This window comes from Halohasta litchfieldiae (assembly GCF_002788215.1).
GTDB classification, from domain to species: Archaea; Halobacteriota; Halobacteria; order Halobacteriales; family Haloferacaceae; genus Halohasta; species Halohasta litchfieldiae.
This window is the reverse complement of record NZ_CP024845.1, coordinates 2,649,217-2,874,064: the sequence shown is the minus strand read 5'-3', so window position 1 is coordinate 2,874,064 and position 224,848 is coordinate 2,649,217. Positions and strand designations below refer to the sequence as shown.

The window sequence follows — 224,848 nt, the reverse complement described above, 5'->3', positions numbered from 1 at the left end:
GCGACCGTTGAGGTCACGAGCCACCAGACGGTGTACGCCTTCGGCATACCTGTCTAACATACCATTCGAACCTTCACCGACTAAAATCGGCCACATTTGACCTCCTCTGTCAAACTCTGCACCTCGATCTCACCACTGTTTTTTAACTCCAGTATATGATGAGAACTGTTACAGTCGATGAACCCTTTTGTAATCTCAACTGTCTCGGAGTGTCTCTCCGAGGAAATAGTCAGTTCGTAATCGCTTGGCTGCATGAATCTGAACGCAGCGTACTCTGTGGATGAGAGGGCGATTGTCTCTTCGTAGAATCGAGTTTCGGTATTTCGTTGAACAGTTACTGTCGTTTCAACCGTCGTGTCAGATTCCGATATGACAACTACCCAGTGAGAATCTGAGGATCCCCCAAACTGAACGAGCGTTGTCGCTGTAGCGTCTTCTGGAAGCTCGCTCGAATACAGCCAATCGTCAAACTGAGTAACAGTGGTTTCATCTCGATATGTGATCGAGGGATCGCTTTCGAGTACAGATTGAACTGGTCCGATACATCCGGAAACGGATGCACAGAGCCCAGACCCCATCGTCACCAGAACTCCTCTGCGCTCCATATCAAATTGTTATGTACCGCTATTGAATAATCTGTCTCCAACGAATTTCTGTGTCGACCCCTCTCTCCAAGCAGTCGTTACCACGGCGCACTACTGTTTCATCACGACACAGTTACAGTTGCTACTCTTCATCTTCCAGCGTTATACTCTCAGTAGCGGCGTTGCGGAGCGCGTCGGATCGGCCGTGTTTGCCGGGGGCAATCGCCAGCGTCCGGAGCCCACTGTTGTTTGCGACTTCGAGGACGGGTTTGAAATCGGTGTCTCGAGAGGCGATAGCGAGCGTATCGCCGCGGTGTTCGACCGCGAAGCGAGCGGCGTCGACCGCGAGCTTGACGTCGACATCGCCGCTGGTGACGATAACCTCAAACCCGCGGGCTTCGGCGGCCTGAATCAGTCCGGGGGTGGCGTGTTCGTCGACATAGAGCCGAGTAGTCGCGAGCCGCCCCGTCTCGGCGGCGGCCTCCCGGATATCATCGAGGTCGACGTCGAACTCGTCTCGAAGCATGTTCGGCCCGTCGACGAACAGCCCAACTCCATCGAAACTCTCCTCACGTGCAGACGACATTATCGTGCAGTCGACCCGCAGCCGGTATAGACGTGCCGTTTGCTCATGCTATCGTCCACGTGGCGACGGAGTCGACAGCTTATAGGCGGTTGGTGTCACCGACTGTCTTCTCACCGAACCCACTCATGACTTCCATCCACTGTGATGATCTGGTGTACGAGATAATCTGAAATAAAATACATAATGATTGTGTATGTAAGATGGCCACACGTTTATCACTCAGCATTAATTATTATCAAATATGGTCCCGACTACTGCCCCTCACACACCGTGTGCCATCGACCGGCCGATGAACGACCACGGCGCGCTCACGCTCTCGGAGGTGACCGGCAGTCGGACATATCAGGTCCTCGAATACGCCACAACGGAGGTCCACGAGACATTGGCGATGGCAGCTAACGGCTCGACCGTACGGGTCTGGCTTGAACCGCTCAGTTCGCGGGGTGATGCGTGGCGGGCAGTTGCCGTTGAGGGAGGTGTTGACACGAAACAACAGATTTCTGGACTACTAAAACAATCAGCCAAACTTTGAGATATATATCACGGAAAATAATACATACGTAGAACATCAGGAGTTTTATTTGGGTATTGAGCGGTATACAACGCATGGAGCAAACCCCTCCAGAGGATGGCGGTCATTCGTATACGGTTGTCTCTGATATGAACGAACACGGTGGGATGACAGTTGTCGACGCAACGAACAGTACCTATCAGGTCGTCGAGTACGACAACAGCAGTCTACGGCGTGAACTCGCCTCGCGGGATGTCGGCGATTCGGTAACGCTCGATCTCGCTCGCGCGGGCGTCCGAGCAAACGTCTGGCGAGCAAGCCGCGCCGAGCCCACGATCCTCGCGGCCTGAGGTCTGTCGACGGCGTTGTTCTCCCACACGGCTGGTCCCCGTGCTTCTCCCTTTGTGGTTGTTGATCTCATTGCTCAGTAGTCGCTTTCGATCAGCATCTCATGTCTGTAGCGACTGCGTAGCCAGTGTTTCGGGTGCCGATGGCAACACCTTACTTTCGCCGGGTGGAGGTAACTGTATGGCCCGACGACACCCGCCGCTCGCGGAGCGACATACGGCCCACGGCGCGTCGGTCACCGAGTTCGGTGGCTGGGAGATGCCCGTCGAGTTCGACTCGATCAAAACCGAACATGCGGCCGTCCGCGACCATGTCGGTATTTTCGATGTCTCACACATGAGTGAGATCGAAGTCACCGGTCGGGATGCAACCCAACTGATGGACCGACTGACGACCAACGACGTGGCGTCGCTCTCGCCGGGGAGGGCCCAGTACGCCTGTATCACCCGCGAAGACGGCGTCATCCTCGACGATACTGTGGTCTACCGACTCCCCGACCGCGAGGGCGAGGCGGCCTACCTGTTCATCCCGAACGCGGGCCACGACAGCCAGTTCACAGAGTGGTGGATCGACCACCGCGACGAGTGGGGGCTTACAGCCAGCGTCGACAATGTCACCGAGCAGTGGGCGATGTTCGCTGTTCAGGGGCCCGAGGCTCCCGCCCACGTCGCGGCGGCCGCAGACGACTCGATTCTCGACCTCTCGCGGTTCGAACACACCAGAGGCGAGATTGCCGGCGTCGACTGCCGGATCGCCCGAACCGGCTACACCGGCGAGGACGGGTTTGAAATCCTCTGTCCGACCGCCGACGCCGAGGCCGTCTGGACCGCCTTCGACTGCCAGCCTTGTGGACTGGGTGCCCGCGACACCCTCCGCATCGAGATGGGTTTTCTCCTCTCAGGGCAGGATTTCGATCCCACCGAGGAGCCACGGACCCCCTACGAGGCCGATATTGCCTTTACGGTCGACCTCGATACCGACTTTGTCGGCCGCGATGCGCTCGCGGACCTGCAAGAACAGGGCGTCGACCAGACGTTCGTCGGCGTCACCATGCTTGAACGGGGCGTTCCCCGAAACGGTTACCAACTGGTCGACGAGGCAGGCGAAGAGATCGGCACGCTGACCTCCGGCACGATGAGTCCGACACTCTCCGAGGGGATCGGCCTCGGCTATGTCGACATCGAACACGCCACGCCCGACGAGTCAGTCAGTATCGTCGTCCGCGGCACCGAAAAACGGGCCGAACTCACCGCCCTGCCGTTCGTTTCGAAGTAGTCATACCCGCCACCGACCAACACACACCAACCCACCACAGATGAGTTTTGATGTACCCGACGACCTGAGCTATCTCGAATCGCACGAGTGGACGACAACGGATGACGAGACGGTCCGGATCGGGGTTTCCGATTTCGCCCAAGACGAACTGGGCGATGTCGTCTTCGTCGAACTGCCCGCCGTCGGCGACGAGATCGACGCCGGGTCGGCCTTCGGTGTCGTCGAATCCATTAAAGCCGTTTCGGACCTCTATGCCCCGATTTCGGGCGCAGTGACCGCGGTCAACGAAGATCTCTTCGACCAACCCGAACTCGTCAACGACGACCCGTTCGGCGATGGCTGGATGCTTGAAGTCGACCCCAGCGACGACAGCGAGTTCGACGACCTGCTTTCGGCCGACGAGTATCGTGACCAGATTGCATAACCACGAACTGAGCTTTTATAAATGACAGATACAGACGGCAGCCCGTTTGCACCGCACACGGCCGAGGAAACCGCCGCCATGCTCGATTCGGTCGGCGTCGACACCGAAGCCGACCTCTTCGATATTCCCGACGAGGTGGCCTTCGACGGCAACTTCGGTATCGAACCCCGGAGCGAGCAGGCGATTCGCGGTGAGATGCAGCGACTGTTCGCCCGCAACGACGACCTCACCGAGTTCATGGGACGGGGCCACTACAGCCACTACGTCCCCTCGCTTGTCGACCACCTCTCGGATCGCGCGGAGTTCCTCACCAGCTACACCCAGTACCAACCCGAGATCACACAGGGCTTCCTCCAAGCCCTCTTCGAGTACCAATCAATGCTGGTCGAACTCACTGGCCTGCCGGTTGCCAACTGTTCGATGTACGACGGCGCAACTGCACTCGCGGAGGCCGCCCTGCTGGCCGACCGTGTTCGAGAGACCAGCGGCCAAACGATTCTCGTACCTGAACTGCTCCGCGAGGGCAAGCGGTCGGTGCTCGAAAACTACGTCGACGGTGCGGGACTCAGTGTCGAATCCTATCCGATGGATGATGGCAACGTCGACCGCGAAGCCCTCGTCGACCTCGCTGGCGAGGAGACGGTCATGATCTACGCCGAGAACCCGACCGTTCGCGGCACCATCGAGGAAGGGCTCAGCGAGATCGGCGAGCTCGCCACCGACACTGAGGCGGTGTTCTGTCTCGGCTCGGATCTCGTTGCGCTCTCGTTGCTTGAAGAGCCTGCCAGCGTCGGTGCTGACGTGGTCGTTGGCGAGGCCGATGTGCTCGGTCTCCCGACCAGCTACGGAATGGGGCTCGGAATCTTTGCGACCAGTGATCGGTTCCTCCGGCAGGTTCCGGGTCGACTCGTCGGTGTCGGCAGTGATGTCGACAAGCGCCGAGCCTACACGCTCACGCTCCAGACCCGCGAACAGCACATCCGCAAGGAGCGGGCGACCTCCAACATCTGTACGAATCAGGCGTGGGTCGCGCTCCGTGCGGCGATACATATCGCCTCGCTCGGTCCCGATGGACTGGTCGACCTCGCCGAGGACTGCGTTCGAGATGCCGCGGCGCTGGCAGAGCGCGTCGACGACATAGAGGGGTATCAAGCCCCAATCCACGACCGACACCACTTCCGTGAGTTCGTGGTACACACCGATCAGCCAGCAGCGGCGATCACTGCAGACGTCGAGGCCGAAGGGTACGCGATCCACGCTATCGAGGACCACCTGCTCCAGATCTGTCTCACCGAGACCACTTCCCACGCGACCGATGGGTTAGTCGACGCCTTACAGGAGGCCGCCTGATGATCTACGACCAAGCCCAATACACCGAAGACGACGCAAAACACGAACCACTGTTGTCGGAAAAGGACACGTCGACTGTCGAGATCAGCGGCAAAGACGAGTCGCCGCTTCCGGACGACCTCACTCGTGACTATCTCACCCTGCCATCGCTCTCGGAGCCGGAGTTAGCCCGTCACTACACCCGCCTTTCCCAGATGAACTGGAGCATCGACAGCGGCCCCTATCCGCTCGGCTCCTGTACGATGAAATATAACCCCAAGTTCACCGAGGACGTCGCCGCCGACCCGAACGCGGCGATCCACCCCGACCGTTCGGCGCGGAGCGCACAGGGGAACCTCGGCCTGCTTCACGGTCTGCAGGAGTACCTCGCAACCATCGGTGGGATGGACGCAGTCACGCTCCAGCCACCCGCCGGAGCCGCAGGCGAGTTCACGGGAATCCTCATCGCGAAAGCCTACCACGAACACCACGGCAACGACCGCAGCGAGGTCATCATCCCGGCGTCGGCCCACGGTACTAACTTCGCCACCGCGGCGATGGCGGGCTACGACGTGGTTGAACTCCCCTCCGACGAGGGCGGGCGTGTCGACCTCGAAGCGCTGAAAGCTGCCGTCTCCGATGAGACTGCCGCGCTGATGTTGACCAATCCCAACACGGTCGGCCTCTTCGAGCGCGATATCGTCGAAATCGCCGAGACGGTTCACGACGTGGGTGGCCTACTCTACTACGACGGTGCGAACCTCAACGCCCTCCTCGGCAGGGGACGCCCCGGCGATATGGGGTTCGATATTATGCACTACAACGTCCACAAGACGTTTGCAACGCCCCACGGCGGCGGCGGGCCGGGAGCCGGACCAGTGGGCGTGGTCGACGATCTCGCCGCGTTCCTCCCGACGCCCCGCGTTCGAGAAACCGATGACGGCGACTACGAGCGCTTCGAGCCGGCCCAATCAATCGGCAAGGTCCACGGTTTCGCGGGCAACTGGCTCGTGGTAGTCAAAGCCTACGCCTACATCGCCCGGCTGGGCGACGCGGGACTGTCAGACGCGAGCGCCAAGGCCGTGTTAAATGCCAACTACCTCGCCGAGCAGTTGGAGATGGACGTGCCATACGGTCCGTTCCACCACGAGTTCGCCGCAACCGCGGGCGACCGTGATGCCGCCGATATCGCCAAGCGAATGTTGGACTTTGGTGTCCATCCGCCGACGACCAAATGGCCCGAGATGGTTCCGGAGGCAATGTTGACCGAGCCGACCGAGATCGAGAGTCGACGGACTCTCGACACGCTCGCCGAGGCGTTCAACAACGCCTACAGTGACACTGACGAGGCAATCGAAACCGCACCGTCACGGACCACTGCGGGTCGGATCGATCAGGTCGACGCCGCCCGAAACCCGCGGCTCTCCTGGCAGGCACTCGACGAGTAATCTTCACCACCTCGACGACTAACGCTTCTTCGGATTCTTCGCAACTGCTCCGGCATAGATCTCGAACTCTCCGGCAACGTTGCGCTCGTAACTGCCTCAAGCCATGGGCTCGGCAAGGCCGCCGCAACTGCGCCCGTCGGTGAGGGCGTCGACGTTGCGATCAACGGCTGCGACGAGTCTCTTGTCGCGCGAACCATCGCTTGCAAAACGGTAGGGACCGCCTACGCCAGCCATTCGTCGGGCTTGGTGTCGTAGTCGACCTCGCTGGCCTCGATTGCATCCGCGAGTTCCGGCTCTAGGTTGTGTTCCTCAAACCCGGTTCCGTCGAACCGGATTCGGATTCCGACCTCGGTGCCTTCGGGTTCCCGGCCCCGCCTGCGAGCGACCTCCAGTTCGTGGTCGTCGTACTCGGTACGGATGGTCATCAGGTTCACCGGTCGACCCCAAAGATCGAACACGCGTTCGAGCACGTCTTTGGCCTCGCCGATGTCGAGGGCGACCCCGTTGTACCGGTGGCCAAGGAGGAGTTCGCCCTTGTTGTCGAAGTTGCCGTCGTACACCGCAATCGAGGGTTTACCGAAGTTGGTGAACTGCAACAGGAGCTTTGTTTTGACGTCCTCGGCGGCCGTACTTGCCACGCGATACTCGCCGCCGGCGTGGGAGTACTCGTAGGTGAAGTAGTTGTTGTGGAGGACGAACTCGCCGGTGAGGAACTCGTCGATGAACGTCACGTCGTTGTGACTTTCGCGAACTTCGCGCATCCGGTCCCAGCCAGCGCTGTAGTCGACGTCCGCAATCGCTTCTTCGACAGTCACGTACTTCTCGTCGTCGAACATATAGCGTGCTAGCTGTTCGAGTTCCGAGCGGTCGACCCGCTTGATGAACCCCCGGTTCTGCCGTTTGGCCAGCGAGAAGTGGCGTTCGGCCAACCCCTCGTAGGTGAGGACTTTCCACGGATAGCGGTCGACGTCGATGGCCTCGGGATCGTCGCTGTCGAGTTCACCATCTCGGGTTGCAATCGCACGGTCGACTGCCTCAGCGTCGATTCGCGGGTCGCCTTCGTCGGCCATCTCGGCCAGTTCGTCGAGTCGCTCGGTGTCGACGCCAGCGATCACTGGATCGGGAGCCAGCAGTGCAGCGATCTCATCGAAGTCGACTGTCTCTTTGAAGTTGCGCCACGTGATCCCTTCGACGCGGAGCAGTTTGTCGGCAACCTCTTGCCGGTTGGTCGTGTTTTCGAGATGATCCCACAGCTCCTTGCCCAGTTTGTAGGGGTTGAGCCCTGGCGACCCAAGGACGCGGGCCTGGTGGTCGGCGTAGGTGATGAACTCATCAGTGCCAGCGAACCGTTCGTCGCCCATCATCAGCGACTCCCAGTAGGCGGCCCACCCCTCGTTCATCACCTTGGTCATTTTTTGGGCCGCGAAGTAGTACGACTCCTCGCGCAGCCGTTCGATGACGTCGGTCTCCCATTCCTCGCGGTCGACGGCCTTCCCGGCCTCCGCATCGAAGCGCTTGCCGTGGTCTCTGAGGAACGCGATTACGTCGAGCCGTGGGTCGTCGATCCCGGCGGCCTCGTCGGCTGCGGCTCGCGCTTCGAGCCACTCCTCGTCGAAGACCTGCTGGCGGACGTCCTCCGACAGGCCGAGCTGATCGAGCCTATCGTGGATGTCTTCGAGATCGTGATCGGCGTCGTCGCTGTCTGCGGCCGCAAGTGTCCGATGTTGATCGATGGTGTCCTCGATACAGAGTACCGCATCGATCAACCGCTCGACCTCCGTGCGCTCGATATCGGGATCGTCCATATACTGGGCGATGGCCTCACCGTGGCGTTCGAGCATGGCCGCGGCGTCCGGATCGCTGCCGTCGACCCCGCGGTCGCTGTAGAGGCCGAACCAACTGTTGTTGGCGAAGAAGTCGGCGTGGGCTTCAACGTGGGTGATGACCGCCTTCTGGTCGGCCATCGTGTTGGACTCCTGCAGGAAGGCATGCGAGGGATTGTCGTTGTTGACAATCTCGAAGGCCTTGCCCATCCCGAACTGGTCTTTCTTCTGTTGGCGGTCGTAGGCCATTCCCCATCGCCAGTGTGGGTAGCGATCTTGGAACCCGCTGTAGGCGATGAGTTCGTTCATTTCGTCGTGGTCGACGATCCAGTAGTTCACCGGGTAGGGATCGAGTCCAAGTTTGCGTGCCAGATTGGCTGCTTCGGACACCGACTCGTCGAGCCCGGCGGCGATCCGCCTGGCGTCTAATCGTTCGTCTTTCATTGTGAATCACTCTCCGCACCGTCTTCGGTGCTGAGGATCTCGTAGATCGCGTCGACCACGTCGTCGGGCTGGGTCACTCGTGTCACGGCGACGTTGCCAGTCGTCCCGAGGGCGCGTTCGACCTCTTCGGCGTGGGTTGCATTAATCGCGGTCCCACCGGGCTGGGTCTCCACGTAGGCGTGGAGGTTCGCCGGAATTTCCTGCATGAGTGGGATGACGCGATCTTTCGTGTCGTTCGAGGAGTTTTCGGAGTCCCCGGCGGCGAACACGTATCGGTTCCACTCGCTGAAGGGGTATTCCTCCAAGATTTCGGCGGCCAGTTCGTAGGCCGATGAAATACGGGTCCCGCCGCCCGAGCGGATGCCGAAGAACTTCTCGCGTTCGACTTCCCAGGCGTCGGCGTCGTGGGCGATGTAGTGGAACTCGGCGTTGTCGTACTTGCCAGTGAGATACCAATCGAGTGGGGTCAACGTCCGCTCGACGAGTTCTCGCTTCTGTTCCCGCATCGAGCCGGAGACGTCCCGTATATTGATTACGACGACGTTCCGTTCCTTCTTTTCGATGATCTCTGGGTGGCGGTAGCGCTCGTCCTCCCGGCGGAACGGGATTTCCTTTATGCCATCTCGCCGGATTCGCTGGCCGACAGTGGTCTGGTCGACGTTTGCTTCGAACTCCTCGAAGCTCGACCACTTGGTGCGCTCGTCGGCCGGGATCTCGTTGTAGGCCTCTTCGATCCAGGCAAACGAGACGGGAATTCGCTCCTCGCTGCGAGCCCACTCGAAGATCGATTCGGGGCCTTTCCCTTCGATTTTCAGTGCCTCGCGGATGTACTCGTCGTCGAAATCCATCGCGAGCTTTCGTTTTAGCCCTCTTTTAAACAGCTCCTCGAAGTCGAGGGTCCCTTTGGGTCCGACCTTCGTCACATCAGTAAAGTCGCCCTCGATTTCTTCGACGACGCGCTTTCCTTTCGGTTCGAGATCGAGCCCCAGCTCCTCATCAAGCTCTTGGGCGAACTCCTCGGGGTCCATCTCGTAGTACTCGTGTTCGCCACCTTCTTCGCCGGGTTCGCCCTCCTCGTCGCCGTCGCCGGGCTCGGGTGGGCCGACTGGCTGTCCCGGTTGGGGTGTGCCACCCTGACCTTGGCCGACGCCACCCATCGAGCGTTTATCGTAGCTAAACTCCGGGAGGTCGACGATCTTGACCGGGATCTTTACTTGATCAGGCCGCGACCCACCGAGATCACCGTAGCTAATGAACTCTTCGAGATCCTGTCTCCGCTGGTCACCGACCTCACGAAACCGATCTAAGTCATCTCTCAGTCCCATTTGTGTCTCACCTCAGCCATTACCGCACGGGTTGTCAGTTCGGCCGACGCCGGGGAGTACTGGCCCTCACACAGCGTGTCGACTGTTTCGTCTTTCAGTCGTTCGGTCACGGTCCCTGCCGGTGGATCCTCCCACTGTCTGGGGTCGAACTCCGGATAGATCCGCTTGACATCGCCCCAGTCGTAGGTCTCGAGGACGGCTCGAATCACCGGAATCGAGGTCAAGTCGACGTTGTCAATCGAAAACCCCTCGTCGCGGTGTTCCCACGCGTACCGATTCAGCGCGGTGATGACCTTCTCACGGCGGAACGCGGTGACCGCCTCGGAGGGCGTGTTGCCGGTGTAATCGCTGTCATCGAACCGCCCGAGATGTTCGGTCTCGAAGACCTTCATCAAAAGCGGATCGGGGTCGACGCGGCCGCGTTCGGTGTCGATCTGGTTGTCGGCCTCCCACGCGTAGACGTGTTCGACGTACTCGGCGACCGTCTCCTTCGAGACGCTTTTGCCCGACAACAGTGCCTTCAACACCGTGTCTTCCTGCCGTTCGAGAATGAAGTCTTTCACCATTGGGAGTCTGTTTTCGTACTCCGCGGCCTCGGCCCGCGAGAACACCGGAGCCGACGAGAGATCCTCGGCCATCGCGTTCAGCACGTCTTCGGGCATCACCACGTCCTCGACGGGATGGTCGGGATGACCGCGACCGGTTTCTTCGTGGAGCAGATCCGCGATGATATCCCGCGTATAGGTGACTGGAATGCCGTGAATGCCGTCGGAGTCGACCGTGATATCGAACTCGTCGATATCCCGTCGGTCGTCGCCATCCTGCAGATATCCCTGCTCGAACAGTCGGGCCTTCTCGATAAGCGAGAGGTCGGCCGGAAGCTCCTCGCCATCGAGTCGACTGATGACGCTGTACATCGCCGCCGCCCCGACTGCAAACGGTGCCAGTTCGCGGTCGCGTGTCTCGCCGCGACCGTCACGGATCGCCACCGATAGCGGTGCCTGAACCCGACTTTCGATCTCCTCGTCGTCGAGATCCGCCCACACGCTCTTTTCGGCCGTTAGTTCCCGCCTAATGAGTTCAGCCTCCAGTCGGCGGTTGGTCAGATATCGGAACTCGTGGCGGTCGAGTCGACGTTTGAGCGCCTTCAGTGGGTCCCGCCCATTCCGGTCTGCGTACTGGTCGAGTTCGGCATCGAGGTCCGGATTCGAGATCATAATCAGTTGGGTATCAATATCCATCCCGATCCCCTTGTCCAGTTTCACGCGTCCCTCATCGGGGACGTTCAGCAGTTTTCGCAGCAGATCGGCGTGCTGGCTGGCGTCCTCGACTATAGTTAGGAGGCCGTTACCCTGCGAGAGCACGCCGTCGTAGCTGAACGCTTGGGGGTTTTTTCGGCCACGGGAATCGAGTTCTCGCAACATCCCCGGCATCCACGAGCCGACGAGCCGTTCTTTCGGCGTGCCGTCGTCCTCGGAGTGGAGAATACCGATCCCCCGCCCCACGTCGACGACGTAGTTTTTTACCCGAAGATGAGCCTTGTCGGTGATCGAGGAAAACAGCTTCCGGTTGCCTGCCTGCCGGTACTGGGATTCGAGGTAGTCGTAGGCTTCCCGGCTGAAGGGGTCCATTTCGCCCTCGATGATGATGGGCGGGCCGTCGACATCGAGTTCGTTGAGCTGTTCGAGCAGGTCTTCGCGGACACTCTTTGGGAAGATCGTCAACGGATGGACCTGCACCGGGCTCTCGTACCACTGGTCGTCGTCGGAGACGTTCTCGCCGTAGCTCAACCCAGTACCGCTGTTGTCAGCGCCCGTGATATTCCATTCGAGGGTATAGCGTCGACCCTCCGGGGTTTTCGAATACTCCCGGAGCCCGTTGACGAGACACCGCTTGAGTTCGGATTTCCCGGTCGCAGTCGGTCCATCGAACCAGATGATCTTCTCGCCCTTGCCGCGGTTTGCCGCAATTGTTCGGAGATCGTCGACGAATGCGTTGAGAACCGCGGTGTTGCCGAGGACCGCGTGTTCCCCGTCGTTGTGCGGATCGTCGAAAAAGCGGTAGCGCTCGCGCTCTTCGCCCTCTTCGATCACCGTTCGGGTGTCCATCGATTCGATAGCCGCCAGCAGATATCGGCTCGCGTGGGCCGCGATTGAGGGCGACTCGAAGGCTGCGTCGACGTATTCGTTGAGGCTCATCGGTCCCTCGTAGGCCCGCTGAAGCTGGCGGTCTGCCTTGGTGATGTAGTCGTCAGACATCTTCTTCGAGCTCGCTTTTGGCGACTTCCGCCCCAGCGAACTCAAGGACCTCACGAGCGCCTTCCTCGGAGTATCCCTGCTCGCGGAGGGCGTCGACCCACGCGCTCCGCTCGTCGTCGTCGAGTTCGTTCGCCGAGACCAGCGCCGAGAAGTTGATGTTGTGTTTCTTGTCCTCCCAGAGCTTGCGTTCGAGGGCGCGGCGAAGCCGGTCGTTGTCCTGTGGGTTGAAGCTGATCCCCTCACGTGCGCGACGCGAAACCCAGTTCGACACTTCCTGACGGAAATCGTCCTTGCGGTCGGCCGGAATGTCGAGTTTCTCCTCGACCGACCGGAGGAACGTCTCGTCGGGCTCCTGTTCGCGGCCGGTCAGCTCGTCGGCGACGGTGGCGTCGTCGATGTAAGCCATCACGTGATCCATGTACTTCTCGCCCTGCCGCTGGATCTCATCGAGATCGTAGGCCAGAGCGTGCCGCACGTCCTCGATGGCCCGGTTTTTGTACTCTTCGCGGACCATCTCCAAGTAGCGCTGGTAGCGCTCGAAGTTCTCTTCCGGGATGGAGCCGTGGTTTTCGAGGTTCTCCTCGAAGTGGCGGAACGTCGTCAGCGGACTCAGGTAGTTCCGGTCGCGGTGGGTCGAATCCATGATCGCCTCGGCGATTTCGTCGCCGATGAACCGGGCCGAGACGCCGTCCATCCCCTCGGCGATATCGGCCTGTGCCTCGCCATCCTCACGGAGCTTTTTCACATCGGTATCGTCGTCGTTCAGCTCGCCGTTGTAGGCTTTGGCCTTCTGAACCAGCGACACCGATTCGTCGTTCGGCTCGACGATTCGTGTCAGGACGCCGAACAGACCCGCCATCTGGAGGGTGTGTGGCTCGATGTTCATGTTGGGCACGTCGGCGTTCCGGAGCATCTTCCCGTAGATTTCGGCTTCCTGCTCGTATTCGAGCACGTAGGGGTAGTCGATGCGTTTGGTCCGGTCGTTGAACGCCTCCATCTTCTCGTCGCCCTTCTTTTCGCGGTATTCGGGCATATTCGTCCGGCCGACGATCACCTGATCGATATCGATCCGAGGGTTGTTTTTGGGTTTGATCGTCTGCTCTTGGCTCGCGTGCAGGAAGTCATAGAGGAACTCTCGCTGAAGCTTCAGTAGCTCCTCGCCGGAGAAGATACCACGATTGGCGTTACAGAACGCCCCGGCGTAGTCGAACGCTCGTGGGTCCGATTCGCCGTAGATCGCGAGTTTGGAGTAGTTGACGTCGCCGGTGAGTTCGGTTTCATCCTGATTTTTCTTGTCTTTCGGCTCGAAGGTCTCGATAGACTGTCGCTTGTTCTCGCTGGCGACGAGTCGGATAACCTCGATGTGGTTGTTGAACACCGCCTCGAGGTCGTCGTCGTACTCAGCGAGCAGGGTATCCATGTAGAACTCGCTGGCGGGGTCGAGATGCTGTTCGTTTCGGATGGTATACGGAGCCTCAAGCCGTTCGTTGAGCCCCTCAATGATCATATCCCGCTGCTCCTGTGGCAGCAAGACGAGTGGGTCCTGATGCATTGGCGACTCGACGACATCGTCGGCGGGGTCCTGATCCCGGATGACGTCACAGAGGTTGACCCACCTGAAGGTGTACATTCGGCCCTCTTCTTGGAGAGTGTAGTTCTCGAAGTAGCGCCGGACGAGCCAGTCGAAATGCGATTTGCCCGAGCCCACAGGGCCCAACAGGAGTTTGATTCGTTTCTCGGGGCCGAGTCCCCGTGCGCCGGATTTGACCTTGTTGACGAACTCGTGAATCGACTCGTGGACCTCCCGCCCGTAGAACACGTTCTCACCGTCGTGTAACGGGTCTTCGGAAGCCATCGTGTACTCGACGACGCCGGCATCCTCGTCGTAGGTGGTGCCGTAGTGGTCGAACATATCGGCAACGCGCTGGTGGGCGTTGCGGGCGATCCGCGGATCGTCGGTCACCTCGTCGAGATACCAGTCGAAGGTTTTGGCTTCGCGCAGATCTTCTGGAACCGATGCTTGGTAGTGCTGACTGAGGCTTTCGAGGGTTTGTCTGTCGTTGCTCATTGTATCACTGGCCGCATGACCAACACGGGTGACCCGTGTCGACCGATTGTTGGCCGGACATGTCACGACATCGTGTGTGGCATGTGTATTCATACCACTCCACTGTACCGAACACCCGGTCGGCGACTAACAACAAGCGAACATCAAGAACCAACGAACGGCGCGCGTGGAGAGGCGTTTGTTTGCCCGGTCGGGAGACCGAGACTATTTGCATTATGTTTTTTGACACATATAAGGCTTTCTCCGGTAGGAGCCACAGGTCGGATGTTCGGCGGAGATCTGTCAGTGTAGCGTTTTGTCCGCATACCCGTAAGTAGCCATGCCAATACTTCAGAAGTCGACCCCTACGGCGGGGGTGGCTCACGAACGCGGGGTCTTAGTGGGTCGACATCGAAACGGTACCATGAGTCTCCCGGAACTGCCGTCGGGTTGGCGCGTCTGGAACGAAGAACCCGAAGGGCGGATCATCCTCGCCTACCGCCCGGACGTGTTCGATTCCGATACCTTTCCTGCGGCCTGTTTGCCGACGATCTACGTCACCAACGGCTCGCCCCAGCGTCGACCCGGCGCTGGATCAGTTACCACCAACTACTGGCAGGTCAAACTGTTTCTCGAACCCGAGGTCGACGTGAGTACCACGCAGTACGACGACCGTGCGGCGGCCATCGATGGCGCGGTCGACACCGCCCGGCGGTTCGCCGCCGGCGAGGTCGACTACCGTGACTGTTATCAGGTGCCACGCGAGACCTACTTCGAGAAACTCGACGAACTGGTTGGCAGAACCAACTAACGCTTCAACTGTGAGGCGAACGTTAACAGGCCTCGGACCCTACCATCGCGTATGTCAACTGTCACGCTCATCGGTGACCGACTCGCGGAGGTCGGTCGGGAGTTCGTCTATCGCGGGGAGGCCACCGGCTGTGAGGGCTGTCCCTACCGTAGTCAGTGTCTCAACCTCGAAGTAGGTCGACGCTACCAGATTACCGGAATCCGGGAGAACGCCCAACTGCTCGACTGTGCCATCCACGATACCGGCGTCCGTGCGGTCGAAGTCGAACCGACGACCGTCCCCGCAAACATCTCCTCACGCGGAGCCTACGCAGGGAGTAAAGCCAGTCTCGAAGGACCGTGTCCTCACACCGAATGTCCGAGTCACGAGTACTGCATGCCCGAGGGCGCTGAGTTCGACACCGAGTACCGGATCGTCTCGGTCGAAGGTGAGCCACCGCACGACCACTGTCTGCTGGATCGGGATCTCACGCTTGTCGAGTTAGCCGACGACTAACTCATCTACCAGACCCGATTAGGCGACGTGGCCGGTTTTCTCCGCAACGTAGCCGAAGATGTCCTCGTAGCCGTTTGCTGACAGCAGTACGGGATAAAAATCCGACTCCGCATACAGCGAGTCGCCGTCGACGGCGGCAAACGCCGTTCCTTCGCTGACTAACTCGAAGTTGTCGACGAACACCTCGTAGTTCTCACCATCGGGTTTCGGAATCGGTCGCTGAAGTCGGAAGACATGGACTGTCTCCGGATCCGGAATATCAAATCGATCTTTGGCATCGGTTGCGGGTAAGGCTCCCGTGGCAGCCAAAAACGCCCGAACCAGATCATAGCCGTTTTCGGCGGCCTCATCGGTCCCCTGGAGCCCGCATTCGACCTCAATCGTGTGTGGATACTCGACCAGTCGACCATCTGTATGGGAGTCGGTCTCAATCAGTACGTCGACCGGGAGCCGGGGGTAGATCGCTCGTGCGACCTCGTCGACGGATCTGATGACGCCCATCGGTTTCGGCGTCGACTGGGTCGAATGGAGCGCGAGGGTGGTACAGCCCTGAATCTCCCGTGCGATATCGTGGGCCAGTCGACGCTCGTGGGCCTCGGCATCGGCGTCACCGGGAAACACGCGGTTGAGGTCCGCGTCGAGATACCGCTGGCCCGCCTCCAGTGCCGTCTCGTTGGCGATGATAAGTTTTACCGGGCGTTCGACGGCTGGATCCTCGGCTAGGAGTCGCTCGATAGCCAGTGGGCCACACGGTTCGTCACCGTGAATCCCACCGATAACGGCGACCTCGGGCGTCCCCTCGCCGAGTTCGTAAATCCTCATTGGAAAGATACAGACAGCCACGACATTTGAGCCCCCCGGTATGCTCCGACACGCGTGGTAGCGTGTGCCTACCAGTGCGATAGCTCCCGTTGACGGCTGCCAGTCAGTCGAGAAACTGCCTGTCGGACTCCTGTGCAGTCGGTGTCTCGCCGTCGACCTGTAGCTGCCAGCCCTCAAGCACGGTCGGGTCATCGTCTGCCGCCCGGAGCGTCGACCGAATATCGCTCACGTCGACACCGTAGAAATCGTCGGGGACGCCGTGGAGGTACTGGAGGGCAGTTTCGAACAGGCTCCGCATCCCGTCGTCGTTTTCAAAGTCGAAATGTTTGTAGGCTCCGGCGGCGACCTGCACCATTCCGTGGAGAAACGCGCTTTCGGTGGTTCCACTGCCGTAGTTGTACCATTCGTCCTCGAAACAGTCGTGAGAGGCATGAAAGTCGCCGGCATTGAAAAAGCGGACGCCGTACAGTACTGCCAACCGGAGGGTGCCGTGCTCCCAGTGGCCAGTTTCGGGGTTCCAGCCCGTCGGCTCGCCCGAGAGGGGTGGTGCGACCGTCGGATCGTGTGTATGGTCGTCCATCCAATGGGGAGTCAAGTTCAGCCAGCCGTCTAACTCCATCGGTGCGGCCCCGCTCGCGGTCTTTCGGCGGTCCCCCAATACCACCCAGAAGGTAACACACCGTTGACTGACGCTGGGTTGGTCGACTCCGTGTCTAATTAATCGTCCGTCGACTGAGCAGGTTCGGGTCGGGAGTAGTCGTGACCGACGTAGAACGCCAGCAGGTTCGAGATGAGGAGGCCGGAGACCACGAGCAGTTCGGTCCGGGTGCCGACACCGCGGCTCATCACCAACAGCGTCGGGAGTGGGAGGGCAACCGCAGCCCAGAAGGCGACCGCCTCGACGGTTGCGGTCCCGACACACCTGAGCTGTCGAACCCGTTGAATGGAGGTGGTCGACTCCTCGTCGGCCTCCGAGCGGGTAGCGTTCTGGGAGGTGTTTCGAAATACCATTGACAACAATCTATATGTGGTAACATGCCACACGAATATAGGTGCTTGGTATTAATTCGGACACAGCAGTCATGAAACGTTTCCTCTCGGTGACTAAGTAGTGGGAGTGTCAACGCGTCCCACCTCACGGAATCTAGACTCGGTCGACGTCTGGGTGGCTATGGATGACGATCTGGTCGCTGCGTATCCTGCGGCCGCCGACTACATTTGGGACGCTGTTGAGGAACACGGCGAGGAGTGGGTGCGTGAGAACTACTACACGCAGATCCACCCGCTCGGGTCGTCATGTCTGTCCCGAGCAAGGAGGAACTCCTCTTCTTCGATGTGGACACACGAGACGATGAGTCAGGCAGACCTCACCGAGATCTATGAGGCGTGGGGCCAGTACCGCGAGAATCTTCGTATCGGTACGAAGTCGACTGAGGACTCAGATCCGTTAGGAAATCGGTTGCTTCGCTCCTCACAGTTGTTCGTCGCAAAAGAGCCGGAGGAGGGATCTGAACCCTCGACCTAATCCTTACGAAGGATTCGCTCTGCCAGGCTGAGCTACTCCGGCGCGTATTACAGTGTACCGCCATACAGCAAATAAGGGTTGCGAAACCCGGCTCAGCCGTCGCCGTTTTCGTCGACAATAACCACTTCGCCGTCGACGACATCCACGTTGATCAGCGTCTTCACGTCGTATACGGTGTCGTCGAGTTTGTTATCACCCGCTTTCTTAATAACGGCGAGCACATCGGCGATCTCGGCATCCATCTCAGTCAGGGCGTCCAAGATCGCCCGCATCGTCCCACCAGTCGACAACACGTCGTCGAGGACGAGCACACGGTCGCCGGCCTCCACGTCGTTGATATACATCTCTGATTCCGAATACCCCGTGACCTGCGACAGCGAGACCTCGCCGTCGAGTCCGTAGGAGCGTTTCCGGATGATCGCGACCGGAATATCGGTCGACAACGAGACTGCCGTCGAGATGTGAATCCCCATCGCCGCCGGGGTGACGATCTTGTCGACATCCTCCAGATCGACTTTCTGGACGATGCGGACGGTGATTTCTCGGAGCAGTTCCGGCTCCAACATCGGGACGCCGTCACTAATCGGGTGGACGAAATACTGGTAGCCGTCCTTTTCGGTGATTGGGGTGTCGAGAAGCGACTGCCGAAGACGATCCATACGCTCACTTTTCCAGCGGCGACCTAAAGATGACGGTCCCTCGGTCAGCTCATGTCGAGTCGCTGCGGTATGCCAATTGTGAACTCACAGTTACCGCCGAACCGTGCCAGTGGCCGCGGGCCGATCTCCAGCGCTGCAAGCGTGTGCCCCCATGGATGGTCACCGAACGCCCAGTCGACACGACTGCTCAGTGGTCGACCTCCAAGCCTCCCCGCCAGCGTGTGTTCCACCTTGCAGAGCGTATCGTCCAACAGCGTGTAGGACGACAGCGACAGCTCCCGCGACCGGGTCGGCAGCCGCTCGACCGCCAGCGAGAGCACGCGCTGCCCGTCGACAGTCAGCCGTGTCTGCGTTACCCGGTCGTCAGTCGAAATATCGATTTCGGCGATGGATTTCGGATACCCCCAGATCTCCCGGCCGAGCGCGCAGGCTGGCTCGGTCGTCACCGGTAGTTGCCAGACATACCCCCCAATGTCGCCCGACAGTGCCGACAGGAGCGGAATCCTCGACGAAGCGGTCTCGGGGACTGCCGGAATCATGATCGCCACCTCGTTGTAGGGGTCGATCTCGCCAGCCCCAATTCGGCTGTAGTCGACCGACAGCAGGGTGATCGCCGACCGGTTGGGCGTGATTCGAACTGGTTCCAACGAGTCGGGAAGCAGTGAGTCGACACCCTGAGCCGACGCCGAGAGCACGGCCCCCGAGATCGAGGCCTCGGTCGACAGCGGGACCGACACCTCGTGGCCCGTCGAAAGCCGAACTGTCGAGGCGTCTCCCGAATCACCGCTTCCGGACACGAATGCCCACAGTTTGCGTGCCGTGACCGACGTTCGATTGAACTGCCGTGTTGTCCTGTCGAGGAGAGACGTCGGGAGAAGGGGACGTCGACTCGCCGCAATCAATCGACCGAGACGGCCAACCGGATACCGATCCGACGGTGGATCGCCGGTTGCAGCCTCAATGACGGTCGACGCCACCGTTTCGGGACTCACAGCCAGCGGCCCGCCGTCGACGACCCACCCGTCAGTAATCGCTTCGTAGATCTCGCTGTAGGCTGGCGTTCGCTCCGTCGTTGGGAGTCGCTCGCTTGCCGTGCCCGAAAACTCGGTGTCGACCCACGCTGGCTCGACCAGCGTCACCGAGATGCCGGTCCCAGCCAACTCCATCCGAAGCGAGTCAGACAGCGATTCGACCGCTGCCTTGGCAGCCCCGTACGTTCCGAGTCCAGTGGTTGGGGCGACTCCCAACACACTCGAAAGCATCACGATCCGCCCCGTGCCGCGGTCCCGCATCGCCGGTAACACGGCCTGTGTCATGCTATGAGTACCGTGGACCATGACATCGAACTGCTGTCGTGAAGCCTCGACGGGTACGTCTTCGACCGGTCCCGGAACGGCGAACCCCGCGTTGTTGACCAGCACATCGATCCGTCCTGTCTCGTCGAGCACGTGGTCGACAACCGCCTGACACTGCTCGCGGTCGGTCACGTCGAGTTCGAGACACCGACAGGCGGTCTCGACCGCCGGCGGGAACGTCGACTCGATATCGGTCGCATATACCGTCCACCCCTGATTGGCGAACGCTTCGGCGGTCGCAGAACCGATCCCGGATGCGGCACCGGTGACCAGTACGACGGGTCGACCGCTGGAAGTAGTCATTGTCTACTGACTGTTAGACACCGCCTATATAAGTGTTTGAACCCTGTCGGCCGGCAATCAGTTCCCGGTCGATCCGGCGTACTGGACGGTCTGGGCGACGAGCCCACCGACAGCCAACAGCGTCAGCCCGACCACACCGACCAGCAGTTGGGTCGCAACTGCGGCGTACGACAGCACGCCAGCGACGGTCAGATACGGCACCGCGATCCCGACGACGAGCAGTCCACCCCCGACGGTCGTTAACAGCGTGGGCAGTCGACGGCGACCCGTTTTTTCGCTGATCACGTTCGAGACGATCACGACGACACCGAACGGGAGCAGGCCCAACAGCCAGAGATACGTCGACGTCGGCTGGTCACCGAGTCCGTCGCTCAGACCGGTCCCGCTCTGGACACCCGTCTGGAACAGATACCGGTCGCCGTCCGCTTCGATGATCGTAAACACCGCTGCAGGCGTCCCCTCGCCGTACTGGAAGTCGGTTGGCGGCTCCCGGACCGAATCACAGACGAGCATACTGTCTTTGCAGATCGGGAGTTCGTACCGGAGCCAGCCATCACGGCTTGGCTCGCTGGCAATCGTCCGCTCGACGGCGAGTTGGCCGGTCGGTGAGAGCGAGTCGACCGCTGTCGCGTCATCGGGATCGAACTCATAGAGGTCGACGAGGCTCTGGAACTGGCTGTCGTCTTCAGCCACGGCCTGATGCAGGTAGGGCGCTGGCTCACTCGTCTGGTAGGGAGAGCCAAAGACGGGCTGTGGAACGACGCCACTGACGATCAATAGTGAACCGACTACCAGACCGAACAGAAGCCGACGCCGGTCTCCATCCATACGTTCCCTCTGTCCGTTGGCGTCAAATCGGTTCCGAACGCTGGTCGGAGGCGAGTCCGGTAACACAAATTGTTTGAGAGCAGTATACGAATAACGACATATGAGCAGTATCGAGAGGCGGATTGAACTTGATTCGCTGACGACACTCCACTGGATCGGTATCTTTCTCGCACTCACAACGGCGGCCATTCATCTCGTTATCGGTGCAACGTTCTTTCCAGAACCCGGTGGTATCATGTTCCTCTTGGCTGCTGGCGGCTTTGTCGGTGCTATCGTCCTCTTGCTCAGCAACTACCGTCGACGACTGCTGTACGTCATTGGCATTCCGTTCACTGGGATTCAAATCGTCGCCTGGTACGCCCTCAACCGACCGACGGGCATCGCTGACATCGGCCTGATAGTCGTTGTCGACAAACTCGCACAACTGGCACTGATCGGTATCCTCATCACACTGTATCGGTGGGACTGGTAGCATGTCAGGCGTGATCTACGTGCCAGTGCGATACGATGGGTAAACAGACAGCCGACCGGTGGGGAGGGTGGCAGCGATGGTCGGCGACGACGCTATGGATCGGCCTACTCGTGGCAACTGCGGTGGGGCTGTTGATCGCTGGCTGGGAGACCGCACCAGCGCCACGGTTCTTAGTTGGTGTTGGTGGTGGGTTACTGGCCGTCTCGGTCGTGATCGGTCGACCGATCAGTCGGGCCCCCGACCAGCCGGTCACGCTTGCGACCACCGTCACACTCAGTCGAGGCGCTGCACTCGCGGTGTTCGCTGGATTTCTCCCCGTTGGTCTCCCATCCGGTCGGTTTGTGTGGTTTCCGGCGGCGCTTTTCGCCCTCGCCGCAGGGCTTGATGCGATCGACGGGCGGATCGCCCGCCGGATGGATGCGGTCTCCGAACTCGGTGGTCGACTCGATACCGAAATGGACGGACTCACGGTGCTGTTCGGGACGGTTTTCGTTGTCACCGCCGATCTCGTCCCCGCAGTATTTTTGCTCGTTGGCGTCGCTCGCTACCTGTTCGTAGCCGGGATCTGGCTCCGAAAACGGCGCGGCCTTCCCGTTGAACCGCTTCCGCCGAGTCAACTCCGACGACTCCTCGGTGGGTTAGCGATGGGCGCGATCTGGCTAGCACTGCTCCCAGTGCCGGGAGCGACCGCCTCCCGACTGGTCGCGTTGGCTGTGTTCGTCCCGTTCGTGCTCAACTTCAGTCGCGATTGGCTCGCGGTGTCGGGTCGACGCTGAGTCGCCCCGTGGGATTACTTAAGTAGTTACTCGCTAACACGACCACATAGCATGCGTGTCGGAGTTGTCGTCTACGGCGGGCTTGATGAGACCTCTGGCGGCTTCCGGTACGACCGTCAGCTCGTCGACTTCCTTCGAGCGCAGGGAGACACTGTCGAGGTGATTTCGCTCCCGTGGCGGAACTACTGGCGAGGCGTGATCGACGGGCTCAGACCGGCAGTCGACTCGCGACTCGACCGGCCAGTCGACGTGTTGGTGCAGGACGAACTCTGTCATCCCTCGCTGTGGCGGCAGAACCACCGACTCACGCGGCCGGAGTCGGTCGTCGCACTCGTTCATCACGTTCAGTCGGACGACATGCGCGGTCGACTCGCCGGCGTTCGCCGGCAGATCGAACGCCGGTATCTTGACTCGGTCGACGGAGCTGTCTGTACGAGCCAGTTCACCCGTCGCCGGGCCACTGCCCTTGGTGCCACTTTCGATGAGAGTGTAGTTGCTCCACCCGCCGGACGAGTGGCGGGACGCGCACTCGGCGACCAGCAGGTCCGCCAGCGGGCCGCCGAGGGACCGCTTCGGATCACCTTCGTCGGGAATCTCGTCCCTCGGAAGGGCCTCATCACGCTCCTGTCGGCCGTCGACCGCGCGGTGAACCGCCACGGGATGACCGACTGGCAGTTGACGGTCGTCGGGAGCCACGAGGCGAATCCAGCCTCCGCCAGCCGGGCCGTCGACAAAGCCACGGAGCTGGGTATCGCTGACAGCGTCGAGTTTACGGGTGAGGTTCCGGAGTCGGCGCTGACGGCGATCCTCGAAGCCAGCCACGTGCTCTGTGTGCCCTCGCGGTACGAGGGCTTCGGGATGGTGTATCTCGAAGCCATGGAGTACGGCGTCGTCCCGATTGGGAGCTCCAACGGCGGGGCTGGAGAGTTCATCGCGGATGGCGACAACGGGTTCCTCGTCGACCCCGGCGATACAGAGCGGATCGCCGCTCTGCTTGCCGACCTTGCAGCGGACAGAGATCGACTCACGGATCTCGGTGTGGCGGCTCTCGACACCGCCGCAGCCCATCCGGGTTGGGATGAGACGCTGGGCGAAGTCAGGGCGCTGTTGAAACGCGTGTCGACGGCCCGCGCGTCAACCGGGATCCATGGGACAAAATCCCACCGAGGTGGGAAATCGTGACCTCCTTCGCGGAGTTCCTCACCGCGAAACGGACTGTCGAGGACCGGGCACTGAACAGCGCGGTGTTCGAGCGGTTCGTCTCCGAACTCGGGGCCTGCTCGGGGAGCGATCTCGTCCGCATTGTCGAAATCGGCGCAGGAACCGGTTCGATGATCGCTCGACTCGCCGAGTGGAACGCCCTCCCGCCGACGGTCTCCTACCGCGCGGTCGACATCGATGCCGATACTATCGACACCGCCCGCCAACAGCTCCCCGAGCAACTGATCGCGGCTGGCTATGCGGTCGACCGGACCACGGATGGGCTTATCGCCTCCCGGCAGGAAGGCGGGACCGACCAGCGGCTCGAACTCAGCTTCGAGGTCGACGACGGGTTTTCGATCACCGACGAGGCTGACGCGGTCATCGCATCGGCCGTGCTCGACCTCGTCGACCTCGACCCCACGCTTCAGGATTTAAAAGGGGTTCTCAACGACGGTGGGCTACTCTACGCACCAATTACGTTCAATGGTCGGACCTCGTTTACCCCGGTTGACCCCTTCGATGGGAAAATCGAACGACTGTATCACCGGCATATGGATGAAGTTCGGGAGCAACCCGGAAGCAGTCGGGCGGGCCAACAGCTGGTAACTGCACTGCCGGCAGCTGGGTATCGGGTTCTCGACGCTGGTGGCTCCGACTGGGTGATCCGCCCCGTCGACGGTGCGTATCCGGCCGCCGAGTCGACCGTCCTCCGACATCTACTTGCGACAATCGACAACGCCTTGACAGACTATCCGCCGGAGGTGCTTTCGCCGAGGACGCGAACTGAGTGGATCGAGACACGAACCGAGCAACTCCAACGCGGCGACCTGACGTTGGTCGCGCATCATCTCGACGTCCTCGCCCAATTACAAGCGGATTAGGCGTCGGCTACCAGTGGACAGTCACTCTCATCGGGCGTCGAGAGCGGTTCGTCGGCCAGCAGTATTCGGAGTCGACGCTCGCCTTCGCGTGGATCGTAGCCGGTTCGTCTGAGGTGGGCAATCGGCGAAACATTTGGGTTTACTTCCCAGTGACACCAGAGTTCAGTCCGCCCATCCGAGGTCGGAAACAACCGCACATGAAGCTGTTTGTCGCTGGTGAACTCCTCACGGTAGACGTAGCTACCGACTTCGTGGACGGGCTGTCCGTCACGGCTGTAGCAGTGAAAGTAGGCGCGGAGTAACCGCCGAAAGCCGAACTCCGAGCGGAGTTTGTTGCGTGCGTCGGCTGGGTCGACGTCCCAAACGCCGACGTACTCAGGCCCGGGCGGCGGGAGGACGCTGAAATGGCGTGGCATGAGTCGGTCCGGTACTGACGCCAGCAGTTTGCTGACCACCAATCGGAGCCGGTAGACGCCGATCCACGAGATGACAGTCCAGAGGCCAACGAGGAGGCACACAGAGAGCGCTGCCCGCTGTCGACCCTTCATGAACTGGACAGCGGCTGTTCATAGCTGGCGGACGCCTCGTCGTCCTCCCAGAGCCGGACTCGTATGCGATCTGGGTTTGTTGGGGTCGCAGTCTCGACGATCCCTTCACAGAAAATCCGTGAAAAGTGTTCGACACTCGGATTCAGTCCCTCGAAGGCTGGCTGGTCGTTGAGTGTCGTCTCCGCATACTGGGCGATGACGTCGTCCATGGCGGCGTTGATCGCGTCGATGTCGACCAGATAGCCATACTCGGTGAGCGTCTTGCCCTCGAACTCCACGACGGCAGTGAACTGATGGGAGTGCAACTCGCCTTCGGGACCGGGATTCGGCACGGTCAGAAAATGCTGGGCGATAAACGGTCGACGAACCGACACCGTGTACATGCTGGCTACAACGGCCCCTCGTAGCTAAAGAGTGTCCCCAGCATCTCGTCGGCACCCCCCGCAAGCGTCTCATAGGCTGCGTCGGCGTCGTCGATTCGGTAGCGGTCGGTGAGCAGTTCGCCGAGGTCGAGATCGGCAAGCCTCTCCCATGCCAACGCCATCCGTCGACCGCGATCCCAGCGGCCACGCAGTGGGGGGTTGATGGTGCTGACTTGACTGCTGGTTAGGGAGATCCTACTCCGATGGAACCGGCCGCCGAGATCGAGTTCGGTCGTTTTCGTTCCGTACCACGAGCCGATAATGATCCGCCCATCGTAACCGGTGACTGAAACCGCCGTATCCAGCGCCTCTGGGTTCCCAGACAGTTCGTAGGTGAGATCAGTGCCCGGCGGCTGGGCTGTTGTGACTGACTCGGTCGACGCCTCCTCGTCGCCGGGAAGCCGTAGCACCTCGCCGAGTTCATCGGGGCGAACGCTCGCGGTCGCCCCTAGTCGTCGGGACCACTCCCGGCGGTCGGCACTGTAGTCGACGGTCACGAGATCCGAAAGCGGGAACTCCCCCAGCAACGCCGTCGTGACGAGTCCGACCAATCCTTGGCCGAAGACGACTGCCCGCTCGCCGAGCTTCGGTTCGCCGTCGTGGACCAGCGTGATCGCCGTCTCGACGGTCGGCAGGAGGGTCGCCTCCGCCGAGGAGATGCCGTCCGGAACGGGGTAGAGTTCGTCGACGGTCGCACAGAAGTGGCTCTCGTGGGGGTGGAACGCAAACACGCGGCGGCCCTCCCAGTCGGGGTCGACGTTCTCGCCGACTGCCTCGACCACGCCGACCGCGGCATAGCCGTACTGAAGTGGATACGAGAGCGAGCCCGAAAGCGAGTCGAGATTCATGTCGGCGGCCAGATCCTCGGGCACGTTGCCGTTGTAGACCAGCAGTTCGGTACCCGGACTGATCGCCGAGAGCTGTGTCCGAACGCGGAGTTGGTCAGCGGCGGGTTGGGGAATCGGCTCTTCGCGGATGTCGACGTCGCCGGGCGCGACGAAGTAGAGTGATCGACGAGTCATGTGGAGAGATTGAGGTGGAATTCGGGTCCCGTCAGTCGTCGCTGGCAGGGACGGATGGCTGTGCGAACTCGACGGTCGTTCCCTCGTAGCGGCAGTCTTCGAGGGCGTGTTTGGCGGCGATCCCGGCCTCGTGGGCGGTTTGTCCCCGCCCGATGCCGACTTTCAGGTCGACGCCCACATCGCTCTCGACGTGGTCGAGGGCGTCCTGATAGGCGTCGGTCGACAGCTCCGGACAGACCGCGATGATGTTGTCGCCGCCGACGAAAAACGACAGCCCGCCGTGGGCGGTCCGCATATACTCCATCAGCGAGGCGTAGCTCCGCTCGATGTGAATGAACGAGTCGAACTCGTTGAGTTGGTCGGTGTATTTGCCCGTCGCATCGTTGACATCGAAATGGGCGATATGCACCGGTTCGGAGCCGGTTGTGGCCGGATCGAGAAACGTGCCGGCCAGCACTTCCGTCCGGCTTTTGTCCTGGGCACTCCCGGCATCTTGGAGTCGCTCAGTTGCGCCGTCGAGAGCCGCCGCCGGCGTCTCGGCGACGTCGACGCCGAGGCTGATCGTTACCGGATAGCGGTTGCCGACGCTCTCCTGTAAGGTGGCGTGGGCCGCGCGGTCGATCCCGTTTGTGACCGCGATCATGTTATCGAATCGGGTATAGAAAACGTAGCCACCGCGACTCCCGATAAACTGGGCGATATCCGCAAACAGCCGCGATTGGAGCGTCTGGAGGTCCATCTCGCGTCGCGGCTCGGGGGTCACCGTCCACGGCCCGTAGTTGTCGATCTGAATGAGCGTCAACTGAGTAGTCGTCACAGTAACTCACTGTTTGGTGGCCTCCACATTGTGTCTTTCCGTTCTCGTGAATCATCTCACCACTGACATCCGACTCCATACCGACGAAACCATGGGATTGACTTTCGCTACCCACAACGTCGACGTATGTCATACCGCGGGATTGTTCTGGATGTCGACGGGACTGTCGTCCGAGGAAACGACCCCATACCGGGAGCCAGCGAGGGATTGGCTGCCGTCGAAGCGGCCGGTCTCAAACGTGTCTTTCTGTCGAACAACCCCACCAAGCTCCCCTCGGCCTACGAGGCGCGGTTCGCAAAGGCGGGGTTCGATGTCGACGCCGAGGAGGTGTTCACCGCGGGAACGATCACCACTGAGTATCTCGCGGCCGAACACAGCGCCGACCGGCTGTTCGTGATCGCCGATCCCGGCGTCGACAGACAGCTGCTGGCGGCGGATCTCACTCTTACCGAAGACCCCGCGGCCGCCGATGCGGTCGTGGTCTCGATGGACCGGGAGTTCGACTACGACTCGCTGTGTGATGCTATTGTCGCCCTCGACGAGCCGATCCCGTTCATCGGCACTGATCCCGACATGGTAATTCCGCAAAACGGCCCGAACATTCCCGGCACCGGCGCGATGCTCCACGCCGTCGAAGGTGTCACCGGGAAGGAAGTCGACGTCGTCTGCGGCAAACCCTCCGAGTTCGCCCGCCAGACCGTTCTGGACTACCTCGATCTCCCGGCCGAGGACTGTCTCGTGGTCGGTGACCGCCTCGACACCGACATCAAACTCGGCAGCGAGGCCGGAATGACCACCGTGTTGGTCCGCACCGGCGTCACTGACGACCAAACGCTCGCCGAGTCGCCGATCAATCCGGACTACGTTCTCGACTCGCTGGCCGGGATGGAGGCTGTGCTCGACGGACGCGTCGACTGAACGAGTTCGTTAGACGGTGTCTATTTAAATGCTCGCGGAGAACGAGGATGGTTCACACCATGTGTGGTAATGTCTGACAAAGACTTATATTCACTGCGGGTAACGGGACTGTATGGAACCGAGAGACTCACCGTACGTCTTCGGCGACGAACCGCCACGAGAAGCCAGCCCCGACCCGGAAGGTCGTGATGTCGTCATTATCGATGGGCAGGCGATGACGTACCGGAGCTACTACCGCACTCGGCAGTGATCGGTGTTCTCTTTTTAAATAATCAGTCCCTGTCGAGTGCCAACAGTGTCGCTCGACTGGGGGAGTGAACTGTGTCGGAAAAGAACTGCGTCGACCCTTAGAACGCGTTGCCGTGAACGCTGATCTCGGCGTGGAGTTCCTCTTTGAGCGCGGCGTGGACGTGACAGATGCCCTCGGCTCGGTCGACAATGGCGTCGAGTTCCTCGTCGGAGAGGTCGGCCTCGACGTGGATGGCAAACCGGATCGCCGACAGATCGTCGTTGTCGTCGATGTCGGCCTCGGCGTCGATCTGGAGCGTGCCGAGGTCGTCGTGTCCTTCCTTGCTGCCGCCGACGCGGAACGCGGGGAGGAAACAGGAGGCGTAGTCCGCGACGAGCACGGCGTTGGGGTTGGGACCCGTCTCGTCGGTGGCGTCGATGGAGAGTTCGAAGTCGCCGACCTGACTCGTGGTTGCGTAGCCCTCTTCGCTGACTGTCGTCGTTTCGATATCGGTCATTGCAGGTTAGACAACTCCAGCAAGTACCCTAAAGCTTGTTCAATGACGGCAGGATCGATCCGATATTTTATTATTTTTATTAACAATTAACACAATCTCTGACAAACTGGCATCGTTTTCGGGGTGTTGGAGTCAGCCCTGCCAGCACCCAGCCTCGTCGCTACAGGTCGAACGGTTCGTCGGCCGCAAGCACGTGCGGCTCGGCTGGCGTGCCGGTCGACTCCACCTCACGCACCCAGTCGTCGGGGTCGACATCGATTGGCGGGAACGTGCCGTAATGCATCGGGAAGGCGTGGTCGACGTCGAGCCAGTCGACGGCGATGGCGGCCTGCCACGGACCCATCGTGAAATGGTCACCAATCGGCACTGCGGCGGCGTCGGGTTCGAGATACGGACCGATCACGTCTTTCATCTCGCTCATCAGGCTGGTGTCGCCCGCGTGGTAGAAGGTGGTCGACTCCGCGTCTTCGACCTGTGTCGGCTTGGTGTCGCCGATGACAAAGCCAGCCGGCATCCCGCCTTCGTACTCGTGTCCGGTGTTGATCCCGTTGGTGTGGTCCGCGCGGACCATCGAAACGAAGGCGTCGTCACAGTCGACGGTGCCGCCGAGGTTCATCCCGATGGCGTCCTCGAAGCCGAGTTCGGCGCTTGCGTAGCTCACGATTTCCGGTGTGGCGACCAGTGTCGCGTCGGTGAACTCGTCGGCGTGAGCGATGTGGTCGGCGTGACCGTGGGTCAAAAGCAGGTAGTCGGGCGTCTCGACATCGCTCGGATCCAGATCGGTGTGTGGGTTGTCGAAAAACGGGTCGATAAGAAATGTCGTGTCGTCGACAGCGACGTGCCATGTGGAGTGGCCGTGCCACGTAAGTTCGAAGGTCATCGTACGGTTGACCTTTGGGCCAGAACACACATAAAAGTAAACACCCCCCCTACGACCCTAGTCGGCCGGTTACGATTCCAGTCGGTCGACAAGCTCCTCCAACTGCTGTCTCCGCCCATCGATTGCCTCGTCTCGAAGCGCCTGTTCGGCCTCGCTCGGACAGTCAAGCGACGGCACCTCGGTCGGGACGCCGTCGTCATCGAGCGCAACGAACGTGAAGTAGGAACTGGTTGTCGGTCGCTGGTCGCCCTCGACGGGGTTTTCGGCCCGGACGTCGACTTTGACCTCGATGCTACTCTGGCCCACGCTGAACACGTACCCCTCAACGACGACCACCTCGCCGATATCGATGGGGCTGATGAAGTCGACGTGATCCATTGAGGCAGTCACACACTCCCGGTTGGAAAACCGCATGGCGGCAATCGCCCCACAGATATCCATCCAGTGTAACACGGCCCCACCGAGGGCCCGACCGAGCGTGTTGGTATCGTTCGGCAACAGAAGTTCGGTCATCTCGGTATACGAGTCGATGAGGGTCGCTGTTTCGTCCATACCCTCCCTGTGGCCGCCGATGGGAGAAAGCCGTCGGTTACTGTCGTCTTCTTGCCACTATCTGACAGTAGGTGGTGACTACTGGTACACAATGCTACTGGTACTGACGTGTAGCAATCTCGGTCGACAACGGGCTGTGTAAGCGAGTAGGGACTGCCTACTCGTCGTACTCTTCGGAAAAGGGGTCGTCAGAACTGACCGGTCGGTCGCCCTCGATCTCGCCGATGTCGACCTCGTCGGGCGAGCGGCCCGCGGCATCCATGATCTCGTCGGAGACGGTGATCGGACACTCGACGCGGACCGCCAGCGCGATGGCGTCGCTCGGTCGGGCGTCGAAGACGAACCGTTCGGGTTCGCCGTCGTCGTAGCGTTCGGCGTCGATTTTGCCGTAGAAGGTACCGTCGGCTAAATCGTCGATTCGAACGGAGTCGATTGCACCACCGAACTCGGTGACCATGTCGACGAGCAGATCGTGAGTCAGTGGTCGTTCGAACGGTTCGCCGGAGAGCGCCAAGCGGATCGATTGGGCTTGGTCTGCGGTCACGAAGATAGGGAGATACTCCTCGCGGGCCGAGAGAATGACTGCCGGGACGTTCGCGCCATCGGGTCCGACGCCCATGCCGATCCCAGTAACCTCCGCGGAGTGTGCCATACAGTCCCTTGGGGAGACGGCTATGAATAACTGTTCCCGCACCCACCGATCCGTGAAACACCAACACCGCCAAAGGTAAAGCCGAAGACGAAGTAATCCGGCCAATGAGCGAACCTGCGGACCGATCACCACCGCCCGGCGCGTCCGGCGAGGGGCGAGTGAGTGTTGTCGGGACCGCCCACGTCTCGGAGGCCAGCGTCCAAGAGGTCGAAACACGGATCGCCGAGGATCGCCCCGACATCGTGGCGGTCGAACTCGACGAAGGACGGTACAGACAGCTCCAAGGCGAAGAGCCGGAGGATCTCGACGCCAGCGACCTCCTCAAAGGCAACACCGTCTTCCAGTTTCTCGCCTACTGGATGCTGTCGTACGTCCAGACCCGACTCGGCGACCAGTTCGACGTGAAGCCGGGCGCAGATATGATGGCCGCCATCGACACCGCCGAGGAGCACGGAATCGACGTTGCGCTGGTCGACCGCGACATCCAAGAAACAATCCAGCGGTTCTGGGCGCGGATGACGATCACCGAAAAGCTGCGGATGGTCGGCGGCCTCGCCTTCGGCGTCACTGATAGCCGCGTTGTCGGTATTATGGTTGGGCTGATCGTCGGCCTGCTGGCCGGCCCTGTACTCGCACTGTTCGGCGGTACGCTCGGCATCACCGACGCGATCTATCTCCGAGCGGCCAGTGCCGCGATTCTTGGGCTGGGAACGACGCTCGTCGTCGACCAGATCGCTGGCCTCACCCTCGGCGGCGACCAGCGGTTCGCGGCCGCCCTCGGCAGCGGTGGCGCGATTGGACTCGTTGCGGCAGCCTTCGGCTTCGCTGATGGCCTGTTCGGCACCTATCTGGGTGGGTTTACGATCACCATCGTCGGCAGTCTCGCGCTCGGTCTCGTTGGCGGGCTGCTATTCGGTCTCGTCGCAGCCGCGATTATCGGGCTGCGAGGGTCGACCCAACCCGAAGCGGGCGGCATGGACGAAATGGATATCGAAGATCTGACCGACGCCGACGTCGTCACCGTGATGATGGAGGAGTTCCGGCAGTTCAGCCCCGGCGGCGCGGAGGCACTCATCGACGAACGGGACGCCTATATTGCTCACAAATTGGTCGGCCTCCGACAGGCTGGCTACGACGTGCTGGCGGTCGTCGGCGCTGGCCACCGCGAGGGAATCGAGGACTATCTCGCCAACCCCTCGACGCTGCCGCCGATGGATTCGCTCGTTGGCGAAGAGAAAGGCAGTCGACTGCCGTGGGGCAAGCTGATCGGAATCGCCCTCTCGGTCGGCTTTGTCGCCTTCTTCATCCTGCTGGCGATGGCAGGCGTTCAGGACGGCTTCCTGCTCCGGCTGTTCGGCGCGTGGTTCCTCATTAATGGGATCTTCGCAGCCGGGTTCGCAAAGCTGGCTGGCGCACGCTGGTCGTCGGCTGGCGTCGGCGGCGCAGTGGCGTGGATGACCTCGATCAATCCCGCCCTCGCGCCGGGGTGGTTCACCGGCTACGTCGAACTCCGGCATCTCTCGGTGAACATCGGCGACATTTCGACACTCAACAGCCTGCTGTCGGACGAGTCGAAACCAATCGGTGAAATCGTCTCGGAGATGTTCGAAGTCCCGATGTTCAAACTCATCATGGTCGTCGCGCTGACCAACGTTGGCTCGATTATCGCCAGCATCCTCTTTGTGAGCTACATCCTCCCGCAGTTCGGGACCGAGTTGGGTGGCGTCGAGGGGATCTCACGGCTGATGCTCGACGGGGCGCGAAACAGCGCCGAACTCATCTGGAGCACACTCAGATGAGCCTCGGCTACCGGATTGCTGGCTACGAGTTCAGCCCAACTGAGGTCCGTGACTTGCTTGTCGCGTGGCTCGCTTTGGGTGTCGCGTTTGCCATCTTCTTCGCTGGCGGCGGCCCACAGACCGCAGCATTGGTCGGACTTCCACTGGTTATTCTGCTTGTCGTGAGCCTGCTAACCGCTGGAGTTGCCTTCCTGCTCCACGAGGTCGCCCACAAGGTCGTCGCGGTTAGATACGACCAGATCGCGGAGTTTCGGGCCGACTACAGTATGCTGTTTTTGGCGATCATGAGCGCGCTGCTTGGCTTCATTTTCGCCGCGCCGGGTGCGGTCCACCATCAGGGATATCTCACTGAAAAACAGCACGGCCACATCGCCATCGCCGGCCCGGTGACGAACCTGATTCTAGCGGCTGTCTTCGTCCCTGTCTATTTCGCAGGAGTCACAGTTGGCGTCGACCTGCTGGGCACGCTCGGCCGGTTCGGGATCATCATCAACCTCTTTTTGGCCGCATTCAATCTCGTGCCCTTCGGTCCACTCGATGGCAAAACCGTCATCGGTTGGAGCAAACCCGTCTGGCTCGGAACGTTCCTGCTGAGCGTGCTGTTGACCATTGGTTCGGTACTGACGCTCGGCCTTAGTTTCCGGATTTAACGACGGTGCCGAGACATTTGACGCCGGAGCGCGACTCGGTCCTATGGAGAGTATCAACCCCGCGACCGGCCAGCGGCTCGACAGCTACGAGACGCATGATGCCGATGATATCGACACCGCTCTCGGAACTGCCCAGTCGGCGTTCGTCGACTGGCGCAGCCAATCGATGGCCCACCGACAGACCCTCTTAGAGAAGACTGCCCAGCTGCTTGAGGAGCGCGTCGACGAGTATGCCGAGTTGATGACCCACGAGATGGGCAAACCCATCGAACAGGCCCGAGCCGAGGTTCGCAAATGCGCGTGGGTCTGTGAGTATTACGCCGAAACAGCCGCCGAGCAGCTCCAAGACGAACTCATCGAGAGCGATTCGGATGCTCGCACGCTCGTCAGCTACGACCCACTCGGCCCGATCCTCGCGATCATGCCGTGGAACTTCCCCTTCTGGCAAGCGTTCCGATTTATTGCCCCTAACCTCGCAGCCGGGAACGTCGGCCTCCTGAAACACGCCTCGAACGTGCCCGGCTGTGCGCTGGCCATCGAAGAGGTCTTGCAGGACGCCGGGATGCCGGAGGGCGTCTTTCAAACGCTCCTGATCTCCTCGTCGGAGGTCGACGACATCATCTCTGACGACCGAGTAGCTGGCGTTACCCTCACCGGTAGCGAGGGGGCTGGCCGTGCAGTCGGGCAGCGGGCGGGCCAGCAGCTCAAACCCTCGGTGCTGGAACTCGGCGGGAGCGACCCCTTCGTCGTGCTCGATGACGCGCCAATCGAAGCCACTGCCAAACGCGGGGCGTTCGCCCGACTCCAGAACACGGGCCAGTCCTGTATCGCCGCCAAGCGATTTATCGTCCACGATGCCATCTACGACGATTTTGTGGAGGCCTTCGTCGACGAGGTCGAGGCGCTCACCGTCGGCGATCCAACCGACGAAGACACCGATATCGGCCCGATGGCGCGCCCGGATCTGCGAGACGATCTCGACGATCAGATCGACCGCACCCTCGAAGCAGGAGCCGAACTGCTCACGGGCGGCGAGGCGGTCGACGGCGAAGGCGCATACTATCAGCCAACGGTCCTCACCGAGGTGCCGCGGGATTCGGCGGCCGCAACCGAGGAAACGTTTGGCCCCGTTGCGAGCGTGATCCGTGTCAGCGATGAGACCGAAGCTATCGACGTCGCCAACGACACCGACTTCGGCCTCGGTGCAAGTGTCTGGACGAGCGACCTCGACCGCGGCGAGGTGTTTGCCCGCCAGTTCGAGGCCGGGCTCTGTTTCGTCAACGAACTCGTCAAATCCGATCCCCGCCTGCCGTTCGGCGGCGTCAAAAACTCCGGCTACGGCCGCGAACTCAGTCGACACGGGATTCGGGAGTTCGTCAACGCAAAGACGATCTGGGTCCAGCATGGCCTCGGCGAGGATGACACGAGCGACGATTCGTACGCCGGAGTCGAATAATGAGTGAATCGGACCAGACCGGTGCAGAGCTACTGGTCGACTGTCTGGAAGCCGAGGGCGTCGAGTACGTCTTCGGGATTCCGGGCGAGGAGTTGGAGGATATTCTGTTTGCGATCCGGGAGTCAGACATCGAGTTCATTCCGACGCGTCACGAACAGGGTGCGGCGTTCATGGCCGACGTGCATGGTCGACTCACTGGCGATGCGGGTGTCTGTTTGGGAACGCTCGGTCCGGGAGCAACGAACCTCCTGACCGGGGTGGCTGACGCCCACCTCGACAAGGCACCGCTGGTCGCACTCACCGGTCAGGGCGGGCTCGAACGGCTCCATCAGGAGAGCCATCAGGCGCTTGACATCCCGGATATCTTCGATTCGGTTGTCAAATGGAACACCCAGATCGACGACAGTCGAATCATTGCCGAATCGGTTCGGAAGGCGTTCAAACTGTCGACCTACGAGAAACCGGGGGCGACCCAGATCGAACTCCCCGAAGATATCATGGGCGAGACGGTGAGTGGTGAGCCGCTGCCCGTGCGGGACCGAGTTCGTCGACCGAATCCGGACCCGGTCTCGGTCGACCGCATCGCCGACCGGCTTGCGGAGGCCGAAACGCCACTCGTGCTTGCTGGCAACGGTGCGGTTCGGACCGATGCGGCCACACAGCTCCGAACACTCGTCGAACGAACCAACATTCCGGTCGTAGCGACCTATATGGGCAAAGGCGCAGTCTCGGACCGCAGCGAGCAGTCACTGTTCACGCTCGATTCGGGACCGAACAGTGAGGCGGCCGATGCCGTGTCGGACGCCGATGTCGTCTTGGCAGTCGGCTACGATATCGCCGAACACGACCCCGAAAAGTGGAACCCCGACCAAGACAAAACGATTCTCCATCTGGACCACGAGCCGGCCGAGGTGTATGCCCACTACAATCCGACTGTCGAACTCATCTCCGACATCGGTGTCGGACTCGAACACATCGACGCCGCGCTTGACACCCCCGCACACACGTGGTGTTCGGATGCTCACGAGACCATCCACGCCGATGCAGTGGCGCACCACGACAGCCAGCCGTTTACTGTCGCAGGGACCGTCTCACTACTCCGGTCGGCGATGGCTGACTCCGATGTACTGATATCCGACGTTGGTAGTCACAAACTAACTATTGCCCGGCAGTTCCCGACCTACGAGCCCAACACCTGTCTCATTTCCAACGGACTGGCGAGCATGGGAATCGCCCTGCCGGGTGGCGTGGCGGCCGATCTCGCAGTCGACGACAACGTCGTCGTCGCCAATGGCGACGGCGGCTTTCTGATGAACGCCGCCGAACTGGAGACCGCCACACGGCTCGACTGTGGGTTTACCGTGATTGTGTTCGTCGACGACGATTACGGACTCATATCGGCCAAACAGGCCGACCACCGCGGTGAGGCGTTCGGCACTGAACTCACGAACCCCGACTTCGTCGCGTTTGCCGAGAGCTTCGGCGTCGACGCCTACCGACCCGACGACTGGAACGACCTCGCAGGGCTCCTTGAAGCACAGGTTCCAAGCGACAGCCTCTCGCTGATCGAAGTTCCACTCGGCTAAGCTGGGATGGCTGGCTGTTTTCGTTGCTGTGGCACTCACCGAACCGTCGACGGCCGAATCACCGTGTTTTTGTGTTCACTCCACCCCCCTTGAGACATGACTGACGACGACGGACCAGCTGACGAGGAAGAACTCACCTATGCGGAGTCGGGCGTCGACATCGAGGCCAGCGAGGCCGCCACCGCCGCGCTCATCGGCGCGACCGGCGACAGCGAGGGAGATTTTGCCGGCTTGCTTGACATCGGCGACCGCTATCTCGCACTTGCTACCGATGGCGTCGGCACCAAACTCCTGGTCGCCGAGGCGCTCTCGGATTACTCGACGATTGGCATCGACTGCATCGCGATGAACGTCAACGATCTGGTCGCGGCGGGGGTTCGCCCAGTTGCGTTCGTCGACTATCTTGCGATTGACGAACCCGACGAGAACTTCGCCGAACAGGTGGGTCAAGGCCTTTCAGCAGGTGCCGAGGAGTCTGATATCGAACTCATCGGGGGTGAAACTGCCGTGATGCCCGAGGTAATCAAGGGACTGGATCTCGCTGGTGCCTGTGCCGGACTCGCGGCCAAAGACGCCCTGTTCGATGGGGATGCCGAACCGGGCGATACCCTCGTGGGCTGGGAGTCGTCGGGCATTCACTCGAACGGACTCACACTGGCCCGAACTGCCGCGACAAAGAACTACTCGTACACCGACTCGTTCCCCCACGAGGGGTACGAGACGATTGGCGAAGCATTGCTGGAGCCGACCCGAATCTACACCCACCTGCTTGATCCGATGCGCGAGGCCGGTGTGCGCGGTGCGGCTCACATCACCGGCGGCGGTTGGACGAACCTCGGTCGACTGGGCGACAATCAGTATGTTGTCGACACTCCCTTCGACGCACAGCCGGTCTTCGAGTTCGTCCAATCGGAGGGTAACGTCTCCGATGCCGAGATGCACACGACATTTAATATGGGAACCGGATTTGTTGCTGCAGTGCCCGACGCAGACGAGGCCGAATCGCTCGCGGAGTCGACCGATGGTCGTGTGATCGGTCACGTTGAAGACGGCGACGGCGTCTCGATTCGCGGTCTCGATCTCTAACTGGAGTTGTATGTATACAGCGGTCGACGCTGCTACGCTTGGATCGCGAATATATAGAAATCCGACAGCAAAAGCAGTGCGGCGATCAGTCCGCCGAGGGCGACATACTGATGTTGAGTCCTTTCTGGATGATCTGGGTAAAGGCCATCGAGCAGAGGAAGTACCAGACAATCCAGACCTGGATCGGGCCGACGATCCCGGTCGTCCAGGTGACGTCACCCGCAAACGGAATCACGAGATTCGCCAACTCGTACTGGGCTTCCGAGCCGCGGTAGCCGACGACCCAGTACATCCAGAGGAACGCCGGGATCGTGAGGAACATGATCCACACCATCGGCCGGAACTGCTCTTTGAACATGCCGAGCTGGTCGCCCATCATCTCCATCTGTTCCTCCTGGATCTCTTCGAGCGCCTCATCGTCGCCGCGTTCTTTGGCCGCGTTCCGTCGTTCCTTGACCTCCTCCATCTGGGCTTTGTACGCGCCCATCTTGTCCATGTCCATCAGCGCGACACGCAACAGCGTCGAGTACAGTCCTGTTGCGACCGCGATGATCATCACGACGACGTAGAACGGCAGGACGTTGAGCACCGGGCCGAGAAGGACGTCGACCGCGTTCCCAACGAACTCGCGGGCCGGTGCCCACGCGTAGCCGGCGAACATCAGGACCGTGATGCCAGCCGCACCTTTGTCCCATTTCGACCACGTCGAGCCTTCGATCTCGTCGGTGTCGTCGCTTTTCTCTTCGAGTCCCGCACGAATTGCGTCCGGCTCCTCGATCCGGAACCCCGCCTCGCCGTCGACGAGAATCCCTTTTTCGATCAGTCGACCCCACTGGCCGCTGGTAATCGAGTCACGCACGTCGACCCACTGAACCTCGTTGTCGGTGGCGCTGTCGAGGACGGTCTGGATCGCCGACTCCATCTCGTGGTCGGCGTTGACCATCGACCGGACCTTGCGTTCGATCCTACTCATTACCAGTCGGTTGGTATCCACCGGTTAAGAAGGTTGTACTCTCGGTGTCTGTTCACTCGCTGCGACAGTCACCGTCGACGTGACTGTTTCGAGCCGTTAGGCTTCCGATTCAACGACGTCTGTGATGCGCTCGAAGACTTCGTCGGGATGGGCCTCGCCGTCGACTTCGACGAGAGCACCCTGCTCGCGGTAGTGGTCGATCACGGGTTCAGTGTTGTCGTAGTAGGTTTCGAGGCGGTCTTTGACAACCTCCTCGGTGTCGTCGTCTCGCTGGACGAGTCGCGCCTCGATCTCCTCGTCGTCGGGCATGTTGAACTCGGTGTGATAGATGTCGCCCGTCTCGGGATCCATCCGTCGACCGGTCAGTCGGCGGATCAGTTCGTCCTCGCCGACATCGAGGAAGAGTGCCGCAGTCAGATCAGTCTGCTCGCTGAGATACTCGGCCTGCGAAAGGTTGCGTGGGTAGCCATCGAGCACGAAGCCGTCTGCATCCGCGAGTGCGGCGTCGACGATTTCGTTGACGACTGCGTCAGGAACGAGGTCGCCAGCGTCCATATACTCACGCGGAGTCCCGTGCTCGGTCTCCATGTCCTTGTTCGCACGGAGTGCGTCGCCCGTGGTGATGTGTTCGATACCGTACTCCTCGGCCAGCCGCTTGCTCTGGGTTCCTTTCCCTGCACCGGGTGCACCTAGCAGCAGAATTCGCTTGCTCATATCTATCCCTCTGTGGCCGGGGTTAAATGCTTGAAGAAACTCCTGTGATCCGACGGACAGGCACACTGGGAGCCGAACTTTTTGTAGCTCCTGTCGAAAGAGCGACTATGGACCTTACCGCATTCGTCGACGACCTCGTCTACGAACCGACCCAAACCGAGTCCCGTGGGCTGGATCTCACCGTTGATTCGATTTTACGGGTCACCGAATCGGGTCGCGTCGACTTCGGCGGCGGCGAACTCGACAAAGCCGAAACGGAGCCAGTCGAAACCGAAAAGCGTGATCCCGATGACGACTACGGCTGGTGGGAGCTTTCGGCGGGAGTGTACCTCATCGAGTACAACGAGACGCTTTCAGTCCCCGAAGGCATGACACTCGTCTTGCAGACGCGGGATGCAGTTCGCACGCGCGGCGCGTTCCATCCAACACTCCATCTGGGAACCGGCGAGTCACTGGACCCTGTTCCGCTGACGGTCGGTGCAGGTGGAATCAAAATCAAGGAAAACGCTCGACTGTCGACGGTACTCGCCGACTAACACTCGCCGAACTCCACAAACTCCCGTTGTGGCGAGGTGAAGCAGTCATTCTTTCAGTAGCCACTGCCTACCAAGCAGTATGACCAGATTCGATGCCGCAACCGACACCGAGCGTCGACAGCTGTTCGCCGAGGCGATTACCGCCCATCGGAAACGGGACAGCGAGTTTCTCACCATCGAGCCGGACGAACTGCCCCCGGAGTCGACCGAGGAACTCACGCCGTGGATTCAGTTCAGCGATACGACGGTGTCGATGGACTGCACCGACGACGAACTCGACCGCCTGAAGGGACTGCTCGATTCGTATCCGGAGTTCCGTGCCGAGAGCTTAGAGAGTCCGGAGGAGGCCGAGGGCACCCACGCCGAGATCACCGCGCGGTCGGACGCCAACCGACTGGCGATGTTTATCGACGAGGCGTTTCAGACGGTCTATGGCTACGAGTCGACCTACAAGGCGTGGGTCGTGGCTATCTGAACCGGCTATGCAAGCACGGTTTGACGCATGAACTCACGGATTTTGTCAGTGTAAGCTGCTGGTCGGGGGAGATTGGCGACGTGGCCTGCGTTCTCGATGATCTCGATCTCACAGTGCTGGGCGGCCGCCGCGTGGGCTCCCTCACCGCGGCGCATCACGACGTCACGTTCCCCGTTGAGAATGAGCGAGGGTCCGCGGTAGGTCGCCAGCGCGGCACGGAAATCCCGCCCAGCGAGATCAGGCCCCGCGTTGCCGAACTGTTTGGGATAGAAACCCGAGTCGACGATTTCGTCTTTGTACTCCTCGGAGAGATCCTGTTTGCGAACCCAGTTGGTCGCGGCTTTGTCGACGAACCGGTTGACTCGGTCGCTGCGTGTTGCCAGCCGAGTGATGCCACCCGTAGCACGTGTCAGCAGTCCCATCCCGTCGACCGGATTGACGCTACAGCCCGAGAGGACGACGCCGTCGACGCGATCCGGATGCTGACTGGCGTACTCGGTCGCAAGATAGCCGCCGAGCGAGAGGCCGACGACGAGCAGTTCATCGGTCGCGTGTTCGTCGACGACTGAGTCGAGCAGATCAAGTGCGACATCGAACTCGAAGTCCTCGTCGGATCGCGTTCCATGCCCGGGGAGATCTAGCGTGATCACCTTCCGATCCGATGAGAGTGCATCACGCTGTGGTGCCCACATCGTCTGTGTGAATACGGCTCCGTGAACGAAGACGACCGACGGGCCGTCATCGGGTCCGCGGATGTCGATACCGTCGGACTGTGCTGTCGGGTCGTTCTGTTGCATTGTCCTCAACGCTACCACGCCAACTTGCTTAGTATGAGGTGTGAAACGGTCGGTTTCGAGACTTTCAGACTAGGTTATCGGTTCCGAACCGGTAGCGTTCTTGTCGGTCACCGATCAACGCACCGTATGGAGCTACCACCGGTCGGCTTGGGGACCATGGGCATCGAGACGCCGTCGACAATTGAAACCGCACTGGAAGTGGGGTACCGACACCTCGATACCGCACAGATATACGACAACGAGGAAGTCGTCGGCGACGGGCTCGCCGCGAGTAACGTCGACCGCGCCGAGGTGATCGTGGCGACGAAAGTCTGGGCGGACAGCCTCGATCCGGCAGCTGTCAGCGCCACGACGACCGAGAGTCTGGATCGGCTCGGTCTCGACAGGATCGACCTACTGTACGTCCACCGTCCGATCAACACCTACACTCCCGAGACGACGCTCTCGGCGTTCGATGATCTCTACGACGCCGGGACGATTGGCGCGGTCGGCCTCAGTAACTTCACCGTCGACCAACTCAGAGAGGCACGACAACAGCTTGCCGTACCCATCGCCGCCCACCAAGTCGAATGCCATCCGCTCTTTTGGTCACCGGAACTGCTCGCCGACGCCCGTAAACACGACTACCACCTCGTCGCCTACTCGCCGCTGGCAGGTGGGCACGTCCGGGAGATCGACACTGTCGTCGACATCGCCGAGGACCACGAGACGACACCCGAAGCCGTCTCCATTGCGTGGCTGCTTGCGAAACGAAACGTGGTGGCGATTCCGAAATCGAGCAGCCGACGCCATCTCGAAGCCAACCTCGACGCCCAGCAGCTACAGCTCACTGACGTGGAGTGTCGACAGATCGACGAGATCGGCCGGACGCTCGAACTGTATCCCGAGTGAGCGTCGGACTACTCTGAGTGCTCACGCAGCTCACGCCGTTGGATCTTGCCCGTCGTGGTCGTCGGCAGCGAGTCGACGAACTCGATCTCGCGGGGGTACTCGTAGGCCGCGAGCTGGTCGCAAACGAGCGCCTTGAGTTCCGCCCGAAGATCAGCTGAGCCACCGCCAGCCGTCGCAGGCTGGACGAACGCCTTGATCGCCTCGCCGCGAGTTTCGTCCGGAATACCGACGACACCAGCCTGTTCGACAGCCGAATGGCCGAGGAGGACTCCCTCGACCTCCATCGGCCCGACACGGTAGCCACTCGTGAGAATCACGTCGTCGGCCCGCGAGACGAACCAGAGATAGCCGTCGTCGTCCCGGCGGACGATATCGCCGGTCAGAAACCAGCCGTCTCCGGTCTGTTTCGCGGCGGTCTTTGCGGGAAGCTTCCAGTACTCGTCGAAAAAGACCCGCCGGTCGTCGGCTCTGATCGCGAGTTCGCCAGCCTCGCCTCGTGGCAGCGGTTCGGTGGGGTCGGGATCGGCGGGGTCGACCACCCGGACCTCGTAGCCCGGAAACGGCTGGCCCATGCTCTCGGGCTGGGCCGGGAACCACGTCGAACTGTTGCCGACAACGAGATTGAGTTCGGTCTGGCCGTAAAACTCGTTGACCGGAACGTCATTGAAACTCTCGGCGGCCCACTCCAGAATTTCCGGGGTCAGGGGTTCGCCTGCGGCTGCCAGCGCCTCTAAACTGAGGTCATACCGGTCGGCCGGATCGTCGACACTCATCAACATCCGGAGTGCGGTTGGCGGCATAAACGAGTGGCTCACGTCGTGGCGATCCAGAAAGTCGAACACGGCCTCGGGGTCGAACCCTTCGCGTGGCCACGCGACAACAGTCGCGCCGTGATGGAGCCCAGCCAACAGCGTCCCGCCGAGTGCGGCCCCCCACGCCCAGTCGGCGGGCGTCCAGAGCGTCGCCCCATCGAGGCCTTGATCGAAGTAGTTGTAGGCGGCCGCTGCCCGCCCGAGCCACAGCGCGTGGCTGTGGAGGACGCCCTTCGGCGGCCCCGTGCTCCCGCTTGTGTACATGATCGCCGTCGACGTCTCGGGCGTCGACTCGTAACTCTCGAACCCGGACTCATGGGCGGAAACAAGGTCCTCAAAGGCGTGGGCATCGTCCGCAACATCCTCGCCGAGTTCGATCACGTGATCGAGATCCGGACAGTCGTCTCGGATCTCGTCGATTGTTTCGCGAACAGTGGGGTCGACCACGACTACGCTCGCACCGCTGTCTTCGAGTCTGTATTCGAGACTTTCGGGACCAAACAACACCGTCAGTGGCACCGAAACCGCGCCGAGTTTCCAGTTTGCGAAATGCGTAACTGGATTCGCGGGCTTCTGTGGAACAACGACCGCAACACGGTCGCCCGGTTCGATTCCCAGTTCCCCGAGCGCGGCGGCAAGTCGGTCCGATTTGTCGTTGAGATCACCGTACGTGTGGGTCGACACCGAGCCGTCGACACGCTCGTATCTCAGTGCCGTTCGGTCAGGGTCGTGTTTCCGCAGACAGTCTCGTGCCGGATTGTAGTCGTCCGGTAACTCCCACTCGAACTCCTCGTGGGCCTCGTCGAGGGAGTCGTAGGTGGGCATGATCTGCCAGCTCATATCCTCCCTCTCTGGCCGTCGACCTTGCGTGTTGCGGCAGTAGGCAGTGACTAACCGGCTCAGTCGGGCCGGTCGAGTGCGACCGGCACCGACCGACTGGCAACGTCGACCGCAAACGCTTCGTCATCGGCCGCAAGCAGATCGAAGGTATCGTAGTGGATCGGCACCACCAGATCCGGATCCATTCGCTCGGCGAGGTCGGCGGCGGCATGGCGGTCCATCACGACGCTGCCACCGATGTTGGCCAGAAACAGCGAGACATCGAGTTCAGCGAAGCCAGCGAGCGCGTCGGTGTCGCCGGGCCAGAAAACGGTCGTTCCGTCAATCGAGAGTCGGAAGCCACAGCCCGACCCCTCGGGATGCGGCACGTTCCCATCGGCGTCCGCACAGGGACCGTCGGGCCGGTTGTACGCCGGGAGCGTCCACATGTCGACCGTCCGAGTGCCGGCGTCGGTTTCGAGGTCGACCGTCAGATGATCGTTGTGGCCACAGCGAATCGTTTCGTACGGGAGTTCGTCGACCGGTGTTACGTCGCGGTCGATGTCGTCGGCGTCGACGGCTTCGGAGATGACAACTGTCGCATCCTGCCGGGCGACGCGTTTGATTCCGTCAGAGTCGTAATGGTGATTATGGGTGACGACAACAAGGTGGCCGTCTTTCGGATACTGACCATCGAGAACGCCGTACCGCCCCGGATCGGTGTAGACGACTGTTCCGGCGGTCGATTCGAGCCGCGCGGTCGCGTAGCCGAGCCAGTCGACTGTGAGGTTGTCGTGTCGAACCGTCATATGTGATCTGGCGGCTGCAACCGATTTGTAGCTGGCTATTCTGCAGTCTTGCCATACTATTCACGCACGTAAGCATATTATAAACAAGGTTTCTGATCAATATAGTTATATTCTCAAATCACCTATAAAACAGCATGGGTAGAGATATTTCTGTACTCCGTGTCGCTTCTGGAGCCACGTCTTCTGCCCCCACCGCGCCACAGTTGGAACGGGGAGCTGAGGGGCTTTCGGTCCGCACTGTGGCCACCGCGAGCGAGGCGATGGAAGTCGTTGTGACAGCTCCGGTCGACTGTGTTGTCTGTGACGCAGGGTTGGGCGCGTCGACCGGGCTTGATCTGCTGGCGGAGCTCCGTGACTCCGATCCGAGCCTGCCGTTTGTCCTCGTTGTCGGTGCGGACTCCGAGACCACTGTCGATGAGGCACTCGCCGTGGGTGTGAATGATATCGTGGACAGCGAGACAGATCCCGCTCTCGTCGCCACTCGCATTCGGAACGCGGTCGCTGGGGCTAGCGCGTCACGATTCGACCCCGCACGCCAAGACTCCACAGCAACTGATGCTAACTACCGGTCACTCGTTGAGGATGTGCTGAACATCTCGTCGGTCGGGACCTTTGTTTTGGATGCCGATTTCTCGGTGGTCTGGCTCAACGACAGCATCGAGAGCTACTTCGGCGTTGATCGAGCCGCGATCATCGGCCAGAACAAACGTGAGTTGATTACCGACGAGATCAAACACCGGTTCGACGAGCCCGAGGAGTTCGCCCGGCAAGTGCTGGCGACCTACGACGACAACAGCTATGTCGAACAGTTCGAGTGTCACGTCCGGTCGACTGCGGCCTGTGAGGACCGCTGGCTCGAACACCGGAGCTATCCAATCACGACCGGTCCCTACGAGGGCGGTCGGATCGAACACTACGTCGACATTACGCCACGAAAACACCGCGAACAGGAACTGGAGGCCGAACGCCAACTTCTCGACCGGCTGTTCGAAACGAGTCCGGTCGGGATCGCACTCCTCGATACCGACGGCCAAATTATTCGGGCGAACAAACACGGCGAACTAGTGCTTGATCTCTCGCGGTCGAATATTGGCGACCGGCGGTACGACGATCCTGACTGGCAGATCCGCGACGAAAACGACGAGCCGATTGCCAGCAACCTGCTTCCGTTTGCCCGCGTGCTACAGACTGGCGAGCCAGTCGTCGACTACGAACACAGCATCAGGCTCTCCGATGGAACGACACGGTGGCTGTCGATCAGTGCCTCGCCACTGACGACACCGGACGGCGCTGTCGAGCGGGTGGTGTGTGCAATCGTCGACATGACTGATATTCGAGAGTCCGAACGCGAGTTAGAACGGCACAACGAGCGGCTCGTGGAGTTCGCTGATATCGTCAGTCACGATCTCCGTAATCCACTCAATGTGATCTCCGGTTCGCTCGAATTAGCCGAAGAAACCGGTGAGAAAGCCCATTTCGAGCGGAGCCGCCGAGCGATTGTTCGAATGGAACAGCTGATCGACGACCTGCTATCGCTGGCCAAGACCGGCGAAGAGATCGATCACACCGAGACCGTCGACGTGGGTCGGCTCGCCGTCGAGTGTTGGCAGTATCTCTCGACCGAGGAGGCAACGCTACAGGTCGAGACCGAACAGCTGGTGACTGCCGACCGGAACCGACTCACACAACTCCTAGAAAACTTGTTCCGCAATGCAGTCGAACACGGCGGGTCGACAGTGACCATCACCGTCGGAGCACTCGCGGATGGCTTCTTTGTTGCCGATGACGGCCCCGGTATTGACCCTGCCGACCGCGACCGGATCTTCGAGCGTGGCTACTCGTCGACGCGCGGTGGGACCGGACTCGGACTCTCTATCGTTGAGCAGATCGCCGAGGCTCACGGCTGGGAGATCGAACTCGCGGACTCCGAAACGGGCGGGCTTCGAATCGAACTGACACGTGTCAAACTGGTGGCTACTGAGACGGATTCGGAGACCGAACAGACGGATCAACACCCTTCCAAGAAGTAGGAACCGCCTACTGGCTTTCGGCGAGTCGCTCGATACGCTCGACCGTTTCGGCATCAGCTGGCGATTTGTCGGTTCGAACTGTGATGAACCGCGGGAACCGGAGTGCATAGCCAGACGAATAGGTCGGCGAGGGCTGGATCTCCTCGTAGCCCACCTCGAAGACGACCGAGGGGTGGATGTCGACGGTCTGTCCCGACTCCGACTGGATCTCCGGCTCCAAGAGGTCAGTCAGTTCGGCCAGTTTCTCGTCAGTAATCCCGGTTGCGACCTTGCCAATCGTTCGGTAGCTGTCGGTCTCAGGTTCCCGAACCGAGAGCAGAAACGTCCCGAGGAAACTGGCTCGTCTGCCTTCGCCCCACTCCGCGCCCGTGACAACGAGGTCGACCGTCTCCACGTCGGGTTTGCGCTTGAGCCAGTTTTGGCCCCGGTCGCCGGGTGAGTAGGTCGACTGAGGGTTTTTAAGCATAATCCCTTCGTGGCCCGCTTCGAGCGCGTCGGCTTCGAAGGCCGCGAGTTCGTCGGGGTTGTCCGACAGCAAGAGGTCCGCAACCGCATCACTATCTCCGAGCACATTTACAAGATGGCGATGACGCTCACCAAGCGTCTTTGTAAGTAGGCTCTGGCTACCGACGCGGAGACAGTCGAAAGCGTCGAGTCGAAGTTCGACTTCGTCGCGCATCTGTTCGATATCGTGTTTCCGGCGGAACCGCCGGAGGACGTGCTGGAACGGGAGTGGGTCGCCGGTGTCGTCGACCGCGACCACCTCGCCATCGATGATACAGGGATCGGTTACGGTTCGCTCGACGAAGTCGACGATGTCGGGCAGGGCCGCGGTCACGTCGTCCATATTCCGCGAATAGATCGAAACCATGCCGATTCCGTCCGGCTCCTCGCCTTCCTCGACGTGGATCTGGACGCGCGCGCCATCAAACTTGATTTCGGCGGCGGCCTCGCCCCAGCTATCGAGTGCGTCGGCGGCGGTTCCGGCTTGGGCGAGCATCGATTGGACCGGTCGACCGAGTTCGAGATCGAGACTATCGAGTCCCGCTTGGCCCTCATCGCGGGCGACAGCCGCCACCTCGCCGTAATCATTTGTCACCTGCAGGGCGCGACTCACTGCCTCCGGCGGCTGATCGAACGCCTCGCTGATAGCGTCCCGAACAGCCCCTTCACCGACGCCGATCCGCATCTCTCCCAGTACGAGTCGGGCGAGATACCGAGCTTCCAGCGGTGAACACTGGCGAAATAGCCCGAACAGCCGGTCGATCTTCTGATCTTGGCTACCTGCCCCGTCGGTGGCAGCGAGCGCGCGGAGTTCATCGTCGACCTCGGTGATGGTCAGTCCGGTGGTCCCGCCGCTTCCGAACGCCGCAAGCCCCTGTTGGTCGCCAAACTCGTAGCTTTCGGCAACCGCGCCGATCTCCCCCCGGTCGGCCAGTTGGGATTCGATATCATCTGTCGACACGTTCGGTCCAGCCGCCCGTGCGATGGCGGTATAACAGAGCGACGGGCCGATATCGAGTGTCGACGTCGACCACGCGGGAAACACTCGCCCTTGGACGAAGCGAGCGACGACGGGAAGCTCCGCGTCGGCAGCCGCCAAGAGGGCCGCAACCTGCTGGATGGTCTCTAGGTCTCCCGACTCGGCCTCGATCTCGTCGAGCCGGTCGGCAAACGTTGTGAACTTCATTGGCCGCGGTAGCCAGTCAGCGGTGGTAAATTCGGCGATCCAATTCCGGGAGCCGTCCCGTCACAGGCGTTTATTCACCAGAATCGCAAACTGGATTTATGATGTTTGTTATCTAATGTCATAGTATGGTCGAAAAGACGGTTAACCAGAGTGAACTCGACAGGTCCAGTGTCGCAGAAAGCCTTCGGGCGCTCGCCGACGAGTTCGAGTCCGGCGAGGACGTTCACGTCAGGGTCGGCAACAAATCGATCCGACTCCAGCCGCCGGAGACTGTCAGCTACGAGGTGAGCGTCCACGAAACCAGTTCGATCCTCCGGAGCAGTCGGGAGACGATCACGCTCACTGTCGACTGGAAAACTCAGTAGAATCCTACTGGAGGGACCGCTCGCCGGTCGCGTCGACCGTCGCAGCGTAGATCACAACGGTCTGTATCACTGTTTGTAGCGAGTTACTGTTGAACGTCGTGGCGAACTCCTGGAGGTCAGTGATCGTCGACTCCTCGAACCCCTGTTCGGCGAGCGCGGTCGGTGATAGCTGTGGCGTGTACGGCAGCCCAGCGAGATGGTCTTCGAGGAGGGCGTCGGTCACTTCGCAGCCGCGGTCGAAGGCGTCGCTCCCGATAATCGGTTCGAGATCTGTCCATGCCGTATCGAGGTAGGAGGGCCACTGGGCGAGACAGCGATAGATGCTCGGAAACTCGTCGTCGAAGCCGTGGAAGTCGCGTATTTCCTCGATAGTTTGCATGAGGTCGGCCGAGCAGTCGGCTTCGTCGACCATCGTCACAGGCGTCCCGCGATCACGATCCAGCCACGACGGAAGCGGGGCGGTCGACTGTCTGTCGAATGGGGTCGTCGACTGCGTTGCGACCGGCTCAGCGACTGCACCCGGACTGAGTGACTCGCCGTTCAGGAGGCGGTCACAGACGGGAAAGACAAGTGCGAGGCGCGGGGCGACGATATCGAACGTCGACAGTTGGCCCGTGATCTCCCGCCACTCAGCTGGCCCGAGGTCGACCTCTGTGGGTCGGTAGCGTGGTAGACTGTGGTCGACATCGATCTCGGTGAGAATCGCATCTCGGTATGCAACTGTGAACTGACCGAACCCACGAGTCTGGAACAGTGGCTTGATCTGACTCCACAGGTAGCGCGTAAACGCGGGTTCGTTGGCCATCAGCGTCCGAAAATACCAGTTGACAATCGGAGCTCGGAACGTCTGTTTGATGTCGTCGTACACGCCAGCACGCCATCCAGAGACCTCCTGCTCATACAGCTGTTCGGTCGTATCCATTGCGATGAGTAGGGTGGCAGAGCCATTATTCTGCGGATGGCCCGTGTAGCTTCCAAATAGGAACAGTTCAAGGGGCTTGAACGCAGAGTAGGGCCAACCGATGACTGAGTCCGAGTTGGCTACCGCCGTCCGAGACGTGCTTGCAGTCGACAGCGAGGCCTACCAGACCGAGGCGGCAGCCGATGCCGACTTCGTGCTCTCGGAACTCGATTCTGGCACGTTCGACAACCACCAGTCGATTCTCGGCCTCGAATACGAGTTTTATGCAGTCTCCGAGGATCGCTGGCACACCGACAAAGAAAACGAGTTCGCCCTCGCTCGCGTCCCCCGTCGACTCCTCGAACTCATTGGCTTCGAGAAGGAACTCGGCCTCCACAACGCCGAGATGACCGCCAGCCCACAGCCGTTCAACAGCCACGGACTCAACGCCATCGAGTCCGAAGTCCGAAGTCGACTGGCTGCGGCCCTCGACTGTAGCCAATCGGAGGGCCTCCGACTTGTTAGCGACGCGATGTGGACGATTCCACCGACCGGCGAAACCGCCCGCGGCTACCTTACTGATAGCATCGAAGACGGCGGGGTCCGGATCGCGACCAATATGAGCGATGCGGTGCGCTACCACGCGATGGCCAACAGCGGCAGCGGCGAGTTCCGCGTCGACGCGCCGGGCGTCGACCTGACTGCCGCAACGGTGATGCCCGAGAGCCTCATTACCTCGATTCAGCCCCACTATCAGGTCCAGCAGGCGATGGACCTCCCCCGGTACTTCCGGTATGCGGTCCGACTCGCTGGCCCACTGCTCGCCCTCGGTGTCAACGCACCGTTCTTCCCGGCGGATCTCTACGAAGAAGGGATCGATCCCGAGAGGGTCCTCGACGAGGGGTGGCAGGAGAACCGAATCGCCGTTTTTGAATCCGTGCTCAACAGCGCCACTGAGACGGACAAGGTGGCGTTCCCCAAGGATCTCGATAGTATCGAGGAGGCCGTCCAGCGCGTTGTCGACGACGAGACGATGGTCCCAATGCCGGTCGACCGCGACAGCGACTTCCACGATAACTTCGCGACCCTCCGCCGCAAACACGGCACCTACTGGCGGTGGGTCCGCCCGGTCTTCGGCGGGCCGACACGCTCGCAGGCCAATGCCCGCATCGAGTTCCGGCCGCTGCCCGCCCAGCCGACCGTCCGGGATTCGATGGCGCTGATGGTCGCGTTCGCTGGCGCGATGGAAGGCCTGACGCGCACCGAACACCCGGTTGCGGATCTCGACTGGACCGACGCCAAGGACAACTTCTATGCGGCGATGCGGGACGGACTCGACGCCGATATCACGTGGATTACCGCTGATGGCTCCGAGACAGCGGATATCGACATCGCGCTGACTGATCTCCTCGAACACGCCGCCGAAGGGCTTCGGGCAGTCGGCCTCGACAGAGGCGAGGTCGACAGCTATCTCCAACCCCTCCAGTGGCGGATCGAAAACAGCACGACGCCCGCCAGTTGGAAACAAAGCGAGGTCCGAAGTCGACTCGACAGCGGCGACTCACTGAGTGAGGCGATCCGGTCGACCCAGCGGTTGTATATCCAAAACCAGTCGTCGACGCTGATCGAAGGCACATTTACTGACTGGTAGCCACTACAGCCAGTTGAGGGCGTCAGTCTTGACGAACCGCTCGGCGAGTTCCTCGTCCTGATGTTGAGTCGTTCGGTAGCGACGCCCCTGATCGGGCGCTTCGAACAGGGCCTCCCAGCTATCGCCATAGACGCTACTTTGTTCGAATAGTTCGTACTGCATCGACCCACGGATCGAAGTCAGATGGCTACTAACCGGCATCTGCGAGGTCGAGTACTGTCCGTGGGACAACTCCGATATCACGTTTCACACGTCTCATTTATTTGCGTAACCCAGTGTAGTGAATCGATATATATTTATAAATACCTATGGTAATGCTTATCATATGAATCGAAATATTTAGCGGCGTGATGTATTGAAGGGTGTCGGCGCTGCCAGTATCGCAGGACTGGCTGGCTGTACCTCGGAAGACTCGGATGGAAGCGGCGGCGGTGGCGGCTCGGTTCCGGATGCAGTCATGGTCGTCGGCTTCCCACAGTCGGGAGTTCAGCTGTTCCGGGACTTCTACTCGGAGTTCGCCTCCGATACACCCGACCTCGATATCGTCGTCCCTGATGGGTTGATGGACAGTAATCTGCCCGGAGAGGTCGACAACGATATGAACAACGTCATCGGGACCCAGCCCTCGGCGGGCGGTCCCGGTGCGGACTTCTTCACCAGCGAGTATCAGGCCGCATATGGCGAAGAGCCGGGCGTGTTTACCGCTCAGGCCTACGACGCGATGGCGATCAACATCCTCGCGACCGTCGCCGCGGGCGAAAACACGGGGAGCGCGATCCGCGACCGGATTCGCACAGTCGCCAACCCTGGTGGCGAGCAGTTCGGCCCCGAAACGCTCGTCGACGCCGTCGAAACGGTCGCTGGCGGGGATCCAGTCCACTACGTCGGCGCATCGTCGAGTGCCGACTTCGATGTCAACGGTGATATCGTCACCGCAGCCTACGACGTCACCGACTTCCAGGACGGCGAGTTGAGCACGCTCGATACCCTCGAATTCGGCTCCGAACTCACCGAGGAGGACAACAACGCAGTCGCCGAGGATCCAGTCGGCGTCGACTCCTTCGAGGCAATGATCGGCGTGCTGATGCCCGAAACGGGCGACCTCGGGCCGCTCGGGGTTCCGATCCGCGACGGTGCGCTGTTGGCCGCCACGCAGGTCAACGACGCCGACCTCAGTGTCAGTGTCAACACCCGCGTCGAGGACACCCAGACCGATCCCCAGGCAGGCATCTCAGGGGCGAACGCGCTGGTCAACGCTGGCTTCGGCGCAGTCGTCGGCCCCGCCGCCTCGAACGTCAATCTGCAGGTGGCCGATCAGGTGCTGATTCCGAACGGTGTCGTCGGCATTTCGCCGTCGTCGACCGATCCGAACGTGACCGATCTGGAAGACAACGGCTACATCTTCCGAACGTGTCCCTCCGATGTGCTGCAGGGGTCGGCACTCGCAGGGCTCGCACGCGGCGAGTACGTCGAGGCCGAATCCTCCAGTACGCTCTACCTCAACGATGCCTACGGACAGGCGCTCGAAGAGGAGTACGTCACCAACTTCGAAGACGATGGCGGCTCGGTTAGTCAGCAGGTCTCCTTCGAGCCCGAACAGGCCTCCTACTCCAGCCAGTGGGCTGACGCACTCGATCAGTAAGGAACAGCAAAAAAGCGAAGTGAGAGTGGCTAGCCGCCGAGGAAATCTTTTCGCACCTGTTGGTCGCTCAACAGCGTCTCGCCGCGGTCGGTGTATCGGTTCTCACCGTCGACCAGCACGTAGCCACGATCACAGCGGCGGAGTGCCTCCTTGGCGTTCTGTTCGACCATCAGAATCGCGGTGCCGGAGTCGTTGATCTGGTCGATCCGGTCGAACATATCGGCGACGAGGTCGGGGGCAAGCCCGGCAGACGGCTCGTCGAGGAGCAGCAGGTCCGGATCCAACATGAGGGTTCGACCCATGGCGACCATCTGTCGCTGGCCGCCCGAGAGGTTCCCCGCCTTTTGCTCGGACCGTTCGCGGAGAATCGGAAACCGGTCGTACACTGCTTCGATCCGATCCTCCGGGACGTCATCGAGGATGTAGGCCCCCATTTCGAGGTTCTCACGCACGCTGAGTCCCGGAAACACGTTGTCGGTCTGGGGGACGAAGCCGATTCCCTTGTGGATGATCTCTTCGGGTGGCTCGGTCTGGATGGGGTTGCCGTCGAACTCGATGGAGCCGTCCATATGGGTCGTGAGTCCGAAGATCGTCTTCATCACGGTCGACTTCCCCGCGCCGTTTGGGCCGACAATCGTCACGTACTCGCCGTCGGCCACATCGAGGTCGACGTCGGTCAGGATCTGGAGATCGCCGTAGCCAGCATCGAGCCCGCGGATGCTGAGCATCGACTCGCCGTCAAGGGTGTGATCTCTGCTTGCGTTCGCGCTCGTGGCTGTCGATTCGCTGGCTTCGGCCGATTCAGTCGCCTCGGTCGATTCGGTCGACGCTCCGTGTTCGGTGGTGTCGTTGCTCATATATCCTCACCCAGGTAGGCCTCAATGACCTGTTCGTTGTTTCGAATGTCCTCGGCAGTCCCCTCGGCGAGGACGCGCCCCTGATGCATGACGATGATCCGTTCGCAGTTGTTCATAATGACGTCCATATCGTGTTCGACAAAGAGGAAGGTGTATCCCTCCGCCCGCAGGTCGTGAATCCTGTCGAGTAGTTTCTCTTCGAGTGTGGGGTTGACCCCGGCGAGCGGTTCGTCGAGCAACACTACTTCGGGGTCAGTCATCAACACGCGAGCCATCTCAAGGAGTTTTCGTTGGCCACCCGAGAGCGTTCCCGCGTACTCGGTTGCGAGATGGTCGATCTCGAAGAATTCGAGCGTCTCCCACGCCCGCTCGCGGAGTTCCTCTTCTTGGTCGACAACATCATCTCGGAGCCCCGGCAGCACCGACCGGATCGCCGACTCGCCGAGCTGGTGTTTCGGAGCCAGCATGAGGTTTTCGAGCACCGTCATCTCCGAAAGCTCCCGTGCGATCTGGAACGTTCGGACGAGGCCTCGCTGGGCGATTTCGTACGGTGCCAGTCCCGTGATCTCCTCGCCGTTGAGATAGACGTTGCCCGCCGTCGGCTCGTGAACACCGGTGATACAGTTGAACGTCGTCGACTTCCCGGCCCCGTTCGGGCCGATCAGGCCGGTCAGCGACCCGGCCTCGACCTCGAAGGAGACCCCGTCGACGGCGGTGATGCCGCCGAACTGCTTGGCGAGGCCTTCAACGCGCAGCGGGAGGCTGGTCGGCGTCTGCTGGGCGGCCCGCTCGACCGGCGAATCCATGCTTTCGGCCTCTCCCGATTCAGCGTCGACTTCCGTCTCCGACTCACTCATCGCGCTCACCTCCGTGGTCGCCAGCCCGACCAGAGAGGTCGATGGCGGCGGCGGTTTCGATCCGATCCCCGAGCAGTCCCTGTGGTCGACGGTGCATAATGAAGATCAGGACCAGTCCGAGCAGGACGAACTGGAGCGGGGCGATGTTGTCGGTGGCGAACGCGAGCATGCTGGTCGGATCGAACGACAGGACGGCATCGGCGAACGTCGGCGGTGTCGGCGCGTCTATCGTATCCCGCAGCACGGCCCCGACACGGCGCGGCCCCTCGAACAGCACCGCCGCGAAGACGATGCCGCCGAGGACGCTCCCTGTGTTCGACCCCGACCCACCGACGATTACGGCAACGAAGATGTAGAACGTCAAGATCGGCTCGAACTGCGGCGTTGGCGAGACGTTGCCCTGACTGCCGAACCAGAGGATGCCCGCCAGCCCCATCAGCGCACAGCCGATCATGAACACCTTGATCTTGATGAGGTCGACGTTCTTCCCCAGCGAGTCAGCGACGAGTTCGTCCTCGCGGATCGCTTTGAGGATACGGCCGAACGGTGACCGCCCCAGCCGTTCGAGCAGCACGTAAAACCCGACAAGGAAGATCCCAAGCACGACGATATACCCCCAGCCAATCAGGATGTTGTTCGCGATCCCGAGGCCGCTCTCGCCGAGGAGTCCGAACACGAACTCGCCGAGCGGGGTCGGCGTCCCGGCCTGTCCGTCGACGAGAAACAGCGCTCGGACGGGGTTGTCGGGCATCCCCATCCCGCGGCCGCCGCCGGTACCGACAGCCAGCGTCTCACGCAACGCGGTATCGAACGCACTCGACTGGAGTGTGAGCCGGATGATCTCCGAAATACCGAGGGTGACAATCGCGAAGTAGTCTGCCTTGAGCCGGAGCGCGGGCAACGCAGCAACGAGGCCGAACAGCGAGGCCATCGCCATCCCGGCGATGATGCCGATTGGCAGTGGGAGTCCGAGTCCGGGCGGCCCGAACGCAGGGTCGGGTGAGCGAACGAAGATCCCCATCGTGTAGACGCCGACGGCCATGAACCCCGCCACGCCGATATTGAACAGCCCGGTGTATCCCCAGTGGAGATTGAGTGCAAGCGCTGACAAAGCGTACACCAACCCAAGGAACGTCAGCGTTCGCAGCAGGCCGACGACGCTGTTTAATCCGTCCGAAAACGTCAATAGCGTCGCGCCGATGTAGATGAGCCCCAGCGTGAGCAGGACCATTCCGAGGTCGCTCCGGGTGGCCGCCTCAACGACTGCGTCCAGCGCGCTGTCCGGCGTGCTATCGGGCGACGAGCCGGGCATGTCGTCCGGCGCCACTGTGTCGTCGCTCATGCCGTCGACACACCTCCAAACAGTCCCTCAGGACGAAGCAGGAGGACGAGAATCATCACCGCGAACGCCGCGGCGGAGTTGAAATCCGACGAGATCCAGACCGTCGAGGTCGTAAACACGATCCCGATGATGATTCCGCCCGCGATAGCGCCGTAGATAGAGCCGATCCCGCCGAGGATGACTGCTGCGAAAATCAGGAGCAACAGTGTCCAGCCGAAGTCGAACTGGATCGTTCCGCGCAACAGGACGTAGAGATAGCCCGACGCACCGGCGAGACCGCCGCCCAGGATCCAGGTCGCGGTTACGACGCGTTCGGCCGGAATCCCGGTGATCAACGCGAGATCCTTGTTGTCGGCCATCGCCCGCATCGCCGTGCCGAGTTTGGTCCGCTGGAGCATGTAGTGCATCGCCAGCATGAGCCCAACGGCAGCGACTGCAATCGTTATCTGGTGGACCGTCGCTGAGATACCGAGCGGCCCGACGAGTGTATCCCCGTCGACGCTGGCGGTGATGCCGCGGCGACTGGCTCCGTAGACGAACTGGAGGAGATACCGGACGACCAGCGCGACACCGACCGAGGCGATCAACAGCGAGATACTGCCCCTGTCGCGCATCGGTTTGTAGAACGCGCGGTCGAGCGCCAGTGCGATGGCGGCGGTGAGACAGAACGCAGCAATCAGCCCGAGAATAATTGCGAGAGGTGTCGACAGAATGTGCGCTCCGATCTCACCGGGTGTTGTCTCGCCCGCGCCCCGAACGGTCGCCAGCGCGCGGAGGGGTGCCCGGCCAACCGCGGCAATCACGAAGGCAACGCCCCAGCCAGTGAACGCACCGGTACTCACGAGATCTCCATGGGAGAAGTTCGCGAAGTTCAGAATACTGTAGGTCATCGAGAGACCGATCCCGGCCAACCCGATCACCAGCCCGATCACCAGCCCGTTCCAGAGGTTCGACCCGAGCCGCGAGGGCGAGAGGCTCCCGCCGAGCGGCCCGAATCCCAGCCCAGCGAGCTTGAGAAGCAGGTCGACACACAAAAGCAGTCCAACGAGAGCGACAATACTGAGCCCGGGACGCTCTCGGAGTATCGTTTTCGGTGATAGGTCTGTGGTTTCCATATACACAACTCTTTGAATGAGTGGATGCCGTGCTGTAGATAAAGGTTTGTCCTTGGCTCACACGGATCACCGGCTCCAACGGGAAGATAGTGACAGCAGTCGCTCACGAGGTAGCGAACAGAGAAAGCTGCGACCGACCGGCTTAGATCATGTCGTCGACGTCGTCGTACCGGGTGACGTCGACGCCGTCTTCGGTGACAACAGCGACGTTGATTCCGTTGCCCGACGCGAGGTCGCGTTCGATAGCCGTTTTGATCGCGTTGCCAGCGATGGATTCTGCCTCGTCAAGCGATAGCCCCTCCTCGTACTGCTGTTCGAGCACACCGAGGGCGAACTGGCTACCGGAGCCAGTGACGGTGTAATCCTCTTCGGTCGTGCCACCGAGCGCATCGATGGAGTAGATGTGGGGGCCGTTTTCGTCGACGCCGCCGAGGATCGGACTGACGATCAAAAAGGCACCCGAGCGGAGGAAGTTACCGGTGAGCGTCGAGAGTGCCTGCATGCTCATGTTCTCGCCGCGTCGGGCCTCGTACAGTCGGACCTCGGCTTTGAGCGATTTGATCAGGTTCTGGGCGGCCGACACCGAGCCGGCGATGGTGAGCGCGCCCGTCGGGTGAATCTCTTCGACCTTCTGGACGTCCTTGCTCGAAACCATGTAGCCCATGCTCGCGCGCATGTCGGTTGCCAGCACGACGCCGTCTTCGGTTTTGAGACCGACCGTCGTCGTCCCGGTTTTCATGCTTGCATCTTCGGCCTCATCTGACCGATCTCCGCCGCCTTGGCCGGAGAAGTCGCCGATTTCCGGTCCAAAGACGCTGTCGTTACCTTCGAGCTGACCCAACTCGCCAGGAGAACCGCCTGTCGGAGTTCGCATTACCAACCGTTACGGCGGAGTGCAGATAAATGCAGCCCTTCGGCAACTGTCGCCGCAACCGTCAGATCAGGGAAACTGTCAAGCCACTGCAGTCAATCGAGTACCGTATGCAGCGGACCAACGCCGCCGAAATGGAATGGACGACGCAGGGAGACGGCAAGATGGAGGTCCGACGAAAGCAGTTGGGTGAGGCCACTGACAGCGACAAACTGGGCTGTAGCCTCTATGAGTTGCCTGCGGGCAAGAAGTCGTGGCCCTACCACTACCACACGGCCAACGAGGAGGCGATCTACGTGCTGGCTGGGTCAGGAACGCTCCGGGCCGACGACGAAAGGGTCGACCTCACTGCGGGCGATTACGTCAGCTTTCCGGCCAACGCGTCGGGAGCCCACCGGATTATCAACGACTCTGACGAGACGCTCCGGTATCTCGCGGTGTCGACGATGAACGAGCCGGATGTCACGATCTACCCGGATTCCGAGAAGTTCGGTGTCTATGTCGGCTCGCCGCCGGGTGGCCGCGAGGAGCGGAGCTTCGAGGGGTATTACGAACAGGAGTCGGCGGTCGACTACTGGAAGGGCGAAGACGACGCGTAAGGAGCTACTGGTCGTCGTAGTTGCCGCCGAATTTGACGAAGAAGAAGGCAAACGAGAGCGTCGAGATCATCGCCACAAAGGTGGCTATGCCGAGGGTTTTCGCGCTGTCTGGAATCTGAGGTGGACCGCCGCTCGCCCCACCGCCACCACCGGTTTCGACAGTTGGCACGTCGTCGCCGACGGCGACTGCACCCAGCATGCCGAGCCCTGCGTGTGGCTCACACTGGTAGTTGGTGATGCCCGCCAAGTCTTCGGTAAATTCGAACTCGTAGGTGCCATCGGCCTGCAGTGGGCTGTCGAGTTCGGCCGGGCCATCGGTCGCCGCGACGTTGTGGTCGCCGCCCTCGCCGGTCCACTCCCAGGTGACAGTCGTGCCGGGGTCGACCCAGATCCCTGCGGGACTGAAGGCGAGATTGCCGCCGTTGCCGCTGGCTCCGACCTCGACGGTGACTTCGCTTTCGCCGCGGAGGTCTTCGGTGCCACCGTCGACGTCCGCGACCTCACCGAAATCGGCCATCTCGCTTTGTGCAGCGGCTGTGCCTGCAGTGGCGGTTGCGGCTCCCGCCGCGGCGGTCGCTCCGGCGGTCGTTCGGAGAAACCCGCGCCGAGAGACTACGTTGTCGCTCATGAACCGGAGTTGGGAGTCCGCCGTAGTGAATACTTTGGTTCGCCCTCGGTGGCTCGTCGCTGACTCGACAGTCACCGGTCGACAGAGTCGAGCCAGTGTGTTGCCGTTCCGGAACGTTTTTGGTCGCTATCGAGCCAGTACGTGTATGACTGATATCGAAGCCGAACTCCGCGAACAGTTTACCGAGGCCTTCGGCGACGCCGAGTTCCCCGTGACGAGCCAGATGGATCTGGTTCCAGCCCTGCCAAACGGTCCCGGCACGACGTTTTCGGCCGGTGACCGAACACTGAGCGCGATGGAACTCGCCTCGAAACTCGGCGGCCACCAGGAGTTCCCCTACGAGGACATCGAGAGCCTCGTCGACGACGTGATCGCGGGACTGAAGGCCGAGGACGTGATCTGAACCCGATCCCGAGCATTTCTTTAGCTGCCGTCTCTAACGGCAACTGTGCTTACTGACCTGCTGAGCGATCTCCCCACGTGGGCGCTGTTAGGGGTCGGTCTGGGTGTGGTTGCGTCGGTTGTGGTCGCTGCAGTGTTTTATTTCGGTGAGCGGCTGTTCCCGACGACTGAGCCATCGACTCACGACCACCACGTCGACGGGAGTCTTCGTCGACACGCCGAGATTCGATCCTATCTCAACGCCATCGGCGAACGGGTCGTCGAAAACGTCGACCTCGCAGGCTACACAGTGGCGTTCTATCTCCCACAGCGAGACGTCGCGGTCACGTTCGATCCACGGGTGTTTTTCGGCCTCGAAGACGCCTCGACGTTTGTCGTGCTCTGTGAAGACGAGATGCCCGCGGGCCAACTCGGACGGCGACTCCCCTTCGACGTCGAGGAACCCGAACGCAGTCGGCGTCGGCCGACTGTCGACGCCTCGATAACCAACGCCTTCCAGAAACTCGGACTCGAAGCCGGAGCCTCCCAAGACGAGGTCCGGAACGCTTACCGCTCACAGGTCAAGGAGGTCCATCCCGACCGCGGCGGCACCGAAGCCGAATTTAAAAAGCTGCGCGAGGCGTATACGACCGCGAAGGAATACAGCGATTAGCTCGCGAGAGGTGTTATTGGTCGAGGAATTCGGGACCCGTGATTTCGAACCGTGTACCGCCATGGTGGCTATCGGTGACACTGATGCTCCAGCCGTGTGCGTTCACGATCCGTTTGATGATCGCCAACCCGAACCCGGTTCCCTGCGTGTTCGTCGTGAATCCCGTCTCGAAGATCTGGCCCTTTTTATTCTCCGGGATAGGGTCCCCGTCGTTCTCGACGTAGAACCCAGTCTCGTCGTCGAGGAGACCAACGTTGATGTTCACCGCGTCGCCACCGTGTTCGATAGCATTCCGAAGGAAGTTCTCGAAGACCTGCCCCAACCGGATCTCGTCGGCCAGTATCTCAACGTTCGTCTCAGTGTGCAGTGTGGCATTCTGCTGGTCGATATTATTCCAACTCGACAGGACGAGTTTGTCGAGCGACACCGGTTTCGTTTCGGTGACTTCCTGGCCTTCGCGGGCGAGGACCAGCAGTTCACTGATAAGTGTCTCCATGCGGTCGAGTGCGCGGGCGACGGTTTCGAGATGATCGCTGTCGGCCTCCTTGCGTGCCAGTTCAAGATAGCCGTCGGCGACGCTCAACGGGTTCCGCAGATCGTGTGAGACGATGGAGGCAAACCGTTCGAGCCGTTCGTTTTTCGCTCGTAGTTCGAGTTCGCGCTGTTTGCGTTCGGTGATATCGTGTGTGAATCCAGCCACACGGACGACACTCCCCGTCTCATCGACAATCGGCTGAGCGTGGGACTCGACCCATTTTTCCGAGTCTACCTGAATGCGATACTCGACCTGTTGTGAGTTGCCTTCTGAGGCCTTCTGCATCGTATTTTTGAGGTCGTCGACGTCGTCCGGATGGACGGGTTCTAAAAACGCCGCCGAGTTCTTATGGAGTGCCGCAACCGACTGACCGAACAGTTCTGTACAGCGAGAATTAATATATTCGAGTTCGTTCCAGTCAGCCGAGAAAATAAACAGTACGTCGTTCGTGTTTTCGGCGAGTTCGTGGAGCTGTTGTTGAGTGCGAGCCGCAACGGCTTCGGCACGACGCCGGTCGACGTATGTCGTTATTTTGGTCGCCAACAGCGTGTACTGCTCTTTGATCGTGTTTTTAATGACGTAGTCGGAGATCCCTGCCGAAATCGCTTCGCTGGCAATCGTCTCGCTTCCCGTATCAGTAAACAGGATGAACGGAATCTCGGGGTCGACGTTGCGAACCGCAGCGAACACATCCAAACCGCTCATCTCCGGCATCTGGTAATCGCTGATCACACAGTCGATTGCCCCTCCCGAGACGGTCTCGGCGACTGCCTCCGGGTCGGTCGTCGATTGCACGTTGACATCCTCCCCGCGCTAAAGCGCGAGGATTCCTCCGTTGAGGGTTCGGCTACCGACCCACGGAGGCAACTTGCGGGTTCGTGCGCACTTCTTTGGGACTTTCGTGAGGGTATAGTTTCCCCGACCAGTCGTGGTCGTCCCACTCGAATCGCACGGGCCGTGCCATCGGCCTGATTTCGCAATTGCTGTTTTCCCGAAGGAACGTCTCTGACGCCGTGAGGTCGGCGTGCCCCTCGAAGCCACATGGACACGTCAGCGTATCCTCGTGGCGAACCGTCTTCTCGTGGTCGCCACACTCGGGACACGTCTGACTCGTCCACGCTTCCGACTCGGTTTCGAGGCTGATGCCGTACTCCTCACAGACGCACGCGAGACGGTGGATGAACTTCTTGAACGCCCAGAAGTTGTGCGTCTTCTCGTTCACCCTGACCGACCAATGCGCTTCCAGCACGTCTGTCAGGTCGCCCACGTACACCGTCGCCACGCCCTCATCGTACAGCCGTTCAACGAGGTCGCGCACCAGCGCGTTCTGTGCATGGTCACGACGCTTCGTCCGCTGTCGGTACAGCCGTCGAATCCGATTCGAGGAGTAGCGACCCTCTCGGAGTTTCGACTGTAGGCGGGCGATTTCGTCTGTCGTCTCGCGGAACCGTCCGAACAACTCACGACCGTCGTAGAGGTACTGGTTCCCAGTAGTCGTGGAACACGCGACGAGATTGTTCGCTCCAACGTCGAGGGCGGCTTCTTCCGAAGCCAGTGGTGAATCCAGTCGAGAATCAGGTACGGTGACTGGTTGAAAAGCCCTGAACGTGTCGCTAACCTCGTCGTACTCAAGTTCCAGACGACCCTGTTTGCCGTCCCACTTCGGGTTGCCTCGGACTTCGAGGCGGAGTCGTTCGTGGTAGCCGAGTCCGTATTCGTCTTTCAGTTCTTGCCCGACAGGGATTTCGAGACGGCTACGTTTCCCCCACTCAATCGTGTACTGGTTGCATCGGATGTAGGTACGGAGTTCGCGTCCGTCCTCCTCGTTGCCCCAGTACGACGGTGGGTTGGCGTACTCGCCTTTCTCCTTGAGGGCGAAGAACGACCGCCACGCTTCGCTGTTCTTGCGCGTGACCTGTTGAACAGTCGCGCTTCCGACGACGCCGTTGTAGCGTCCTCGGTACTCGGAAGTGTCCCACACGTCGCCGTCACCGAAGTAGTTCTGACGACGTTCGTAGGTCAGTTCGTTCCACAGAGAAGCGGATGCATCGAGTAGCCGTAGGAGGCACTCTTTGTCGTTCTCGGTCTGTGGCACGACCTCAAAAGTGTTGGCACGCTTCATTCGTCGTCACCCTCCTGTTCAGCGATGTACTGTTCGACAGCGCCCTTCGAGGCGCTTCCCGCTGTTCCGACGTAGTACGAACGAGTCCACTTCACGCGGTCGTCGTACCGCTGGTTGTACTTGCGGGCGGAGATGCCCTTCACCCAGTTGACGATGAGCGACGGGGCGTTCTTCGGTGGACTCCCGATGAACAGGTGTACGTGGTCGGGCATGACCTCGGACTCGGCCAGTTCGAGGCCCTTGTCCTCACAGATTTCCGCGAAGATGGATTCGAGACGTTCCTTCGTCTTCCCCGTCAGGTGCGAACGCCGATATTTCGGCACGAACACTATGTGGTAGTAGAGTTCGTATTTCGCGTGACGGGTACTCTTCACCATCTATGCATACTATCACGGTCGGACGGCTTAATGATTGCGTTGGAAACCCCGTCTATGCCATCGTCGGCGGTTGAATACTGTTGGTCGGCTTCATCCCCGCCCTGAAGGGCGAGGCTTTCGCCTCGAATTTCCAGTAAACTGCTCGCTTTCACGTTCGAGATTCTGTGCAACCATCCGCGCGAAATCCGGTTCGTCGTCGACGTGGAGAATCCGTATCTCCTCGGTCGGAGAGAGATCAGGGTGTGGTGTCTTGTTCATTATCGGGTGTTCTACAGAGAGAATTGATAGACTGACAGTTGCTATAGCAACCACGGCTAAATATTTACTGTACCAGAGAGTGGCTGCTCCGCTCGATAGGGTACTACGTCTATTGTGTCAAATTTATGAATCGGACTTCGACAGTACTTCTTTGAAACATATGTTCCGCTGCTGATAGCATAGGCGAAATCCAGCACTACCGTTCTTCGTCGGAAAAATAAAAGAAACTGAGTTGCGACCTATTCAGTCGTCAGCCGGAGCCGAGCCGCCTTCGGTTGCCTGCTGTTTGGTCCACGAGAGCTTGCCACCGGCGGCGAGGATGTCGCGCTCGCGTTCGGAGGCGTCGAGTTCGGCGGTGAACTCCCACTCGCCGTTGACACTGCAGGTGAACTCCTCGTCACCGTCTCGGACACCGTCGCCGATGTCGTCGACGATCTCGATGTCGTCGCCCTGCTCGATCTTCGCGTAGGTCTCTTCGTCGATTGCCAACGGGACGATCCCGAAGTTGAACAGGTTCGCCTTGTGGATGCGGGCGAAGCTCTGGGCGAACACGGCCTCGATGCCGAGATACATCGGACAGAGGGCTGCGTGTTCACGCGAGGAGCCTTGGCCGTAGTTCTCGCCAGCGACCAGCACGCCGCCGGGCGACTCCTTGGCTCGGGTGGCGAACGAATCGTCGACACGCGAGAGGGTGAACTCCGAGAGCTTCTCGATGTTCGACCGGTATTTCAGGATGTCTGCCGTGGCGGGAATGATGTGGTCGGTCGTGATGTTGTCATCCATCTTCAGGATGGTCTCGCCGCCGACGGTGTCTCCGAGGGGGTCCTTCAGCGGCACGTCACCGATGTTGGGGCCCTTGATGAGTTCGTCGTCGATGGCGTTGTCCGGCGAGATGAGGTCGGCCTTCGAGCCGTCGTACTTTTCGGGCAGTTCGATCTCTGGGGCTTCGAGGTCGCCGAGTTCCTCGGCGAGGTCCCGTGGGTCGACGATTTCGCCGGCGATGGCTGCGGCGGTCGCAACCTGCGGCGAGCAGAGGTAGACGTTGTCGTCTTCGATCCCCGAGCGACCCTCGAAGTTGCGGTTGAAGGTACGCAGCGAAACGGAGTCCGAAGCCGGAACGTGACCGATGCCGATACAGGCACCACACGTCGCCTCCGAGAAGTTGACACCGGCGGCCATCAGTTCGGCGACCCAGCCCTGACGGGCGAGAATCTCCGCGGACTGCTTGGATGCAGGCGCGATAATCATCTCGGTGTGCTTGGCGACCTCGCGGTCTTTGAGCATCTTCGCGCCCGGCAGGATGTCCTCGTAGCTGCCGTTGGTACAGGAGCCGATCATGACCTGCTCGACGCGCTCGCCGGCGACTTCGTCGACGGGCACGACCTTGTCAGGCATGCTCGGACAGGCGATAAGGGGTTCAAGCTCGCCGAGGTCGATGACGATCTCGTCGGCGTATTCGGCGTCCTCGTCCGCCGAGAGGTCGACGAACTCCTCGGGTCGACCGACGCGGTCGAGGTAGTCCTGTGTCTGTTCGTCAGTTGGGAAGATCGACGAGGTGGCTCCGAGTTCGGTTCCCATGTTGGTGATCGTCGTTCGCTCGGGGACGGTGAGCGACTCGACGCCGGGACCGGTGTACTCGAAGACCTTGCCGACGCCACCCTTGACGCTCAGGCGGCGGAGCATCTCGAGGATGACATCCTTCGCGGAGGCCCAGCCCTCGAGCTCGCCTTCAAGTCGGACGTTGACGACTTCCGGCATCTCAACGTAGTAGGCGCCGCCACCCATGGCGACGGCGATGTCGAGACCACCCGCACCGATTGCGAGCTGGCCGAGACCGCCGGGGGTTGGCGTGTGGCTGTCGGAGCCGAGCAGCGTCTTGCCGGGCGCGGCGAAGTTCTCCTTGTGGACGTTGTGGCAAATACCGTTGCCGGGTCGGGAGAAGTGTGCGCCGAAGGTGCCAGCCGCCGAGCGGAGGAAGCGGTGGTCGTCGGTGTTTTTAAAGTCGAACTGATAGGTCTGGTGGTCACAGTACTGGGCGGCTAGCTCAGTCTGGACGTCTTCGAGGCCGAGCGCCTCGAACTGGAGCCAGACCATCGTCCCAGTCGTGTCCTGGGTGAGCGTCTGGTCGATTTCGATACCGATCTCTTCGCCGGGGGTGAGCTCCCCTTCGACGAGGTGATCGTCGAGGATCTTCTCTGTAAGCGTCTGTCCCATAACGTTCGCTGATGGTCCCTACGCGGGTATAAATCCCGCGTATTTCTCGACTGTTAACCGTGTGGAATACAGCCGCAACTGTCAGATTGTTCAGATTCACCGGCCTATTGTCGACGTTTTTCAAGCGTTCGAACCCATCGGAACTCGGTAAGGTTTAGGCCACACCGACAGAGTGCCGATTATGTTCGAATCCGGCGCGCTCGTTGGCCAGCATATCTCCCCAATTGCTGACACACAGCTCCAGCCGAACGGCGTCGACCTCACGGCTGCGAAGATTTATAAACAGATAGGCACAGGCCGGATCGGCCGCGACGGCAAGGAGATCGGCGACCGCGAGGAGGTCGAGCCGGTCGACGGCACCTTCACACTTGAGCCGGGAGCCTACATCGTCCAGTACGGCGAGACCGTCCATATACCCGAGGAGCATATCGGATTTATATATCCTCGCTCCTCGCTGATGCGCAACTCCTGTATGCTCCACACTGCGGTCTGGGATGCGGGCTACGAGGGCAAAGGTGAGGGTCTGCTTGAAGTCCACCACGAAATCGAGATCGAGCAGGGCGCACGCATCGCCCAGATCGTCTTCGCAGAGGCTGACCACGACGGAACCTACGACGGGAGTTATCAGGGCGAGAACGTCGACTGAGACGGGGTGCTGTCAAACAGTCCGTCTCAGTCGGTTTTCAGCCGGAGGTCGTCGTCGAGTTCCCCCACTGCCTCGGGGTCGACGTCGAGCGCCTCCTCGTCGGCCACCAGCGAGGCGAGATACGGCGCATCGGGGTTGAAATGGCTGTGGGTGAGCTTCGAGGCGGTGTGTTCGAGCGCCCTGTCCAGCGAGGGCGTCGTTTGGACGAGGCGGTGGCGAATCCCGCGTCGACGGTCGTGGATGAACAGTTCGATCTCGTCGGTCGGCACGAAGATGTCGACCGGTTTGAGGATCACGTCATATGACCGCTGATAGTGGCTAAACACGAGGGCGTCGGCCAGCGACTCATCGCCGAATTTGACGATCTCGGGGTCGACTGCCCAGCCCGGATCAAGCTGCTTGTCGATCTCGCGATAGTTGACAACGTTTCTGACGGTCGTTCGCTCCCGAATCGTTTCGAGATCGATCTCGTCCCCACGCGTGAACAGCGTCACGAACCCCTTGAGCAGTACTTCGACCGGTTCGATGACCGAGGTATCTGTCGACTCCTCGATCTCTTCGGGTGTGGGTACCTCCCGGTCTGTGGCCTCGGCTGGGGCCAGAAACGGGCTGTCGTCCGGTGGGGTGCCAGTGTCGCTCATCGTGTGGGTCCTTTTGGTCAGTGCAGTCGACTCTCTGTAGATAACTGTTCGTTCTATGTGGTAAAAAATCCCTCGTACGTGTCTGACGTTCTGGTTTCGCCCGATGCTACAGTATGTAAACAGAATCTGTTACCGGACGAGTGTCGACAGGAATCTGAACGCGATGTCGACGGGGCTGGGAGGGAGTTGAACCTCACTCGCTCACTGCGTTCGCTCCCTGGTTCAACGCCCTCCGTAGCCGCTTCGCTCCTCACGTTGTTCGTCGCAGAAGCGGGCTGGGAGGGAGTTGAACCCCCGACCGTCTGGTTAAAAGCCAGACGCTCTCCCTAACTGAGCTACCAGCCCTCATCCTGACTTGCCTACACGCATTAATAAGGGTTTACATCAATCGCCGCTACGACTCCACCTCACACAATCCCGTCGACTGACAGACTACTCCTCCGCAAAGTAGTCCGCGAGCGCGTCGGCCACCACGTCTCCGGGCGCGCGGTTCGTCATCGAGGCTCGGTGTCGAAGCTCGATGTACAGCTTCGACGGAAGCTCCATGGAGAGTCGACCGGGCGTTATGCCGTGGTCCTGAAGTGCAGTCTCAACATCAGTGCCGTTGTTGACCGCGCTGGCAACCGACCGAATATCCCGCACGGTGAGCTCCGCATCCAAACTCGCCCACGCGAGAAGATATCGATCTTCGGCTGGGACGCGGGCGATGTGTTTGGCTGCTGTCGGCGCGATATGACCGCGGGCGACGTGTCGACGGATCGACTGGGGCAGATCGTGAACCCGCGCCCATTTCCGGATAAACGAGATCGTGACCCCCTCACCGGCCTTCTCTGCGGCGGCCTTATACGAGCCGACCCCGCGAACGAGTGCCGCACACGCGGCCGCGCCACGAAGCATCAACACGTGGTCGTTGCCACCGACCGCACCCGTTGCGAACTCGTGGACGACCGTGGCGGCTTCGTCGACGCTGTCGGGATCGTCAGGATCGAAACTGACTACCTCGGCGGCCCGCTCGCCGGTGATCTCTGGATCCGCTCGAACCACCGGCGTTCCAACTGGCGTCTCCCGTTCAGAGCCGTACTCCTCACTCATTGCCCCGGCTAATGGTCGCATTCAGTAAAAGTATCGCGTTCACTCGTTGCCCTGTCGACGCGCCGACACCACGTGCTCCACTCATTCATCAGTAGAGCAAACAGCTATCGGCTTCAAAGCGTTTTTCGTGGATTGGGGCAGACTCCGTTCCTGATCCATTGCAATTCACCCCAAAATTCGAATCACTGTCGGATGCTGCTTGCCTCACTGGCCCGGATGGACCTGTCACGTCGACCGGTCGACGGGAGAGGTGGCTCACTCAGTGGGCAGGCCGTCACTGCCTCCGAGACCCACAGACAGCATATATATTGGATCGGAGGCAGGCTATCGAATCAGCGACCGTTACGGACAGGGGGCGGCGGCTTCCTTCTCGCTGTCGGACTCGCTGTCGGCGTCGCCCGTTTCAGCGTCGACTGACTCGTCGTCGTCCGACTCGCTGTCGGCGTCAGCTGCGGCGTCTTCGCGCTGTTCGGAGAGGTGTTCCCAGACTTCTGCACAGCCGGCCCCATCGGAGAGATTCGCTAAGTGGTCGGTATCGTTATCGCTCATTGGTTCTCCTCCGTGCCGGTTGTTGCTGCATTCATCGAGTATTCCTACAGTCCCATCACGGTTAACCACGACCTAACCTGTAACACTGGCCCGCGCTCTGTGATACAGGAGACTGTTGCCCCTATTACCGACGCCGAAATAGCTCCGAAACCACCTGACTACGGTCGATTCTGATTTGTATCTGGTGTCATCGGTGCGGTCAGTGATTGCTGTAGACGACTGATACACACCTGTGGGGAACCTACCCAACCCCAATGAGTGTCGCCCTTCGCATTCTCGATGACGGTGCGTGGCTGTCGGTGAACGATCAGCGACGCGTCAGCGTGAGTGAACTGTGGCGGCTCGATGCCCCTGATTTCTGCGACTGTGACCTCGTCGACTTCATCGCCGAGGGGTTCACCGGAGTCAGCGCCGACGGCAGTGATGTTGCGGTGACGACCTACGGTAAATGCATTGCCTGCGGTGAAAGCGGTGTCCCCGGCAAGCTTCCGGTCGGTACCATCCGCCAAGGCACGTACGAGGGCTACGACCGCGAGAACATCATCATGCGCCCGATTGAACGCCGAACGGGCAAGTAGCAGCAACAATACCCGGTATACGAAAGCACCGGGGAGGGTTGACGCGGCAGGCGGCTGTTTAGGTATGGGGATATAGAAGTCTAGTATGCCAACCGACGTTGAGCGATGGAAATCTGAGGTCTACGGCAACGAGATCCGTGAGCACCTCTATCGATTTGCAGAGGACGGATGGGACGCGATTCCGGACGACGAGAGCGACGCGTGGTTCGAGCGCTTCAAATGGTGGGGACTGTACCACCAGCGCAACGGCCAAGAAAGCTACTTCATGATGCGGATCGGGACGCCCAACGGCGTTCTCGAACCGGGACAAACTGAAGTCGTCGCCGAGATCGCCGAGGAGTACGCCACCGGTCCGGGCACCAACCCCGAGTTCGGCGACGCCTACGTCGACTGGACGACCCGCCAGTCGATCCAGCTCCACTGGATCAAGATCGAAGACATTCCGGAGATCTTCGAAAAGCTCGAAGCAAACGGTCTTTCGACCCAACAGGCCTGTGGTGACTCGTGGCGCAACATCGTCGGCAACCCGATGGCTGGCAAGGCCCCGGAGTTTGTCGACGCCTGGCCCGTGATCCAGGAACTCAACGACCGCTTCAAGGGCAACGACGATCACTCGAATCTTCCCCGCAAGTGGAAGGTCTCGGTCACTGGCGCACCTGATGGCTCCGGCCAGGGTGACATCAACGATCTGGCGCTTGAACCCGCTTATAAAGAGATCGACGGCGAGGAAGTCCGCGGCTTCAACGTTGCTGTCGGTGGCGGGCTCTCCCGTAACGAGCCACGTATCGCCCGACAGCTCGATGTCTTCACGCGACCCGAAAACGCCGCAGATGTCGCCGCTGGCATTTCGTCGCTGTTCAATGAACACGGCGACCGCGAGAACCGATACAACGCCCGCATCAAGTTCCTCATGGACGAGTGGGGACCAGAGAAGTTCCGCGAGACCCTCCAGGACGACTTTGTCGACTTCGAACTCGAAACCGCAGGCGTCGACCTCCGCGAGCAGTACACCTACAACGCGGGCGGCGAGGAACACGGCGACCTGATCGGCGTTCACGAACAGCGTGACGGTAAGTACTACGTCGGACTCAACGTCCTCGTTGGTCGGATGGGTGCCGAAGACACGAAAGAACTCGCTGAACTTGCCGAACAGTACGGCTCCGGCGAGGTCCGCGTCAGCCAGCGACAGAACGTGATGATCACCGACGTGCCCGAAGAGGATCTCGACGATCTGCTCGAAGAGGACCTCCTTGAGCACTACTCGCCGGATCCACATCCATTCATGCGTGGTTCGGTCGCCTGTACTGGCACCGAGTTCTGTTCGCTCTCGATTGTCGAGACGAAGAACCGACAGGTCCGCTACGCGCGATGGCTGAAGCAAAACGTCGACCTCCCAGAGGGCGTCGAGGACTTCCACATCCACCTCTCTGGATGTACCGCATCCTGTGCCCAGCCGCAGATCGCCGATATCTCTCTCCGTGGGATGAAGACCCGGAAGGACGGCGAACCGGTCGAGGCACTCGATATCGGTCTCGGCGGCGGGCTTGGCGAGAACCCACACTTTGCGGAGTGGGTCGGCCAGCGCGTCCCCGTCGACGAAGTTCCCGGTGCAATCGAGAACCTCCTTGCGAGCTTCGAAGACCAGCGCGAGGGCGACGAGACGTTCCGGACGTTCATCGCCCGCCAAGACGAGGAGGAACTCGAAGCACTCATCGAGCCCGAAGAGACCAGCTACGATGACCCCTACATGCACAACACGAAGATGACGTGGTACCCATACGCCGACAACGACGATATGGATGACTCGCCAGCGCCGACCGACGGCGAGGGCAACTCCATCGCGCCGGCTGACGACTAACTGGGGCCCGCGTTTTCTTTTTTATTTTTGTGGCCTGAGCAATAGCTGTAGAGTGGAGATACGGTCGGTAGTCGACGGCTACTCGGCCATCGGATGAGCACCGACACCCGGCACCGAACAGCCGACCGACACCGACTGACAGCGTCACCGCTCCCGATTGCCTCTCGCTGGTCGACTGACTGCCTCGCTACCGAACGAGATAGTAAGGGTCGGTTTCGATTTGGGATTCGAGAAACGATTCCATCTCACCGGCCCGAACCCCCATGACGTTCAGCCCATTGAGCGAGTGGTGGTCCATGACGCCTGCCGAAACCATGTCATCACGAAGTCCATACCGGTTCCAAAAGTAGAGCGAACTGTTTTTCGTATAGTTTCGCTGTGTGATCTGCTCGGTCGTCCCGTTCGTTCGGAGTTCCCCCTCGATCCCGATAGTATCGACGTAAGGAACGTCACACACTCGCTCGATGTAGTGGAGCTGTGTCAAGATCAGCCACGGCGTCCCAATATTCAGGTAGAGAATGTTATCCGCACTCAACTGCCCGTAACAGCCCTCCGGCGAGAACGTGTCTCTGACCGTACAGCCATCGAACCGATAGGCCCCGTCGACGAGGATCGAATGGATCGGATCCCCCGTCCGATACGTCGCGTCGGTGAAAAACAGCGAGGCAAAGGCACCGAGCTCCGGCGGCGTCTCTTGGACATCGAACACACCGGTTTCACGGAACGACCGCGTAAACCCCGGTGTGAGTATCGACTCGAAGTTGGCCTCGAGTTTCGCCATGATCGCCTCGTATGGGTTCCGCTGGAGGGCCGTTTTAATATCGCTCAAACCGATATGGACGAACACCACATCACTGTCGGCGTACTGTTCGAGAACCGCATCCAAGACGGCCTCGTCCACCGGACCACACGGCTGTTGGAACCGTTTTAATGCGTAGTGTTTGGCGCTACACCATGCCGTCTCCGGGAGGTGTGTCACCCGCTGGATAGCGTGTCGACCGGTCCGAAAACTGCTGTTTGTATCTGTCGTCATGGTGTGAAGAATTCTCAGCGTAATCGACCGCAATGACGAACCCCCATTACGTCACCCGACAGCCTGAGTAACTGTGTTCTTCCCTCTACGTTCTGTCACCGTTTTTATCTTTCTACGCACGTTCCAACTGGTACGTTACTAGTTGTGTCTCATAGCGAACTGGTTACGGTAACACCGACCGCGGGTTCGTATCGATGACGGCTGGTCGACGTGGCTCCGTGAGGGGTCGTACTCCGGTAGGTGGACTATAACAAACACCGGGAGGGACACCGTATGGAGTATGATACGCATGCCACTCGATAATTCAGAGACGACGAGACGTTTCTCGTCGACCGGTCGGCTGAGTAGTGCGGACCGATGGGGAAGCAACACCGAACAGTCGGATAGTGATTGGTGATGCGAATTCAGTTCGATGTCACTCATCCAGCCCACGTCCATCTGTTCAAAAACGCGATCAGAACGCTTGCGGCCGACGGCCACAGTGTTGCGGTCACCTCCCGAAACAAGGAGGTGACGACAGCACTGCTTGACGCGTACGGAATCGAGCATACGGTGCTTTCGACCAAAGGAACGAGCACGGCGGCACTGGTTTCGGAGTGGACGCTTCGTGAGTTCCGAACGGTCAGATTCGCCCACAAATTCGACCCGGATGTGATCGTCAGCCGGGCGCTGCCATCGGCCGTCCATGCGGCGGCGCTCACCGGGGCCAAAAGCATCGTCTTTACCGACACCGAGTACGCCTGGAAAGTCTCGAAGCTGATCGCTCCCTTCGTCGACTACTGGTGTACGCCCGAACACTACACACACGATAACGGCGAGAAACATCGGTTCCACAACGGGTTCGACGAGTTGGCCTATCTCCACCCCAACTGGTTTACGCCGGACAGCGACCGACTCCGCCAGTACGGCGTCGACCCCGACGAGCCATACTTCGTGCTCCGATTCGTCTCGATGGGTGCCCACCACGACGTCTCGCGCGACGGCTTTTCGCCCGCCGGCAAACAGCGGCTCGTCGAAGCGTTATCGGACTACGGCACGGTCTACATCAGCTCCGAGCGGCCGTTGCCGCCGGAACTCGCAGAGTACGAAGCTCCGGTTCCACCGGAGGAGATCCACCAGCTGCTGGCGTTTGCGGACCTCTTGGTCGGTGATAGCGAGACGATGGCGACCGAGGCCGCACTGCTCGGCACGCCGACAATTCGGGCGAACTCCCATGCTACCGACGGCGTTCTCGGCGTCTTCGTCCAACTCGAAGAGCGCGGCCTCGTCGAGTCAATCGAGGATATCGAGGTTGCCCACGACCGTGCCATCGAGCTGGCGACCTCGCCCGACGCGAGCGAGACGTGGGACCGTCGGCGGGACGAACTGCTCGAAGAAACGGTCGACGTCACCGACTACATGCTCGATGTGATCGATGAGGCCGCCAATGAATGAGGCCACACACCCGACACAGCAGGAGTCGGTCGCCAATGAGACTGCCGAACTTCGGGTGTTGAGCCTCGTCACGAACCACCGTGCCAGATTCTATCTCCAACAGGTCAACCGTCTCAGAGAGCGTGGATTTACCGTCGACACCGTCACCGTCCCGGACGGAACCAACGGTTCAGGCTCCAGACAGATCACTGATTATGCTCGGTTTTACGCCGCGGCACTGCGTGCGAGCCGCGGCGAGTACGATATCGTTCACGCGAACTACGGATTGTCGGCCCCACCCGCGGTACTCCAGTGGTTCCATCCGACTGTCGTCGAACTGTGGGGGAGTGATCTGTTCGGCACCTACAGTCTGGTCAGCCGGTGGTCGGCTCGGGCCGCCGACGAGGTGATCGTCATGTCCGAGGAGATGGCCGCCGAACTCGACCGTGACTGTCACGTTATCGCCCACGGGATCGATCTCGACCGGTTCCGGCCCGAGCCACAGTCTGCCTGTCAGGCCGACCTCGGCTGGGATCCCGAAGCGACCCACGTTCTGTTTCCGTACCCCCCGACTCGCGACGTCAAGAACTATCCACGGGCCGAACGCATTGTTGCTGCCGCCGCCCAGCAACTCGACGGTCCCCTCGAACTCCACACGGTCGACGGCGTTCCCCACGAGGAGATGTACACCTACATGAACGCCGCCGACGTGTTGCTGTTGACCTCACACCGGGAGGGGTCGCCGAACTCGATCAAAGAGGCAATGGCGTGTAACCTTCCCGTCGTTTCGGTCGACGTCGGCGACGTCGCCGACCGGCTTACCGGTGTCTCGCCGTCGGCCGTCCACACCGATGACAGCGACCTCACTGATTCGCTTGTCGAGATCATCCGCGCTGGCGAGCGGTCCAACGGACGCGACATCATCAGTGAGATCAGTCTCAATAGGCAGATCGACCGCCTCGTCGAGGTCTATCGGCGTGCGGTCGACGCCTGAGATAGCCATGATACGACCGAGTTCTCGCTGACCGATACACCCGGAACCGAACCGCCGTTTGGATACGCTGTGATACCCAAGTAAAATAATATTTATCTGGTAATTAGACAAATATACCAGATTACGTTTATTTTATGTGGTCGAATATGAGATCGCTTACTTTGCAGTTGGACCATCAGTTTAACCCGCTTCAGAGATGGTTACAGAGGGATTCGACCGTGCTGTCGACTCACTACAGAATTCCATTATTGGACGAGATAATAGGGATTCTGTTCGATTTTGGCTTCGAGAAACGCCTGTATATCACCCGCCCGAAACGCCATAATATTCAGCCCGTTAAGCGAGTAGTGATCCATGACGCCTGCCGAAACCATATCATCACGGAGTCCACGTCTATTCCAAAAATATAGATAATTGTTTTTCTTATATGTTTGCTGTGAGATCTGTCGTGTAGTTCCATCGGTCGTTAGCTCTCCATCGATCTCGACGGTCTCGACGTAGGGGACATTCGACACTCGCTCGGTGTAGTGGAGCTGTGTCGAGACCAACCACGGTGTCCCAATATTCAGACACAGAACGTTGTCCGCACTCAACTGCCCGTAACAGCCCTCCGGCGAGAAGGTGTCTCGGAACCTACAGCCATCGAATCGATACTCCCCGTCGACGAGAATCGAATGGAGTGGATCGGGAGTCCGGTAGGTTGCATCCTCGAAAAACAACGACGAGAAGGCACCAAGCTCCGGCGGTGTTTCGTCGACGTCGAACACGCCCGTGTTCCGGAACGATTTGGTAAATCCCGGCGTCAGGACCGACTCAAATCGACCTGTGAGTTTCTGCATCATCGCCTCGTATGGGTTCTGCTGGAGTGCCGTGTTGATATCACTCAGCCCGATATGAACGAAGACGACCTCGGCCTCGCGATACTGTTCGAGAACGGCATCCAAGAGGGGTTCGGCTACCGGTCCCACCGGGGTCGGCATCTGTTTCAGCACGTAGTGTTTGGCGCTACACCACGCCGTTTTCGGGAGCTGTGTTATTGATTGTCTCATCTCTGAATTCGAGGCAGTGAGTACGTCTCATATGAGATGACCACAGTAAACGGGCCAACAGTGATCAGAAGATCAGACTCGCTGTCATCCACTAGTACAGTATATGGTAATCTGTACTATAGTTATTCAAATACTACCGAACTCACACACAGTAAGCCACGGTTACTACCATCGGTTCAACCGCACCTGCCTAAGAATTAGGACGGTGACTTTTTATTTCTGTACCACTGTTACTGTTCAACTACACCCCGTTTAATTTCAGGCAACAACCACATGACACGCCACAGCACTCAATCGACGCGCGCCACGGTCGACGTTATTAATTTCTGGTGTGTGGCGATACTGGTTGTCTCGGCAGCATCGGTTGCGGGTGTCGTTGGGGCAGCAGTCGTGTCTGGAGAGTTCGATGAGAGAAATTTCAACGTGAATGCATCTGAAAACAGTAGCATCGAAGCGAGCGTCATAATGGAGACGCAGGCCGATGGGAGTACGCGCGTTCGCTGGTCGAAGCGAGGGGAGGCACGATATTTGGAGATCCGCGCCAACGGGGACGTCATCGAACGGTTGAGTTTCATCGGTGACGAGGTTGTCATCGAAGAAGGGCAGTTCGAGATATATGCCATCTACGAGAATGATCCACCATCACGAATCGACTCACGTGGCTAAGTGATGTGAGTAGAGTGGTATAAGTAGGGTTCGATTATACAATTTTTGGGCTTGTACAGTTTAATCATACCTGTATAACAATACTGCCAGAGGGTGTCATAGAAAGCGTCACACACGAAGACGCAGGATGTTGGAACTGTGTCTACGAGCGCCAGCATCCTGCAAGAGGAGACTTCTATCGACGAGTTCTTCAATGTAATGGCGACCGAGACGCTCGCGTTGTTCGAGCATCTTGAGTTCGACTTTCTCGAAGAATTCGATGTGTTCGCCCCCGCTCGCCGGGGGCGAACACGAGATCATCACCCACCAGCACTCTTCCGAGCGTTCCTGCACTGCTACTACAAGAACGTCTACGGCATCCGTCCAGTCACGCGAGAACTCCAGAACACGGTCGTCTGGCTCAGCTGTGGCTTCGATCGACCGCCGTCGAGAGACGCGGTCGATCGCTTCCTCACCGACCTCGAACACGTCGTCGACGAGGTCTTCGACCGCCTCGTCGAGCAGGCCGCCTGCCGCGGCCTGCTCGACTTGACCTACTCCATCGATTCCACCGACGTGAGGACGATGCCCGCCGACCAAGACGCGTCGAAAGGCTACGATCCAACCGCCGAAGAGTACTACCACGGCTACGGCTGTACGATCGTCTCGACCGGGCAAAAGATCCCGATTGCCGCGGAGTTCACCGAGAGCAAGCAAGCGCCAGAGGAGACGGCGATGCGCGTCACGTGTGACGCGCTCGCCGTCGAGAAACCGATCTGGATGCTTGGAGACAGCGCCTACGACACGCTCGGCTGGCACGACCACCTGCTGGCCGCAGGGGTCGTGCCAGTCGCTCCGTACAACGCACGAAACACCGACGATCCGAAAGACATCGAGTACAGGGTCGAAGCCCGCATCGACGAACACAGCGAGGACGTTCAGCTGAAGCAATCGACGCTAGACGAGACGTACAACCGCCGGAGTGGAGTCGAACGAACCAACGACGCCGTCAAGGACTGCGGCCTCGGGCACGTTCGCGCCCGAGGCCGCGTCCACGCACGAGCACAAGTGTTCCTCGCGCTGTGCCTTCGTCTCGTTATTGCGATCACCAACGACGAACGCGGAGACAATCCAGGAAGCACCGTCATCACGCTATGAGAACTATTCTATGACACCCTCATACTGCCACGGTATCTTTGACAGTCGCATATGAAGATAAATCGACGGCAGTTTTTGGCTGGCGTCTCCGGCGCCGGCGGGGTGACGGTTGCTGGCTGTCTTCAGTCCGACACCGGCCCTTCGTCAGACACTGACGATGCCGACCCTGAGACGAGCGACATTCCCGCCGACGCAGTCGACATCACCGAGCATGGGGCCGATCCAACCGGTGAGGAGTCGGTTGTTCCCGTGCTCGACTCTGTTGCTGAAGACGGTGCCGTAATCCATTTTCCGAGCGGTGAGTATCGGTTCGACGACACGTGGCAGTTTGACGGGTTCGAGCAGTTTACGCTGCTCGGGCCAGAGGCAACAATTGTCCCGGTCGAAGGGTTCGACTCGCATTTGTTTTACTTACAAAGTCGTGAGCCCCCCTCGTCGTTTCGGTTTGAGGGGTTTTCGTTCGATTTCACCGCGCCGAACACGGGTGGTCGACTGGTAGATGCCCAGATCGCCTCCGATCTGACCATCCGTGATGTCTCGGCCGAAGGAACTGTCGATGCCGACACCAATCTCGTCCGGGTCGACGTGACCGATCCGGACGGCTCCGGACTGGTCGAACGGCTCTCGTTGCCTGACGGTGCGACTGCCGACTACGATATTTCCGGCTGTTATGTCGGCAACAGAAATCGTGGTGATCTCCGATTCGTCGACTGCCACATCGAGGGGTTCCCGGACAACGGCCTGTACGCCGATCCGCCCGGTGGACGAATGGTCGTCGAAGGGGGAACATACGCCAACAGTGGGGTTTCGAATGTTCGCGTGCGCGCCGACTCACTGGTCCGCAACGTCCATGTCCGGTGTGACTCGGTCCAACCGGGGTTCGAGAATATGCGTGGGATTCGGTTGAGCAACTACAGCCCGGTATCCGAAGCCCCACCCGCAGTTGTCAGGAACTGCACTGTCGAACTCACCGAGGTAACCGGCGGAAGCGATGCGGCCATTGAGCTTGCCGAGGATCTCCCTGCAGCCGAAATCTACGATACACAGATCCATATCGACGTCGACAGTGTCCCAGCACTCAGGGCAAAATCGCCGAGAGAGCCCACCAACAGTGATAGTCTAAGCGGCATTCGCTGTGAAAACGTCCATATTACTGGGAACTGCGGTCGTGCCGCCGCAGTGTACATCGTCGACCGGGACCGCTGTCAGTTCGATACTCTCTGTGTCCATCAGACGGGACCGAATCAAAACGGGATCGAACTGCTCCGGTCGAACGACAACACGATCCAAAACAGCTATTTCAATGTCACTGGCGAGCCGGTCTTGCTCCAAGCGTCGACGTCGGATATTTCATCGCTCCGAACGGTCCCGCTCGACGACGATGTCGTCTCCATGTCGGAAGTCGACTGTGGCCACAGCCGGTAGTAGCCTGTCTATAACTCGTCGCAGGTATCGACTAACTGGTTTCACTACCTCCTTCTTGTCGTGCGATACTCTTACCCTGTGAGCCGCTCTCACACAAAGCGATACATAACAAAGGTGGTTTCGGAGACAGTGTGTGACAGTTCACTCTCAGGCCACCGTCTTATCGGCGGCGGCAGGACACAACTCACAATGAATGATACACGACGGCAGACGACCGTTCTGAAGGTACTGTTGGCGGTTGGATTCCTCGCGTTTGTCGGGGCCTTGGCGCTCGCATACAGCCGCCCGGCCACCGGCTACGAGATATCGATCTATCGGTCGACGCCGACCGGTTTCTGGGTCGGGAGCGTCATTGCAGGGATTATTGGGCTGACTGTCGCGTTTGCACCACCGACGCCACGTCGACTCCGGGGGCTTGCGCTCACACTCGTGACTGCTGTCGCCATGTCAGTGTTTGCGCTCCCCCTCGTTAGAAGCTACTTCTTTTACGGTGCCGGGGATTCGATGACACACCTCGGCTGGGCGCAAGGACTTAGTTCTGAAGCTTTGGGTGCGTTCGGCTTTATTTATCCCGCAGTCCACATGATGTCCTTGTTTTTGTCCGACCTCAGTGGCTTCGAACTAACCTACACGCTCCAGTTCGTCCCACTGGTGGTGTTCCCACTTGTGAGTATTGTGTCGACGATGCTCTGTGTCCAATATCTGACCGATAGCAAGTGGGCAGTGCCGATTGGGCTTGCTGCTGGGCTCCTACTGCTTCCGATTAATCATCTCAGTATTCATCTGATGGCTCATCCCTCGAGTCAAGCAATACTCTTTCTGCCGTTCGTCCTCTATCTCGTCTTTCGGTTCGTCAACGATCCCTCCGACAGGTTCGCCTTCGCGACACCGATCGGTATCGCCCTCGCAGTCACCTGCGTTGCAACCGTCTTTATCCATCCTCAGGAGGCAATGAGTCTCATCGTGTTGTTGGGCACGATTGCGGCAGTCCAGTTCGGCTATAAACGGTTTCGGCCGACCGACCGGATCGCTCAACACAGACCACTGTACGCACACACGATTCTTACGTTCCTCGTCTTTGCCTCGTGGGTCCCACAGCACGAACGCCCCGTCGGTCGGATCCTATATGTTATTCAGCAGTTCCGTCAGGTTGGCGCCACGGCTGGCGCAGAACAGACGGAGACCCAGGCGTCGTCGCTGGTTGCACTCGGTGGCAGTATCGATGAGTTATTTGTAAAATTGTTTTTAGTAACACTGATTATCAGTATCCTCGCAGCCGTGCTTATGGCTGCTAATCTATTTGGCAAACTCAGTGACCGCACACCCGGACGCACCGCGTTGATGACATATCTGACCGCCGGACTTGTTCCGCTTGGAGGTCTCTTCGTTGTCGTCTTCGTGGCCGATCAGGGTGACCACTATTTCCGATTTATGGGGTTCATGATGGTTCCTGTAACCATCCTTGGTGCAGTCGCTATCTCGAAGCTCGCCACCCGACTCGAAGCGAACGTCTCACGGTCGACGGTTGCGACCGGTCTCGTCGTCATGTTTACTGTGATGGTGGCGATGCAGGGGCTCGCAATGCATCCCTCCCCGTACTACTATCAGTCAAACAACCAGGTCACCGAGAGTTCGATGGAGGGGTATTCGGTCGCCTTCGAACATCGAGATGAAGAGACTACTTTCATCGCGCCGAGAGGTGGCCCCGAACGGTATGTTCAGGTCTACTATGGTCGGCCGACCGCCGAACAGGTAGATTTCCCCCTCGATGGTGTTCGTGGGGAGGTATTTAATACAAATCTCTCGACAGCCTATGATGCCGACCGGTATATCGGAATCCGCGAAGCCAACTACGAGAGTGAAGTTGGGCTGTACAACGGGCTCCGATACACCGATGAGGGCTTCCGCTCGCTAGAAACGGAGTCCAACACCTACCGTGTCCAAGACAACGGTGGATTTCAGCTGTATCTAATCCGGAACGAGGCCTGATAATGTCGTTTTCGGATCGTATCGCCTACGGCGTCAAGGCGAGTTTCGGTGCCAAAATAGCTAGAATCATAACGAACGCGTTGCTGCTTGTGATCCTCACACGATTTCTGTTTACGACCGACCAGTACGGGCTGTTGTACACCGTGATCTCGGTGGTCGGTGTTGCATCGATGTTTGCGACGCTTGGGTTGCCGTCTTCGGCAGCGAGATACGTCGCTGAGTACACCGAAACGGACCCCTCACAGGTGCCCCGTATACTGAAGACGTCGGTGCTGTTCGTTCTTGGATTCGGTCTCCTCACGGCCGTCGTGTTAGCGGTTTTTAACGATCAAATTGCATCACTCGTCGGCGAGGCAGCAGTCGCACCGCTGTTGTTCGTCGCTGCGGTCTACGTCATCTTCGAATCGCTCCACAAGTATCTGACTGGGATCTTCCAGGGGCTCAACGAGATCGCGCTGAGCGCGGTAATCAATACGATTGCCCAAGTCGGTCGACTCGTCTTTGCGGTCAGTCTCGTTGTCGTTGGATATGGGGTTTGGGGTGCGCTCGCAGGCTATCTCCTCGGGTTCGTGCTGTCAGTTACCATCGGTGGATGGCTGTTGTACAGCCGGTTTTATCGGACGTTACCGAGCGCAAGCGAGACCGAAGAAGGGCTGGTTCGACGCATCCTCGAGTACAGCGTGCCGCTAACGGCGACCCGTGGGTCAACCGTTATCGATAAAAAAGTCGACACGATCCTGGTAACTGCGCTGGCGGGATTGACGCCGGCGGCGTTCTATGCGGTCGCCAAACAGGTGGCGGATGCCTGTGTCTCGCCGGCGAGTTCACTCGGCTACACCATCTCACCGGCGTTCGGCGAGGAGAAAGCTGGTGATCGGCTCGAACGTGCCGCCCGACTCTACGAGTACTCGCTTGAACACGTGTTGATTTTTTATATCCCCGCGACGGTTGGGCTGTTTCTCGTCGCCGAGCCGATGTTGCGTCACGTGTTCGGGGCGGAGTATCTCGGCGCGACAACGGTCATCCAGATATTCAGCCTGTTTATTCTCGCCAATGCGATCAACAAGATCACGACCGACGGTCTCGACTATCTCGGCCGAGCGAGGATCCGGGCGATCTTCAAAGGTGGGATGGCCGTCAGTAACGTCTTGCTTAACCTCCTTCTTATTCCGGTCTACGGCGCGGCAGGTGCGGCAGCAGCCACTGCGGTCACGTTCGGATCCTACACGCTGCTCTGTGTGTACATCATGACGACCGAGCTTCCAATTCAGTTCAGCAATGTCACACACTCCATTACCCGTATTTTCGTCATCGCTGGCGTCATGGGTGTCGGTGTGCAACTGCTGTTACCCTACGTCACTGGTGTTCTTACGCTGCTTGTGGTTGTTGCTGCCGGCGGTGGAATCTGGTTGCTACTGTCTGCGGCGTGGGGTGTCATCGATATCGAACAGCTTTGGTCGTACGTCACACCGTCGACTGCCGAATCGTAGCGACACCGCGGTGTGTAAAACAGACTGCGAGTGAGATCTTCTTTAGTCGTCGGACGGAACTTCGGATTCCGCGGAGCTCTCGGGCTGTTCGGCGGCCGTCGAGTCGTCGCGGCGAACGCTGTCGCGGATCGCTTCCTGGAGTTTGACTGTCCAGCGGGCCTCGTCGACTGAGACTGGTGGTTCGGTGCCGGTCAGCAGGGCCTCGGCCTCCTCCTCGAACTGGTAGTAGCTCCCGTTCCGTTCCATCGCAGTCTCCCACTCACCGGCACGTTTGTCTTTGAGGACGACACCGACGTTTTCGGCCGTCCCACGGACGCGGTCGACGATCTGATCGATGTTGTTCTGTGCGCGCGCCAGCGGTGAGGCCTTGTAATCCCGGTCGAGCCGGACGAGCGTTTGGGAGACGAGATCAGCTGCCAGCGTCGACTCCGAGCCGTGAACGTACAGAATACGTACAGGCTTGGTGCCCGAGAGCATCTTGATCGTACAGAGCGCGTCAGACTCACTGACGTACTGGATCTGGGCGCAGTCATAGCCGAACTCCATCTCGTAGCTCCCGACGAGGCTCGTCTGGGCTGAGACGTCCGCCTCGCTCCGCGGGAGACCGCCCGCATTGAGTCCGAGATACAATGGGTGTGGGAGTCCCTCCTCGAACTCCCCACCCAGTAGTTCGAAGTTCCAAGCCCCACGGTTTGCGACGTCGGGTTCGGTCGAGCCGGTGTACAGCAGGTCGACGCCGCGAATATCTCCGAGTTTACCCGACTCGATCTCTTCGAGGACCGTTCGCATCACTAAGCCGAACTTGTGGTTATGGACGACCGAGAACGGAACACCCTCTCGGTCAGCGACCGACGCGAGCTCCTCGAACTGTTCGATAGTCTCAGTGACTGGCTTTTCGACGAGGGCCGGAATCCCGGCTTCGAGAACTTGTGTCGCCACCGCTAGATGTGTTTGTGGGGGCGTGCAGACGTGGACCCAATCGAGGTTCTCAGCCGCGAGCAGTTCGCCTACGTCGAAGTACGCCTTGATACCGTACGACCTGGCTTTCTCTCTGGCGATCTCTTCATCGAGGTCACAGATTGCTACCAACTCCGTCTTCGGGTTCTGAGAGAGTCCGGAGAGATGATTTTCCGAAACAGTTCCGCCACCGATAACAGCCGTTCGAAGCGACATCGATACCATATGGACCTAACGGCTATTTTGTTATAGGCCGGTATCCAGCCGTCGACATCGCTGGTCCGAACACGTGGGAGTTCCGTATTCTATTGGATCAACTCATCTCCCAGTAACCGATGGCTGTCGCTGAATTGAGGTTCCACAGCCAGATTATACAGCTCCTACTTCACGTTGCACCGTAATTCACGATGGACAGAATGGTTCAGTAGAGCGGATCGGTTTTGTCGTTCCAACTGCTACTATTACATGAGTATGTCTGTAACGAAAATTGGAAAGAGCTCCAGTAAGAGGTTCCTAGTTCGATTTCAATTTCTGGGAAAGCTAGTAACGAGTCTCTATAGCCCTGATCTGACGACAGTTCTTTGTCTGTAAATTGTTGATTCTGTATCAAACCTCGATATAACAGAAAGCTTTTTTTAAGCATGTCTCTACTCGCCACTGTACACTTTCAGCACTATGATCGAAGACCTCTCTCCGACCCCGGCAGATAGCACAGGCACACAGACACACAGTTTCACACCTTCAGCCGACCAGTCGATTGATGTCTCAATTATCCGTGCGGTAGCATCCGTCTCCGGGGTTGATCCACTCTCTCTCGAACCACGTCTGTACGATGTCGTCGACCCGGATGCCCTCAAAAGACTGCTCAACTCTGCTAGCAGTGAGATGCGAATTACCTTTCTGTTCGGTGTCTACGAGGTCTCTGTGACAGGAGATGGGCATATTTTCGTTCGAGACGACACCACAGCAGTTCAGTAACTGCTTGCGGTTCCCCACTGTTTGCGATGTTCTTCCAACCAATAGACGCAGTCGATTACTGCCAGTTGTTGTGTTCGTATTCTGATCATTTCCTCTACATTTTTATACTAGTATGTTGAAGAGGTGGTTGTATGTCTGATTGGCTGACGGACGAAGAGCTTGATCGCATCTCGCAGTTCGTAGAGACACCCGCCTACGCGCGACGTCCCGAGATGCTTCTTCCGGACTCCGACGAGGAGTGACGGTCCCAATAGATTGTGTGGTAACTACACCCACGTCTTCGTGTGTGCCCTCCTTCGATACCATCAGTAGTTCGAGAGCGTCTACGAGAGTCACAGGATCATCGCTCTCGGTTACACACCGGAACGCGACGGGAACTGAAGCCGTCGGGCTTCACAGCTGGTGTTATAACTAACCGTGTAGGTTCGTAGAAACAGTCGCTCGCCGGCAGAGTGATCCGTCCGCAAAATATATCGCCGTATCGCTTACTCCACGCCGAAACAGGTGGTTTCTATGCCACGTGTCAGTGGCGTGGTCAGTCGACTGACTGCCGCGTTGGCCCGATTTCAGTCGATAAGATTTTGGTCGTGTTGCAAAGCGGTCTAGACTTTGCCGCTGGTACTCTCAATTGAGAGGTCACAGTTGATTGCTGTTTTGGTCGAACGTTGGAGCAGTTCGTCGAGGAACGCTTGGTAGTACTCGGGGTCGGCGTACTTCACCAACCGAAGTTGGAGTATCGCTTCCAATCCCTCTGCTGTCCAGCGCATCCACTGGTTCTTGCACCGCTTGCTGACCTCGCCCATCAGTCGTTCGACGGGGTTCGAGGTCCACGGAACCTCGAACCCCTCGACAGCGTGCTCGGCGAACGTCACAATCGACGGCAGCCACCGCCGAAGATACCCTGCAGCCTTTGCTGACCCGAACTGCTCCAGTTGCCACGCTGTCTTCTCTAATCGCTCTCTCGTTCGCGCGATCCGCGAGCGGATCGCCGCGAACTCCTCCGCTGGACGATGCTTCGCCACAGAGTTCTTCAGATGGAACACCTCGTCGATCACCTCCGAAACGATCTCCTTCCGACGGTCCAAGGAGAAGACGCCATCGTCCCAGAGGGTGTTACCCAGCGTTCGGCCGACGTGGACGAGATCGAGCTGGTGGTCACGGTTTTCGTCGGTAAAGGCTGTGACGATGCCGCTATCAGCGTCACTGACGACCGTCGCGTCGTCAGTGACTGCGCCGATATCATCGAGTTCGGCGGCAGTTTCGTCCCAGTCAGCGTTGACCGACAGATCCAGCAGGGAGCGTGACTCTTCGGCGGTGTCTTCGCCGAGCGTTGCTTGGACGGAGTGGGACGAGCGGTCGTCGTCTTGGCTGTGGCACTTTGTCCCGTCAGGAATGACGGCGTCAGCGTCTGTGCCAGCGACACAGTCTGGAAGGAACTGTTTGAGCTTGTGGCCGTATTTCTTGGCACGGCGGTTGATGGTGGTCGGCGACGGCATCGAGACGAAGCTGTCGCCGTGATTGGCAGCGTCTCGATAGCTGAGCGAGGTAGCGAGATCGACGCTTTTGGCGGCGATGTCCTGCTGATAGCGGTTCTGCCCGTCGAAGTCGAGAACGTCTTCGACGGGCCGGAAGTAGCTGGATTCGTCTGGGGAAGCGGCTGTATCTTCGACGTAGTGGAGAGAGAACTCGTGTTCTCCGGCAGTTGTGACAGCTGTGCGGGTGTCGGTGCCGGCGCGTTGGAAGCGCTGGTCACCGTTGCCATGTGCGTGTTTCTCACCACAGAGCGCCTCGACGCTGGCGGCGTCGAGGCTCTCGACCAGCGATTCGAGAAGGACTGCTTCGAGGTTCTGGTCAGTGACGGCCTCGGCAAGCGTGGCGAGCGGTAGCGTTTTGTCGTCGTCGATACTCAGTTCGAACCGCACGTCGATTGTGGCGTGCATGGGGTACCTCGGTTTGGACACCAGAGGCAACCCCGCCTTCACGGGAGTCAGTTACTACTGAACTCTAGAGGACTTTGCGACACGACCAAGAAATTGCACTCGTGGGCGTTCGACCGCATCTACCAGTACCTCGAATACAAAGGAGAGATCAGTGGCGTCGAGGTGTTGAAAGAGAACGAGTGGAACACCTCGAAGACGTGTTCACAGTGTGGTGATGACACGAAATCGAACCGTAAGTATCGTGGCCTGTATGTCTGCTCGTCGTGCGAATTGGTAGCCAACGCGGATTGTAACGGGGCGGAGAACATGCGACAGAAGATAACTCCGAGTCCTCACGGTGAGGATAGGAGTAACGGCTGTGTGGCACAGCCATCGACACACTTGTTCGATTCAGAAAGTGGAGCGTTCGCCCCGCGAGAACAGGTCGTGTCGTAGACCGGCAAATATCCCACCTGCGGTACGGGAAGCCCCGTCGTTTACGACGGGGAGGATGTCACCATCGACGTACACGTGACGACGACACGAAAACACGACTCGCAAATCGCGCCGTCGCTCATCAAGCGGAACACTACCGAAGTGGCGATTCTCCTCGGTGACAAGGGATATGACGACCAGAAGTTTCGGGCGTTAGCTCGTGAGGAGAATATCCGTCCGCTGGTCAAGCACCGGGAGTTCTCATCACTTCATCGGGCGTGGAATGCCCGGCTGGACGCCGATCTCTACGGTCAACGTAGTCAGAACGAAACGGTGAACTCTCGCCTGAAACGGAAATACGGCCCGTTCGTCCGCTCACGACACTGGTGGAAGCAGCTCCGTGAACTCGTTGTCGGCTGTCTCACTCACAACATCGACAAGACACTCTGAACGTTAGATGTTGCAGGTTTGCTCAACAATTAGGGCTCAGAAGGAATTTGTTCGACTAGTTTCATGTTCCGACTACTAAGACGTGAACGTAGTTTTTCGAATTCGCTCTCAGAGAGATGGATTTCATTCTGATCGGTGTCATACCTCGCAAAGATCAGGTTCTGATTCTGATCATAGATGAGCAGTTCGATGAGAGGATCAGAAATCAGGTCGATTGCGTTGTCGACGTTCTCGGTAGTTGCTTTAACCTGTCCTTCGAGCACGCCATCAGTTGTTTGCAGGGTATCGTTTTTACAGAGTTGATTGACAGCCTCTTGATTGACGTATTCTTCAAGTAGATCTTTAATGCCCGTAAGCTGAATAGATTCTGGACTTCGGTCTGTTGATCTCAAGACACCTCTGACAAATTCTTGTACTACTTTCGACCTGTCCCTTGACCCTAATTCGTTCGTATGAATATAGTATCGTTCGGTCACGCTTAGTAGGTGTAAGAACGCTTGCAACGTAAGCCTCGGGTCATAGAGAAGCAGACACAGAGCTACAATGCGATCCTGCAGGTAGAGAAACCGTTTATACCACCTCTTTACATGCTCTAATAATGTACAACTACGGACTAGTTCTTCTGCGTAATCCCAACTCGGAACCGGCGAGGATCACCAGTTCTAATCATCGGCTGTTTCAGTGGGAGAAGTGTCGAACCAATAGGATTTCAACAGAGCCACGATTTTGTAGCCGTTCTCCAAGAGGGCTATCTGGAGCTGTTGGAGATCGCCCCCACCTGTGACAATGAGATCGATGTCCTTCGTGGTGTTCTTGAGATCTCGAAACGTCATCGCACCGCCACCAATCAGATAGACTGTCAGCGGCGTCTCGATCTGTGTCCCGATCCGTTCTAGCTCCGCTTCGATGTACTCGCTGTCGAATCGTGCTCTCATACCGTCACCTCGTATTCATCTGCAAGTTCACAGAACTCACTCCAAGTGGGTAACCGGCCGGCTCGTTCCTCCCCCTCGGTGTCGAGGTACGAGAGTAGATCGGAGACAACTGTGCTGACGCTGTAGGTTTCGGCGAGCTCTAGTACATCATCTCGATCCACGCCCTCGCTTTTCAGCAATAACAGGCAGTACGACCGGGTTCGGGTTCCGTCGTCGATAATGAGCATATGACAACACAGTTCGGCTGCTGAAATGTCATCTTTCGACAGCGAATACAGGTAGTACCGCCGTTGCCGTGCCAGCAGGGGGAGGCCGAACGTCTGGAACCGTTCTGGCCCCGTGGTAACGAATGCGTCCGACTCGATCACCTCGTCGGTCTGGATAAGGAACTCGTCAGGTGACTCCCACAGGATCGTGTATGAGTCGACGTGATCTGCCACACGAGTGCGGTTCCGAAGGTGGGCAAACTCCTGTGCCAGCCCGACTAGCCCTTCGAATTCGTCGTTGATCACGTACCGTCCGTCGGATTTGTAGACGATCCCGCGATCCTGTAGCGGCGACAGCACTCTATGAACCGTACTCCGATGCACATCAACTAAATCAGCGAGGTCAGTCGCGGCTCTGGGAGAGTCGAGATAGTAGAGGACACGAAGCGTCGTACCATCGAGTAGTTCGGGAAACGGAATGTGTGAATACTGCTGGACGAACGTATCGAACAGTTCGACAGCTTTCGCTTCTGACCGTTGTATTCGCTTCGTCTTCCCAGACCGGTGGGTATTGACGAGGCCTTTTGATTCCACTCGCTCCACCAGCTCGGAGGTGTAGTTCACACTCCGATCGAGATCGTCAGCGAGTTCCGAGATGGATGAGTCGCTCTTGAGAGTTGCAAGCACTCGGAGTTCTGCCTCAGTGTACACAGTGTTGCATTTGTACGAACTAAATATAAATAACTTCGTAGTTACGCAACAAGGTGCTGCTTGTGTTGTTCGACAATAACGGTAGATAGCCAATTCCAAGTTAGCCTATCCTTGACGAGAAGGAAAACAAGGCCTCTACCTCAGTTAGACCGCATCGCTTCGCCAATCCGCCTTTCAGTCGGTTCAGTAAGATATGGCTCAATAGCAGAATAATCACTCCAACCTCCGATAGACACATTGTCCGGACGTCGACTTGGCGTTCGACGAGGTGGTAGGTGGCCCAACTACGCCGGAGATCATGCGAGGAGACAGACACCCACCGATCGTTACCCGTTTCGTCAGCAATTGCCTGTGTTGCTTCTTTCACCCAGCGTCGGATTGACGGGGTCGAGGCCTCGATCCACGTATCTGACTCAGAGAGACTGCGTTCACGAGTATACTTGTGGATGTCGTCAGCTACGCTTTCGGGCATCCATGCATCACGGAGCTTCCGACCACCACCTTTGGTATTCTTTCCCCGAACCTCGAAGAGCCAGATTTCGCTGTTTTTCGACCATCTTCCTACAAGGAGGGAATCCCGGCCTTCAGGCCGTCACCAGAACGCGCGGCGTTCTGGTTGCCCGCCAGACGCAGTCTGGCGACCGGGAGGGAATCCGACAACTGCTGAACTAACCACGCTCAGATGCTCGGTCTGAATGCCGACCGTCATCTTTAACTTACGTTGGTCCTTACGTTTTGTCGGATGAGAGCCGATTTCGATATGGAGCGTGGCGGGCCACTTCACGAGGCTGTGAAGGACTATGCCCGCGATCACGGGATACGACACTCACGAGCGTACCCCGAACTCCTCCGCAAAGGACTCGAATCCGAAGGCTACGATGTCAACGACTCAGACAGCGAATAAAACACTGGAAGCCACGCTCGTACCGCCCACACGGTGCAAAGAGCAACGCCTCCAGCAAACGCTGTCCGAATACCGTGAGGCACTACATGACGCCTTCGAGCAAAACTGTACGACGATGAGTGCCACGAACGACGTGGTGACACCGTACAACCTGCCGTACCAAGCAAAAGACGCCCTCAAATCATACGTCCCGAAACTCCACAAGACGTACAACGCTCAGGAAGTGGATGACGAACACCCGCTCCGATTCGTGAACCGAGCCGGGAAGTTCGACCGCGACTCCTCGCGTGAGTACGAAATCTGCTGGAACGTTCCGCAACCCGGTCGCGGAACTAACTTCTGGATTCCTCTTCGATTAAATCCAAACCAGCAAGAGTTGTGGGACGATCTACTCGATGAGGAATCGAGTACGAACGTGGGCGAGCTTCGCTTGCAGAAACACCGAAAGACGTGGACGCTCCACGTCACCGTCGAATACGAGATCGAGGATACTTCCGAACACCCCGAGAATCCGACTCGGGTTGGATTCGATATTGGCGAGTCAATGTTGGTCACGGGCTGTGCCCTCCAACACGACACTCCCACGAAACCACTGTTAATCAACGGGAAAGAAGCCAAGCGAATCCGAAAAGAGATGCACACAACGCTCAAACGACTCCAAGAGCGAGACGCTTCGGACTGGCGTACCGAGGAACGATTCTCGTACTACCAGAATCGACTCACAGACATCATCGAGAAGGCGTCTCGTGAGTCTGTGGAGTATGCTCGCCAGTTCGAGAATCCCGTCATCGTGATGGAGGACTTGGCATACATCCGTGAGTCGCTGGACTACGGGAAGTACATGAATCGACGGTTGCATTCGTGGGCTTTTGCTCGGTTGCAGGGGCGTATTGAGGACAAAGCCCGAGACGCGGGTATTCCGGTGCGGTACGTCCACCCGCAGTACACCAGCAAGACGTGCCACTTGTGCAAGCACATCGGGTATCGGCCTCGGCAAGCCGAGTTCAAGTGCAGAAACCCGGAGTGCCACGTATCGACGTTTCAAGCCGACATCAACGCGAGTGCGAACATCGCACGTCGCGTAGACCCGTGGGGAGAGAGTCTACCAGTGAAACAGGTGGACGATGACTCGCCACAGGACGGGAGCCGTTGTGACACGGCCACGACTCACTGTGAGCAGAGCGAGACATCCTCGCAGATGACACTCACAACATTCCAAGAGTCGAAATCCACTGCCAGCGACGACTAACTGGCATTCCCACCGTGTGGGAAGCCCCGTCGTTTACGACGGGGAGGATGTCACCCGGCTGAACGGTGATAAGTCGCCTTAGGTGCTGTATCCCCCACCGTCGACTGGGCCAGCGAACGTACTATACAGGAACTTGAAATACCAGAGTACAAGCAGCAACACCGGCAGCCCGAGGATAGTAGTGAGGTTAAGAGCGAGCGGCGAGACGACGACTGCGTCGATCGTCAGCCCACTGGCGGGGTAGATCGTCGGATATAGCAGCGTGGCGATGAGCCCGACGAGCATGAACGAGAGTCCGAAGGTGGCCCCGAACCAAAGCTTGTGTCGGCCCTGTCGGGCGGCAACAATGCCACCGCCACCAAAGATGACACTGGCGAGAACGACTACGGCTGCGGGCAGTGTCATCAAGAGTGCTCGCACGTTCACGGGGTTGAGCCAGTAGACGACAGCTAAGAGAACGACCACACCGCCAAGATAGGTCGCCGTCGATGCCATCCCGTATCGAACCATGTCGTCGGCCAGCGGGCCGCTGGTCTTGGCGGCGAGGAACGCCGCGCCGCTGGTCACACACAGCGCTACCAGCCCGATGCCGGTCAGCAGGCTCGGGAGGCTAAACACGGCTGTGCCGAAGATCCAGCTGCCGACGAGCATCCCCAACAGCAGCGGCGTCACCGTGCTGCCGAAGACGAACAGCTGGTCGCAGCGACGGTGCCACTCGGGATCGTCGCGCTGTTCGCGGAGCTCGGGTGCAACACCCCGCATGAGCAGCGCCATCACGATGGCGATCGCCAGCAGGTAGTGTTCACTCAACAGCCGGGAGTAGACCGCGGGAAACGCCGCCAGCAAGGTGGTCCCGAAGGCGACGATCCAGACCTCGTTGGCGTCCCAGATCGGGCCGAACGCAGACAGGAGCGTCTCCCGGTCGTGGTCGTCGCGAGTGGCATACAGCATCCCGATCCCGAAGTCCATCCCGTCGAGGGCGACGTACATCGCCAGCGTGAACATGACGACTCCGAACCAGACGGTCGGCAGCGACTCGACGAGGTAGGCGTCGACCGGAATCAGCAGGGGATTAGTCATCGCCTTTCACCCATGGCATCCGCGGTCGACCCGACCGATCTTTCTCCCTGACTCCCATTCGTTCGAGTTCGCCCTCGATCATCCATTTGAGGACGAAACCGAAGGCGGTCAACAGCGCGATGTAGAGGACGACAAACGCCACGAGCGTGCCGGTGGCTTCGGCCCCGGTGAGGGTCGTCGACACCGCGTCGTTCGTTTTGAGCACGTCCTGGATCACCCACGGTTGGCGACCGATCTCGGTGACATACCAGCCAGTGAGCAGCGCAACGAACCCCAGCGGACTCGCGAGCATCATCGTCTGTAAGTAGCGCGTGCTCTCACGGAGTTTCCCCTGTCGCAGGAGGTTGCCGCCCCACAGCGCGAGCCCGATGAACAGGAAGCCCAGCCCGACCATCGCGCGGAACGACCAGAAGACGAGCGCCACGGGTGGGTTGTCGTCGTACTCGTGTAAGCCCGTGACTTCGGCGGAGAAATCACCCCCGCTGGCAAGGAACGACCCCAGTGCAGGGATACTGATCGTAAAGAGATTATCCGTTCGGGGGTCGGTCAGCGCATCGAAACTCTTGGGGATCGCAATTAGATGCAGATCGGCTTGCCCACTGTCGTAGTGGGCCTCCATGGCGGCGAACTTCTGTTCTTGGGTCTCGGCGACGTGTCGACCGTAGGCGTCGCCGTGGATCGCTTGCAGTGGCGCGGAAATCAGGAGAAGGACGACCGCCATTCGGAGGGCGGTGTTCCAGGCTTTCGACTCGCGGTTCCGCCAGATCATGTAGGCGGCGATCCCGGCGACCGCTAGCGTCACCGCGATCACTGAGGCGTTCATCATGTGAACGTACATCCACGGCATCCGAGGGGTGAAGAATGCGGCCATTGGATCGGTGAGCTTGGCTATCTCCATCCCGTTGCGCTGAACCAGCTCGAATCCCCGTGGCGTCTGCATCCAGGCGTTGACGACCAGAATCCAAAAGCCCGAGAGCCACGCGCCCGCGCCGGTCAACACCGACGAGAGGATGTAGGTCCGATCCGAGACGCGTTCGCGGCCGAACAGCAGCACACCGAGGAAGACCGCCTCCAAGAAGAACGCCATTTTCGCCTCAAAGGCCAGCGGTCCGCCGATCATCTCCCCGGCAGCCTCGGCAAACTGCGGGAAGTTCGTCCCGAACTGGAAACTCATCGGGATTCCCGTCACTGTCCCCATCACGAAGCCGACGGCGAACACCTTGATCCAGAACTCACGGAGCCGGGTGTAGGACTCCTCGTCGCTCGTGACGTCTTTCCAGGTAAAGTAGACAATAAACGGCGCGAGTCCGATCGACAGCGCCGCAAACAGGATGTGAACCGAGATCGTCCAGCCGAACTGGGCGCGACTGGCCAGTTCGGGTGATAACAGTATACTAGTTTGTGTGAACTGTACCACACTGCCAAAAACGGGGTCAGGTATTGGAATCATATTCTGCCGTTCTCTCCTTTCAGATACCGGACAATGCCGTATATAGTTTATCGCGATTATTATTTTATGAGAATGGTTGTGTAGGGTTGTTGAAAATTACCACCAGACTCTCTGAAGATACTTCACGACGGTCGACTACCGGAACCGGAAGACGAGGGGGACGAAAATCGGAGAGAGGGGCAGCGACCGGAGGTTGTCAGTTCTCGGCGGCGACGGTCTGGTCCTGTGGACTGTCGTACTTCGTGCGGAACTCGCCGATGAGCTGGCCCATCTTGGCATACCAGTCGTTGAGCATACGCTGCATATCGTCGGCGATCTCGTCGGGGTCGGTCGGCCGGAAGACGTGATAGTAGCCGCCTTGCTCGTAGTTCACTTGCTCTTTTTGGACGAAGCCGCTGTTGATCAGTCGCTGGACCGACCGGTAGGCCGTCGACCGCTCACGGTCTACCTCCGCGGCGATCTCGTCGACCGTCAGCGGTTCGGCCTGTTCGGTGAGGACCGCGAAGATCTCCTTGTCGAGGTTTTTCAGCCCGTGGATACACTCCAACAGCCCCTCACACTCCATGTCCTGTTTGAGATACTCGCTCATCGAGTCTGCCATTGTACATATCCGTACGGGAGCGCGCGGTAAAAGTGTTTGTATGATGTGTACAATACTGCTCCCACCGAACCGGAGATCGGATAGCCGAGACCAGCCCGAAACGGGGCTAGTCGACCGCGGGTGTCTGTTGACGCCGGGTAGCTCGCAGCGAGGAGACGGTGGTGTAGACGATCGCACCGGCGACGACGACGGCCGCGCCGATGACCAACACGAGGCCGACGGTTTCGAGTAGTTCGTTACCGAGGTAGGAGCCGACCTCGCCGATACCGACCGCCACCGCCCCCGCAAGCAGCATGCCGCCAAAGTAGATCTTGATGCCGTCGCTGTCGACGATCGCCGTCGCGGCCGAACCGATCCGTGCACCCAGCGCGCTCCCGAAGAGGAGTGGCGCGACGATAGCGAGGTCGACGCCGCCGCCCTGACCGTAGAGGTAGCTGCCGATGCCGCCGGAGAAGACGATCTCGAACAGATCAGTCCCGACAGCGACCGGGACGGGGACGCCGATGGCGTAGATCATCGCGGGCATCCTAATGAAGCCGCCACCGACCCCGAGGAAACCCGAGAGCACGCCGGTCGAGAAGGCGACCGCGGTGATCACCCATGCCGAGACCCGCACGTCACCGCGGAGGGTCACCATCGGCGGGATCCGAACGGTCCGCTGAATCCTCTTTGCCACCTCAGGGATTTCGTACTCGCTGAGATCCTTGTCGGCAGCCTCGTGGTCGACACCACCGCCGCCATCGCCCTTCATTGCCTCGCGGGTCACCATGGCCCCGATGCCGCCGAGCAGCAGGACGTAGGCGACGCTGATGACGCCACCGGCCAGTCCGAGGGATTCGAGGTAGTAGACGCTCGCCCGCCCGACCTCGATCCCGACGGTGGTGCCGGCGATCATGATCCCACCGAGTTTGTAGTCGACCTGCCCCAGATCGTGGTGTTTCAGGCTGGCAATCACGGCGGTCCCGAAGACGAACGCCATCCCCGAGCCGACCGCGACCGAGGCGTCGTACCCCAGCATCAACAGCGCGGGCGTGACGAGGAATGAGCCGCCCATCCCGAAGAAGCCGAAGAGGATACCGACGACGAGCCCGAAGCCGACGAACAAGGCCATCATCTCCGGCGAGCTACCGAAGATGTCGAGGCTACTGACTAACACCGGACTCACCCCCGACCAGCAGCTCCATCAGCCGCGGTCCAACCAGTTTTTCGAGTCCTCCATACCCCACGTAGAGGATGATCGCCTCGAAGAGGATCGCGCCGATCAGCATCGCCGTCTGTGGGTCCCAGGTGGGTACTTCTAATCCAGCCATCGTTCGATGCTCCGTTCATCCGCCACAGTATTTCGCCTGTTGTACATTTCTGCTCACTACCTCCTACCAGTGCCGATGATATAACGGTTGTGGAAGTACTGCACAATACTATATTCACGTAACTCCTCACCAACCATCCATACGTTATGTATGGGTTTTGCGGTCGGCTGCAGGATTGCGGTCGAACATTGGAATTGTAGGTCACTCCCGCGCTGAACTGTCGATCAACTGCAGTTGGTAGCGGCGTAATCCGAAACCGATCGACCGGTTCACCGGTTCGTCGGTCGAGCTGGGTCGCAAAGAAGATATCTACAACCATACAATACTGCGTATGCGAGTTCTATTTGCCACAGACCTCTCGGCAGCCAGCGAGGCCGCGATCAAAGACCAGACCTGTCTGGAGTGTCTGGGCCGGATCGGCGTCGACGAGATGCATCTCCTGACGGTCGTCCCGTCGAACGTCCACGCGGGAATGCCGGGCGTTGACTTCGAAAAGCGCCGCCGTGAGGCGCTCTCGAACTACGAGGACGTCCTCCTCGAAGCCGGGTTCGACGTTGAATCCCACGTGGTTCGCGGCACACCACACCGGCGGGTTACCGGGATCGCCGAGACGATTCACGCCGACATGATTCTGGTCGGCTCCCGCGGGAAAAGCCCCTTAGAGAATCGGCTGATCGGGTCGACGGTACGGAACCTCGCCCGAACCGCGAGCGTTCCACTGTTGGTCAATCGGATCGAGCGGGCAACCGACGACCCCGATCCGCTCCAGAGCCACCTCTTCCAGCGAATGCTGTACGCTACCGACTTCTCGGAGAACGCCGAGCGCGCTTTTAAAGAGTTTTCCCACCTCCGGCACGCGACCCAAGAGGCGACGCTGGTCCACGTCCGGAAACCCAAAGGCCAAGAGCTCGACGAGCCGTCGCCCGAGGTCCAATCGAAGCTCGACGAGCTCGCTGGCACCCTCGAAGACTGGGGGATAGAGACGGAGATCGACGTCCGGGACGGCGATCCAGCTACCCAGATCCTCGAGGCCGGGGCCGAACACGAGCCGACGACGATCCTGTTGGGCTCTCGCGGAAAGAGCCGCCTCCGTCGGCTCTTGCTCGGCAGCGTCTCCGAACAGGTCGTCGCCGAAGCCGCCGGGAACGTCCTGCTGGTTCCGCCCGTCCGGTAGCGGTAGCTCTTTCAGAGAGTGTTTGTGTAATATTGTATTTTTCACCCATAACTGTTATCCCAGCGGGGGCCGTAGGAGGTAGCGATGAGTTCAAACACGAACGCAGCTCCAGCCGAACCGATCCAGCTTGGTAACCCCGACGAGTTCGACGATGTCGTCGACAACTACGACGTCGTGCTCGTCGACTTCTATGCCGACTGGTGTGGGCCATGTAAGATGATGGAGCCGACGATCGGGGCACTCGCCGCAGATACTGACGCTGCGGTCCTGAAAGTCGACGTAGATCAGTTCCAGGCGCTCGCGGGCCAGTACGAGGTCCAAGGGATTCCGACCCTGCTCGTCTTCGCCGACGGCGAGCTTGCCGAGCGAATGGTCGGCGCACAGACCGGCGACGCGCTTTCGCAGACCATCGCGGGCTACACCGAGTGAACCGCCGTGACCCAGTACACCGTCCCGATTCCCGACTGCCGATGCCACAGTGAAGCGTGGTCGCAGTGACGCCGCGGGAACTCCGTGCGGACGTGCCCGCCTTCGAGGAGTCTACCTATCTCAACTTCGGGGCCCACGGCCCGAGTCCGCGGTACGTCATCGAGGCTGCCTCGTCGTTCCTCGCCGACCACGAGTACGGAGCCGGAATGGCTGACCCCTACGCGACCGCCTTCGATGCCTACGACCGGGGCCGCGAGCGGATCGCCGGTCTCATCGGGGCCGACGCCGACGAGGTCGCACTCACCGAGAGCACAACCGACGGGATCAACCGAATCGCGAGCGCGATCGACTGGAACCCCGGTGACGTGGTCGTCCGGACCGATCTCGAACATCCCGCAGGCGTCCTACCATGGCAGCGACTCGAACGCGAGGGCATCGAGGTCCGAGTCGTCGAGACCCAAGCCGGGCGAGTCGACCGTGAGGCCTTCGCCGAGGCGGTCGCGGACGCCCGCCTCGTCTGTTTCAGCGCCGTGACGTGGACCCACGGAACGCGGCTCCCGGTGAGCGAGTTGGTCGACATCGCCAGCGACGCAGGGGCGTTCACGCTGGTCGATGCGGTGCAGGTACCGGGTCAGCTGCCGATGGACGTCCACGAATGGGGCGCGGACGCGGTTGCCGCGGCGGGCCACAAATGGCTGCTTGGGCCGTGGGGCGCGGGGTTCCTCTACGTCGACCACGACGTCGCCGAGGAACTCGAACCACGGGCAGTCGGCTACCGGAGCGTCGAAACGCCGACCGCCACGGAGTACGTTTATAAATCGGGAGCCCGGCGCTTCGAGGTCGGCTCGGCGTCGCCCGCGCCGCATGTTGGACTGATCGAGGCGATCGACGCCATCGAAGAGGTCGGCGTCGACGCAGTTGTCTCCCGAATCGAATCGCTCACCGACCGACTGAAAGCCGGGGTCGACGACGAGCAACTGCTGAGCCCGCAGGGCTACGAGTCGGGACTGGTGACGATCGCGGTCGACGATCCCGAGTCGACTGTCGAGCGGTTCGCGGAGGAGGGTATCGTTATTCGGTCCCTCCCACACCCCGAGGCGGTTCGGATCTCGGTGCATGCGGTGTCGACCGAAGCCGAAATCGATTCCGTGATCGAACTCGTAGGGAGCAAATAATGGCCGACTCGGTCCGCGTCTGGCTCGTCGAACGCACCTACTCGGACGACGAACAGAACCTAATCATCCTGACCTACGCCACGCCCGACGGCCAGCGAGATCTCCGTAAGGAGCGGGCGCTGACGAGCTTCGGCGACCACCGCGAGACGCAGGTCAGCCTCGCTGCCGATCCCGACAACCTCGGCACTGTCGAGGACCCCGAGCTCCGCGAGCAGTACGCCCGCGAAGCAACGGCGATGGCCGACCAACATGACCCCGACGACAGCTTATAAACTACCGACTAACCGATACAGTACGATACAGCATATAAATGGGATTTCACACATTTGACGCGGAGAAAGCAGGTCGACTCGAAGACGCAGCCAAACGCTACCGATCGGTCTCACGGGAGGAGCTGCTCGGCGCGCTCGAACCCACCGGCAGCGAGACGGTCGCCGATCTCGGCAGCGGGACGGGCTTTTATACCGACGATGTCGCCCCCTACGCTGAGCGGGTGTATGCGATCGACATCCAACCCGAGATGCACGAGTTCTACCGGGAGAAGGGAGTTCCCGAGAACGTCGAACTCGTCACGAGCAGTATCGAAGAACTACCGTTCGACGACGACGAACTCAACGGAGCCGTCTCCACGATGACCTACCACGAGTTCGCCAGCGACGATTCGCTGGCGGAGCTCGCTCGCGTGCTCCGACTGGGTGGTCGACTCGTCGTCGCCGACTGGTCGGCCGAGGGCGAGGGCGAAAGCGGGCCGCCGGTCGACGAACGCTACAGCGCGAGCGAAGCAGCCGCAGCTCTTGAGAAGGCTGGCTTCGAGATCGAAACCGAACAGTCCAGAGTCGAAACGTTCGTTGTCGTCGCGGTTCGGACCGAGTAGTCAGCTGCTATTTAAAAACTCCGTAGCCGGTATGGCTGCCTGCACCGAGTAGTCAGCGTCTACTTAAAAAAGAATCAGTCGTCGGTCGACTGCTGTTGGCCGAGCGCCTTGGCGATCGCAAGCAGGTAGCCGAGTCCGTGTTGGATCTCGGGGTCCCGAACCGCCTTCATCAGGCCGACCGGCCCGATCGCAACCGTCTCGGCCTGTTCGGCCGCAGAGACACTGTTGAGCATAGCTGTCAGCCCGTCTCGGGTGTCGTCTTGGGCCGCCGTATCAGCCAACTCCCCGAGCGAGGAGCCAGTACCCGCGAGCGACCGGACCATCTCGTCGGTCATCGCCGACGTGCCCAGCGAGACCACGTCGCCCAACTCGGCGAGTTCGTCGAGCGTCCCGCTCCGCTGGAGGTCGACCAGCGTGTCGAGAGCCTCCTGGAGCTCCCCACCGTTCTCGCCGACCGATTCGGCGAGGCCGACCGTCTCGTCGGTCGCAATGCCGTCGGCCGAGGCCGCCAACGTCTCGGCAGTTCCGGAGAGTTCGACGACCATCTCGTCGGTCATCGCCGACGTGCCGAGATCGACCACGTCGAGCAGTTCGTTGACTGCGTCCAGCCGTTCGATGAAGTCGGCGACTGCCTCGGGGTTCTCCGCGATGGCGGCTTCGAGGTCCGTGGCCTCGACAGCCTCACCGTCGACTTCCTGCTGTGAGTCGGCCATCTCAGATCAACCCCCGCGCGGTGAGCCAGTACGATTCGTTGTAGGCCAGTTTCGACCAGTGGATCTTTTCGGAGGGGGTGACCGGCGACGGTGGATTCTGGTAGTCGAACTCGACGAACGACGCCGAATCCATCCCCGTCTCGATGAAGCAGATGGTCTTGCCATCGTAGGCGGCGGTCGGCACCTGCCCGCGGACCTCGCTGGCGAGCCGCTGGCCCACGGTTGCAGCCTGATAGTGGGCGACGCTGCCGGCCTTCGGGACGCCGGTCGCGGCGGCATCACCCAGCGCGTAGACGTTCTCGGCGTACTCGGCTTCGAGAGTGTGTTTGTCGACTTCGACCCAGCCGCGGTCGCCGAGGCCCGCTTCCTCGATCATCTCGACCCCGCGGTGGGGTGGAATCGACACCAGTAGGTCGTAGTCGACCTCGGAGCCCTCCATCGACGTGAGGGTCCCGGCTTCGGGGTCGACCGCTTCGCCGTTGAAGAACGTCTCGACGTTGATCTCCCGTTCGTCCATCAGCGGCTTGGCCCAGTCGGCGATGTGTGGGTTGCCGTGGACGCGGCCGATTGGGTAGGTGTAGGTGATCTCGATATCCTCGCGGAGGCCACGCTTGCGGAACCAGTCGTCGGCCATGAAGACGAACTCCAGCGGCGCGGCCGGGCACATATGCGGGCTTCCGATCACACTGAGGACCAAGTGGCCCTCGGTGAACTCTAGGAGCTCATCGCGGAGTGCCAACGAGCCCGCTTCGCTGTAGTAGTCGTGACCGCCCTCGGCAAGGCCGGGGACCTCGTCGGGGGCGAGCGTCGACCCGGTCGCCACCACGAGGTGGTCGTAGTGGGTCGGCGAGACACGCTCGGCTGTCGAGAGCTGCTGGGCGTCGGTGTCGATCTCGGTGACCCGGTCCTGGCGGATCTCGATCCGGTTGTCGACCAGCTCCCGCAGGGGTCGGCGGCCGTCCTCGGGCTCCCGCTTGCCGAAGGGGACGTAGAGCCACACCGGCTTGTAGACGTGGTCGGGCCCGTCGTTGATGAGCGTCACCGCTACATCGCCGCTGTCGATCTCCTCGTCGAGCCGCTCGGCGAGGTCGTTCGCCAGTACTGAGCCGCCGGTGCCGCCGCCAATGATAACGATCTCTTCAGTCATACTTTCTCCACGTAGAGTTCGTGATGATCATCACCCTCTTCGACCGCGACAAGGTCGTTGCCTGCCTCCTCGACCCATTCAGGCACATCCGTGAGCGAGCGGTCGCTATCGCTCAACAGCAGGACCACGTCGCCGGGGTCGACATCTCGAATCGCGCCGATGAGATCCATCAGCGGTCCTGGACAGGCTGCCCCGCGTGCGTCGACTGTCTTCGTTGGCTCAATATTCTGTTGTGTCATGAGTACAGTTAGCCGTTCGTACCCCAACGGTTTAATATTGTATGCTATTTCCAATATTCTGAGAGCAGATGTGATTCATCTATCGAACTACAGCCGTAAAACAGATACTGGATGTGTCTGAGGGTTTATTACATCGCTATTGGAAGAAAAGTCGTACACCAGTAATGTATTTAAGACACATATCTATACAAACCCTTTTGCGTTCAGCCGTTAATACATAGGTATGGAACCGAATGTCGGTGGTCTCGACCGAACCGCACGCCTCGTCGGCGGACTACTCGTGGCTCTCGTTGGGATCGTCTCGTTGGCTGGCCTTCTTCCGCTGGGGTCGACAGTCGGTGCTGGACTCGCGCTTGTCGGCGCGATCGTGTTCGGAACCGGCCTCACCCAGCAGTGTCTGGCCTACCGGCTGTTCGGCGTCGACACCTGCAAACGCACATAGAACCGTTTCTCTATCAGCACCTGTTCTGAAGCACGCGCACGATTTTGATCGGGAGCCACGTCTCAGTCGACGACAGCAGACCGGCGGGAGGCGGCAACCACCCGATACAACAGGAGAGAGCCAGCGACAAGTAATGCGATCTCGCCGATAGTATATATGTATTCGATCGGCGGGATGTCCGAAAATCTCGAAACACCTTCATACGCCATAGCGATGCCAGCGACGACGAACGCTCCCATTTCGGGCACCCCCGCTTCCAGCGTCCCGTTTCGAATATATCCGGCAGTCACTACACCCAGCAAGACAGTTCCCAAGTAGAGGTCCGTGAGAGCAGCTGTGGCAGTTCCGGTCACTGAACCGTAGCCGAGAATCGCCGCGTACCCACCGGGAATCGCTACCAAACTACCGTACCGTAGGGTCGACGAGTCCATCGATACCCACAACTGAGTCCCATATTATAAAATATCTAACGTTAATACGACTAGGGTCGACCATGTAGTGTAGTCGCGGTCGATTACGGTACGAGGCTCATCACGCCGTAACCCAAGGCGAACGCGAGGGCGAACGAGCCGATCCACGCGCCGAAAGTCAGGCCTATTTTCCGTCGACTGATCGCGTCGCTTCCCCCGACGGCCGCACCTGCGCCGACGATCGCGCTGACCATGATCTGGTTGAACGAGACCGGAATCCCGTAGAGGACAGCGATCTGGGCGAGCACGAACGAGGGGAACAGCGCGGCGATCGACCGCCGCGGGCCCAGCGAAGCGTAGTCCTGTGAGACGGCCTTGATCATCTGAGAGGCCCCGGTCCAGGAGCCGACCAGCAGGCCCACGCCGCCGCCGGCCGCCAGCGCCGAGACGGTGATCATCGTCTCCTCGACCAGCGGTACTAGCGGCCCGACCGCCAGCCCGACCTGACTCGCGCCCGCCGAGAAGGCGACCAGCCCGCCGAGAACGAGCAAAAAGCGCCGGAGGCCGCCCAATCCGTTCCGAGCGATGTCGACCCGGACAGCCAGTCCGACGACAACCGCGGCGACAAGCGAGACGCCGAGTTCGCCCGCGAGACCGGGAACGAATCGCTCGGCGACGACGGTCGACAGTGAGGCCAACCGGTCGCCCGAGGCGAGCAGCGCGAATTCGATGTTGACGACGATCGCGCCGACAGCCGCGGCAAGGATCGGGACGCTATCGCGTTCGTCGACTGATTCTCGGGGCAAGATGCTGGCGATCCCGTAGGCGACGCCACTACCGACAAAGGGCGTCAAGAGCCACATCGTTCCGATCTCGGTGTACTTCGCCCACGCGGGATCGCCGCCGAGCGCGAGCCCCGCACCGATAACCGTCCCGGTGACGGTGAAGGCGGTCGCAATCGGATATCCAGTAACGATGCCGATCGCCATCAGCCCGGCGGCGGTCACCAGCACCACGATCACCGCGGCGGTCGGCAGGGTAAGCCCGACGACGAGGTCGCTGCCGACAGCCTCGGAGACGCTCGCTCCCTGGAGGGCGGCTCCCAAAAAGCCGAGAATTCCGACGATGAACGCCGCCCGCATCACCGAGATGGCGTTCGCACCGACCGCGGGGGCGAATGGTGTCGCCCCGCTCGATCCCGCACCGATCGCCCACGCCATGAACGCGCTGGCCAGCAGGGCAGCCCCGAACGGCAGCCAGAACTCGATCACTGGCTATGCTCCGCGAAAATTGCGGGGAGACGTTCGTAGACGGCGGCATTCCAGTTGAGGGCCTGCAGGGTCGTGTACTCGTCGACAGCGTGGACCGTATCGGTCCCGAAGGCGAACTCGACGGTCGGAATCCCAGCGTGACGGAACTTCTTGGCGTCGCCGCCGCCGGTCGCTGACCGCCGGTAGATCCTGTCGTCGGCCACCTCGCTCGCCGTTTCGGTGACCGCCTGCACCAGCGGGCTGTCGACCGGCTCGTAGCTGCCGACCGACCAGCGCACGTCGGCGATCGAAACCGCCGGATGGTCGTCGAGACAGTCCCGAATGTCGGCCAGCACGGTCGCGGTGTCGACGCCCGCGGTGAGCCGGATGTCGAGTTCGGCCCGTGCCGACCCCGGAACCGTGTTGACGGCCTCGCCGCCCTCGATAGTGCCGAGGTTGATCGTTGGATAGACAAAGAGGCTCTCGGCGGCTGACTGGCCCAGTGTCGGCTCGTAGTAGGCCGCCGACTCCTCGATGATCGGCATCATCTCATCGTCGACCGGCAACTCCCGAAGCGAGAGCCGCCGCCGGAGGAACTCGATGGCCGCCCACAGACGGTCGATCGCGTTCTTCCCTTCTATCGGCCGGGAGCCATGGGCTGCGGTCCCCTCGGCTTCGAGCGTCAGCCAGATGCTTCCCCGGTCGGCGACCGTAACCGAGTGGTTGCCCGCCGAGCAGGTCGTCTCGCCGATCACGCAGGCGTCGGGATCAAGGTTGTCGAGCGCGCTGTCGACGAGCGTCGAGACGCCCGCCGCTCCGCCGGTCTCCTCGTCGCTGACCACCGCAAAGGCGAGGGTTACCGGCGGTTTCTGGTTTCGCTCGGCGAACCGTTCGGCAGTATAGAGGATCGCCGCCAGCGGTCCCTTCATATCGGTTGCTCCGCGGCCGTAGAGCCGGTTGTCGACGCGCTCGCCGAGTGGATCGTATGTCCATCCGTCGGGGTCGAACGGGACCGTATCCATATGGCCATTGAACAGCAGGGTTCGGTCGCTCTGTCCCGGGATCGTCGCCATGAGGTTCGGCTTGGCCGGATCTGTGGCGACGCGCTCGGTCCGGATGCCAAGCTCTTCAAAAAACGTCTCGATCCACGCGGCGAGCGCCCGTGTGTCGCCGGGTGGGTTCTGTGTGTCGACCGCCAGGAGATCGCTTGCGATGTCGACGAGCCGGTCGGTCGTGTGGGATGCCTCTGAATGAGTCATGAGTGGGGTGCCGCAGTGGGGTGGTTAGTCGTCGCTCGGGACCGCTGCCGCGTCGGCGGCGGGTTCGCTTCGCCAGACTCCCTGGAGGTATGCGCCGACGAACATCCCCGCCAGCGCATAGATGATCGGCCAGTTACCGACCCCGAGGCTGGCGTAGGCTGCGCCCGGACAGATGCCCGACAGCCCCCAGCCGACGCCGAAGACCGAGCCGCCGATCAGGACGTTCTTGTCGAAGGATTTGAGCCGGCGCGCGTAGGGCCGTCCCGTAAGTGGGGCCGACCCGCCGGTCGACGACAGCGTCCAAAAGGCCAGCCCGGCGACGATCGAGCCGCCGAACATGACGAACAGCAGGCCGAAATCCTCGAAGGTGAGGAAGTCGATGACGACCTCCGGTCGGGCCATGTGGCTGAAGCCGAGCCCGAAGCCGAATATCAGCCCGCCGACCACTACCAGCGGCAGGAACAACGGGTGGCGGCTCATGGTGTCACCCCGAAGGCGGCGACGATGTTCGCGGTGATGATCGCAACGACGAGGAACGTCGCCACGCCCACGAGCGAGGTCCGCGATACTGAGCCGACCCCACAGATTCCATGCCCGGAGGTACAGCCCTTCCCGATCCGGGTGCCGATCCCGACGAGAATCCCACCGAGGAACAGCCGCCACGGCGCGACCTCGGTGATCCAGGCGCTACCCGCGAGTGCCCACGGATCGCCCTGATAGATGATGGCGTAGACGCCTGCGCCAGCGATGATACTGAGTGTGAAGACGACACGCCAGTCCCGGGAGGCGCGGTACTGCGCGAACCGCGAGCGATCCGAGACGTACGACAGCGTCGACTCCAGGAACGTGCTTGCCCCCGCCGTGATCCCGGTCCCGAGGTAGATGACGACTGTTCCCAAGCCAACAAGGAGTCCCCCGATCGCATACCGGGAGATTCCGTTGGGGAACAGCGTCTCGATGGCCCCCGAACCGAGGAGATCAGTGATCATTGGTTGTGAATCCTGTCGGTGTAGTCAGCAACGTTAGTCGTCACTCGTGAGTGCGTCCTGGCTGGCCGCGCAGTTGTTCGGCCCGAGTTCGAGGGTAAAGGCCTCCTCGTCGTCAGCCACCTGCTGGCCGAGGTTGGTCTCGATGATATCGATGTAGTTGGCCGGACGCGGCGGCATATCCGCCAACACGGTCTCGATGAAGTCCGCCTCGTCCATCGTCAGGGCGTCCATCCGTTCGACGAGATCGCCGATCGGCGCGGTGTAGGTACCGTCGGCGGCGGGCTCGGCAGCATCGCTGAAGTGTGCGCCGCCGATCAGCGTCTCGTCGGCCAGCGGCAGGACCTTCTCCTGGAGCGATTCGTAGAGCATCGCAGCAGCCTCGGGCGCGCCCTCGTCGCCCTCTTCGAGATCGGGGCGGGCGACGCTCTCGATGAACAGGCCGTCGCCCGTCGCAAGCAGCGAGTCGCCGACCAGATAGGAGGTCATACCCGTCGTGTGGCCCGGCGTGAAGACGGTCTCGACGGTCGCCTCGCCGACGGCGAAGGAATCGCCGTCGTTGGTCAGCGTCATCTCGTCGCCGTAGGTGACTCCGCGGTCGACTGCGGCCTCGGGGATCACGCCCTCGACGCCTTCGTCGGCCAGCTCGCGGAGCCCGCTGATGTGGTCGGCGTGGATGTGGGTATCGAAGGCGTATGTCAGGTCGACGCCCAGCTCGGCGGCGTCGTCGAGATAGCGGTCGGTGAAGGCCCGGAGCGGGTCGATGATGGCGGCCTCGTCGTCGTCGTAGACCAGGTAGCCCAGACAGCCCGAGGAGGGCCGCTGGTACTGGATGAGCGTGCCCGCACCGTCGTACTCGGTGACTTCGTGGGCTTCGTAGATCGATGCCCAGCCGTTCATCCCGTCTTCGAGGTGGTCGACGTCGTAGCCGCGGTCGGCGAGTGCGCCGGCGACGTACTCGCTTGCGCCACCCTTCGCACAGAGCACGGTGACGTGCTCGTCGTCGGGGATTCGGGCGAGGACATCGTCGTCGATCTCCTCGTCGAGGAACTCGAAGTAGGGGATGTTGATGCTCTCGACGGTCTCGCCGTCGACGCGCCACTCCTCGTAGTCGCTGGCCATGCGGGCATCGAGGATCGTCACCGACTCGCCGCCGTCGATTTGGGCTTTGAGCGATTCGGGAGCGATCGAGTCGACGTCCGACTCCGGCGTCGGGAAGTCCATTGCATCTGCGTCCATGTTCACTCTCCCATACCGGCTTGCTCGACTTAAGGGTTTGCATAGTAATTCTAAAATCGCACAATATAACTTGTTCGCTGGTCGGTACACGTTGATTGTATACGTTAGTAGAGCGTGTTCACGCGGTTGGCCGAGTTTCAGTTATGCATCCCAGACACAATAATGAACACACTTATATTAGTCGAGCCAATATTGTATATCAGCCCCAATACAGGGACATCCACCAATGAGTACCGAAACAGCAGCCAAGACGGTCGACGTGAAAGGACAGAACTGCCCGATGCCGGTTATCAAGACGAAAGGAGCCTTCGACGACGTGTCTGCAGGAGAGACGCTCGAAGTCGTCGCCACCGACTCCGGCAGCCTCAGCGACATCAAGGGGTGGGCGGAGTCGACGGCCGACGCCGAACTCCTCGACCAGCAGGAGACGACCGAGGGCGGCGAGGACGTCTACAAACACTACATCAAAAAGGTCGAGTGAAATGAGCACCGACGCCACTGCCGGATCGGACGCCGATCCCTCGACGGACGACCTCGCCGAACTGCAGGCCCAGGTCGAGGCGCTCGAAACCGAGCTCGCCGACCTGCGCAGCGATGTCGAAACCGGCCCAAAGAAGATGGTGATCATCGCCACCAAGGGAACGCTGGATATGGCCTACCCGCCACTAATCCTCGCGTCGACGGCCGCGGCCTTCGGCTACGACGTGACGGTGTTCCACACGTTCTGGGGGCTCGAAATCCTCCACGAAAAGAATTCGAAGAACCTCCAGCTCAGTTCGGTCGGCAACCCGAACATGCCGGTGCCGAACGCCATCGCCGCCCTGCCGGGAATGGACCGGGTGACCACGCGGATGATGCGGAACAAGATCGCCGACAACGAGGTCGCCTCGGTCGAGGAGCTGATCGACGTCTCTCTAGAGAGTGGCGTCGACCTCCAAGCCTGCCAGATGACGATCGATCTGCTGGGCTACGACGAGGAGGACTTCTACGATGGCGTCACCACCGGCGTCGGCGCAGCCTCGGCGTTTCAAGAGATGGTTGAGGCCGACATTCAGCTCCTCGTTTGAGTCGGTCTTGATGATCGTTGTTCACTGGATCACATTTTTGTAAGAATCTACTGTGAATGCTCTTTCTACGTGGAGCTAATCAAAATACCAGTCATGTGATCCATCGCAATTTGCTAAGAGCCATGGTTATAAAACCAGCAAGGGCGCGTTCCCCGACCCATCGGGGTCAGGGCTGAAGTCCGACACTCGGCCTAGTGTTCCGTCTCCTCGATAGACCGCTCAACTACCTCTTCAGACACTGCACCCGTCGTTCCCACGTAATATCAACCTTACAGAATCTATCGCCCAAAAATATTCTCTATTGATATGACGGATAGCGTCAAGGTTCGTCAATTGTTTTCGACTGATCAAGGATACTCGTAATCGAGTTATACGATACCAGTGAGAAAATGGCGTCGGTTCACTGAAACGGGTCGACACGGAGTCGCTCGGCGGCGACCTCTACGACCTTCCTACCGAGTTGTGATCCTGTCGTCCCCAGCGTGTAGAGTTCGGTTTTCTCCGCCGGTGTCGCAATTGGGAATCGGCTGACTGTAGTTCCGTTGGGACCGATTTCGATCTCCAAAAACGATGAGGGATACGAACACAGCGCCGGGGCTATTAGCTCCGTAACTCCCCGTTCGTGGTGACATGATGGAATGTGGTGATGGCCACTAATAACGAGTACAGGAGCATTCTCCGAGAGGATATCCAGCAGTTGCTCGCTGTTCGACAGGTGGAAGTTCTCGCCGAACTCATCGTCGTGTTCTGGCTGTGCAAACAGATTGTGATGGAGGACGACGATAGGCGTTGTTGTCTCTGGGAGAGTCGAGGCAAGCCAGTCGAGTTGCGATTCTGAGAGGCATCCACCCCAAGTGTCCCGAAGCGAGCCGTCCGGCATCGTCGCGCTATTCAAACAAAGCAGGTCGACATCGCCGAATCGTCTATGGAACGGGTATCCGGTTTCCGTGTACCGTGCCGCAAACGACTCGATGGATGGCACCTCGTGATCAATGTACGACTTCGGCACGTCGTGGTTGCCAGGAATCGTCACGACAGATCCGAGTGGGTCGACAAGTTCGTCGTATCGTCGGAAGTTGTGGGGTTCCCCGTCTTTCGTCAGATCACCGGCGACGACGATGCCGTCTGGCTCTCGTGATCGAACCTCGTCGACAGCCCGTTCTAAGAACGCCTCGGTTCGGTGGTAACATTTCCACGTTCCGGAGGCGTCGGTAGCGAGATGCGGGTCGGCGATCACCGCGAGGCGTGTCGGCGTCGGTGACTGTATATCGAGTACTGTTGGCGATGATTCCGACCGACAGTCACTCGGTGGCTGCTGTTGCATCAATGTTGTTGCTCCCTCCAATCACTACTCGAAGTCCCGTCGTGGCTCGGGTTTTCATTGGGAGTCTCGGTGTCATGATTCGAACTAACGGCGTGGATTCGACTCGTGTCGACATCCATGGCGATTTGGTCGCCTACCGCGAGATCAGTCACCGCGTGTCGATCACACTGGACGGTGAGTTCGGTTCCCGCCTCGGTGTCAACAATGGCTTGGACTCGCTCACCGAGATAAAACAGGTTCGTGATCTCCGCGTTGATGGGCCCGGAGCCGACCTGAAAGTCATTGGGTCGGATCGCAAGCCGTGTCTCACCGTTGTTCGGCAATCCAGCCGCGCCCGTCTTGCCGAACTCGAAGTCGACGACGCCATCAAACACGGTTGCAGGAACGATGTTCGATGTGCCGATGAAGTTAGCGACGAACTCATTGGCGGGCGATTCGTAGATTTCGGCTGGCGAGCTGACCTGCTCAATGCGGCCCTCGTTCATTACGGCGATTCGGTCACACATCGCCATCGCCTGCTCCTGGTCGTGTGTGACATACAATGTTGTCACACCGAGTTCATCCAACAGTTCGCCGAGTTCTTGGCGTAAGGTCTGTTTCAACTTCGCATCGAGACCCGTCATCGGCTCGTCCAACAGGAGAATCCGCGGTTCGATAGCGAGTGCCCGTGCGAGCCCAACACGCTGCTGTTGACCACCGGAAAGCGTTCTAGGTGCTCGATCAGCCAACTCCCTAATATCGAGCAGTTCGAGCAATTCATTGGCTCGCTCGCGGCGTTCCTGTTTGCCGACACCGTGCATTTTCGGCCCGAAGGTCACGTTCTGCCGAACGGTCATGTTGTTGAACAGCGCGTACCCCTGGAAGACCAGTCCGACGTTTCGGTTTTCGGGTGGCACGTGAGTGACATCCTCGTCGTCGTACCGGATCGCCCCCTCGGTTGCGGTCTCGAAACCAGCAATGAGGCGGAGTGTGGTCGTCTTTCCACAACCCGAGGGGCCGACGATTCCCAGTACTTCACCGTCTTCAATGGTTAGCGATACGTCGTCGACGGCGGTCGTCGAGTCGAACCGTTTCGTGATTGTATCGAGCGTGATTGTTGCCATGAGTTACAGCCTCCGTATTGCGGCTTGATTGCCGACGATCTGCAGAGCGATAGTCACGAGCGCGATCAGCAGGAAGAACACCGAGACGGCTGCGGCGGCGTTCAGAAACGAGGCGTTCGTGATGTTGTTGTAGAGGAAGATCGACAGCGGCGGCGTCCCGCGAGAGTAGACGATATACGAGAAGTTGAACTCCGCCGCCGCGAGCGTCCAACTGATAATCGATCCGGCGATAATGCCCTCCTTCGCGTTCGGAACGATCACTGTCAGGAACGTCCGAATCCAGGAGGCCCCCAGCGAGCGAGAACTCTCCTCGATCTGTTGGAGATCCATCGACTGAAAGCTTGACTGGACGGCCATCACCATATACGGCGATTTTAAAAGCGAGTAGCCGATCACGAGCGCGATACCGGAGGTCGACAGATCGGGATACGTCCGCAGGAACGCGATTCCCAGAATAATTCCCGGTGCCAGCGGGAGAATGGCGAACACGTTGACCCAGTCTCGCCCCCAGAAATCGTAGCGTGCAATCGCATATGCGATTGGCACGCCGACACAGATATTGATGATGACGCCGCCTAAGGCGAGCCCCGCACTGTACAACAGCGAGGAGCCAACTGAGACATCTGCACCGACATCGGTGCCGGTGATAACATCGTTCCAATTACCGAATGTCAGGAACCCACTCGGCAGTGGGCCGATCCATTCGGCGGCGAAGGAACTAATGAACGTCAGGACAACTGGCAGCGAGAGAAAGACGAGCGTGGTAACTAAGACGATTTTGATGAATGTCCGTCCGAATCGCGCCGAGAGGCTACTTCGCGGGATCGATGAAGCCATCAGAGACTCACCTCCGCACTCGTATAGCGCAACGCGATCAGCGTGAACACAAAGACGAAGACGAACCAGACTGTTGCCATTGCCGAGGCCTGGGCGATATTAAATCCCTGCGCGATCTCCCGGTCGATCTGGAGCGTCCAGACAAGGAGACTTTTTAAGATGAGGATTGTCCCGAAGATCGCCAGTGCAGTCCGAAACACGAGGACGAACGCTCCGATCAGACCTGGTTTGATCTGTGGGAGCGTGACGTACCGAAACGTTTCGAACGGTGTTGCACCGAGGCTTCGGGCTGCCTCCTCTGCGTCGGTATTGACCTCCGCGTACGTCCCCCGGAGCAAGAGCAGCGCCCGCGGAATCATTGAGTAGAGGTAAGCCAAAAACAGCCCGCCGACGCTCGTTGCGATGGCCAAGTTGATCGGTGACTGTCCCGAGAACCCGGCGATAATGTTGGTAATCAATCCTGTATTTCCGAACAGGACGATGATCATGAACGCCGCAACAATACCGGGTAGACTGTTTGGAAACGAGAGAATCGTGAGTATAACCGACTCTCCTGGAAGGTCGTACTTTGCGAGGGCATGTGCCACTGGGACAGCAATCGCAATCGACGTGATTGTTGTTGCCAATCCGAACCAGAGCGTGTTGAACGCGATTGTTCGGTAGTAAGGGTCTAAGATGAGCTGCTCGTAATACTGGACAGTAAACCCCTCGGTGACGAGCCGGGCCTCGGAAAAACTGATCCGAAACATCTCGGTCAGCGGGACAATTCCTGAAAATACTAGCAGGATCAAAAAGGGCAGACAGAGCCCAACGATACGACGGCGCTCCCGTTGCCGCTCCGATTGCGGCCACACGATGTTCTTGGCTGTACTCGGCAGCCGACCCAAGGGCCCCATAACGGAGTCTACATCAACGCTCATTGCTCACAGGCCAGCGCCACGCGTGATCTCTTGGATAACGTCTTCTTGCTGTTCGACGAGTGTCTGTTGGTCGATAGTGAACTCCGTCTCGTCGTAGCGGCTCTGGTCGGGGAATTCGTCGGGCAGTTCCATCTCGGAAGCCCGGATCGGTCGCACGTAGGCGTCGGTGAAATGCTGCTGGCCCTCTATGGAGAGGACGTAGTCCATGAACAGCTTCGCCGCCTCGGGGTTTCGGGCGTTTGCGAGTAGGGCGTAGCCGTACAGCGCATTGAACGCGCCCTGATTGCCGTTTTCGCCCCCCAAGAGAGCGACACCGACATCCTCCTCAGCGAAATCATCGTTATTGTATTTCAAATCAAGCCCCGAGTAGTCGTAGCGGATAAACGATCCGTACTCGCCACGGGTGAACTGTGCGAGGAAGTTGTCAGTGAACTCTGCACCACCTTCCTGAATTTCGGTGTAATAGTCGACCACTGGCTGGACGTTGTCTAAGGAGCCACCGCGAGCGTTATTGATCGACAGCGCCGCGGCGAGACCGACTGCAGCCTGTGGGGTCTGAAGCGCCAGGTCCTGCATAATGTCAGGGTGGAGCAGATCCTCCCACGTTTCGGGTTTGTCGATCCCCCGTTCATCGAACAGGTCTTGACGGTATGTGAGGGCAGTCGTGACTTTCCGCGTCCCGGTACAGTGGCCATTCTCTGTTTTAGCATCGTCAGGGACTTTGTCCCAGTTCGCCGGTTTGTACGATTGGGTAAGCCCGTCGTTCATCGCTTGGAGGGCATAACTGTAGCCACCGTTGAACGCTGAATGGGTCGGATTCTGTGCGTTCGATCGGGCATCCTGGAGAGCTTCTCCCGAAGATCGATCGTTGTCGTTGATTTCGACATTGTACTGTTGATTGAATGCTTCCATCACCGACGGCCAGTTCATCCAGCCGGACTGCACACAATAGATATACAACTGTTCGTCCGTTGGGAACTGCGACGCACTGACGGTCGTCTGAGAGTCGTCGTATCCTACTTCGTACTCCTGACCCCCACCACCATTGGAACTACTATTACGATCCTCATTGCCGCCGAGACAGCCTGCTAGTGTGGCACCCAATCCGATACTACTTCCAGCAAGAAGCCGTCGTCTTGTCGTTTGCAAATCGTTGTTAACCATCGTGTTAACGGGGTAAATATTTGCACAAAATAATTGGTATGTTGACAATAGACTAATAAATAGAGAACATATCTTGGCGTACTACTCAGTAGTGCTACAGAATATATGCGACATGGTGAAAATGATACAGGTTCTATCGTCAATGTTTGTATCCTCAAAATAGAGCATATCTAGAATATGAATAGATCCACGTTTCTGTCGACACTTAGTCGATTGATGACCCTCTGTTGTCGCTTCTCGATTGTGTGTCAAACACAAGAATGCACCTAGTATGAGAGAACAATCGACCGGAGCACATATTCGATTCCAGCAGCGATGAGTACAATGACCATTGGGGCAAGCCAGAACATACCATAGATCGAAAGCGAGCTGTCGGCACTGCCAGCGAGTTCTACGGAGACTGCGTAGCCAGCGATCATAACGAAGATACCACTCGGCAGAACAAAGCTATATTCAACGAGCAAATAAGCAGGCACAGCAGCCAAGAGTAGGTGACCGAAGCCGATCCAGACGAGATATAGCAGTCGTTGCTGGGGGGTGTCTGCGGCGAGTTCGTAGCCGCCACGGCGAGCAAGAAAGTACAGTATAAGAAGGTAGCTGACGCCGATGACAAGGGCGATCGCCGTCGACTGCTGGTCTGTCGACAAAAACGGAAGGGAAGTCATTGATGTAGGGTTGGTGAAGGTGGGATAGTCGACGTGCAGTTCTGTAGTCTCATCGAGGAACTCCTTAGGAATAAATCACATCCATGTTTCCATCGTGGGTCTCCCACTGTGTGCCGCCCATGAAGACGGTCTCGGACTGTTGTCCCCACGACCCCCAGTCGCTCGATGTCTCGTCGCGTTGCGTCTCTGCGTCTAGGGTCGTTTTTCTCTGTCATAGACTACAGTCATAAGTTCATTGTAAACAACATAATTTGAACTATGAACGTACCACTGTGATATTGAGACCTACTGTTCAATTATATAACCTATTCAGTAATACAGAACAAAGAACTGTCGAGGCACGGTAGTCTTACTCTACGTCGACTGCGTCACAGACGTTCCCAAACCACATCTTACCGCAGAGATCACACTTGGCACGGTGGCCCATCTGCCGGGTCCCAACATCAAGGTCTTTCACTTCGATGTAGAACTCGTGGAGCACACGGGGCGTCAACCGAACGAGTACCTTCTCCCGGTCGTCTGGGTCTCGTTTCTTCGGCGTGGACGTTAGCACCCAGTCCTGACCGTCCTCACCATCACCTCCAGGGCCCAGCGATATCGTCTGTACAAGTTCGTCGGGGACATAGTGCCATTTGTTGTCTTGAAACCGGGATAATGACCCTCGGGACGTGGGTTCTCGGGGCGACATCATCGTCGTCACTCATACTCGAATAATATGGTCGTAGACTTGCTCGGTCGTTTGGATGCTTCGGTGCCGCAGTCGGTTCCGCACGTCGTATAACGTGTTACCCTCTTCGGCGTTCATCATCCGGTAGGCGACACTGTGACGAAGCGCGTGCGGCGTCACGTCACCCGGATCACCACGGGTTCCGTCGACCAGATACGGCTCGACATCGGCCTCCTTAGTAACCTTCGAGATCGCGTTCCGTACGCCCTGGGTAGTGATCCGGTCGCTCGACCGTGAGGGGAACAACGCCGGCGATTCCTTCCACCTACTATTCAGGTACGACGACAGCAGCCGTGTAACGTCTGAGGCCAGCTCTAACGTCGCCGGTGCGGGCTCGTTGTCGTTCGGGTAGTCTTTCTGGATTTCAGTCGGAACATACAGTACGCTGTTGGCCTCTCTGAGCATATCCACGTCGACGGCCACCAGTTCGCCGACCCGGAGCCCGGTGTCGTACATGAGGCCGATGATCGCCTCGTTGCGCTGCTGGAGGTAGTCTGCACCAGTCGAGTAACACGCCGACCTGAGATCGTCGACGGAGCCCAGTGACTATTCGAGGGTGCGTCGATTCCCGAGACACTGGTCACCGAATGAAGTGGAATTCATCCACATCATAGTCTCTGCCGCTATTGAGGTTCGTGAGATATGGGCCATCAGTGCCCGTTGGAACAAATCGATAGTGGCCGCCTCGGTTGCCTTCCACCTCGAACGAATTCTCAGCGACGTCGACAACGGTCTGGGTATGTTTACGCCCGTTCCAGAGTACTTCACTTCCCTCCTCGACTGTCTCCATTTCATCTATAATTTCAGTTTCTGATTGCATACTGTCGGCTCTTCACTGTATCCTGTTAATGGTACTCCCCGGATGTACCTGGGTGACTGTGATACTGTTCAAGCGTCGACTGTGTTCAGTACGACGACGCACTTCTGGGAGTCGTGGTCGACAACCTGCACTAAGAGCACCCCGCGACTACAGAAGGTACACTTTAGACGTTCTGACTAATGGTAGATAGTCGACCAGTTTAATGCAAAAACGACATCAAAAAGGTGTGACCAAGGATTTTAACGTCTCTCGTTGATCGTCTTGTTACGTATTAATTATATAGCTGAATTTTGACGATACTGTTAGGATGAGAGCACAAACCAAGAACTTGATCTCAACGGCTCTGGTGAATCGCCACACTGCGTCGGGATAGGTCGTCAGTTCAAAGGAGTTGAAGCGGGAGACTGTCGATGCCTATGTCGAAGATCTCCCGCTTCACGAGCAAGGCGGTGTCGTTAGCTAAAAATGCTGTTGGTGGCCGAGGCGAAGCCGCCGCCCCCGAAGGGGGTGGGGGCTTCGCCGACTACGCCGTCGTTTCGCTTCACTGTCTCCGGATTTACCTAGAGAAATCCTACCGCGAGGCGCTCGATCTCTTGAGCGAGATGCCACATATTTTGGCCGAAATCGGCCTCGAAGAGGGCGATCTCCCGCATCACTCGACGCTAGTAAAGTCGTTTGACAGGTTACAGATGAAGATCTGGCGAGTGCTGCTGCGCCTTTCGGCGCAGCTGCACGACACCGCGGATCACGCCGCGATGGACGCGACGTTCTTCGACCGTGAAACCGCCAGCAAGCACTACTGCCGCCGCACGAATTACCGCGTTCAAACACTGAAAACGACCGCTCTCGTCGATACACAAACACAAGCTGTACTCGACGTTCACTGTACGACCGAGAAACGTCACGACACGCAGATCGGCTGGCAACTCGCCCGCCGCAACGCGGGCGAGATTGCCAGCCTCGCCGCCGACAAAGGCTACGATTGGATGCAATTACGCGAGAAATTGCGCGAAGAAGGCGTGAGACCGCTGATCAAGCACCGTGAGTTCCGACCCGTCGATTGCGCGCATAACGCGCGCATCGATGAGTCTCTGTACGGCCAACGAGCGCTGTCTGAGACCGTCTTTTCAACGATTAAGCGAACGCTCGGCCACGCGGTGCGTGCCCGAGCGTGGTACCGCGAATTTCGTGAGATCGTTCTGATGTGTGCGGTCTACAACATCAAGCGAGCCGTGAAACCGTGAAATCAAACGCCTTCTGGCGATTCACCAGAGCCATCTCAACGGGTTCCAAGCCAATCGCACTCGTTCTTACGTTCGTTTCTATCTGGCTTGTGTTCGTGGCAATCCCTCGAAATCTATTTTGGATCTACAGAGTGTGGTCGCTGGGAGATCAAGGAGGACAAATCTCAATCTACTTTCTTCATTTTCAGTACTATGTTGGGGCACTCTCCTTAGGATTTAGTGTATTCGTTGCTATCCGAGTAATCCAATTAGTTCGGAAGAATTTCCATATATTACAGGGAGTCTTTCTGCCACCGTATTCTGGAACCCATACGTCACAGAGTCCGTTACCTACTGGTTCCGAATTTAAACAGGTAGATATCAAGAGACGGTTGCAGATATCGATCGTCGCCTTTGTGATGGCATATGTTGTTATCTTTATCGTATTCAACACAGTATACTATAATCTAACCAGTATCGGTCAATATCTCGAATCGATTTCTGAGTCATCTAACCTGTTATTGGGGATCTTTGAGTCACTGCTGATCGTCTCATCAGACCACATCATAGACGGTGGGACCCAAGAGATGAATCCCGAATCCCTAGCGGGGAATTTGTTTCTGCTTTGGATACCTGCAACGATACATCTGATTGGGTTTGCCAATCTCTCTGGACTAGTTTATGATGCCTATCGAAGAATTGTCTGTGAGATTATGGTGGCTATAGTTGATCGATAAATGGAATTCTAGCGGTCGTAGCGTCTATTGCGGTCTGTGGAACGACTCACTTCGGCAGTCGCAACAGAGGGATCGATTTTAGAATATAGCCTCTACGAAATGATCTGAGCAGCCTACCTCAAGTGCCCTATAACCCACTCTTGGTGCTTTTGACTTATTGTTACTAATTCCTCTCGACTGTACACAATCTCTCTCAGATGACCCCATTATATGAAATCTCTATCTTAGTAACAAAGATTTAGAAAGGAAGCGAATTTCGTACTGCCCTTCTCTTCGTGAATATATAGCTTGCACCAACTATTGATGGTGCTAATAACAGAATATCAAGGATTTCTATACCAGAGATGAGTCGGAAATTGCCGATATCCCCTGACATAAGAATTAACGGGAGGATAAGTAACGGTCCACGAGCTGCGACGTCCCAGGCTACTGGTCGACTTGATCCCTCAACTCTAAACCAATCGCGGATCAACGTCTCTTGGAGGTATTTGATGCACAAATAGAACCCAACCAGCATGGCGACCGTCGAAACTATACTTCCGACAATATCAAGATTGTATAAGATCAACGAACCCAAAACGAGGACTACTCCTAGGGTCATCCGTCCAAGCATTTTATTAAAGCCCTTATCAGAGGCTTTTTTCGACAGAATACGGTCAGCGTATTTTCAGTACTTCACAAAGCCGCTTAGTTAGAACGTCTGCTTGCTGAAGGTGTGTCTAAAACCAAACAAGCAGACGGTGAGATCCACGAGGACCAGCTTCTTAACTTTCTCGTCAACCGCCTTGACGAGGAAGTTTCGCTCTCGTTAGCCAATAACGCTGAAATCACTGCTGAAGACATCTATGAGGTCCTCGTCGGCGCTTGCGCCGACGGGACCTCTGTCTCTACGCTCTGTGCGTCGAGCCAGAACTCACCCGCTGGGAACACGGTCCTCTACCATCTTCGGACGAAGTTCGAGCCGGAACGGCTCGAACGAGTCGCTAACACGCTCCTGCGAAAGGATCTCGATGAATTGCTCCCCGAACAGGTGGAGGTCTGCGCAGACCTCCACCTGCGGCCCTACTACGGTGACGAAGACGACACAGACGGCCTCTATCACTCGGTAGCGAAGCGTGGAACCACTGCGTTCCACGCCTATGCCACACTCTACGCGCGTGTGAAGAACAAACGCTACACGCTGGCGGTACGCCGTCTCAAAGACGGCGATACCGCAAGTAGTGTCCTCGCTGAGTTCTTCGGTGTCCTCGACGGCCTTGACGCCGGGGTCAAGGCCGTCTACCTTGATCGCGGATTCTACGACAGTAAGTGTCTCACGCTGCTTCAGGCGCACAATTACGCGTACGTGATCCCGATCATCCGGTGGGGTGAGGCGATTCAGCAAGAGCTCTCGGAAGGATGGAGTCGCGTCATTCAGCATGATCTGACGGGGAAACTCGACGGTCACAGCTGGACCGTCGATTTTCCCGTCTACATCGACTGTACGTACCTAAATGGGAAGTATGACGAGAACGGTGTGGCGCGTCACGGCTACGCCGCTGACGCGCCGTTCATCGACTCACCACGGGACGCTCGATACCACTACTCGAAACGCTTCGGTATCGAGTCAAGCTATCGCTTGTTTGAGCAAGCGATAGCGACAACGACAACACGAGATCCAACGGTACGGCTGCTGTACGTGGTGGTGAGTCTCCTCTTACAGAACGTCTGGCGGTACCTTCACTACGAGTATGTGGCGACGCCCCGCCGAGGCGGGCGTCGCCTCTGGTGGTGGCCGTACAAGGAGTTCGTCAATATGATTCGACGAGCTGCGTGGACGGCCCTCGCGGTGCGTCGGGCCGTCCCCGCGAATCGGCCACCTGACGACCGATTCCACCGCTAACCACCGACCGAGCAAGCCAGCGGAGTGAGTGGCGACGCTGTCGCGTCGGCGGCTGACCGCCGCCGACAGCGACAGCTCTCCGTCGATCCGTCCGTAATTCTCTCGTCGAGACCGTCAGTACAACCGCTTCGACACAGAACTCAGGCCGCAGAAACAGCTAGCCGAGGATGCTTTGTGAGGTACTGAGGATCTGTTAGAGGAAATCCGCGCTGCGATCCGGCAAACCAGCGAAGCAACCGTGTTGTCTGCTGCAGCTGACGTGATCGTTCGTCACTTACCAGCCCGGTCAGACGAAAGACAAGCATTCGATGTATTCACGCATCTCATTTGGTTACAACAATACCAAGTGCTTCCTGGATACCCGATCTTCAGGAATATAACTGAAAGTGAGAGAGTCTCGATTCAAGAATTCTGTAACGCTGAGGGTCGATTTAATGGCAGTGTTACTGAAGCGCAGATTCGTGAATCAAATTTGCTCAAAGAGGGTCAAATATACCGAGCGAAAGTCCTCTCGGTGACACAAGCGTTCTTTGATCAGTTTAGACACACAGACAATGGGTTCAACCTTATGTCGAAGTGGGATATGTCTAACCCACCGCGGTGGGCTGAAATTGAGTTCCCAATGTCTGTTCCGTTCGCTCAACACACAGCGCACAATACAATCGTTTGTGAGGCCCGTAACTGGCTTGCTACCCATCCGGTGATTGATTGGGCTTGTGCCCCACACGTGATTGGTTCACCGCAAGTAGCTGAAGGAGAAACAAAAACACAATCACCACCAAACCTCGAAAAAGAACCATCGGCAGACTCTATTTACATGTTCGATTTCGCTGGATTTACTGGCGAGTCATGCTCGAATATAGCCGTCGTCGGGTGTGTCATTGAGGATGAAGACAATAGAGAATTGTTGACTAAATTGAAACATATTCGGGCGACCACGGCTGTCGCGTTGGTTGTTGTTCCTAGTCGAAAAGCGATACACAAACTCATCTATCAGTTTGATGCAGATGAGTTATTGGCAACACCTGCTGCACCGGTTGAGGACACGATAGAGTACTACGGTCGCCAACCGAACATTCAAGCAGTCAACAATGAACTCACGACACGTGTCCCGGAGCTTGATCACATCAAGTTCGTGACGGCAAAGCAGCTCATTGATGATATCGTTACACCGAGGGTGTCATAGAATAGTTCTCATAGCGTGATGACGGTGCTTCCTGGATTGTCTCCGCGTTCGTCGTTGGTGATCGCAATAACGAGACGAAGGCACAGCGCGAGGAACACTTGTGCTCGTGCGTGGACGCGGCCTCGGGCGCGAACGTGCCCGAGGCCGCAGTCCTTGACGGCGTCGTTGGTTCGTTCGACTCCACTCCGGCGGTTGTACGTCTCGTCTAGCGTCGATTGCTTCAGCTGAACGTCCTCGCTGTGTTCGTCGATGCGGGCTTCGACCCTGTACTCGATGTCTTTCGGATCGTCGGTGTTTCGTGCGTTGTACGGAGCGACTGGCACGACCCCTGCGGCCAGCAGGTGGTCGTGCCAGCCGAGCGTGTCGTAGGCGCTGTCTCCAAGCATCCAGATCGGTTTCTCGACGGCGAGCGCGTCACACGTGACGCGCATCGCCGTCTCCTCTGGCGCTTGCTTGCTCTCGGTGAACTCCGCGGCAATCGGGATCTTTTGCCCGGTCGAGACGATCGTACAGCCGTAGCCGTGGTAGTACTCTTCGGCGGTTGGATCGTAGCCTTTCGACGCGTCTTGGTCGGCGGGCATCGTCCTCACGTCGGTGGAATCGATGGAGTAGGTCAAGTCGAGCAGGCCGCGGCAGGCGGCCTGCTCGACGAGGCGGTCGAAGACCTCGTCGACGACGTGTTCGAGGTCGGTGAGGAAGCGATCGACCGCGTCTCTCGACGGCGGTCGATCGAAGCCACAGCTGAGCCAGACGACCGTGTTCTGGAGTTCTCGCGTGACTGGACGGATGCCGTAGACGTTCTTGTAGTAGCAGTGCAGGAACGCTCGGAAGAGTGCTGGTGGGTGATGATCTCGTGTTCGCCCCCGGCGAGCGGGGGCGAACACATCGAATTCTTCGAGAAAGTCGAACTCAAGATGCTCGAACAACGCGAGCGTCTCGGTCGCCATTACATTGAAGAACTCGTCGATAGAAGTCTCCTCTTGCAGGATGCTGGCGCTCGTAGACACAGTTCCAACATCCTGCGTCTTCGTGTGTGACGCTTTCTATGACACCCTCTTACACCGGTTGATGTGTTCTCCGACCAGTTCCGAGAAAACAGTTCTGTGAGCGAATGAACCCGGTAAAAAACACGCGAGATGCTGTCAGAGCAGCATTCCTCCCGTTAGATTGTCCGCGAGAGTCACTTGAAGCGTTATTTCGAAACGAGCCTGAAGCCCTCCTCACTAACGCAGACAGGTTCGAACAGTATGTGCGAACCGGGCTTGCCCATGTAAACATCACGCCGCAAACTGTTACTGGAATTAACACAGTACAAGAACTCGTAACGTTCCCGGCAGTCACCCCGCTTCGCATCCAACATGCAGACCCACTTGTTGGAACGAAATACGAAACACGAGAACCAGAACAGAGCGCCGAACGACGCATGCTTCAACAACCATTACTGAAACATCCCGGCCTCACATGGTTCGAACTCAACGCGCGTGAATATTACATCGCCACACTCACCGATTTTTTCGAACAGGAACTCCCAACAGAACTCCAATCAGAAATCGCAGCAGTACTACTCGCACCAGACTCAGCAGACTCAACGAAAAACACGGACTACCAAACGTACACAGAGACGGATTCTGAAGCCGTTCACCAGCGGTACAAAAACCGAGTGGAAATCACTGACAACGGAGATATCCGTATCCCAAGCGACCACATTTCTCGATGTTGCCAACTACTCCAGAAATCAGAGAGTCAAATCGGTCACGACTACCCTGAGCGACTCTCGTACGTGGAATTCAAACGTGGTGGTTTCGAGATCCCGCAAAAACAGTTCCGGCTGCATCTCGCTGAATACGCATGGCACGCATGGGGAAAACTCGTCAGCATCGCGTACAACACACTCACATCACACGACCTAACCCGTCTCGTAACGGCAACCCCGAACGTTGACGAAGACTTATTCACACGTTTCCAATCGAAAAGCACGGTCTTCATACCGTACTACGGGACCACAAACACAGAGAACCCAAAACGCAACTGGACAACCAGTACGGACTCAACACTCACGAACCATTCAATAGAGATCGAAGATAAACGACTCATCACTGTCATTGATTGTATCCGCGCGAACACCGATCTTGAATTCGGTAAACCAATACGTATCAACACGTTGTTCGACCGGATTCGAACGTTTTTCCCAGCGCCACACCGCCCAGGGAACGATATTGGAACGAAAGAGACACTGCAAAACGCGCTTCAAGCCGCCGCGAACGACCAGTTCAGAGTCTTCAACCACTCAAACAGTAACGCACTCGACTGTACCATCCCGGCACCGAAACCCTCTCCATATCACCCCCGAATGAGAGTAAACCCTTGGGAACAGTATCAGGTGACTCTCGCTAAACAAAGTCAAGCTAAACGCGGACAACAAGCACCTAACAGACACCGAAGCCAAGGAATTCGCCCGGTTCTCCCACGTAAATACTCACAGGCGCACCTACAACCGTACGAGACGCAATTAACGCACGCCCAACGAACCGCAGTCACAACCCAACCCGCGGTCACCGCACTGCACGACACTGAACCACTCGTCGACGCAGAATCGTTCCAACGTCTCACATGCGACGAAGTCGTTTTCCTCACCCGGATCAGCTTAGCAATGGAGCGATTACTCAATAACGCATCCCTGACGCGCAGCATGCGGCCGTTAAGATACGATGCAGACGGAAACGAGTTACAAATCAATGAAGCGAAATTAATTGATGATAAATGGCTGGAAAAACACACCGAAGGCACCGACGTCTTGTACACCGTTCCGTACCGAAAACGCCGTGATTTAGGGATCGAAAACATCTCACACGACGGGTACGGCGAAAAAACACCGAGTGAGAAATCTCTGCATCGCAAAGGCGTTGATTACTGCGCTGCCGCACTCGCCGCAAAGCCAGACGTGACACGAGTCATTCGGTACTGCGACCTCTGGCGACTCCGCGGAACTCTTTGCGAACCAGCACTCGCCGACCAACACTTGTTTTCAACGCGTGTCGACGTTATCGCATTCAACGGAACAACTCCAAAGTACGCAGTTGGTGTCGAAACAGCATCAAATGCAGCATCAAAATCACAACGATGCGTTCAAAAACTCTCTGCACTCTCAGAAACAATCGAAACATGGTTTATCACCCCGAACAGTCAACACCTCTGGAGAGTGATGAATCATTTGAACGATCCAAATCATCTTGACTTCAAAACATTCCCTGACTCTACTGCAGACTCATATGGCCGATCAAACTGGGAGCGGGAACTAATCGCCGAAGAATTCCTCGGAGAATACTTCGATACACTCCACACGTACCGGTCTCTCAACACCGAACACATCAATGCTGGAACAAATGACCACCAACACAAAATCGTTGGGCACGTTTAACGAACACACGACTAGGAAGTTACTTCAACAGAAGTGATAGCGTGAAATCTCCTTCCAAGGGCGAGCGGAGCAAGCAGAAAGGAGGAAAAAAGAGCGTGTGAATGTTAATATCCAAGTGCGACGACCTTTTGAGTATCCATGATGGGCCACAGACAGTCCGCGAGGGCCACGTGCCAACGAGGCCACGGTACGTTTCTCGGCGTAGACGGGTCTCGCAATCAACCACCCCCGAAAGACGGACCGAGGAAGTGAACGTGACGCCACGTGCCTCTCCGTCACCGTGATCTCGGTCGCGGGATAAAGTGGAGGTCACGTCTAATCAAATTGCTGCTGGCGTTTGGCCGTGCGCCACAAACGTCTTTCGTCGAGATGAATCCTATCCCGAGAAGCCGCACGCAAGCCCCACTCTCAGAGCGCTGCAGGCGCTCAGGGTAGGGTAGTTGACTCCGATTGCTTCCATACCAAGTATTCTCACACGAATTCAGACTAGTCTCACTCAGGCCCTGCTAAGCAAACCAGTCCACAATAATACACATCAAACGACCAATAAAAACACCCTCTACATACGAAGATCAACAACCGGACAACACCAAGCTCTCAGTGACACATGTATACGGATAAATATCCTCAAATCTAATGTACCAAAACAGAATTTAAGAGCTATTTGGAACATTTAGCTGGCAGAAAATCTGTTTGAACACCCAAAGATTGGACTCTCAGAGAAGGAGATTACTCATCATCCACGAATAATGTTCCAAAAACAGTTTATTCGTCTCAAAAGCACCTCACAACTTGTCTCGTACAAGTGATTCAAACCGTGTTTATTGTGTAGTTCCACAAAACGTCTCAAAAACACTGGAAACGTCTCAAAAGAGCGTGTGATTGCCTGATTGGATTCATACCTATGAAATGTAAATAAAATTTGAGTTCTACCTGATAATTTTTGTGGTGAACCATTTCGGTGTAGAACCCATACTGAATACTACGGTTAGTAATTGTATAAGAATAGTCGACAGGTTGTGTATTGATATTCAAAGACTGTTGTAACCGGATTATTCCCAGCAAACAAAGATTTATTCCGTGTTAGAGTTTAGGATCGGTATGGACGAACCGCGCCCCGAACAGACCACAGACGCTGACGAGCGCGTTAAGTCGCCGGATTTCGATGCGCTGACGCCACCCGAAGAACTTGTTCGAGGAGACCGAACACGCGATGATTTCTTCGATGCTATCCTTGGATTGGATAGCCCGTCGACGGCGAGCGAAGTTGCTGAGCTCGCAGGTCACGGGGTTGATGCTGCCCGAGAGTACTTAGAGTGGTTCGAACGGATGGGAATCGTCAAGCAGGTCACCGACTCGCCAGCAACCTACCAGCGGAATCAAGCGTATTTGAACTGGCGTCGCGTGCAGAAACTTCGAGACCAGTACACATCCGGGAGGTTACTTGAGTTCTTGAAGACCGAAACCGAGCGTGACGAAGCGTATACCGAACAGTTCGATGTTGCAGTTCCCGAGGCCGTATCACTCACGAACGCTGCAGCAGACACTGATCGTTCGGTGGAGGATGTGTGGGAGGCAGTTTCAGCGTGGAAAACAACTCGTCGACGGATTACGTTGCTTGAACGAGCACTGGCGAGTGGCGCTGGTGATCACGTTGATCAATCGACTGCCGTATGACTGACACGGACGACCGTGTCGGACCGACTGACGAGGAGAGTGGTGCGCCGGTTGATTTTGAACGCCTGGCCGTGATCAAAGAGCGATTCGGTTCCGACAGGCGGTTTCGTCGAATCGATGAACAACCCGAGTTCGCACCGGATCGGTTGGTGTGCGTGTATGATTCTACATTTTATCCTGAGAGCGTTCAGACGTCCCGATTAGAGATTGCGTGGTACGAGAACGGTGATTTCTCGCTGCATTACCACGAAGACCACGGTGACGATGCCTTCGATCATCGGTGGGACCGACATCCCTCAACTCATAACACGCTAGATCACATCCATCCGGGTCCGGATGCACCGACACCAGGAACTGATACAACACATCCACGCGATTGGCGTGATGTCCTTTCGATGGCTCTCACCGAGATCGAAGACCGCCAGCGAGGCTTCTGGACAGAGTAACAATTTCGTCCACAGATACGTTTTGGACTTTCAGGGAAGCGTATGAGTGGTGCAATTATCATGCAGAATGACAATCATAGGTTGTGCCAAGTCTAACGCTTCGTCCTAGAACTTGATCCATTACTCCGTCGTGGAAAGATATGTTTCAAAATGAATCTAGCGGAACTGGATTCGAATTCACATCTTCTCAACAAACGGAATTTAAAGATCGTGTCGACGTGTTTTGCAGTGAATCATTCGGATACGCTTGAACACCTCATCACTAGCTGATGAATACAGGCCTTCGTCGACGAGACTTCGGGCGATACACAACGCGATTTCTGTATCATCGCTGAGGGTGCCCGCTAGTTGGTAGTGTGATGCGTTGGCGAGTATGTCTGTGTTTCACCCGTATGTTGAACTGATCCTCACCGGGTTGCTGGACTTGACTGGACGACCGAGTGCATTCTTGTAGGCAAGCCCAGCCAACACAATAGGGCGATTGATATCATTAATAAAGGTAATTCGTCACATACAAATATCTCAATAAGTATATGTGAATAATGCATATTTGTACTTCATGTGGGAAGTCAATACCGTCGGTTGTCAGCGAATGCCCGGAATGCAACCACGAAACTGGGCAAGTTTCGTATCCAGAGGATCCAAATTGGTGGGATCATGAATATGTCCAGAGAATCGTCTCTCAAGCAGAGTCAGAAACTGTTTCGACTGAACGGTTGACTGCCCAAAAGACAGGATTCTTTTCTCGCCTCCTTTCTCAAGATCGACTAGAAAAACGTCGAAGCTACGACCGACCTCTAATTGGTTATCTCCTACCGGATGAATCACCACATTACGTCTTCTTAGCAAATAATTATGTTGTGATTCGAGACCGTGAAGAAAGTCGCTATCTTCGAGATGAACGAAGCACTCACGGTATGATTGCTGACAGTGGGTACCGCCCATTCGTCATCGTAACTGACAAACGTGTTTTGTTCATCCTTGGAGATTCAGATGGGGATTACTTAGCTTCCGCTCCAATTTCCAAAATAGTTGATATTGAGGCGATCGTATCACCACCAGCTCACCAAGAATGGTTTACTGAGGATACGGAGCCCGTTACAAGTGATGTCGAAGTTGTATTCAAACTCAAATTAACCACTGTAGATGCCAAATTCGAGATTTATCTTCACCCGGAGACAGAACGTTCGGATGTCAATAGTACAGTTAGGTTTATAGAAGATTTGGCAGTTACATCTGATCAGGTGAAAACTCTTCGCGGTCGGAGTGGCAAAAACCATGATGATCCTTCACAGGATTCAGGAAACACGAACAGAGTAAATCAGACTACTAATGATGTAATTGACCGATCTGTTTTGGATAATATCCGGACCAACCGAGAAAGTGTAGATTGGTACGAATCAATTCGAACAGGACTGAGAGTAGGGGGGCAAGCACTCCAATACGCAAAATTTGTCCCTTATTCAACTCCAATAACAGTTGGTCTAACCACATTGATGGGAACAACGCTCAAAGCACATCACACTATTTCTGGAGACTCAATATCAATTGATCCCGATGAACTCCTGGATCGAGGACTTGCCAATGCAGATCTCGGTAGCCGATTCAACATGGCTGATTTCAGTTCTGAGCGTGTAGGTGCTAGTATTGGTGCCTCACGATATATGGCTGAGCAGATTATGCCGGTGTCATACAAGCATTTAGTTGAGAGAACTAGTCCAGAAACAATTATGAAGGGTGCTGAGGCTGGGATTGAGCTCGGAAAACGACCAGAATCTCCATTAACCTCAAAACAAGGGGCTATAGCCGGAGCATCCGCAGGATTACTGTACAGCTATGTACCCCAAGATTCACCACTGCGTGAGGTTGATCCGGAACAGATATTTTCTAATGAAGGTGTCAAATCACTTGGCGAAATGTTAGAATAGTATTCTTTAAAAATGCTTAAATGTCGATATTCTATTAGACTTCTAAACTTCTAAGATCGTTCGGGGATTTTGTCAGTAGCACCCTCAATAGCTCTCAGCACTCGATGCCGCCAATTGAAATCCTCTGAGAAGATTTTAATTTCGGCAAGTCGGTCCTCACTTTCATATCCATCTGAACGGAGTTGGATCACTTTTGGCCGTCCCGTAGGATTTGAGTCAATTAAATATTCTCCACCACGGGGCCCGATTAACAACATTTGTGCTCTAGCTCCCTCTCCAAATCGAAATTCTTGAACTGCATAAGCGGAGTCAAAATCCCATTTCTCACTACTGCTCCACTCAACACGATACATTCCTGGTTCCTCCCAATTCATTTTCTTGATAGCACTCTCTACACCGTTTGTCGTTGGATCAGAACTAGTATATTCCATCTAATACAAGAACACAAAGATATGTTATTAAATTTGTGTATACCCAGAATATCGATGTCACAGAGTAGAACCTTTCTGAGGGCTGGGCACCGACTCCTGAAACACTAATTTCTAAGTGGAAGTCTACGTATTCTGAGGGGCGGTTATCAATTCTATCACAAATCATCCATTTTCGGAATATAATCCTTTGAACCTGACTTGGCAGGTGGACAATCATCTGGGTATTTTAAGTGGTAAGGTTACGTGTTAGCTATTGTAAGCGGCCAAACACCGCACTTAGGCGAGATTGAATGCGCTCGAAACACCTCATCATTCGCTGATGAATACAGGCCTTTCGAGCCGAGGACCAGGGTTCGAATCCCTGATCGAGCATCCTTTTCAGAGCAGACAATCCCGACAGTTGCGACTCCGTTGAGCCAAAGTGTCTTTATTGATGCCGTGAGACGGAGGGGTATGAACGGCGAGGAGATCGACGACGTCGACCGAGCGATCCTCCACGCGCTCCAAGAGGACGCACGCAACATGTCGTCCGGCGACATCGCAGAGCGAACGGGGACCTCGGACAGTACGGTTCGCAAACGTATCCAGCGTCTCGAATCCAGTGAGATAATCAAGGGGTACAAAGCCGAGGTCGACTACCAGAAATCGGGGTATCCCCTCCGAATGTTGTTGTACTGTACCGCCACGATTCCCGAGCGTGGCGAACGTAGTTCCGAGATCCTCGATATCGATGGCGTTGTCTCCGTCCAAGAACTCGTCACAGGCGAGCAGAACCTCCTCGTGACGGCTGTCGGGGAGACTGACAGCGACATCACGCCAGTTGCACAGGAACTGCTCGATATGGGGCTGACTGTCGCCGACGAGGTCCTCGTCCGGAGTCACGAGACGAAGCCGTTCGGCAAGTTCGACACCGAGTAAGCCGATTACAACACGACGCGTTTTACATCGCGTGCGGTCGCCCGTCTGACGACCGCCTGTAGTGGGTCGACAGTTCCCGCGAGGTTGTCCGAATCGCCGTCCAGAATCAGCAGGGCAGCTCGTCGCCCCGGCTCGATGACGCCGCAGTCGAGACCGGCGATCTCTGCGCCTGCGGTCGTCGCCATCCCCAAGACCTCCCGAGCAGTCACGTCGAACGTTTTGGCCGTGTAGGCCATCTCCCGAAACATCGACGGCGGATTGAGCATGACGTTGTCGGTCCCCAGTGCGACCGTTGTGTGGTCGAGCAGCTCACGAATCGGCGGTCGACCCACATCGAGGACGCAGTTTGCACGTGGACAGACAGCAATGGGAATCGATTGGGCGTCGACGCGGTCAAGATGTGATTGCTCCGCGTGAACCATATGAACGAGCAGCTCCGGTTCGAGATCTAAGGCGGGGTGGATGTCGGTGGCGTCCGGTTCGCCAGCGTGGATCGCAAACGGAGCCCCGGCCTCGCGGGCCGCGGCGCGCTCGGCAGTGAAGTTGGCGTCGTTCGCACCACTTGCGCCGAACCCGTCGGCCACATCAAGAACGGCAGGGTCGTCGCTTCCAAAAATGAATGCGTCGATCTCTCGTCCCTCCTCGGCCGCACGAAGGGCGCGGGCACCGTCGAGACCCGACTCTCGAAAGTCGAGGAACGCCGCGGTCCCGGTCTGCTCCATGAACCGGAGCGTCCGACCCATCGCCGCGACGAGTTCGTCCCGACTGGCGGCTGCCAGCCGCCGGTGTTTGCGACTATCCGGTGGGGCGACCGCCTCCTCGAGCGAGAGCCCAACGCCCGCCTCCTTGGCGACCGAATCCCCGACGTGAGTGTGGGCGTTGACGAACGCGGGAACGATGATGTCGGTCGACGCCGTCTCAATCTGTTCGACCGCCTCGATTCGCCCGTCCGCGACGATAATCCGGCCATCTAGTGGCTCAAACGATTCCCCCGTGAGAATCGTCCCCTCGAACTGTTCCATACCCTGATACCCAGTTTCATCCCAATATGAGTTCCTATCTCACCATATCGAACGAAACGGTAGAGATAAGCTACTGTTTGGAGCAATACGGTTACAGAAGGCGTATGCCCACGAACAGTGGCTCACACCGAACCCGATGCACAACTTCCCCCTGACGAGTCGGTCTCCGTCAGGAATCTGTATTATTGAGTACGCAACCTATCGTTGAGTCCGATACTAGTTCCTGCCAGAGCGAAGACTATAATGTTCTTTAATGGCCTTCTTAGCGAACAGTTTGGGAGGATAAAAGGATTTAATACGTAGTCTGTTCGTAGCAATGAGTGAAGACGACCGGGCTGCTGCAGCGCTGGTGGTTCTGGAAGCCACCGGTTGCAGCAGGCCGTCGACACTGGAGCAAACGATGACAGAACAGGATCAGTTGACGACGGTGGGACAGCTCCCGAACAGAACCAACCCAGAATCGCTTCTCCCGGCCGTTCTCACGCGGCTGGTGTGGTTGCTGTGGGTCGCCACGCTCGGTGTGCTCGGGGTGCGGCTCTGGACCGACGGGACGTGGGGCATCTCAGGCGTCGTCGCTGTCGACGGACTCACCGTTGTGATGTGGACCGTTGTCACCTTCTTCAGTGGGATCGTCCACAGCTACTCGCGCCGGTATATGGCCGGCCAACAGCAGATCGAGCGGTTCTTTGCCGGCGTGTTCGGCTTCACGCTGGTCGTGATGGTGTTGGTTGCGGCCGATCATATCGCACTGTTTGCGGTCGCGTGGCTCGCAATGGGCCTCACCATGGCCGAGTTGATCGGCCACGTTCAGGAATGGCCACAGGCACAGGCCGCCGCCGGACTGGCCCGCCGGTATTTCCTCGCAAGCGGTGGGCTCCTGACCGTCGCGCTCGCAACGCTGTGGGTGTCGACGGGCGCGACCAGTATCTCGGGCATCGCGGCAGCCGCCGATACCGTTCCGTTCACACCGTGGCTCGTCGCGGCGGGCGCACTCTTGGGTGCGGCGATGATCCAGTCCGCACTGGTGCCGTTCCAAACGTGGTTGCTCGCCTCGATGACTGCGCCGACTCCGGCCTCAGCACTGATGCACGCCGGGTTCGTCAACGCGGGCGGCGTCCTGCTGGTTCGTTTTGCGCCCGTGATCTCGGTCGACGCCCGCTTCATGCTGCTGGTCGTGGTCGTTGGTGCGATAAGCGCCCTCTCGGGGAAGTTCCTGAAATCAGTACAACCCGATATCAAGAGTCAACTCGGCTGTTCGACGGTGGGCCAGATGGGATTCATGATCATGCAGGCCGGCCTCGGCTTCTTCGGGGCGGCGATCACCCACCTCATTTTGCATGGATTTTATAAGGCCTACCAGTTCCTCTCGGCGGGCGATGGAGTCACACAGACCAGTCCAACGAAAACCAAACACAAACCCAGATCACTGAGCGCTATCGGCTTCCTCGTCACCGTACTGACAGCCGTCGTCGGTGGCATCCTGTTTGGGGTTCTCACCGGGAAGGGGTTGAGTGTCGACAGCGGACTCCTCTTGGCCCTCCTGGTCGTGCTGACGACGCTCCACGCAACGCGGAACGCCCTCGCACAGACGTCTGTCTCGGCGGCCACGCGGTACGGCCTCATCCCGCTAGTTTTCCTGCCAGCAATCGCGGTGTACGCGGGAGCCTACACGGCCATCGCGGGCATAATGAAGGGCATCCCGATTGTCGCAGCACCGGCGGAGCTAACGGCTGTTCACGGCGTCGTCGCGGTTGCGTTCGCGATTGCCTACGTTGTGATTGAGACCGGGCTCTACCAACGCAGCCAGCGACTGTACGTCGCGTTGCTGAACGCAACCCAGCCACCATCCGAAACCATCCTGACCTCCACGGAGGAGTACAATGAGTACTGAAAGCCAGATCCACGAAACGACGGTCGAAGATAGCATCGAAGCCGCAGCAACCACGGTCGGGTCGGCGTGGCCGCTCCACTCCTTTGTGACGGCCAACCCGCTTTCGGGGTTCGAAGACCAGCCGTTCCACGAGGCCGCCGCCGAGGCCGAGCGACTGTTCGGCAGCGATGGCTACCCGAGCGTCGACGTCTTTCGAGCGGCGTGGAACGATGGCCAGATCGACTCCGAACTGCTACAGCAGGAGTTGGTCGACTACGGCTATGATGACGATCCCGAAGCGCTGTTGAATCGCATGGAGATGGCGAGAGCCGACGACGGCGATTCGACCGACGACACCGCCTCGACCGCTGACGAGGCAGTCGACCTCCTGCTGACGAAATGGCTGGCGGCGTTCCTCGATCAGGGCCAAACCGAGTGGCCGATGCCGAACCGCGAGGAAGGATTTTATACCGCGTTCCGTACGGTGGCTCGCCACGACCGCAACCTACCCAACAGTGGCTCGATTGCTGACCGGCCCGACGAGCCAGTTGCGGCCATCGAAGAGGTTCTCGTAGACTCCCCAGTCGACCAGTGGGAGACGATCTTCGAGTACCACCTGACCGCATTGCCGGGGTGGACTGGACTGATCAAACAGCAGGCCGACAGCGACGATGCCTGGCAGTCGACGTATCCGATTAGCCTCGTTGACTACCTTGCAGTGCGCCTGACAATCGCGAACCTCCTTGGTTCGCCCATCGAGCCACCGACCGAGTGGACTGACGCTGCCGACACCGCAGGGGACGAGGTTCCGCTGGCCGAAGTCTGGCTGACCGCATGGGAACGCACCTACCGCGAGGAGTTGGTCGACGTCGTCGCCGAGGCCAGTGGCTCGCTCTCCGAGGCAGAAGACAGTGGCCGTCCGGATGCACAAATGGTGTTCTGTATCGACACGCGCTCGGAGATCATCCGCCGCCACATCGAGTCGACGGGGGCCTACGAGACCCACGGCTACGCCGGTTTTTTCGGCATCCCGATGCGCCACGAAGGGTACGATTCGGACGTGACAGTCGACGCCTGTCCCCCAATCGTGGATGCCCAACACCGCATCACCGACCGCCCGACGTCGGGGACAGACGCCACACGAGACGCCTACGACCGCTGGCAGCAGACCACGGAGATGGGCCACAACGTCCTCAAAGCACTCAAATCCAACGCCGCAACCGCCTTTAGCTTCGTCGAGAGCGCCGGCGCAGGCTACGGGGCCGCGCTGGCCGCCCGGACACTGGTGCCAGATCGCTTTTCGGCGTTCACTGACAGCGTCGACCACTCCCATCACTCTCACGAGTTCTGCGAGCCCTCGGTCGACTACAACCCAGACGCGATGACCGAACTCCGCGAAGGGCTAACCCTCGACGAGAAAGTCGAGTACGCCGAAACCGCCTTCGACCTCATGGGCTGGGAGCAGTTTGCCCGCCTCGTTGTCTTTACCGGCCACGCCAGCGAGACGTCGAACAATCCGTTCGGATCGAGCCTCGACTGCGGGGCCTGCGCTGGCAACCCCGGCGGACCGAGCGCTCGCGTGCTGGCGGCCATCTGTAACGACGAGGCAGTCAAAGACGAACTCCGTGCCCGCGGACATGATATTCCTGAGGATACCCTGTTCCTCGCTGGCGAGCACAACACGACGACCGACGAGATTACGCTCTACACCAGCGACATTCCAGAAAGCCACGCTGATGATGTCGACCAGCTACAGGCCGATCTCGACACAGCCCGCGCCGGAGCGGCCGCCGAACGCGCCGAGTCCATGGGCACAGACACCGATGGCCTCACAGAGACCGAGCGCCGTGCGGCCGACTGGGCCGAGACCCGCCCCGAATGGGGGCTGGCTGGCAACGCGTCGTTCGTCATCGGACCGCGCGACCTCACCGCTGGCTGTGATCTCGACGGCCGCGCATTCCTCCATTCCTACGATTGGTCGACCGATCCCGACGGCGAGGCCCTCGAAGCGATCATGGCCGGCCCGATGGTCGTCACCCAGTGGATCAACAACCAGTACTACTTCGCGACCGTCGACACCGCAACCTTCGGCAGCGGGTCAAAAGTCACCCACAACCCGGTCGGCAACGTCGGCGTCTATCAGGGCAACGGTGGCGACCTGCTGACTGGCCTGCCGCTCCAGTCGGTGATGGCCGACGACGAGACGCCGTACCACCAGCCGCTCCGTCTCTCGACGGTGATTCACGCGCCCGTCGACCGTGTGACCGATATTCTCTCGGCAAACGAGGAAGTCACGCAACTGCTGGACAACGGATGGCTCTCGCTAACGGTTGTCGATCCCACACAGAACCACGGCACGTTCCACTACGCAGGCGAACTAGAGTGGACCGCGCTGGATGCCGACGAACGGACCGCCGAGCCGATTGGGACGACGACGAGAGTAGCCCCCACCGCTGACGACTAACCACTGCCAGCCTCAGGCTCTCCTATTATCCGTCGCAACAAACCGTATAGAAGACGTCGCTCGTGAGGACTGTTTTGAGTTGGTCGACGAGGTCCTCGGTCGACTCGTAGGGACCGAACTTGCTCACAATCGCTCCATCAGCCTGCAGTGTAAGCACCCAGCGGGCGGTCTCTGCCGGTCCATCGCGCTGGCTAATGTCGAGCACGCGATCCGGCAGCACGAGTCGACAGCCATCGCCCGCTTCTTTAATTGTCCAGTCGACGTCCGCATCAAGCGCGTCGCTGGCCACGGTCGCAAGTCGCTGTTCGATGACTGGGTGGTCGACGGCCATACCGTATGCTCGCCCTACCAACTGATAAAGCCTCAAGAGCCAGCCCCACCTCTACACAGCCACGATGTCCGATAGACTCCTCTCAGTCAACGCCTATACGACTCTGGACCTGATCGATGGTGAGGCCGAAGCCCACGACTTCACCGAATCGGCCTACGCAGTCGTCAACGCCACCGCGCCGCGCAAGAAGCCCGACCACGTCAAACTGGAGCTGGAACTCGACAACGCGGAGCTTGAACACCTCCCAGCGCACGCCGACCGCGTGCGACTGACGCCGGATCAGGCCCGCGAGTTGGCCTCGGAGTTGGAGCGATACGCCGAGAAAGTCGACGCCTATCTCGCAGAGAGCGACGACGAGTAGTCGATTGGAGCCTTAGGGTTCCCAGTCGACGCGGTCGCGCCATTCCTCCTGCTGCTCGCTTTCAGTGATGTGGTGGTGGCCGTCGGCGATATCCCTCCGAATCCGGTCGTCGAACTCGGTGATCTCCGGCAGGAAGCCGTGCCGAAAGGTGTCGACGACCTCGTAGGTCCACATGTCGTCGACCGCACCCGAGGGGAGATGCTTCTCGCGGAGTTCGTCGGCGTACTCCTCGTGGCCCGCCTTGCGGAGGGTTTCCTCGGCTTGAGCCAGCTTATCCATCGCACGCCCGGTTTTGTGGTGAAACGCGATGAGGTTGCCGAACCCCTGATACAGATGTTCGGTCGCATGCTGGATGTCATGCAAGGCCTCCTTTTCGGCCGCCGAGAGGTCGGGTTCGTTGTGGTCAGCCATAGGCTGGCATTGGGCCCGGTGGGGTAAAGCACTGATTCAGGAATGGGGACTGGTTTGGGGTGGTCGACTGGGAGTCAGCACTGCTATCAAATAATAGAATACGTAGAATCAGACACTAATTTAATATTTCAAATTAAAAAGTAACGATCTAAATTCTGTTCAGCCGGAAATATTCTTTGCAAGAGCTACAGATGACTTGCAATATTGGTGGTCTTTACTAGCTTGATTATAAAAGGCACCTCTTATTTCAGGGTCCATATCCCGAATAGCGATTAAAATAATTGATTTTTGAACAGGATTATTTGATTTAGGATACTCTTCTGATATTGTCTCAACATCTGTTTTATCACCGTATTTGCCTAAATATGCTATTATATAGTTTCTAGTTTCGGGGATTTGTTGAGGTTCTCTGAATAGTCTTCGCATCCCAGATATTGTCTTCTTTGTTTTAATATTACTCTGAAATATCCATCGAACAATAACAAATTTCTGAAATTCATAGATAATCTCTTCATTTAGAATCATGCTAATCAATTTATTAGCAATTTCATCCCGATTATTTAACTTGGAGAAATACTTATCAACAATTCTTCTTATCTGTGTTCTACCGTCTTTTATTCTATCAAGACAATATGGCACAGCATAATGGCTGTTAACATCTCCCAAGTTCCTTACTAAATAATTAAACAAACTTTTATTATCTAGGTCAGAATCTTCAATATGCTTCTTAAAAGCATTCCCTAAAAGAATTATTTCTTCATCTTCTCTAATGTCTGATTCATCTATTTCACCGCCATCTGTGTACGGTATATAATTTCTACTATCTGATGAATCTTTATCTCTTTTGGCTTTAATTTTCTTCCTCCGGTCTTCACGTTCCTGTCTTATTCTGTCAACTATTTTTGGCTGTAACTGTTTAATAATCTCTCTCGGATCTTTGAACTTTCTCTTAGCCTCTTTAGAAGTCAAGATTTCTGTTTTACTTTTATTTATATACAGACCCTTATTTCTATACAATTCTGACAACTTATTTAGCATATTTATTGCATCATTTCTATTTCGACAATATATTTTTAAATCATCTCCATATCGAGTGTGATCGTAACCTTCTGATTTAATTCTCTTATCTATTCTGTTTAAATATAGCTCTGAAAGAATATTAGAGGGGTAGTAACCTTGTGGTAGTCCACGACCCTTTGGACGATTCCATCGTGCAAGAAATTTCCAAAGTAGATCTCTTAATTTCTCGTTATCAGTTATCTCTCTCAGATTTGAGTCTAATATTCGATGTTCGACATTCTCAAAATAAGACGATATATCTGTTGAAAGTACATATTCATATTCATTATAAAGTGTTTGACTCTTCTCATTCCACTGCTTCCAAGATTTAAATGGATTTTCCATCCAATAGCTATTCTCACTAATATCATCAAGCAAAATTCTAGAAAAACGTCGGTCTTGTGCTGACCACTGTATTTCGCTCCGAATATCATCATAAAGCTCGATGATAATCGCTGAGTAGATGGTTAGATCAGTAATTTTTAGAACACTAGCAGGACGAACATTCCAATCTTTTTTAGGAAAACTAACAGTACGTGAATCTGATGGGGAATAACCACTGTCAAGTTTTTGCGAGAGTTGTTCTATGTATTCGCTTCGATCATGGTCAATAATTTCAGTAATATAAGGATTATTAATGAATATTTTGTCATTCCGGGACAGATTCCTTTTAGTTTTCTCCCAAGCTAATTCTAGATTAAGATCACTTGATAGAGACATATGTATTCCATATTTCCTAACAGGTTAAATTTAGCCATAGTATGTGTATCTGGCTATTAAGACATCTAGCGTATTCCTGATTCGACTGAAGTAAATAATAAAGTAGAACTCTATTATAAATAAATCGGCCAGTAACATCGGTCAATACTCCACCGTCTCGCCGAGTTCCGGAGCCTCCGCCTCGAACCCATCTTCACGCAACTCCTCGGCAAACGCCGCACACGAATCGCCGTGATTTACGAGCACCGTCGACCCCTCATATTGCTCAAGAAACCCACGCAACCCCTCGTGATCCGCATGCGCCGAGAAGTCGAACAAGTCCGTCTGGGCTGACACCGGATAGATCCCACCATTGAGTTCACAGCGGCCCGTCTCCAGCAGCTCTCGCCCCGGCGTCCCCTCGACCTGATACCCCGTCAGCGAGATCCGATTCACCGGATTGGTCCGAATCTCGGGAATGTAGGTCATCGCTGGCCCACCGCTGAGCATCCCGCTTGTCGTGACGATTACCGTGTTCTGATCGGCGATCCGCTTGCGCTGGCCATCGCGGCCGGTGACCTCGCGGGCGTGGCGTGCAGCCCGACCGAGGGCGTCGGCATCCCGCACGTAGTCGGGATACTGCCGCAGCATCGACAGCACTTCGGTGCCCATCCCGTCGACGTAACACTCCAAATCATGTGCCTCACACACCATGAGCAACTCTTGGGTCCGGCCAATCGCAAACGCCGGCACGACAACCGTCCCGCCCTCCCACATCGTGGTTTTGGCCGTCTCGGCAAACCGCGATTCGACGTCCGACCGCTCGTCGTGGCTCACGTTCGCATAGGTCGACTCACAGAGCACTACGTCCGCCTCGGGCCGGGCTGTCGACCCGCTCAAGAGCCGCGTATCGTCAGTATGGAAATCAGCCGTATACAAGAGTCGGGTCTCGCCATCGTCGACCAGCACGTGTGCCGAGCCGGGGATATGGCCCGCATTATAAAGGGTAATTTCGTGGCCCGCCGCGTCGAAGGTTTCACCGTAGCCATGGCGGGTGTCGACCTCGCCCATTCGGGCGACATCCGTCTCGGTGAAGGGGCACTGCATCGTCCCGCCATGGAGTTTGAGCGTATCACGCGCGAGGATGCGGGCGAGTTCGGCAGTCGGTGGTGTCCAGTGAATTTCGGGTCGACTGGAGCCTGAGAGCAGTGAGGGAATCGCACCGACGTGATCGAGATGGCCGTGAGAGACGACGACGGCTTCGGGGTCGACGTTGCCGACGGGGTACTGGGGCGGGTTCGCAGTCAGCGAGCCGTAATCCAACAAGAGAGAGTCGTTGACGAGGATCGCACTCCGGCCGACCTCGCCAGCACCCCCGAGAAACTGCAGATCCATTACTGGTTTCCAGCCGCCGAAGACGCTTTCATCCATCGGTTCGATTATGCGTGATCGCTGACCGTCGAGAATCGCTGTCGACCGCGCCAGCTAGCGCTACAGGGGCCGCGAGGAGGGCGGACAATCGCTACGTGTTCACACCCGGTTCGTCTCTGACGAAGCGCACCGAAAACCGCTCGTAGCCGCCGTAGGCGACATCCAGCGCACCCATCCACCAGTTCCATCGCTCGATGAGATCCGACTCATCAGGGGCGTCTTCGAGATGGGTGACGAGTTCGTCGACGGTCAGCGCTTGGCCGCGGTCGGAAGCGATCTGCCCGGAGTCGACGAGGTCTCGGACTTGTCGGGTCACGACGCGGAGTTCGGCCTCGCTGCCGTCGAACTCCTCGGTGAGTGTGTGTTTGAGGCGAGTCGTATCCACGTCTAGAGGTGGGTGCTCAAGCAGTAAGACTCTCGCGGATTCGTGCTATGGGTACACATTACAATCAGAAACAGACGAGACAGTATCGCGATACTATCCGGTGGCCGTCGACTCCGGCTCTTCGGGTTCGACGCCGGCCAGTCGCATCGCGTTGCCGGTGACGCCGAGGCTCATTCCCATGTCACCGATGACAATCGCCATCAGTACCGAGACATACCCCAGCGGTGCGCCGACCGCGAGCAGGAGTTTCACGCCGAGGCTCGACCAGATGTTCTGTCTGATGACGCCGCTGGCAGTCGTCGACAGCTCATAGAGGTACGGCAGCCGCGTCAGGTCGTCGGCCATCAGCGCGATGTCGGCGGTCTCTAAGGCGGCATCGGTCCCGGCCGCACCCATCGCAATCCCGACCGACGCAGTCGCCAACGCCGGGGCGTCGTTGATCCCGTCGCCGACCATCGCCACGCCGCCCTCGTGGGCTTCCCGCAGTTCACGGACCGCCTCTACTTTCTGCTCGGGCAGGAGATCTGCCCGCACCTCGTCGACGCCGACCTCGCGGCCAATCGCCTGCGCCGTGCGATCGTTGTCACCGGTCAGCATGACGACCCGCTCGATACCCGCCTTTTTAAGCCGGTCGACGGCCCACGCGGCCTCCGGGCGCACCGTATCCGCAATCGCAATGACGCCCTCCAACTCGTCTTCGGTACCGACGAGGACGACCGTTTTGCCCTCGGCTTGGAGTCGGGGAATCGTCTCCGAGACGAGGTCGACGTAGCTTCCGTGGTCGCAGGATGAGAGTTCGTCCTGCAGCGTAGCTTCCTCTTCGTGTTCTGTGAGGCCGCCATCGGTTTCGAGGTGGGCGTGTTCGAGATCAAACCCGAGATCAGCAAACAGTGCAGGTTTCCCAGCGTAGTGAGTGGTTCCATCGAGATCTGCACGGACACCCTCGCCTGTGATCGCCTCGAAATTCGTCACTTTCCGGCCGGTTTGGTCTCCAACGAGGCGGTTGGCGTGGTCGACGATGGCATCGGAGATCGGATGCTCGCTTCGGGCCTCGATGGCTCCGGCGCAGGCCAACACGTCTGTGTCGCTGTTGCCGTTGAGCGCAATCACGTCGGTCACGCCGAGGTCGCCCGTGGTGAGCGTCCCGGTTTTGTCGACCGCGACCGCTTCGACCTCACCCATGGCTTCGAGATGCGTTCCGCCTTTTATTAGGACCCCGTTGCGGGCTGCGCTCGTCAGCCCCGAAACGACCGAGACTGGCGTCGAGATAACGAACGCGCAGGGACAGGCGATCACCAGCAGCGTGAGTCCGCGAACGAACCATTGGGTGAACGGCCCGCCGAACACGAGGGGTGGGATCGCCATTGTCGCCAACGCGGCGACGACGACAATCGGGGTGTAGACCGCCGCAAAGCGGTCGACGAACTGTTCGGTGTCGGTCTGCTTGCCCTCGGCGGCCTCCACGAGTTCGATCACGCGGGCGATGGTCGACTCGTCGGCGGGTGCGGTCGTCTCGATTTCGAGATAGCCACCCTCCGTGAGGCTTCCAGCATACACTTCGTCGCCGGCGCTCTTGTCGGCGGGAACGCTCTCGCCGGTGATCGGTGACTCATCGATGGCGCTTTGGCCCTCTTGGATGATCCCGTCGACGGGGATTTTCTCGCCCGGTCTCACGACCACACGGTCGCCGACAGCGACTTCGTCGGCCGGGACAACGCGTTCCTCGCCGTTTTCGAGGACGGTTGCGGTCTCCGGCGAGAGTTCTATCAGTTCCCGGAGCGAACCCCTCGCTCGGTCCATCGAGTAGCGTTCAAGCAGTTCAGCGACGCTGAACAGTACCGCCAGCGTGGCAGCCTCAAACGGGAGGTTGACCGCGAGCGCACCGAGAATCCCGCCGGTCATCAGCAGGTCGATATCGAGGCTCAGGTTTCGAATCGAGTAGTAACCGTTGCGGACGATTTCGGAGCCAGCGACCGCGGCCGCGGCGACGTAGGCCAGCCAGTCGAGGCCGAGGTCGACGCCAAAGACGGTTGCGAGGGTTGTATTTGCGCCCGGCACAAGCCATTCGAAGGCGACGCCGATCAGCATGAAGAGCGCGCCAAGGCCGGTTCTGATCGCCCGGCTGCTTTTCCAGACCGCGGTCGGGTCGTGTGGCTCGTCTCCATCTTCAACCTCGTAGCCCGCGGCCTCGACTCGGTCGCGGATCGCCTCAACTGTCGTCACTTTTGGATCGTAGTTGACGAGCAACGTCCCCGAGGTCGGCCGCGGGTCGATCTCGCTGAGCCCGTCGAGTTTCGAGACGCTGGAGTCGACTTTGTTAGCACAGGAGGCACAGTCCATCGACGGCACCGACAGCGAGACGGTTTCGCCCGCGTCATTCGCTGGCGTCCCCTCGCTGGCGCTGTGGCTCTCCATCCCAGATGTTTCTGTCGACGAGCCACAGTCGTCGTCACAGCAGGCGTGGGTGGCGTCGTCAGTGTCATCTGCAGTCATTAGTGGAGACTAGCTGCTCGAAGGTTATTAACTCAGCTGCTAAAAGGCGGCCTTATTTAATAGAATAGTTGGCTACAACCGGTGTACTGTTAATAACTATTGGCACGGTGGGCTGTCCGTGTGCTTTTGCCCGTCGACTGCTTATATACGGTATGACAAACTGGCGAGCGGTCGGCATCGGATTTGTGGTAATGGTCATTGCGGGCGTGTTGGCGACCGGCGCGCCGATTGTCGGCCATATCGGGGCTGGAATCATCGGCGGGTTGGCGGCTGGCTACGTCGCCGGTGGGAGCCTGACAAGCGGTGCGTGGCACGGCCTGTTGGCTGGATCAATCGCCGGCGTCGTCCTCACGATTATCTTTGCAATCGTCGTCGGTGTATTCGGCCTTTTTGCTGGCCCACTCGGCGGCGCGCTCGGCTTCGGTGGCGTGTTGGTCGGTGGCCTCGTCGTGACGTTCATCTTCGCCGTCGACAGCGCGCTGGCTGGCGCACTTGGAGCCGTCTTCGCGTAATCAGAGACCCAGCCCACAGGCGTACTCCAGCGTTCCAAACCCTTGGCCCACCGTCTCTTTGTCGATGGATCGTCCCTCTACTTCGCCTTTTAAATCGTCCATACGAAACAGATACTCGTTGTAGCTCCAGTGGCTCTCCGTGAGGCCACCCAGAATCGAGCGGTCGATGTAGTTGCGGGCGTGGCCGTAGCTGGTCGCCGTGAACTCAACGTAGTTCCCCTCGCCGTCGCTCACTTCGACCTCGAAATGCGGATGGGGGTCATCGTCGAACACCGGTTCGATAGTGGCCGAATCGAACTCGACGAGCTGGTCACCGGTGGCCGAATCCCAGAGTGCCGACTGCCGTATGGGAATCGTCGACCGCTCCAATCGCTTCGAATCAAAGAAGTTGTACCCCTGTCGGAGGAGCTGCGGGCCGAGGAAGGGGATAAACGCCGAAAACGCGGTCCCGTCCGGGAAAAATGCCCAGATCCACTTCCACGGGAACAGCGGGAGATTGAGACAGACGCGCTGGAAGTAACAGATTCCTTCGAGGTGTTCGGGACCGTCGGGGAGATCGAACTCGCCTTCGAACTGCATTCGCCGCCACGCGACGAGATCCATCCCGCCAGCAACCGTGTCGGTGTCCATCGCCTGCACTGGCGAGTCGACGCGGTTGTCCAACGCTCCCCACGCCTCGAATTTTGCCTCGCCCCCTGCTCCGGCGAAATGGGCTTCAAGTCCCAACTCTCGGTCAGTCGACGCCCGGATTTCGCCGCCACGCTTGGCATGCTCGCCGTCCTCGCTGTTCTTGCTATCTGCCCACGCCGAAATCGAGCCATCCGAGAGCCTCGCGGTGGCTGGCTGATTGACAACTCCCTCGTGGACCGCCTCGTCGTCGCCGTACCAGCCCACAGAGATCGCACTGAACTCGTCGACGCCGTTTTTGATACTGCGGTCGAGATCCAGCCCCGGCATCGAGATATCGTTAACGCGAATCTGATCACCCGCACGCGCGGCAATCGAAAACATCAGTTGCTCGGGGCCGTACCCCTCCTCGCCCTCCGGAAACAGAATGAACCACCACCACGACGAGGAGGTCCGGTTCTGCTGGGCGGGCAACTGTGTCCAGATCCGGTCGAACACGCGCTGGTGGTCGACCAGCGAGCGGGTCGACACGTCCTTACTCATTACCTGCTCCTCAAAGCGGCGGCTGATAGCTTTGTTCGTTCTCGGCGACAGTCAGCGAAACTTAGTGATCACAGTTACCGGTCGAGATACTCCTGCTGAACGGCGACGATCTCGGTCGAGTCCTCGCAGTCGGCATACCGGCGGAGCGGTTCGTCGTTAAGTTCGAGGAACGTCTCGCCCCACGTGAACTTCGACAGAATTGCTTCGGCCTGCTCGCGCTCGCCGAAAATACAGAGGGCCGCGGCCAGTGCTTCGACAGTTGTGAGTTGCATCGGTCGACCGAAGTTCACGGGGTTCGCGGCGACCAGATACGGCAGCGCGCGGTGGTCGCCAGCCAAGGAAAATTGGGCCTCGCCCGCCGATTCCCACGAACAGTCTAAGGCGACGAGTGCGCCGTCGCTGGCAACCGAGCGGTCGACCGGCGAGAGCGCCTGGTCGGCATGCGGGTTGAGGACGATCCCATAGGGTGTGGCCCGGTGGTTACGGTGGAGTTCGGCGAGGTCGAACTTCGACAGCTTTCGGGCCGTACATTTCTGTGGGTCGTCGTCGCCCTCGTACCGGATATGCAGGTCCACAGTACCCCATCTCCGGTCGGGATCGCTAAAAACAGCGCGTTTACAGGTCGGACAGGTAGAGGGTGGGGATAACGCTCTTTGTCGACCCACCCGACCGACACGTATGGACCAGTCGACGCTTGTTTCTGAATACTATCGGTGTCTCGATGAAGATGAGTACGAAACCCTGCGGTCGATTCTCCATCCCGAGTTCGTCCAGCACCGCCCCGACCGGAGTTTCGACGGTCGCGAGGCGTTCGTCGAGTTCATGCAGTCAGGTCGACCGCAAACCGAAACGACACACAGCGTCCAAAATCTCCTCGAATCGACTGCGAGCCTCGCGGCCTACGGTCGCCTGTTCGATGCCGACGACACTGAACTATTCTCGTTCATCGACGTCTTCCGCTTCGACGGTACCGGTCGGATTCTCGCGGTCGACACGTTCTCGTAGCACTCAAGCAGGCTCTGTTTCGATTCGTTCGGGAGCGTACTTTTGACCCTGCCAGCCGTAGCACCGTATATGAGTGACCCCGATGCAACAGCGATGGACGACGCGGAGCGAGATTCGTTTCTCGAAGATGGCGGAACCGGTGTCATGTCGCTCAGTACGACGGGCGACGAACGCCCCCATTCGATGCCGGTCTCCTACGGCTACGATCCAACGGAGTCGACGTTCTACTTTCGACTTGCTGTCGATGCAGCTATAGTAACCGTTAGATATAATTACTCACTTCAGGTAGGCTTAGTTGATGGAGGGCGGCATCGATGGTGGTCGTGAGTTCATTCATTGACTCGAAGTAGCGATTGCCCAACGCCGATTCGAGCTGTCTCCAGCACTCTTCGACCGGATTAAGGTCAGGACGATACGCCGGCAATCGAACGAATTCGAGTCCATCACGCTCCGCAAGTTCGGTGACGGCCGACGCCCGAAAGTACGACGCTCCATCCAGTACAACGATCAAATCCTCTTCGAATTCATCATATACTGCTAAAATGAAATGTTTGGCGTGTTCGGCGGTCACATATTCAGGAAATCGTGAGAAAAACGACCGGCCATCGTCAGTGACAGCACCAAGTAAACACGTCCAGTCTCGAAGGCCTGATAGTTCGACGCTAGGCCGTGAATTTCGTCGAAACCAGGCCTGCGTTGAATCGCCATTCACCGATGTCTTCTTCTGATCGATACAGACGACTGTAGCGTCCAGCTCCCGGCGGTTTTTTTGAGGGTTTCGTCGAACTCCTCGCGGTCTTCCGGCTCGGCTTTGGCGTTCGACGGCCGCGGTTTCTGATAGCTAAGACCCGCTTCCTTGAGGAGGCGCCGACAGCTCGGAATCGAGTACTCGACGTCGTAGGTTTCCTTGAGATGGTGCCGGGCAAGTGATGTTGTCCAAGCTGGTTCATCGTATCCAGCTTCAGCCGGAGGATCTCGGACGGTTTCACGAAATTTTTCGAGATGTTTATCCGATAATTTTCGATTTCTACCAGAACGATGATCATCTGTAACTGCTTCCGAAAGCGGTTCATCTGTATTGAGTCGTTTGAGCCAACTGTAGATCGTTCGCCGGCCCGTGTCGTTCCATTCTGCAAGCTCGGTTTGGCTAATCCCGTTTTTGTACGCAATTGCCGTTAATAGCCGTTGTGCCGGTCGTTTCCCCTCGACTTCTTCGAGTGCTTTATGGAGTTCGTCGAGCCCGGTCTCTTCGAGGTGTGCCATTACTGCCTACTACATACAACGGGCTGATAATTCTAACGGTTACTATAGTGAGAAGGGAAACCTCGCCGACCGTGCTGTGACGTTCGTGACCTATGGACAGCAAAACGACATGTGGCAGAGCGTTATCGCTGGCGGGCGGCTCGAAGAAACGACTACTGAGTCAATTGCCACTGAAACGCTTCAGGGGCTCGAACGAGTTCACATTCCGCTTGTCGACATATTCGGACGCCCGCCACGAGACGTTCAGTTCGAATTCTACCGGCTCGTTCCGGACGAACTAAGCGGCCGAAAAGAATTGAGTACTGCTATCTGAGACAAATCACGAAACAAATTAGGTTTCCATACTGGGTTCGGTCGCGTACTTGTCGCTGAACTCGCCGATGAGCTGTCCATCTGTGCGTACCAGTCGTTGAGCATTCGCTGCATCTCTTGGGCGATTTCGTCACCATCTCGTGGGCGATACACATGGTAGTAGCCACCGTGATCGTAGTTGACCTGTTGTTTCTGTATGAACCCGGCTTGCATCAGCCGCTGGACTGAGCGATAGGCAGTCGACCGTTCACGGTCGATTTTCTCGGCGATCTCGTCGACCAAAATGAGGGTGTCGACGTCTTCACGCACTACATCCGCAAAACGGAGTAACAACATGAGTACGGAACCCAAACAGACACCAGACGCCGATGATGAGACACGGACTCGCGCTGAACTCGAAGCGCGACGGTATCGCGGATACGATATCTGGCGAAGCAGGGTCAGGAAGCTCCAAGAGAACGTCTTTGCCTATGGGCTTGACCCCTCCGCCGGATTAGTCGACCCCGATTGGCGTCAAAAACTCAGTCAGGATTATCGGGAGCCAACGATCAAAACCAGTGCTGAAGAAGCCATTGCCCACCGTCTCCGACGAGTCTACCTGCCGCTGTTCACGATCTTGATCGCTGCGTGGCTGGTTCGAATCACAGCGTTCTCTCCAGAGTCGCTGACCGCAACTGCAGCAGTTGGGATGATCCCGGGTTGGGTTGTCGTCGCTACTGTGGCCGTATTCTACCTTGGCGCGGTTGGTACTGCCATTCGTCCTCGGACGTGGTACGCCAAAGGTGAACTCCGCTCCGAAAACCTCCGAAAATGAGATACTGAAGGGTTGCTCCCCTCTAGAGCGTCGACGTCGAATCCACTGTCTGGTATCGACCCTCCATAGCGAGTTCAGCCTATTCGATTTCTTCGACAGCCACAGTCTCCATCCCACCATCGTGTTCCTCCCGCTGTATGTGGCGGCGAATCCCCTCCTCAGTGGCACTCGCCTCGACAACGTCGACCGTGATCCCAACCGATCTGTCTCGGTGAACCGGTGTCGACGACACTACGCTAGTGAGCCAACGGTCAGCGGACGATGATTACGGGAATTGGAGCCCGTTTAGACACTGTCTCAGCCACGTTTCCGACAAGAAACTGTCGCGACGCACGACTCCAATCTGCACCGTGGGCACCAACCACAATCGTATCGTAGTCCTCAGCTCGGTCGAGAATATTTCGGGTAGGGTGGCCGATGCCGACCACCGTTTTGATTTCCCGATCACGCTCGTCGCCGATCTCACGGGCGCGTTCGAACGCTGGCTCGGCACGGTCAGCGGCAGCCTCACTGATATCCTCATCGAGAGCGAGAGCCACTACATCACCCATCATCATCGATGGGACGCCGACGACGTGTAAGACGGTAACATCGGCTTCAGGATGGTTGTCAAGAGCGTATTCGAGGGCTTCAGCGGCATGGTCGGAATCATCCATCGGCACAAGAACTCGTGAGAGCATGTCTCAAGAGGCGTCATCCAGCAACCTAACTCTCCCCGTCAGTCGACTCTCGAACAGTTCTCGAACACTTAAAAAAGAAATACAAACAATCGCTATAGCCTCACCCAGTTGGGTTTTCTATATTGTGCTCGTTCAATCTTTTGTCGACCGTCGGTTGTTTCATACTGACCCATCATGCCACCAAATCACATCTCTATCATGCTACCAAATCACATCCCCATCATGAGCACGGGAAGCAGGACACCCACCCCGATAATCAGGAGCACAATCATCGTGATATCGAGTTGGTTCGATGAGGAGGTCGGAAATCAAACCTCCGAGACGGTGTCGAATGCGTCGTCGACCTCTATGATCGAACGGTGTGGCAGTTCATTAGTGGGTGGCGGTCAGTTTCGTACTCTGAGTAACTGTCGTGGCAGTGTCCCACTACGTCCTACTTTGAGGGCGACACCGACAACACCGGCATCTCGGCGAGACGGACGACTTTCTCGGTCACACTCCCGATGAGGAACCTCTCAAGACCGCTTCGACCATGCGTTCCCATCACGACGAGGTCGACATCGCGATCAGCAGCGTAGTCGGCGATTGCTCTGGAGGGAGACCCACTCAGGATAGATGCCTCAACCGACTGGACACCCGCGTCAGTGGCGCGTTCGATGACGGTGTCGACTGCCTGTTGGCCTGCGGTCTCCAATGAGTCCAGTACTTTGCCACTGCCGTACTCACCCGCGATAATCGTGAGGTCGACAGCGTGAACGACGTGGAGCGTCGCATCAGTCATTACCGCGAGTTGTATCGCGTGTGTTGCGGCTGTAGTGGCCGTCTTACTGCCATCGGTCGGTAGGAGTATCGTTTCGAACTCCGAGACGATATCGGACGCTTCGTGGACGGTGAGAACCGGTATCGGCGAGATCCGGAGCGTTCGCTCGGCGACGCTGCCAAGAACCAGGCGGTTCAGTCCAGTCCGTCCGTGGGTTCCCATTACCACCACGTCGACATCGTGTTCGGTGCCATACTCGATGATTTCCTGATGCACTGGCTGGCCGGGTTCGATGACCTGGGTCGTGATGTCGACCTCTTTATCATCGGCTCTGGCGGAGACATCGCCGAGCACTCGTTTTCCCTGGGTAGCTAACTCGGTGGAAAGTTCGGATTTGACCCTGTCGGGGTGATTGTTGTATTCGATAACATAGATGGCGTGGAGAGATGCGTTGAACCGCTTGGCAAGAGCGATTCCTTCTGCAACGGCTTTTTTTGCGGCATTGCTTCCATCTGTTGGAACGAGAATTTTGTCATACATGTTTCCATCCGATTGTATGGTGCTAACTTTGCGTGAGGGAGAACAAACCTCTACTTTCCAAGTACATCTACTCAGTACACATCTCGTGTCCAGATAGCTTCATCTTTCAAAAACGGCATAGAGAGACCACTCCGAACAACTGCCTGCCATCGAGCCAGTGTGTGATTTCGCCGCTGCGGCTCCGGCTTCGGTTCGCGACGATTTGAGTACTACAATCGGTGAATACAGGGTCGCTACGCTGTGTTCGCGGTTCGGTTGATAAGCGTAGCCAGCCGATCATAGAAGTCCTCGTCGTACTTGGTCGCTGCATCCACGGTTGGCCGGGCATTGGTTTCGTTGACCACGAGTCGGTCAGGAGTTTCGAGCAGGTCGACACCCAGATACGAGATTCCAAGCACCTCAGCAACCTGCTCAGCAAGCTGCTGATGCTCGGCGGGCAGTTCAATCCCAGTCGCCTCCGCACCGCGGTGGACGTTGTGTTTCCACCGACCATCTGCGAGTTTCTCGGGCAGTCGACGCTCAACGGCTCCCACACAGTCGCCATCCACGACCATCACGCGGTAGTCCCGAGCATCCGGTAGGTACTCCTGAATCAGATAGGATTTGTCGCCGGTCGACCGGAAATCGTGGATGAGGTTGAGGTAGTCGACGATCCCAAGCAGGCTATCCATATCGGCCGCCTTTGCGACGCCGACCCCCCGAGTCGCGGAGTTGGGTTTGATGACGACTGGAAACGAGAGGTCGCCCACTGCGTCGGTGACGACTGACTCATCGACCGGGTTCGAGAGCATGACGCTCTCGGGAACCGGCAGGTTGGCGGCATCGAGGGCCGCGATGACGCCACCTTTGTTTCGAGAGGTGAGGACTGACTCGCGGCTATTGACCCACGGGAGGTCGTGGACCGCGTCGATGGCTGCGCCCTCCATCAGTCGACCGGGATAAACAAAACCGACATCGAACTCGGCTGTGGGGTCGACTGGCTCGCGGCCAGTGAGCTGAATCAACCGCTCTTTGGCCTGTAGATGGCCGATTTCGATGCCGCGATCAGCGAGTGGCTCGCGTATTCGGTCGAAGGTTTCGGAGCTGGTCGAGACCGCGAGCCGGAGCATACGCTGGTGATTAGGGGGAGACTGCAAAAGTGGTGGTGATTCGATTCAGTTTACGAGACGAGGAGATCTTCGCCACGCTCGACAACGATGCGGCACGGCGGCGAGATCTTGTTGTAGGCGCGTCGGAACGCTTCCTTGACGACTGGGGCCTGCTCGGCGGTACAGTAGGCCGTGAAGATCGGCTCGTCGGCACCCATGCGGGCGGCCGTGCCGACGATTTTACCGAACGACTGGCGCATTCCGTCGGAAACACGGTCGGCACCCGCGCCGGTTGCCTGTTTGTTTTCCCGAAGGATCTGGTGAGGGAACTTCCGAAGCAGCATCTTGTAGTTGCCCTCACCGAGAGTTTTCAGCAGGTGGCGGTTGGCCGAGAGCCGCGAGGACTCAAGGGAGCCGTGGCGGAGCTGAACGGCCTCTTCGGAGACGAGGCTGATCTGGACGGGGTAGTCGTCGGGATCGGCCTGGAGGTCTCCCATGCTGTGCTGTGCGACCTTCGACTGCGGAATACCGGTGATGTAGTCACGTCGTGTGTACGAGGGCTTGTCGATATCCCTGTACATCGAGGCAGGTTTCTCTCCCATGGTTACTTATCGAGTCGAAGGCCACAGCCCCGAATAAAGCCTTCGATGGGATCTCGCGGTTTCGCGGCCTGTGAGGCAGTCACACAGTCGAATCCGCACAGCGTACTCTGCCCGTCGACAGTCAGGTAACCAGATAGTATGGGTCCCCGGCGATCTTCGGGGCGAGTGCCTCACGCATCTCACGGGCGTTGAACGCGAACAGCCGGAGCCCGTTGCAATTATACCGGTCGAGAACACCCTCGCTTGCGAGATACGCACTGATTTTGGCTCGGTTCCACGTCACTGGCCTACGGTACTCGTGACTCCGCTGGGTAATCTGCTCGTGGTTGGTCTCGTCGTGATACAGGATGCCGTCGTACGCAGCCGTTCGAACATAGGGCACATCGAAGTAGCACTCGATATAATGGAGCTGTGAGGCGGTGAGCCAGTCAGTACCGATATTCAGGTAGCGAACGTTCTCTTGGTCGAGCAGGCCAAAACAGCCCGTTTCGGCCCAGCTATCGTGGTGGTCACAGTCCTCGAAGCGGGAGGGACCACGGACCAAAATCGAGTTGGTCGCATCGTCCGTTCGGTAGTCAGCCGCAGCGTGAAACAGCTTCGAGAACGTCCCGAACCGTGGGGCACAAAATTGTTTGTGGTAGACCCGTCCATCGTCTTTCCGAAACGAGGGGGTAAAGCCGGGGGCCATGATGCTGTCGAACCGGCTATCGAGGGCTTGCAGCACGAATTCGAACGGGTTGCCCTCGACGGCGGCATTGATGTCGCTGAGCCCGATGTGAACGAAGACGGTGTCATCGCTGTAGCGGTCGAGGATCGCCCCCAACTTCCGTTCGTCGACGGGAGTAGCCGAGGCTGGCCGAAGCCGCCGTCGGAGATACATCCCCGCACGGTTCCGTACCGTCCGAACCGCGTGGTACGTTTCACTCACGCGAGTGAGCACTGATGGTCGACTGTGTGTGTAGCCACTGGACCCTCGCCGATCTATCTCGCCCATACTATTGCGTTAATGAGTTGCCGCAGGTTCCAATAGCAGTTTTGCCCAGCTACATCGTACATCTGACCGGATAGTCACCTTTCTCTTGTCGAGGCTGCAGCGTGAGGAGTTGCCGCTCGATTATGGTTTGCTCGGGACTGATGGCTCCCAGAGCCCCGAAGAACCCAAGCGGGAGACGATGTATCTTCGACTGAAAACGAAGAAGCCTAGATTCGGTCCGATGAGAGCGTCCTGATTTCGTGGCAATCGTAGTCGACTATTCATACGGATAGCGCTGGGTTGCGCCACAGTCACACCGAACGACGACGTGGCCGTTGTTGAGTCGCACCCGGGCGTTGACACCGGGGCGGAGCGCGACGTCGCACTGCTTGCAGGTAAACCGTTTGAACTCACGGGGGAGCCCACAACGGTTTCGCTCGGAAATCCGGCGAGCCAGCCGAATATACTCCCGCGAGCGGTCGAACTCGCCAGCGGAGGTTCGTTCCTTGGCGAGATCGAACAGAATATCGATTCGCTCCTCAGCGATGCTCATCAGCCTAACGGGGACGCGGCGGTCGGTTAGGTGTTCCGGACCGCTATGCTGTGTCGCCAACGTCGAAGGCGCTCAGTCGACCGTGACCATCCATACTCACGAGGTCGTCGCTCCCGTCGCCGGTGAGATCCACAAACTGTGGTGAGACGTGAATCGAGTCGTCGCCTTCGTGACGGACAATGATCTCGCCCGCCGTATCCAGCAGGACGACTGCCCCGGTGTAGGTCGTCGCGGCGATTGTGGGAGTTCCATCACCGAACGGATCACCGACGACCGGCGCGTTGAGCCGGGTCTCGTCGCCGTCGACCAGCGATTGCTCCCAACTGACGGTCCCATCAGCGACCGATAGCGACCGCAGGAGACCATCGTTCACCGCAACGAGGAGCTGGTCGTCGTGACTGTCGCCGACAGAAACCACCTCTCCAAACGGGGTCGTCCATTGGGTCTCACCGTTCGCATCGATACAGACTGCGGTCTCTCTGGTGCCGACCGCGAGCAGTTGGTCGCTGCCGTCCGTGACCGTCGTGAACGACCGCGGCGTTGCGTCGACCGGCTCGGTCCACTGCCGCTGGCCGCTGGCTCCGAACACCGACACTCCCGAATCGCTTCGTCGACCGTGGGCGATGGCGAGAACCTGCTCACTGTCGCCTGTGAGGTCCGTGAGAATCGGCGATGTACTGATTCGCGTGTCGATATCGTGGCTCCAGACGACCTCGGACTCTGGGCTGATGGCGACGATCAACCCCTCGAAATCGGCGGCGACAACGTGGTTCGATCCAATAAAATCGCCGACGACGGGCGCGGTGTAGCCAATCGAGTCGAGTACGGTGGCGTCGAGTGTTTGGTCGCCGCTTACTGCGTCGAATCCCAGCAGTTCGCCGTTTTCGGTGCTGGTGAACACCTCACGACCGCCGTCACGAACGCCAGTGCCGATATCACCGACTGCGTGTGGGGTGCAGTGGGTTCGGTCGATGGGTTCGGTCCACGCCGACTCGCCGGCCCCGTCGGCGGCGGTGACACCACAGTCGTCACTCCCAGTGAGACTGCTATGGGGGGCGACGACTCTCGGCTCGTCGACGCTATCAATCGCGGCAAACTGGTGGTGGTTGCCGCCGTACTCGGTTGTCCGATCACTCGTCCACAGCGATCTAAGTTCGGTCGAAGAGAGCGTCTGCGAAACCCGTTCTCGGAGACCGAGACAGCCAGCTACCGAGACCGACAGCAGACTCCCGGCCGCAGCCAATGCGCTGCGACGGGAGATTCTGCTGCCGATGCTCGTGGCAGGCAGTGGAGAACGCTCATCCATTATCGACTAAAAGCGAAGACGGTACCTAACCGATTCGATTCTCGGCTTAGTCTTCGAGTGCGTCAGCGATTCGGCGGAGTTCGCGGTTGGCATCACGGACTTCGTCGCGGAGCTGTCGAACCTCGCGGACGAGTTCCTCGTTGCCGACGCCCGACTCCTCGCCGGGGGCGCCAGCGCCACCGGGACCGCCGGGACCGCCACCCATGCCGCCCGGGCCGCCACCGCCGCCCATCATGCCACCCATCATCTGTGCGAAGGGGTTGCCGCCGCCACCGCCACCCATGCCGCCCGGGCCGCCACCGCCGCCCATCATCTCCTCGGGATTCGGTGCGCCACCCTCGCCGCGTTCTTCTCGCTCCTGCTGTCGTTTCTCGCGGATTTCCTCGACGCGCTCGCGGAAGGATTTCTCCTCGTCGCCCTCGGCGCCGGTCGACTCTTCGACTTCATCCTCGCCGTTCGGTGTCTCTGATTCGTCGTCTGTCATGACTCACCGTTCGACCGGGGAACGGAAAACGGTTGTTCATCCATACGCCCCGACCCCGACTGTCACCACGCGCGCTCCAACTGAGTCGCTCGTCGACACCATCATGAAATCTAGTTATCACGTCGAATAATTGAGCCAGCAGTTTATTTTGGAATGCTTTCATACAGTGTTGGTATGAGTCAGTCTGGTGGGGATGCGGACTCGGAGCTTCCCTCGACGCAGTTTCAGTTGGCCGAGAAGTACAGGGACCTCAGCGAGACGGCCGCCAAGGTACAGCTCCAAGAGCGGAGCAAAGAGCTGTCAGCGATCACACGCGCCAACGAGTTGTTCAGCGACCTCGGCCAACCAATCGGAGAACTGATCGATACCTACGTCAGCGAGCTTCCGCAGTGGTTCCAGTACCCCAGCGTGACCGAGGCCCAGATCGCCGCCGGGGATCAGATTGCCGAATCGAGCGGCTTCGAACGAACCGCCGATCCGCTGACCCACGAGGCGGTGACCGAGAACGGAACTCGGATCGTGATCGATGTCGTCTACACCGAGGATCGACCCGCCGAGGACGACGGCCCATGGCTCACCGAGGAACACGACCTCGTGGAGACGCTGCTCGGCTTTATTAAGGGCCACCTCAACCAGTTGGAGCACCGACAGCAGATCGAACAACAGCTCCAACAACAGCAGATCGTCGCCGATGACGTCGAATCCGGCGTTCAAACGGTCAAACAGACTGCCGACGAAATGTCAGCGAGCACCGACGAGATCAGCGACCACGCCCGCAACTCGGCGGATTCGATGAGCGAGGTCGCCCGAGAGATTTCGGATATGTCGGCGACCGTCGAGGAAATTGCCTCGACCGCCGAGGAGGTTGCGGCGACGAGCGCGAACGCCGAAGACCTCGCCGAGGAGGGCCGGGATGCCGCGACCGAAGCCATCGACGTGATGCAGCGCGTCGACGAGTCGACCCAAGACGTCTCGACCGATGTCGGCACTCTGCAGGACCGAATCGATGAGATCGACGAGATCGTCGAAGTCATCAACGAGATCGCCGACCAAACGAACATTCTCGCACTGAACGCCTCCATTGAGGCTGCACGCGCCGGTGAAGCGGGCGAAGGGTTTGCAGTCGTCGCCGACGAGGTCAAATCACTGGCCGGCGAATCCCAAGAACACGCCACCGAGATCGAAAACATGATCGAGGAGATCAAATCTGATGCCGACGATACGGTGGCCAGCCTCGAAGAGACTACCCATCAGGTCGACCAAGGAATCGACAAAGTCGAAAACGCGATGGACACGCTCCAAGATATCGCCCAAGCCGTCCAAGAGGCCTCCGAAGGTATTCAGGAGGTCTCAAGCGCGACCGACGATCAGGCCGTCTCGACCGAGGAGGTCGCCAGCATGGTCACCGAGTTGGTCGACGAGACCGAAGCTGTCGCCAGCGAGATCGAGAAGATCGCTGCGGCGAATGAAAAACAGGCCGACAACGTCGACGATATCAGCCGGAGCATCCGGCAGTTAACGAACAACTAACTATCAGTTAAAACGAGCCGAGACTCGACTGTAGCTCCCGACTACTCCGCCCGTCTGTGACCTCGTAGCCAACCAAATTCCGCATATCGACCGCGTAGGTCGACCCACCTCGATCAACCACTAACAGTCGCCCTTTTGTCCCGCGAACAGTGCCGGTCGCTATCGTCTCGTCGACTGGCTGGCTCTCAAGGCCGAGCCCGTAGTCGAATGTGAACGTCTCGATTGGATCGAACTGGTCGAGAAGATTCTGCCACGCCGACGCGTCGACCGACTGGCCGAGGCCAGCCAGTTTGGTTGGCACCCGCACGCGATCCGGGATCTCCTCGGCGATCTCGGCCTCCAGTCGACGGGCGATTCGGCCATCGTCGACGGTTCGGATGTGGGCTGCCCGATCTGCACCCTGCTCGCGGAGCCGCGTCTCAAGCCGCCACTCCTTGGTGACGCCGACTTTGAACTGGTCGGGTGCGAAGGCGGCGAGATAGATCGCGTGATCATCGAAGCAGTCCATCTCATCCTTGAGACAGCTGCCGGTACAGCGGGCACAAACCCACGTGTGTTGGTGATCCGGGCAGTAGGGGGCGGCTGAGTTTTCGCAGGCGATGTGACTATCGTCGTGAACCGTTCCGGCGCAGTGGCGCTCGCCGAGAGTGTATTCGAGTTCAGCTCCCGGGTCGAGTTCACGGTAGGTGAGGCCATCGCTGTCGCTCACCAGTAGCCCACCCGTCGACGAATCGTAGCCCACGATCTGCACACTCAGTCTACAGGACGGATAAATAAATCCGTATCCATCGTGCGTGGTCGCTCCCGATAATCACGTGTGGTAGCCGGTAGCTACGGTTCCACTCGGTCGCGTAGCCAGTGGCTACTCAGGCTGTCGACTGCCGTCTGCGACAGGTCTATGGGCGTGGGTTGCGACCGTCAGGAAAATGAAACGGAGCGAGTTTATCGATCTCGTAACTAGATCTAGATCCGATGAGACGGCCGCCGAGTTCGAAGATCGCGTCGACGATCAGGCCCGACGACTCACAGAGACACTCGAAGCGGGCCACCTCGAATCGCCCGACTTCGGTATCGGCATGGAACTCGAAGTGTACGCCGTCGACGACGAGGGAACGCTGACGCGGCTTCCGAAATCGGTGTTTGAGGCCGACTGTGCCAAGGAACTCGGCTTGCACAACGCCGAACTCAACACCTCGCCCGACACGCTGACCGAGGCTGGCATCGAAGCCCAAGCCGACAAACTCCGGGCCAGTTATGAGTCGACACAGGCCGCGGCAAGCGAGGAGGACTGCGAGATCGTCCTTGATGCGATGTGGTCGGTCCCACCCGCGGAGGGAACTCAGTCGTACTTCGGCGATGTCGACCGCGAGGACGGGGTGCTGATTGCGAACAACATGGCGCATTCACCGCGGTACAGCGCGATTGATACCGAGATCCTCGACAAATGCGGCGGGAGCGTCTCGATTTCCGTCCCGGGAGCCGACGTCTCGTTCCCGACGATTCTCGTCGAGTCGCTCACGAGTTCGATCCAGCCACATCTTCAGATTCCCGACACGGAGACGTTTCCCGAGGCCTACAACGCCGCCATCGCAACGCTTGGACCGATCCTTGCGCTGTCGACCAACTCCCCACTACTGCCTGTCGATTGCTACGATGTCAACGATCCCGAATCCCTCCTCGATGACACCCACCACGAACTCCGGATCGATGTCTTCGAGCAGTCGATCAACGGAGCATGGGAGAAGGTCAAATTCCCGGACAAAATCGACTCCACAACTGACGTCATCGATCTGTTAGTCGACGATCCAACCGTTGCCCCATTCCTCCGAGAGTGGCTGGAAGATGGGCCGCGTGAGACGTTTGCCGACGACTTTTGGGAACTCGATCACAAGCGCGGCACCTACTGGCGCTGGCTTCGTGCGGTGACGGGCGGCCAACCGGTTGGCGACGGCGACGAGCAGTCGCTTCGTATCGAGTACCGACCGATTCCGACCCAGCCGACCGTCGACGATATCATCGGGCTTCAGTGTCTGGTTACTGGCGTTATCCGCGGGCTTCTGCTCACTGACCACCCCGCCAAAACGCTCGATCAGTCGACTGCCGAGGCGGCGTTCTACAGCGCTGTCAGAAACGGCCTCGATGCCGACCTCGCATGGATTACCGCCGACGGCGAGGAGACGACCGACTCCGGGAAGATCTACGCGGAACTGTTCGAAATTGCTCGACACGGCCTCCGTGAGCAGGGCGTGAGCGACGACACGATAGACCGGTATCTCGACCCGATTGAAGCACGCTGGGATCGTCAACTCACGCCGAGTCAGTGGAAACTCGATCAGGTGCGGGCTGGGCTCACGTCGGGTCTGACGTTCCCCGAGGCAGTGCGGGAGATGCAACAGGAGTACGCCGCCCGCTCGTCGACTGGCACACCGTTTGCCGAGTGGGACAAAGAGACAGTTCAGTCACGGTAGCCGGCGACTACTGTGATGGGTTGACCGTCAAAAGTGGATTCAGAGTTCGACCGGCGGCGTGTCGAAGGCACCCTCGTCGGCGTCGTGATCGTAGGATTCGATTGCCGCACGCACGAGTTGGAAGACGCCCTCTTTGCTCCAGCGGGCGGTGTTGAGCTGGATGTCGTAGAACTCGCGGTCGTCGACGTCGATATCGTAGTAGGCCTGATACCGACCGGCCTCGCTGACTTCGCGAACCTGCATTTCGGGCTCGGTTTCGACCCGCCCGTCGATCCGTTCGAGTCGAACCTCGTCGGGCGCATCCAACCAGAGCCGCAGGTCGGCGTGGGAGCCAGCAAGCCAGCCCGCCAGCCGGGATTCGAGGATGAACGGTTTGTCGGCCGCACCCCACTTTTCGGCAATCGTCTGGAGTTTGTTGTCGAGTGCGCGGTCGATTGAATCCGACGTGTCGGCCGCAGCAGTCTGCTGATTCAGACTGAACCCTTTCTCCTCGGCGAGCTCGCGGAAGATGTCGCCCCCGGAGACGTAGGGACAGTCCATCGCCGCCGAGAGGCGCTTACAGAGCGTCGTCGCCCCACAGCCTGGTGGCCCCGAAACAGTAATAAACAGCGTCGAGTCAATCGGCTCGTCGGTCACATCACTCGGGGTCAGATGGGATGTATCATCATTGGTCATGTGAGTTGACTCTCAGATTTGTGTGAACGCCTGTTATGTTCATCGGTTCGGGCCGGTCGTGCCGGTGTCTCCGACCGGACCTGTTGTTTTATACCACGATGTGCTACTGTCACCCGTGTGTACGCTCGTCTTTGCGTGGCAGGTGTTTCCTGACTCGCCTATCGTTGCTGCCGCCAATCGTGATGAGGCGCTGGGTCGACCATCCGAACCCCCGAGTCAGTATCTCGACGGAGTTACCGGGCCGACTGCAATCGCGCCACGTGACAGCACCGCGGGTGGGACGTGGATCGGCTACAACGAGGCGGGGCTGTTCGTTGCGATCACCAATCGGTGGGTCGACCGTGAGGGCGAACGCTCGCGGGGGCAGCTAGTCGCCGACTGTCTCGGTCTCCAGTCAGCCAGCGAGGCCCTCGACCACGTCAGGGAGTCGACTGCGACCGACGCCTACGCAGGCTTCAATCTCGTTGTGGCCGATCCCGACCGCGCTGCACTACTGGAGTGGGATGGTGACCTCGCTGTGACCGACTTCGATCCCGGCGTCCACGTCATCGTCAACGTCGGCGCGGATGGCGATTTCTTCGAACCGGCGGCTCGGCCCGAAGTGGGTCGACAGCAGGCTGACAACGCCGAGACGCTTCGGACTGCGCTCAAACCCAAAGACAGAGAGACCGCCGATCAGTGGGTCGACCGGGCGGGCGATGCGCTCGGCAACCACGAGTACGGTGTCTGTGTTCACGGTGATGGGTTCGGCACGCGGTCGGCATCGTTGATTCAGCTCATACAAAAGGAAGACAAGATCGTCGACCGCTACTGGTTTGCGGATGGTCCACCCTGCAGGACATCACTTAAACGAGTCACAGAGAGCCTCTAACCGGACACGCTAACGTAGAACACGACGAGTCACAGTATGTGGATATCGTCGGCATCGAACTGGAGTGTGACCTCGCCCTTCGGCGGTGTGGTGGCGGCTGCTTTCACGACGATAGTACGGTTGTTCCACAGACAGTGTACATGGTAGGCATCCCCGAGGAATTCGACTGTGTTGACCGTCGCTGACAGTGTCTGGCCGTCGACCGGTTGATTGTCCGTATAAATCGACAGCAGTTCGGGTCGGATCGACAGCGTCACCGATGTGCCGTCTGCTGTGTCGGTTCCGGTTGGAAGCGGTAGTAATCCACCCTCAATCGAAAGCTGCGAGCCGTCGTCGGTGACGCGCCCGCTGAACACGTTGTTGTCGCCGATGAACTCGGCGACTGCGCGGGAAGCCGGATCGCGGTACACCGCCTCCGGCGTGTCGACCTGCTGGAGCTGCCCGTCCTGCATCACGGCGATCCGGTCGCTGATTGCCAACGCTTCGGCCTGATCGTGGGTGACGTAGACGGTCGTAATATCTAGCTCGCGCTGGATGGTTTTGATCTGTACCCGGAGCTGTTTGCGGAGCCGCGCATCGAGCGCCGACAGGGGTTCGTCCAACAGAAGTACATCCGGCTCGGGAGCCAGCGCTCGGGCCAGCGCGACGCGCTGTTGCTGCCCACCCGACAGTTGGTCCGGCTCACGGTCGCCGAAGCCCGCGAGGTCGACCAACTCCAACAATTCCGCGACACGCTCGTCGGGGTCGCGGTCGCCCGAGAGGTCGTGGAACCGCAGCCCGTAGGCGATGTTTTCGGCGACGCTCATGTGGGGGAACAGCGCGTAGTTCTGGAAGACAATGCCAATATTCCGGGATTCCGGTGGCTCCGCGGTGACCTCTCGTCCGTCGATGATCACTTGTCCCTCCGAGGGAGTTTCCAGTCCAGCAATCGAACGCAGTAGTGTCGTTTTCCCACAGCCCGAGGGCCCAACAAGGGTGAAGAACTCACCATCACGGATGGACAGCGAAACGTCGTCGAGAGCAGTCACACTGCCGAACCTGACTCTGAGGTCCGTCACGTCGACGCTCGCATCGGGTGTCGGTATACTGTTTGTTTCTTTCATTGTCATCGTCTGTTCCACCGCCGTCCAGTGCGGTCGATGAGGACGAAACTGATCGTCGTCACCGCCAGCAGCACCGTCCCCATCGCCGTTGCTGGGCCGAGGCTCGGCCCCAGCGACCGGTTTCCGATATAGCGTTCGAGAGCGACCGGCATCGTCGCACTGTCGACGCCCTCGGCTAACAACACTGTCGAGTCAAACTCCCCGATACTGATCGCAAACGCGAAGGCTGCCCCGGCGACGAGCGCCGGCGCGATCAGCGGGAGTTCGATGTCGACCAACGCAGTTTGTCGGTCGGCTCCCAGTGCTCGCGCGGCGTCGACGAGCCGGTCGTCGATCCCGCTCAGTGCCGGCGTTATGTTCCGTGTTACAAAGGGGTAGGCTGCGACCGCGTGGACGGTGACGATGACAATCGGTCCCGTAACGGTGATTCGGTGGCCGAACAGCTCCGTGCCGAAGACGAGCGTCCGGAGCATTCCGAGTCCCAAGACGATCCCACTGACCGCCAGCGGCGCAGTCAGCAGTGCCTCGGCGAGCCGAGAGCCGCGACTTTCACGGATGGCGACCACCGAGACCAGCACCCCCATCGGCAACGCCAATGCCAGCGCGCCCACACCGAACAACAGCGAGTTACTGATCGCCGGAAGTGGTTGGGTCGTCCCGACCGCTGCCGAGGACTGCTGCGAGAGGAGGAACCCGTAGTAGTCGAGGGTAAACGCCCCCTGTGGCGTCGTTAGGCTCTCTATAACGAGGCTTGCTAACGGACCGACAAACAGCACGACGGCGAGGAGGCTGTAGGCAAACAGGCCGAGTCGACGCGGGTCGACAAGCGACCGCCACCCCACAAACAGCGGTTTTCGGGCCAGCCTCCGGCCGCCACTACTCGATTTGATCTGGGTAGCCTCGTAGCGAAGATAGATGTAGATCAATCCCAGCGAGAGCGCCGTTTCGATAGCGCCCAGTGTCGCCGCCTCGGTGAGTGCGAGATCCTGCACGCGGGCGTACAGCCACACCTCGACCGTGGCGAGCTGCAGTCCCCCAAGCGCGAGGACGATGGGAAACGACATGAACGTAAAAATGAACGTAAGGACGGCCGAGGTGAGGATAGCCGGTATGAGCTGTGGGAGCGTCACGTCATAGAATGCTCTGAGCGGCGACGCACCGAGGGTTCGGGCCGTTTCGACGCGACGGGTGTCGACCGACTCCCAAGCGGCGGTCACCAGCCGCGTCACCAGTGGCGCGTTGTAGAATGCGTGGGCGAGAATAATGATATTCAATGTCCCCACCAGTTTGACGGGACCGAGTCCAACAACCGACAGCAGATCGTTGAAGACGCCGGTTTGGCCGAACATTGCTAGGAAGCCGACTGCGACCATAATTGAGGGTAGCACGAAGGGCAAAATTGTTACCGACCGGAGGAACTTCCGGCCCGGAAACTCGAAGCGGGCGAGAAGGTAGGCACCCGGCAATCCGACCGCAACGCTGACGACTGTCGACAGCAGTGCTTGGTAGGCGGTGAACCCAAACAGATCGACGTAGAAGGGGTCACCGAGCACAGCAACAAGTGGGTCGACGGTGAATTGGCCGTCGACGAGGATGGCACTGCTCAGGACGCTACCGACCGGATAATAAAACACGACGACGAGCGTCGCCAGCATGGCGGCGACCCCAGCCGGGAGGAGCCGGAATGCCCGGAGCCGCACGGTTAGTTGCTCACGATTTGGCGTGCCCAGTCGTCGATCCAACCGCTGACGTTGCCGACCAGTTCGTCGTAGCTAAACGTCACCGGTTCGGGGGGTTCGAGTGCGAACTCGCTGAAGTCGCCACCGGGGTCGACGCCTTCGACCGATGGGAACTGGACGTTTCTTGTGGCGATCTCGGACTGCGCCTCGTTGGTGAGCATAAAGGACATAAATTCGCGGGCCAGTTCCGGGTTCTCCGCGTCGACGAACTCGGCCATGCCTTCGGGGTTGGCGTAGCCTTGGTCGTTGAGGAAGCCGACTTGGTGCCGGGACATGTCGACGCCCTCGCCGTTGTAGAACACCTGATCGGTCGAGTAGGAGACGACCATCGGTGCCTCCTCGTTTTGGTAGGCTTCGTAGGCGTCTCCCCAGCTCGAAATAATCTGGACGCCATTGTCGGCCAGTTGGCTCCAGTAGTCGAGGTAGCCGTCAGCACCTTTCTCGTTGATCGTCCACAACAGGAACGCCCGACCGGGGTCGGACTGCTGGGCGTTCTGGGTGATGAGGCCGTCCTCGTATTCGGGCTCTAAGAGCGTGTCGAAGGTGGCTGGCTCCTCGACTTCGCCCTCGTCGTAGACGAGACTGATATACCCCGTGTCGTAGGGGATCACTCGGTTGTCGGGATCGAAGTTCAGCTCCGGTTTGACCGTGTCGACGCCTTGGACCTGGTCGGTTGTCGAGGCAAACAGCGGATCGTCGAGCTGTTCGTCGGCCCGGACGAGTTCGCCCGTGTTGAGACCGACAAAGAGGTCCGCATCAATCGGTGCCCCCTCGGATTTGCGCTGGATGAACTCGTTGACGCCGCTTTCCGGCGTCGTGAACTCTACTGTGGTGTCTGCCTGTTCGTCTTCGAAGGCGGATTTGAGCCAGTTGCCTGCGGTGTCCTCCCCGGTAAACGAGGAGTAGGTCGCCACGGTGAGTGTTTGCCCTGAGCTGCTGGACCCGCCGAGACAGCCTGTCAGTGCCGCCGCCCCGGCGACACTGGCTCCACTGCGTTTGAGAAGCGTGCGTCGTTTCATACCTCGGTTGTTTCACTAGGGAATACTTGAAGGAATCGTTGTATCCCCGCCGACAACAGTCGACGCCTCCCAACTGGTGGCGCGCTCGCCGACCGTCGGAAACCGCTTGTCGACTGGCGTGGAATTCAGTACCTAAACTGTTAAACGACTCGCGTCCGGATATGACATATATGAGTGCCGCCGAGATCGAAGACAGTCTTTCTGAGGACGAGTATCGTGGGCTGGAACTGATCCGTGAGACGGGTGGGATCCATCAGAGCGACTTCTGGAAGGACCTCGATGTGTCGTCCCGAAAGGGAAGTCGGATCGCCGAAGCGCTGGTCGACTCCGGACTGATCAAACGCGAAGACACCGTCTACAACGGCCACAACACCTATTATCTCGAACCCGCCGCCCGAGATCTCGATTTCCGCCTGCTGATGGCCGGCGACATGCTGTCGCCGTTTATCGGCGAGGAGGAAGTCAACCCACAGAGCGACTCCTTCTCGCAGTGGCTGATGAATCTCGCCTACGAAGACCACTGATCGACTCGTCTCACTCGGTGACGAACCAGCCGGTCCAGTAGAGCACAATTGTTCCCACGAGCGTGAGGATCGGAAAGAGGAACACGAACGTCGTCCCTGTCGGATCGGGCACGAGCACGGCAAGCCCGAAGGCGGCGATTCCGCCGTAGATGATGCTATTCTGCAGCCGTGGACGGTCGACCATAATTAAATATAGTGTGGCTACCAAAACAGTCGTTTGCGTTCACTTATAAAAGCGCACCGACAGTGCCGGACTACTCGTCGGATTCGCCGCCGATCAGCGCGTCGACGTCGACGCGCTCACTCAACAGATTGGCCATCGTGTCGACCGTCCGGCGGTCGCGGGTGCGACCACTTCGGACGACCGATTCGGCACGCTCGACAGCGGTGAGCGTGTCGGTGTTGATCGCCAGCACGGGGGTGTTGGCCTCGGCGGCGCGGCCCAGGATTGCTGGGGATGGCCGGTGGCCTCCCGTCAGAATGAGGCAGTTGACGCCGGAGGCTTCGAGGGCAGCGGTGTGGATGTCCGAGCGGTCGCCGCCGGTGATGACCGCGGCGTTGCGCGCTCGTCGGAAGTAACGGAGCGCCTCGTCGCCACCCATTGCGCCGACGAGGAAGCGTTCGACGATCTCGTCGGAGTCGACGTCGGTCAGGACGTCCGCACCGAGTTCGTCGGCGAGTTCCTCGATTGTGACGCCTGCCAGCGTCGTCTCCTGTGGAATCGCGCCGAAGACTTCGACATCCCTGCTTTCGAGGAACGGGATCACGTCGCTGTTGAGTTCCTCGAAGGCAGCATCAGTGATCCGGTTGAAGACGACGCCGCCGAGATTGTCGCCGATGTCGTCGACCGCCGCCAGCAGGTTGTCGATATCGCCCGGCTGGGTGTAGTCGGCGACGAGCAGGACCTCGGCGTCGAGGAGTTCGGCGATGTCGACGTCTGTGAGGTCGACGATGCCGCCGGTGTTGAGCGAGCCGCCGCCTTCGACGACCATGAGGTCACGTCCCTCAGCGAGGCCGTCGAACTGGGTTTTGATCTGCTGTTGGAGTTCGGCGGGGTCCTCGCGGCCACGCATCGCGCCGTCGATGAACGTTGGCGAGTAGACGACGGGTTCGAGTTCGTGCATTTCGGCGTCGATATCCAGTAGCTCACGGGCGAGCATTGGATCTTCGTCGAGCGTTTTGCCGACGTTGCTCTGGAGACGCGTGCCTTTCGGCTTCATGTAGCCGACCGACTGGCCCCGGTCGCGGGCGATACTCGCTAAGGCGAGGGCGATAGCGGTCTTGCCGGTGCTTTCTTCGGTTGCGGTGATGAGTAGCGATTTCATAGTTTCTTGGGGTCGACGGTGAGTCTGATGTCGACGGCGTCGACGCCGTCGGGCGTTGCGACCAGTGGGTTGATGTCGAACTCCATGATCGCCGGGAAGTCCGCGACCAGTTGGGAGAGTCGCTGGATCGTCTCGACGATTCCGTCGACATCGGCCGGATCACGACCACGTGCACCACGTAGGAGCGGTGCCGTCTTGATTTCTTCTGTCATTTCACGGGCTTCGGACTCCGAAACGGGGGCAACGCGGAACGTCGTATCCTCTAAGATTTCCACGAAAATACCGCCCAGCCCGAACATCATCAGCGGGCCGAACTGCGGATCGCGGTTCATCCCGACGATGGTTTCGGTGCCCGAATCCAGATCCGCCATCTCCTGAAGCTGGACACCCAAGAGGTTCGCATCCGGCTGGTAGTTTCGGGCTCGCGTAATCAGGTCCTCGTAGGCGTCTTCGACCTCGTCGTCCGAAACGCCGACTTTGACGCCGCCGATGTCGGATTTGTGGAGGATATCGGGGCTAACGATCTTCATTACCACGTCGCCCTCGATTCGTTTGGCGACCTCAAGAGCGTCCTCGGGTGAGTCGACGATATCGCTATCTGGCATCGGAATGCCGTAGGCCTCAAGAAGGCCCATGGCTTCGACGCCGAGGCGGTTGTCCTCGCGGCTTTCGACACGTTCGAGGATTTCCCGGGCGGCCTCTTGGTCCACATCGAAGTCGGCAGGGGGTTCGTACTCCCGGCGCTGAATGCCGCGGTACTCCCAGAGCGAATCGAGTGCGCCGATGGCTCGGGAGGGATCGAAGTAGTTCGGAATCCCGGCATCCGAGAGAATTTCGGCGGACTCGTCGACGCTTTCGCCGCCCATGAAACAGGCAGCGACAGGTTTGCCGTGTTTCTCTCGCATCTCGACGGTCTCTTTGGCTAACTGCTCGTAGTCGAGGACTGCGGTTGGGCAGGACAACACCATCGCCGAGCCGACGTTGTCGTCGGCCAGCGCAATATCGAGTGCGTCACGGAACCGGTCGACGTCGGCGTCGCCGACGATGTCGACCGGGTTGTAGATGTTGCCCTCGGGGGGCAACTGCTCGGAGAACTCATTGAGCGTTTCTTGATTGAACGTCGCCATTTCGAGGCCCGAGTCGCCGACCGCGTCGGTCGACATCACACCGGGACCACCAGCGTTGGTGATCACGGCGACATCGTTGTTCTCCGGCACTGGCTGGTTGGCCAACATCTGGGCAGCGTCGAACAAATCCTGGACCGATTCGGCCCGCAGGACGCCCGCCTGATCGAGTCCAGCCTCGTAGGCCTGCTCGGAGCCGGCGATTGTGCCGGTGTGGGAGGACGCGGCCTGTGCACCAGCGTCCGTTCGCCCGGATTTCACGAGGACGATTGGGGTGTCCTGTGTGACCTCGCGGGCGGTGTCGATGAACTCTCGGCCCTGACTAATTCCTTCGAGATAGCCGATGATGACGTCGGTATCTTCGTCGTCGCCCCAGTGGTCGACGAAGTCGGTTTCGTCGAGGACCGCCTTGTTACCAAGCGAGGCAACGTCTTTGAAGCCGACGTCCTCGTCGTTGGCCCAGTCGAGGACGGCCGTGATGAACGCGCCCGACTGGCTCATGAATGACATGTTGCCCTCTTTGGGGCTGTCGGGACCGAAGGAGGCGTTCATCCCGTTGGCCGTCGACATGATGCCGAGGCTGTTGGGGCCGACCAGTTTCATGTCGTACTCGGCAGCGATTTTCTTCAGTTCTTTCTCGCGGCTTGCGCCGTCGCCGCCGGTTTCACCGAAGCCAGCGGTGATGACCACCACGTTTGTGACTCCCGCCTCACCGGCCTGCTCGACGGCGGGCAGGGCGATCTTCGGCGGGACAACGATCACAGCCATATCGGCGTCGGCCGCTCCGATGTCGTCGACACAGGAGAGGCCCAACACCTCGTCGTAGTTGGGGTTGACCGGAATAATCGTCCCCTCATATGCTGAAAGAAGATTATCAGTAACCGCTCGCCCGATCGACCCCTCGCGTGCGGTCGCACCGACAACCGCCACGCGCTCCGGCGCGAATAGCTCGGTTAGGGTTCCCATCGCCCATATCTTTCGGCCCTGCGCTCTTAAAGTACGGTGTACTATGACCAACATGCGATATGATAGGTCATCTCATCCGTTATTTTTCATTATTTATACGTCCTGATACTAGAATTGTCACATTATCTCATGTGGCGTCACTCGAACCACCGTTCAGGTCCGGGAGTCGACAGCGGTAGGTGCTCCCTACTGTTCGAGAATCGACGACCCGATCAGCCGGTAGCGTTCAGCAACCCGTTTCGGTTGGACTGCCGAGTTCGTCTCGAATCCGGGCAACGTAGTCGACGAATGCCGTCGTTGTCCGATCCCGGGGCCGCGAGAGATCAACGGAATGCACCGATTGAACGGTTCCCGGCTCCGAATCCATAACCACGATTCTGTCGGCCAACATTACCGCCTCGTCGATATCGTGAGTGACGAAGACGACCGACTGGTCGGTTTCTCTCCAGATGTCGAGCAGTTCGGCATGCAGGCGGTCGCGCGTTCGGACGTCGACGCTACCAAAGGGTTCGTCCAGCAGGAGGATTTCGGGGTCGACGGCGAGCGCACGCGCGATGCCAACGCGCTGTTTCATCCCGCCGGAGAGCGCCTTGGGGTAGCTGTCGAGGGTGTCATAGAATAGTTCTCATAGCGTGATGACGGTGCTTCCTGGATTGTCTCCGCGTTCGTCGTTGGTGATCGCAATAACGAGACGAAGGCACAGCGCGAGGAACACTTGTGCTCGTGCGTGGACGCGGCCTCGGGCGCGAACGTGCCCGAGGCCGCAGTCCTTGACGGCGTCGTTGGTTCGTTCGACTCCACTCCGGCGGTTGTACGTCTCGTCTAGCGTCGATTGCTTCAGCTGAACGTCCTCGCTGTGTTCGTCGATGCGGGCTTCGACCCTGTACTCGATGTCTTTCGGATCGTCGGTGTTTCGTGCGTTGTACGGAGCGACTGGCACGACCCCTGCGGCCAGCAGGTGGTCGTGCCAGCCGAGCGTGTCGTAGGCGCTGTCTCCAAGCATCCAGATCGGTTTCTCGACGGCGAGCGCGTCACACGTGACGCGCATCGCCGTCTCCTCTGGCGCTTGCTTGCTCTCGGTGAACTCCGCGGCAATCGGGATCTTTTGCCCGGTCGAGACGATCGTACAGCCGTAGCCGTGGTAGTACTCTTCGGCGGTTGGATCGTAGCCTTTCGACGCGTCTTGGTCGGCGGGCATCGTCCTCACGTCGGTGGAATCGATGGAGTAGGTCAAGTCGAGCAGGCCGCGGCAGGCGGCCTGCTCGACGAGGCGGTCGAAGACCTCGTCGACGACGTGTTCGAGGTCGGTGAGGAAGCGATCGACCGCGTCTCTCGACGGCGGTCGATCGAAGCCACAGCTGAGCCAGACGACCGTGTTCTGGAGTTCTCGCGTGACTGGACGGATGCCGTAGACGTTCTTGTAGTAGCAGTGCAGGAACGCTCGGAAGAGTGCTGGTGGGTGATGATCTCGTGTTCGCCCCCGGCGAGCGGGGGCGAACACATCGAATTCTTCGAGAAAGTCGAACTCAAGATGCTCGAACAACGCGAGCGTCTCGGTCGCCATTACATTGAAGAACTCGTCGATAGAAGTCTCCTCTTGCAGGATGCTGGCGCTCGTAGACACAGTTCCAACATCCTGCGTCTTCGTGTGTGACGCTTTCTATGACACCCTCACTGATCGGTAAGAACGCCCAGCAGGGCAATGATTCCGGCTGCACCGAAGACGAGACGAAGCACGTTGCGGATGTCGTGAGCGCGGCGTTTGGACGCGGTCCGCAACAGGAACTCCAAGACAAGGAGATGTACCCCCCAGAGTCCAAGGACGACCGCTCCAGCGAACAGTCCCTTGATAAGTAGCTCCGTGGTCAGAACGCCACCAATCATCGCTGGACCAAGTGTGAACTCGGCAGTCGACACAACCGCCCCCGCAAACGCCAACAGCACGGCCCCAGCGACAGACAGCAGGCCGACGAATCGTTTCACACTCTGATGAGTCGGTCGACTGGTAAAACCGTTTACCCACTACTCGAAGTTGGTCGACGACGAATCGGTCCCAGTCTGGCGGTGTCGGACCACGGCGTAGACGACCGCGACTGCCGCAAGCCCAATATAAAACCCGAACGTCGCATCGCCAGCCGGATAGACCGAGTCCCGGACCGTCGCGGCGAGGTAGACGAAACCGGCGACCGCCGGTGGAACTCCCACGTAGAGCCACCACGTCGGCTGCCACGTGTCGACGGCTCGCGGGGTCGTCGCATCGAGGAACAGTCCGATGAACGCGACGACCGAGCAGGCAAACAGACCGAACGCGCTTAGAAATGAGAGGCCGAACCCGAAGGTGTCGGGGTCGGGCCACAACAGGACCGCCAGCCACACCGGCGCGACGACCGCATAGAGGGCTACAGCAACCCACCATCGTGAGCCGGTGGGTTGGCCATCGATGTCGACCGGCTCCCGTCTCCGATGGTCGCGGTCGAGGCGTCCGAGAACCCAGTCGGTGCCGAGGGCCGTGACGACGGCGATGCCGACAGAGAGCCCGACTGCGAGGACGGCGACAACCGGGGCAAACACGACGATAATACTGTGGGTTTCGGACGGCGAGGTGATCGCCCCGAGCGTCGGAAACCCGAAGACGATCACCGCCGCGAGGCCGCCGGTCAGGCCGGTCCAGATCCCGGCCCGCTTGGTCGACGTCGACCGGTCGTGGTAGTAGAAGCCGACGATCACGCCAGCGACGAGAACCGCGAGTCCGTCGAACTGCGCGCCAGTAGCAGCCGTCTCGCCCGACAGCGAGTCCCACGAGAGCAGTAGCGAGACCGGGACCGAGGCGAGCCCGACCGCGATTGCGACGCGAAGGGAGTCGTCGGTCGCCCCGGCCGCGAGTCGTTGGATTGTAGACACGTCTGTACAACTCTCTGGAGCCGTCTCACTTATAATTCCGGCACCGGTTTCGGAACCCGAACCGCCGCTTGCTGGCTCACTCGAACTCCCCGAGCGAGGATTGGCCCTCGCGGCGGTCGTCGACCGCTGACTCAGTCGAACCGTCGGCTTCGAGCCAGTCTGTAAGCCGACTCCCGGCGTCGACGTGCGTGGCGAACCGTCGGTCGACTCCTGTACTTCCATAGCCGACTGTCTGTACAGAAGACATATATCAGGTAAGACGACAATAATCCGTAATGAAGCGTGCTGTCATCCTGCTGGCAGTGCTCTTGCTTGGTGGGAGTCTCCTCGCAGTCGTTGTGCCAGTTGGGGCGAGTCCACAGCCACAGGAAATCTGTAACGTGTGTGGCTCCTCGTTCGAAGATGCCGCCGAGGAACAGGGACTCGCAGTGACCGTGATACAGAGTACGATATCCATCCAGATTCACGCCAATGGCTCGGCGACGTGGCTCGTGACAAATCGGGTCGACGAGGACGCTGCCGATCAGTTGTCCGAAACCCCACAGCAACTCGATCAGTTGGTGCAAGCCCAGACGACCGGACGGCAACGCCCACATGCCTTCGATGGCGGCGAGATAACTGTCCAGTCGACCACCATAGAGAACCGAACGGTTCGGATCCGGTTTCGGGATTCGGATGCTGGCAGTACCCAGTTCGGCGTGGTGGTCGACTATCTCCACTCGGAAGGTACTGGTGCAGGATGGATACTGAATACGGATCGCATATCCTTTGTCGGCCCTCCCGAGACGGTCGTCGTCAACGATCTACGGCCGACGATCATCGACGAATACACCTCCACGGACGAGGTTCCGACGGTGACTGGTGGGAATGCAACGTGGCACCGTACTACGACACAAGACCGTCAGACTGTCCTAGAGGACGATGTGTATCTTGCGTACGGAGAACCCAACAGTGGATCGCTACGCGTCGACGCCGCCGTCTGGCTTGCGTCGTTTCCGATCTGGCTCGGTAATATGACCTCATACGTGTTCCCCGCAGTCCTCGTCTACGGGCTCTGTCTCACCGGTGTCAGCGCCACTGCGCGCTGGGCGGCCGCCGAAATGACTGACACGGTCGACCGAATCTCAGTCGCCATTGCTGGACTCGGCGGTCTCAGTCTCTGTATTGCAACGGTCGGAGAGTCGACGTTCACGATCCTGTTTGGCGGTCTCGGTGTTCTCTATCTGGTTGTTGGGGGAACTGGAATGTACCGCCCACGGTGGCTTCGGTCGGTTCGTGGCACGCTCGCAGTCGGGATCGTCGGGCTCGTCGCTGTTGCCGGGGTGCTGATGGGGGTTGGCCTCGGCTCCCACCCAGTCGAACAGCTCGACTGGCTGGTGTATTTCCTCCCGCTGTCGGTCGCTCCGGCGTTCGGCCTTGCGGTGACACGCGCCAAAGCACGTGGGAGTCGACGGTCGACGCTACTCGCCTTCGGCGGCGCGAGTGCCACCGTCATGCTCGCGGGGGTGGTGTTCGTCCCGTTCGACAGACAGCTGTGGGGGCTTGTTGTGGTGATTGCTGTCGGTGGCGCGATGGCGGCTGCACTGTTCGGAATCCCGCTCGCATTGCTTGCTGCGTGTCAGTGGCAGGCCGACAGCGTCGACCACCCGAGCGACGACTGAGTTTCTCAGCCCGGAGACCTGCTTGTCGAGCCGTGACTATGGTTCAAGCACAACGCGGAACCGAGCGTCGTTTTGAATCATCCGCTCGTAGGCGCTCTCGACCTCCGACAGTGGGTAGGTTTCTATCTGGGGTGTGACCTCCCGGAGGGAACTGAACTCAAGTGTATCTTGTGAGTCCCGGGCGTCGCCGGAGGCCCAGCCAGCGACCGCCCCACGGCTGCCGACCAGTTGATTGGCGTCGACCGACACCGGCTCATCAGGGACGCCGACGACGAGGACAGTGCCGTCGGTTCCAATGCCACCAACGATGGACTCGATAGCGTCGCTCGACGGTGCTGTCGCGAGAACAACCTTTGCGCCACCCAGTGCTTGGAGCTGTTCTGCGGGATCGGTTTCGGTCGCATTAATAAAGTGATCTGCGCCTAGCTCCATCGCAAGCGCCTCTTTGTCGGGGCTTCGGGAGATCGCAGCCGTTTCGAAGCCAGCAGCGTGTGCGTACTGAATCGCGAGATGGCCCAGCCCGCCAACACCCTGCACGGCAACCAACTCACCCGGCAGAGCATCGCTGTTACGCAGGGCATTGAACGTTGTCACGCCCGCACAAAGCAACGGTGCAGCGTCGACCGCATCAAGCGAGTCGGGAATCGCAGCGACGGCTTCGGCTGGCACGGTGACGTACTCGGCGTAGCCGCCATCGTACGTCACACCGGTCGTCTCGACGTTGTCACACATCTTGAAATCGCCGCGTCGACAGGCCTCACAGGTAAAACAATGGCCGCCGTGCCAGCCGACACCGACACGGTCGTCGGTCGACCACTGCGAGACTCCATCTCCTACCGCATCGATTCGGCCCGCGATTTCGTGGCCCGGGATTCGTGGATACGAAATTCCGGGATAGGTTCCCGCTTTCACAAACTCGTCACTGTGGCAGATGCCACAGGCGTCGACTGCGATTCGGACCTCGTTTGAGTCTGGGGTCGGAATCTCGCGTTCTTCGAGTTCGAACTCGCCACCTGCCTCGTGGATAACTGCTGCGTGCATTGTGTCGGACACACCCCACATTTGCCCGCAAGAAACTAAAATGAAAGCCTCCGTCCGCGATCTCGATCCTGTGATCGAAAGATTGTATTTGGTCGTGTCATATCTGTATGAGTGATTATGCTAGCCGAGGTGAGATGGCGAACCCGCCCCAGCGTTGAACTCGTGGCTCTGGTGGTGAACTCGCTGCTCCCGTTGGTCGGTGTCGTCACCCTCGGTTGGAACGCGGCGGCGCTTTTGATGTTGTACTGGCTTGAGTTCGGGAGTGCGACCTGCTGGGCGCTCGTTCGGGCCCTTTTGGCCGGTCGACCGTCCCAGCTGGAGGACAACCACGTTATCCTCGGTGCTATCGGACGGAAGCGAACGCCGATCAAGATTCCCTATTTGAGCCTCCAGATCCATCCCACGTCGGTTCCAGTCGTCTGTTTCGCTGGGCCACTCCTCGGATTTCTCTGGCTGTTCGTCGGCGCTGTCACGGTCGGCGCGAGTACCACCGAGACGGTCTCCCCGGCTGCCGGTTCTGCGGTCATGCTTTGTGCTGCTGGGATTTTCGTGAGCCATGGAATCGCCACTGGGATCACCTACATCGGCGATGGGGAGTACCGTGACCACAGTGCTCAGACGGCAACGATGAGCGTGCTCAAACAACTCGGCGTCACCTTCCTCATCGTGTTGGTGATGCTTCCGTTCGCCGCCGAAGCCTTCGGCGAGAATATCGGACAGGGAATGGCCTTGCTCGTCGTTATTGTTGTACTGAAGTTCGGTTTCGACCTGGCCAGCCACTACGATGATCGTCTCGCCGCATTCGACCGGCGAAACGGAGGGATCTTCGGCTGGTCGACCAACCCACCCGAACCGGAACCCATCGAGCCACTGGCGGATGTCACCACGCGACTGGCACCGTCTCGCCGGAACCTCTTTGTGTCCGGGATCGTCAACGCCAGCCGAATTCCCGAAACGCCGAGTATCCTCTTGTTCGGTTTCTTGTTCGCAGCTGCGTTCTTTTCTGACGGTGCTCGGATGGTTGGTGTCGGATTACTGCTTGCAAGCGTCGGCCTCCCGGTTATCACCTCTACCTTTGACACTTGGATTCGGTATGGCTGGATGGAGTACCAAATTGAGGACACCACCATCGTCGGCCACGACCGCCTGCTTGGGGGACCGCAGTGGCGCGTCGACGCGTGGGACGAACGCGGGCTCCGCGTCGAAACCACATGGATTGACGACTGGCTCGGCACCGAAACGGTTGTGGTGGAACTCGGTGATATCGAACACCGTGTTCCGTTGTTGTCGGAGCCAGAACCCGTCCTCGATGTGTTTGGCCGTCGACCGAGTCGACCCAGCGAGGAGTGACCAGAGACACTTATTCAAATTCTCCGAGCGACGACTGTCCGTCACGCACCCTCCGTTTTGTATCGGACTCCGTCGACTCACCCTCCTCAACCCAATCCGTAATCTGACCTCCCGAGGTGTCGACGGTCTCGACCGACTCCACGTCTCTCTCAATCGCACCCCCTCCGCCAGTCGACTCGAACCCATCGAGTCGAGCCTGATCTTGGCCCTCAAAATCGAGGTTCGAGACACGGACGCCGAGTTTCCGAACCTTGTCGTCAGCGAACTCGGTCAGAAGATCCAGTGCGACCGACTCGACGAGATCAGGTTCGTCGACCGGCCCCGATAACGACGACGCTCGCGTGTTGACATCGAACGGGGGCGTCACGACCTTGATGCCAATCGTCCGGTACATCGCACCCCGACTTTGGGCGCGGGCGGCCACATCCGCCGCCAGTGCGCCCACTTTTTCCCGTTTGGCCTCGCTGTCGGCGGTCGACTCGGTGAACGCCGACTCCCGTGAGAGACTTTTGGGTCGGCCCTGTGGCGTCACCTCGCGGTCGTCCTCGCCGCGAGCGCGAGCGTAGAGTTCCCGACCGCGCTGGCCGAACTGGTCGACGATCACCCCCTGATCGGCGTCGGCCAGATCACCCGCGGTCTCGATACTCAGATCACGGAGTTCACGCGCTGTCACCGGGCCGACGCCGTGGATCTCGTCGACCGGCAGCGGATCGAGAAACGCACTGACTTCAGTGGGTCGGACAACCGTCAGCCCATTCGGTTTGTCGAAATCGCTGGCGATTTTCGCGGTCGACATGTTCGGCGCGACCCCGACGCTGGCGGGGACGCCGACCTCGCGGCTGATCTGCTGTTTGATATGGCGGCCGTAGCCCTCGGCGATGGTCCGGTCACCACTGTCGACTGGGTCCCAACTCGTCCGGTTGGTCACGTCGAGATACGCCTCGTCGATGCTCACCTCCCGCACCGTGTTGGCGTGGTCGTGGAGAATCTCCTTCACGTCGCCCGCGACCGATTTATAAAAGTCCATGTCGACCGACCGGTAGAAGCCGACTGGGCCATCGTGGTCATCGTCGACGTCTGGTGCATGGGGGAGTGCGTCGAGGGCTTGGCCGATGGCTTGGGCGCTCTCGACGCCGTACTCGCGGGCTTCGTAGCTGGCGGTGGCCACCGCGCCGTGGCCCTCGCCGGGTTCGTATCCCATCCCAACGACGACAGGCTTCCCTTCGAGGGCGGGCTCTCGCAGCCGCTCACAGGAGGCATAAAAGCAGTCCATGTCGACGTGGAGGATGATTCGGTCCTCGGAGTCGACGGTGGCTCCCGGGAGCTGCCCATCCATGTCCCGGCGTTGGGAGTCAACAGATATGACTGTTGGCCATCGAACAAGGTTCGTGTTTGATCTGAGTTTAGTGTGACAGATCTAAATTCAGCCATAGAGATTTTAGAGAACCAGAAAGCCCCCGCCGTCTCGACTCCCGCGACTCGTTGCGCTCCTCGTCACTCACTGCGTTCGCTCTTCCGGTGCTTACGTCGTCGGGGTTCGTCGAGACGGCGGCCCCTTTCAGTCCCACCCATTGTGGCTGATCTACCTGCTGTGGGTGGGTTGAAAGGGGCGGCAGGCTCCGGGAAGACGGCCGATGCAAGGACCGCAACGCAGTGAAGACCGCAGCGAGGCCCTCGACTGGAGCCTGCCGGGGCTTTCTGGTTGTTAACAGTTGAGACTATTCAGACTATTACTACGCCAAAAAAATCGTAGGAGTTCGAAACCGATTATAGGTCGGCTTCGAAGTCTTCGAGCGCGAACATCGTGCCAGCGTTGCGGCGGTCGAGCGTCTCGTTGGCCAGCAGCCAGTAGACGACAGACAGCGCGCGTCGACCCTTGTTGTTCGTCGGGATAACCAGGTCGACGTTGCTGACCTGATTATTCGAGTCACACATTGCGATGACCGGGATGCCAACCGTGATCGCCTCTTTGACCGCTTGGGCGTCACCGATTGGGTCCGTAACCACAAGCACGTCAGGCTCGATGTAGCCTGCGTAGTCGGGGTTGGTCAGCGTGCCGGGGATGAACCGACCCGTGCGAGCGCGTGCGCCGATTGCCTCGGCAAACTTCTCGGCTGGGAATCGACCATACTGCCGCGAGGAGGTGACAAGCACCTGCTCTGGGTCGTAGCCCGCGAGGAAGTCAGCCGCCGTGCGGATGCGGCTGTCGGTCTGGCTCACATCGAGGACGTAAAGACCGTCGTCACGGACGCGGTGGATGAACCGCTCCATGTCCTTGGTCTTCTGTTGGGTCCCGATGTGGACACCTGCGCTGAGGTAGTCCTCGACGGGGATGAGGAGGTCGACATCGTCGTCCGGCATGACATTGTCATCGAACGGCGAGGACTCCTCTTCTTCCTCGTCTTCTGGTTCGGCCTCGGCGGCTGCCTCGTCGGCAGACTCCTCGGCGTCCGGTTCGGCTTCGACAGGCTCGTCGTCGACTGGGGCCTCGTCGACCTCGTCGGGCTCGTCCTGTGTCTCTACGGTTTCGGTTTCGTTGTCGCTCATACTGCGTCTTCCGCGATTCTGATAAGTTCGTTCAGCTTGGCGGTTCGCTCGCCCGCAACCGTGCCGGTCTTGATGTAGTCGGCGTCGGTTGCGACCGCGAGGTGTGCAATCGTCGTGTCTTCGGTTTCGCCCGAGCGGTGAGAGATGATCGTCTTGTACTCGTTTCGAACCGCCAGTTCGATCGCGTCGAAGGTATCCGACAGCGAACCGATCTGGTTTGGTTTGATGAGGATGCTGTTGCCAGCGCCGGTTTCGATTCCCTCTTCGAGCCGCGAGACGTTGGTCACGAACAGGTCGTCACCACAGATCATCGTCCGGTCACCGACCAGCTCGGTGATCTCGGCGAACGCCTCGTAGTCGTTCTCGTCGAGTGGGTCCTCGACATACGCGAGGTCGTACTCCTCGACCAGATCGACCATATACTCGATCTGCTCGTCGGTCGACTTCTCTTCGTCGCTGTAGACGTAGGAGTCGCTGTCCTCGTCGTACATCTCGGTGGCTGCAACGTCGAGTCCGAATCGGATCTCGAAGCCGACCGCCTCCGAAACGCGGGAGGTCGCCTCCTCCATGATCTCGAAGGCTTCGGCGTCCGAAATCGGGGGTGCCCATGCACCCTCGTCGCCTTTGCCTGCGCCGATGCCACGCTCGTCGAGGATGTTGCCAGCCTCGCCGTGGACTTTCGCGTTAGCGAAGACGGCCTCTTCGACACTCGGCGCACCGACGGGTGCGGCGAGGAACTCTTGGATATCGGTGGCGTCTTTGGCGTGTTCGCCGCCGCCAATCACGTTCCCGAGCGGAATCGGGAAGTTGTCGCCGCGGAACGCGCCGCCGAGGTGCTGGTACAGCGGGGCACCGAGCACGTCTGCGCCGGCCTTTGCGGCGGCCATCGAGATGGCGACCGCGCTGTTTGCGCCGATCTCCGAGAAGTTATCCGTGCCGTCTGCGGCACGAAGTGCGCCGTCGACCGCGCGCTGGTCGCCAGCGTAGACGGTGTCGACGAGTCGGGGGACCGCATGTTCTCTCGCGTTGGCAATCGCCTCGTTGGCCGGGAGTTCGATTGCCTCGTACTCGCCGGTCGAAGCGCCCGAGGGCGCTGCCGCACGGCCGAAGCCGCCGGATTCGGTGAGTACATCCGCTTCAACCGTGGGGTTGCCACGGGAGTCGAGCACACGTCGTAGGGAAACTGAGCTGATTTGTGTCATGGTTAGTCTCGTTTGACCGTGAACGGCAACACGCCCGCGTCGTACTCCTCTGCCGCGATGAGGATGGGCTCGCTCTGGGCGGTCTCAACGAGGACCGGCGCACCGTAGGAGATCTGCAGTGCGCGCGCCCCGAGAATGCGGGCTTTCTCGTAGCGGTTGTACTGGCCTCTCATTGGTAGGGGGCAACAACGTCGACGAGATCTGTGTGCGACACCATCATGCGCCGACAGCAGTGACGGGTCACGCCGAGGTCGTCGAGGACCTCAGCGGGATCTTCGCCACTCTCGGACCGTTCGTCGAACTCCTCGTAGTGTTCACCGATGACATTGCCACAGGTGAAACACCGGACTGGGATCATCATAGTTGGGTCACCTTAGCGGTAGGACTTCTGGTAGCGGGCACGGGCACCAGGGCCACCCCATTTTTTGGGTTCGGACTGCCGAACGTCGTTGACCAGCAGCGAGCGGTCGAACTGCATGTATGCTTCACGCAGTTCAGCATCATTAAGATGCTGCACAAGTCCACGGGCCAGCGCCGTCCGAACGGCGTCTGCCTGACCACTGAAGCCGCCACCGTTGACAGTGACGTCGATGTCGACGCTGTCACGAAGGTCGTCGCCCGCGATGCGGAACGGTTCGAGCATCTTGAGACGTGCCATCTCCGGTTCAACCAGCTCGACTGGCTGGGAGTTGATACGAATACGACCCTCGCCCTCGCGCACGGTGGCGCGAGCGACGGCCGTCTTCTTTTTGCCTGATGTGTTAGTTACCATGTGACGTTCGCTCCCAGTTTCTCCGAGACCTCTCCCAGAGAAATGAATTTGATGTTCGACAGGCGGTCCAGTGAGGTGCCGTCGAGAACTTCGCCCTCTTCGTCGTACGGGTTGCCGACGTAGACGCGGACGTTCTCGAAGGCCTCACGGCCGTGTTTCTTTTTGTACGGGATCATCCCACGAATCGCGCGCTTGAAGATGCGGTCGGGCCGTTTCGGGTAGTACGGGCCGCGATCCGAACCAAGCTCTGCGCGTGTTCGGTAGGTGTCCAGTGTATCCTCTTTGTTCCCGGTGATGACGGCGTGTTCGGCGTTGACCACCGCGACACGCTGTCCGGAGAGGACCTTCTGTGCGACCTCGCTGGCGACGCGACCGAGAATACAGTCTCGGGCATCGACGACGACGTCGACCTCGAACTCGGCTGCGCTCATCGAATCACCCGGACGTTCGTTCCGTCTGGATTCGACTCGATGATTTCTTCGAGGCTCACTGCGTCGCCGACCTGCCCGATCTTCGTTTGGGCTGTCGACGAGAAGTCGACGGCGGCGACGGTGACGTTCGTTTCAAGCACACCACTGCCCAGGACCTTTCCTGGAACAACAATGGTCTCATCGTCACGGGCGTACCGTTCGATGCGACCGAGATTGACTTCTGCGTGGGTGCGCCGTGGCTTTTCGAGACGGTCGGCGACGTCCTGCCAGACTGCGGCATCGGAGTCGCCCGCGGCCGTCTTCAGCTCGGCGATGAGACTCTGAAGTCTCGGATTCGTCTTACTGCTCATTATAATGCTCCTGATAGAAAACGGAGTGCAGGGAGCAGGATTTGAACCTGCGGACCTCTACAGGACAGCGCCCTGAACGCTGCGCCGTTGGCCAGACTTGGCTATCCCTGCTCGCACTCCGGTGTACTCCACTCCACCTATTACCACTTTCGATCCTCCCACACTGTCGGCCTGTCATCAGGCGACCGTGTCGACCCCCGAGCGATGGCGAGACAGGTGTCTCACCAGCAGCGCGGGCGGCCAGTTGGATCGAGAGTGGTGTGGTCATGTGGGTTTCGTTAGGCCGTAACTGCGTCGTGTAGTTCGTCCGCGCGGGCACCGATCGATTCGGCGGCGCGAAGCACTAGTTCCTCAACCGAGAAGGAGCCGTCAGTCTCCACGTGGAAGACGTAGGCTCCGGGCACGTCGGTCACTTCGAGTTCCTTGCCGGGGTACCGATTCGTGAGATCGTTGTCGAACTCGTTGGTGAGAACGAGTTCGCCGTCTTCGGTTTCGATAACCCCGCGAAGGATCTGTGGCTCTTGGTCGTCGAACTCGCCGATGTCGTCACCGACCTCAACCTGCTGGAGGTGACGGAAGCCGACCGAGACGCCGCCCTGATGTTTGGCGTGGCTTTTGCCGTGGTCCAAGACTGCCTCGGCCTCGAACTCCAGGCGCTGGCCCTCTTTGAGCTCGATGATCGGCACGTTCTGATCGGCTGGCTCGACCAGCGGATCGGACGATTCGATATCGCCCGAGTAGGCGGTCGCCGGCCCTTCGACATCGAGTGCGACCGTGACGGTGTCACCGATCTCGAAGTCGTCCAGCGGCGTGGTCAACGGGATGAGCCCGAGTCGCAGGGCGATCATCTCGTCGAACATCACCGAGGTGTTCTCGACGAAACTGATGGTGTCCATCGAGAACGTCGGCACGTCGGCGATCATCGCGCGCCGGAAGCCGTTTGCGAGTGCCGGTGTCAGTCCACGGACCAGGAAGCGAGCGTTCCGCTCGTCGGCCTCGATGAACTCAACGTCGAATTCTGGTGCCATAGGTCGTTAAACTCGCTTGTTCTTCGGTGCGCGTGTGCCGTCGTGTGGGATCGGCGTCACGTCTTCGATCCGACCGATCTCGATACCGGCTCGTGCCAGTGCGCGAATCGTCGCTTGGGCACCGGGGCCGGGGGATTTGTTTCCATTTCCGCCCGGTCCGCGAACGCGAATATGCAGTCCGGCGATGCCCGCTGCCTTGACTTCCTCGGCGACGGTTTCGGCCATCTGCATGGCGGCGTACGGCGATGCCTCGTCTCGGTTCTGCTTCACCACGGTCCCACCGGAGGATTTGACGATGGTCTCGGCCCCCGTCAGATCGGTGATCGTGATGAGCGTGTTGTTGAACGACGAAAACACGTGGGCGATGCCCCACTTGTCGTCTTGTGTTTCACTCATTGGTAGTTACTCCTGTGCCTCCGCCCGTGATGGGTGGAGTTCGTCAGCGATGGGACTCCGCTCGTCGTAGTCGACGAGGTCCTCTTGGCCGGCCTCAATCTTCCGTGAGGGAGCCTTTGCGCGGGCACCGTCGACGGTGATGTGGCCGTGGGTGATGAACTGGCGGGCCTGCTGTGGCGTGGTAGCCAGTCCTTTCCGGTAGACGACCGTCTGGAGTCGTCGTTCAAGGATATCGGTCTCGTCGAGCGACAGCACGTCGCTGATCGTCTCGTTGTCTCCGAGAATCCCGTAGCGGCGGAGTTTGGTCAGGAACTCGATGCCGGCCTCTTCGGCGGCCTCGACGTCACCCTGTGACTCGCCGATGAGTCGACGGGCCTCGCGTCGAATCGAGCGAAGCTCCGACTGTGCTCGCCAGAGTTCTTCTTTGTTTGCCAGCCCGTACCGACCGAGCAGACTGCTTTCGTCGGCGATCCGCTCGCCCTGGTAGGGGTGGTTGGGCGTCTCGTACAGTTTGGTGTTCTGTCCGGTCGTCATTCGTCGTCACCCTCTTCTGCTGCTGCGGCGTCTTCAGCCTGCTCCTGTTTGATCCGTTCGACGTTGACACCGATTGTCCCCTCGGTACGACCGGTGGACTTGGTGCGCTGCCCGCGGACTTTCTGTCCGCGCTTGTGTCGAACGCCCTTGTAGGAGTCGATCATCTGCATCCGGTTGATGTCTTGGCGCCGCTGTTGGTTGAGGTCGTTCCCAACGATGTGGGTGTTCTCACCGGTGTAGAAGTCGTGCTGCCGGTTGCGCATCCACTCTGGGACGTGGTCCTCAATGTTTTCGACGACGTCGACGACGGCGTCGATCTCTTCCTCGTCGAGTAGGCCGAACGTTGCCGTTCGGTCTACCCCGGAAGCGTCCGACACGATGCGTGCCGTCCGCTGTCCGATGCCTTTCATGTCTGTGAGACTGCGCTCGACACTCTTCGTGCCGTCGAGATCGGTCTGTCCGATCCGGACGAAGTAGCGGAGGTTCTCTTCTTCCTCCTCTGTCAAGCCGTCTTCTGGTTCTTCTGCACTCATAGCTATTGTCAGTTGTGCGAGCGTTGCGGCGGGGATTCGAACCCCGGAGGCAGTGACGCCACAGAGTTAGCAACCCTGCGCCTTGGGCCATGCTTGGCTACCGCAACACGCGTTCGTATTGTCGCCCATCACGGACTCGGGACATCCGCCCCTACAGTACTACGGTCGAATGAACTCGTGTCCACCACTTAAACATCACGAATAGCTGCCGGGGTGTCGACGCCTACCACGGTGCCGGCTACAGCCGCTAACACAGTGCAGGCAAGCGGTCGATTGCGTTCCCACAAGCGGAATATTCATCATTATGTGTTTGATTATGGCTGTATGGTCTTCGGTGAGATCCTTGCGGAGGTAAGAGGAAAACGCCGGAGAGTGGTGTTCTACAACGTCGACACCCAGTCCGACTACTGTGATCGAATCATCGACTACGTCGGTGTACACGATGTCCTCATCAAGTACACCACTGACGAGCGGTTCCCCGAGTCGACGGTCGCTGTACAGAACGGCGAGGAGGTGCTCTCGGTGGACAGTATCGAAACCGTCGCGAACTACCTCAATGCGTGGGAGTCGGAGCTGACGGCTGTCGACGAGCAGCCATCACTGTTCGGGGCACTCGACGAGACGGTGTTTCGGTCCTCGAACAGACGTCAGCTCCTGCTTGCCTCACGGCTGATCGAAACCCGAGCGGCGACAGTCGGCGACGGTCGACTGGCGGCTGGCTTCCAGCAACTATCGTTGGCAGAACCGCAACTATCGTTTTACGAGGCGCTGCCATCGGCTGTCACGGTATCGCTGTACGGCGAGCCGGACTGGGTGCCGCCAGCCGACAGCGGTATCGAGGCCTACGATCCGGACGTCGAGAGCAACACCGACTACTGGTGGGTGATCTTCGATGGCACCGCAGAGAACAGCTCCCATGCGGCCCTCCTAGCAGAGGAACAGTCTCCCGGCGATTACACCGGGTTTTGGACGTACCGGCCATCGATTATCGACGCGATGCGAGCGGTTGTCGACGGGTTCGATGCTCGCCGCCTTACACCTACCAACTGACGCTACCGACCGGCCACTTCCCGTCCACTCAGGTTCGGATTTTCGGCTGCATACGAAGATAGATTCCGCGATCACAGCAGTCCAGCAGGAAGGCAGCGACATCCCCGTAGGAGACACTGCCGATGCCGAGACTGATGTTTCCCGTTGTGTACTGACGAGTCGTCGTTCCCTCCGTGAGCCGAAGCACACGAATCACTGTCCAGTTGAGATCACGTGCGGTCACATCGGCGACGTGATTGGTGGCGTCGACGGTGACCGTGGGGCGGAGCAACTGGAACACCGAGGTCCCAATCGACTCACCGACTCCGAACTGTTCGCCATCCCGCTGCACGGCCGCGGGGACGACCGTCAGATACCGGCCGACCTCAGCGGCCTCCATCGCATCCAGAATGTGTGCTCCACAGACAGTGAGATAATCCGGTGGGCTATTCTTCGAATGCCGTATGACGTTACACACCACCGTCGACTCGTTGAGGGTTTCCTCGATGTTCTCACCCTCGTAGACATTGGCTTCGACCACATCCACCTCGTCAGGAAACCGTGACTCCGGGGCGGTCGACGTGACGACGGCTGTCACCTCGTGACCACGGCCAACTGCCTGGTCGACTACTTGTTGGCCAGTTGGTCCACTCGCGCCGAAGACGGTCAGCTTCACAGTCACAGCTATCAGTACCACATAATAAGTAGTCGGTAGCTACGGGCGGATCAAGCACATCCTACGGCATCAGGCTCCGATATACTCCTCGTTGAGTTCCCACTCGCCGTCGTCGCCCTCGATCAGATACTCGCCGTAGTAGGGCACTCGGTTGTCGACGACCGCCCGAAACGTCTCGCGGATTTCCTCGCGGCTCATTTCACCCATCGACCGGAGGTCGTCGTTCCGGTTCAGACAGCCCTTGAGATATCCTTCATGTGTTACGCGTACGCGATGGCAGTTCGCACAAAAAGTCGGGTTCTCAACGGGGTCGACGATTTCGACCATTCCGCAGTTGCTGTCGTCGCCCTCGCTGTCGGTCGCGGTATCGCGGTCGGTACTGCTAACCCAGTAGCGTTTCCGGTCGTGCATCTCGCGGTGTTCGACCCGATCCGAAATATCCTCCAGCCAGTCGTGGACCCGTTGAATGTCGATGTTCCACTCCGGTCGACCGGTGAGTTCCGGCATATACTCGATCAGTTGGAGCTGGAGGCCTTCGTTTTCGGCGACGTGGTCGACCATCCCCTCGACGTAGCCAGCGGTGTGCTCGAAGACAACCATATTTAGTTTTACGGGGGTTAATCCGGCCTCGATGGCGGCTTCGACCCCGTCGAGGACTTCTTCGTACGCACCGGATTTCGTGACCGCCGCGAACTCGTCGGGATCGAGAGCGTCCTGTGAGACATTGACGCGAGCAAGGCCGGCTTCTTTGAGATCTTCGGCGCGTCCACGAAGGAACGTGCCGTTGGTCGTCAGCGAGACTTCCATCGACTCGGGCGTGCGGCGGATGATCTCTTCGAGGTCGGCGCGCAACATCGGCTCGCCGCCGGTGAATTTCACCTTTTCGACGCCGAACTCCTCGACAACCTCAAGAAACCGAACGACCTCGTCGGCAGTGATCTCGTCGTCGGACGGCTCCATCGGTCCACGGGTGTCGCCGAGCCCCTCGTTGTGGCAGTAGATGCAGTCGAAGTTACAGCGGTCGGTCAACGAGATTCGGACCCCGGTCACCTCCCGTCCGAACTCGTCTGCGAGTGGCTCGCTCATACGGTAGTATGCTTGCCACGCAGACTTAAATGAGCGGGCTTCCCGACGAATATTGAAACCGATATTAATTACGTAAAGAGAATTGTGTTGGTATAAACAGTCTCAAAACGTGAGTAGCGCTACTTGGTTCGCCGAAGCCTGATAAGCAGCCACGAGATGTAGCCGAACACGGCGAGGACACTGCCGACTGATCCCCAGATCAGGACTGCAAACAGCGTCGACCCGACCGCCATCAGTCCGACACCTCCCCAGCTGCGGCCGCTGATGGGTCCTCGGTGGTCGACTCGTCGAACGACCGAATCTTGGTTGTCAGCGAATCGAACTCAAAGTTCGCGGAGCCGACAGCGACTGCGAGACCGGTCACCAGTGTCGAGACTGCAGTGGCCCCGAGGAACGCGGGCAGGAACGCTGGCTCTGGAAGCAGCGGTCCGACACCGGGCACCAGCATCACGACCCCCCGGAGCATCGGGAAGTAGGCAATGCCTACCACGAGCCCAGCGAGGCTTGCGACCAGTCCGCCGAGTTCGGTCAAGCTCCGTGAGTAGAGTCCCCAGATGAGCGGGACAAAAACCGCGGCCGCAAGCAGATCAGCGGTCAAAAACAGCCGGAGGACGCTGTAGCCTTGTGCGCCGATGATGATCGCTCCGATGGCAACCAAGACCGTGAGACCCCGACCGGTCAGTCGAAGCGAACGGTCGTTGTCGACGTCGATAATTCGGGCGAGGTCGACGGTAATCAGACTCGAAATCGCATTCAGCATCGTATCGGCTGAACTCATCACCAAGAGGACGACCAACAGGACGACCACGAAAGCAATCGATTCAGGGAGAACCTCAATCACAACGAGAAAGAAAGCGACACTTTGGGTTTCGGGCGTCACCAAGCCGAGACCCGAGGCAACAACCCCGAACAGCCCCGCCAGCAGTACCATCGGCACGACCGTCAGCGCGGCGACCGCAAACGACCGGGTGAGCGTCGACTCACCATCGGCCGCGTACACGCGCTGCCAGATCCCCTGGTTCAGCATATTTGCACCCAAAATGGCGAATACGACATACAGCCCGAACTCCAGTCCCGGACGGAAACCCGGATCGAGCAGGCTCGGATCGGTGGCGAGCGCGGTGGCATGGATCTCGCCGGTGCCGCCCAACGCGAGGACCGCCGCCCCGAAGCCGACTGCCAGTAGGGGGAGGATAACGAGCGTCTGGATGGTATCGGTGAAGATGCTAGCGACGAGGCCACCGTAGGCCGTATAAACGAGGACGAACAGGCCGACCGCAGTTGCGGTCTGCCACGCTGGAATCCCGGCGACCAGTTCGAGCGAGCCTGCAATCGCGGTCATCTCCGCTGCGAGGAAGATGAACATGTAGAACACCGAGACCACGAGCACGAAGACGTACATCACCGGACCGAACCGAACGAGGACGAACTCAGTCAGTGAGTGGCCGGTCGGCATCAGTTCGCGGATACGGACGCCGACAGGAATGAACAACAGCAGGGGGATCGCACTCCCAATGGCATAGCCGAGGATGGCAGGCAGGCCACCAAAGGCGGCTCCGGCCTCGGCGGGACTGAACAGGATCCACGCACCCATCGTCGACGCAATCAACGTCGCAGTGGTCATCGCGGTCCCCGTCGAGTTTCGGGCAGTCAGCAGATCCTCGACTGATCCGACGCGACCGTGAGCATACCACAGCCCTGCGGCGGTAAACGTGGCCAGCGTAACCACGGTCGCGGCGAGCGCCGCCGTTTGGGAGACCACTCACCACACCCCCTGTACTACGGTCGGTCGGTACTCGTTGAACGTTTGGTGTCGACACGACACGCACGGATAGCACCCTTTCATCGACTCAACGCTGGCTACAGACACTAATATAAGTGGCGAATAACACCGCCGAATACAACGTAGAAGGGATTGTTGCCGGATGCCATCCGGGAGGCTGGAAGGCGTTCCCCGAAACCGGACCGGTTTTCATCCCACAGGGCAACTGGTCGGTATGACTGACGACACCGACCCACAGGTTCCGATTATTTGTGAGGAGTGCGGCACCGAGACGAGCGTTCCGCTTTCGGACGTTGGCGACCAACTGGAGACCCACAACGAGAACCGACACGATGGTGAGGAATGCGCCGAAATCGAGCCTGCACTCAAATCCCAAATTCAGGATCTGGTTGCCAAAGATATCGGGCTGTTAGAGTAGCTATACAAAACAGTAGCCGGAGGCTACGCTTGCTAAACGAGCTGTTCGGTCGCTTCGGGCACGTCCAGCGAGCGATTGTGGAGCGCCGCCCCGGAGTCGACATCGAACAGGTGGATCGCCTCCGGTGGGAACGTTGCGACGACCGCGTCTCCGGCCTGTAGCTGGCGAAGCCCGCTGACGGTCGCGGTGAACGTCTCGGGGTCGTCGACGTCCCGGTCGAACGTAAGGTGGATCGTGTTTTCGTCGCCTCGTGGCTCGACTACGTCGACGGTCACCTCGAACTCGAACTCCGAGTCGACCGTTCCGTCGACCTCGATATCGATGTCTTCGGGCCGAATGCCGAAGGTGACCTCCCGGGCTTCGTCGACCGACTCTTGTTGGGCTGGCGTGAGCGGGTACTCGAATAGATCTCCGAGAAGTTGGTTCCGGTCGACGTCCATCTCGAAGAAATTCATCGACGGATCGCCAATGAAGCCGGCGACGAACTCGTTGTTCGGTGTGTGATAACACTCCAGTGGCGTGCCGACCTGCTGGAGCACACCCCCGTCGAGGATGGCGATTCGGTCACCCATCGTCATCGCTTCGGTCTGGTCGTGGGTGACGTAGATCGTCGTCACGCCGAGTTCCTCCTGCAAGCGTTGGAGTTCGGTCCGCATCGTTGCCCGGAGTTTGGCATCGAGGTTGCTGAGCGGTTCATCCATCAAGAATGCCTCGGGATCGCGGACGATGGCTCGGCCGAGTGCGACACGCTGTTGTTGGCCGCCGGAGAGATCAGCGGGTTTCCGTTCTCGGAGGTCACTGATTCCCATCATTTCGGTGGTTTCGTCGACGATCCGACTGATCTCGTCGTCGGCCATCTCGGTCGACTCTTCGAGCCCGAAGCTCATGTTTTCGGCCACCGTCATGTGAGGGTACAGCGCATAGGACTGGAACACCATCGCGATATCCCGCTCGGCAGGTGGTTTGTCGTTGATTCGGTTTCCGGCGAGACGGATCTCACCGGACGTGATGGATTCGAGCCCAGCGACCATCCGCAGGGTTGTTGATTTCCCACAGCCCGATGGGCCAACGAGGACAAGGAACTCGCCGTCTTGGATGTCGACCGAGACCTCGTCGACCGCGACGATCTCGTTGCCGTCGTCTTCTGTGAATACTTTCGTGACGCCGTCGAGTGTTAGTTCTGCCATAACTTGTGAGGTGGTGATCTGGGTGTCATTACGCAGCGACTCCCTTGGCGAACTTGTCGCCGAAGACGATGTACACGAGGAGTGTCGGGAGCGCCGCGAGCAGTGCAGCCGCCATCCGAAGCGGGAAGTTGGTGCCGGACTGTGAGACGCCGATGCCGACCAGTTCCTGGGTGACGACTGCGGCGTCACCGAACTGGACGATGGTGAGCGCGAACAGCAGGTCGTTCCAGAGCTGGGTGAACTGGTAGATGAAGACGACCGCGAACATCGGGATCGACAGCGGCAGGATGATCCGCCGGTAGATCCGGTAGATCGATGCGCCATCGAGCCGGGCGGCCTCGATCATCTCGTCGGAGAGCTTCTTGTAGTGGGCCCGGAACAGCAGCGTACAGATCGGTAGCCCGTAGGCCACGTGGGTGATCGTCAGCGCGACGAGTTTCCAGTGGTACTCTTGGACGAACGGCAGGGTGAGCGCAATCGGCTCGAACAGCGTCCGTAGCGGGACAACGTTGTACCAGAACTGCGTCAGCGGCACCAAGACGGCTTGGTATGGGATGAAGATTCCCGCGACAAAGAGGATGTAGATCCCGATCTGTCCCCGCCAGCTGATCGTCGTCAGCCCGTAGGCGGCCATGCTGCCGAGCAGTCCCGAGAGGATTGTCGCCGGGATCACCATGATCAGGCTGTTGACGAGCCCCGACTGGAGCCCCTCGAAGGCGGTCCCCCACGGCTGCAGCGAGAACTCGCCGGTCCCCGGAATCAGTGGCTCCAGCGGCGGCAAGTACGGATGGGTCCCGGTGTAGGTTTCGGGGCTCGTGATGGCGGTCATCAGCCCCGTTTCGATCGGGATGAGGTAGAAGGCGGCCATCGCCCCGAGGACCAGATACAGTCCGATTCGGCGGAGCGGGTAGCCGAGCAGTGATCGTGTCGTGGTGTCGTCGGGTGTGGCTGTCTCGTGGCTCATAGCTCACCTCGCTTGTACTGCGAGTAGATGTACGGCGTGACGATCATCAGTGCCATCACGAACAGAATTACCGCTATCGTCGACCCGTAGGCCCAGTTCCCGTTGGCGTAGGCCTCCCGAACCATTCGGGTAGCCAAGATGTCCGCCGAGGGACCGGGCTGGTAGCCTCCGTACATCGAAAACAGGAAGTCGAAGGCCTTCAGCGAGAACACCGTCAGCACGACGAGTGCGCTCACTGTGGCAGTCCGAAGCTGTGGGATGATCACGCGCCAGTACATCCGGATCGTCGAGGCTCCGTCGACGCGGGCAGCCTCGAAATGGCCCGTCGGAATCGCCCGCAGGCCAGCCAGATAGACGATCATCGCATAGCCGCTAAACTGCCAGATCAGCGCAAAGGCGACCGCCGCCAGCTTCAGGTCCGGGTTCTGAACGATTTCGACCGGTTGGAACCCAAGCGACTGGACCGCGATATTGATGAGCCCCGTCTGTGGATTGTACATATACAGCCAGAACTTCGCCGTCACGACGAACGAGAGGCTCATCGGCAGCAGGTAGATCGTCCGAAAGGTGTTCTCGAAGCGGATCTGCTGGTCGACCAAGATGGCCAAGATGAGTCCCAAGGCGAGACAGACAACCGAGAAGGTGACCATCAGAACGACCGTGTTCCACGCGGAGTTCCAGATCGGTGAGACAGTCAGCTCCGACCACGAGGGAACCCCGCCCTGAAACGCGATAACGTAGTTTTCGAGACTGAGACTGCCGTAGTCGGGACTGCCCAACCCCGTAAAGCTCGTCAACGAGAGGACGATGTTCCACAGGACTGCTCCGTAGACGAACAGCCCGATCAAGAGGAACGGCGGCAGCCAGAACGGCGCGGATCTGACAACGTCCCGCTCCCAAAAGGAAGCGGTCGAATCGACGCCGCCATCGGTGCGAGCCCTGTCGGTATCCGACCACCGGCGTTTCAGCCGCGTCAATAAATTACGCATGGTGAGAGAGGGCAACTAGTTGAACGATCCGATGAGGTCGTCGGCCGTCGAGGCCGGATCGGCGCTTTCGAGGAAGCCGCTGAAGGCGCTGCTGATGTTGGTTTTGACCCCCGGCGAGACGGCCAGTCCGTGCTCGACCGACGGCGGCTGGCTGTCGGCGGCGTTGAAGTCCTCGAACTGGTCCTGCTGGAACTGGTTGAGACTGGACACGTCGGCGTCGCTCCGCGGCGGGATCGACCCCTTTTCGGCGTTGAACAACACCTGTGCCTCGGCAGTGCCGCAGTAGCTGAGGAACTGTTTGGTCGCCTCCGGTGAGGGATTGTTGGCGAGGTACGGGAACGAGTCCATGTTTAGCAGGTAGCTCCCCTCGCTTCCGGGGTAGGTAACGTGGCCCCAGTCCTCGCCGTAATTGAACTCGTCGTTGCCACCGTAGGCACCTGCCGCCCAGTCTCCCTGATGGATGAACGCGGCGTCGCCTTCCATGACCATCGTGTTGGCCTCCGTGAGTGAGATCGACGAGGAGTCACTCGGGTAGTACTCGCTGAGGTCGACGACCGACTGCAGTGCGTCTTGGACCTGCCCGCTGTCGCCGTTCCCGTTGATAAACGCCTCGTAGCCTTCGATCCCGGCCTGTGCCAGCAGGATCGTCTCCCACAGTTGGGTTGTCGACCACGCCCCGCTGGTCTGGTGGGCGAAGGGGACGGCGTCGGTGTTCTCGTCAATCGTCGCGCAGGCGTCGACCACGTCGCTCGGCGACGAGAGGCTCTCGGGGTCGACGCCGGCCTCGTCGAGGACAGCCGTGTTGTAAAACAGGTTGTTGATTCGGTGGATGTTCAGCGGGACGGTGACGTAGCTGCCGTCGTACTGGGCTTGTGCCTGTGGACCCGAAAGGTAGTTCTCCTTGAGGTCGTCGTTCCACACGTCGCCCTCGATGTCTTCGTACGCGCCCCCGAACTTCCCGAGGGTTTTGCCCGGCCACGTCTGGAACGTACTGGGTGGGTCGTTGGCCTGCAACCGGTTTTGCATGACCTGATCGAGGTTGCCGCGGGCCGCGCCGTTGACCGGCTCTTCTGCGAATTCGATGTCGGGGTGTTCCTCCTGGAACCCCTCGATGAGTGCGGCAATGGCCGCGTTTCCGTCGCCGGAGGACCACGCGTGCAACAGTTCCAACTGGTTCGAAGCGCCCTCGCTGCCGTTTCCGGTGCAGCCTGCCAACCCGGTTGCAACAGCAACGCCCGTTGTTTTCAGCGCAGTACGACGCGAGATCTTCGGTTGGTTTCCTGTCATGGTATGTCACCGTTGGATCCGACAGAGTCTGCTGTCGGCACGGTAAATTACTGCATCCGTGAGTGGTGAAAACCCACATTAATAATCACTGGATAAAAACCAATGTAAATAATATGTATTTAATAATGTTTTTCAATTATATATTTTCACTGCCTAAAAATCTTTCATTCAGAACTGAGTAAATATTTGTTATATTATATACAAACATTTATCTCTCGGATTTTTCATTAGTGTCAGTAAATAAATAAAAATAGTGGCAGTAAAATGATTGGTGCACTCGGGCGCGGTAGAAAAGACTGTTTTTGATGTCGTCATAAAATCATATTCATATCTACGTAGTCATATGGTACGGACTATTCGAGATGTAACCCTGGGCTTCTGCGTGGTGAGCACGTCACAGTTTCGTCGACGTTGCGTTCGTCTTCGGGGATACCGACGCCATCGTCCTCGATATACAGCGTCGACCCGACGTTTCGACCAACACAACCGGTCGGATACCGGGTGCCGAACTTGCGGCTGAAGGTCATATCTTCGTTCGGACTGCTCCGAAACCCGCCGGTTTCGAAGTAGGCCGCACGGTCGACAAATACGTTGAACCCCGGAAACGGCGGCGGAGACAACTACGGTAGGACGTGATTAAACAGCCACTCAATCGGGACGGTTCGCCAGCCACCGCTGACACGGCACCGAGACCCCGCGCCTTTGAGTCCGTGGTCGTCGACGAACGACAGCATCGTCTCCAGATACTACCGAACACAGGTGTCGGCATCGATAAACGCCAGCCAGCGACCCGACGCCGCCTCCACACCCAGATGCCGGTCGTCACCCTGTCCAGTTCCCGTTCCCGCAATCAGACGAGTGTCGTACTCGCGGGCAATCTCCGGTGTCCCGTCGTCGCTTTTTCCGTCGACAACGATCTGCTCGTACTCGACAGTGGTCTTCAGCCGTGCCAGACTCTCAAGGGTAGCCGGCAGATACGACGTCTCGTTCCGTGCCGGTATGATGAAGCTAACTGTCGGCTCCCCGCTCGTCCCCATATCTCTGCCCGAGACTAACACAGTATCGCTGATATATGATCTTCCTACCGAGTTTAGAGGTCGACACGCAGCCCGTCGCGGGCGAACCGGATCTCGCCGTCGAACCCACCGCAGGCGATTGCCTGGCGCATTTCGTCGTGTTTTCCCTCGGTGTGGGGGTAGAGATGCGTTAGGTAGAGGCGGTCGACCTCGCAGTCAGCCAGTGCGTCACCCAACTGTGTGGGAGTCGGGTGGCCCGACACGTCGACCCCGTCGGGGAACGAACAATCGTGGGCCAGAACCCGACAACCACTGGCGAACCGCCCTAATCCGGTGAACGCCTCCGTGTCGCTGCTGAACGCGAACAGTGGCTGCTCGTCGTCGGCCTCGGCAAATCGATAGGCCAACCCGTCCATCGAGTGTCTGGTTTCGTACCCTTCAACGCTGAATCCCGCAATCTCGAAGGAGTGGCCGGCAGTCACTTCCCGCATCTGGAGATCGATTCGACCATCCAGATAGTCATGGAGCGATAGCAGTCCGTCGACCAACTCCTTGGTTCCCTGCGGGCCGACGATTTCGAGGTGTTCTTCGCCGGCGAGCCACCGGGCTTTCAACAGCGGCAACAGATCGGCGACGTGGTCGAGATGGTGGTGAGTGAGCAGCACGCTACTGACGCCTTCATAGCCGGTCTCGGTGTTCGCCAGCCGGTGGAGAATACCGCTTCCACAGTCCACTAGTAGGGACTGCCTACCAGCCGACAGCAGGACCCCGGTCTGCATCCGGCTCCCAGTCGGCAGTGCGCTTCCCGTTCCGAGAAACGTAACCTGCATACTCATCCGAACATCGCCGTCCTGCAAAGGGGTTCGGATCGTGGGGGGACAGCCAACACAACCGACTTAGGCGGCGAGCGCCACTCTCTGGCAAGATGGCCACCTCCGGTCGCGACCTTCTCCGTACGGCAGCAGCCGACGCCGACTACGAGTTCGATCCGGAGACAGTCGACATCGCCGACGAGGACGTGCTGGACCTGTTCGAGCCGGCAGTACGCGAGTGGTGGGTCGAGGAGTTCGGCGCGTTCGTCGGCGACAACGGCGGCTTCTTTACCCCACCACAACGCGGCGCGGTTCCACACATCCACGACGAGGAAAACGCTCTGATCTGTGCGCCGACCGGCTCCGGCAAGACGCTGGCGTCGTTTGCGGCGATCATTAATGAACTGTTTCGCCGGGATCAAGCCGAAGAAGATGGCCTCGACAACTCGGTGTACTGTCTCTATATTTCGCCACTGAAGTCGCTGGCCAACGACATCCACCGGAATCTGACTGTTCCGTTGGACGGGATCTCGGACCGGCTGGCCGAGGCAGGCGTCGACACCGAGCTCCGACACGCGATTCGCCATGGTGACACCGATAGCGCGGCCCGCCAGCAGATGTTACACGAGACGCCACACATCCTCAACACGACCCCCGAAACGCTGGCAATCTTGCTGAACTCCCCGAAATTCAAGAAGAAACTCGAAAACGTCGAGTACGTGATCGTCGACGAAATCCACAGTCTGGCCGAAAACAAACGCGGGACACATCTCTCGGTCTCGTTGGAACGGCTCGAAAAGATGGCCGAGAGTTCACCGACCCGGATCGGCTGTTCGGCCACCGTCGAACCGCTGTCGACGGTTGCGGAGTTCCTCGTTGGTCGCAAAGAGCCGGGTGGCCCACCGCGGGAGTACGAACTGGTCGACAGTCGGTTCGTCCGGGAGTTCGATATGGAACTCGAATGTCCGACCGACGACCTGATCAACACCCCCAGAGAGACGATCCAGAATCGGTTTTATGACCGCCTCCACGAACTCGTCGACGACCACACCAACACGCTCGTCTTTACCAACACGCGGTCGGGTGCAGAACGCGTGCTGAAGACGCTCCGAGAACGGTTTCCAGACGAGTATGGTGAGGCTAACTCCGGCTGTCACCATGGGAGTCTCTCGAAAGATCGGCGCAAAGCAATCGAAGAGGGATTGAAGGCCGGCGAGTTGGACGTGGTGACCACTTCGACCAGTCTCGAACTCGGGATCGATATGCCCCACATCGATCTGGTGGTCCAGATCGGCTCGCCGAAATCCGTTGCTTCGCTCCTCCAGCGCGTTGGCCGGGCGGGCCACCAACTCGGCCAGACCGTAACAGGACGCGTCATCGCCTTGGACCGCGACGAGCTCATCGAGTGTGCGGTGATGCTCAACAAGGCCGAGGAGGGGTTCGTCGACCGCGTGTTCATCCCGGACAACGCGGCGGATGTCGCCGCCCAACACGTCTACGGGATGGCGATAAACCGCGTCTGGCGGGAGGACGATCTCAAGTCGACTCTTCGGCAGGCCTATCCCTACCGTAACTTCGATCCGACCGACTGGGAACGACTGATGCGGTATTTGACGTCTGACTACCCCGGGCTTGAAGACAAAAACGTCTACGCGAAGATTTGGCGAGATACCAACGACCGGCCGGATGGCGAGCATCACTACGAGGAGTTCCCGGTCGGCGAGCCGCTGATCGGCAAGCGCGGTCGACTCGCCCGCGTGATTTATATGACCAATATCGGGACGATTCCGGACTCCTTCAGCTGTGCGGTCCATACACGGAGTGACAAGGAGTGGGTTGGCACGCTCGATGAGGGGTATCTCGACACCATCGACCCCGGCGACGTGTTCGTTCTCGGCGGCCAGAACTTCGAATACAGCTACCGGCGCGGCTCGAAGGTGTACGTCGACCCAACGTCCGCGCGGCCGACCGTTCCGTCGTGGTTCTCCGAACGACTCCCGCTGTCGTACGATTTAGGCCGGGCAATCATCGACTTCCAGCGCGAGCTTGCCGACCGGTTCGACGCTGGCGGGATCGAGGGGCTCAGAGCGTGGCTTCGGGAGTTCCCGATAGACGAACACAGCGTTCGGGCGATCAGTCGACTGTTCGATGAACAGCAACGGTATCTCGGCGAGGATTCGATTAGCACCGACCAACGGATCGTCATCGAGACCGAGATCGACCGCACCGAGTACCGGCGTCGATTTTATATCCACTCGAACTACGGCCGGGCGTTCAACGATGGCCTCTCGCGGCTCGTCGCCTACCACTGTGCCCAACACGCGACGACGAATGTTCAGGTTGCGGTCGCCGACAACGGGTTTTCGATCCAGATGCCGCTGAATCGGAAGGTCGACGTCGCAGGAATCATTCAGGAACTTGATCCAGATGCGATCACCGCTGATCTCCGGTCAGCGCTCGACGGGACCGATCTGCTCCAGCGGTATTTCCGTATCAACGCGACTCGGTCGCTGATGATTCTCAAACGGTACAAGGGCTACGAGAAATCCGCCGCCCAACAGCAGGTCTCCAGCGAGATGCTGCTGTCGTTCGCTCAGAACCTCGACTCGTTTGCTGTCATCGAGGAGACCTACCGGGAAATCATGGAGGACAAGCTCAACATAACTGGAATTAAGCAGGTCCTACAGGCGGTCGACGATGGCGATATAGAAATCGTGTCTCACACCGTCGACTCCCCAAGCCCGCGGGCGTTCGGCTTGGCGACACTGATGGCCAGCGATGTGGTGCTCGCCGAGGACGAAAGTGCGGTGCTCCAAGAGTTCCATGATCGAGTGCTCGCTGAAATCGATGGTGAAGACCAGGTCGACGCCCTCGAAACCGAGTAGTCGCTGCCTACTGCGTCGGAGCCACCATCTACAAGCGCCTATCAAACGAACCACCACCAATGAAGTTCGAACGGGTAGGCGTTCCGGCGGCTGATCCCGAATCCCTGAGTAGGTGGTACGGCGAGCGGTTCGGTGACGGCGGTCCGGCGGCAGAATCACAGGTTCGGCTTGGCGAGACAACCCTGCAGTTCACCGAACACAGCGGGACTCCGCCGGTGCATCTGGCAGTTCGGCTCCTCGCCGATCCCGAGGCGGCTGTCGACTGGCTGGTCGACCGCGTACCAATGGTTCCTATCGATGGCGAGCCGAGTCGGTGGTTCGAGTTTCTGGATGCGACAGCGATCTACTTCGAGGACCCGGCGGCCAACGTGCTCGAAGGACTTTGTTATGTGGGTGATCCACGCCAAGAACCGGACTCAAAAGGAGTTTTCGACGGGGTAACCGAGGTCGGCCTGCCGGCTCCCGAGCCATTGGCGCTCGTCGACTGGCTCGAAGCGACTGTCGGGCTTTCGGCGTGGGGCTCACCGAGCGATACCTTCGGGTGGGTTGGCGACCGACATGCCCGGTTTGTGGTGATCCCGGTTGGTCGAGCCTGGTATCCGACCGACCGAACGGCCGATATCGCGCCGATTTCGGCGACCATCGTCGAGGAGTCCGCGACCCCCGGTCGACATTCACATCCGACACTACCGTACGAGATCCATGTCAGTCACGAAACTAGCTAAAAGACAAAACAAAGATCCCAGCAGTGTGGGACAAGATCGAACCGTCCAAAACCCCTACCCAGGGATCGCTCAGACGGTTTGCAGTCGGAAGGTACGTCTTGACCGCTCAACTGGGCGGGACCCGTCTACAGCAGACGGTATCAGTCAGCGGTGGGTCGAGATGTCGACAACCGATGATTCGTTGACAATCACGAACGCTTCCTGTTTCAGGAGTTGCTCGTCTTGGGGCAAAAAGAGCAGATGAGAGCTCTCTTTTTGCGTCGTTCGAATGACGTCCCATTCGGTGCCGTCGTATCCGAGGTCGTCCTTCGGATCCGGGTCCGCCGAAAGGGACTCCCAGTCACTGTATGCGGACATGGATCTACTGTGTGGCCTGTTCGACGGTGAGGTCGACGTGACCTTTGACTTGGAAGCTGACCAGTTCGCCGGAGAACCGGTAGCCATCGATACCTTTGGCGACAACGCCAGTCGCGGTCGATTCGTCGACGCGGTCCTCGATCTCGTCCCATGGACTGTCGGTGGTCGAGCTGATCGAATCGCTCCGCTCGATCTGACCACTGACAACGACTTTGTACTGGGCGAGGTCGTCGCTGACCGTGCCATCGAGCATGAGAACGTTGGTGAGGTCACCTGCGTCCGACGAGCCATCATCCGACGAACCATCATCCGACGAACCATCATCCGACGAACCATCGTCAGATGAACCATCGTCAGATGAACTATCGTCCGAGGAACTGTCGTCGGTCTGTTGGTCGTCCCCGCTGGACTGGTCGACGAGGAGATCGTCCATCGAAACCTCGGTTCCGTTGAGCAACAGCGATACGGCATCACTGTCACCGCTAATGGAGAAGGCGGTGATGTCGCCTGCGACATCGAAGGAGTCGCCGCTGGAGCCGGCTCCCGAAAGCGCGCCGGTAGCCGTCCAAGTGCCGTCGTCGTTCTGGCTTGCACTCTCGCCGACCGAGTCGTCATTTGCATTGTACTGTTCGAGATCGTATCGTGGCGTGATCTCACCGCTGGCTGTAAACTCGTAGGTTGCGCCGTCGGATGGCGACGTCGTCACGAGGAGTCGGTCAGTACCCTCAGCAGGCTCTTCTGAGCTGCCCGAATCGGTTGAACCGGTGCTGCCAGACGAATCCGAACTGTCCGAGTCCGTCGAATCAGTGTCGTCAGACGTGTCGACCGTCGTGTCGCCCTGTGGATCCTCACCAGTTGGTGCCTCGGCGCTGCTTCCGGTCGTGGCATCGAAGTTCGAGGGGTAGCTGAGGTTTCCGTCGCCGGTAATGTCGATGTTCGTTCCGGTCCACGTCTCGGCGGTCTCGCCCTCCTGATCCTGAATCGCGTCGTTGCTCGTGTTGTTCAGGATGCGAACGTTTTTGATCGTTCCAGATCCACCTTCTGCAGTCCCGTGGAGCTGGATCGGTATTCCGGCCCCATCGTAGGAGTGAATGATCTCGGTGTCCTCGATCAGCTGATTCTCACCGGGCGCACGGACACGAATCCCACGGGAGTTCTGGTATCCACTCGGGCTTGTCCGGGGTGCCTTATCATTGATCACGAGACAGTTTCTGACGATGCTGTCAGGTGATCCGATACGGATGCCGGAGATATTGTTGTTGTGTGAGGTGCAGTTCTCGACGATAACCTGCCCACCGGCTCCGTCGCTGTAGCCCGGCGAACTCGCATAGATGCCGTTGTCGTCGAAGTTCGCGTAGTAGCAGTTTCGGATCTCGATAACACCGGCGTGGTCGCGGGGTGCGTAGAACGCTTTCGACTCTGCGCCCTCTTCACCACCGTCGGGGAAGTTGACGTTGTCAATGATGATGTGACCATCGTCATCTGCATCGAGGCGGAATCGCGAACTGTTACCGGTTGCCCGTCCTCGGATGGTAAAGTTCCGAATTTCGACTGTGCCACTGGCCTTGATCGTCTGGTAGTAGTCGCCAGCGACGTTGTTGAGAATAACTTCGCCTTGGCCAACAATGGCGGCATTCCTCGTTGCGCCGGTAAACCCGTCGCCATCCCAGTCGTACTCGCCTTCGGGAACGCGTACTTCGACACCGTTGTCGACATACTCCTCGAGATACGGATCAATCGTATCGCCCTGACTCAATCCCTGCTGACCGAGGTCGACGACCGTCTCGGGAGCCGCCGCGACCGACGTCGTTGCCCCGACGCCACCGAGTGCGGCTGCACCGACTGCGGCACCACTGAGCCGCATATAATCTCGTCTGTTAAGCTGTCCCTTCTGCCCGGAGTCGTCCGAATGGCGTTTTGCCATATCCCGTTAGGATCAGGTTTCACATATAGTATTTCTGACCAATTGTATAGAAATAGTATTTATTTAGAGATTTATAGTAGACTGATAGAGACGATCAACGTCGACTAAGTAGCGACTGCATACTGTTTACATACCGCTTTTGCCGATAGTCACTCAGACGCAACTATCCGCAATAGCTGACTGTCGGGGATCTACTTGGAACAGGACAGCTGGTTTCATCGTCGACATACTGCCGAGTAAGGGATACCTACCGCGGTTCAGACCTCGTAGGCTGCAATCGAGGCGTACCGCGTGTAGACGGTCCCGAGAACGGCGCCGTATACCCAGTGATTAACGAGCGTCATCACCAGATAGATGACGAGCGAGACGCCACTCTGATCGGTATAAAAGGCGAGGACGAACCCGGTCCAGATGATTGTCCCGAAGGTCACACCGCGGAGGGGGACGCTGTTGGCCGGCGGGAGGTAGTTGCCAAGCGTGATGAACAGCAGCGGCAACACTGTCATCCCACCGAGCACGAAGATCGCAACGCCACCCCAGAAGTTCAACCCGTAGCCGACGATGTTCGCAAATCCCGAAAACGCGACTGGATCGAGAACACCCAGAATCGTTGCAACACCGAAAATCGGTTGCATGGCGGCCATCCCGATGAGGCCGGAGAGACCGGCAACCGAAATCTCACGAACGCCAATCTGTCCTGACTGTCGTGAGATCTCCTTTGAACTGCGTGTCTCCGATTCGTTACTCATACACATACCCACGCCGAGGATGGCAAAAAGTGTAGTTCAGACAGAAGAGATAGTTTCGTTGAGTGGACGAACTGGCGACCAGTTAGCGATCCGCCCAGTCGAGCAGTCGACGGTAGAACGGCTCGGTTGAGAGCGCCCCTCGGTCGCCGACGAGCACCAGTCCCTTCTTGGCTCGGGAGAGGGCGACGTTGATCCGGCGGTAGTCATCGAATAACGGCCCTTCAAGCTGGCCGGTTGCCACAAACGAGACGATGATGATCTCCTTGCTCGATCCCTGAAAGCGGTCGACCGTGTCGACGGTCACGTCGACTCGGCGGCTGATCTCGGCGACCTGTGCCCGGAACGGTGCAATGACGCCGATATCCTCGGGGTCGACACCGGCCTGTAGATAGGCGTCGACGATCTCGGCGACCCGGTCGGCCTCGGTCGGGTTCGTGTTACCGACACGCGTGCCGCCGGGGTCGAGAAACGTCACCGCATCTCTGAGTTCCGCTGGCAGCGAGTCGGGATCGCAGAGTTCCGACAACAACTGGGCGGCGACCGCGCCCGTTGCGGGTCGGAGCGCGCCGTCGTAGAACTCGGCCGACGAAAAGGCCTGAATCCGCTGGGACATTCGGTACTGGCGAGTGAGCATGACCGCTGCGTCGGGATACTGCTCGATCAATCGCTCGAACAGCGAGGTCGACAGCGGGTTCCCATCGGTCGAGTCGTCGCCAGCCTCAGCAGCCTGTACGACAGGTGGGAGCTGTTCGTGATCGCCCACGAGCACGAACCGGTCGGCTCGGTTGAGCGCTGCCATCGCGCTCGGTTCGGTGAGTTGGGAGGCCTCGTCGACCACTGCGACGTCGAAGCTCTGTTCGCGCATCACGCGTGAGCCACAACTCGCCGTTGTCGCGGCGACGACCGGCGCGGTTCGGAGTTCGGCGGCCCGCTCGTTGGGGTCACCCCGTGTTTCGAGCTGGACGTCCAACATATCTTCGCGGATACCAGTGTCGGTGCCAACACGACAAATGTCTTCGAAGCCTTGGTCGCGGAGGGCTTCAAGCGCGTTGTCGACCGCCCGGTTCGTGAACGCGGTCAACAGCACCCGGTCGCCTCGGTCGACGAGGGCGCGTATCAACCGCGCGATAGTATACGTTTTCCCGGTGCCGGGTGGGCCGTGGATCAGTGCGCAGTCGTTGGCGTTGACCCCCAGATTGACGGCCTGATTTTGTCCCTCGTTGTTGTCGATAAACGTCTCGTGGGAGTCGTCGAACTCGGGCGCTCGGCGGCCGAAGAGGATCTCCTTGCGCTCCTCGCTACTCTTGAGAACGGTATCGTGGAGCGCGGTCAACATTCGGTCGACCGAGATCTCGGAGGGATAGACGTCGAGTCGACGGAGCTCAACCGGTTCGTCGGCGGTGACGACGATCTCCTCGTCGAGTTGGGTAATCCGACACAGTTCGGCGTGGCCTTCGACCGGGTTCCCCTCGCTGGCGAGTGCAACGTCGCCCTCTCGGAGTTTTGAAACGGCCTCGCGTGGCTTTCGCGCGCGAAGCTCCCAGCGGTTACCGTCGATCTCACGCTGGCCCAGCGGTTCGAGATCGATCAACGCCCGGTCGTCGTCGGCCCGTTCTTGATCGCCCTGCTCCCAGAGCTTGCGGTACTCGTCGTGGGTCGACCGGCGTTCGGCCTCAATTGCCCCATAAAACCGCTCGAAGTACGCCTGCTCGTCGTCGGGGATCGGTCGACCGACCGCGCCCGCTTTCGACTCCTGGTTGAGTCGGCCCGAAACTACCATACAGGTGTCCTGTTCGAAACAATACTCGCACTTCGCATCGGCTTCGTACCCTGTCGGGATCTCCTCGCGGGCCTCCATCGCGGCGAGTTCGTTTCGGCTTCTGACGACGAACTCCAGCAATCCTTTCCCCATCGTGAACTCCTTGGCTGGCGAGAGGTCGCCGGACTCTTCGGTGCGTTCGAGCGTCGTGTTTTTGGTATACAGAAGGGTCCCGGTGTCGACCGAGACGCCGCGTTCTTCGAGCATCAAGGCGTAGCTCGCCGCCTGAATCTTGTCCTGAAACCGTGGCTCACGGGAGGTGTTTTTGCCCGTCTTGAGTTCGACCGGCATCCCACGCCGGAGCGCATCGGCCCGTCCTTTCAGCCCAAATGTCGGACTGATAAGGGTGTACTCGGATCGCCACGCATCTTCGTCAGTCAGGGTCCCTTGGGCGAGCCAGCCCTCGATTGCGGCGGCGTTGCCCCGGACTTCGCCTTCGACCTCCGCCAGCTCCCGACCCAGCAGGCCGAGTTCCAACCCGGCCTCCTCGACGCGGTCGGTGATCGACGCGTCGAGATCCCGGCCACGAAGTAGATCCCCGAACACGTCGTGGACGATGGTCCCCTTGACGACCGGGTAGTTGAGCGGGATCGCCGACAGCTTGTTCAGATAGTACATTCGTGGACACTGCACCCACGAGCGAATCGCCGTCACGTCGACCAGAAAGTCGGGTTCAAGGACAACATACGACTCCTTGGTGGTGCTGTAGGTCACTCCACCCTGATCGTCTTCGACATCCGGTTCGGTGACGATCAGGTCCATCCCCGGCTCGGCGTGGTCGGCGGTGTCAGCCCACTTGGCCCACAGCGTTACATCAACCGCTACATCGCCGCCCGTTTCGGTCCCGTCAGTTGGTCGAAGTCGAACCTCTGCGAGTTTGCGCTCGCCGTACTCGGTTTCGACGGTTGTCGGCTCGTCGACGGTGATAATCTCTCCGCGGAGGTTCGCTGTCACTACCCTCTCTCAGCGCTGGGGACTAAAAAACGCTGTCAGTGGTCGAGCGACGAGTCGGAGGACGGATATGCCCCGCCTGCCTACCGCCACCAATGTCGGAGCCGACTGCGTACGAAACCTACGGAAAACCGATTGTCAAAACTGTTGTTGTCTTTCTCCTCGCAGTATCGCTGTTTGCCGCCTACAGTCTGCTCAGTAGTGAAGGCTTAACACCGGCTGTGATCGGTGACGTGGCCGTCACGATCTATGTTTCGGCGCTTGTCTTTTATGGTGTCTTCTGGGAGGCTACCGAGAGTCAACGGTTCCGGGTCGCGCTGTATTTTGGGGTCGTTCTCTGGGGAAGCGAACGGTTCCTCTCCGGGAACGAATCGGTGTTCACTGTGGTGCTGATCCTCGGTGGACTGGGGATGGTTATTCGAGAGCTGTATTTTACCGAATAACCCCGATAGCACGATCACACTGTTAGGCTGTCCGACTGATAGCGTCGACCGTGATCGTGAGTACGGTTATATTTCTATCTCGTGAGAGTGGGTAGGAACTGCCTACTCGCCGGAATCGATGGTCTGGAGCACGCCATTGGCGTTTTTCCACTCGGTCATACTACCCTCGTAGACCGCAACCTGCTCAAAGCCGAGCGACCGAAGGACGACGAAGGTGTGGCTCAGTCGACGCGAGGTATTGCAGTAGAGAATGATCGGACGGGAGCGGTCGGTCTCGATACCACGCTCGGTGAACAGCGATTCGATTTTGGCGCTGGATTTGACGCCACGGGTTTCCTCGTCGACGAGTTCCATCCAGTCGACTCGGATTGCGCCGGGTAGGTGGCCCTCCTCGTATTCCCACTGCTCGCGGGTGTCGATCAGCGTTGTGTCCCCGTTCTCGATTGCATCCTCGACGGCCTCACGGTCGACGATTGGGGCGTCGGCAACCATCTCCTTTGACTCGTACTCTGTCGGGTCGACAGCCGGAGTGTCATCAGTGACCTCGTAGCTGCGTCGCCACGTGCTGAAGTCGCCGTTGAGAAGTCGAACGTCGTCGTGACCGTAGACGAGCGCGGTGAGGACAAAGCGGGCGGCGAACACGCCGTGGGTGTCGTCGTAGGCAACGATGGTGTCGTCGGGGGAGATTCCGGCCTCGCCGAGCAAATCGGCGAAGGCGTCGGCACCCGGGAGCGTGCCGGGATCCGTCGACTCGCTGTCGCGGTAACTATCGAACGGGATCGAAACCGCGCCGGGGAGATGGCCCATGGCGTCGTACTCCCATGTGTCACGGACGTCGACGATCCGAACTGAGGGGTCATCGAGCCGGTCGGCGAGCCACGCCGGGTCGGCCAGCAGGTTTGTGGACATACTGGTTCGGTATGGCTCGGAGATGGTTAACGCTGTGTCGGTGTCGACCGCCGCCGGGGTTCTGTGATACAGGAGAATATTGCATGATCTTTCGAGAACCAATCAGTCATGGGTCGCTCCAGTGCTGTTTTGACGGTACAAATCGTTTGCTCGCCTCGAACCGCTGGCAATTCTCTCCGGAATCGAACAGGACCGGCCGAAAGCACCGTCTGTAATAGTACTAAGACAGTGGAGGGAGTACGACATCTTGTATGGCAGATTCAGATTACGCAAAAGACGTGCTGGTCTCGGCCGACTGGGTCGAAGACCACCTCGAAGAGTTCCAGAGCGACGATTCCGACTATCGCCTGGTCGAAGTCGACGTCGACACCGAGGCCTACGACGAGAGTCACGCCCCCGGTGCTATCGGCTTCAACTGGGAATCCCAGCTTCAGGATCAGACAACCCGAGACATCCTCACGAAGGACGACTTCGAGGACCTGCTCGGCTCCCACGGCATCAGCGAGGACTCGACGGTCGTCCTCTACGGTGACAACGCCAACTGGTTTGCGGCCTACACCTACTGGCAGTTCAAATACTACGGCCACGACGACGTGAAACTCCTCGACGGCGGCCGCGAGTACTGGCTCGACAACGACTACTCAGTGACCGACGAGGAGCCCGACTTCTCGGCAGTCGACTACACTGCCTCCGGTCCACGAGAGTCCATCCGAGCCTACCGCGACGATGTCGACAACGCCATCGATAAGGGTCTTCCACTTGTCGACGTTCGCTCTCCAGAGGAGTTCTCGGGAGAGGTCCTGGCACCGCCAGGACTCAACGAGACCGCCCAGCGCGGCGGCCACGTCCCCGGCGCACAGAACATCTCGTGGGCTGCGGTCACCAACGAGGACGGCACCTTCAAAAGTGCTGATGAGATCGAAGCGCTCTACGCCGACAAAGGCATCGACGGCGACAGCACGACGGTCGCCTACTGCCGAATCGGCGAGCGCTCGTCGGTTGCTTGGTTCGCGCTTCACGAACTGCTCGGCTACGAGGACGCCATCAACTACGATGGTTCCTGGACCGAGTGGGGGAACCTCGTGGGCGCGCCCATTGAGAAAGGCAGCGGCGAATAAATAGCTACCAGGCCCTCTCAGTCGGAGTCGACTACTCCCGTAGAGAGGACGGCGATTCACCTTCTTTCATCGTATCCCACCGAACCGCAAGGAAGACAAGCACGAGAGCAAGCAGCAACGCGGCCAGCCCGAGGGCTGCCGGAAGCGCGTTTCTCGTTGTCCCGAACTCGTCGACACGGAAGCTGATGATCTGCCGCGCAACGGCGATAATGGCCGCACTAACGATGATCGGCAACACCGGATCGTCGGCTGCGTAGGCAATGAGCGTTCGATGGACTTCGAGTATGATCAACAACAACAGGACCGTATCGATCAGGCTGACAACAGCCACCGGGTCGGTGAATTCGCCGGTGACGATGAGTTGAAACAGGCCGAGACCGAGATCAATCAGGCCGATCAGAAACAGTGCCAGCAGAAAGTAGGTGGTGGTGAGCACGAACCACCGGAGCAGATCCTTCGAGTAGCTGGTGAAATCGGCCGGATCGATTGGCACAGAGTACCACGGTTCCGGAGCCGCTTTGGTTTTATGCCCGATTCGAGTGGCCAAACAGCGGCTCCAAACCACACAGACTCAAGAACGATGATAGCGTGGTGTCGACCATGACCGACGACTTCATCGAATCCGTCCGAACCGAAAACAAAACCGCACTCTCACGACTCGGCTCATCGAAAGCGCTGTACGCCGAGACAGACGGCGACATCGAGGCCGAAACCGTGCTCCGGGCCGCAGCGATTGCTGAAGACGCCGCACGCGAAACGTTCGAACTGTGGGCCGACAACGAATCCAACGACGACGCGGCCTCGCTTTTTAGTGATCTCGCCGAGCAGGAAGCCGACCACTACGAGACGGTAGCCGGGAAGCTCGATGATGCACCGGACGCTGGCGACATCGATGAGCTTCCGGCGATCCAGTCGACGCTCCGTAGCTTCGAGTCGACCATCGAACGCGCCGGTGGCCTCGTCGGGCGCTGTCTAGTCGCCAAAAAATCGAAAGAACAGTACACCGGCTACTTCGTCGGTGATGCCGACCCCCGAACCGCCAGTGTCTTTCGGGAGCTCGGTGGAGATGTCGAGGATCAACTTGACCGTGCGGTCGACCTCGTTGAGTCGATTGCCGAGAGCGACGATGATCTCGACCGGGCCCGTGAGGCCGCCAGCGAGGCGATCCAAGCAGCCTACGATGAGTACACCGAATCGCTTGAATCGATGGGCGTCAACCCCAAGCCAGTCTGCTAATCCCGAAAGAAGCGTTTTATGTCAGCTACAATCCCACAATCAGCAGACACGTCTCTCTGAGACAGTATACAAGGACAGTCAAAAACAGCATCTCACCGCTCGAAAACCGCCGATACACCTCTGCCAACCACTGAACGCACCTACTTTCCTTTTGGACACTCCATCCACAACTCCGATTCGAATATCATCTTGTTCGGCGTTGTTGGTTGTGTAGCTCTCTCTGATTTGTCCGAGTCGATACGCCGTTTCTCGTCCATGTATGTTACTGTCACACATAGATATATAAATCTGAGTGTTGTATTTTTATCACTAATTGCGGATCAAGGAATTGTAGGCCGTCGACCGCCCGACTAGCTCAGGCGTGGGTGTAGTAGACGACCGATTCGTCGGTCTCGTGTCGGTCGACGCGGACGAAACCGATGCGTTCGAACTGGATGATCTCGTCGACCTCGGTATCGCCAAAGGCAGGTTCAGCGGCCCCCTCCACGTCGCCATCTGGGGTTCGCATTCGCACGTCAACAGTTTTGTCCGCCGGAACCCAGTGGATCACGTCGACGTCGCCCTCACGAACGGCCGAAATGTCGTCGCCGGTGGCGACGAACTCGCCGTCCTCGTAGCGAACACAGCCGTAGCCTTTGAGCCAGATGCGGTCGCCCTCGCTCGGCCGGTCGTCGGGTTCGATGAGCACAGCATTGTCGACCGGGATCTCGCGGCGGCCCCGATCCTCGTGGTTGGGGTGGAGTGGTGGCTGGCCAGCCTCGGGTTTTGCGTCGCCAACGACCGGGAGCTCCTCGCCGTCGCGGACGAGGAAGTAGCGATTCGCGTCGTCGTCGACCAGATCGCGGTTGTTGGCATAGATCGACGACATCGCGAGGTCGACATCCGAGGTCGACATGCCGAGGCCGATCATCGACTCGACGATGGCTTGGCCCTGTATTCCACGACGGCGGACCGACTGGAGCGTGGGTGCGCGTGGGTCATCCCAGCCGTCGAGTTCGCCCTTGTCGATGAGTTCCTTGATGGTCGAGGTCGAGATCTTGATATCGTACTCGTCGAGCTGGACGTGGCCCCAGTGGAGCACTTCGGGGTACTCCCAGTCGAAGTAGTCGTAGACGAACTGCTGGCGTTTGGCCGAGTCCTGCAGGTCGATCCCGCGAATGATGTGGGTGATGCCGGTGAGATGGTCGTCGACACCGGATTGGAAGTCGAGCATCGGCCAACAGCGGTAGTCGGCGGCCTCCTCACGGGGGTGGGGTGTGTCGATCATGCGGAACGCCACCCAGTCCCGCAGGGCGGGGTTCTTGTGTTCGATATCGGTTTTGACGCGGAGGACCATTTCTCCCGACTGGTACTCGCCGTCGACCATCGCTTCGAACTCTTCGAGGACGGTCTCGGGGTCCTTGTCGCGGTTGGGCGATGGTGTGGCCTCCTTTTTGAGTTCGGAAAACTCCTCGGCGGGCAGATCGCAGGTGTAGGCTTCGCCCATTTCGATCAGTTCGCGGGCGTGATCGTAGTAGGTCTCGACGCGGTCGGAGGCGCGGTAGACTTCGTCGGGCTCGAAGCCGAGGTATTCGATGTCTTCGAGAATTGCGTCGTAGGCCGAGAGATCCGGGCGTTTGGTTTCGGGGTCGGTGTCGTCGAACCGGACGACAAACTCGCCGTCGTAGCGCTCGGTGTAGGTGCCGATCACCGAGGGCATGCGGGCGTGGCCGAGATGCCACGGGCCGTTGGGGTTGGGCGCGGCGCGGAGCCGGACCGTGTCGTAGTCCTCAACGTTCGGCAGATCGGGCAGGGTGTGTTCGTCGACTTCGTCTTCGGCATCGAGTTCGTCGACCAACTCCTGATCCAACTCGGCGAGTCGCTCGCGGCGGGCCTCGCGGTCCAACCCGCCAATTTTGCCGACGACTTGGCCGACGACGCCCGGCACCTCGTCGCCGTGCGGTCGGAAGTCGGGATTGTCGCCCATCAGTGGGCCCATGATCGCGCCTACGTCGGGGTCGCTGTCGTGTTTGAGCGCGTTGAACAGGGCGTGTTTCTCGGCTTCCTGTTGCACGCGGCTGCGAAGATCGTCGTCCATTAGGTGTGGCTTTCGCGTGACCCGTCAAAAGGGGTGTGGATCGGTCGACGGTGGAGATGGCACAGAATAATACAGGAGTTGCAGTAGAGTTACTCTCACTAAATCGTCCCACCCGGATACACGTAGCGGATATGTCGACCACAAATCCGAAACCAACAGCCAACCAACACGAACGTATGGCCCTCCTAGATCGCTTCGACAGGTGGCTCACGCAGTATCTCGACAGCCTCCCGAAGAGCGACCGCCCCGACATTGGCGCGGGGTATACGATGGCAGCCGCGGCCGCCGTGGCAGCCATCATTTTCGGTATCGGACAGGGAATTCTCTCCGGTGTGGGAGCCGGAGCGCTGTTCTTCAGTGTCGGAACCGATACCAATCCACTCGTGGCTGGCGGGGTTGCTGTGATGGCCGTGATAAGCTGGCTGATGGCCAGCGGGGTTTCGCTTGTCGTTGTCGTCCCCAGTGGGTTCGTCGGTGGGCTGACCGTCTGGCGGTTCGTGCCCGAATCGCTCCGCTTCGGTGGGTTCATTGGTGGCCTGCTGTCGACACTCGTCGGCTACGTGGTCAGTTGCGCGATGCTACTTCCGCTCGGTGTGGTCTTTAGCATCGCCGTCGACCCCTCGATGGCCACGGCCACCGATTCAATGGTGACGTTCGTGCTACTGCTCGGCTTCATTGCCGTCTACACCAGTTGGGCAACCGTTCCAGTCGGAGTTCTGACTGGCTACCTCTTCGAACGGTCGCTTGACTGAGCCATCCTACAAGCCGATATTGACTGACACGGTTCAAGACATGTCTCATCCACTTCTGAGATCCCGCTGTCACTCGGTGAGGTCGTCGTAGAATGTTCGTGGTGTGACGATCTCGATCCCACGAAACGAGTCGAGATCCAGGAGATGCTGATCACCGGAGACGAGATAGTCGACATCACCCGCGACGGCTGCTTCGAGAAATTTGTCGTCGTCAGGGTCGGCCGCAACTGCTGTGATGTCTTCAGTCGGGGTGACGAACTCTGCAAAGTACCGAACTGTTTCGACTTCCTGCTGGATTTCGGTCTCGTTCATGTGGAACCGGTCAGGATATTTGAGAAGTGTCTCACGGAATTCAGTGAGCGTGGCCACAGAGACGATGAGTTGATACTCGCCCTCGAACCCAGCGACAACGACATTGTGCGGCGTCCCAGTCGAGATCACCGACGAAATAAGCACGTTCGTGTCGAGAACCGCTCTCATTCATCACTCCGAGCATCGTGTACCAACTGATCGACGTCCTCCGTCGACAACTCGACAGTACCGGCACGGTCTTCGACTCGCTGTTGAAATTCCTCGACAGACGGCAGCTCGATCTTTTTCAACACGAGGCCGTACTCGGTTGGCACGACCATCAGTTTCGTCCCTTTCTGGAGCCCGAACTCCTCGCGGAGTCGACTCGGGATCGTAATCTGGCCCTTTGAGGTCACTGTTGTCACTTCGGGTTCGTCGGCACTCATAGTATGTAAGGATTCCTTACGCAATGGCTTGAACCTATCGCTCAGTTGAGCCGAGAATCAAGCATTCGGAACCCTTGAGACCCTCTGCTCCGAAGCGATGCTGTGAGTCGACGCCACCTCTTTGGGTCGTTGTGTGGGCTCGTCTTTTTCCTCAATCTGGCCAGAATCGTCTTCGCGCCGCTGTTGGACGTGTTCATCGCCGAGTTCGGCATCGGCGAGGCGACCGCTGGCCTCATCGTTACCCTCGCGTGGGTCGGCAGCGCGTCGCTCCGACTCCCGGCTGGCTGGCTGCTCACGCGGTTCCCACGCCACTATCTCGTGATCGTCTCGGGGGCAATTCTCACCCTCTCGGCGGCCGCGACTGCTACGGCGGTTACGGTTCAACAGCTCATGATCGGGGCGTTTTTCATGGGCAGCGCCTCCGGCGTCTATTTCGTCTCGGCGAACCCGCTTTTGAGTGAGCTGTTCCCAAGTCGGGTCGGCCGCGTCATGGGTATTCACGGCGCGGCCAACCAAGTCGCCGCGGTGGCCGCGGCCCCACTGGTCGCCATCTCGCTGTGGGTCGACTGGCGGCTCTCGCTGTGGACTATTGCGGTCGGCACTGCCGTCGTGACCGCCGCCACCGTGATCGTCGCCCGGCGGACCGAGATGCCGGATGCGGGTGCGGACGACAGCTCGCTACTCGCCGGTGCGCGCTCGGAGTGGCGGATTATCCTTGCGGCCCTTGGGCTGGCTGGCGTCGCGGTCTTCGTCTGGCAGGGCGTCTTTAATTTCTATGAACTCTACATGCAGTCCCGTGGGCTCTCGCCGAACGCGGCCTCAACGATGCTAACTATCGTCTTTACGGCTGGCGTGCCTGCCTTCTTTGTCGCTGGCGAGCTGGTCGACGACCTCCCCTCGGTGCCGCTGTTACTCGGGATCGTTGCCTCCTTCGCTGGCTGCCTGCTGCTGTTGGTCGCCGCAGAGGGGCTGGTCGCGCTGGCGGTAATCTCGGCGCTGATCGGCTTTGTCATCCACGCGCTGTTTCCCGCCGTCGACGCCTACATTCTGACCGCGTTGCCGGACTCGACCCGCGGCAGCGCCTACGCCGTCTTCAGTACCGCCTGGATGCTGTCGCAGTCGGGTGGCTCCTCGGTCGTCGGTGCGCTGATCGAAGGCGGCTACGCGTACGGTACGGTCTTCACTGCTGGCGCACTCGCCCTCGTGGCAACGGTTGCCGGGCTCGCAGTGCTCGAACGTGCTGGTCGACTGCCCGCGTGAGTGCCGTCGAACGACTGTCCACATCGAATCCGATAGGCACAGCCGGAGCACGAAATCCGGCCGAATCGGCAATCGAATACTCCTGAACGGCTTTATATACTCGAACGAACCGGGAGATGATCGACCTCCCAGCACGCCGACAGTCTTGCCACTCACCGAATAAAACAGGCCAGCCGTCGACCCACTGCCGACACTGGCCGGAGGGACGTGTCGCGTGACACGCGGGTAGGGGTGACTACTGTGACAACCTCTAGCAGAATAAAACCCGTCGACCGTTCACGCCCGAATCGCCCGGATAATCGCCGATTGGTGGCTATCAGGCGTCGACTACCGTCTCCGGCCAAAGTGATATTCGTCCGAGCCACCAACAGTCGACATGGTAGTGCCACTGGAGATGGGCTGGCGACACCTGCTGTTCGAGAACTACCCGGTCGAGCCACGGGTGATGGACGCCCACCTGCCCGACGGGCTCGCCCCCGACACCTTCGACGGCTCGGCGTGGCTCTCGGTCGTTCCCTTCACGAACGTCGACGTCCGGCCGAAGGGGCTGCCCAAGCAGCTCGGAATTCGACTGCCGGAACTCAATCTCCGAACCTACGTCACCCGCGACGGCGTCCCCAGCGTCTACTTCTTCAGCCTCGATGCGCAGGGCATCGCGAGCGTCATCGGCGCGAGAGTCTTCCAACATCTGCCGTACTTTTATGCGCGAATCGGCTTGGAGTGGGTCGACGGCCGGGTCCAATTCAAAAGCAGACGAATGCATCCCGGCTCGCGGCCGGCCCACTACGAGGCGAGCTACTGGCCGACCGGTAAACCGTTTGCGGCTCCAGAGGACCCCTTCGGCGAGTTCCTCGTCGAACGCTACCGATTTTATACGGAAGCACAGGACGGCTCGATTCGGTATACCGATGTCGACCACGAGCCGTGGACGCTCTACCCGGCCGACGCCGAGATCACGACCAGCACACTACTCAAGAGCCACGGTTTCGCCGAACCCGAAGCCGAGCCGGTCTGCTACTACAGTCCCGGGCTCGATGTGGTTGCCTCGCGGAGTAACCAACTGTAGCCGGTGGCATCCGCTAGTCGACACACCAACGACTCACGAATAGAAATCAAGCCACAGATCGACCACGCCAGTCGACAGTGGCTGGAGGGGTGTGTCCGTGGGGACACGCAGGTAGGGGTGTCTACATTGACAGGAGTTACCAAAATAAAACCCGTCGACCGTTCACGCCAGTTTAGGCGAGAGACCGGGTGTCGTCGACGGTAGCTGTGATGGCTGCGGCCAAGAATGTCACATTGGCTGCGATACGCTTTTCAACCATCTGACTAGACTATAACAAATGAATGGTGGCCAGCCCACTGCGTCACCATCTCCCGGTCGACAAAAAGCATTGATGAAAATTGGCCTCGTGGTACTTCTCGGTGGATTCGTGTTACTGTTTATTGGCGTCGGAACAGCCATCGACGCTCTCTATGCATGGTCCCATCCTGTTGATCTTCTGGATGCATTCTTACTAAAGATCGAGTACACAGTGGCAGGCATTGTGCTCGTACTCGCGGGATACCGACTCAGGTAGGCCTCCTCTGCGACGATTCAACAGCAGTCAAAATAGTGTCCGCAACGGTGTGATTCAGTAGCGTCTACTGGAACGCGGTGCCGAGATCGTCTTCGGTGTCGATCTCGCTTTTGCCGAAGCGACGTTCGATCTCCTCGTAACGCTCTCGCGTTTCGGGAGTCACGCTTGCTTGGACCTGATCGAGGGCATCCTCGAAGTGGGCCATCGTCACCCGGACGTTGCCGACCGATTCGGCGACCTCTTCCCGACTGACGCTGCCGATGAATTCCCGGCTGGCAGCCATCGATGCCTCGCGGCAGACCGCTTCGATGTCCGCGCCGACGTAGCCCTCGGTCTGGCGAGCCAGCTTGCCGAGGTCCACGTCGTCGGCCAGCGGTTTTTCGTCGGTGTGGACCTCGAAGATCTTCCGGCGAGCATCCTCGTCGGGCACCGGGACGTGGACGTGTCGGTCCAGTCGACCGGGCCGCAGGAGTGCCGAATCGATCAGGTCTGGGCGGTTCGAGGTGGCGATTACCACGACGTCCTCCAGCGATTCGAGGCCGTCGAGTTCGGTCAGCAGCTGGCTGACCATCCGTTCGCCGACACCCGAGTCGGTCGACTGACTTCCGCGCTCGGCGGCAATCGAGTCGATCTCGTCGAAGAACACCACGGTCGGGGCGTTCTCGCGGGCCTTGCTGAAGACCTCGCGGACTCCTTTCTCCGATTCGCCCACGAACTTGTTGAGGAGTTCGGGGCCTTTGATCGAGATGAAGTTCGACTCGGCCTCGTTGGCGACCGCTTTTGCCAAGAGGGTCTTACCGGTCCCCGGTGGACCATACAGCATGACACCTTTCGCGGCGGCCATGTCGAGTTCCTCGAACACTTCGGGGTATTCGAGGGGCCACTGGATCGTCTCGCGGAGGCGCTCTTTGGTGTCCTCTAAGCCACCAACGTCCTCCCAAGAGACGTCGGGCACTTCGACGAACACCTCACGCAGCGCCGAGGGTTCGATCCCTTTTAAGGCCGATTTGAGGTCGCTCTCCAGCACCTCGATGGATTCGAGGATGTCGGCGTCGATCTCGTCGCTTTCGAGGTCGAGCCGTGGGCGAATTCGTCGCAGCGCGTGCATCGCGGCCTCTTTGGCGAGGTTTTCGAGGTCCGCGCCGACAAAGCCGTGGGTGTTCTCGGCGTACACGTCGAGATCGATCCCCTCGGCCAGCGGCATGTTGCGGGTGTGGACCTGCAGGATCTCTTTCCGTCCGTCGCGGTCCGGAACCCCAATCTCGATCTCGCGGTCGAACCGGCCACCACGCCGCAGCGCGGGGTCGATAGCGTCGACACGATTGGTCGCGCCGATGACCACGACTTCGCCGCGCTCTTCGAGCCCGTCCATCAGGCTCAGGAGCTGGGCCACGACGCGTCGTTCGACGTCGCCGCCTGCCTCCTCGCGTTTGGCCGCGATGGAGTCGAGTTCGTCCATGAAGATGATCGCGGGGGCCTCCTCGGAGGCCTCCTCGAAGATGTCACGGAGCTGCTCTTCGGACTCTCCGTAGTATTTCGACATGATCTCCGGGCCGGAGACCGTGTGGAAGCTGGCGTCGATTTCGTTGGCGACGGCCTTGGCGATCAGCGTCTTGCCGGTGCCCGGTGGGCCGTGGAGCAGGACGCCCTTCGGTGGGTCGATCCCGAGCCGCTTGAACAGCTCTGGGTGCCGCATTGGCAGTTCGATCATCTCTCGAACCTGTTCGAGTTCGTCGTCGAGGCCACCGATGTCCTCGTAGGCGATGTCGGGGGTTCCCGAGGTGCCCGGTGCGGCACCGCTGGGTGCCTCCTGAATCTGTTCGGCGGGTTTCTCAGAGATGGTGACCTCCGTCGAGTCAGTGACGACGACCGTGCCCGATGGCGACGTTGAGGCGATCTTCAGTGGAACAGCCTGCGATTGGCCGCCCATGAAGCCGAAGCCCAGTGGTAACTGAACATTTTGGCCGGAGGTGACTGGCTGGCCACCGAGTTCGCGTCGAATCAGCGAATCGATATTCCCACGGATGCCGAGCCGTTGTGGCAGGGCAATCGTGATCGATTCGGCAGGGTTGACCTCCGCTTTCTCGATGGTCAGTTTGTCGTCGATGCCGACGCCCGCCTCCTGGCGGAGTCGACCGTCGATCCGGACGATACCGGTCCCGTCGTCCTCCGGGTAGCCGGGCCAGACGCGGGCGATGGCGGTGCCGTCGTCGCTGTCGAGACGGACGAAATCGCCGCCTGAGAGGTCGAGTTCGTCGGCTGCGAGGCGGTCGACCGCCGCGAGGCGTCGACCGGCGTCCTTCTGTTTGAGTGGTTTGACTGTGAGATTCATTTGTTCACCGTGATTTCGAGTACGCCGTTGTTCAACTCAACGTTTGGGTCCGTGCCGGGCAGTTCAAACTCCGTCTCGGTGAGACGGTCGCCGTGATCGATGACGAGAATCGCTGTCGAGCCGACGACATCCACATCGACCTGCTCGTCGTCGACCGGGAGGTCGACCGCGAGCAGCGAGTGGTCGTCATACTCGTAGCGCCGCACGAAGCGGTCGTCATGACCGGCTGCCTGTGGTTCATTCATAGTACTAACTCACAGTTATTCTTCAAAGTATATAAAGCTACCGCTGAAAAACCGCATGAAGGCGTTGGGGTACCCAAATTAGATTGTGTTGCGGTTCACACCGAAGTTTGCGGTCGTGAGCATCGGTCGACCGTCGTGTCCCGCGTACGCGGTCCAATTCTTACTGTTGATAGATACGGCAAACGGATTTTATAAATGAGCGAAGAAGCCACAGGAAATGCCGCTGCAGTATCCGCTCTACTCGATCTCGTTCGCAGTTGCGGTTGTGTTGGTGGTGGCGGCGGCGACCCAGGCGTGGCAGCTCCGCGAGGAGCCGGGTGGTCGACCGCTCGTCGTGACACTGCTCGGGATGGGGTTTTGGGCCTGTTGTGAGTTCGTTGTGACAGTCGTGCCGGGCACACCTCTGTCGGTTGCCTTCATGAAACTGTGGTTCGCCGGAATTACGGTCGTTATTGCGAGCCTGTTCGTCTTCGTGCTCGCGTACACGGGGTACGACCAGTACGTTACGCGCCGGACAATTGGTGGGCTGGCGATCTGGCCACTCATTTTCAACGCCATCGTCTGGATTCGACCCGATCTCGTCTGGGAGACGTTCGTGGCGAATCCGGCCACTGGATCGGGGTGGGAGACGACCTACGGCATCGCCTTCGGTCTCCATATCGGCTACTCGTATCTCTTGGTCGCGGTGTCGACGTTCCTGTTGGTTTGGTTCGTCTTCACCAGCCAGTTCCTCTATCAGAAACAGGCCGCCGCGCTGCTCGCGGGAATTGTCGCCCCGTGGCTCACGGATATTGCCTTTATTACCCGGACGATTTCGTACAATCTGACGGCTGTCGGCTTCGCTATCACCGGCGTTTCGCTGACGTGGGGCATCCAGCGAACGAAGTTCATGGACGTCGCACCGATTGCGCGAAATGCGGTCGTCGAAACGCTGAACAGTGCCGTGTTCGTCACCGACCGCGAGAACCGACTCGTCGACGCCAATCAGCGGGGACTCGAACTCCTGGATCTCTCCGATGCCGACATCGGTCGACCGCTCGCGGAGCTGATCAAATCGGTGCCGAGCGTCGCCGAGCAGTTCCATGCCGTGGCCACGGCGACCGACCACCAGCGCATGCGAATGGAGCTCAACGGCCACCACTACCAGATCGAACTCACACCACTGTACGACGACCGTGAGTATCTCGTGGGTCGCGTCTTTCTCGTCCACGACATCACCGACCAACACCACCAGCAGGCACAGCTCAAACAGCAGAACAAGCAGCTTGATCAGTTCGCCTCGGTCGTGAGCCACGACCTCCGGAACCCCCTCAACGTCGCCTCGGGCTACGTCGGACTGGCCCGCAAGACCGGTGATCCGGCGCATTTCGACCGAATCCAGGAGTCCCACCAGCGCATGGAACAACTGATCGACGAACTGCTGACGCTGGCCCGGCTCGATGCGGCCGCCGTCGACACCACAACGGTCGACCTCGCGTCGTGTGTCACAACGGCCTGGCAACACGTCGAAACCGGCGACGCCGAACTCACGGTCGACGCTGAGATCCACATTGAGGCCAACCGACAGCACGTGCTGCAACTCCTAGAGAACCTCATTCGAAACGCTGTCGAGCATAGTCGTCCGAGAGACGGCGACGCCGTCTCTCGTGATGACGAAAATTCCCAGCGGGAATTTTCGAACCATTCGACAGGCACCCAGAACTCGGAGGGTTCTGATGAGGCCGTGGAACACTGCTCCACTGAGAACGGGGGCGACACCGACGATGGTGGGTTGGAGATCACGATCTCGGTGAGAGAGGCCGAAACCGACGGGCCGGTGCAACTCGTCGTCAGCGATACCGGTCCCGGCATTCCGCCCGCCGACCGCGAGTCGGTGCTCGAAGAAGGGTATACGACCGGCGACGGAACCGGGCTGGGACTGGCTATCGTCACGCGAATCGCGGATGTCCACGGCTGGGGTGTGAGCGTCGAGGCCGCCGACACAGGAGGTGCGGCATTCGTTTTCGATGACGTCGACCAGTCGACACCAGCCGAATCGTAGCCGCAATCACCTACCTATCGGTATTCGAGAAGGTCCGGCGATTTATGCCCAACTCGGCCCGAATAGAGGTATGGAATCCGTGAGCCACCACGGCCGGTCGACAGCTTACAAATACAGCGACCGGAGCGGTCAGTCCGGCCCGGGCTGCTGTTATATTCACGGTAGTGGTGGCTCACACGAAGCATGGAAAAGCCAGTTCAGACTGGCCAGCCGAACCCCGGTGGCGGCGGTCGACCTCAGCGGCCACGGTGAAAGCGACGATATCGACGCCGATGCGGGCTACGAAACACTGTCGGCCTACACCGATGACGTGGCAGCCGTCGTCGAGGCCACCGACTGCTCGGTGCTGGTCGGCCACTCCCTTGGCGGCGCAGTCGCGATCTGGGCGGCGCTCGAACGTGATCTCGATCTCGATGGATTGGTGTTGGCCGGCACAGGACCGCGGCTCCCGGTGTTGTCGGATCTGCTCGACTGGCTGAAGACTGATTTCGACCGGGCCGTCGAGTTTCTTCATGGCTCCGACCGACTGTTTCACGATCCGGACCCCGAACTCTTGGCGGCATCCACACGTCGACTGAGAGAGACCGGCCAGCCGGTCACGGGCCGGGATTTCCGCACCAGTAACCTGTTCAACGTGTTGGGTCGACTCGACGAGATCGACCTCCCGGCGGCCGCACTCGTCGGCGAGTACGACCAGCTGACGCCGCTCCGATATCATCAGTATTTCGCCGCCGAGATGCCGAACTGCTCGGTACTCCAGATCGAGGACGCGGCCCATCTCTCGATGCTCGAACAGCCACAGGCGTTCAACGCGGCGCTCTCGATGTTCCTCGACCGCCTCACTCGGTGAGGTCGTCGACGCTCTCTTCGACGTGGCTGTGTTCGGCTGACGGGAACTCTCCGTTTTCAACCGCTGACCGATAGGCGTCGACGGCGTCGGTCATCGCGGCCTCGACATCACCGAACTGCTCGGCGAACGGTGGCTGGTCCTCGCTGAGCCCCATCACATCAGTGAGTACGAGTACCTGCCCGTCGCAGTCGGGACCGCCCCCGATCCCAATCGTCGGGATATTCAGTGCCTCGGTCACCTGCCCGGCGACGTTCGCCGGAACGTGTTCGAGCACGAGTGCAAAGGCTCCGGCCTCCTCGTGTGCGCGTGCGAGAGACAGGATCTCTTCGGCGGCCTCGGTCGTCGTTCCCTGTCGACTGTAGCCGCCGAGTTGGTTGACGTGCTGGGGCGTCAGGCCCAGATGGGCCATAACGGGGATCCCGAGTTGGGTGAGTCGATCAGTGATCTCGACCGTGTGGGGGCCGCTTTCGAGTTTGACGGCGTCGGCGCCGGCCTCCTTGAGCATGCGGCCCGCGTTCCGAATCGTCTCGCTGTCGTCGACGCCGACTGAAAGAAATGGCATATCGGCGACAACGAGTGCGTCTTCGGTGCCGCGGACGACTGCCGCGGTTCGGTTTTGCATCTCCTCACGGGTTACCGCGAGCGTGTCGTCGTACCCCAACACTTCGGTGCCCATGCTGTCGCCGACGAGGATAACGTCGATTCCGGCGGCCTCAACGATCCGGGCAGTCAGCGCGTCGTAGGCCGTCAGCATCGTGATGGGCCGGTCTCGCTCGCGGAGCCCACGGGTCGTGGTCATACCCCAACAGTTGGTTTCGCACCGATAAAACAGTTCGATTCCCGGTGTGGCCGATCTCTCTCCAGTGGCGAACCGTCACACAGTAGTAGTCGCAGACTGAGATGGATCTGTGGCAGATCTCGTCGAAACTACCGATCCTGATGGCGTCGACTTCGGCTGGGTGATGCAGACGACGTTCGTCGTCACCATCATCGTCGGCGCACCAATCGTTGCCGGGCTCTCGATCCTCGTCGAACTCCCGTCGTGGGGAGCCCGTCTCAGCTTCGCGGTGCGGGTCGGCGCGCCGATCTGGTTTCTGACCGCAGTTTCGGTCTTTCTGTACGCGAAATACAAACTCGAAGACGACAAAAAGGCCGAGCAGAGCACGGATTCGGCCTAACTGGCTACAGCGATTCAGTCGACAAACAGAAAGTCGACGCCCGCTCGGTCGGCAGTTATCCTGTCACGGTCGGAGTCTCCGATAAAGACGGCCTCACCCGACTCGACACCCAACTCCGAGAGCGTCGCCAGCAGCGGCTTGGGGTCGGGTTTGTGGGTGTCGACCGAATCCCGACCGATGACTGCCGAGACACCCGCCGACAGCTCGTGTGTATCGAGCGCGATCCGGCAGGCCCGTTCGCAGTTGAGCGAGCAGACGCCGACCGGCACCGACTGCTCGGCGACGTCGTCGGCCAGAGGAAGGCGGTGAGAGTCCCGCGCACCACCGTGTTCGTGGCGGCTGATCGTGGCTTTGACTTCCTCGCTGATTCCGTGGTCGGCGGCCCGTCCCAGCAGCTCCCAGAGATCAGCGGCGCGGGCGTCGACGCCTGCCTCCTCGTAGACCGCGATCACATCGTTGGCGACAGTCGCCCAGTCGACGGCGAGATGGACTAGTGTCCCGTCGAGATCGTAGACCACTGCCTCGTACTCAGTGTAATCCATACAGATCTGATGGGGCGGCGTCGTGAAATCGCTGTCGACACCCTCCGGTAGTTGTTTCCCTCAGTAAATCGCTGTGAGTAATCGAATCTGAACACACATACCTCAGTGTCTGTGACAAGATATGTTAAGCATACCACGATAAAACCGCGCGTAGCAGCTTTCTACGTTTAAATCATGTAGTGGAGTTTTCGCCAGTGGTTCGGCCGCGAGATAACAAACCGAACGTAGTAGACGGGCAAAACACGGCAATAACTGCAGTTATACGTTAGTTATAGCCATTTATACTTAGTAATATGACAATTACAATAGGGTATATTGGCTGTTATCGTATGTATGTCGCAGGAAAACGGCGACGATACTGATGCATCATCACCCGATGGCGCGATTGAAGATCACTCCCTGTTCAACTCGGCTGAAACGTCTCGGCGGGATTTCCTATCGATAAGTGGGACGGTCGCAGCGGGGACAGCACTCTCGACCGGAGCTGCGGCCACAGAGGACGCTACCGAACGTGAGGAGGTCCCCGAGGAACCCGATGAAGCTGGACAGGTTCGGCATTTCGATGCCCATGCAATCGACGTCGACATCGTCTACAACCGGTACGGCCTCCACCAGCCGGTCGGCGTCATGTACGCGCTCGAAGAGGATAGAAAGGAGATCAAAAAGCTCTCCGGAAAGCGACCCTGCGGGAACACGGTCGTCTTCGAGGACGACGACGAAGACGACGAGTTCTTTTGCGAAGAGATCCCCGAGGACAAACGCGCCGACGGCGATACGCGACTGATCCAGCCGCTCACACTTCGTGCCGAGAAGGGCGATATCATCGAGATCGAGTTCCACAACGACCTCGACCGAGCGGCCTCGATGCATATGACCTCGCTGCCGTACGAGGTCGACGACAGCGACGGGATGCATGTCGGGTTCAACCCGGATACGACCGTCGAGCCCGGCGAATCGATCACGTACCGGTGGTACGCCTCGAACCTGGGTGGTCACTTCTTCCTCGATGGGGCGAACCAGGCCTACGACAGCGCCGACGATCCGCCACAGGAGGCCAACCTGCTGTCGCGGGGACTGTTCGGCTCGGTCATCGTCCACCCACAGGGCACCGAGTGGACCGACCCCTTCACCGGTGACGAAGAACAGGGTCGGGTTCAGGCGGACATCCACCTGCCGGATGATCTCAGCGAGGAGGCCATGCAAGCGGGTAATGTACCCGGACTCAGCTACCGACAGTTCGTCATTTATTATCACACCCCTGAAGGAATGCGAACCGCTGACGGCGATGAGTTGACGTTCCCCGACAGCGACGAGGACCAGACGACTCACGCGATCAACTACCGTGCGGACCCGACCGGGAACCGGATACCCGACGGGAGCGACCCGGAGATCAGAGAGAACTTCTACAACTCGTGGCTCAACGGCGACCCCGGCGGCGGTGACAACGTGTATCCGGTGTACGTCGGCGATCCGGTGAACGTGCTGCCGATGGGGGCGTCGGTCGAAGAAAACCACGTCCACCACCTCCACGGCCATCGCTGGAAAGAGACGCCGCCGGACATTTCTTCAGGTACCGTCGACTCCCAGACGGTCGGCCTCGGGGCGGTCTACGAGAGCCCGCTCAGCGTTGCCTCAGGGACGTCGACAGAAGGTATCAACGATTTCACGACCGTGCGTCCGAATCTGGAGTTCGAGGACTCCTTTGCGGTTGGTGCGGGTGGCGCACACCGGTCGACGGGTGATGTACTGTTCCACTGCCACCTCTTCCCCCACTACGGCGAGGGAATGTGGGGAATCATGCGCGTACTTGACAAGGAGCGAAAGGGATTCCAGACGCTGCCGAACAACAAGCCGCCGATTCCGCTCGATTCGGACGTGCCCGGCTACCCCGAGTTCATTCCCGGCAAGTTCGGTAACACACCGCCGTTCCCACCGTACGGTGCGGCCGGAAAGGAGGAGTTCCGTGATCCGACCGACGACGAGCAGGCCGCCCTCGGCGACGATATCATCCCCGGTGCGCCGTACACAGATCCCTGTGATCCCGACGTCGAAGCCGAGATCGAGGGCGAGAAACGTGAGTACACCATCGTCGCCCTTCCCGCCGATGTCGTCTACAACGACGCCGGACACCACGATCCGAACGGAATCGTCTACGTGCTCGAAGAGAACGCCGAACTAGTCAAAAAGGGGAAGTTGAATCCCGAACCGCTGGTCATCCGCGCCAACGTCGGCGACTGCGTCGACATTACATTTAAAAACGAGGTCACCGAGGAAAACATCGCGGCGATCCCCGCCGACCGCTTCCCGGAGGGCGGCGAGGACGGCAACCCCGACAGTGTTCCCATCGAGGCCGGTGGGAAATCCAACCACATCCATTTCGTCTCCTATGATCTTCTGGGCTCGGACTCACTGGCGTCTGGATTCAACTACCGTCAGGACGCCAAATCAGGCGAAAAGGCCTTTTATCGATGGTTTGCCGACGAGGAGGGGACGATCTTTTTCCACGATCACATCACCGGCATCGAAGACGTGATGCACGGCTCGTTCGCCTCGCTCGTGGTTGAGCCGCCCAAATCACGCTGGCTCGATCCGTTCAGCGGTGACGAGATCGACAGCGGTACCCAAGCGATCATCGAGGTGCCCGACGGCACCGACTACCGGGAGTTCTGTGTGGCTTACCACGATTTCGCACAGCTGGTCGACCGCGACGGCGAGCTGGTCAACCGAAACGAGGCCGAACACAACGAGAACGCGGGGGTAATGGCGATCAACTACCGGAACACGCCCTACTACATCCGCGACGACTGTGATCCGGCTTACGTTCACTCCTCGTTCGTCCACGGCGATCCGTCGACGCCCACTTTCGAGGCCTACGAGGACGATCCGGTTCGCTTCCGGCTGTGGCATGGGGGCTACGAGGAACAACACAACTTCACGATCAACGGTCGACGGTTCGATCCGGAGGGACAGGACCCCGAAGACGCCGTCACGCAGGTCATCGGCACCTCGGAAGCCTTCGCACTCGATCTTCTGGAGGAACCCGACTCAATCGGTGAGGGGACGTTCATCGAGGAACTCGACGAGAACCCCGCTGGCCTCCCGATCAAGGACTATCTGTATGGATCACGGGTCGTCGACGATCTCTGGAACGGGATGTGGGGACTGTTTCGAGAGTTCGGCGGGGAAGTCGACCACCTCGAACCGTTGCCGGACCGGAAGGCCCCGAACGAGACGATCAGTCGCAAGCAGCTCAAAGAGATGGGGCATCCGGCTCCGTGGAGCGAGTTCAATTGGTCGGAGACGGGCCAACTCGCACGGCTTCTCTACGCGGACAAAAAAGAGGAGCGACAGGAGTTCCCCGCCGACAAAGAGGCCCGGCAGAACGACGCCATTACCGGCGATCCACCGGAGCTCGCCCCGTCGCCGGGCAGACCGTGTCCGAAAGATGCGGATCGTCTACAGTTCAATGTGACGGCGTTCGATACCGAGATCGAGTACAACGAGTACGGCGACGTCGACCCCTACGGCATCGCGTATGCGATGGACGAGGACGTCGAGGCGATCTGCGACGGCGACGCACCGCTCGAACCGCTGCTGTTGCGCGCGACACAGAACGACTGCATCGACCTCACGCTGACCAACGATATCGACTTCGACGATCTCGACAACGACCATCCACATCCCGAGATGCAGGGTCCCGACGAGGACTGGGATCGCTCGAAGCGGATCTCGCTACATCCCAAACAGGTCCGGTACAACGTTCTCGGCTCCGACGGAACGACCGTCGGCTTCAACTGGGATCAGACGATCGGGCCCGGCGAAGAGATCACCTACCGCTGGTACGTCAACGAGGTTTCGGTTTCGTCGGTGCTTCAGGACTTCGCGGACATCAGAAGCAACCGCCACCACGGAGCCTACGGTCGACTGGTCATCGAAGAGGAGGGCGTCGAGTTCCTCGATCCGATCACCTGCGAGCCAGCACCGAACGGTCGGGCGCACTCGGTGATGAAGAAGATGCCCGATGGCGACGATTTCCGGGATTTCTCGCTGGCGTTTGCGGACGGACAGTTCATCATCAACGAGGACGATCCCGACAACTGTGTGGTGCCACCGGGACCGGATATCGAAGATTCCGACGACCCCTGCAATCAGTTGGGCGATCCCGAAGACCACGGCTATCCGGCGATCAACTACCGCTCGGAGCCCTTCAGTCGCCGGTTCGAGCGGGCCGACGACAATCCGGCGAACGTGTACGCCTCGAATATCCACGGCGATCCGAACACCCCGGTGCTCCGTGCGCTGCTCGGCGATCCCGTGACGTTCCGGATCCATCTCTGTGCTGACAAAGCCGATGGACTCGCGTTCCATCTCGCTGAGCACCAGTGGGACCGACTTCGAGGCGAGGCCGACTCCAAACTCGTCGGTGTCGACGATCAGATCAGCGTCACCAAGACCGACCGGGTCGAACCCGTCGGCGGTGCGGGCGGACTCGCCGAGAGTACCGGCGACTTCATTTATCAGGAGACACGCGAGCGGCGGAAACTCGAAGGCGGCTCGTGGGGCATCTTCCGGGTCGAAGACGACCGCACGAAGTTCCCCAAGGAGATCCATCCGCTGCCGGATCGCTCGAAGACGGTCCCAATCGAACACCGTCCGAACTGGATCACGATGGCGGGGAATCTGACGGGAGGCACCAAAACGGATCTCGTCGTGATCGTCCCTGACAGCGTTCGCACCACCGACGATGCGAGCGGGCTCTATCTGTTCGAAGATCTCGATTCGAGGGATGACGTGACTGATCTCGCGGCGGCCGACTACAGTGCCCTCGTGGAGGACGACGATGACGAACTGGTCGTGAAACTAGATTCGGGGTCGGTCGCCGCGGCGAAACGACTCCGGAAGCTGCTCCGGAACGCGGAGCTCTCGGTCGTCGGCGCGCCAAACGACTACTGCGCCGATCCCGACGAGTTGGCCCACCTAAAAGCAGTGAAAATGACCGGCAACCGCACCGATGCGAACGCCGAGAAAGTCGACCTCTCGGTCGACGCTGTCGACGTC

General features: G+C 59.2%; 225 protein-coding genes, 4 tRNA genes and 10 pseudogenes (2 of these 239 running past the window's edge). 91 read left to right on the top strand and 148 right to left on the bottom strand.

The annotated features are described in order from the left end of the window. On the top strand, positions 1–57 hold the final stretch of the coding sequence (locus HALTADL_RS14530) for a tRNA (N(6)-L-threonylcarbamoyladenosine(37)-C(2))-methylthiotransferase (RefSeq protein ID WP_089670920.1). The gene continues 1,197 nt to the left of window position 1, outside the view; the window shows 57 of its 1,254 coding nt (coding positions 1,198–1,254); the start codon falls outside the window, past its left edge; it ends in the stop codon at positions 55–57. A 23-nt stretch (positions 58–80) separates the two neighbouring features. Here the strand turns inward: HALTADL_RS14530 and HALTADL_RS14525 are convergent, their stop codons facing one another. Both HALTADL_RS14525 and HALTADL_RS14520 read right to left on the bottom strand, forming a co-directional pair. Next, positions 81–605 (bottom strand): hypothetical protein, encoded by a 525-nt coding sequence (locus tag HALTADL_RS14525; protein ID WP_143054108.1) that lies wholly within the window; start codon positions 603–605, stop codon positions 81–83. 121 nt (positions 606–726) lie between these two features. Further along, positions 727–1,170: an NYN domain-containing protein gene (locus HALTADL_RS14520; RefSeq protein ID WP_089670922.1), complete on the bottom strand. Its 444-nt coding sequence runs from the start codon at positions 1,168–1,170 to the stop codon at positions 727–729. A gap of 241 nt (positions 1,171–1,411) precedes the next feature. Between HALTADL_RS14520 and HALTADL_RS14515 the strand changes: the two genes are divergently transcribed. The 6 genes from HALTADL_RS14515 (at position 1,412) to gcvPB (ending at position 6,505) form a co-directional block, all read left to right on the top strand. Further along, entirely contained in the window at positions 1,412–1,702 is a 291-nt protein-coding gene (locus tag HALTADL_RS14515; protein ID WP_177171892.1) for a hypothetical protein, read from the top strand. Positions 1,703–1,776: 74 nt separating this feature from the next. Continuing rightward, positions 1,777–2,031, top strand: a complete 255-nt coding sequence (locus HALTADL_RS14510) for a hypothetical protein (RefSeq protein WP_245708346.1) — start codon at positions 1,777–1,779, stop codon at positions 2,029–2,031. Positions 2,032–2,209: 178 nt separating this feature from the next. Further along, positions 2,210–3,304: a glycine cleavage system aminomethyltransferase GcvT gene (gene gcvT / locus HALTADL_RS14505; RefSeq protein WP_089670924.1), complete on the top strand. Its 1,095-nt coding sequence runs from the start codon at positions 2,210–2,212 to the stop codon at positions 3,302–3,304. A 40-nt stretch (positions 3,305–3,344) separates the two neighbouring features. Beyond that, positions 3,345–3,728 (top strand): glycine cleavage system protein GcvH, encoded by a 384-nt coding sequence (gene gcvH, locus HALTADL_RS14500; RefSeq protein ID WP_089670925.1) that lies wholly within the window; start codon positions 3,345–3,347, stop codon positions 3,726–3,728. 21 nt (positions 3,729–3,749) lie between these two features. Continuing rightward, positions 3,750–5,078 carry an aminomethyl-transferring glycine dehydrogenase subunit GcvPA gene (gcvPA, locus tag HALTADL_RS14495; protein ID WP_089670926.1) on the top strand — a complete coding sequence of 443 codons (1,329 nt, stop codon included), beginning with the start codon at positions 3,750–3,752 and terminating at the stop codon, positions 5,076–5,078. Then, positions 5,078–6,505 carry an aminomethyl-transferring glycine dehydrogenase subunit GcvPB gene (gene gcvPB, locus HALTADL_RS14490; RefSeq protein ID WP_089670927.1) on the top strand — a complete coding sequence of 476 codons (1,428 nt, stop codon included), beginning with the start codon at positions 5,078–5,080 and terminating at the stop codon, positions 6,503–6,505. The genes gcvPA and gcvPB overlap by 1 nt, the downstream gene beginning before the upstream one ends. 221 nt (positions 6,506–6,726) lie before the next feature. On the opposite strand, the gene HALTADL_RS14480 is transcribed toward gcvPB, so the two are convergent. From HALTADL_RS14480 to HALTADL_RS14465, 4 genes are read right to left on the bottom strand one after another with little or no spacing between them, the layout of a single operon-like run. Next, positions 6,727–8,772: a SpoVR family protein gene (locus tag HALTADL_RS14480; protein ID WP_089670928.1), complete on the bottom strand. Its 2,046-nt coding sequence runs from the start codon at positions 8,770–8,772 to the stop codon at positions 6,727–6,729. Then, positions 8,769–10,097, bottom strand: a complete 1,329-nt coding sequence (locus tag HALTADL_RS14475; RefSeq protein ID WP_089670929.1) for a YeaH/YhbH family protein — start codon at positions 10,095–10,097, stop codon at positions 8,769–8,771. The genes HALTADL_RS14480 and HALTADL_RS14475 overlap by 4 nt, the downstream gene beginning before the upstream one ends. Then, the gene (locus tag HALTADL_RS14470; RefSeq protein ID WP_089670930.1) at positions 10,088–12,355 is read right to left on the bottom strand and encodes a PrkA family serine protein kinase; all 2,268 of its coding nucleotides are present in this window, start codon (positions 12,353–12,355) and stop codon (positions 10,088–10,090) included. Before HALTADL_RS14470 ends, HALTADL_RS14475 begins: the two co-directional genes overlap by 10 nt. Then, on the bottom strand, positions 12,348–14,423 hold the full coding sequence (locus tag HALTADL_RS14465; RefSeq protein WP_089670999.1) for a PrkA family serine protein kinase: 2,076 nt from the start codon (positions 14,421–14,423) through the stop codon (positions 12,348–12,350). Before HALTADL_RS14465 ends, HALTADL_RS14470 begins: the two co-directional genes overlap by 8 nt. Before the next feature lie 403 nt (positions 14,424–14,826). Between HALTADL_RS14465 and HALTADL_RS14460 the strand changes: the two genes are divergently transcribed. Both HALTADL_RS14460 and HALTADL_RS14455 read left to right on the top strand, forming a co-directional pair. Then, the gene (locus HALTADL_RS14460; RefSeq protein WP_089670931.1) at positions 14,827–15,213 is read left to right on the top strand and encodes a DUF5820 family protein; all 387 of its coding nucleotides are present in this window, start codon (positions 14,827–14,829) and stop codon (positions 15,211–15,213) included. Between the two features lie 51 nt (positions 15,214–15,264). Next, the gene (locus HALTADL_RS14455) at positions 15,265–15,708 is read left to right on the top strand and encodes a UPF0179 family protein (RefSeq protein WP_089670932.1); all 444 of its coding nucleotides are present in this window, start codon (positions 15,265–15,267) and stop codon (positions 15,706–15,708) included. An 18-nt stretch (positions 15,709–15,726) separates the two neighbouring features. On the opposite strand, the gene HALTADL_RS14450 is transcribed toward HALTADL_RS14455, so the two are convergent. The 3 genes from HALTADL_RS14450 to HALTADL_RS14440 all read right to left on the bottom strand — a co-directional run bounded on the left by HALTADL_RS14450 (position 15,727) and on the right by HALTADL_RS14440 (position 17,541). Then, positions 15,727–16,530, bottom strand: coding sequence for a M14 family metallopeptidase (locus tag HALTADL_RS14450; protein WP_089670933.1), 804 nt, complete (start codon positions 16,528–16,530; stop codon positions 15,727–15,729). Between the two features lie 103 nt (positions 16,531–16,633). Continuing rightward, on the bottom strand, positions 16,634–17,110 hold the full coding sequence (locus tag HALTADL_RS14445) for a DUF309 domain-containing protein (protein ID WP_089670934.1): 477 nt from the start codon (positions 17,108–17,110) through the stop codon (positions 16,634–16,636). Positions 17,111–17,247: 137 nt separating this feature from the next. Beyond that, complete coding sequence (locus HALTADL_RS14440; RefSeq protein ID WP_089670935.1) at positions 17,248–17,541, bottom strand: hypothetical protein; 294 nt, start codon at positions 17,539–17,541, stop codon at positions 17,248–17,250. Positions 17,542–17,701: 160 nt separating this feature from the next. On the opposite strand from HALTADL_RS14440, the gene HALTADL_RS14435 reads away from it, so the two are divergent. Further along, positions 17,702–18,055 (top strand): hypothetical protein, encoded by a 354-nt coding sequence (locus HALTADL_RS14435; RefSeq protein ID WP_321166911.1) that lies wholly within the window; start codon positions 17,702–17,704, stop codon positions 18,053–18,055. On the opposite strand, the gene HALTADL_RS14430 is transcribed toward HALTADL_RS14435, so the two are convergent. The 4 genes from HALTADL_RS14430 to HALTADL_RS14415 all read right to left on the bottom strand — a co-directional run bounded on the left by HALTADL_RS14430 (position 18,024) and on the right by HALTADL_RS14415 (position 21,200). Further along, a tRNA-Thr gene (locus HALTADL_RS14430) sits at positions 18,024–18,097 on the bottom strand. The two genes, HALTADL_RS14435 and HALTADL_RS14430, sit on opposite strands and share 32 nt — an antisense overlap. Before the next feature lie 50 nt (positions 18,098–18,147). Then, positions 18,148–18,714, bottom strand: a complete 567-nt coding sequence (hpt, locus tag HALTADL_RS14425; RefSeq protein ID WP_089670936.1) for a hypoxanthine/guanine phosphoribosyltransferase — start codon at positions 18,712–18,714, stop codon at positions 18,148–18,150. Between the two features lie 44 nt (positions 18,715–18,758). Then, positions 18,759–20,372 (bottom strand): SDR family NAD(P)-dependent oxidoreductase, encoded by a 1,614-nt coding sequence (locus HALTADL_RS17485; protein ID WP_089670937.1) that lies wholly within the window; start codon positions 20,370–20,372, stop codon positions 18,759–18,761. A gap of 57 nt (positions 20,373–20,429) precedes the next feature. After that, positions 20,430–21,200 carry a hypothetical protein gene (locus tag HALTADL_RS14415; RefSeq protein WP_089670938.1) on the bottom strand — a complete coding sequence of 257 codons (771 nt, stop codon included), beginning with the start codon at positions 21,198–21,200 and terminating at the stop codon, positions 20,430–20,432. A 100-nt stretch (positions 21,201–21,300) separates the two neighbouring features. Here HALTADL_RS14415 and HALTADL_RS14410 point away from each other — a divergent pair, with 100 nt between their 5' ends. Genes HALTADL_RS14410 through HALTADL_RS14395 form a run of 4 tightly spaced genes read left to right on the top strand, consistent with a single transcriptional unit; the run spans position 21,301 to position 24,532 of the window. After that, on the top strand, positions 21,301–21,672 hold the full coding sequence (locus HALTADL_RS14410; protein ID WP_089670939.1) for a DUF7475 family protein: 372 nt from the start codon (positions 21,301–21,303) through the stop codon (positions 21,670–21,672). A gap of 35 nt (positions 21,673–21,707) precedes the next feature. After that, a complete protein-coding gene (locus HALTADL_RS14405) occupies positions 21,708–22,448 on the top strand; it encodes a CDP-alcohol phosphatidyltransferase family protein (RefSeq protein ID WP_089670940.1) in 741 nt (246 codons plus the stop codon). Positions 22,449–22,499: 51 nt separating this feature from the next. After that, positions 22,500–23,630 (top strand): glycosyltransferase family 4 protein, encoded by a 1,131-nt coding sequence (locus HALTADL_RS14400; RefSeq protein ID WP_089670941.1) that lies wholly within the window; start codon positions 22,500–22,502, stop codon positions 23,628–23,630. Beyond that, complete coding sequence (locus tag HALTADL_RS14395) at positions 23,627–24,532, top strand: class I SAM-dependent methyltransferase (RefSeq protein WP_089670942.1); 906 nt, start codon at positions 23,627–23,629, stop codon at positions 24,530–24,532. The genes HALTADL_RS14400 and HALTADL_RS14395 overlap by 4 nt, the downstream gene beginning before the upstream one ends. On the opposite strand, the gene HALTADL_RS14390 is transcribed toward HALTADL_RS14395, so the two are convergent. The 4 genes from HALTADL_RS14390 to HALTADL_RS14375 are packed head-to-tail and all read right to left on the bottom strand — an operon-like array spanning position 24,529 to position 27,341. After that, positions 24,529–25,080 (bottom strand): hypothetical protein, encoded by a 552-nt coding sequence (locus HALTADL_RS14390; RefSeq protein ID WP_089670943.1) that lies wholly within the window; start codon positions 25,078–25,080, stop codon positions 24,529–24,531. The genes HALTADL_RS14395 and HALTADL_RS14390 overlap by 4 nt on opposite strands. Then, the gene (locus tag HALTADL_RS14385) at positions 25,077–25,463 is read right to left on the bottom strand and encodes a 6-pyruvoyl trahydropterin synthase family protein (protein ID WP_089670944.1); all 387 of its coding nucleotides are present in this window, start codon (positions 25,461–25,463) and stop codon (positions 25,077–25,079) included. Before HALTADL_RS14385 ends, HALTADL_RS14390 begins: the two co-directional genes overlap by 4 nt. A 5-nt stretch (positions 25,464–25,468) precedes the next feature. After that, entirely contained in the window at positions 25,469–26,524 is a 1,056-nt protein-coding gene (locus HALTADL_RS14380; RefSeq protein ID WP_089670945.1) for a zinc-dependent alcohol dehydrogenase, read from the bottom strand. A gap of 31 nt (positions 26,525–26,555) precedes the next feature. Beyond that, positions 26,556–27,341 carry a GTP cyclohydrolase III gene (locus tag HALTADL_RS14375; RefSeq protein WP_089670946.1) on the bottom strand — a complete coding sequence of 262 codons (786 nt, stop codon included), beginning with the start codon at positions 27,339–27,341 and terminating at the stop codon, positions 26,556–26,558. Positions 27,342–27,467: 126 nt separating this feature from the next. On the opposite strand from HALTADL_RS14375, the gene HALTADL_RS14370 reads away from it, so the two are divergent. After that, a complete protein-coding gene (locus HALTADL_RS14370; RefSeq protein WP_089670947.1) occupies positions 27,468–28,259 on the top strand; it encodes an HAD-IIA family hydrolase in 792 nt (263 codons plus the stop codon). Between the two features lie 112 nt (positions 28,260–28,371). Continuing rightward, complete coding sequence (locus tag HALTADL_RS17875; RefSeq protein WP_177171893.1) at positions 28,372–28,509, top strand: hypothetical protein; 138 nt, start codon at positions 28,372–28,374, stop codon at positions 28,507–28,509. Positions 28,510–28,606: 97 nt separating this feature from the next. Here the strand turns inward: HALTADL_RS17875 and HALTADL_RS14365 are convergent, their stop codons facing one another. From HALTADL_RS14365 to HALTADL_RS14350, 4 genes are all read right to left on the bottom strand, one after another. After that, positions 28,607–29,005 (bottom strand): OsmC family protein, encoded by a 399-nt coding sequence (locus HALTADL_RS14365; RefSeq protein ID WP_089670948.1) that lies wholly within the window; start codon positions 29,003–29,005, stop codon positions 28,607–28,609. 160 nt (positions 29,006–29,165) lie between these two features. After that, the gene (locus HALTADL_RS14360) at positions 29,166–29,885 is read right to left on the bottom strand and encodes a metal-dependent hydrolase (RefSeq protein ID WP_089670949.1); all 720 of its coding nucleotides are present in this window, start codon (positions 29,883–29,885) and stop codon (positions 29,166–29,168) included. A gap of 69 nt (positions 29,886–29,954) precedes the next feature. Continuing rightward, positions 29,955–30,437 carry an acyl-CoA thioesterase gene (locus HALTADL_RS14355; RefSeq protein WP_089670950.1) on the bottom strand — a complete coding sequence of 161 codons (483 nt, stop codon included), beginning with the start codon at positions 30,435–30,437 and terminating at the stop codon, positions 29,955–29,957. 157 nt (positions 30,438–30,594) lie between these two features. Then, positions 30,595–31,089, bottom strand: a complete 495-nt coding sequence (locus HALTADL_RS14350) for a bifunctional nuclease family protein (protein ID WP_089670951.1) — start codon at positions 31,087–31,089, stop codon at positions 30,595–30,597. Positions 31,090–31,193: 104 nt separating this feature from the next. Here HALTADL_RS14350 and HALTADL_RS14345 point away from each other — a divergent pair, with 104 nt between their 5' ends. The 5 genes from HALTADL_RS14345 (at position 31,194) to purM (ending at position 37,666) form a co-directional block, all read left to right on the top strand. After that, a complete protein-coding gene (locus tag HALTADL_RS14345) occupies positions 31,194–32,888 on the top strand; it encodes a TraB/GumN family protein (RefSeq protein ID WP_089670952.1) in 1,695 nt (564 codons plus the stop codon). Then, the gene (locus tag HALTADL_RS14340) at positions 32,885–33,538 is read left to right on the top strand and encodes a zinc metalloprotease (protein ID WP_089670953.1); all 654 of its coding nucleotides are present in this window, start codon (positions 32,885–32,887) and stop codon (positions 33,536–33,538) included. Before HALTADL_RS14345 ends, HALTADL_RS14340 begins: the two co-directional genes overlap by 4 nt. Before the next feature lie 43 nt (positions 33,539–33,581). Next, positions 33,582–34,994, top strand: a complete 1,413-nt coding sequence (locus tag HALTADL_RS14335; protein ID WP_089670954.1) for an NAD-dependent succinate-semialdehyde dehydrogenase — start codon at positions 33,582–33,584, stop codon at positions 34,992–34,994. Next, complete coding sequence (locus HALTADL_RS14330) at positions 34,994–36,580, top strand: acetolactate synthase large subunit (protein ID WP_089670955.1); 1,587 nt, start codon at positions 34,994–34,996, stop codon at positions 36,578–36,580. The genes HALTADL_RS14335 and HALTADL_RS14330 overlap by 1 nt, the downstream gene beginning before the upstream one ends. Positions 36,581–36,676: 96 nt before the next feature. Beyond that, positions 36,677–37,666, top strand: a complete 990-nt coding sequence (gene purM, locus HALTADL_RS14325; RefSeq protein WP_089670956.1) for a phosphoribosylformylglycinamidine cyclo-ligase — start codon at positions 36,677–36,679, stop codon at positions 37,664–37,666. 85 nt (positions 37,667–37,751) lie between these two features. Here the strand turns inward: purM and HALTADL_RS14320 are convergent, their stop codons facing one another. Then, positions 37,752–38,639 (bottom strand): DUF106 domain-containing protein, encoded by an 888-nt coding sequence (locus tag HALTADL_RS14320; RefSeq protein WP_089670957.1) that lies wholly within the window; start codon positions 38,637–38,639, stop codon positions 37,752–37,754. A gap of 96 nt (positions 38,640–38,735) precedes the next feature. Next, positions 38,736–39,353, bottom strand: coding sequence for an adenylate kinase (locus HALTADL_RS14315; protein ID WP_089670958.1), 618 nt, complete (start codon positions 39,351–39,353; stop codon positions 38,736–38,738). Between the two features lie 107 nt (positions 39,354–39,460). Between HALTADL_RS14315 and HALTADL_RS14310 the strand changes: the two genes are divergently transcribed. Both HALTADL_RS14310 and HALTADL_RS14305 read left to right on the top strand, forming a co-directional pair. Then, the gene (locus HALTADL_RS14310; protein ID WP_089670959.1) at positions 39,461–39,889 is read left to right on the top strand and encodes a dCTP deaminase/dUTPase family protein; all 429 of its coding nucleotides are present in this window, start codon (positions 39,461–39,463) and stop codon (positions 39,887–39,889) included. Positions 39,890–39,968: 79 nt separating this feature from the next. After that, complete coding sequence (locus HALTADL_RS14305; RefSeq protein ID WP_089670960.1) at positions 39,969–40,364, top strand: hypothetical protein; 396 nt, start codon at positions 39,969–39,971, stop codon at positions 40,362–40,364. Between the two features lie 5 nt (positions 40,365–40,369). On the opposite strand, the gene HALTADL_RS14300 is transcribed toward HALTADL_RS14305, so the two are convergent. Further along, entirely contained in the window at positions 40,370–41,161 is a 792-nt protein-coding gene (locus HALTADL_RS14300; protein ID WP_089670961.1) for an alpha/beta fold hydrolase, read from the bottom strand. Between the two features lie 126 nt (positions 41,162–41,287). Here HALTADL_RS14300 and HALTADL_RS14295 point away from each other — a divergent pair, with 126 nt between their 5' ends. Then, a complete protein-coding gene (locus tag HALTADL_RS14295; protein WP_089670962.1) occupies positions 41,288–42,052 on the top strand; it encodes an aldo/keto reductase in 765 nt (254 codons plus the stop codon). Positions 42,053–42,060: 8 nt separating this feature from the next. On the opposite strand, the gene HALTADL_RS14290 is transcribed toward HALTADL_RS14295, so the two are convergent. Beyond that, positions 42,061–43,704, bottom strand: a complete 1,644-nt coding sequence (locus HALTADL_RS14290; RefSeq protein WP_089670963.1) for an acyl-CoA synthetase — start codon at positions 43,702–43,704, stop codon at positions 42,061–42,063. A 59-nt stretch (positions 43,705–43,763) separates the two neighbouring features. Further along, on the bottom strand, positions 43,764–44,492 hold the full coding sequence (locus tag HALTADL_RS14285) for an MBL fold metallo-hydrolase (RefSeq protein ID WP_089670964.1): 729 nt from the start codon (positions 44,490–44,492) through the stop codon (positions 43,764–43,766). Between the two features lie 134 nt (positions 44,493–44,626). Here HALTADL_RS14285 and HALTADL_RS14280 point away from each other — a divergent pair, with 134 nt between their 5' ends. Then, entirely contained in the window at positions 44,627–46,522 is a 1,896-nt protein-coding gene (locus HALTADL_RS14280) for a PAS domain-containing protein (protein WP_089670965.1), read from the top strand. A gap of 7 nt (positions 46,523–46,529) precedes the next feature. Here HALTADL_RS14280 and ligA read toward each other — a convergent pair whose 3' ends face one another. Beyond that, positions 46,530–48,212, bottom strand: coding sequence for an ATP-dependent DNA ligase LigA (ligA, locus tag HALTADL_RS14275; RefSeq protein WP_089670966.1), 1,683 nt, complete (start codon positions 48,210–48,212; stop codon positions 46,530–46,532). 125 nt (positions 48,213–48,337) lie between these two features. Here ligA and HALTADL_RS14270 point away from each other — a divergent pair, with 125 nt between their 5' ends. Beyond that, positions 48,338–48,577, top strand: coding sequence for an amphi-Trp domain-containing protein (locus HALTADL_RS14270; RefSeq protein WP_089670967.1), 240 nt, complete (start codon positions 48,338–48,340; stop codon positions 48,575–48,577). Between the two features lie 4 nt (positions 48,578–48,581). Here the strand turns inward: HALTADL_RS14270 and HALTADL_RS14265 are convergent, their stop codons facing one another. Next, complete coding sequence (locus tag HALTADL_RS14265; RefSeq protein WP_089670968.1) at positions 48,582–49,499, bottom strand: halocarboxylic acid dehydrogenase DehI family protein; 918 nt, start codon at positions 49,497–49,499, stop codon at positions 48,582–48,584. Between the two features lie 100 nt (positions 49,500–49,599). Here HALTADL_RS14265 and HALTADL_RS14260 point away from each other — a divergent pair, with 100 nt between their 5' ends. Next, positions 49,600–51,129: a hypothetical protein gene (locus tag HALTADL_RS14260; protein ID WP_089670969.1), complete on the top strand. Its 1,530-nt coding sequence runs from the start codon at positions 49,600–49,602 to the stop codon at positions 51,127–51,129. A 3-nt stretch (positions 51,130–51,132) separates the two neighbouring features. Here the strand turns inward: HALTADL_RS14260 and HALTADL_RS17480 are convergent, their stop codons facing one another. Beyond that, positions 51,133–51,291 carry a hypothetical protein gene (locus HALTADL_RS17480; RefSeq protein ID WP_162551740.1) on the bottom strand — a complete coding sequence of 53 codons (159 nt, stop codon included), beginning with the start codon at positions 51,289–51,291 and terminating at the stop codon, positions 51,133–51,135. Positions 51,292–51,484: 193 nt separating this feature from the next. Between HALTADL_RS17480 and HALTADL_RS14255 the strand changes: the two genes are divergently transcribed. Beyond that, positions 51,485–52,771, top strand: a complete 1,287-nt coding sequence (locus HALTADL_RS14255; protein WP_089670971.1) for an ABC transporter substrate-binding protein — start codon at positions 51,485–51,487, stop codon at positions 52,769–52,771. Between the two features lie 29 nt (positions 52,772–52,800). Here the strand turns inward: HALTADL_RS14255 and HALTADL_RS14250 are convergent, their stop codons facing one another. The 5 genes from HALTADL_RS14250 to psmB all read right to left on the bottom strand — a co-directional run bounded on the left by HALTADL_RS14250 (position 52,801) and on the right by psmB (position 57,816). Beyond that, a complete protein-coding gene (locus HALTADL_RS14250) occupies positions 52,801–53,499 on the bottom strand; it encodes an ABC transporter ATP-binding protein (protein ID WP_245708349.1) in 699 nt (232 codons plus the stop codon). Positions 53,500–53,624: 125 nt separating this feature from the next. Continuing rightward, positions 53,625–54,485, bottom strand: coding sequence for an ABC transporter ATP-binding protein (locus HALTADL_RS14245; RefSeq protein WP_089670973.1), 861 nt, complete (start codon positions 54,483–54,485; stop codon positions 53,625–53,627). After that, complete coding sequence (locus HALTADL_RS14240) at positions 54,478–55,827, bottom strand: branched-chain amino acid ABC transporter permease (RefSeq protein ID WP_089670974.1); 1,350 nt, start codon at positions 55,825–55,827, stop codon at positions 54,478–54,480. The genes HALTADL_RS14245 and HALTADL_RS14240 overlap by 8 nt, the downstream gene beginning before the upstream one ends. After that, complete coding sequence (locus tag HALTADL_RS14235; RefSeq protein WP_089670975.1) at positions 55,824–56,942, bottom strand: branched-chain amino acid ABC transporter permease; 1,119 nt, start codon at positions 56,940–56,942, stop codon at positions 55,824–55,826. Before HALTADL_RS14235 ends, HALTADL_RS14240 begins: the two co-directional genes overlap by 4 nt. A gap of 142 nt (positions 56,943–57,084) precedes the next feature. Next, positions 57,085–57,816 carry an archaeal proteasome endopeptidase complex subunit beta gene (gene psmB / locus HALTADL_RS14230; protein WP_089670976.1) on the bottom strand — a complete coding sequence of 244 codons (732 nt, stop codon included), beginning with the start codon at positions 57,814–57,816 and terminating at the stop codon, positions 57,085–57,087. Between the two features lie 107 nt (positions 57,817–57,923). Here psmB and HALTADL_RS14225 point away from each other — a divergent pair, with 107 nt between their 5' ends. Then, positions 57,924–58,412: a cupin domain-containing protein gene (locus HALTADL_RS14225; protein WP_089671000.1), complete on the top strand. Its 489-nt coding sequence runs from the start codon at positions 57,924–57,926 to the stop codon at positions 58,410–58,412. A gap of 4 nt (positions 58,413–58,416) precedes the next feature. On the opposite strand, the gene HALTADL_RS14220 is transcribed toward HALTADL_RS14225, so the two are convergent. Beyond that, positions 58,417–59,040: a halocyanin domain-containing protein gene (locus HALTADL_RS14220; RefSeq protein WP_089670977.1), complete on the bottom strand. Its 624-nt coding sequence runs from the start codon at positions 59,038–59,040 to the stop codon at positions 58,417–58,419. A gap of 145 nt (positions 59,041–59,185) precedes the next feature. Here HALTADL_RS14220 and HALTADL_RS14215 point away from each other — a divergent pair, with 145 nt between their 5' ends. Continuing rightward, the gene (locus HALTADL_RS14215; protein ID WP_089671001.1) at positions 59,186–59,443 is read left to right on the top strand and encodes an MTH865 family protein; all 258 of its coding nucleotides are present in this window, start codon (positions 59,186–59,188) and stop codon (positions 59,441–59,443) included. A 45-nt stretch (positions 59,444–59,488) separates the two neighbouring features. Next, positions 59,489–60,094: a J domain-containing protein gene (locus HALTADL_RS14210; RefSeq protein WP_089670978.1), complete on the top strand. Its 606-nt coding sequence runs from the start codon at positions 59,489–59,491 to the stop codon at positions 60,092–60,094. 13 nt (positions 60,095–60,107) lie between these two features. Here HALTADL_RS14210 and HALTADL_RS14205 read toward each other — a convergent pair whose 3' ends face one another. The 5 genes from HALTADL_RS14205 to HALTADL_RS14190 form a co-directional block, all read right to left on the bottom strand. Next, the gene (locus HALTADL_RS14205; RefSeq protein WP_089670979.1) at positions 60,108–61,424 is read right to left on the bottom strand and encodes a sensor histidine kinase; all 1,317 of its coding nucleotides are present in this window, start codon (positions 61,422–61,424) and stop codon (positions 60,108–60,110) included. Positions 61,425–61,476: 52 nt separating this feature from the next. Next, entirely contained in the window at positions 61,477–62,751 is a 1,275-nt protein-coding gene (locus HALTADL_RS14200; protein ID WP_012659667.1) for an RNA-guided endonuclease InsQ/TnpB family protein, read from the bottom strand. After that, a complete protein-coding gene (gene tnpA / locus HALTADL_RS14195; RefSeq protein ID WP_012659656.1) occupies positions 62,748–63,128 on the bottom strand; it encodes an IS200/IS605-like element ISHla16 family transposase in 381 nt (126 codons plus the stop codon). Before tnpA ends, HALTADL_RS14200 begins: the two co-directional genes overlap by 4 nt. A gap of 90 nt (positions 63,129–63,218) precedes the next feature. Next, positions 63,219–63,386, bottom strand: coding sequence for a hypothetical protein (locus tag HALTADL_RS17475; RefSeq protein ID WP_162551739.1), 168 nt, complete (start codon positions 63,384–63,386; stop codon positions 63,219–63,221). Positions 63,387–63,629: 243 nt separating this feature from the next. Continuing rightward, the gene (locus HALTADL_RS14190) at positions 63,630–65,600 is read right to left on the bottom strand and encodes an aconitate hydratase (RefSeq protein WP_089670980.1); all 1,971 of its coding nucleotides are present in this window, start codon (positions 65,598–65,600) and stop codon (positions 63,630–63,632) included. Positions 65,601–65,778: 178 nt separating this feature from the next. On the opposite strand from HALTADL_RS14190, the gene HALTADL_RS14185 reads away from it, so the two are divergent. Next, positions 65,779–66,246, top strand: a complete 468-nt coding sequence (locus HALTADL_RS14185; RefSeq protein WP_265472958.1) for a deoxyuridine 5'-triphosphate nucleotidohydrolase — start codon at positions 65,779–65,781, stop codon at positions 66,244–66,246. A 26-nt stretch (positions 66,247–66,272) separates the two neighbouring features. Here the strand turns inward: HALTADL_RS14185 and HALTADL_RS14180 are convergent, their stop codons facing one another. From HALTADL_RS14180 to HALTADL_RS14165, 4 genes are all read right to left on the bottom strand, one after another. Beyond that, a complete protein-coding gene (locus tag HALTADL_RS14180) occupies positions 66,273–66,887 on the bottom strand; it encodes a hypothetical protein (RefSeq protein ID WP_089670982.1) in 615 nt (204 codons plus the stop codon). A gap of 271 nt (positions 66,888–67,158) precedes the next feature. Then, positions 67,159–67,232: transfer RNA gene (locus HALTADL_RS14175), tRNA-Lys, on the bottom strand. Positions 67,233–67,319: 87 nt separating this feature from the next. Next, positions 67,320–67,979, bottom strand: a complete 660-nt coding sequence (locus HALTADL_RS14170; RefSeq protein ID WP_089670983.1) for a DUF7119 family protein — start codon at positions 67,977–67,979, stop codon at positions 67,320–67,322. Between the two features lie 342 nt (positions 67,980–68,321). After that, entirely contained in the window at positions 68,322–68,528 is a 207-nt protein-coding gene (locus tag HALTADL_RS14165) for a hypothetical protein (RefSeq protein ID WP_089670984.1), read from the bottom strand. Between the two features lie 254 nt (positions 68,529–68,782). On the opposite strand from HALTADL_RS14165, the gene HALTADL_RS14160 reads away from it, so the two are divergent. Beyond that, positions 68,783–69,106, top strand: coding sequence for a hypothetical protein (locus tag HALTADL_RS14160; protein WP_089670985.1), 324 nt, complete (start codon positions 68,783–68,785; stop codon positions 69,104–69,106). An 85-nt stretch (positions 69,107–69,191) separates the two neighbouring features. After that, on the top strand, positions 69,192–70,964 hold the full coding sequence (locus tag HALTADL_RS14155) for a nitrite/sulfite reductase (protein ID WP_089670986.1): 1,773 nt from the start codon (positions 69,192–69,194) through the stop codon (positions 70,962–70,964). Between the two features lie 187 nt (positions 70,965–71,151). Here HALTADL_RS14155 and HALTADL_RS14150 read toward each other — a convergent pair whose 3' ends face one another. Further along, on the bottom strand, positions 71,152–71,997 hold the full coding sequence (locus HALTADL_RS14150) for an AAC(3) family N-acetyltransferase (RefSeq protein WP_089670987.1): 846 nt from the start codon (positions 71,995–71,997) through the stop codon (positions 71,152–71,154). 396 nt (positions 71,998–72,393) lie between these two features. Here HALTADL_RS14150 and HALTADL_RS14145 point away from each other — a divergent pair, with 396 nt between their 5' ends. Further along, positions 72,394–73,431 (top strand): DUF354 domain-containing protein, encoded by a 1,038-nt coding sequence (locus tag HALTADL_RS14145; protein WP_089670988.1) that lies wholly within the window; start codon positions 72,394–72,396, stop codon positions 73,429–73,431. Then, entirely contained in the window at positions 73,424–74,404 is a 981-nt protein-coding gene (locus HALTADL_RS14140; protein WP_089670989.1) for a glycosyltransferase, read from the top strand. The genes HALTADL_RS14145 and HALTADL_RS14140 overlap by 8 nt, the downstream gene beginning before the upstream one ends. A gap of 245 nt (positions 74,405–74,649) precedes the next feature. Here HALTADL_RS14140 and HALTADL_RS14135 read toward each other — a convergent pair whose 3' ends face one another. Next, a complete protein-coding gene (locus tag HALTADL_RS14135) occupies positions 74,650–75,453 on the bottom strand; it encodes an AAC(3) family N-acetyltransferase (RefSeq protein WP_089670990.1) in 804 nt (267 codons plus the stop codon). Between the two features lie 273 nt (positions 75,454–75,726). On the opposite strand from HALTADL_RS14135, the gene HALTADL_RS17470 reads away from it, so the two are divergent. From HALTADL_RS17470 to HALTADL_RS14110, 5 genes are all read left to right on the top strand, one after another. Then, positions 75,727–76,119: a hypothetical protein gene (locus HALTADL_RS17470; RefSeq protein ID WP_143054109.1), complete on the top strand. Its 393-nt coding sequence runs from the start codon at positions 75,727–75,729 to the stop codon at positions 76,117–76,119. A gap of 198 nt (positions 76,120–76,317) precedes the next feature. Continuing rightward, positions 76,318–77,256 (top strand): transposase, encoded by a 939-nt coding sequence (locus HALTADL_RS14125; RefSeq protein WP_015911568.1) that lies wholly within the window; start codon positions 76,318–76,320, stop codon positions 77,254–77,256. A gap of 51 nt (positions 77,257–77,307) precedes the next feature. Then, positions 77,308–78,681: a hypothetical protein gene (locus HALTADL_RS14120; protein ID WP_089673972.1), complete on the top strand. Its 1,374-nt coding sequence runs from the start codon at positions 77,308–77,310 to the stop codon at positions 78,679–78,681. 189 nt (positions 78,682–78,870) lie between these two features. Beyond that, positions 78,871–80,670: a hypothetical protein gene (locus HALTADL_RS14115; protein ID WP_089673973.1), complete on the top strand. Its 1,800-nt coding sequence runs from the start codon at positions 78,871–78,873 to the stop codon at positions 80,668–80,670. Between the two features lie 2 nt (positions 80,671–80,672). Continuing rightward, positions 80,673–82,160, top strand: a complete 1,488-nt coding sequence (locus HALTADL_RS14110) for a flippase (RefSeq protein ID WP_089673974.1) — start codon at positions 80,673–80,675, stop codon at positions 82,158–82,160. A gap of 42 nt (positions 82,161–82,202) precedes the next feature. Here HALTADL_RS14110 and HALTADL_RS14105 read toward each other — a convergent pair whose 3' ends face one another. After that, positions 82,203–83,333 carry a Gfo/Idh/MocA family protein gene (locus HALTADL_RS14105; protein ID WP_089673975.1) on the bottom strand — a complete coding sequence of 377 codons (1,131 nt, stop codon included), beginning with the start codon at positions 83,331–83,333 and terminating at the stop codon, positions 82,203–82,205. 459 nt (positions 83,334–83,792) lie between these two features. On the opposite strand from HALTADL_RS14105, the gene HALTADL_RS18085 reads away from it, so the two are divergent. Then, positions 83,793–84,095: a HalOD1 output domain-containing protein gene (locus tag HALTADL_RS18085; protein ID WP_162551738.1), complete on the top strand. Its 303-nt coding sequence runs from the start codon at positions 83,793–83,795 to the stop codon at positions 84,093–84,095. 602 nt (positions 84,096–84,697) lie between these two features. Here the strand turns inward: HALTADL_RS18085 and HALTADL_RS14095 are convergent. Further along, positions 84,698–86,035: an ISH6-like element ISHla10 family transposase gene (locus tag HALTADL_RS14095; RefSeq protein ID WP_100190878.1), complete on the bottom strand. Its 1,338-nt coding sequence runs from the start codon at positions 86,033–86,035 to the stop codon at positions 84,698–84,700. 87 nt (positions 86,036–86,122) lie between these two features. Here HALTADL_RS14095 and HALTADL_RS14090 point away from each other — a divergent pair. After that, positions 86,123–86,470: pseudogene (locus tag HALTADL_RS14090) on the top strand (zinc ribbon domain-containing protein); the annotation flags it as partial. Between the two features lie 48 nt (positions 86,471–86,518). Then, positions 86,519–86,899: pseudogene (locus HALTADL_RS14085) on the top strand (transposase); the annotation flags it as partial. A 719-nt stretch (positions 86,900–87,618) separates the two neighbouring features. On the opposite strand, the pseudogene HALTADL_RS14075 reads toward HALTADL_RS14085, so the two are convergent. Together HALTADL_RS14075 and HALTADL_RS14070 are read right to left on the bottom strand one after the other, a co-directional pair. Continuing rightward, positions 87,619–87,834: pseudogene (locus HALTADL_RS14075) on the bottom strand (hypothetical protein); the annotation flags it as partial. Further along, positions 87,831–88,751 (bottom strand): helix-turn-helix domain-containing protein, encoded by a 921-nt coding sequence (locus HALTADL_RS14070; protein ID WP_089673515.1) that lies wholly within the window; start codon positions 88,749–88,751, stop codon positions 87,831–87,833. The gene HALTADL_RS14070 and the pseudogene HALTADL_RS14075, both read right to left, overlap by 4 nt. 742 nt (positions 88,752–89,493) lie before the next feature. Between HALTADL_RS14070 and HALTADL_RS17870 the strand changes: the two genes are divergently transcribed. Both HALTADL_RS17870 and HALTADL_RS14060 read left to right on the top strand, forming a co-directional pair. Further along, the gene (locus HALTADL_RS17870; RefSeq protein WP_177171951.1) at positions 89,494–89,655 is read left to right on the top strand and encodes a hypothetical protein; all 162 of its coding nucleotides are present in this window, start codon (positions 89,494–89,496) and stop codon (positions 89,653–89,655) included. After that, positions 89,630–90,904 (top strand): RNA-guided endonuclease TnpB family protein, encoded by a 1,275-nt coding sequence (locus tag HALTADL_RS14060; RefSeq protein WP_089673517.1) that lies wholly within the window; start codon positions 89,630–89,632, stop codon positions 90,902–90,904. Before HALTADL_RS17870 ends, HALTADL_RS14060 begins: the two co-directional genes overlap by 26 nt. 78 nt (positions 90,905–90,982) lie before the next feature. On the opposite strand, the gene HALTADL_RS14055 is transcribed toward HALTADL_RS14060, so the two are convergent. From HALTADL_RS14055 to HALTADL_RS17865, 5 genes are all read right to left on the bottom strand, one after another. Then, positions 90,983–91,984, bottom strand: coding sequence for a cytochrome d ubiquinol oxidase subunit II (locus HALTADL_RS14055; protein ID WP_089673518.1), 1,002 nt, complete (start codon positions 91,982–91,984; stop codon positions 90,983–90,985). After that, on the bottom strand, positions 91,977–93,434 hold the full coding sequence (locus HALTADL_RS14050; RefSeq protein ID WP_089673519.1) for a cytochrome ubiquinol oxidase subunit I: 1,458 nt from the start codon (positions 93,432–93,434) through the stop codon (positions 91,977–91,979). The genes HALTADL_RS14055 and HALTADL_RS14050 overlap by 8 nt, the downstream gene beginning before the upstream one ends. 196 nt (positions 93,435–93,630) lie before the next feature. Then, positions 93,631–94,035: a helix-turn-helix domain-containing protein gene (locus HALTADL_RS14045; protein ID WP_089673520.1), complete on the bottom strand. Its 405-nt coding sequence runs from the start codon at positions 94,033–94,035 to the stop codon at positions 93,631–93,633. A gap of 106 nt (positions 94,036–94,141) precedes the next feature. Beyond that, positions 94,142–95,149, bottom strand: a complete 1,008-nt coding sequence (locus HALTADL_RS14040; RefSeq protein ID WP_089673521.1) for a sulfite exporter TauE/SafE family protein — start codon at positions 95,147–95,149, stop codon at positions 94,142–94,144. Between the two features lie 28 nt (positions 95,150–95,177). After that, positions 95,178–95,345 (bottom strand): DUF7512 family protein, encoded by a 168-nt coding sequence (locus HALTADL_RS17865; protein ID WP_177171952.1) that lies wholly within the window; start codon positions 95,343–95,345, stop codon positions 95,178–95,180. 331 nt (positions 95,346–95,676) lie between these two features. On the opposite strand from HALTADL_RS17865, the gene HALTADL_RS14035 reads away from it, so the two are divergent. The 5 genes from HALTADL_RS14035 (at position 95,677) to HALTADL_RS14015 (ending at position 98,997) form a co-directional block, all read left to right on the top strand. Next, positions 95,677–96,519, top strand: a complete 843-nt coding sequence (locus HALTADL_RS14035) for a universal stress protein (protein WP_089673522.1) — start codon at positions 95,677–95,679, stop codon at positions 96,517–96,519. A gap of 84 nt (positions 96,520–96,603) precedes the next feature. Next, positions 96,604–96,948 (top strand): thioredoxin, encoded by a 345-nt coding sequence (gene trxA, locus HALTADL_RS14030; RefSeq protein WP_089673523.1) that lies wholly within the window; start codon positions 96,604–96,606, stop codon positions 96,946–96,948. Between the two features lie 65 nt (positions 96,949–97,013). Further along, positions 97,014–98,123, top strand: coding sequence for an aminotransferase class V-fold PLP-dependent enzyme (locus tag HALTADL_RS14025; protein ID WP_089673544.1), 1,110 nt, complete (start codon positions 97,014–97,016; stop codon positions 98,121–98,123). Continuing rightward, the gene (locus HALTADL_RS14020) at positions 98,123–98,395 is read left to right on the top strand and encodes a hypothetical protein (protein ID WP_089673524.1); all 273 of its coding nucleotides are present in this window, start codon (positions 98,123–98,125) and stop codon (positions 98,393–98,395) included. Before HALTADL_RS14025 ends, HALTADL_RS14020 begins: the two co-directional genes overlap by 1 nt. A 38-nt stretch (positions 98,396–98,433) precedes the next feature. Next, complete coding sequence (locus tag HALTADL_RS14015) at positions 98,434–98,997, top strand: class I SAM-dependent methyltransferase (protein ID WP_089673525.1); 564 nt, start codon at positions 98,434–98,436, stop codon at positions 98,995–98,997. Between the two features lie 74 nt (positions 98,998–99,071). On the opposite strand, the gene HALTADL_RS14010 is transcribed toward HALTADL_RS14015, so the two are convergent. Genes HALTADL_RS14010 through HALTADL_RS14000 form a run of 3 tightly spaced genes read right to left on the bottom strand, consistent with a single transcriptional unit; the run spans position 99,072 to position 101,096 of the window. After that, positions 99,072–99,710: a DUF1641 domain-containing protein gene (locus HALTADL_RS14010; protein ID WP_089673526.1), complete on the bottom strand. Its 639-nt coding sequence runs from the start codon at positions 99,708–99,710 to the stop codon at positions 99,072–99,074. Between the two features lies 1 nt (position 99,711). Then, positions 99,712–100,857, bottom strand: coding sequence for an NAD(P)/FAD-dependent oxidoreductase (locus HALTADL_RS14005; protein WP_089673527.1), 1,146 nt, complete (start codon positions 100,855–100,857; stop codon positions 99,712–99,714). Continuing rightward, entirely contained in the window at positions 100,854–101,096 is a 243-nt protein-coding gene (locus tag HALTADL_RS14000) for a sulfurtransferase TusA family protein (protein ID WP_089673528.1), read from the bottom strand. The genes HALTADL_RS14005 and HALTADL_RS14000 overlap by 4 nt, the downstream gene beginning before the upstream one ends. Before the next feature lie 223 nt (positions 101,097–101,319). Here HALTADL_RS14000 and HALTADL_RS13995 point away from each other — a divergent pair, with 223 nt between their 5' ends. Beyond that, on the top strand, positions 101,320–101,538 hold the full coding sequence (locus HALTADL_RS13995; RefSeq protein WP_177171953.1) for a YgaP family membrane protein: 219 nt from the start codon (positions 101,320–101,322) through the stop codon (positions 101,536–101,538). Between the two features lie 62 nt (positions 101,539–101,600). Here the strand turns inward: HALTADL_RS13995 and HALTADL_RS13990 are convergent, their stop codons facing one another. From HALTADL_RS13990 to HALTADL_RS13965, 6 genes are all read right to left on the bottom strand, one after another. Further along, on the bottom strand, positions 101,601–101,969 hold the full coding sequence (locus HALTADL_RS13990; RefSeq protein ID WP_089673530.1) for a hypothetical protein: 369 nt from the start codon (positions 101,967–101,969) through the stop codon (positions 101,601–101,603). 83 nt (positions 101,970–102,052) lie between these two features. Beyond that, the gene (locus HALTADL_RS13985) at positions 102,053–103,168 is read right to left on the bottom strand and encodes an inorganic phosphate transporter (protein ID WP_089673545.1); all 1,116 of its coding nucleotides are present in this window, start codon (positions 103,166–103,168) and stop codon (positions 102,053–102,055) included. 47 nt (positions 103,169–103,215) lie between these two features. Then, positions 103,216–104,457, bottom strand: coding sequence for a M20 family metallopeptidase (locus HALTADL_RS13980; RefSeq protein ID WP_089673531.1), 1,242 nt, complete (start codon positions 104,455–104,457; stop codon positions 103,216–103,218). A 24-nt stretch (positions 104,458–104,481) separates the two neighbouring features. Continuing rightward, positions 104,482–104,937 carry a YeeE/YedE family protein gene (locus tag HALTADL_RS13975; RefSeq protein ID WP_089673532.1) on the bottom strand — a complete coding sequence of 152 codons (456 nt, stop codon included), beginning with the start codon at positions 104,935–104,937 and terminating at the stop codon, positions 104,482–104,484. Then, positions 104,934–105,446: a YeeE/YedE family protein gene (locus tag HALTADL_RS13970; protein ID WP_089673533.1), complete on the bottom strand. Its 513-nt coding sequence runs from the start codon at positions 105,444–105,446 to the stop codon at positions 104,934–104,936. The genes HALTADL_RS13975 and HALTADL_RS13970 overlap by 4 nt, the downstream gene beginning before the upstream one ends. Before the next feature lie 33 nt (positions 105,447–105,479). Then, positions 105,480–106,682: an MBL fold metallo-hydrolase gene (locus HALTADL_RS13965; protein WP_089673534.1), complete on the bottom strand. Its 1,203-nt coding sequence runs from the start codon at positions 106,680–106,682 to the stop codon at positions 105,480–105,482. Positions 106,683–106,908: 226 nt separating this feature from the next. Here HALTADL_RS13965 and HALTADL_RS13960 point away from each other — a divergent pair, with 226 nt between their 5' ends. Beyond that, positions 106,909–107,163, top strand: a complete 255-nt coding sequence (locus HALTADL_RS13960; RefSeq protein WP_089673535.1) for a sulfurtransferase TusA family protein — start codon at positions 106,909–106,911, stop codon at positions 107,161–107,163. 1 nt (position 107,164) lies between these two features. After that, a complete protein-coding gene (locus HALTADL_RS13955) occupies positions 107,165–107,749 on the top strand; it encodes a DsrE/DsrF/DrsH-like family protein (protein WP_089673536.1) in 585 nt (194 codons plus the stop codon). Positions 107,750–107,940: 191 nt separating this feature from the next. Here the strand turns inward: HALTADL_RS13955 and HALTADL_RS13950 are convergent. From HALTADL_RS13950 to HALTADL_RS13905, 10 genes and pseudogenes are all read right to left on the bottom strand, one after another. Further along, a pseudogene (locus HALTADL_RS13950) lies at positions 107,941–108,012 on the bottom strand (IS200/IS605 family transposase); the annotation flags it as partial. 137 nt (positions 108,013–108,149) lie between these two features. Beyond that, the gene (locus tag HALTADL_RS13945) at positions 108,150–109,073 is read right to left on the bottom strand and encodes a metallophosphoesterase family protein (RefSeq protein WP_089673537.1); all 924 of its coding nucleotides are present in this window, start codon (positions 109,071–109,073) and stop codon (positions 108,150–108,152) included. Continuing rightward, on the bottom strand, positions 109,073–110,176 hold the full coding sequence (locus tag HALTADL_RS13940) for an ABC transporter ATP-binding protein (RefSeq protein WP_089673538.1): 1,104 nt from the start codon (positions 110,174–110,176) through the stop codon (positions 109,073–109,075). The genes HALTADL_RS13945 and HALTADL_RS13940 overlap by 1 nt, the downstream gene beginning before the upstream one ends. A 3-nt stretch (positions 110,177–110,179) precedes the next feature. Then, entirely contained in the window at positions 110,180–111,013 is an 834-nt protein-coding gene (locus tag HALTADL_RS13935) for an ABC transporter permease (protein WP_089673539.1), read from the bottom strand. Beyond that, complete coding sequence (locus HALTADL_RS13930) at positions 111,013–111,909, bottom strand: ABC transporter permease (RefSeq protein WP_394327365.1); 897 nt, start codon at positions 111,907–111,909, stop codon at positions 111,013–111,015. The genes HALTADL_RS13935 and HALTADL_RS13930 overlap by 1 nt, the downstream gene beginning before the upstream one ends. 27 nt (positions 111,910–111,936) lie before the next feature. After that, complete coding sequence (locus HALTADL_RS13925; RefSeq protein WP_089673540.1) at positions 111,937–113,097, bottom strand: extracellular solute-binding protein; 1,161 nt, start codon at positions 113,095–113,097, stop codon at positions 111,937–111,939. 266 nt (positions 113,098–113,363) lie between these two features. Beyond that, the gene (locus HALTADL_RS13920; RefSeq protein WP_089673541.1) at positions 113,364–113,762 is read right to left on the bottom strand and encodes a hypothetical protein; all 399 of its coding nucleotides are present in this window, start codon (positions 113,760–113,762) and stop codon (positions 113,364–113,366) included. A 391-nt stretch (positions 113,763–114,153) separates the two neighbouring features. After that, positions 114,154–114,466 (bottom strand): annotated as a pseudogene (locus HALTADL_RS18080) (hypothetical protein); the annotation flags it as partial. Then, positions 114,463–115,032 (bottom strand): tyrosine-type recombinase/integrase, encoded by a 570-nt coding sequence (locus tag HALTADL_RS13910; protein ID WP_089673542.1) that lies wholly within the window; start codon positions 115,030–115,032, stop codon positions 114,463–114,465. The gene HALTADL_RS13910 and the pseudogene HALTADL_RS18080, both read right to left, overlap by 4 nt. A 37-nt stretch (positions 115,033–115,069) precedes the next feature. Beyond that, positions 115,070–115,309 (bottom strand): hypothetical protein, encoded by a 240-nt coding sequence (locus tag HALTADL_RS13905; RefSeq protein WP_143054182.1) that lies wholly within the window; start codon positions 115,307–115,309, stop codon positions 115,070–115,072. A gap of 416 nt (positions 115,310–115,725) precedes the next feature. Here HALTADL_RS13905 and HALTADL_RS13900 point away from each other — a divergent pair, with 416 nt between their 5' ends. The 3 genes from HALTADL_RS13900 to HALTADL_RS17465 all read left to right on the top strand — a co-directional run bounded on the left by HALTADL_RS13900 (position 115,726) and on the right by HALTADL_RS17465 (position 120,337). After that, entirely contained in the window at positions 115,726–116,553 is an 828-nt protein-coding gene (locus tag HALTADL_RS13900; RefSeq protein ID WP_100190894.1) for an IS5-like element ISHli2 family transposase, read from the top strand. 1,431 nt (positions 116,554–117,984) lie between these two features. Beyond that, entirely contained in the window at positions 117,985–119,151 is a 1,167-nt protein-coding gene (locus HALTADL_RS13890; RefSeq protein ID WP_009486633.1) for an ISH3-like element ISHla1 family transposase, read from the top strand. Between the two features lie 241 nt (positions 119,152–119,392). Next, positions 119,393–120,337, top strand: coding sequence for a hypothetical protein (locus tag HALTADL_RS17465; RefSeq protein ID WP_143054212.1), 945 nt, complete (start codon positions 119,393–119,395; stop codon positions 120,335–120,337). An 8-nt stretch (positions 120,338–120,345) separates the two neighbouring features. Here the strand turns inward: HALTADL_RS17465 and HALTADL_RS13875 are convergent, their stop codons facing one another. After that, the gene (locus HALTADL_RS13875) at positions 120,346–121,284 is read right to left on the bottom strand and encodes a transposase (protein ID WP_015911568.1); all 939 of its coding nucleotides are present in this window, start codon (positions 121,282–121,284) and stop codon (positions 120,346–120,348) included. A 302-nt stretch (positions 121,285–121,586) separates the two neighbouring features. Between HALTADL_RS13875 and HALTADL_RS13870 the strand changes: the two genes are divergently transcribed. From HALTADL_RS13870 to HALTADL_RS17460, 4 genes are all read left to right on the top strand, one after another. Further along, positions 121,587–123,755 carry a hypothetical protein gene (locus tag HALTADL_RS13870; protein WP_089673224.1) on the top strand — a complete coding sequence of 723 codons (2,169 nt, stop codon included), beginning with the start codon at positions 121,587–121,589 and terminating at the stop codon, positions 123,753–123,755. 1,101 nt (positions 123,756–124,856) lie between these two features. After that, positions 124,857–125,432, top strand: coding sequence for a DUF7342 family protein (locus tag HALTADL_RS13865; protein ID WP_089673223.1), 576 nt, complete (start codon positions 124,857–124,859; stop codon positions 125,430–125,432). Next, a complete protein-coding gene (locus HALTADL_RS13860; protein WP_089673222.1) occupies positions 125,429–125,878 on the top strand; it encodes a hypothetical protein in 450 nt (149 codons plus the stop codon). The genes HALTADL_RS13865 and HALTADL_RS13860 overlap by 4 nt, the downstream gene beginning before the upstream one ends. A gap of 917 nt (positions 125,879–126,795) precedes the next feature. Then, positions 126,796–127,806, top strand: coding sequence for a hypothetical protein (locus HALTADL_RS17460; RefSeq protein WP_143054173.1), 1,011 nt, complete (start codon positions 126,796–126,798; stop codon positions 127,804–127,806). Between the two features lie 50 nt (positions 127,807–127,856). On the opposite strand, the gene HALTADL_RS17455 is transcribed toward HALTADL_RS17460, so the two are convergent. Further along, entirely contained in the window at positions 127,857–128,237 is a 381-nt protein-coding gene (locus HALTADL_RS17455; protein WP_143054172.1) for a hypothetical protein, read from the bottom strand. A gap of 453 nt (positions 128,238–128,690) precedes the next feature. Here HALTADL_RS17455 and HALTADL_RS13850 point away from each other — a divergent pair, with 453 nt between their 5' ends. After that, a complete protein-coding gene (locus tag HALTADL_RS13850; protein WP_089673221.1) occupies positions 128,691–129,155 on the top strand; it encodes an Lrp/AsnC family transcriptional regulator in 465 nt (154 codons plus the stop codon). A 5-nt stretch (positions 129,156–129,160) separates the two neighbouring features. On the opposite strand, the gene HALTADL_RS13845 is transcribed toward HALTADL_RS13850, so the two are convergent. Further along, positions 129,161–130,177: an amidohydrolase family protein gene (locus tag HALTADL_RS13845; protein WP_089673220.1), complete on the bottom strand. Its 1,017-nt coding sequence runs from the start codon at positions 130,175–130,177 to the stop codon at positions 129,161–129,163. Positions 130,178–130,577: 400 nt separating this feature from the next. On the opposite strand from HALTADL_RS13845, the gene HALTADL_RS13840 reads away from it, so the two are divergent. Together HALTADL_RS13840 and HALTADL_RS13835 are read left to right on the top strand one after the other, a co-directional pair. Beyond that, the gene (locus HALTADL_RS13840) at positions 130,578–132,068 is read left to right on the top strand and encodes a proton-conducting transporter transmembrane domain-containing protein (protein ID WP_089673219.1); all 1,491 of its coding nucleotides are present in this window, start codon (positions 130,578–130,580) and stop codon (positions 132,066–132,068) included. Then, the gene (locus HALTADL_RS13835) at positions 132,058–134,511 is read left to right on the top strand and encodes a DUF2309 domain-containing protein (RefSeq protein ID WP_089673218.1); all 2,454 of its coding nucleotides are present in this window, start codon (positions 132,058–132,060) and stop codon (positions 134,509–134,511) included. Before HALTADL_RS13840 ends, HALTADL_RS13835 begins: the two co-directional genes overlap by 11 nt. A gap of 25 nt (positions 134,512–134,536) precedes the next feature. On the opposite strand, the gene HALTADL_RS13830 is transcribed toward HALTADL_RS13835, so the two are convergent. After that, positions 134,537–134,842, bottom strand: coding sequence for a hypothetical protein (locus HALTADL_RS13830; RefSeq protein WP_089673217.1), 306 nt, complete (start codon positions 134,840–134,842; stop codon positions 134,537–134,539). Between the two features lie 64 nt (positions 134,843–134,906). Here HALTADL_RS13830 and HALTADL_RS13825 point away from each other — a divergent pair, with 64 nt between their 5' ends. Further along, positions 134,907–135,203, top strand: coding sequence for a DUF6360 family protein (locus tag HALTADL_RS13825; RefSeq protein ID WP_089673216.1), 297 nt, complete (start codon positions 134,907–134,909; stop codon positions 135,201–135,203). Positions 135,204–135,215: 12 nt separating this feature from the next. Here HALTADL_RS13825 and HALTADL_RS13820 read toward each other — a convergent pair whose 3' ends face one another. From HALTADL_RS13820 to HALTADL_RS13800, 5 genes are all read right to left on the bottom strand, one after another. Continuing rightward, positions 135,216–135,614: a hypothetical protein gene (locus HALTADL_RS13820; RefSeq protein WP_089673215.1), complete on the bottom strand. Its 399-nt coding sequence runs from the start codon at positions 135,612–135,614 to the stop codon at positions 135,216–135,218. Between the two features lie 159 nt (positions 135,615–135,773). Then, complete coding sequence (locus HALTADL_RS13815) at positions 135,774–137,393, bottom strand: RNA-directed DNA polymerase (RefSeq protein ID WP_089673214.1); 1,620 nt, start codon at positions 137,391–137,393, stop codon at positions 135,774–135,776. A 141-nt stretch (positions 137,394–137,534) separates the two neighbouring features. After that, positions 137,535–138,767 (bottom strand): MBL fold metallo-hydrolase, encoded by a 1,233-nt coding sequence (locus tag HALTADL_RS13810; protein ID WP_089673227.1) that lies wholly within the window; start codon positions 138,765–138,767, stop codon positions 137,535–137,537. Positions 138,768–138,894: 127 nt separating this feature from the next. Next, on the bottom strand, positions 138,895–139,188 hold the full coding sequence (locus tag HALTADL_RS13805) for a hypothetical protein (RefSeq protein WP_089673213.1): 294 nt from the start codon (positions 139,186–139,188) through the stop codon (positions 138,895–138,897). Positions 139,189–139,281: 93 nt separating this feature from the next. Continuing rightward, positions 139,282–141,681: a heavy metal translocating P-type ATPase gene (locus HALTADL_RS13800; RefSeq protein WP_089673212.1), complete on the bottom strand. Its 2,400-nt coding sequence runs from the start codon at positions 141,679–141,681 to the stop codon at positions 139,282–139,284. 152 nt (positions 141,682–141,833) lie between these two features. On the opposite strand from HALTADL_RS13800, the gene HALTADL_RS13795 reads away from it, so the two are divergent. Next, a complete protein-coding gene (locus tag HALTADL_RS13795) occupies positions 141,834–142,193 on the top strand; it encodes a DUF5518 domain-containing protein (protein WP_089673211.1) in 360 nt (119 codons plus the stop codon). On the opposite strand, the gene HALTADL_RS13790 is transcribed toward HALTADL_RS13795, so the two are convergent. Together HALTADL_RS13790 and HALTADL_RS13785 are read right to left on the bottom strand one after the other, a co-directional pair. Beyond that, complete coding sequence (locus HALTADL_RS13790) at positions 142,194–143,363, bottom strand: hypothetical protein (protein WP_089673210.1); 1,170 nt, start codon at positions 143,361–143,363, stop codon at positions 142,194–142,196. A 74-nt stretch (positions 143,364–143,437) separates the two neighbouring features. Further along, complete coding sequence (locus tag HALTADL_RS13785) at positions 143,438–143,938, bottom strand: DUF367 family protein (RefSeq protein WP_089673209.1); 501 nt, start codon at positions 143,936–143,938, stop codon at positions 143,438–143,440. 103 nt (positions 143,939–144,041) lie between these two features. Between HALTADL_RS13785 and HALTADL_RS13780 the strand changes: the two genes are divergently transcribed. Together HALTADL_RS13780 and HALTADL_RS13775 are read left to right on the top strand one after the other, a co-directional pair. After that, the gene (locus HALTADL_RS13780; protein WP_089673208.1) at positions 144,042–144,368 is read left to right on the top strand and encodes a nuclear transport factor 2 family protein; all 327 of its coding nucleotides are present in this window, start codon (positions 144,042–144,044) and stop codon (positions 144,366–144,368) included. Between the two features lie 69 nt (positions 144,369–144,437). After that, a pseudogene (locus HALTADL_RS13775) lies at positions 144,438–144,611 on the top strand (pyridoxamine 5'-phosphate oxidase family protein); the annotation flags it as partial. A gap of 19 nt (positions 144,612–144,630) precedes the next feature. Here the strand turns inward: HALTADL_RS13775 and HALTADL_RS13770 are convergent. Then, positions 144,631–145,631, bottom strand: a protein-coding gene (locus HALTADL_RS13770; RefSeq protein WP_076611135.1) for an IS630-like element ISHli10 family transposase whose coding sequence is annotated in 2 segments (ribosomal slippage) — positions 144,631–145,139 and positions 145,139–145,631 — 1,002 coding nt in all. Because the reading frame shifts where the segments join, the coding sequence is not laid out codon by codon here. 52 nt (positions 145,632–145,683) lie between these two features. On the opposite strand from HALTADL_RS13770, the pseudogene HALTADL_RS13765 reads away from it, so the two are divergent. Then, positions 145,684–145,944, top strand: a pseudogene (locus HALTADL_RS13765) (pyridoxamine 5'-phosphate oxidase family protein); the annotation flags it as partial. A gap of 18 nt (positions 145,945–145,962) precedes the next feature. Here the strand turns inward: HALTADL_RS13765 and HALTADL_RS13760 are convergent. Further along, positions 145,963–146,279, bottom strand: a pseudogene (locus HALTADL_RS13760) (helix-turn-helix domain-containing protein). 58 nt (positions 146,280–146,337) lie between these two features. On the opposite strand from HALTADL_RS13760, the pseudogene HALTADL_RS13755 reads away from it, so the two are divergent. Further along, positions 146,338–146,757: pseudogene (locus HALTADL_RS13755) on the top strand (DUF2270 domain-containing protein); the annotation flags it as partial. Positions 146,758–146,836: 79 nt separating this feature from the next. On the opposite strand, the gene HALTADL_RS17450 reads toward HALTADL_RS13755, so the two are convergent. From HALTADL_RS17450 to HALTADL_RS13710, 10 genes are all read right to left on the bottom strand, one after another. Beyond that, positions 146,837–146,989, bottom strand: coding sequence for a hypothetical protein (locus HALTADL_RS17450; RefSeq protein WP_162551737.1), 153 nt, complete (start codon positions 146,987–146,989; stop codon positions 146,837–146,839). Positions 146,990–147,008: 19 nt separating this feature from the next. Further along, positions 147,009–147,437, bottom strand: a complete 429-nt coding sequence (locus HALTADL_RS13750) for a universal stress protein (protein WP_089673205.1) — start codon at positions 147,435–147,437, stop codon at positions 147,009–147,011. A 433-nt stretch (positions 147,438–147,870) separates the two neighbouring features. Further along, positions 147,871–148,737: a universal stress protein gene (locus HALTADL_RS13745; protein ID WP_089673204.1), complete on the bottom strand. Its 867-nt coding sequence runs from the start codon at positions 148,735–148,737 to the stop codon at positions 147,871–147,873. A gap of 99 nt (positions 148,738–148,836) precedes the next feature. Next, complete coding sequence (locus HALTADL_RS18075; RefSeq protein ID WP_394327361.1) at positions 148,837–148,953, bottom strand: hypothetical protein; 117 nt, start codon at positions 148,951–148,953, stop codon at positions 148,837–148,839. Positions 148,954–148,970: 17 nt separating this feature from the next. Beyond that, a complete protein-coding gene (locus HALTADL_RS13735) occupies positions 148,971–149,846 on the bottom strand; it encodes an ATP-grasp domain-containing protein (RefSeq protein WP_089673203.1) in 876 nt (291 codons plus the stop codon). A gap of 50 nt (positions 149,847–149,896) precedes the next feature. Beyond that, complete coding sequence (locus HALTADL_RS13730; protein ID WP_089673202.1) at positions 149,897–150,427, bottom strand: 50S ribosomal protein L16; 531 nt, start codon at positions 150,425–150,427, stop codon at positions 149,897–149,899. 121 nt (positions 150,428–150,548) lie between these two features. Further along, entirely contained in the window at positions 150,549–151,355 is an 807-nt protein-coding gene (locus HALTADL_RS13725) for an AAC(3) family N-acetyltransferase (protein ID WP_162551736.1), read from the bottom strand. Between the two features lie 322 nt (positions 151,356–151,677). Beyond that, the gene (locus tag HALTADL_RS13720) at positions 151,678–151,953 is read right to left on the bottom strand and encodes a ribonuclease P protein component 4 (protein WP_089673200.1); all 276 of its coding nucleotides are present in this window, start codon (positions 151,951–151,953) and stop codon (positions 151,678–151,680) included. Between the two features lie 43 nt (positions 151,954–151,996). Continuing rightward, positions 151,997–153,259, bottom strand: coding sequence for an outer membrane protein assembly factor BamB family protein (locus HALTADL_RS13715; RefSeq protein WP_089673199.1), 1,263 nt, complete (start codon positions 153,257–153,259; stop codon positions 151,997–151,999). Positions 153,260–153,305: 46 nt separating this feature from the next. Continuing rightward, entirely contained in the window at positions 153,306–153,743 is a 438-nt protein-coding gene (locus HALTADL_RS13710) for a hypothetical protein (protein ID WP_089673198.1), read from the bottom strand. 174 nt (positions 153,744–153,917) lie between these two features. Here HALTADL_RS13710 and HALTADL_RS13705 point away from each other — a divergent pair, with 174 nt between their 5' ends. Next, positions 153,918–155,273: a methyl-accepting chemotaxis protein gene (locus HALTADL_RS13705; protein WP_089673197.1), complete on the top strand. Its 1,356-nt coding sequence runs from the start codon at positions 153,918–153,920 to the stop codon at positions 155,271–155,273. 7 nt (positions 155,274–155,280) lie between these two features. On the opposite strand, the gene HALTADL_RS13700 is transcribed toward HALTADL_RS13705, so the two are convergent. Continuing rightward, a complete protein-coding gene (locus HALTADL_RS13700; RefSeq protein ID WP_089673196.1) occupies positions 155,281–156,024 on the bottom strand; it encodes a DUF2797 domain-containing protein in 744 nt (247 codons plus the stop codon). Between the two features lie 175 nt (positions 156,025–156,199). On the opposite strand from HALTADL_RS13700, the gene HALTADL_RS13695 reads away from it, so the two are divergent. After that, on the top strand, positions 156,200–157,741 hold the full coding sequence (locus tag HALTADL_RS13695; protein ID WP_089673195.1) for a hypothetical protein: 1,542 nt from the start codon (positions 156,200–156,202) through the stop codon (positions 157,739–157,741). Between the two features lie 39 nt (positions 157,742–157,780). Here HALTADL_RS13695 and cmk read toward each other — a convergent pair whose 3' ends face one another. Continuing rightward, complete coding sequence (gene cmk / locus HALTADL_RS13690; protein ID WP_089673194.1) at positions 157,781–158,416, bottom strand: (d)CMP kinase; 636 nt, start codon at positions 158,414–158,416, stop codon at positions 157,781–157,783. 115 nt (positions 158,417–158,531) lie between these two features. Between cmk and HALTADL_RS13685 the strand changes: the two genes are divergently transcribed. Then, complete coding sequence (locus HALTADL_RS13685; RefSeq protein ID WP_089673193.1) at positions 158,532–159,287, top strand: NRDE family protein; 756 nt, start codon at positions 158,532–158,534, stop codon at positions 159,285–159,287. A gap of 29 nt (positions 159,288–159,316) precedes the next feature. Here the strand turns inward: HALTADL_RS13685 and HALTADL_RS13680 are convergent, their stop codons facing one another. The 3 genes from HALTADL_RS13680 to HALTADL_RS13670 are packed head-to-tail and all read right to left on the bottom strand — an operon-like array spanning position 159,317 to position 163,148. Continuing rightward, complete coding sequence (locus HALTADL_RS13680) at positions 159,317–160,390, bottom strand: ABC transporter ATP-binding protein (RefSeq protein WP_245708465.1); 1,074 nt, start codon at positions 160,388–160,390, stop codon at positions 159,317–159,319. 2 nt (positions 160,391–160,392) lie between these two features. After that, positions 160,393–162,045 (bottom strand): ABC transporter permease, encoded by a 1,653-nt coding sequence (locus HALTADL_RS13675; protein ID WP_089673225.1) that lies wholly within the window; start codon positions 162,043–162,045, stop codon positions 160,393–160,395. A gap of 47 nt (positions 162,046–162,092) precedes the next feature. Then, the gene (locus tag HALTADL_RS13670) at positions 162,093–163,148 is read right to left on the bottom strand and encodes a thiamine ABC transporter substrate-binding protein (protein WP_089673191.1); all 1,056 of its coding nucleotides are present in this window, start codon (positions 163,146–163,148) and stop codon (positions 162,093–162,095) included. Between the two features lie 170 nt (positions 163,149–163,318). Here HALTADL_RS13670 and HALTADL_RS13665 point away from each other — a divergent pair, with 170 nt between their 5' ends. Continuing rightward, positions 163,319–163,672: a helix-turn-helix transcriptional regulator gene (locus HALTADL_RS13665; RefSeq protein WP_089673190.1), complete on the top strand. Its 354-nt coding sequence runs from the start codon at positions 163,319–163,321 to the stop codon at positions 163,670–163,672. A 10-nt stretch (positions 163,673–163,682) separates the two neighbouring features. On the opposite strand, the gene HALTADL_RS17445 is transcribed toward HALTADL_RS13665, so the two are convergent. The 8 genes and pseudogenes from HALTADL_RS17445 to HALTADL_RS17440 all read right to left on the bottom strand — a co-directional run bounded on the left by HALTADL_RS17445 (position 163,683) and on the right by HALTADL_RS17440 (position 170,235). Then, positions 163,683–163,856, bottom strand: a complete 174-nt coding sequence (locus HALTADL_RS17445; protein ID WP_162551735.1) for a hypothetical protein — start codon at positions 163,854–163,856, stop codon at positions 163,683–163,685. 70 nt (positions 163,857–163,926) lie between these two features. Continuing rightward, positions 163,927–164,997 (bottom strand): phosphotransacetylase family protein, encoded by a 1,071-nt coding sequence (locus HALTADL_RS13660; protein WP_089673189.1) that lies wholly within the window; start codon positions 164,995–164,997, stop codon positions 163,927–163,929. Beyond that, positions 164,994–167,087 carry an acetate--CoA ligase family protein gene (locus HALTADL_RS13655; protein WP_089673188.1) on the bottom strand — a complete coding sequence of 698 codons (2,094 nt, stop codon included), beginning with the start codon at positions 167,085–167,087 and terminating at the stop codon, positions 164,994–164,996. The genes HALTADL_RS13660 and HALTADL_RS13655 overlap by 4 nt, the downstream gene beginning before the upstream one ends. Positions 167,088–167,313: 226 nt before the next feature. After that, a pseudogene (locus HALTADL_RS13650) lies at positions 167,314–167,691 on the bottom strand (ABC transporter ATP-binding protein); the annotation flags it as partial. Positions 167,692–167,712: 21 nt separating this feature from the next. Then, the gene (locus HALTADL_RS13645) at positions 167,713–168,651 is read right to left on the bottom strand and encodes a transposase (protein ID WP_015911568.1); all 939 of its coding nucleotides are present in this window, start codon (positions 168,649–168,651) and stop codon (positions 167,713–167,715) included. 107 nt (positions 168,652–168,758) lie between these two features. Beyond that, positions 168,759–169,070, bottom strand: a complete 312-nt coding sequence (locus tag HALTADL_RS13640; RefSeq protein WP_089672667.1) for a hypothetical protein — start codon at positions 169,068–169,070, stop codon at positions 168,759–168,761. Between the two features lie 39 nt (positions 169,071–169,109). Next, entirely contained in the window at positions 169,110–169,988 is an 879-nt protein-coding gene (locus tag HALTADL_RS13635; protein ID WP_089672666.1) for a DUF5518 domain-containing protein, read from the bottom strand. 76 nt (positions 169,989–170,064) lie between these two features. After that, entirely contained in the window at positions 170,065–170,235 is a 171-nt protein-coding gene (locus HALTADL_RS17440; RefSeq protein ID WP_162551734.1) for a hypothetical protein, read from the bottom strand. A 28-nt stretch (positions 170,236–170,263) separates the two neighbouring features. On the opposite strand from HALTADL_RS17440, the gene HALTADL_RS13630 reads away from it, so the two are divergent. Continuing rightward, positions 170,264–171,649: a DUF2339 domain-containing protein gene (locus tag HALTADL_RS13630; protein ID WP_089672665.1), complete on the top strand. Its 1,386-nt coding sequence runs from the start codon at positions 170,264–170,266 to the stop codon at positions 171,647–171,649. A 36-nt stretch (positions 171,650–171,685) separates the two neighbouring features. Here HALTADL_RS13630 and HALTADL_RS13625 read toward each other — a convergent pair whose 3' ends face one another. Then, entirely contained in the window at positions 171,686–172,690 is a 1,005-nt protein-coding gene (locus HALTADL_RS13625; RefSeq protein WP_089672670.1) for an alcohol dehydrogenase, read from the bottom strand. 117 nt (positions 172,691–172,807) lie between these two features. Here HALTADL_RS13625 and HALTADL_RS13620 point away from each other — a divergent pair, with 117 nt between their 5' ends. Beyond that, positions 172,808–174,040 carry a DUF6498-containing protein gene (locus tag HALTADL_RS13620; RefSeq protein WP_089672664.1) on the top strand — a complete coding sequence of 411 codons (1,233 nt, stop codon included), beginning with the start codon at positions 172,808–172,810 and terminating at the stop codon, positions 174,038–174,040. Between the two features lie 10 nt (positions 174,041–174,050). Here HALTADL_RS13620 and dinB read toward each other — a convergent pair whose 3' ends face one another. From dinB to HALTADL_RS13550, 14 genes are all read right to left on the bottom strand, one after another. Next, positions 174,051–175,376 carry a DNA polymerase IV gene (gene dinB / locus HALTADL_RS13615; protein ID WP_089672663.1) on the bottom strand — a complete coding sequence of 442 codons (1,326 nt, stop codon included), beginning with the start codon at positions 175,374–175,376 and terminating at the stop codon, positions 174,051–174,053. A gap of 431 nt (positions 175,377–175,807) precedes the next feature. Continuing rightward, complete coding sequence (gene rpsB, locus HALTADL_RS13610) at positions 175,808–176,587, bottom strand: 30S ribosomal protein S2 (protein WP_089672662.1); 780 nt, start codon at positions 176,585–176,587, stop codon at positions 175,808–175,810. Then, entirely contained in the window at positions 176,584–177,789 is a 1,206-nt protein-coding gene (eno, locus tag HALTADL_RS13605; protein WP_089672661.1) for a phosphopyruvate hydratase, read from the bottom strand. Before eno ends, rpsB begins: the two co-directional genes overlap by 4 nt. A gap of 2 nt (positions 177,790–177,791) precedes the next feature. After that, complete coding sequence (locus tag HALTADL_RS13600) at positions 177,792–177,962, bottom strand: DNA-directed RNA polymerase subunit K (RefSeq protein WP_089672660.1); 171 nt, start codon at positions 177,960–177,962, stop codon at positions 177,792–177,794. Beyond that, positions 177,959–178,150, bottom strand: coding sequence for a DNA-directed RNA polymerase subunit N (locus HALTADL_RS13595; RefSeq protein WP_089672659.1), 192 nt, complete (start codon positions 178,148–178,150; stop codon positions 177,959–177,961). The genes HALTADL_RS13600 and HALTADL_RS13595 overlap by 4 nt, the downstream gene beginning before the upstream one ends. 12 nt (positions 178,151–178,162) lie before the next feature. Next, entirely contained in the window at positions 178,163–178,561 is a 399-nt protein-coding gene (locus tag HALTADL_RS13590; RefSeq protein WP_089672658.1) for a 30S ribosomal protein S9, read from the bottom strand. Then, the gene (locus HALTADL_RS13585) at positions 178,555–178,992 is read right to left on the bottom strand and encodes a 50S ribosomal protein L13 (RefSeq protein WP_089672657.1); all 438 of its coding nucleotides are present in this window, start codon (positions 178,990–178,992) and stop codon (positions 178,555–178,557) included. Before HALTADL_RS13585 ends, HALTADL_RS13590 begins: the two co-directional genes overlap by 7 nt. Next, positions 178,989–179,342 (bottom strand): 50S ribosomal protein L18e, encoded by a 354-nt coding sequence (locus HALTADL_RS13580; protein WP_089672656.1) that lies wholly within the window; start codon positions 179,340–179,342, stop codon positions 178,989–178,991. Before HALTADL_RS13580 ends, HALTADL_RS13585 begins: the two co-directional genes overlap by 4 nt. 26 nt (positions 179,343–179,368) lie before the next feature. After that, positions 179,369–179,453: transfer RNA gene (locus tag HALTADL_RS13575), tRNA-Leu, on the bottom strand. A 167-nt stretch (positions 179,454–179,620) separates the two neighbouring features. After that, positions 179,621–180,370, bottom strand: coding sequence for a DNA-directed RNA polymerase subunit D (locus HALTADL_RS13570; RefSeq protein ID WP_089672655.1), 750 nt, complete (start codon positions 180,368–180,370; stop codon positions 179,621–179,623). 6 nt (positions 180,371–180,376) lie between these two features. Next, positions 180,377–180,766: a 30S ribosomal protein S11 gene (locus HALTADL_RS13565; protein WP_089672654.1), complete on the bottom strand. Its 390-nt coding sequence runs from the start codon at positions 180,764–180,766 to the stop codon at positions 180,377–180,379. Between the two features lie 6 nt (positions 180,767–180,772). Next, entirely contained in the window at positions 180,773–181,300 is a 528-nt protein-coding gene (locus HALTADL_RS13560) for a 30S ribosomal protein S4 (RefSeq protein WP_089672653.1), read from the bottom strand. Then, positions 181,297–181,833 carry a 30S ribosomal protein S13 gene (locus tag HALTADL_RS13555; protein WP_089672652.1) on the bottom strand — a complete coding sequence of 179 codons (537 nt, stop codon included), beginning with the start codon at positions 181,831–181,833 and terminating at the stop codon, positions 181,297–181,299. Before HALTADL_RS13555 ends, HALTADL_RS13560 begins: the two co-directional genes overlap by 4 nt. Positions 181,834–181,854: 21 nt before the next feature. Continuing rightward, positions 181,855–181,940, bottom strand: a tRNA-Ser gene (locus tag HALTADL_RS13550). Positions 181,941–182,157: 217 nt separating this feature from the next. Here HALTADL_RS13550 and HALTADL_RS13545 point away from each other — a divergent pair. Next, positions 182,158–182,883 carry a hypothetical protein gene (locus tag HALTADL_RS13545; RefSeq protein WP_143054143.1) on the top strand — a complete coding sequence of 242 codons (726 nt, stop codon included), beginning with the start codon at positions 182,158–182,160 and terminating at the stop codon, positions 182,881–182,883. Between the two features lie 28 nt (positions 182,884–182,911). Here the strand turns inward: HALTADL_RS13545 and HALTADL_RS13540 are convergent, their stop codons facing one another. The 3 genes from HALTADL_RS13540 to HALTADL_RS13530 all read right to left on the bottom strand — a co-directional run bounded on the left by HALTADL_RS13540 (position 182,912) and on the right by HALTADL_RS13530 (position 186,386). Beyond that, positions 182,912–183,538: an NAD(P)-dependent oxidoreductase gene (locus HALTADL_RS13540; RefSeq protein ID WP_162551733.1), complete on the bottom strand. Its 627-nt coding sequence runs from the start codon at positions 183,536–183,538 to the stop codon at positions 182,912–182,914. 69 nt (positions 183,539–183,607) lie between these two features. After that, entirely contained in the window at positions 183,608–184,624 is a 1,017-nt protein-coding gene (gene moaA / locus HALTADL_RS13535; RefSeq protein WP_089672649.1) for a GTP 3',8-cyclase MoaA, read from the bottom strand. 232 nt (positions 184,625–184,856) lie between these two features. Beyond that, positions 184,857–186,386, bottom strand: coding sequence for a sodium:solute symporter family transporter (locus tag HALTADL_RS13530; protein WP_089672648.1), 1,530 nt, complete (start codon positions 186,384–186,386; stop codon positions 184,857–184,859). A gap of 235 nt (positions 186,387–186,621) precedes the next feature. On the opposite strand from HALTADL_RS13530, the gene HALTADL_RS13525 reads away from it, so the two are divergent. Then, positions 186,622–186,825, top strand: a complete 204-nt coding sequence (locus HALTADL_RS13525; RefSeq protein WP_089672647.1) for a hypothetical protein — start codon at positions 186,622–186,624, stop codon at positions 186,823–186,825. Between the two features lie 32 nt (positions 186,826–186,857). On the opposite strand, the gene HALTADL_RS13520 is transcribed toward HALTADL_RS13525, so the two are convergent. The 7 genes from HALTADL_RS13520 to HALTADL_RS13490 all read right to left on the bottom strand — a co-directional run bounded on the left by HALTADL_RS13520 (position 186,858) and on the right by HALTADL_RS13490 (position 193,098). Continuing rightward, the gene (locus HALTADL_RS13520) at positions 186,858–188,012 is read right to left on the bottom strand and encodes an ABC transporter ATP-binding protein (RefSeq protein WP_089672646.1); all 1,155 of its coding nucleotides are present in this window, start codon (positions 188,010–188,012) and stop codon (positions 186,858–186,860) included. Between the two features lie 28 nt (positions 188,013–188,040). Further along, the gene (locus tag HALTADL_RS13515; RefSeq protein ID WP_089672645.1) at positions 188,041–188,976 is read right to left on the bottom strand and encodes a carbohydrate ABC transporter permease; all 936 of its coding nucleotides are present in this window, start codon (positions 188,974–188,976) and stop codon (positions 188,041–188,043) included. Then, positions 188,973–189,965 carry a carbohydrate ABC transporter permease gene (locus HALTADL_RS13510; RefSeq protein WP_089672644.1) on the bottom strand — a complete coding sequence of 331 codons (993 nt, stop codon included), beginning with the start codon at positions 189,963–189,965 and terminating at the stop codon, positions 188,973–188,975. The genes HALTADL_RS13515 and HALTADL_RS13510 overlap by 4 nt, the downstream gene beginning before the upstream one ends. A 15-nt stretch (positions 189,966–189,980) precedes the next feature. Beyond that, the gene (locus HALTADL_RS13505) at positions 189,981–191,252 is read right to left on the bottom strand and encodes an ABC transporter substrate-binding protein (RefSeq protein ID WP_089672643.1); all 1,272 of its coding nucleotides are present in this window, start codon (positions 191,250–191,252) and stop codon (positions 189,981–189,983) included. Between the two features lie 353 nt (positions 191,253–191,605). After that, a complete protein-coding gene (locus HALTADL_RS13500; RefSeq protein ID WP_089672642.1) occupies positions 191,606–191,872 on the bottom strand; it encodes a hypothetical protein in 267 nt (88 codons plus the stop codon). Positions 191,873–191,998: 126 nt separating this feature from the next. Further along, positions 191,999–192,289, bottom strand: coding sequence for a glycosyltransferase family 2 protein (locus tag HALTADL_RS13495; protein ID WP_089672641.1), 291 nt, complete (start codon positions 192,287–192,289; stop codon positions 191,999–192,001). Between the two features lie 53 nt (positions 192,290–192,342). Beyond that, positions 192,343–193,098, bottom strand: a complete 756-nt coding sequence (locus HALTADL_RS13490) for an MBL fold metallo-hydrolase (RefSeq protein WP_089672640.1) — start codon at positions 193,096–193,098, stop codon at positions 192,343–192,345. Between the two features lie 95 nt (positions 193,099–193,193). On the opposite strand from HALTADL_RS13490, the gene HALTADL_RS13485 reads away from it, so the two are divergent. After that, positions 193,194–195,965 carry an ATP-dependent helicase gene (locus HALTADL_RS13485; RefSeq protein WP_089672639.1) on the top strand — a complete coding sequence of 924 codons (2,772 nt, stop codon included), beginning with the start codon at positions 193,194–193,196 and terminating at the stop codon, positions 195,963–195,965. Positions 195,966–196,024: 59 nt separating this feature from the next. After that, on the top strand, positions 196,025–196,690 hold the full coding sequence (locus HALTADL_RS13480) for a VOC family protein (protein WP_089672638.1): 666 nt from the start codon (positions 196,025–196,027) through the stop codon (positions 196,688–196,690). A 144-nt stretch (positions 196,691–196,834) separates the two neighbouring features. Here the strand turns inward: HALTADL_RS13480 and HALTADL_RS13475 are convergent, their stop codons facing one another. The 4 genes from HALTADL_RS13475 to HALTADL_RS13460 form a co-directional block, all read right to left on the bottom strand. After that, positions 196,835–197,047, bottom strand: a complete 213-nt coding sequence (locus tag HALTADL_RS13475; protein ID WP_089672637.1) for a hypothetical protein — start codon at positions 197,045–197,047, stop codon at positions 196,835–196,837. A gap of 4 nt (positions 197,048–197,051) precedes the next feature. After that, positions 197,052–198,971 carry a right-handed parallel beta-helix repeat-containing protein gene (locus HALTADL_RS13470; protein ID WP_143054142.1) on the bottom strand — a complete coding sequence of 640 codons (1,920 nt, stop codon included), beginning with the start codon at positions 198,969–198,971 and terminating at the stop codon, positions 197,052–197,054. A gap of 257 nt (positions 198,972–199,228) precedes the next feature. After that, complete coding sequence (locus HALTADL_RS13465) at positions 199,229–199,720, bottom strand: DUF6789 family protein (RefSeq protein WP_089672635.1); 492 nt, start codon at positions 199,718–199,720, stop codon at positions 199,229–199,231. Positions 199,721–199,802: 82 nt separating this feature from the next. Next, complete coding sequence (locus HALTADL_RS13460) at positions 199,803–202,493, bottom strand: AAA domain-containing protein (protein ID WP_089672634.1); 2,691 nt, start codon at positions 202,491–202,493, stop codon at positions 199,803–199,805. Between the two features lie 92 nt (positions 202,494–202,585). Here HALTADL_RS13460 and HALTADL_RS13455 point away from each other — a divergent pair, with 92 nt between their 5' ends. Further along, the gene (locus tag HALTADL_RS13455; protein ID WP_089672633.1) at positions 202,586–202,933 is read left to right on the top strand and encodes a hypothetical protein; all 348 of its coding nucleotides are present in this window, start codon (positions 202,586–202,588) and stop codon (positions 202,931–202,933) included. A 102-nt stretch (positions 202,934–203,035) separates the two neighbouring features. Here HALTADL_RS13455 and HALTADL_RS13450 read toward each other — a convergent pair whose 3' ends face one another. After that, positions 203,036–203,842, bottom strand: coding sequence for a sulfurtransferase (locus HALTADL_RS13450; protein ID WP_089672632.1), 807 nt, complete (start codon positions 203,840–203,842; stop codon positions 203,036–203,038). Positions 203,843–204,093: 251 nt separating this feature from the next. On the opposite strand from HALTADL_RS13450, the gene HALTADL_RS13445 reads away from it, so the two are divergent. Beyond that, a complete protein-coding gene (locus tag HALTADL_RS13445; protein WP_089672631.1) occupies positions 204,094–204,960 on the top strand; it encodes a sulfurtransferase in 867 nt (288 codons plus the stop codon). 31 nt (positions 204,961–204,991) lie between these two features. Here HALTADL_RS13445 and HALTADL_RS13440 read toward each other — a convergent pair whose 3' ends face one another. Continuing rightward, positions 204,992–205,453: a phosphate-starvation-inducible PsiE family protein gene (locus HALTADL_RS13440; protein WP_089672630.1), complete on the bottom strand. Its 462-nt coding sequence runs from the start codon at positions 205,451–205,453 to the stop codon at positions 204,992–204,994. 107 nt (positions 205,454–205,560) lie between these two features. On the opposite strand from HALTADL_RS13440, the gene HALTADL_RS13435 reads away from it, so the two are divergent. Further along, entirely contained in the window at positions 205,561–206,196 is a 636-nt protein-coding gene (locus tag HALTADL_RS13435; RefSeq protein ID WP_089672629.1) for a rubrerythrin family protein, read from the top strand. 355 nt (positions 206,197–206,551) lie between these two features. Here the strand turns inward: HALTADL_RS13435 and HALTADL_RS13430 are convergent, their stop codons facing one another. Further along, positions 206,552–208,273 carry a glutamate--tRNA ligase gene (locus HALTADL_RS13430; protein WP_089672628.1) on the bottom strand — a complete coding sequence of 574 codons (1,722 nt, stop codon included), beginning with the start codon at positions 208,271–208,273 and terminating at the stop codon, positions 206,552–206,554. Between the two features lie 176 nt (positions 208,274–208,449). Here HALTADL_RS13430 and HALTADL_RS13425 point away from each other — a divergent pair, with 176 nt between their 5' ends. Then, on the top strand, positions 208,450–209,025 hold the full coding sequence (locus HALTADL_RS13425; RefSeq protein WP_089672627.1) for a hypothetical protein: 576 nt from the start codon (positions 208,450–208,452) through the stop codon (positions 209,023–209,025). Positions 209,026–209,094: 69 nt separating this feature from the next. Here the strand turns inward: HALTADL_RS13425 and HALTADL_RS13420 are convergent, their stop codons facing one another. Then, a complete protein-coding gene (locus tag HALTADL_RS13420) occupies positions 209,095–209,505 on the bottom strand; it encodes a putative toxin-antitoxin system toxin component, PIN family (RefSeq protein WP_089672626.1) in 411 nt (136 codons plus the stop codon). Beyond that, positions 209,502–209,762, bottom strand: coding sequence for an AbrB/MazE/SpoVT family DNA-binding domain-containing protein (locus HALTADL_RS13415; RefSeq protein ID WP_089672625.1), 261 nt, complete (start codon positions 209,760–209,762; stop codon positions 209,502–209,504). Before HALTADL_RS13415 ends, HALTADL_RS13420 begins: the two co-directional genes overlap by 4 nt. 102 nt (positions 209,763–209,864) lie before the next feature. On the opposite strand from HALTADL_RS13415, the gene HALTADL_RS13410 reads away from it, so the two are divergent. The 3 genes from HALTADL_RS13410 (at position 209,865) to HALTADL_RS13400 (ending at position 212,602) form a co-directional block, all read left to right on the top strand. Beyond that, the gene (locus tag HALTADL_RS13410; protein WP_089672624.1) at positions 209,865–211,022 is read left to right on the top strand and encodes an MFS transporter; all 1,158 of its coding nucleotides are present in this window, start codon (positions 209,865–209,867) and stop codon (positions 211,020–211,022) included. A 376-nt stretch (positions 211,023–211,398) separates the two neighbouring features. After that, positions 211,399–212,088, top strand: coding sequence for a YqjF family protein (locus HALTADL_RS13405; protein WP_089672623.1), 690 nt, complete (start codon positions 211,399–211,401; stop codon positions 212,086–212,088). Between the two features lie 277 nt (positions 212,089–212,365). Further along, positions 212,366–212,602, top strand: coding sequence for a hypothetical protein (locus HALTADL_RS13400; RefSeq protein ID WP_143054141.1), 237 nt, complete (start codon positions 212,366–212,368; stop codon positions 212,600–212,602). Between the two features lie 64 nt (positions 212,603–212,666). On the opposite strand, the gene HALTADL_RS13395 is transcribed toward HALTADL_RS13400, so the two are convergent. Together HALTADL_RS13395 and HALTADL_RS13390 are read right to left on the bottom strand one after the other, a co-directional pair. Beyond that, positions 212,667–214,934 (bottom strand): CDC48 family AAA ATPase, encoded by a 2,268-nt coding sequence (locus HALTADL_RS13395; protein WP_089672621.1) that lies wholly within the window; start codon positions 214,932–214,934, stop codon positions 212,667–212,669. Then, complete coding sequence (locus HALTADL_RS13390; RefSeq protein ID WP_089672620.1) at positions 214,931–215,179, bottom strand: DUF7127 family protein; 249 nt, start codon at positions 215,177–215,179, stop codon at positions 214,931–214,933. Before HALTADL_RS13390 ends, HALTADL_RS13395 begins: the two co-directional genes overlap by 4 nt. Positions 215,180–215,396: 217 nt before the next feature. On the opposite strand from HALTADL_RS13390, the gene HALTADL_RS13385 reads away from it, so the two are divergent. Next, a complete protein-coding gene (locus HALTADL_RS13385) occupies positions 215,397–217,220 on the top strand; it encodes a sensor histidine kinase (RefSeq protein WP_089672619.1) in 1,824 nt (607 codons plus the stop codon). Positions 217,221–217,290: 70 nt separating this feature from the next. Continuing rightward, positions 217,291–218,070 carry an alpha/beta fold hydrolase gene (locus HALTADL_RS13380; RefSeq protein ID WP_089672618.1) on the top strand — a complete coding sequence of 260 codons (780 nt, stop codon included), beginning with the start codon at positions 217,291–217,293 and terminating at the stop codon, positions 218,068–218,070. Here HALTADL_RS13380 and panB read toward each other — a convergent pair. Next, the gene (panB, locus tag HALTADL_RS13375; protein WP_089672617.1) at positions 218,060–218,869 is read right to left on the bottom strand and encodes a 3-methyl-2-oxobutanoate hydroxymethyltransferase; all 810 of its coding nucleotides are present in this window, start codon (positions 218,867–218,869) and stop codon (positions 218,060–218,062) included. The two genes, HALTADL_RS13380 and panB, sit on opposite strands and share 11 nt — an antisense overlap. 109 nt (positions 218,870–218,978) lie before the next feature. On the opposite strand from panB, the gene HALTADL_RS13370 reads away from it, so the two are divergent. After that, the gene (locus HALTADL_RS13370; protein WP_089672616.1) at positions 218,979–219,248 is read left to right on the top strand and encodes a DUF5822 domain-containing protein; all 270 of its coding nucleotides are present in this window, start codon (positions 218,979–218,981) and stop codon (positions 219,246–219,248) included. A gap of 14 nt (positions 219,249–219,262) precedes the next feature. On the opposite strand, the gene HALTADL_RS13365 is transcribed toward HALTADL_RS13370, so the two are convergent. Further along, the gene (locus tag HALTADL_RS13365) at positions 219,263–219,790 is read right to left on the bottom strand and encodes an HAD family hydrolase (protein ID WP_089672615.1); all 528 of its coding nucleotides are present in this window, start codon (positions 219,788–219,790) and stop codon (positions 219,263–219,265) included. A gap of 333 nt (positions 219,791–220,123) precedes the next feature. Here HALTADL_RS13365 and HALTADL_RS13360 point away from each other — a divergent pair, with 333 nt between their 5' ends. After that, on the top strand, positions 220,124–224,848 hold the 5' portion of the coding sequence (locus HALTADL_RS13360) for a multicopper oxidase domain-containing protein (RefSeq protein ID WP_089672614.1). 78 nt of this gene lie beyond the right edge of the window; 4,725 of the gene's 4,803 nt are visible here — the first part of the coding sequence; its start codon is at positions 220,124–220,126; the stop codon falls past the right edge of the window.

Excerpts from the sequence above, each read along its gene's own strand:
- HALTADL_RS14525 (WP_143054108.1), bottom strand. The coding sequence starts at position 605 with ATGGAGCGCAGAGGAGTTCTGGTGACGATGGGGTCTGGGCTCTGTGCA.
- HALTADL_RS14520 (WP_089670922.1), bottom strand. The coding sequence starts at position 1,170 with ATGTCGTCTGCACGTGAGGAGAGTTTCGATGGAGTTGGGCTGTTCGTC.
- HALTADL_RS14515 (WP_177171892.1), top strand. The coding sequence starts at position 1,412 with ATGGTCCCGACTACTGCCCCTCACACACCGTGTGCCATCGACCGGCCG.
- HALTADL_RS14510 (WP_245708346.1), top strand. The coding sequence starts at position 1,777 with ATGGAGCAAACCCCTCCAGAGGATGGCGGTCATTCGTATACGGTTGTC.
- gcvT (WP_089670924.1), top strand. The coding sequence starts at position 2,210 with ATGGCCCGACGACACCCGCCGCTCGCGGAGCGACATACGGCCCACGGC.
- gcvH (WP_089670925.1), top strand. The coding sequence starts at position 3,345 with ATGAGTTTTGATGTACCCGACGACCTGAGCTATCTCGAATCGCACGAG.
- gcvPA (WP_089670926.1), top strand. The coding sequence starts at position 3,750 with ATGACAGATACAGACGGCAGCCCGTTTGCACCGCACACGGCCGAGGAA.
- gcvPB (WP_089670927.1), top strand. The coding sequence starts at position 5,078 with ATGATCTACGACCAAGCCCAATACACCGAAGACGACGCAAAACACGAA.
- HALTADL_RS14480 (WP_089670928.1), bottom strand. The coding sequence starts at position 8,772 with ATGAAAGACGAACGATTAGACGCCAGGCGGATCGCCGCCGGGCTCGAC.
- HALTADL_RS14475 (WP_089670929.1), bottom strand. The coding sequence starts at position 10,097 with ATGGGACTGAGAGATGACTTAGATCGGTTTCGTGAGGTCGGTGACCAG.
- HALTADL_RS14470 (WP_089670930.1), bottom strand. The coding sequence starts at position 12,355 with ATGTCTGACGACTACATCACCAAGGCAGACCGCCAGCTTCAGCGGGCC.
- HALTADL_RS14465 (WP_089670999.1), bottom strand. The coding sequence starts at position 14,423 with ATGAGCAACGACAGACAAACCCTCGAAAGCCTCAGTCAGCACTACCAA.
- HALTADL_RS14460 (WP_089670931.1), top strand. The coding sequence starts at position 14,827 with ATGAGTCTCCCGGAACTGCCGTCGGGTTGGCGCGTCTGGAACGAAGAA.
- HALTADL_RS14455 (WP_089670932.1), top strand. The coding sequence starts at position 15,265 with ATGTCAACTGTCACGCTCATCGGTGACCGACTCGCGGAGGTCGGTCGG.
- HALTADL_RS14450 (WP_089670933.1), bottom strand. The coding sequence starts at position 16,530 with ATGAGGATTTACGAACTCGGCGAGGGGACGCCCGAGGTCGCCGTTATC.
- HALTADL_RS14445 (WP_089670934.1), bottom strand. The coding sequence starts at position 17,110 with ATGGACGACCATACACACGATCCGACGGTCGCACCACCCCTCTCGGGC.
- HALTADL_RS14440 (WP_089670935.1), bottom strand. The coding sequence starts at position 17,541 with ATGGTATTTCGAAACACCTCCCAGAACGCTACCCGCTCGGAGGCCGAC.
- HALTADL_RS14435 (WP_321166911.1), top strand. The coding sequence starts at position 17,702 with ATGGATGACGATCTGGTCGCTGCGTATCCTGCGGCCGCCGACTACATT.
- hpt (WP_089670936.1), bottom strand. The coding sequence starts at position 18,714 with ATGGATCGTCTTCGGCAGTCGCTTCTCGACACCCCAATCACCGAAAAG.
- HALTADL_RS17485 (WP_089670937.1), bottom strand. The coding sequence starts at position 20,372 with ATGACTACTTCCAGCGGTCGACCCGTCGTACTGGTCACCGGTGCCGCA.
- HALTADL_RS14415 (WP_089670938.1), bottom strand. The coding sequence starts at position 21,200 with ATGGATGGAGACCGGCGTCGGCTTCTGTTCGGTCTGGTAGTCGGTTCA.
- HALTADL_RS14410 (WP_089670939.1), top strand. The coding sequence starts at position 21,301 with ATGAGCAGTATCGAGAGGCGGATTGAACTTGATTCGCTGACGACACTC.
- HALTADL_RS14405 (WP_089670940.1), top strand. The coding sequence starts at position 21,708 with ATGGGTAAACAGACAGCCGACCGGTGGGGAGGGTGGCAGCGATGGTCG.
- HALTADL_RS14400 (WP_089670941.1), top strand. The coding sequence starts at position 22,500 with ATGCGTGTCGGAGTTGTCGTCTACGGCGGGCTTGATGAGACCTCTGGC.
- HALTADL_RS14390 (WP_089670943.1), bottom strand. The coding sequence starts at position 25,080 with ATGAAGGGTCGACAGCGGGCAGCGCTCTCTGTGTGCCTCCTCGTTGGC.
- HALTADL_RS14385 (WP_089670944.1), bottom strand. The coding sequence starts at position 25,463 with ATGTACACGGTGTCGGTTCGTCGACCGTTTATCGCCCAGCATTTTCTG.
- HALTADL_RS14380 (WP_089670945.1), bottom strand. The coding sequence starts at position 26,524 with ATGACTCGTCGATCACTCTACTTCGTCGCGCCCGGCGACGTCGACATC.
- HALTADL_RS14370 (WP_089670947.1), top strand. The coding sequence starts at position 27,468 with ATGTCATACCGCGGGATTGTTCTGGATGTCGACGGGACTGTCGTCCGA.
- HALTADL_RS17875 (WP_177171893.1), top strand. The coding sequence starts at position 28,372 with ATGGAACCGAGAGACTCACCGTACGTCTTCGGCGACGAACCGCCACGA.
- HALTADL_RS14365 (WP_089670948.1), bottom strand. The coding sequence starts at position 29,005 with ATGACCGATATCGAAACGACGACAGTCAGCGAAGAGGGCTACGCAACC.
- HALTADL_RS14360 (WP_089670949.1), bottom strand. The coding sequence starts at position 29,885 with ATGACCTTCGAACTTACGTGGCACGGCCACTCCACATGGCACGTCGCT.
- HALTADL_RS14355 (WP_089670950.1), bottom strand. The coding sequence starts at position 30,437 with ATGGACGAAACAGCGACCCTCATCGACTCGTATACCGAGATGACCGAA.
- HALTADL_RS14350 (WP_089670951.1), bottom strand. The coding sequence starts at position 31,089 with ATGGCACACTCCGCGGAGGTTACTGGGATCGGCATGGGCGTCGGACCC.
- HALTADL_RS14345 (WP_089670952.1), top strand. The coding sequence starts at position 31,194 with ATGAGCGAACCTGCGGACCGATCACCACCGCCCGGCGCGTCCGGCGAG.
- HALTADL_RS14340 (WP_089670953.1), top strand. The coding sequence starts at position 32,885 with ATGAGCCTCGGCTACCGGATTGCTGGCTACGAGTTCAGCCCAACTGAG.
- HALTADL_RS14335 (WP_089670954.1), top strand. The coding sequence starts at position 33,582 with ATGGAGAGTATCAACCCCGCGACCGGCCAGCGGCTCGACAGCTACGAG.
- HALTADL_RS14330 (WP_089670955.1), top strand. The coding sequence starts at position 34,994 with ATGAGTGAATCGGACCAGACCGGTGCAGAGCTACTGGTCGACTGTCTG.
- purM (WP_089670956.1), top strand. The coding sequence starts at position 36,677 with ATGACTGACGACGACGGACCAGCTGACGAGGAAGAACTCACCTATGCG.
- HALTADL_RS14320 (WP_089670957.1), bottom strand. The coding sequence starts at position 38,639 with ATGAGTAGGATCGAACGCAAGGTCCGGTCGATGGTCAACGCCGACCAC.
- HALTADL_RS14315 (WP_089670958.1), bottom strand. The coding sequence starts at position 39,353 with ATGAGCAAGCGAATTCTGCTGCTAGGTGCACCCGGTGCAGGGAAAGGA.
- HALTADL_RS14310 (WP_089670959.1), top strand. The coding sequence starts at position 39,461 with ATGGACCTTACCGCATTCGTCGACGACCTCGTCTACGAACCGACCCAA.
- HALTADL_RS14305 (WP_089670960.1), top strand. The coding sequence starts at position 39,969 with ATGACCAGATTCGATGCCGCAACCGACACCGAGCGTCGACAGCTGTTC.
- HALTADL_RS14300 (WP_089670961.1), bottom strand. The coding sequence starts at position 41,161 with ATGCAACAGAACGACCCGACAGCACAGTCCGACGGTATCGACATCCGC.
- HALTADL_RS14295 (WP_089670962.1), top strand. The coding sequence starts at position 41,288 with ATGGAGCTACCACCGGTCGGCTTGGGGACCATGGGCATCGAGACGCCG.
- HALTADL_RS14290 (WP_089670963.1), bottom strand. The coding sequence starts at position 43,704 with ATGAGCTGGCAGATCATGCCCACCTACGACTCCCTCGACGAGGCCCAC.
- HALTADL_RS14285 (WP_089670964.1), bottom strand. The coding sequence starts at position 44,492 with ATGACGGTTCGACACGACAACCTCACAGTCGACTGGCTCGGCTACGCG.
- HALTADL_RS14280 (WP_089670965.1), top strand. The coding sequence starts at position 44,627 with ATGGGTAGAGATATTTCTGTACTCCGTGTCGCTTCTGGAGCCACGTCT.
- ligA (WP_089670966.1), bottom strand. The coding sequence starts at position 48,212 with ATGAAGTTCACAACGTTTGCCGACCGGCTCGACGAGATCGAGGCCGAG.
- HALTADL_RS14270 (WP_089670967.1), top strand. The coding sequence starts at position 48,338 with ATGGTCGAAAAGACGGTTAACCAGAGTGAACTCGACAGGTCCAGTGTC.
- HALTADL_RS14265 (WP_089670968.1), bottom strand. The coding sequence starts at position 49,499 with ATGGATACGACCGAACAGCTGTATGAGCAGGAGGTCTCTGGATGGCGT.
- HALTADL_RS14260 (WP_089670969.1), top strand. The coding sequence starts at position 49,600 with ATGACTGAGTCCGAGTTGGCTACCGCCGTCCGAGACGTGCTTGCAGTC.
- HALTADL_RS17480 (WP_162551740.1), bottom strand. The coding sequence starts at position 51,291 with ATGCAGTACGAACTATTCGAACAAAGTAGCGTCTATGGCGATAGCTGG.
- HALTADL_RS14250 (WP_245708349.1), bottom strand. The coding sequence starts at position 53,499 with ATGCTCAGCATCCGCGGGCTCGATGCTGGCTACGGCGATCTCCAGATC.
- HALTADL_RS14245 (WP_089670973.1), bottom strand. The coding sequence starts at position 54,485 with ATGAGTGAGTCGGAGACGGAAGTCGACGCTGAATCGGGAGAGGCCGAA.
- HALTADL_RS14240 (WP_089670974.1), bottom strand. The coding sequence starts at position 55,827 with ATGAGCGACGACACAGTGGCGCCGGACGACATGCCCGGCTCGTCGCCC.
- HALTADL_RS14235 (WP_089670975.1), bottom strand. The coding sequence starts at position 56,942 with ATGGAAACCACAGACCTATCACCGAAAACGATACTCCGAGAGCGTCCC.
- psmB (WP_089670976.1), bottom strand. The coding sequence starts at position 57,816 with ATGCGAACTCCGACAGGCGGTTCTCCTGGCGAGTTGGGTCAGCTCGAA.
- HALTADL_RS14225 (WP_089671000.1), top strand. The coding sequence starts at position 57,924 with ATGCAGCGGACCAACGCCGCCGAAATGGAATGGACGACGCAGGGAGAC.
- HALTADL_RS14220 (WP_089670977.1), bottom strand. The coding sequence starts at position 59,040 with ATGAGCGACAACGTAGTCTCTCGGCGCGGGTTTCTCCGAACGACCGCC.
- HALTADL_RS14215 (WP_089671001.1), top strand. The coding sequence starts at position 59,186 with ATGACTGATATCGAAGCCGAACTCCGCGAACAGTTTACCGAGGCCTTC.
- HALTADL_RS14200 (WP_012659667.1), bottom strand. The coding sequence starts at position 62,751 with ATGAAGCGTGCCAACACTTTTGAGGTCGTGCCACAGACCGAGAACGAC.
- tnpA (WP_012659656.1), bottom strand. The coding sequence starts at position 63,128 with ATGGTGAAGAGTACCCGTCACGCGAAATACGAACTCTACTACCACATA.
- HALTADL_RS17475 (WP_162551739.1), bottom strand. The coding sequence starts at position 63,386 with ATGAACAAGACACCACACCCTGATCTCTCTCCGACCGAGGAGATACGG.
- HALTADL_RS14190 (WP_089670980.1), bottom strand. The coding sequence starts at position 65,600 with ATGGGACAGACGCTTACAGAGAAGATCCTCGACGATCACCTCGTCGAA.
- HALTADL_RS14180 (WP_089670982.1), bottom strand. The coding sequence starts at position 66,887 with ATGAGCGACACTGGCACCCCACCGGACGACAGCCCGTTTCTGGCCCCA.
- HALTADL_RS14170 (WP_089670983.1), bottom strand. The coding sequence starts at position 67,979 with ATGAGTGAGGAGTACGGCTCTGAACGGGAGACGCCAGTTGGAACGCCG.
- HALTADL_RS14165 (WP_089670984.1), bottom strand. The coding sequence starts at position 68,528 with ATGAGCGATAACGATACCGACCACTTAGCGAATCTCTCCGATGGGGCC.
- HALTADL_RS14160 (WP_089670985.1), top strand. The coding sequence starts at position 68,783 with ATGAGTGTCGCCCTTCGCATTCTCGATGACGGTGCGTGGCTGTCGGTG.
- HALTADL_RS14155 (WP_089670986.1), top strand. The coding sequence starts at position 69,192 with ATGCCAACCGACGTTGAGCGATGGAAATCTGAGGTCTACGGCAACGAG.
- HALTADL_RS14150 (WP_089670987.1), bottom strand. The coding sequence starts at position 71,997 with ATGACGACAGATACAAACAGCAGTTTTCGGACCGGTCGACACGCTATC.
- HALTADL_RS14145 (WP_089670988.1), top strand. The coding sequence starts at position 72,394 with ATGCGAATTCAGTTCGATGTCACTCATCCAGCCCACGTCCATCTGTTC.
- HALTADL_RS14140 (WP_089670989.1), top strand. The coding sequence starts at position 73,424 with ATGAATGAGGCCACACACCCGACACAGCAGGAGTCGGTCGCCAATGAG.
- HALTADL_RS14135 (WP_089670990.1), bottom strand. The coding sequence starts at position 75,453 with ATGAGACAATCAATAACACAGCTCCCGAAAACGGCGTGGTGTAGCGCC.
- HALTADL_RS17470 (WP_143054109.1), top strand. The coding sequence starts at position 75,727 with ATGACACGCCACAGCACTCAATCGACGCGCGCCACGGTCGACGTTATT.
- HALTADL_RS14125 (WP_015911568.1), top strand. The coding sequence starts at position 76,318 with ATGGCGACCGAGACGCTCGCGTTGTTCGAGCATCTTGAGTTCGACTTT.
- HALTADL_RS14120 (WP_089673972.1), top strand. The coding sequence starts at position 77,308 with ATGAAGATAAATCGACGGCAGTTTTTGGCTGGCGTCTCCGGCGCCGGC.
- HALTADL_RS14115 (WP_089673973.1), top strand. The coding sequence starts at position 78,871 with ATGAATGATACACGACGGCAGACGACCGTTCTGAAGGTACTGTTGGCG.
- HALTADL_RS14110 (WP_089673974.1), top strand. The coding sequence starts at position 80,673 with ATGTCGTTTTCGGATCGTATCGCCTACGGCGTCAAGGCGAGTTTCGGT.
- HALTADL_RS14105 (WP_089673975.1), bottom strand. The coding sequence starts at position 83,333 with ATGTCGCTTCGAACGGCTGTTATCGGTGGCGGAACTGTTTCGGAAAAT.
- HALTADL_RS18085 (WP_162551738.1), top strand. The coding sequence starts at position 83,793 with ATGATCGAAGACCTCTCTCCGACCCCGGCAGATAGCACAGGCACACAG.
- HALTADL_RS14095 (WP_100190878.1), bottom strand. The coding sequence starts at position 86,035 with ATGCACGCCACAATCGACGTGCGGTTCGAACTGAGTATCGACGACGAC.
- HALTADL_RS17870 (WP_177171951.1), top strand. The coding sequence starts at position 89,494 with ATGAGAGCCGATTTCGATATGGAGCGTGGCGGGCCACTTCACGAGGCT.
- HALTADL_RS14060 (WP_089673517.1), top strand. The coding sequence starts at position 89,630 with ATGTCAACGACTCAGACAGCGAATAAAACACTGGAAGCCACGCTCGTA.
- HALTADL_RS14055 (WP_089673518.1), bottom strand. The coding sequence starts at position 91,984 with ATGACTAATCCCCTGCTGATTCCGGTCGACGCCTACCTCGTCGAGTCG.
- HALTADL_RS14050 (WP_089673519.1), bottom strand. The coding sequence starts at position 93,434 with ATGATTCCAATACCTGACCCCGTTTTTGGCAGTGTGGTACAGTTCACA.
- HALTADL_RS14045 (WP_089673520.1), bottom strand. The coding sequence starts at position 94,035 with ATGGCAGACTCGATGAGCGAGTATCTCAAACAGGACATGGAGTGTGAG.
- HALTADL_RS14040 (WP_089673521.1), bottom strand. The coding sequence starts at position 95,149 with ATGATGGCCTTGTTCGTCGGCTTCGGGCTCGTCGTCGGTATCCTCTTC.
- HALTADL_RS17865 (WP_177171952.1), bottom strand. The coding sequence starts at position 95,345 with ATGGCTGGATTAGAAGTACCCACCTGGGACCCACAGACGGCGATGCTG.
- HALTADL_RS14035 (WP_089673522.1), top strand. The coding sequence starts at position 95,677 with ATGCGAGTTCTATTTGCCACAGACCTCTCGGCAGCCAGCGAGGCCGCG.
- trxA (WP_089673523.1), top strand. The coding sequence starts at position 96,604 with ATGAGTTCAAACACGAACGCAGCTCCAGCCGAACCGATCCAGCTTGGT.
- HALTADL_RS14020 (WP_089673524.1), top strand. The coding sequence starts at position 98,123 with ATGGCCGACTCGGTCCGCGTCTGGCTCGTCGAACGCACCTACTCGGAC.
- HALTADL_RS14015 (WP_089673525.1), top strand. The coding sequence starts at position 98,434 with ATGGGATTTCACACATTTGACGCGGAGAAAGCAGGTCGACTCGAAGAC.
- HALTADL_RS14010 (WP_089673526.1), bottom strand. The coding sequence starts at position 99,710 with ATGGCCGACTCACAGCAGGAAGTCGACGGTGAGGCTGTCGAGGCCACG.
- HALTADL_RS14005 (WP_089673527.1), bottom strand. The coding sequence starts at position 100,857 with ATGACTGAAGAGATCGTTATCATTGGCGGCGGCACCGGCGGCTCAGTA.
- HALTADL_RS14000 (WP_089673528.1), bottom strand. The coding sequence starts at position 101,096 with ATGACACAACAGAATATTGAGCCAACGAAGACAGTCGACGCACGCGGG.
- HALTADL_RS13995 (WP_177171953.1), top strand. The coding sequence starts at position 101,320 with ATGGAACCGAATGTCGGTGGTCTCGACCGAACCGCACGCCTCGTCGGC.
- HALTADL_RS13990 (WP_089673530.1), bottom strand. The coding sequence starts at position 101,969 with ATGGACTCGTCGACCCTACGGTACGGTAGTTTGGTAGCGATTCCCGGT.
- HALTADL_RS13985 (WP_089673545.1), bottom strand. The coding sequence starts at position 103,168 with ATGGCGTGGGCGATCGGTGCGGGATCGAGCGGGGCGACACCATTCGCC.
- HALTADL_RS13980 (WP_089673531.1), bottom strand. The coding sequence starts at position 104,457 with ATGACTCATTCAGAGGCATCCCACACGACCGACCGGCTCGTCGACATC.
- HALTADL_RS13975 (WP_089673532.1), bottom strand. The coding sequence starts at position 104,937 with ATGAGCCGCCACCCGTTGTTCCTGCCGCTGGTAGTGGTCGGCGGGCTG.
- HALTADL_RS13970 (WP_089673533.1), bottom strand. The coding sequence starts at position 105,446 with ATGATCACTGATCTCCTCGGTTCGGGGGCCATCGAGACGCTGTTCCCC.
- HALTADL_RS13965 (WP_089673534.1), bottom strand. The coding sequence starts at position 106,682 with ATGGACGCAGATGCAATGGACTTCCCGACGCCGGAGTCGGACGTCGAC.
- HALTADL_RS13960 (WP_089673535.1), top strand. The coding sequence starts at position 106,909 with ATGAGTACCGAAACAGCAGCCAAGACGGTCGACGTGAAAGGACAGAAC.
- HALTADL_RS13955 (WP_089673536.1), top strand. The coding sequence starts at position 107,165 with ATGAGCACCGACGCCACTGCCGGATCGGACGCCGATCCCTCGACGGAC.
- HALTADL_RS13945 (WP_089673537.1), bottom strand. The coding sequence starts at position 109,073 with ATGCAACAGCAGCCACCGAGTGACTGTCGGTCGGAATCATCGCCAACA.
- HALTADL_RS13940 (WP_089673538.1), bottom strand. The coding sequence starts at position 110,176 with ATGGCAACAATCACGCTCGATACAATCACGAAACGGTTCGACTCGACG.
- HALTADL_RS13935 (WP_089673539.1), bottom strand. The coding sequence starts at position 111,013 with ATGGCTTCATCGATCCCGCGAAGTAGCCTCTCGGCGCGATTCGGACGG.
- HALTADL_RS13930 (WP_394327365.1), bottom strand. The coding sequence starts at position 111,909 with ATGGGGCCCTTGGGTCGGCTGCCGAGTACAGCCAAGAACATCGTGTGG.
- HALTADL_RS13925 (WP_089673540.1), bottom strand. The coding sequence starts at position 113,097 with ATGGTTAACAACGATTTGCAAACGACAAGACGACGGCTTCTTGCTGGA.
- HALTADL_RS13920 (WP_089673541.1), bottom strand. The coding sequence starts at position 113,762 with ATGACTTCCCTTCCGTTTTTGTCGACAGACCAGCAGTCGACGGCGATC.
- HALTADL_RS13905 (WP_143054182.1), bottom strand. The coding sequence starts at position 115,309 with ATGCAATCAGAAACTGAAATTATAGATGAAATGGAGACAGTCGAGGAG.
- HALTADL_RS13900 (WP_100190894.1), top strand. The coding sequence starts at position 115,726 with ATGTCGAAGATCTCCCGCTTCACGAGCAAGGCGGTGTCGTTAGCTAAA.
- HALTADL_RS13875 (WP_015911568.1), bottom strand. The coding sequence starts at position 121,284 with ATGGCGACCGAGACGCTCGCGTTGTTCGAGCATCTTGAGTTCGACTTT.
- HALTADL_RS13865 (WP_089673223.1), top strand. The coding sequence starts at position 124,857 with ATGGACGAACCGCGCCCCGAACAGACCACAGACGCTGACGAGCGCGTT.
- HALTADL_RS13860 (WP_089673222.1), top strand. The coding sequence starts at position 125,429 with ATGACTGACACGGACGACCGTGTCGGACCGACTGACGAGGAGAGTGGT.
- HALTADL_RS17460 (WP_143054173.1), top strand. The coding sequence starts at position 126,796 with ATGATTGCTGACAGTGGGTACCGCCCATTCGTCATCGTAACTGACAAA.
- HALTADL_RS17455 (WP_143054172.1), bottom strand. The coding sequence starts at position 128,237 with ATGGAATATACTAGTTCTGATCCAACGACAAACGGTGTAGAGAGTGCT.
- HALTADL_RS13850 (WP_089673221.1), top strand. The coding sequence starts at position 128,691 with ATGAACGGCGAGGAGATCGACGACGTCGACCGAGCGATCCTCCACGCG.
- HALTADL_RS13845 (WP_089673220.1), bottom strand. The coding sequence starts at position 130,177 with ATGGAACAGTTCGAGGGGACGATTCTCACGGGGGAATCGTTTGAGCCA.
- HALTADL_RS13840 (WP_089673219.1), top strand. The coding sequence starts at position 130,578 with ATGACAGAACAGGATCAGTTGACGACGGTGGGACAGCTCCCGAACAGA.
- HALTADL_RS13835 (WP_089673218.1), top strand. The coding sequence starts at position 132,058 with ATGAGTACTGAAAGCCAGATCCACGAAACGACGGTCGAAGATAGCATC.
- HALTADL_RS13830 (WP_089673217.1), bottom strand. The coding sequence starts at position 134,842 with ATGGCCGTCGACCACCCAGTCATCGAACAGCGACTTGCGACCGTGGCC.
- HALTADL_RS13825 (WP_089673216.1), top strand. The coding sequence starts at position 134,907 with ATGTCCGATAGACTCCTCTCAGTCAACGCCTATACGACTCTGGACCTG.
- HALTADL_RS13820 (WP_089673215.1), bottom strand. The coding sequence starts at position 135,614 with ATGGCTGACCACAACGAACCCGACCTCTCGGCGGCCGAAAAGGAGGCC.
- HALTADL_RS13815 (WP_089673214.1), bottom strand. The coding sequence starts at position 137,393 with ATGTCTCTATCAAGTGATCTTAATCTAGAATTAGCTTGGGAGAAAACT.
- HALTADL_RS13810 (WP_089673227.1), bottom strand. The coding sequence starts at position 138,767 with ATGGATCTGCAGTTTCTCGGGGGTGCTGGCGAGGTCGGCCGGAGTGCG.
- HALTADL_RS13800 (WP_089673212.1), bottom strand. The coding sequence starts at position 141,681 with ATGACTGCAGATGACACTGACGACGCCACCCACGCCTGCTGTGACGAC.
- HALTADL_RS13795 (WP_089673211.1), top strand. The coding sequence starts at position 141,834 with ATGACAAACTGGCGAGCGGTCGGCATCGGATTTGTGGTAATGGTCATT.
- HALTADL_RS13790 (WP_089673210.1), bottom strand. The coding sequence starts at position 143,363 with ATGAGTAAGGACGTGTCGACCCGCTCGCTGGTCGACCACCAGCGCGTG.
- HALTADL_RS13780 (WP_089673208.1), top strand. The coding sequence starts at position 144,042 with ATGGACCAGTCGACGCTTGTTTCTGAATACTATCGGTGTCTCGATGAA.
- HALTADL_RS13750 (WP_089673205.1), bottom strand. The coding sequence starts at position 147,437 with ATGCTCTCACGAGTTCTTGTGCCGATGGATGATTCCGACCATGCCGCT.
- HALTADL_RS13745 (WP_089673204.1), bottom strand. The coding sequence starts at position 148,737 with ATGTATGACAAAATTCTCGTTCCAACAGATGGAAGCAATGCCGCAAAA.
- HALTADL_RS13735 (WP_089673203.1), bottom strand. The coding sequence starts at position 149,846 with ATGCTCCGGCTCGCGGTCTCGACCAGCTCCGAAACCTTCGACCGAATA.
- HALTADL_RS13730 (WP_089673202.1), bottom strand. The coding sequence starts at position 150,427 with ATGGGAGAGAAACCTGCCTCGATGTACAGGGATATCGACAAGCCCTCG.
- HALTADL_RS13720 (WP_089673200.1), bottom strand. The coding sequence starts at position 151,953 with ATGAGCATCGCTGAGGAGCGAATCGATATTCTGTTCGATCTCGCCAAG.
- HALTADL_RS13715 (WP_089673199.1), bottom strand. The coding sequence starts at position 153,259 with ATGGATGAGCGTTCTCCACTGCCTGCCACGAGCATCGGCAGCAGAATC.
- HALTADL_RS13710 (WP_089673198.1), bottom strand. The coding sequence starts at position 153,743 with ATGACAGACGACGAATCAGAGACACCGAACGGCGAGGATGAAGTCGAA.
- HALTADL_RS13705 (WP_089673197.1), top strand. The coding sequence starts at position 153,918 with ATGAGTCAGTCTGGTGGGGATGCGGACTCGGAGCTTCCCTCGACGCAG.
- HALTADL_RS13695 (WP_089673195.1), top strand. The coding sequence starts at position 156,200 with ATGAAACGGAGCGAGTTTATCGATCTCGTAACTAGATCTAGATCCGAT.
- cmk (WP_089673194.1), bottom strand. The coding sequence starts at position 158,416 with ATGACCAATGATGATACATCCCATCTGACCCCGAGTGATGTGACCGAC.
- HALTADL_RS13680 (WP_245708465.1), bottom strand. The coding sequence starts at position 160,390 with ATGAAAGAAACAAACAGTATACCGACACCCGATGCGAGCGTCGACGTG.
- HALTADL_RS13675 (WP_089673225.1), bottom strand. The coding sequence starts at position 162,045 with ATGCTGGCGACGCTCGTCGTCGTGTTTTATTATCCGGTCGGTAGCGTC.
- HALTADL_RS13670 (WP_089673191.1), bottom strand. The coding sequence starts at position 163,148 with ATGAAACGACGCACGCTTCTCAAACGCAGTGGAGCCAGTGTCGCCGGG.
- HALTADL_RS13665 (WP_089673190.1), top strand. The coding sequence starts at position 163,319 with ATGAGTGCCGCCGAGATCGAAGACAGTCTTTCTGAGGACGAGTATCGT.
- HALTADL_RS17445 (WP_162551735.1), bottom strand. The coding sequence starts at position 163,856 with ATGGTCGACCGTCCACGGCTGCAGAATAGCATCATCTACGGCGGAATC.
- HALTADL_RS13660 (WP_089673189.1), bottom strand. The coding sequence starts at position 164,997 with ATGAAATCGCTACTCATCACCGCAACCGAAGAAAGCACCGGCAAGACC.
- HALTADL_RS13655 (WP_089673188.1), bottom strand. The coding sequence starts at position 167,087 with ATGGGAACCCTAACCGAGCTATTCGCGCCGGAGCGCGTGGCGGTTGTC.
- HALTADL_RS13645 (WP_015911568.1), bottom strand. The coding sequence starts at position 168,651 with ATGGCGACCGAGACGCTCGCGTTGTTCGAGCATCTTGAGTTCGACTTT.
- HALTADL_RS17440 (WP_162551734.1), bottom strand. The coding sequence starts at position 170,235 with ATGTCTTCTGTACAGACAGTCGGCTATGGAAGTACAGGAGTCGACCGA.
- HALTADL_RS13630 (WP_089672665.1), top strand. The coding sequence starts at position 170,264 with ATGAAGCGTGCTGTCATCCTGCTGGCAGTGCTCTTGCTTGGTGGGAGT.
- HALTADL_RS13625 (WP_089672670.1), bottom strand. The coding sequence starts at position 172,690 with ATGCACGCAGCAGTTATCCACGAGGCAGGTGGCGAGTTCGAACTCGAA.
- HALTADL_RS13620 (WP_089672664.1), top strand. The coding sequence starts at position 172,808 with ATGCTAGCCGAGGTGAGATGGCGAACCCGCCCCAGCGTTGAACTCGTG.
- dinB (WP_089672663.1), bottom strand. The coding sequence starts at position 175,376 with ATGGATGGGCAGCTCCCGGGAGCCACCGTCGACTCCGAGGACCGAATC.
- rpsB (WP_089672662.1), bottom strand. The coding sequence starts at position 176,587 with ATGAGCGACAACGAAACCGAAACCGTAGAGACACAGGACGAGCCCGAC.
- eno (WP_089672661.1), bottom strand. The coding sequence starts at position 177,789 with ATGACACAAATCAGCTCAGTTTCCCTACGACGTGTGCTCGACTCCCGT.
- HALTADL_RS13600 (WP_089672660.1), bottom strand. The coding sequence starts at position 177,962 with ATGAGAGGCCAGTACAACCGCTACGAGAAAGCCCGCATTCTCGGGGCG.
- HALTADL_RS13595 (WP_089672659.1), bottom strand. The coding sequence starts at position 178,150 with ATGATGATCCCAGTCCGGTGTTTCACCTGTGGCAATGTCATCGGTGAA.
- HALTADL_RS13590 (WP_089672658.1), bottom strand. The coding sequence starts at position 178,561 with ATGGTAACTAACACATCAGGCAAAAAGAAGACGGCCGTCGCTCGCGCC.
- HALTADL_RS13585 (WP_089672657.1), bottom strand. The coding sequence starts at position 178,992 with ATGAGCGCAGCCGAGTTCGAGGTCGACGTCGTCGTCGATGCCCGAGAC.
- HALTADL_RS13580 (WP_089672656.1), bottom strand. The coding sequence starts at position 179,342 with ATGAGCAGTAAGACGAATCCGAGACTTCAGAGTCTCATCGCCGAGCTG.
- HALTADL_RS13570 (WP_089672655.1), bottom strand. The coding sequence starts at position 180,370 with ATGGCACCAGAATTCGACGTTGAGTTCATCGAGGCCGACGAGCGGAAC.
- HALTADL_RS13565 (WP_089672654.1), bottom strand. The coding sequence starts at position 180,766 with ATGAGTGAAACACAAGACGACAAGTGGGGCATCGCCCACGTGTTTTCG.
- HALTADL_RS13560 (WP_089672653.1), bottom strand. The coding sequence starts at position 181,300 with ATGACGACCGGACAGAACACCAAACTGTACGAGACGCCCAACCACCCC.
- HALTADL_RS13555 (WP_089672652.1), bottom strand. The coding sequence starts at position 181,833 with ATGAGTGCAGAAGAACCAGAAGACGGCTTGACAGAGGAGGAAGAAGAG.
- HALTADL_RS13545 (WP_143054143.1), top strand. The coding sequence starts at position 182,158 with ATGGTCTTCGGTGAGATCCTTGCGGAGGTAAGAGGAAAACGCCGGAGA.
- moaA (WP_089672649.1), bottom strand. The coding sequence starts at position 184,624 with ATGAGCGAGCCACTCGCAGACGAGTTCGGACGGGAGGTGACCGGGGTC.
- HALTADL_RS13525 (WP_089672647.1), top strand. The coding sequence starts at position 186,622 with ATGACTGACGACACCGACCCACAGGTTCCGATTATTTGTGAGGAGTGC.
- HALTADL_RS13520 (WP_089672646.1), bottom strand. The coding sequence starts at position 188,012 with ATGGCAGAACTAACACTCGACGGCGTCACGAAAGTATTCACAGAAGAC.
- HALTADL_RS13515 (WP_089672645.1), bottom strand. The coding sequence starts at position 188,976 with ATGAGCCACGAGACAGCCACACCCGACGACACCACGACACGATCACTG.
- HALTADL_RS13510 (WP_089672644.1), bottom strand. The coding sequence starts at position 189,965 with ATGCGTAATTTATTGACGCGGCTGAAACGCCGGTGGTCGGATACCGAC.
- HALTADL_RS13505 (WP_089672643.1), bottom strand. The coding sequence starts at position 191,252 with ATGACAGGAAACCAACCGAAGATCTCGCGTCGTACTGCGCTGAAAACA.
- HALTADL_RS13495 (WP_089672641.1), bottom strand. The coding sequence starts at position 192,289 with ATGGGGACGAGCGGGGAGCCGACAGTTAGCTTCATCATACCGGCACGG.
- HALTADL_RS13490 (WP_089672640.1), bottom strand. The coding sequence starts at position 193,098 with ATGCAGGTTACGTTTCTCGGAACGGGAAGCGCACTGCCGACTGGGAGC.
- HALTADL_RS13485 (WP_089672639.1), top strand. The coding sequence starts at position 193,194 with ATGGCCACCTCCGGTCGCGACCTTCTCCGTACGGCAGCAGCCGACGCC.
- HALTADL_RS13480 (WP_089672638.1), top strand. The coding sequence starts at position 196,025 with ATGAAGTTCGAACGGGTAGGCGTTCCGGCGGCTGATCCCGAATCCCTG.
- HALTADL_RS13475 (WP_089672637.1), bottom strand. The coding sequence starts at position 197,047 with ATGTCCGCATACAGTGACTGGGAGTCCCTTTCGGCGGACCCGGATCCG.
- HALTADL_RS13470 (WP_143054142.1), bottom strand. The coding sequence starts at position 198,971 with ATGGCAAAACGCCATTCGGACGACTCCGGGCAGAAGGGACAGCTTAAC.
- HALTADL_RS13465 (WP_089672635.1), bottom strand. The coding sequence starts at position 199,720 with ATGAGTAACGAATCGGAGACACGCAGTTCAAAGGAGATCTCACGACAG.
- HALTADL_RS13455 (WP_089672633.1), top strand. The coding sequence starts at position 202,586 with ATGTCGGAGCCGACTGCGTACGAAACCTACGGAAAACCGATTGTCAAA.
- HALTADL_RS13450 (WP_089672632.1), bottom strand. The coding sequence starts at position 203,842 with ATGTCCACAAACCTGCTGGCCGACCCGGCGTGGCTCGCCGACCGGCTC.
- HALTADL_RS13445 (WP_089672631.1), top strand. The coding sequence starts at position 204,094 with ATGGCAGATTCAGATTACGCAAAAGACGTGCTGGTCTCGGCCGACTGG.
- HALTADL_RS13435 (WP_089672629.1), top strand. The coding sequence starts at position 205,561 with ATGACCGACGACTTCATCGAATCCGTCCGAACCGAAAACAAAACCGCA.
- HALTADL_RS13430 (WP_089672628.1), bottom strand. The coding sequence starts at position 208,273 with ATGGACGACGATCTTCGCAGCCGCGTGCAACAGGAAGCCGAGAAACAC.
- HALTADL_RS13425 (WP_089672627.1), top strand. The coding sequence starts at position 208,450 with ATGGCCCTCCTAGATCGCTTCGACAGGTGGCTCACGCAGTATCTCGAC.
- HALTADL_RS13420 (WP_089672626.1), bottom strand. The coding sequence starts at position 209,505 with ATGAGAGCGGTTCTCGACACGAACGTGCTTATTTCGTCGGTGATCTCG.
- HALTADL_RS13415 (WP_089672625.1), bottom strand. The coding sequence starts at position 209,762 with ATGAGTGCCGACGAACCCGAAGTGACAACAGTGACCTCAAAGGGCCAG.
- HALTADL_RS13405 (WP_089672623.1), top strand. The coding sequence starts at position 211,399 with ATGGTAGTGCCACTGGAGATGGGCTGGCGACACCTGCTGTTCGAGAAC.
- HALTADL_RS13400 (WP_143054141.1), top strand. The coding sequence starts at position 212,366 with ATGAATGGTGGCCAGCCCACTGCGTCACCATCTCCCGGTCGACAAAAA.
- HALTADL_RS13395 (WP_089672621.1), bottom strand. The coding sequence starts at position 214,934 with ATGAATCTCACAGTCAAACCACTCAAACAGAAGGACGCCGGTCGACGC.
- HALTADL_RS13390 (WP_089672620.1), bottom strand. The coding sequence starts at position 215,179 with ATGAATGAACCACAGGCAGCCGGTCATGACGACCGCTTCGTGCGGCGC.
- HALTADL_RS13385 (WP_089672619.1), top strand. The coding sequence starts at position 215,397 with ATGCCGCTGCAGTATCCGCTCTACTCGATCTCGTTCGCAGTTGCGGTT.
- HALTADL_RS13380 (WP_089672618.1), top strand. The coding sequence starts at position 217,291 with ATGGAATCCGTGAGCCACCACGGCCGGTCGACAGCTTACAAATACAGC.
- panB (WP_089672617.1), bottom strand. The coding sequence starts at position 218,869 with ATGACCACGACCCGTGGGCTCCGCGAGCGAGACCGGCCCATCACGATG.
- HALTADL_RS13365 (WP_089672615.1), bottom strand. The coding sequence starts at position 219,790 with ATGGATTACACTGAGTACGAGGCAGTGGTCTACGATCTCGACGGGACA.